At 61.2% G+C, this 230686-nt stretch carries 193 protein-coding genes, 4 tRNA genes, 3 rRNA genes and 7 pseudogenes (2 of these 207 only partly in view); 69 read left to right on the top strand and 138 right to left on the bottom strand.

Annotated features, from left to right (window positions below; genetic code table 11):
- The 10 genes from PDMSB3_RS22995 to PDMSB3_RS22950 form a co-directional block, all read left to right on the top strand.
- Positions 1-729 carry the 3' end of a formylmethanofuran dehydrogenase subunit A gene (locus PDMSB3_RS22995; protein ID WP_165187828.1) on the top strand. It extends 972 nt beyond the left edge of the window, so only the last 729 of its 1701 coding nucleotides appear in the window; its start codon lies beyond the left edge, outside the window; it ends in the stop codon at positions 727-729.
- A gap of 20 nt (positions 730-749) precedes the next feature.
- Positions 750-1709, top strand: a complete 960-nt coding sequence (gene fhcD / locus PDMSB3_RS22990; RefSeq protein WP_165187826.1) for a formylmethanofuran--tetrahydromethanopterin N-formyltransferase — start codon at positions 750-752, stop codon at positions 1707-1709.
- The gene (locus PDMSB3_RS22985) at positions 1706-2551 is read left to right on the top strand and encodes a formylmethanofuran dehydrogenase subunit C (protein ID WP_007176305.1); all 846 of its coding nucleotides are present in this window, start codon (positions 1706-1708) and stop codon (positions 2549-2551) included. The genes fhcD and PDMSB3_RS22985 overlap by 4 nt, the downstream gene beginning before the upstream one ends.
- Positions 2552-2628: 77 nt before the next feature.
- Positions 2629-3195, top strand: coding sequence for a cytochrome b (locus tag PDMSB3_RS22980; protein WP_007176304.1), 567 nt, complete (start codon positions 2629-2631; stop codon positions 3193-3195).
- Complete coding sequence (locus PDMSB3_RS22975) at positions 3192-4232, top strand: alpha/beta fold hydrolase (protein ID WP_007176303.1); 1041 nt, start codon at positions 3192-3194, stop codon at positions 4230-4232. The genes PDMSB3_RS22980 and PDMSB3_RS22975 overlap by 4 nt, the downstream gene beginning before the upstream one ends.
- The gene (gene pqqB, locus PDMSB3_RS22970) at positions 4229-5149 is read left to right on the top strand and encodes a pyrroloquinoline quinone biosynthesis protein PqqB (RefSeq protein WP_165187824.1); all 921 of its coding nucleotides are present in this window, start codon (positions 4229-4231) and stop codon (positions 5147-5149) included. The genes PDMSB3_RS22975 and pqqB overlap by 4 nt, the downstream gene beginning before the upstream one ends.
- Positions 5150-5231: 82 nt before the next feature.
- Complete coding sequence (gene pqqC / locus PDMSB3_RS22965; RefSeq protein WP_007176301.1) at positions 5232-5984, top strand: pyrroloquinoline-quinone synthase PqqC; 753 nt, start codon at positions 5232-5234, stop codon at positions 5982-5984.
- Positions 5981-6271 (top strand): pyrroloquinoline quinone biosynthesis peptide chaperone PqqD, encoded by a 291-nt coding sequence (gene pqqD / locus PDMSB3_RS22960; RefSeq protein ID WP_007176300.1) that lies wholly within the window; start codon positions 5981-5983, stop codon positions 6269-6271. The genes pqqC and pqqD overlap by 4 nt, the downstream gene beginning before the upstream one ends.
- Positions 6272-6275: 4 nt before the next feature.
- Positions 6276-7508 carry a pyrroloquinoline quinone biosynthesis protein PqqE gene (gene pqqE, locus PDMSB3_RS22955; RefSeq protein ID WP_007176299.1) on the top strand — a complete coding sequence of 411 codons (1233 nt, stop codon included), beginning with the start codon at positions 6276-6278 and terminating at the stop codon, positions 7506-7508.
- A gap of 2 nt (positions 7509-7510) precedes the next feature.
- A complete protein-coding gene (locus tag PDMSB3_RS22950; RefSeq protein ID WP_007176298.1) occupies positions 7511-8173 on the top strand; it encodes a response regulator in 663 nt (220 codons plus the stop codon).
- On the opposite strand, the gene PDMSB3_RS22945 is transcribed toward PDMSB3_RS22950, so the two are convergent.
- Entirely contained in the window at positions 8143-9153 is a 1011-nt protein-coding gene (locus PDMSB3_RS22945; RefSeq protein WP_007176297.1) for a histidine kinase, read from the bottom strand. The genes PDMSB3_RS22950 and PDMSB3_RS22945 overlap by 31 nt on opposite strands.
- Positions 9154-9372: 219 nt before the next feature.
- Between PDMSB3_RS22945 and PDMSB3_RS22940 the strand changes: the two genes are divergently transcribed.
- The gene (locus PDMSB3_RS22940) at positions 9373-11739 is read left to right on the top strand and encodes a TonB-dependent receptor (RefSeq protein ID WP_165187822.1); all 2367 of its coding nucleotides are present in this window, start codon (positions 9373-9375) and stop codon (positions 11737-11739) included.
- A gap of 73 nt (positions 11740-11812) precedes the next feature.
- Here PDMSB3_RS22940 and PDMSB3_RS22935 read toward each other — a convergent pair whose 3' ends face one another.
- Positions 11813-12907 (bottom strand): YVTN family beta-propeller repeat protein, encoded by a 1095-nt coding sequence (locus PDMSB3_RS22935; RefSeq protein WP_007176295.1) that lies wholly within the window; start codon positions 12905-12907, stop codon positions 11813-11815.
- Positions 12908-13104: 197 nt separating this feature from the next.
- Between PDMSB3_RS22935 and PDMSB3_RS22930 the strand changes: the two genes are divergently transcribed.
- From PDMSB3_RS22930 to gph, 5 genes are all read left to right on the top strand, one after another.
- Positions 13105-13866, top strand: a complete 762-nt coding sequence (locus PDMSB3_RS22930; protein WP_007176294.1) for an energy transducer TonB — start codon at positions 13105-13107, stop codon at positions 13864-13866.
- Positions 13867-13893: 27 nt separating this feature from the next.
- The gene (locus tag PDMSB3_RS22925) at positions 13894-14682 is read left to right on the top strand and encodes a MotA/TolQ/ExbB proton channel family protein (protein WP_007176293.1); all 789 of its coding nucleotides are present in this window, start codon (positions 13894-13896) and stop codon (positions 14680-14682) included.
- Positions 14673-15095, top strand: coding sequence for an ExbD/TolR family protein (locus tag PDMSB3_RS22920; RefSeq protein ID WP_007176292.1), 423 nt, complete (start codon positions 14673-14675; stop codon positions 15093-15095). The genes PDMSB3_RS22925 and PDMSB3_RS22920 overlap by 10 nt, the downstream gene beginning before the upstream one ends.
- A 147-nt stretch (positions 15096-15242) precedes the next feature.
- On the top strand, positions 15243-16007 hold the full coding sequence (locus PDMSB3_RS22915; RefSeq protein ID WP_007176291.1) for an HAD family hydrolase: 765 nt from the start codon (positions 15243-15245) through the stop codon (positions 16005-16007).
- Positions 16008-16032: 25 nt separating this feature from the next.
- Positions 16033-16719, top strand: coding sequence for a phosphoglycolate phosphatase (gene gph / locus PDMSB3_RS22910; RefSeq protein WP_165187819.1), 687 nt, complete (start codon positions 16033-16035; stop codon positions 16717-16719).
- A 140-nt stretch (positions 16720-16859) separates the two neighbouring features.
- Here gph and PDMSB3_RS22905 read toward each other — a convergent pair whose 3' ends face one another.
- Together PDMSB3_RS22905 and PDMSB3_RS22900 are read right to left on the bottom strand one after the other, a co-directional pair.
- Complete coding sequence (locus PDMSB3_RS22905; protein WP_165187817.1) at positions 16860-17393, bottom strand: hemerythrin domain-containing protein; 534 nt, start codon at positions 17391-17393, stop codon at positions 16860-16862.
- 127 nt (positions 17394-17520) lie between these two features.
- Positions 17521-18438, bottom strand: coding sequence for a YihY/virulence factor BrkB family protein (locus tag PDMSB3_RS22900; protein WP_007176288.1), 918 nt, complete (start codon positions 18436-18438; stop codon positions 17521-17523).
- A 280-nt stretch (positions 18439-18718) separates the two neighbouring features.
- Here PDMSB3_RS22900 and PDMSB3_RS22895 point away from each other — a divergent pair, with 280 nt between their 5' ends.
- Entirely contained in the window at positions 18719-19888 is a 1170-nt protein-coding gene (locus tag PDMSB3_RS22895) for a zinc-dependent alcohol dehydrogenase (protein ID WP_007176287.1), read from the top strand.
- A gap of 351 nt (positions 19889-20239) precedes the next feature.
- Here the strand turns inward: PDMSB3_RS22895 and PDMSB3_RS22890 are convergent, their stop codons facing one another.
- The 24 genes and pseudogenes from PDMSB3_RS22890 to PDMSB3_RS22785 all read right to left on the bottom strand — a co-directional run bounded on the left by PDMSB3_RS22890 (position 20240) and on the right by PDMSB3_RS22785 (position 42920).
- Positions 20240-22162, bottom strand: a complete 1923-nt coding sequence (locus tag PDMSB3_RS22890; RefSeq protein WP_232064305.1) for an Ig-like domain-containing protein — start codon at positions 22160-22162, stop codon at positions 20240-20242.
- 679 nt (positions 22163-22841) lie between these two features.
- Complete coding sequence (locus PDMSB3_RS22885) at positions 22842-24416, bottom strand: hypothetical protein (RefSeq protein ID WP_007176285.1); 1575 nt, start codon at positions 24414-24416, stop codon at positions 22842-22844.
- A 4-nt stretch (positions 24417-24420) separates the two neighbouring features.
- Positions 24421-24859: pseudogene (locus PDMSB3_RS22880) on the bottom strand (sugar 3,4-ketoisomerase).
- A 4-nt stretch (positions 24860-24863) separates the two neighbouring features.
- Positions 24864-25217, bottom strand: a complete 354-nt coding sequence (locus tag PDMSB3_RS22875; protein WP_007176283.1) for a GtrA family protein — start codon at positions 25215-25217, stop codon at positions 24864-24866.
- Between the two features lie 2 nt (positions 25218-25219).
- Complete coding sequence (locus PDMSB3_RS22870; RefSeq protein ID WP_232064304.1) at positions 25220-26128, bottom strand: glycosyltransferase; 909 nt, start codon at positions 26126-26128, stop codon at positions 25220-25222.
- Positions 26129-26153: 25 nt separating this feature from the next.
- A complete protein-coding gene (locus PDMSB3_RS22865; RefSeq protein ID WP_007176281.1) occupies positions 26154-27104 on the bottom strand; it encodes a GNAT family N-acetyltransferase in 951 nt (316 codons plus the stop codon).
- The gene (locus PDMSB3_RS22860) at positions 27101-28021 is read right to left on the bottom strand and encodes a glycoside hydrolase family protein (protein ID WP_007176280.1); all 921 of its coding nucleotides are present in this window, start codon (positions 28019-28021) and stop codon (positions 27101-27103) included. The genes PDMSB3_RS22865 and PDMSB3_RS22860 overlap by 4 nt, the downstream gene beginning before the upstream one ends.
- Positions 28022-28024: 3 nt before the next feature.
- Entirely contained in the window at positions 28025-28705 is a 681-nt protein-coding gene (locus PDMSB3_RS22855; RefSeq protein WP_165187816.1) for an acetyltransferase, read from the bottom strand.
- A gap of 11 nt (positions 28706-28716) precedes the next feature.
- Positions 28717-29469, bottom strand: coding sequence for a methyltransferase domain-containing protein (locus PDMSB3_RS22850; RefSeq protein WP_007176276.1), 753 nt, complete (start codon positions 29467-29469; stop codon positions 28717-28719).
- Positions 29466-30587 (bottom strand): DegT/DnrJ/EryC1/StrS family aminotransferase, encoded by a 1122-nt coding sequence (locus tag PDMSB3_RS22845; protein ID WP_007176275.1) that lies wholly within the window; start codon positions 30585-30587, stop codon positions 29466-29468. The genes PDMSB3_RS22850 and PDMSB3_RS22845 overlap by 4 nt, the downstream gene beginning before the upstream one ends.
- A gap of 285 nt (positions 30588-30872) precedes the next feature.
- The gene (locus PDMSB3_RS37685) at positions 30873-31622 is read right to left on the bottom strand and encodes a zinc-binding dehydrogenase (protein WP_197740269.1); all 750 of its coding nucleotides are present in this window, start codon (positions 31620-31622) and stop codon (positions 30873-30875) included.
- Positions 31623-31665: 43 nt separating this feature from the next.
- Entirely contained in the window at positions 31666-32043 is a 378-nt protein-coding gene (locus tag PDMSB3_RS37680; protein ID WP_197740268.1) for an alcohol dehydrogenase catalytic domain-containing protein, read from the bottom strand.
- Between the two features lie 386 nt (positions 32044-32429).
- Positions 32430-33143, bottom strand: coding sequence for a TPR end-of-group domain-containing protein (locus PDMSB3_RS22835; RefSeq protein WP_232064303.1), 714 nt, complete (start codon positions 33141-33143; stop codon positions 32430-32432).
- Between the two features lie 20 nt (positions 33144-33163).
- Entirely contained in the window at positions 33164-33658 is a 495-nt protein-coding gene (locus tag PDMSB3_RS22830; RefSeq protein ID WP_232064302.1) for a tetratricopeptide repeat protein, read from the bottom strand.
- Between the two features lie 295 nt (positions 33659-33953).
- A complete protein-coding gene (locus tag PDMSB3_RS22825) occupies positions 33954-36962 on the bottom strand; it encodes a tubulin-like doman-containing protein (protein WP_007176272.1) in 3009 nt (1002 codons plus the stop codon).
- A gap of 55 nt (positions 36963-37017) precedes the next feature.
- The gene (locus PDMSB3_RS22820) at positions 37018-37947 is read right to left on the bottom strand and encodes a DUF4384 domain-containing protein (protein ID WP_007176271.1); all 930 of its coding nucleotides are present in this window, start codon (positions 37945-37947) and stop codon (positions 37018-37020) included.
- Positions 37948-37996: 49 nt separating this feature from the next.
- Positions 37997-39448 (bottom strand): caspase family protein, encoded by a 1452-nt coding sequence (locus PDMSB3_RS22815; protein WP_165187812.1) that lies wholly within the window; start codon positions 39446-39448, stop codon positions 37997-37999.
- 4 nt (positions 39449-39452) lie between these two features.
- Positions 39453-40268, bottom strand: coding sequence for a glycine zipper family protein (locus PDMSB3_RS22810; protein ID WP_157187678.1), 816 nt, complete (start codon positions 40266-40268; stop codon positions 39453-39455).
- A gap of 229 nt (positions 40269-40497) precedes the next feature.
- Positions 40498-40827 (bottom strand): DUF4387 domain-containing protein, encoded by a 330-nt coding sequence (locus PDMSB3_RS22805; protein ID WP_007176268.1) that lies wholly within the window; start codon positions 40825-40827, stop codon positions 40498-40500.
- Positions 40824-41384: an amidohydrolase family protein gene (locus PDMSB3_RS22800; RefSeq protein ID WP_232064301.1), complete on the bottom strand. Its 561-nt coding sequence runs from the start codon at positions 41382-41384 to the stop codon at positions 40824-40826. The genes PDMSB3_RS22805 and PDMSB3_RS22800 overlap by 4 nt, the downstream gene beginning before the upstream one ends.
- Entirely contained in the window at positions 41372-41533 is a 162-nt protein-coding gene (locus PDMSB3_RS38440) for an imidazolonepropionase-like domain-containing protein (RefSeq protein WP_405044926.1), read from the bottom strand. Before PDMSB3_RS38440 ends, PDMSB3_RS22800 begins: the two co-directional genes overlap by 13 nt.
- A 69-nt stretch (positions 41534-41602) precedes the next feature.
- Complete coding sequence (locus tag PDMSB3_RS22795) at positions 41603-41974, bottom strand: alpha/beta fold hydrolase (protein ID WP_165187810.1); 372 nt, start codon at positions 41972-41974, stop codon at positions 41603-41605.
- Positions 41941-42198 carry a lipase family protein gene (locus PDMSB3_RS22790; RefSeq protein ID WP_232064300.1) on the bottom strand — a complete coding sequence of 86 codons (258 nt, stop codon included), beginning with the start codon at positions 42196-42198 and terminating at the stop codon, positions 41941-41943. Before PDMSB3_RS22790 ends, PDMSB3_RS22795 begins: the two co-directional genes overlap by 34 nt.
- A gap of 155 nt (positions 42199-42353) precedes the next feature.
- A complete protein-coding gene (locus PDMSB3_RS22785) occupies positions 42354-42920 on the bottom strand; it encodes a TetR family transcriptional regulator (RefSeq protein ID WP_007176242.1) in 567 nt (188 codons plus the stop codon).
- Between the two features lie 80 nt (positions 42921-43000).
- Here PDMSB3_RS22785 and PDMSB3_RS22780 point away from each other — a divergent pair, with 80 nt between their 5' ends.
- Positions 43001-43894, top strand: coding sequence for an SDR family oxidoreductase (locus tag PDMSB3_RS22780; RefSeq protein ID WP_165187806.1), 894 nt, complete (start codon positions 43001-43003; stop codon positions 43892-43894).
- A gap of 199 nt (positions 43895-44093) precedes the next feature.
- Here the strand turns inward: PDMSB3_RS22780 and PDMSB3_RS22775 are convergent, their stop codons facing one another.
- The 3 genes and pseudogenes from PDMSB3_RS22775 to PDMSB3_RS22765 form a co-directional block, all read right to left on the bottom strand.
- Entirely contained in the window at positions 44094-44924 is an 831-nt protein-coding gene (locus PDMSB3_RS22775) for a fumarylacetoacetate hydrolase family protein (protein ID WP_007176241.1), read from the bottom strand.
- Positions 44925-45022: 98 nt separating this feature from the next.
- Positions 45023-45564, bottom strand: a pseudogene (locus PDMSB3_RS22770) (amino acid ABC transporter ATP-binding protein); the annotation flags it as partial.
- 553 nt (positions 45565-46117) lie between these two features.
- Complete coding sequence (locus PDMSB3_RS22765; protein WP_197740267.1) at positions 46118-46417, bottom strand: methyl-accepting chemotaxis protein; 300 nt, start codon at positions 46415-46417, stop codon at positions 46118-46120.
- Here PDMSB3_RS22765 and PDMSB3_RS22760 point away from each other — a divergent pair.
- Positions 46359-46547, top strand: a pseudogene (locus PDMSB3_RS22760) (hypothetical protein); the annotation flags it as partial. The gene PDMSB3_RS22765 and the pseudogene PDMSB3_RS22760 overlap by 59 nt on opposite strands.
- On the opposite strand, the gene PDMSB3_RS22755 reads toward PDMSB3_RS22760, so the two are convergent.
- The 18 genes and pseudogenes from PDMSB3_RS22755 to fdnG form a co-directional block, all read right to left on the bottom strand.
- Positions 46544-48070: an amidase gene (locus PDMSB3_RS22755; RefSeq protein ID WP_007176240.1), complete on the bottom strand. Its 1527-nt coding sequence runs from the start codon at positions 48068-48070 to the stop codon at positions 46544-46546. The pseudogene PDMSB3_RS22760 and the gene PDMSB3_RS22755 sit on opposite strands and share 4 nt — an antisense overlap.
- Before the next feature lie 28 nt (positions 48071-48098).
- Positions 48099-48863 (bottom strand): SDR family NAD(P)-dependent oxidoreductase, encoded by a 765-nt coding sequence (locus tag PDMSB3_RS22750; protein WP_007176239.1) that lies wholly within the window; start codon positions 48861-48863, stop codon positions 48099-48101.
- A gap of 58 nt (positions 48864-48921) precedes the next feature.
- Entirely contained in the window at positions 48922-49572 is a 651-nt protein-coding gene (locus tag PDMSB3_RS22745; protein ID WP_007176238.1) for an ANTAR domain-containing response regulator, read from the bottom strand.
- A gap of 1 nt (position 49573) precedes the next feature.
- A complete protein-coding gene (locus tag PDMSB3_RS22740) occupies positions 49574-50728 on the bottom strand; it encodes a transporter substrate-binding domain-containing protein (RefSeq protein ID WP_007176237.1) in 1155 nt (384 codons plus the stop codon).
- An 80-nt stretch (positions 50729-50808) separates the two neighbouring features.
- Entirely contained in the window at positions 50809-51795 is a 987-nt protein-coding gene (locus PDMSB3_RS22735) for an acetamidase/formamidase family protein (RefSeq protein WP_007176236.1), read from the bottom strand.
- 13 nt (positions 51796-51808) lie between these two features.
- Complete coding sequence (locus tag PDMSB3_RS22730) at positions 51809-52516, bottom strand: ABC transporter ATP-binding protein (protein WP_007176235.1); 708 nt, start codon at positions 52514-52516, stop codon at positions 51809-51811.
- Positions 52513-53223 (bottom strand): ATP-binding cassette domain-containing protein, encoded by a 711-nt coding sequence (locus PDMSB3_RS22725; RefSeq protein ID WP_007176234.1) that lies wholly within the window; start codon positions 53221-53223, stop codon positions 52513-52515. The genes PDMSB3_RS22730 and PDMSB3_RS22725 overlap by 4 nt, the downstream gene beginning before the upstream one ends.
- Positions 53220-54281 (bottom strand): ABC transporter permease subunit, encoded by a 1062-nt coding sequence (locus PDMSB3_RS22720; RefSeq protein WP_063721752.1) that lies wholly within the window; start codon positions 54279-54281, stop codon positions 53220-53222. The genes PDMSB3_RS22725 and PDMSB3_RS22720 overlap by 4 nt, the downstream gene beginning before the upstream one ends.
- 18 nt (positions 54282-54299) lie before the next feature.
- Positions 54300-55169, bottom strand: a complete 870-nt coding sequence (locus tag PDMSB3_RS22715; RefSeq protein ID WP_007176232.1) for an ABC transporter permease subunit — start codon at positions 55167-55169, stop codon at positions 54300-54302.
- A 66-nt stretch (positions 55170-55235) separates the two neighbouring features.
- Positions 55236-56471 carry an urea ABC transporter substrate-binding protein gene (locus PDMSB3_RS22710; RefSeq protein WP_007176231.1) on the bottom strand — a complete coding sequence of 412 codons (1236 nt, stop codon included), beginning with the start codon at positions 56469-56471 and terminating at the stop codon, positions 55236-55238.
- A 359-nt stretch (positions 56472-56830) separates the two neighbouring features.
- Positions 56831-57073: pseudogene (locus PDMSB3_RS22705) on the bottom strand (Arm DNA-binding domain-containing protein); the annotation flags it as partial.
- A gap of 112 nt (positions 57074-57185) precedes the next feature.
- Positions 57186-57281 (bottom strand) — tRNA-Sec (locus tag PDMSB3_RS22700).
- 27 nt (positions 57282-57308) lie between these two features.
- Complete coding sequence (selB, locus tag PDMSB3_RS22695) at positions 57309-59222, bottom strand: selenocysteine-specific translation elongation factor (protein WP_007176173.1); 1914 nt, start codon at positions 59220-59222, stop codon at positions 57309-57311.
- On the bottom strand, positions 59219-60649 hold the full coding sequence (gene selA, locus PDMSB3_RS22690) for an L-seryl-tRNA(Sec) selenium transferase (protein ID WP_165187802.1): 1431 nt from the start codon (positions 60647-60649) through the stop codon (positions 59219-59221). The genes selB and selA overlap by 4 nt, the downstream gene beginning before the upstream one ends.
- A gap of 43 nt (positions 60650-60692) precedes the next feature.
- Complete coding sequence (gene fdhE / locus PDMSB3_RS22685) at positions 60693-61688, bottom strand: formate dehydrogenase accessory protein FdhE (RefSeq protein WP_165187800.1); 996 nt, start codon at positions 61686-61688, stop codon at positions 60693-60695.
- A 109-nt stretch (positions 61689-61797) separates the two neighbouring features.
- Positions 61798-62454, bottom strand: coding sequence for a formate dehydrogenase subunit gamma (locus PDMSB3_RS22680; protein ID WP_165187798.1), 657 nt, complete (start codon positions 62452-62454; stop codon positions 61798-61800).
- Complete coding sequence (gene fdxH / locus PDMSB3_RS22675; protein ID WP_007176169.1) at positions 62441-63373, bottom strand: formate dehydrogenase subunit beta; 933 nt, start codon at positions 63371-63373, stop codon at positions 62441-62443. Before fdxH ends, PDMSB3_RS22680 begins: the two co-directional genes overlap by 14 nt.
- A gap of 9 nt (positions 63374-63382) precedes the next feature.
- The gene (gene fdnG, locus PDMSB3_RS22670) at positions 63383-66451 is read right to left on the bottom strand and encodes a formate dehydrogenase-N subunit alpha (protein ID WP_007176168.1); all 3069 of its coding nucleotides are present in this window, start codon (positions 66449-66451) and stop codon (positions 63383-63385) included.
- Positions 66452-66644: 193 nt separating this feature from the next.
- On the opposite strand from fdnG, the gene PDMSB3_RS22665 reads away from it, so the two are divergent.
- Positions 66645-67004: a beta-xylosidase gene (locus tag PDMSB3_RS22665; RefSeq protein ID WP_157187672.1), complete on the top strand. Its 360-nt coding sequence runs from the start codon at positions 66645-66647 to the stop codon at positions 67002-67004.
- On the opposite strand, the gene PDMSB3_RS37940 is transcribed toward PDMSB3_RS22665, so the two are convergent.
- On the bottom strand, positions 66994-67158 hold the full coding sequence (locus tag PDMSB3_RS37940) for a hypothetical protein (RefSeq protein WP_232064299.1): 165 nt from the start codon (positions 67156-67158) through the stop codon (positions 66994-66996). The two genes, PDMSB3_RS22665 and PDMSB3_RS37940, sit on opposite strands and share 11 nt — an antisense overlap.
- A gap of 39 nt (positions 67159-67197) precedes the next feature.
- Here PDMSB3_RS37940 and selD point away from each other — a divergent pair, with 39 nt between their 5' ends.
- The 4 genes from selD to PDMSB3_RS38200 all read left to right on the top strand — a co-directional run bounded on the left by selD (position 67198) and on the right by PDMSB3_RS38200 (position 70678).
- Positions 67198-68262: a selenide, water dikinase SelD gene (selD, locus tag PDMSB3_RS22660; RefSeq protein ID WP_165187795.1), complete on the top strand. Its 1065-nt coding sequence runs from the start codon at positions 67198-67200 to the stop codon at positions 68260-68262.
- A 130-nt stretch (positions 68263-68392) separates the two neighbouring features.
- Positions 68393-69460 carry a tRNA 2-selenouridine(34) synthase MnmH gene (gene mnmH / locus PDMSB3_RS22655; RefSeq protein WP_007176165.1) on the top strand — a complete coding sequence of 356 codons (1068 nt, stop codon included), beginning with the start codon at positions 68393-68395 and terminating at the stop codon, positions 69458-69460.
- 24 nt (positions 69461-69484) lie between these two features.
- Positions 69485-70540, top strand: coding sequence for a permease (locus PDMSB3_RS22650; RefSeq protein ID WP_007176164.1), 1056 nt, complete (start codon positions 69485-69487; stop codon positions 70538-70540).
- A 3-nt stretch (positions 70541-70543) separates the two neighbouring features.
- The gene (locus PDMSB3_RS38200) at positions 70544-70678 is read left to right on the top strand and encodes a hypothetical protein (RefSeq protein ID WP_011490803.1); all 135 of its coding nucleotides are present in this window, start codon (positions 70544-70546) and stop codon (positions 70676-70678) included.
- 70 nt (positions 70679-70748) lie between these two features.
- Here the strand turns inward: PDMSB3_RS38200 and dhaL are convergent, their stop codons facing one another.
- The 9 genes from dhaL to PDMSB3_RS22605 form a co-directional block, all read right to left on the bottom strand.
- Positions 70749-72452, bottom strand: a complete 1704-nt coding sequence (gene dhaL, locus PDMSB3_RS22645; protein WP_007176163.1) for a dihydroxyacetone kinase subunit DhaL — start codon at positions 72450-72452, stop codon at positions 70749-70751.
- Positions 72453-72757: 305 nt separating this feature from the next.
- Positions 72758-72834, bottom strand: a tRNA-Val gene (locus PDMSB3_RS22640).
- Positions 72835-72913: 79 nt separating this feature from the next.
- Entirely contained in the window at positions 72914-74404 is a 1491-nt protein-coding gene (locus PDMSB3_RS22635; RefSeq protein WP_165187793.1) for a M81 family metallopeptidase, read from the bottom strand.
- Positions 74401-75681, bottom strand: a complete 1281-nt coding sequence (locus PDMSB3_RS22630; protein ID WP_165187791.1) for a Zn-dependent hydrolase — start codon at positions 75679-75681, stop codon at positions 74401-74403. Before PDMSB3_RS22630 ends, PDMSB3_RS22635 begins: the two co-directional genes overlap by 4 nt.
- A gap of 33 nt (positions 75682-75714) precedes the next feature.
- Positions 75715-76416, bottom strand: a complete 702-nt coding sequence (locus tag PDMSB3_RS22625; RefSeq protein WP_165187789.1) for an ABC transporter ATP-binding protein — start codon at positions 76414-76416, stop codon at positions 75715-75717.
- Positions 76413-77180, bottom strand: a complete 768-nt coding sequence (locus tag PDMSB3_RS22620; RefSeq protein ID WP_011490798.1) for an ABC transporter ATP-binding protein — start codon at positions 77178-77180, stop codon at positions 76413-76415. The genes PDMSB3_RS22625 and PDMSB3_RS22620 overlap by 4 nt, the downstream gene beginning before the upstream one ends.
- The gene (locus tag PDMSB3_RS22615; RefSeq protein WP_165187787.1) at positions 77177-78232 is read right to left on the bottom strand and encodes a branched-chain amino acid ABC transporter permease; all 1056 of its coding nucleotides are present in this window, start codon (positions 78230-78232) and stop codon (positions 77177-77179) included. The genes PDMSB3_RS22620 and PDMSB3_RS22615 overlap by 4 nt, the downstream gene beginning before the upstream one ends.
- Positions 78229-79089, bottom strand: a complete 861-nt coding sequence (locus PDMSB3_RS22610) for a branched-chain amino acid ABC transporter permease (RefSeq protein WP_007176157.1) — start codon at positions 79087-79089, stop codon at positions 78229-78231. Before PDMSB3_RS22610 ends, PDMSB3_RS22615 begins: the two co-directional genes overlap by 4 nt.
- A 110-nt stretch (positions 79090-79199) precedes the next feature.
- Positions 79200-80408: an ABC transporter substrate-binding protein gene (locus PDMSB3_RS22605; protein ID WP_007176156.1), complete on the bottom strand. Its 1209-nt coding sequence runs from the start codon at positions 80406-80408 to the stop codon at positions 79200-79202.
- Positions 80409-80682: 274 nt separating this feature from the next.
- On the opposite strand from PDMSB3_RS22605, the gene PDMSB3_RS22600 reads away from it, so the two are divergent.
- Both PDMSB3_RS22600 and PDMSB3_RS22595 read left to right on the top strand, forming a co-directional pair.
- On the top strand, positions 80683-81528 hold the full coding sequence (locus PDMSB3_RS22600; RefSeq protein ID WP_007176155.1) for a FadR/GntR family transcriptional regulator: 846 nt from the start codon (positions 80683-80685) through the stop codon (positions 81526-81528).
- Between the two features lie 437 nt (positions 81529-81965).
- The gene (locus tag PDMSB3_RS22595) at positions 81966-82430 is read left to right on the top strand and encodes a hypothetical protein (protein ID WP_035516424.1); all 465 of its coding nucleotides are present in this window, start codon (positions 81966-81968) and stop codon (positions 82428-82430) included.
- A gap of 282 nt (positions 82431-82712) precedes the next feature.
- On the opposite strand, the gene tnpC is transcribed toward PDMSB3_RS22595, so the two are convergent.
- From tnpC to PDMSB3_RS22540, 11 genes are all read right to left on the bottom strand, one after another.
- Complete coding sequence (gene tnpC / locus PDMSB3_RS22590; RefSeq protein WP_007182619.1) at positions 82713-84293, bottom strand: IS66 family transposase; 1581 nt, start codon at positions 84291-84293, stop codon at positions 82713-82715.
- Positions 84294-84608: 315 nt separating this feature from the next.
- The gene (locus PDMSB3_RS22585) at positions 84609-86117 is read right to left on the bottom strand and encodes an ISNCY family transposase (RefSeq protein WP_007179840.1); all 1509 of its coding nucleotides are present in this window, start codon (positions 86115-86117) and stop codon (positions 84609-84611) included.
- Between the two features lie 135 nt (positions 86118-86252).
- Positions 86253-87068 carry an IS21-like element helper ATPase IstB gene (istB, locus tag PDMSB3_RS22580; RefSeq protein WP_165187785.1) on the bottom strand — a complete coding sequence of 272 codons (816 nt, stop codon included), beginning with the start codon at positions 87066-87068 and terminating at the stop codon, positions 86253-86255.
- On the bottom strand, positions 87065-88564 hold the full coding sequence (istA, locus tag PDMSB3_RS22575; RefSeq protein ID WP_007178553.1) for an IS21 family transposase: 1500 nt from the start codon (positions 88562-88564) through the stop codon (positions 87065-87067). The genes istB and istA overlap by 4 nt, the downstream gene beginning before the upstream one ends.
- Before the next feature lie 106 nt (positions 88565-88670).
- Positions 88671-88988, bottom strand: a complete 318-nt coding sequence (tnpB, locus tag PDMSB3_RS22570) for an IS66 family insertion sequence element accessory protein TnpB (RefSeq protein ID WP_165187783.1) — start codon at positions 88986-88988, stop codon at positions 88671-88673.
- A complete protein-coding gene (gene tnpA / locus PDMSB3_RS22565) occupies positions 88985-89356 on the bottom strand; it encodes an IS66-like element accessory protein TnpA (protein ID WP_085954206.1) in 372 nt (123 codons plus the stop codon). The genes tnpB and tnpA overlap by 4 nt, the downstream gene beginning before the upstream one ends.
- Before the next feature lie 206 nt (positions 89357-89562).
- A 5S ribosomal RNA gene (rrf, locus tag PDMSB3_RS22560) occupies positions 89563-89676 on the bottom strand.
- A gap of 211 nt (positions 89677-89887) precedes the next feature.
- Positions 89888-92769: ribosomal RNA gene (locus PDMSB3_RS22555) — 23S ribosomal RNA — on the bottom strand.
- Positions 92770-93069: 300 nt separating this feature from the next.
- Positions 93070-93145: transfer RNA gene (locus PDMSB3_RS22550), tRNA-Ala, on the bottom strand.
- 65 nt (positions 93146-93210) lie between these two features.
- Positions 93211-93287: transfer RNA gene (locus PDMSB3_RS22545), tRNA-Ile, on the bottom strand.
- A 78-nt stretch (positions 93288-93365) separates the two neighbouring features.
- Positions 93366-94896: ribosomal RNA gene (locus PDMSB3_RS22540) — 16S ribosomal RNA — on the bottom strand.
- The 16S, 23S and 5S rRNA genes sit together here with 2 tRNA genes alongside, the layout of an rRNA operon.
- Positions 94897-95690: 794 nt before the next feature.
- Between PDMSB3_RS22540 and rpoD the strand changes: the two genes are divergently transcribed.
- Entirely contained in the window at positions 95691-97688 is a 1998-nt protein-coding gene (gene rpoD, locus PDMSB3_RS22535; RefSeq protein WP_007176153.1) for an RNA polymerase sigma factor RpoD, read from the top strand.
- Between the two features lie 235 nt (positions 97689-97923).
- Positions 97924-98400: a PRC-barrel domain-containing protein gene (locus PDMSB3_RS22530; protein WP_007176152.1), complete on the top strand. Its 477-nt coding sequence runs from the start codon at positions 97924-97926 to the stop codon at positions 98398-98400.
- A gap of 290 nt (positions 98401-98690) precedes the next feature.
- Here the strand turns inward: PDMSB3_RS22530 and PDMSB3_RS22525 are convergent, their stop codons facing one another.
- The 9 genes from PDMSB3_RS22525 to PDMSB3_RS22485 all read right to left on the bottom strand — a co-directional run bounded on the left by PDMSB3_RS22525 (position 98691) and on the right by PDMSB3_RS22485 (position 114778).
- Positions 98691-99497: a YfaP family protein gene (locus tag PDMSB3_RS22525; protein WP_007176151.1), complete on the bottom strand. Its 807-nt coding sequence runs from the start codon at positions 99495-99497 to the stop codon at positions 98691-98693.
- A 175-nt stretch (positions 99498-99672) separates the two neighbouring features.
- The gene (locus PDMSB3_RS22520) at positions 99673-101301 is read right to left on the bottom strand and encodes a DUF2300 domain-containing protein (protein WP_405044920.1); all 1629 of its coding nucleotides are present in this window, start codon (positions 101299-101301) and stop codon (positions 99673-99675) included.
- A 166-nt stretch (positions 101302-101467) separates the two neighbouring features.
- Entirely contained in the window at positions 101468-106276 is a 4809-nt protein-coding gene (locus PDMSB3_RS22515) for an alpha-2-macroglobulin family protein (protein WP_165187781.1), read from the bottom strand.
- On the bottom strand, positions 106273-107112 hold the full coding sequence (locus tag PDMSB3_RS22510) for a DUF1175 domain-containing protein (protein WP_007176148.1): 840 nt from the start codon (positions 107110-107112) through the stop codon (positions 106273-106275). The genes PDMSB3_RS22515 and PDMSB3_RS22510 overlap by 4 nt, the downstream gene beginning before the upstream one ends.
- 36 nt (positions 107113-107148) lie before the next feature.
- Positions 107149-108957, bottom strand: a complete 1809-nt coding sequence (locus PDMSB3_RS22505; RefSeq protein ID WP_165187779.1) for a DUF2138 domain-containing protein — start codon at positions 108955-108957, stop codon at positions 107149-107151.
- A gap of 463 nt (positions 108958-109420) precedes the next feature.
- Positions 109421-110617: an aminotransferase-like domain-containing protein gene (locus PDMSB3_RS22500; RefSeq protein ID WP_165189594.1), complete on the bottom strand. Its 1197-nt coding sequence runs from the start codon at positions 110615-110617 to the stop codon at positions 109421-109423.
- A 122-nt stretch (positions 110618-110739) separates the two neighbouring features.
- Positions 110740-111912, bottom strand: a complete 1173-nt coding sequence (locus PDMSB3_RS22495; protein ID WP_035516422.1) for an NAD(P)/FAD-dependent oxidoreductase — start codon at positions 111910-111912, stop codon at positions 110740-110742.
- A gap of 139 nt (positions 111913-112051) precedes the next feature.
- Positions 112052-113551, bottom strand: a complete 1500-nt coding sequence (gene amaB, locus PDMSB3_RS22490) for an L-piperidine-6-carboxylate dehydrogenase (RefSeq protein WP_007176144.1) — start codon at positions 113549-113551, stop codon at positions 112052-112054.
- 339 nt (positions 113552-113890) lie between these two features.
- Positions 113891-114778, bottom strand: coding sequence for a LysR family transcriptional regulator (locus PDMSB3_RS22485; protein ID WP_007176143.1), 888 nt, complete (start codon positions 114776-114778; stop codon positions 113891-113893).
- 305 nt (positions 114779-115083) lie between these two features.
- On the opposite strand from PDMSB3_RS22485, the gene PDMSB3_RS22480 reads away from it, so the two are divergent.
- On the top strand, positions 115084-115452 hold the full coding sequence (locus tag PDMSB3_RS22480) for a response regulator (protein WP_007176142.1): 369 nt from the start codon (positions 115084-115086) through the stop codon (positions 115450-115452).
- A gap of 110 nt (positions 115453-115562) precedes the next feature.
- Here the strand turns inward: PDMSB3_RS22480 and PDMSB3_RS22475 are convergent, their stop codons facing one another.
- From PDMSB3_RS22475 to PDMSB3_RS22455, 5 genes are all read right to left on the bottom strand, one after another.
- Complete coding sequence (locus PDMSB3_RS22475) at positions 115563-116387, bottom strand: HpcH/HpaI aldolase/citrate lyase family protein (RefSeq protein WP_007176141.1); 825 nt, start codon at positions 116385-116387, stop codon at positions 115563-115565.
- Entirely contained in the window at positions 116384-117784 is a 1401-nt protein-coding gene (locus tag PDMSB3_RS22470; RefSeq protein WP_007176140.1) for an MmgE/PrpD family protein, read from the bottom strand. The genes PDMSB3_RS22475 and PDMSB3_RS22470 overlap by 4 nt, the downstream gene beginning before the upstream one ends.
- A gap of 67 nt (positions 117785-117851) precedes the next feature.
- A complete protein-coding gene (locus tag PDMSB3_RS22465) occupies positions 117852-119030 on the bottom strand; it encodes a CaiB/BaiF CoA transferase family protein (protein ID WP_007176139.1) in 1179 nt (392 codons plus the stop codon).
- A 19-nt stretch (positions 119031-119049) separates the two neighbouring features.
- Complete coding sequence (locus PDMSB3_RS22460) at positions 119050-120213, bottom strand: acyl-CoA dehydrogenase family protein (protein WP_007176138.1); 1164 nt, start codon at positions 120211-120213, stop codon at positions 119050-119052.
- An 18-nt stretch (positions 120214-120231) separates the two neighbouring features.
- Entirely contained in the window at positions 120232-121074 is an 843-nt protein-coding gene (locus PDMSB3_RS22455) for an FAS1-like dehydratase domain-containing protein (RefSeq protein WP_165187778.1), read from the bottom strand.
- 299 nt (positions 121075-121373) lie between these two features.
- Between PDMSB3_RS22455 and PDMSB3_RS22450 the strand changes: the two genes are divergently transcribed.
- Both PDMSB3_RS22450 and PDMSB3_RS22445 read left to right on the top strand, forming a co-directional pair.
- The gene (locus tag PDMSB3_RS22450) at positions 121374-122186 is read left to right on the top strand and encodes a 2OG-Fe(II) oxygenase (RefSeq protein WP_197740266.1); all 813 of its coding nucleotides are present in this window, start codon (positions 121374-121376) and stop codon (positions 122184-122186) included.
- Positions 122187-122501: 315 nt separating this feature from the next.
- Positions 122502-124418: an FUSC family protein gene (locus PDMSB3_RS22445; RefSeq protein WP_007176135.1), complete on the top strand. Its 1917-nt coding sequence runs from the start codon at positions 122502-122504 to the stop codon at positions 124416-124418.
- Positions 124419-124588: 170 nt separating this feature from the next.
- Here PDMSB3_RS22445 and tssG read toward each other — a convergent pair whose 3' ends face one another.
- The 8 genes from tssG to PDMSB3_RS22405 form a co-directional block, all read right to left on the bottom strand.
- A complete protein-coding gene (gene tssG / locus PDMSB3_RS22440; protein ID WP_051058905.1) occupies positions 124589-125614 on the bottom strand; it encodes a type VI secretion system baseplate subunit TssG in 1026 nt (341 codons plus the stop codon).
- A gap of 170 nt (positions 125615-125784) precedes the next feature.
- Positions 125785-126048, bottom strand: coding sequence for a PAAR domain-containing protein (locus tag PDMSB3_RS22435; protein ID WP_011490773.1), 264 nt, complete (start codon positions 126046-126048; stop codon positions 125785-125787).
- Between the two features lie 93 nt (positions 126049-126141).
- Positions 126142-127416, bottom strand: coding sequence for an SEL1-like repeat protein (locus tag PDMSB3_RS22430; RefSeq protein ID WP_165187775.1), 1275 nt, complete (start codon positions 127414-127416; stop codon positions 126142-126144).
- A gap of 147 nt (positions 127417-127563) precedes the next feature.
- Positions 127564-128928, bottom strand: coding sequence for an SEL1-like repeat protein (locus PDMSB3_RS22425; protein WP_007176131.1), 1365 nt, complete (start codon positions 128926-128928; stop codon positions 127564-127566).
- The gene (locus PDMSB3_RS22420) at positions 128925-130979 is read right to left on the bottom strand and encodes a phospholipase D-like domain-containing protein (RefSeq protein WP_165187773.1); all 2055 of its coding nucleotides are present in this window, start codon (positions 130977-130979) and stop codon (positions 128925-128927) included. Before PDMSB3_RS22420 ends, PDMSB3_RS22425 begins: the two co-directional genes overlap by 4 nt.
- A gap of 33 nt (positions 130980-131012) precedes the next feature.
- Positions 131013-133751, bottom strand: coding sequence for a type VI secretion system Vgr family protein (locus PDMSB3_RS22415; RefSeq protein WP_007176129.1), 2739 nt, complete (start codon positions 133749-133751; stop codon positions 131013-131015).
- A 12-nt stretch (positions 133752-133763) separates the two neighbouring features.
- Positions 133764-135689: a type VI secretion system baseplate subunit TssF gene (tssF, locus tag PDMSB3_RS22410; protein ID WP_165187771.1), complete on the bottom strand. Its 1926-nt coding sequence runs from the start codon at positions 135687-135689 to the stop codon at positions 133764-133766.
- 964 nt (positions 135690-136653) lie between these two features.
- The gene (locus tag PDMSB3_RS22405; protein WP_165187761.1) at positions 136654-136920 is read right to left on the bottom strand and encodes a hypothetical protein; all 267 of its coding nucleotides are present in this window, start codon (positions 136918-136920) and stop codon (positions 136654-136656) included.
- A gap of 322 nt (positions 136921-137242) precedes the next feature.
- On the opposite strand from PDMSB3_RS22405, the gene PDMSB3_RS22400 reads away from it, so the two are divergent.
- From PDMSB3_RS22400 to PDMSB3_RS22385, 4 genes are all read left to right on the top strand, one after another.
- Positions 137243-137770 (top strand): PAAR domain-containing protein, encoded by a 528-nt coding sequence (locus tag PDMSB3_RS22400; RefSeq protein ID WP_165187759.1) that lies wholly within the window; start codon positions 137243-137245, stop codon positions 137768-137770.
- A gap of 12 nt (positions 137771-137782) precedes the next feature.
- On the top strand, positions 137783-138280 hold the full coding sequence (locus PDMSB3_RS22395; RefSeq protein ID WP_165187757.1) for a PAAR domain-containing protein: 498 nt from the start codon (positions 137783-137785) through the stop codon (positions 138278-138280).
- 21 nt (positions 138281-138301) lie between these two features.
- On the top strand, positions 138302-139006 hold the full coding sequence (locus tag PDMSB3_RS22390) for a M35 family metallo-endopeptidase (RefSeq protein ID WP_165187755.1): 705 nt from the start codon (positions 138302-138304) through the stop codon (positions 139004-139006).
- Between the two features lie 461 nt (positions 139007-139467).
- Entirely contained in the window at positions 139468-140142 is a 675-nt protein-coding gene (locus PDMSB3_RS22385; RefSeq protein ID WP_165187753.1) for a hypothetical protein, read from the top strand.
- 147 nt (positions 140143-140289) lie between these two features.
- On the opposite strand, the gene PDMSB3_RS22380 is transcribed toward PDMSB3_RS22385, so the two are convergent.
- The 5 genes from PDMSB3_RS22380 to PDMSB3_RS37930 form a co-directional block, all read right to left on the bottom strand.
- The gene (locus PDMSB3_RS22380; RefSeq protein ID WP_165187751.1) at positions 140290-140820 is read right to left on the bottom strand and encodes a DUF3846 domain-containing protein; all 531 of its coding nucleotides are present in this window, start codon (positions 140818-140820) and stop codon (positions 140290-140292) included.
- Positions 140821-141420: 600 nt separating this feature from the next.
- A complete protein-coding gene (locus PDMSB3_RS22375) occupies positions 141421-141594 on the bottom strand; it encodes a hypothetical protein (RefSeq protein WP_165187749.1) in 174 nt (57 codons plus the stop codon).
- 254 nt (positions 141595-141848) lie between these two features.
- On the bottom strand, positions 141849-142100 hold the full coding sequence (locus tag PDMSB3_RS22370; RefSeq protein ID WP_232064297.1) for a hypothetical protein: 252 nt from the start codon (positions 142098-142100) through the stop codon (positions 141849-141851).
- Between the two features lie 23 nt (positions 142101-142123).
- The gene (locus tag PDMSB3_RS37935) at positions 142124-143158 is read right to left on the bottom strand and encodes a hypothetical protein (RefSeq protein ID WP_232064296.1); all 1035 of its coding nucleotides are present in this window, start codon (positions 143156-143158) and stop codon (positions 142124-142126) included.
- Between the two features lie 147 nt (positions 143159-143305).
- On the bottom strand, positions 143306-144475 hold the full coding sequence (locus PDMSB3_RS37930) for a DUF6531 domain-containing protein (RefSeq protein ID WP_232064295.1): 1170 nt from the start codon (positions 144473-144475) through the stop codon (positions 143306-143308).
- Positions 144476-144739: 264 nt separating this feature from the next.
- On the opposite strand from PDMSB3_RS37930, the gene PDMSB3_RS22360 reads away from it, so the two are divergent.
- The gene (locus PDMSB3_RS22360) at positions 144740-144898 is read left to right on the top strand and encodes a hypothetical protein (RefSeq protein WP_165187745.1); all 159 of its coding nucleotides are present in this window, start codon (positions 144740-144742) and stop codon (positions 144896-144898) included.
- Here the strand turns inward: PDMSB3_RS22360 and PDMSB3_RS22355 are convergent.
- From PDMSB3_RS22355 to PDMSB3_RS22340, 4 genes are all read right to left on the bottom strand, one after another.
- Positions 144893-145135: a hypothetical protein gene (locus PDMSB3_RS22355; protein ID WP_165187743.1), complete on the bottom strand. Its 243-nt coding sequence runs from the start codon at positions 145133-145135 to the stop codon at positions 144893-144895. The genes PDMSB3_RS22360 and PDMSB3_RS22355 overlap by 6 nt on opposite strands.
- 197 nt (positions 145136-145332) lie before the next feature.
- The gene (locus tag PDMSB3_RS22350) at positions 145333-145608 is read right to left on the bottom strand and encodes a hypothetical protein (protein WP_165187741.1); all 276 of its coding nucleotides are present in this window, start codon (positions 145606-145608) and stop codon (positions 145333-145335) included.
- A 417-nt stretch (positions 145609-146025) separates the two neighbouring features.
- Positions 146026-146766 carry a CbtA family protein gene (locus PDMSB3_RS22345; RefSeq protein WP_165187739.1) on the bottom strand — a complete coding sequence of 247 codons (741 nt, stop codon included), beginning with the start codon at positions 146764-146766 and terminating at the stop codon, positions 146026-146028.
- Positions 146767-146777: 11 nt separating this feature from the next.
- Complete coding sequence (locus PDMSB3_RS22340; protein ID WP_007176126.1) at positions 146778-147011, bottom strand: CbtB domain-containing protein; 234 nt, start codon at positions 147009-147011, stop codon at positions 146778-146780.
- Between the two features lie 244 nt (positions 147012-147255).
- Between PDMSB3_RS22340 and PDMSB3_RS22335 the strand changes: the two genes are divergently transcribed.
- Complete coding sequence (locus tag PDMSB3_RS22335; protein ID WP_165187737.1) at positions 147256-147849, top strand: histidine phosphatase family protein; 594 nt, start codon at positions 147256-147258, stop codon at positions 147847-147849.
- Between the two features lie 51 nt (positions 147850-147900).
- On the opposite strand, the gene PDMSB3_RS22330 is transcribed toward PDMSB3_RS22335, so the two are convergent.
- From PDMSB3_RS22330 to PDMSB3_RS22310, 5 genes are all read right to left on the bottom strand, one after another.
- Positions 147901-148347: a hypothetical protein gene (locus tag PDMSB3_RS22330; protein WP_165187735.1), complete on the bottom strand. Its 447-nt coding sequence runs from the start codon at positions 148345-148347 to the stop codon at positions 147901-147903.
- Between the two features lie 118 nt (positions 148348-148465).
- Positions 148466-149479, bottom strand: coding sequence for an alpha/beta fold hydrolase (locus tag PDMSB3_RS22325; protein WP_007176123.1), 1014 nt, complete (start codon positions 149477-149479; stop codon positions 148466-148468).
- 19 nt (positions 149480-149498) lie between these two features.
- The gene (locus tag PDMSB3_RS22320; RefSeq protein WP_007176122.1) at positions 149499-150857 is read right to left on the bottom strand and encodes an MFS transporter; all 1359 of its coding nucleotides are present in this window, start codon (positions 150855-150857) and stop codon (positions 149499-149501) included.
- On the bottom strand, positions 150854-151930 hold the full coding sequence (locus PDMSB3_RS22315; protein ID WP_007176121.1) for a hypothetical protein: 1077 nt from the start codon (positions 151928-151930) through the stop codon (positions 150854-150856). Before PDMSB3_RS22315 ends, PDMSB3_RS22320 begins: the two co-directional genes overlap by 4 nt.
- 86 nt (positions 151931-152016) lie before the next feature.
- Positions 152017-153069, bottom strand: a complete 1053-nt coding sequence (locus PDMSB3_RS22310; RefSeq protein ID WP_007176120.1) for a porin — start codon at positions 153067-153069, stop codon at positions 152017-152019.
- A 177-nt stretch (positions 153070-153246) separates the two neighbouring features.
- On the opposite strand from PDMSB3_RS22310, the gene PDMSB3_RS22305 reads away from it, so the two are divergent.
- The 8 genes from PDMSB3_RS22305 to PDMSB3_RS22270 all read left to right on the top strand — a co-directional run bounded on the left by PDMSB3_RS22305 (position 153247) and on the right by PDMSB3_RS22270 (position 163040).
- Positions 153247-154149: a LysR family transcriptional regulator gene (locus PDMSB3_RS22305; protein WP_007176119.1), complete on the top strand. Its 903-nt coding sequence runs from the start codon at positions 153247-153249 to the stop codon at positions 154147-154149.
- A 91-nt stretch (positions 154150-154240) separates the two neighbouring features.
- Positions 154241-155758 (top strand): ATPase domain-containing protein, encoded by a 1518-nt coding sequence (locus PDMSB3_RS22300; protein WP_007176118.1) that lies wholly within the window; start codon positions 154241-154243, stop codon positions 155756-155758.
- A gap of 4 nt (positions 155759-155762) precedes the next feature.
- The gene (locus PDMSB3_RS22295; RefSeq protein ID WP_007176117.1) at positions 155763-157421 is read left to right on the top strand and encodes an ATP-binding protein; all 1659 of its coding nucleotides are present in this window, start codon (positions 155763-155765) and stop codon (positions 157419-157421) included.
- A gap of 85 nt (positions 157422-157506) precedes the next feature.
- A complete protein-coding gene (locus PDMSB3_RS22290; protein WP_007176116.1) occupies positions 157507-158115 on the top strand; it encodes a MarR family winged helix-turn-helix transcriptional regulator in 609 nt (202 codons plus the stop codon).
- Positions 158116-158121: 6 nt separating this feature from the next.
- A complete protein-coding gene (locus tag PDMSB3_RS22285; protein WP_007176115.1) occupies positions 158122-160224 on the top strand; it encodes an FUSC family protein in 2103 nt (700 codons plus the stop codon).
- Positions 160225-160279: 55 nt separating this feature from the next.
- Positions 160280-160489, top strand: a complete 210-nt coding sequence (locus tag PDMSB3_RS22280) for a DUF1656 domain-containing protein (protein WP_007176114.1) — start codon at positions 160280-160282, stop codon at positions 160487-160489.
- Positions 160486-161514, top strand: a complete 1029-nt coding sequence (locus tag PDMSB3_RS22275; RefSeq protein WP_165187733.1) for an efflux RND transporter periplasmic adaptor subunit — start codon at positions 160486-160488, stop codon at positions 161512-161514. The genes PDMSB3_RS22280 and PDMSB3_RS22275 overlap by 4 nt, the downstream gene beginning before the upstream one ends.
- Positions 161511-163040 carry an efflux transporter outer membrane subunit gene (locus PDMSB3_RS22270; protein ID WP_007176112.1) on the top strand — a complete coding sequence of 510 codons (1530 nt, stop codon included), beginning with the start codon at positions 161511-161513 and terminating at the stop codon, positions 163038-163040. Before PDMSB3_RS22275 ends, PDMSB3_RS22270 begins: the two co-directional genes overlap by 4 nt.
- 352 nt (positions 163041-163392) lie before the next feature.
- Here PDMSB3_RS22270 and PDMSB3_RS22265 read toward each other — a convergent pair whose 3' ends face one another.
- Entirely contained in the window at positions 163393-163854 is a 462-nt protein-coding gene (locus tag PDMSB3_RS22265; protein ID WP_007176110.1) for a (2Fe-2S)-binding protein, read from the bottom strand.
- 51 nt (positions 163855-163905) lie between these two features.
- On the bottom strand, positions 163906-166176 hold the full coding sequence (locus PDMSB3_RS22260; protein ID WP_165187731.1) for a xanthine dehydrogenase family protein molybdopterin-binding subunit: 2271 nt from the start codon (positions 166174-166176) through the stop codon (positions 163906-163908).
- 684 nt (positions 166177-166860) lie between these two features.
- On the opposite strand from PDMSB3_RS22260, the pseudogene PDMSB3_RS37925 reads away from it, so the two are divergent.
- From PDMSB3_RS37925 to PDMSB3_RS22245, 3 genes and pseudogenes are all read left to right on the top strand, one after another.
- Positions 166861-168090, top strand: a pseudogene (locus PDMSB3_RS37925) (S8 family serine peptidase); the annotation flags it as partial.
- A 102-nt stretch (positions 168091-168192) separates the two neighbouring features.
- Positions 168193-168738: a pre-peptidase C-terminal domain-containing protein gene (locus PDMSB3_RS22250; RefSeq protein WP_232064417.1), complete on the top strand. Its 546-nt coding sequence runs from the start codon at positions 168193-168195 to the stop codon at positions 168736-168738.
- Positions 168739-168754: 16 nt separating this feature from the next.
- Positions 168755-170647 carry a tetratricopeptide repeat protein gene (locus PDMSB3_RS22245; RefSeq protein ID WP_165187725.1) on the top strand — a complete coding sequence of 631 codons (1893 nt, stop codon included), beginning with the start codon at positions 168755-168757 and terminating at the stop codon, positions 170645-170647.
- 26 nt (positions 170648-170673) lie between these two features.
- On the opposite strand, the gene PDMSB3_RS22240 is transcribed toward PDMSB3_RS22245, so the two are convergent.
- The 4 genes from PDMSB3_RS22240 to xylA form a co-directional block, all read right to left on the bottom strand.
- Positions 170674-171873 (bottom strand): sugar ABC transporter permease, encoded by a 1200-nt coding sequence (locus tag PDMSB3_RS22240; protein WP_165187723.1) that lies wholly within the window; start codon positions 171871-171873, stop codon positions 170674-170676.
- Positions 171870-173429 carry a D-xylose ABC transporter ATP-binding protein gene (gene xylG, locus PDMSB3_RS22235; protein ID WP_007176106.1) on the bottom strand — a complete coding sequence of 520 codons (1560 nt, stop codon included), beginning with the start codon at positions 173427-173429 and terminating at the stop codon, positions 171870-171872. Before xylG ends, PDMSB3_RS22240 begins: the two co-directional genes overlap by 4 nt.
- A 79-nt stretch (positions 173430-173508) precedes the next feature.
- Positions 173509-174537, bottom strand: a complete 1029-nt coding sequence (gene xylF / locus PDMSB3_RS22230) for a D-xylose ABC transporter substrate-binding protein (RefSeq protein WP_007176105.1) — start codon at positions 174535-174537, stop codon at positions 173509-173511.
- 169 nt (positions 174538-174706) lie between these two features.
- Positions 174707-176029: a xylose isomerase gene (xylA, locus tag PDMSB3_RS22225; RefSeq protein WP_165187721.1), complete on the bottom strand. Its 1323-nt coding sequence runs from the start codon at positions 176027-176029 to the stop codon at positions 174707-174709.
- 230 nt (positions 176030-176259) lie between these two features.
- Between xylA and PDMSB3_RS22220 the strand changes: the two genes are divergently transcribed.
- From PDMSB3_RS22220 to PDMSB3_RS22210, 3 genes are all read left to right on the top strand, one after another.
- Positions 176260-177477, top strand: a complete 1218-nt coding sequence (locus PDMSB3_RS22220) for a XylR family transcriptional regulator (RefSeq protein ID WP_007176103.1) — start codon at positions 176260-176262, stop codon at positions 177475-177477.
- Positions 177478-177509: 32 nt separating this feature from the next.
- On the top strand, positions 177510-178595 hold the full coding sequence (locus PDMSB3_RS22215) for an aldose epimerase family protein (protein ID WP_035516999.1): 1086 nt from the start codon (positions 177510-177512) through the stop codon (positions 178593-178595).
- Between the two features lie 169 nt (positions 178596-178764).
- Positions 178765-179067, top strand: coding sequence for a DUF4148 domain-containing protein (locus PDMSB3_RS22210; protein ID WP_007176101.1), 303 nt, complete (start codon positions 178765-178767; stop codon positions 179065-179067).
- Between the two features lie 47 nt (positions 179068-179114).
- On the opposite strand, the gene PDMSB3_RS22205 is transcribed toward PDMSB3_RS22210, so the two are convergent.
- From PDMSB3_RS22205 to PDMSB3_RS22195, 3 genes are all read right to left on the bottom strand, one after another.
- Positions 179115-180767, bottom strand: coding sequence for a GGDEF domain-containing protein (locus tag PDMSB3_RS22205; RefSeq protein ID WP_232064294.1), 1653 nt, complete (start codon positions 180765-180767; stop codon positions 179115-179117).
- A gap of 235 nt (positions 180768-181002) precedes the next feature.
- Positions 181003-183276: an EAL domain-containing protein gene (locus PDMSB3_RS22200; RefSeq protein WP_232064292.1), complete on the bottom strand. Its 2274-nt coding sequence runs from the start codon at positions 183274-183276 to the stop codon at positions 181003-181005.
- A 142-nt stretch (positions 183277-183418) separates the two neighbouring features.
- Complete coding sequence (locus PDMSB3_RS22195; RefSeq protein WP_165187719.1) at positions 183419-184966, bottom strand: methyl-accepting chemotaxis protein; 1548 nt, start codon at positions 184964-184966, stop codon at positions 183419-183421.
- 1186 nt (positions 184967-186152) lie between these two features.
- Here PDMSB3_RS22195 and PDMSB3_RS22190 point away from each other — a divergent pair.
- Entirely contained in the window at positions 186153-186902 is a 750-nt protein-coding gene (locus PDMSB3_RS22190) for a Crp/Fnr family transcriptional regulator (RefSeq protein WP_035516419.1), read from the top strand.
- 57 nt (positions 186903-186959) lie between these two features.
- On the opposite strand, the gene PDMSB3_RS22185 is transcribed toward PDMSB3_RS22190, so the two are convergent.
- Positions 186960-187421 (bottom strand): hypothetical protein, encoded by a 462-nt coding sequence (locus PDMSB3_RS22185; protein WP_165187717.1) that lies wholly within the window; start codon positions 187419-187421, stop codon positions 186960-186962.
- Between the two features lie 684 nt (positions 187422-188105).
- On the opposite strand from PDMSB3_RS22185, the gene PDMSB3_RS22180 reads away from it, so the two are divergent.
- The 6 genes from PDMSB3_RS22180 (at position 188106) to PDMSB3_RS22155 (ending at position 194065) form a co-directional block, all read left to right on the top strand.
- The gene (locus PDMSB3_RS22180; RefSeq protein ID WP_165187716.1) at positions 188106-188660 is read left to right on the top strand and encodes a hypothetical protein; all 555 of its coding nucleotides are present in this window, start codon (positions 188106-188108) and stop codon (positions 188658-188660) included.
- Positions 188661-189131: 471 nt separating this feature from the next.
- A complete protein-coding gene (locus PDMSB3_RS22175; RefSeq protein WP_165187714.1) occupies positions 189132-189455 on the top strand; it encodes a hypothetical protein in 324 nt (107 codons plus the stop codon).
- Positions 189413-190647, top strand: a protein-coding gene (locus PDMSB3_RS22170) for an IS3 family transposase (protein WP_085954161.1) whose coding sequence is annotated in 2 segments (ribosomal slippage) — positions 189413-189767 and positions 189767-190647 — 1236 coding nt in all. Because the reading frame shifts where the segments join, the coding sequence is not laid out codon by codon here. The genes PDMSB3_RS22175 and PDMSB3_RS22170 overlap by 43 nt, the downstream gene beginning before the upstream one ends.
- Before the next feature lie 10 nt (positions 190648-190657).
- Positions 190658-191413, top strand: coding sequence for a PD-(D/E)XK nuclease family protein (locus tag PDMSB3_RS22165; protein WP_165187712.1), 756 nt, complete (start codon positions 190658-190660; stop codon positions 191411-191413).
- Between the two features lie 603 nt (positions 191414-192016).
- The gene (locus PDMSB3_RS22160; protein ID WP_165187710.1) at positions 192017-192799 is read left to right on the top strand and encodes an ABC transporter substrate-binding protein; all 783 of its coding nucleotides are present in this window, start codon (positions 192017-192019) and stop codon (positions 192797-192799) included.
- Between the two features lie 204 nt (positions 192800-193003).
- A complete protein-coding gene (locus PDMSB3_RS22155) occupies positions 193004-194065 on the top strand; it encodes an LLM class flavin-dependent oxidoreductase (protein ID WP_165187708.1) in 1062 nt (353 codons plus the stop codon).
- Between the two features lie 43 nt (positions 194066-194108).
- On the opposite strand, the gene PDMSB3_RS22150 is transcribed toward PDMSB3_RS22155, so the two are convergent.
- The 9 genes from PDMSB3_RS22150 to mgtA form a co-directional block, all read right to left on the bottom strand.
- Complete coding sequence (locus tag PDMSB3_RS22150) at positions 194109-195323, bottom strand: acyl-CoA dehydrogenase family protein (RefSeq protein ID WP_232064290.1); 1215 nt, start codon at positions 195321-195323, stop codon at positions 194109-194111.
- An 11-nt stretch (positions 195324-195334) separates the two neighbouring features.
- Positions 195335-196339, bottom strand: a complete 1005-nt coding sequence (locus tag PDMSB3_RS22145; protein WP_007176090.1) for an NrtA/SsuA/CpmA family ABC transporter substrate-binding protein — start codon at positions 196337-196339, stop codon at positions 195335-195337.
- A gap of 35 nt (positions 196340-196374) precedes the next feature.
- Positions 196375-197118, bottom strand: a complete 744-nt coding sequence (locus PDMSB3_RS22140) for an ABC transporter ATP-binding protein (RefSeq protein ID WP_007176089.1) — start codon at positions 197116-197118, stop codon at positions 196375-196377.
- Positions 197115-197954 (bottom strand): ABC transporter permease subunit, encoded by an 840-nt coding sequence (locus PDMSB3_RS22135; protein WP_007176088.1) that lies wholly within the window; start codon positions 197952-197954, stop codon positions 197115-197117. Before PDMSB3_RS22135 ends, PDMSB3_RS22140 begins: the two co-directional genes overlap by 4 nt.
- 295 nt (positions 197955-198249) lie before the next feature.
- A complete protein-coding gene (locus PDMSB3_RS22130; RefSeq protein ID WP_165187706.1) occupies positions 198250-199797 on the bottom strand; it encodes an FAD-dependent monooxygenase in 1548 nt (515 codons plus the stop codon).
- 76 nt (positions 199798-199873) lie between these two features.
- Positions 199874-200251, bottom strand: a complete 378-nt coding sequence (locus PDMSB3_RS22125; RefSeq protein WP_165187704.1) for a VOC family protein — start codon at positions 200249-200251, stop codon at positions 199874-199876.
- Positions 200252-200338: 87 nt separating this feature from the next.
- Entirely contained in the window at positions 200339-201535 is a 1197-nt protein-coding gene (locus PDMSB3_RS22120) for a DesA family fatty acid desaturase (protein ID WP_007176085.1), read from the bottom strand.
- 523 nt (positions 201536-202058) lie between these two features.
- Positions 202059-202430, bottom strand: a complete 372-nt coding sequence (locus PDMSB3_RS22115; RefSeq protein WP_007176083.1) for a hypothetical protein — start codon at positions 202428-202430, stop codon at positions 202059-202061.
- A gap of 727 nt (positions 202431-203157) precedes the next feature.
- Positions 203158-205836 (bottom strand): magnesium-translocating P-type ATPase, encoded by a 2679-nt coding sequence (gene mgtA, locus PDMSB3_RS22110; RefSeq protein ID WP_007176081.1) that lies wholly within the window; start codon positions 205834-205836, stop codon positions 203158-203160.
- Between the two features lie 257 nt (positions 205837-206093).
- Here mgtA and PDMSB3_RS22105 point away from each other — a divergent pair, with 257 nt between their 5' ends.
- From PDMSB3_RS22105 to PDMSB3_RS22095, 3 genes are all read left to right on the top strand, one after another.
- Positions 206094-208055: a phosphate transport regulator gene (locus PDMSB3_RS22105; RefSeq protein ID WP_165187702.1), complete on the top strand. Its 1962-nt coding sequence runs from the start codon at positions 206094-206096 to the stop codon at positions 208053-208055.
- The gene (locus PDMSB3_RS22100; RefSeq protein ID WP_165187700.1) at positions 208052-209683 is read left to right on the top strand and encodes a PEP/pyruvate-binding domain-containing protein; all 1632 of its coding nucleotides are present in this window, start codon (positions 208052-208054) and stop codon (positions 209681-209683) included. Before PDMSB3_RS22105 ends, PDMSB3_RS22100 begins: the two co-directional genes overlap by 4 nt.
- A 184-nt stretch (positions 209684-209867) precedes the next feature.
- Positions 209868-210086 (top strand): YdcH family protein, encoded by a 219-nt coding sequence (locus PDMSB3_RS22095; protein ID WP_007176078.1) that lies wholly within the window; start codon positions 209868-209870, stop codon positions 210084-210086.
- Positions 210087-210220: 134 nt separating this feature from the next.
- Here the strand turns inward: PDMSB3_RS22095 and PDMSB3_RS22090 are convergent, their stop codons facing one another.
- Complete coding sequence (locus PDMSB3_RS22090) at positions 210221-211102, bottom strand: aldo/keto reductase family oxidoreductase (RefSeq protein WP_165187698.1); 882 nt, start codon at positions 211100-211102, stop codon at positions 210221-210223.
- A gap of 89 nt (positions 211103-211191) precedes the next feature.
- Here PDMSB3_RS22090 and PDMSB3_RS22085 point away from each other — a divergent pair, with 89 nt between their 5' ends.
- The gene (locus PDMSB3_RS22085; protein WP_007176076.1) at positions 211192-211854 is read left to right on the top strand and encodes a TetR/AcrR family transcriptional regulator; all 663 of its coding nucleotides are present in this window, start codon (positions 211192-211194) and stop codon (positions 211852-211854) included.
- Positions 211855-212012: 158 nt separating this feature from the next.
- Here PDMSB3_RS22085 and PDMSB3_RS22080 read toward each other — a convergent pair whose 3' ends face one another.
- The gene (locus PDMSB3_RS22080) at positions 212013-213143 is read right to left on the bottom strand and encodes an MBL fold metallo-hydrolase (protein WP_165187696.1); all 1131 of its coding nucleotides are present in this window, start codon (positions 213141-213143) and stop codon (positions 212013-212015) included.
- Positions 213144-213229: 86 nt separating this feature from the next.
- Here PDMSB3_RS22080 and PDMSB3_RS22075 point away from each other — a divergent pair, with 86 nt between their 5' ends.
- The gene (locus PDMSB3_RS22075; RefSeq protein WP_007176074.1) at positions 213230-213853 is read left to right on the top strand and encodes a TetR/AcrR family transcriptional regulator; all 624 of its coding nucleotides are present in this window, start codon (positions 213230-213232) and stop codon (positions 213851-213853) included.
- 96 nt (positions 213854-213949) lie between these two features.
- Here the strand turns inward: PDMSB3_RS22075 and PDMSB3_RS22070 are convergent.
- Positions 213950-214635 (bottom strand): annotated as a pseudogene (locus PDMSB3_RS22070) (substrate binding domain-containing protein); the annotation flags it as partial.
- Between PDMSB3_RS22070 and PDMSB3_RS22065 the strand changes: the two are divergent.
- Positions 214621-214857, top strand: a pseudogene (locus PDMSB3_RS22065) (PCC domain-containing protein); the annotation flags it as partial. The pseudogenes PDMSB3_RS22070 and PDMSB3_RS22065 sit on opposite strands and share 15 nt — an antisense overlap.
- Before the next feature lie 152 nt (positions 214858-215009).
- The gene (locus tag PDMSB3_RS22060) at positions 215010-216857 is read left to right on the top strand and encodes a diguanylate cyclase (RefSeq protein ID WP_165187694.1); all 1848 of its coding nucleotides are present in this window, start codon (positions 215010-215012) and stop codon (positions 216855-216857) included.
- A 204-nt stretch (positions 216858-217061) separates the two neighbouring features.
- On the opposite strand, the gene ilvD is transcribed toward PDMSB3_RS22060, so the two are convergent.
- A complete protein-coding gene (ilvD, locus tag PDMSB3_RS22055) occupies positions 217062-218924 on the bottom strand; it encodes a dihydroxy-acid dehydratase (protein WP_165187692.1) in 1863 nt (620 codons plus the stop codon).
- Positions 218925-219190: 266 nt separating this feature from the next.
- On the opposite strand from ilvD, the gene PDMSB3_RS22050 reads away from it, so the two are divergent.
- On the top strand, positions 219191-219844 hold the full coding sequence (locus tag PDMSB3_RS22050; protein WP_035516993.1) for an ureidoglycolate lyase: 654 nt from the start codon (positions 219191-219193) through the stop codon (positions 219842-219844).
- A 104-nt stretch (positions 219845-219948) separates the two neighbouring features.
- Here PDMSB3_RS22050 and PDMSB3_RS38310 read toward each other — a convergent pair whose 3' ends face one another.
- The 6 genes from PDMSB3_RS38310 to PDMSB3_RS22020 all read right to left on the bottom strand — a co-directional run bounded on the left by PDMSB3_RS38310 (position 219949) and on the right by PDMSB3_RS22020 (position 225465).
- A complete protein-coding gene (locus PDMSB3_RS38310; RefSeq protein WP_327197034.1) occupies positions 219949-221571 on the bottom strand; it encodes a methyl-accepting chemotaxis protein in 1623 nt (540 codons plus the stop codon).
- 232 nt (positions 221572-221803) lie between these two features.
- Positions 221804-222064, bottom strand: a complete 261-nt coding sequence (locus PDMSB3_RS22040; RefSeq protein WP_035516416.1) for a LysR substrate-binding domain-containing protein — start codon at positions 222062-222064, stop codon at positions 221804-221806.
- Between the two features lie 57 nt (positions 222065-222121).
- Positions 222122-223429: a chloride channel protein gene (locus PDMSB3_RS22035; RefSeq protein WP_007176069.1), complete on the bottom strand. Its 1308-nt coding sequence runs from the start codon at positions 223427-223429 to the stop codon at positions 222122-222124.
- Between the two features lie 90 nt (positions 223430-223519).
- A complete protein-coding gene (locus PDMSB3_RS22030; RefSeq protein WP_007176068.1) occupies positions 223520-223939 on the bottom strand; it encodes a MarR family winged helix-turn-helix transcriptional regulator in 420 nt (139 codons plus the stop codon).
- A gap of 148 nt (positions 223940-224087) precedes the next feature.
- A complete protein-coding gene (locus PDMSB3_RS22025; protein WP_007176067.1) occupies positions 224088-224489 on the bottom strand; it encodes a hypothetical protein in 402 nt (133 codons plus the stop codon).
- A gap of 316 nt (positions 224490-224805) precedes the next feature.
- Positions 224806-225465, bottom strand: a complete 660-nt coding sequence (locus PDMSB3_RS22020) for an NADPH-dependent F420 reductase (protein WP_165187690.1) — start codon at positions 225463-225465, stop codon at positions 224806-224808.
- A gap of 129 nt (positions 225466-225594) precedes the next feature.
- Between PDMSB3_RS22020 and PDMSB3_RS22015 the strand changes: the two genes are divergently transcribed.
- Positions 225595-226482, top strand: a complete 888-nt coding sequence (locus PDMSB3_RS22015; protein WP_007176065.1) for a LysR family transcriptional regulator — start codon at positions 225595-225597, stop codon at positions 226480-226482.
- A gap of 63 nt (positions 226483-226545) precedes the next feature.
- Here the strand turns inward: PDMSB3_RS22015 and PDMSB3_RS22010 are convergent, their stop codons facing one another.
- Entirely contained in the window at positions 226546-227172 is a 627-nt protein-coding gene (locus tag PDMSB3_RS22010; protein WP_007176064.1) for a TetR/AcrR family transcriptional regulator, read from the bottom strand.
- 238 nt (positions 227173-227410) lie between these two features.
- Here PDMSB3_RS22010 and PDMSB3_RS22005 point away from each other — a divergent pair, with 238 nt between their 5' ends.
- Positions 227411-227722, top strand: a complete 312-nt coding sequence (locus PDMSB3_RS22005; protein ID WP_007176063.1) for a hypothetical protein — start codon at positions 227411-227413, stop codon at positions 227720-227722.
- Between the two features lie 50 nt (positions 227723-227772).
- On the opposite strand, the gene PDMSB3_RS22000 is transcribed toward PDMSB3_RS22005, so the two are convergent.
- Positions 227773-228657 (bottom strand): LysR family transcriptional regulator, encoded by an 885-nt coding sequence (locus tag PDMSB3_RS22000; RefSeq protein WP_007176062.1) that lies wholly within the window; start codon positions 228655-228657, stop codon positions 227773-227775.
- Between the two features lie 76 nt (positions 228658-228733).
- On the opposite strand from PDMSB3_RS22000, the gene PDMSB3_RS21995 reads away from it, so the two are divergent.
- Positions 228734-230035, top strand: coding sequence for an aspartate aminotransferase family protein (locus tag PDMSB3_RS21995; RefSeq protein WP_165187686.1), 1302 nt, complete (start codon positions 228734-228736; stop codon positions 230033-230035).
- A 73-nt stretch (positions 230036-230108) separates the two neighbouring features.
- On the opposite strand, the gene PDMSB3_RS21990 is transcribed toward PDMSB3_RS21995, so the two are convergent.
- A protein-coding gene (locus PDMSB3_RS21990) for an alpha/beta hydrolase family protein (RefSeq protein ID WP_007176060.1) crosses the window boundary here: on the bottom strand, positions 230109-230686 show its end. Its footprint extends 628 nt past the window's final position; the window shows 578 of its 1206 coding nt (coding positions 629-1206); the start codon falls outside the window, past its right edge; its stop codon occupies positions 230109-230111.

Genomic DNA, 230686 nt, shown 5'->3' with positions numbered 1-230686 from the left:
GACACCATGATGCAGTTCCGCAACACGCCGCTCGCGCGTCCGCACAAATGGGTGATCGGCGATATCGAATGCGACGCGGGCTGCGGCGTGGTGCCGTTCCGCTATCGCGAGCAGAGCTACGTGAATGCGTTGCAGTGGATCATCGGCCTCGAGATCTTTCTGCTGATCGACGACCCGTGGCGCGTCGCGATGACCACCGATCATCCGAACGGCGGTCCGTTCACGAGCTATCCGCATCTGATCCGCCTGCTGATGGACAAATCGTTTCGCGGCGAGCAACTCGCGAAGCTCAATGCCGACGCACAGGTGGCGAGCGCGTTGCCGCAGTTGCAACGCGAGTTCTCGCTGTACGAAATCGCCATCATCACGCGCGCCGGCCCGGCACGCCTGCTCGGGTTGCGCGACCGGGGCCATCTGGGCGTCGGCGCGGCGGCGGACATTGCCGTCTATCGCGACGACGCGGACCGCGAGCGGATGTTTACGTCGCCCGCTTATGTGTTCAAGGACGGCGAACTGGTCGCGCGCGACGGCACGCTCGTCGCCACGCCCACGGGCGGCATCCATTTCGTTTCGCCCGACTTCGACCGGGGCATCGAGAAGACGCTGCGTGCCTACGGCGACGCCAATCTCGCGAACAACTTCGCGCATGCCGCAATCGGCGACGACGAGATCTGCAACTGCTGCCGCGGCGGCAGACTGCTGCCGGTCGAATGTCTCGCGAACGGCTGAGCAAAGGCGAAGCGCACACAATGAGCGAACCGGCGACCCTGCAGATCAACGGCACCACGATCGACGCCACCTTCGCGGAAGCCTTTCCGATGAAGGCAACACGGCTCGTCATCACCGCCCATACGCCGGCCTGGGCGATGAACGCCGCCAACTCGCTGACGGGTTTCGCCACCTCGGTGATCGGCTGCGGCTGCGAAGCGGGCGTCGAACGCATGCTGCCGGCCGGGCAAACGCCCGATGGCCGGCCGGGCGTGACGGTACTGCTGTTCGCGGTCTCGTCGAAGGAACTGGCCAAACAGATCGAACGGCGCGTCGGGCAATGCGTGCTCACCTGCCCGACCACCGCTGTGTACGGCGGCATCGACGCCGAAACGAGCCGCGCGCCGCTGTCCGACCGGGCGTCGCTCGGCAGTGGTCTGCGCTTTTTCGGCGACGGCTGGCAGATCTCGAAGATGCTCGGCGACACGCGTTACTGGCGCGTGCCGGTGATGGACGGCGAGTTCGTCTGCGAAGACACTGCGCTCACCGTCAAAGCCGTGGGCGGCGGCAACCTGATTCTGCTGGCGCGCGATATCGACGCCGCACTCGCCGCCGCCGAGGCCGCGGTCGCCGCCATGCGCAGGCTGCCGAACGTGATCATGCCGTTCCCGGGCGGCGTCGTGCGCTCGGGTTCGAAGGTCGGCTCGAAATACAAAGGCGCGAGCGCATCCACCAACGACGCGTTCTGCCCCACGCTCACGGGTCTCTCGGCGCACAGCGAACTGAGCGCGGAAGTCGGCAGCGTGCTCGAAATCGTGATCGACGGGCTCACGGGTACGGACGTGGGCGCCGCCATGACCGCGGGTATCGGCGCGGCCACCGGGCTCGGACGCGCGGCCGGCCTGCTGCGGATTTCGGCGGGCAACTACGGCGGCAAGCTGGGGCCTTACCACTTCCATCTTCACAGCCTCGCAGCCGGCCTCGACGGGAGCCGCGCATGAGTCAACGCACAACGCTGCGCGTGAAAACGCCGCCGGGTTTCCGGGTCGACGCTTCCTCCCTGCTGCCGATGCCGCTCGCGGCGATGAGCGTGGCGGACATCGAGCGCATGGTCCTGCCCGCGGGCAACGACAGGTGTATCGTGGGCGATATATTCCACGTGTCACGCAATGAAGCCGCCGATGTCTCAGAAGCGCCTCACGCCGGCGCCACCCTGGTGTTCGAGAACGCAGAGCCGTGGCTCGACCGCGTCGGTGCACGGATGACGGACGGGCACCTCGTCGTTCACGGTTCGACCGGCGACTACAGCGGTTTCCAGATGGCGGGCGGCATGCTGCACATCGAAGGCGACGCCGGACATTTCACAGCGTGCGAAATGCGCGGCGGCCGCCTGACGGTGACCGGCCATAGCGGCGATTTCGCCGCCGGCGCGCTCGCCGGCGACATGGAAGGCATGACGGGCGGCACGCTGACGATTCATGGCAACGCGGGTGCACGGCTTGCCGATCGCATGCGCCGCGGCCTCGTGCTGGTCGGCGGCAACGCGGGCGATTTTGCCGCGTCGCGACTGGTGGCGGGCACCATTGGTATCGGCGGTCAACTCGGCGCGCATTATGCGTACGGTATGAGGCGCGGCACGCTCCTGCTCGCCCAGCGGCCGGCGCACTTGCCGCCGACGTTCACCGAAGGCGGCCGCGGTTTCGACGTGTTCTGGGCGCTCCTCGTGCGCAGTCTCGCCATTGAAATCGCGCCTTTTTCGCAGTGGCGCACGGCGAGTTTGCCGACGCGCCACGCGGGCGATCTCGCGGTCGACGGACGAGGGGAAATACTGGTCGTGAGTTAGTCGCCGGAACCGGATGGCACGCAAAACAGCCCGTCAAACGGTGTTCGACAGAAACACCGGATAACGAAGGAGACAGCATGACGATAGCGCATTCTTCCCACCTGTCGCCGGGCGCCGAAGCGCCCGCGCCGCGCTATGCCGGCGTAATGATCGCGCTGCACTGGCTGATTGCTCTCGGCATCATCGGCCTGCTTGCGCTCGGACTCTATATGGTCGGACTGCCGAAGGGGATGCCGCTCAAGGCGACGCTGCTCAACCTTCACAAGTCGGTCGGACTGACGGTTTTCCTGCTGGTGCTTCTGCGCATCATGGCGCGTGTGGCCTTCAACCGGCCGCCCTTGCCGCCGATGCGACCGTGGCAACGCGCCGCCGCGCGCACTACGCAGGGCCTTTTATACGTGGCAATGGTCGCGATGCCGGTGTGCGGCTATCTGGGTTCGTCGTTCAACCGCTACGGGACGCGCTTCTGGGGTCTCCCGCTGCCGAAGTGGGGCTGGGACGACGCAGGTTTGCGCGAACTCTTCTTCGGCCTTCATCAGGCGATCGGCTATGCGCTGATCGTATTGATCGTGCTGCACGTGGCGGGCGCGCTCAAGCATCAGTTGATCGACCGCGACAATCTGCTGGCGAGGATGCTGCCATGATGCGGCGCGCCTCAAGTTCCGGGTCAACGCCAGGGGCACGGCACGCTTCACCACAAGCGCCGCTGACGGTCGACGCGCTGCGTACGCGCGATGGGCATCGCGTGTCGTTCACCGTAGCCGGTGCGGCTGACGGCGTGCCGGTGGTCGTGCTGCACGGCGGTCCGGGCAGCGGCAGTCAGCCTGGCGCACTGCGGCTCTTCGATCTGACGCGCTTCAGGGTCGTGCTGATCGACCAGCGCGGCACCGGCGCCTCGACGCCGCACGGCAGCGTGCGCCATAACCGCACCGACCGGCTGATCGAAGATATCGAAGCGATCCGTGTCCGGCTCGGCGTCGAACGCTGGGGCGTGCTCGGCGGCTCATGGGGCGCCGCGCTCGCGCTCGCCTATGCCGGCCGGCATCCGCAGTCTGTGACGGGCGTGGTGATGCGTGGCCTGTTTCTCACTTCCTCGCGCGAGGTTCGCGGGTTGTTCGTCACGGCGCGCAAACGCGCGCCGCGCGCATGGGCGCAGTTGTGTGCGGCCGCGCAGTGCGACCGGCCCGCTTCGTTGCTGGCATGCTGCCATGCCCGGTTGCAACGCGGCGGAAACGCGAACCAGGCGCAACAGCATGCACTCGCGCTCGCATGGCGCGGCTATGAAAATGCCGTGCTCGCCAGTGCCACCTCACGCCGCTCACGCTCGCCCGCAAGAAGTTCGCGTCAAGACACGCGCAAGCTGATCGGCAAGTACCGGATTCAGGCTCACTACCTCATGCATCGCTGCTGGCTCGGCGACACCCGTCTGCTCTCGCTGGCGCGCGGCGCCGCCGCGGCAGGCGTGCGGCTCGTCGCCGTGCATGGCTCGCGTGATCCGGTGTGCCCGCCGGACAATCTGCGACGCCTCGTGCGTGCCGTTCCCGCGGCACGCGTCGAATACGTGCGCGCCGGCCACCTGGCGAGCGACCCGAAGCTGCACGAACGCGTTGCCGCAGCACTCGCGATGATGTTCCTCCCAACCACTCACGACGAGGGGCGCGTTCTGCGCCGCGCGGCATGAAGATCAAGGTACTCGGCTCGTCGGCGGGCGGCGGTTTCCCGCAATGGAACTGCAATTGCCGCAATTGCGACGGCGTGCGGCACGGCACGATAAAGGCAACACGCCGCACGCAATCGTCGATCGCGGTGAGCGCGAACGGCGAGGACTGGCTGCTCGTCAACGCGTCGCCCGATCTGCTCGCGCAGATCGCCGCCAACCCGGAATTGCAGCCGGCTCGCCGCGCGCGCGACAGCGGCATTGCCGCGGTGCTGGTTATCGACGCGCAGATCGATCACGTGACCGGCCTACTGATGCTGCGCGAACGCGACACGCCGCTGCCGCTCTATGCGACCGATGCGGTATGGCAAGACTTGTGCAGCGGTTTTCCGGTTGCGCCGATCCTCTCGCACTATTGCGGCGTCGAGCATCGGCGTATCGCGCTCGACGGCGTGCCGCTGACCGTAGATGCGCTCAACGGCGTGCAGATCGACGCGCTGCCGCTATCGAGCAAGGCGCCGCCCTATTCGCCGCATCGCAACGCACCCCAGCGCGGCGACAACATCGGACTTGTCATCACGAACCGGCAGACCGGCAAGCGCGTGTTCTACGCGCCCGGACTCGGCGCAATCGAAGCGCATGTGCTCGCGGCGATGCGCGAGGCCGATCTGCTGCTCGTCGACGGCACGCTGTGGACCGCCGATGAAATGATCCGCCTGGGTCTCTCGAAGAAGACCGCGGCCGACATGGGCCATCTGCAGCAGTCCGGCCCCGGCGGCATGATCGAGGTGCTGGACTCGCTCGGCGCGCACAATGCCCGCAAGGTGCTCATTCACATCAACAACACCAATCCGATTCTCGTCGAGGATGGCCCCGAGCGCCGCATCCTGACCGAACACGGCATTGAAGTGGCGTATGACGGAATGACGTTCGAGATCTGACATGAAGCGATGAAATCAGACTGAAGCGGGAGATGAAGCGCAAGTCTGCAAGCGTAGTCACGAAGTGCAAAACGGAGACAGCATGAACGCGAAAGATACCTTGGGCACGGCACCGCAGCAGGACGCGGAAACGAACGGACGCGACGGGCGCCCGGCCTGGACCCGCGAAGAATTCGAAGCACAGTTGCGCGCGAAAGGCGCCGCGTATCACATCCATCATCCGTTCAATGTGAAGATGAATAGCGGCGGTTGCTCCCGCGAGCAGATTCGCGGCTGGGTCGCCAATCGCTTCTATTATCAGATCAATATTCCGTTGAAGGATGCGGCCGTGCTGTCGAATTGCCCTGATCGCGAAACGCGCCGCCGCTGGGTGCTGCGCATTCTCGACCACGACGGTTACGGCGACGAGGAAGGCGGCATCGAAACATGGGCACGGCTCGGCGACGCGGTCGGCTTGTCGCGTGACGACCTATGGTCGCTGAAACAGGTGGCGCCCGGCGTGCGTTTCGCCGTCGACGCCTATGTGAATTTCGCGCGCCGCGCGCCGTGGCAGGAATCGGTCTGCTCGTCGCTCACGGAAATGTTCGCGCCGCAGGTTCATCGCGACCGGCTCGCGACCTGGCCGGAGCACTATCCGTGGATCGAGTCTTCGGGTCTCGCGTATTTCCGCTCGCGCATTTCGCTTGCGCAACGCGACGTGGAGCACGGGCTCGCCGTCACGCTCGATCATTTCACGCGGCGCGAACAGCAGGAACGCGCGCTGGAGATCCTGCAATTCAAGCTCGACATTCTGTGGACCATGCTGGATTCGATCGAAAAGGCCTTTCCGCAATGAACGATCTGCCACGCGCCGGCGGCGCCACGCAAACCGCCGATCGTCCGACGATCAGCAAGCTGTTTCGTCTGCAATGGGAGCCCGCTCAGAACGCTCACGTCCTGCTCTACCCGGAAGGGATGGTGAAGCTCAACCAGAGCGCGGCGGAAATTCTCAAACGTTGCGACGGCACGCGCGATATGAACACCCTGATCGCCGACCTGGAGCAGGCGTTCAGCACGACCGGGCTCGGTCCCGACGTGCGGGCGTTCGTTGCCGACGCGCAGTTGCGCGGCTGGCTGGAGTAGCGCGATGACGGACCTTTCACAACCTGCCGGCGCCGCACAGTCGCAGGCGACTCCGGACGGAGTCGCACCGCCGCTCTGGCTGCTCGCCGAGCTGACTTATCGCTGCCCGCTGCACTGCGCGTTCTGCTACAACCCGGTCGACTATACGGATCATAGCCGCGAGCTCAGCACCGAACAATGGATCGGCGTGCTGCGTGAAGCGCGCGCGCTCGGTGCCGCGCAACTCGGATTTTCAGGCGGCGAACCGCTCGTGCGCGACGATCTGGAAGTGCTGGTCGGCGAGGCGCGCAAGCTCGGCTTTTATACGAATCTGATCACCTCCGGTGTCGGTCTCACCGACAAGCGCCTCGGCGATCTGAAGGCCGCCGGCCTCGACCACATCCAGCTGTCGTTCCAGGATTCGACGCAGGAACTGAACGACTTCCTGAGCAGTACGCGCACCTTCGATCTGAAACAACGCGTTGCCGCCTCGATCAAACGGCACGGCTTTCCGATGGTGCTCAACTGCGTGCTGCATCGCTACAACCTGCCGCACGTCGACAAAATCATCGACATGGCGCTCGCAATGGGCGCCGAATACCTGGAGCTCGCCAACACGCAGTACTACGGCTGGGCGCATCGGAACGAAGCGCAGTTGATGCCGACACGCGAACAGCTGGAGGAAGCCGAAGCGGTAGTCGAACGTTATCGCCGCACACAAGGTGAGCGCTGCAAGATCTTCTTCGTGGTGCCGGACTACTTCGAGCGACGCCCGAAGCGCTGCATGAACGGCTGGGGCGCGGTGTTTCTCGGCGTCGCCCCGGACGGCGCGGCGCTGCCCTGTCACGCCGCCCGCAGTCTGCCGGGACTCGTGCTGCCGAACGTGAAAGAGACGCCGCTGCGCGAGATCTGGTACGAAAGCGACGCGTTCAATCGCTTTCGCGGCCTCGCGTGGATGAAAGAGCCCTGCCGCAGTTGCGACGAAAAGGAACGCGACCTCGGCGGCTGTCGTTGCCAGGCCTATCTGCTCACCGGCGACGCGGCCAACGCCGACCCGGTCTGCGACAAGTCGCCGTCGCATGACGCCGTGGTGAGCGTGGTAAACATGGCACGGCGCGCGGCCGCCGCAGGCGAAGCGCGCGAGCAGCCGATCCTGTTTCGCAACGACACCAACTCGCGCAAGCTGGCGTCTAATGCGTCCGCTGCATCCGTGGCGGCGAGCGGCGATACCGGCAGCCACGGCGGCACAGGAGGCTGACCATGACAGCCGGAGACATTTCCGTCCTGCTCGTCGACGATCACGCGGTGGTGCGCGAGGGTTACCGGCGACTGCTCGAACTGAACGCCGACGTGCATGTGTGCGGCGAGGCAGCCGACGCCGCCCAGGCCTATCAGCGTTTTTGCGCGCTACGGCCGGACGTGGTGGTGATGGACGTCTCGTTGCCGGGCGCCAGCGGCATCGAAGCAATGCGGCGTATGCTGGCGCGCGAGCCGGACGCGCGCGTGCTGATCTTCAGCGTGCACGAGGAGGCGATTTTCGTGCGCCGCGCTCTCGACGCCGGCGCCCTCGGCTACGTGACCAAGGCCAGCGCGCCCGACGTGCTGGTGGAAGCAGTCCGCACCATCGCCCGGCGCGCGGGTTATCTGAGCCCGGATATCTCGCAGGCGCTCGCGCTGCGCAATGCGTTCAGCGAAGGTCCGCCCGGACGGCAATTGTCGGCGCGTGAATTCGAGGTGCTGCGTCTGCTCGTGCAAGGGTATACGCTGCCGAGCATTGCCGAAAAACTGGGGCTGAGCCAGAAGACCGTGGCCAATCATCAGTCTGTGATCCGGCAGAAGTTCGGCGCCGACAACGGCGTGCAGCTCGCCCAGATGGCGAGCCGCCTCGGGCTTCAGTTCACGGGCTCGGCAAGCCCTGCGTGAGCAGGCACCCGCGCGCAGAACAGGAACCCGCCCTCCGGCTTGCTCGCCACGTGAAACTCGCCGCCGAGCGCTTCGACCCGCTCGCGCATGCCGATCAGGCCGAGTCCGCCGCGCGGCTTGTCGAGATCGGCGCCGGGGCCGTCGTCGGCCATGGTGACGACGATTTCATCGACGAGCCTGCCGTCCTGCCGCGCTAGCGTCTCGCGCGGAGCACGTACCATGAACACTTCCACGCGCGCAGTGCGGGCAAACTTCGAGACATTGGTCAGCCCTTCCTGCACGAGCCGGTAAAGCGTGATGGTCAGCGCGTCGCTCAGACCGGCGAAGTCCCCTTCGATCGTCAGCGAAAACGATGCGTCCGGCAGCCGCTCACGCCAGCCGTCGACGCAATGCTCCAGCGCGCTCGGCAAACCGAACTCGTCGAGCCCGATAGGCCTCAGGCGCCGGATCATGCCGCCAATCTGCCGATAGACGTGACTCGCACTCTGCATCAGGCCGAGCGACACGCGATGGATCTCCGGCTCGCGTGTGCTGGACAGATCGCGGATGCGCGCGGCGTCGAGCGAGATCGCGTTCAGGTACTGGCCCAGTTCGTCGTGCAGTTCGCGCGCCAGATGGCGGCGTTCCAGTTCCTGCGCCTGCAGCGCCTGATTGGCAAGACGCCGGTTGTCGGCGAGCAGGCGTTCGGCCTGCTCTTCCAGCGTGCAACGACGGATCAGCTCACGACGCGCCTCGCGGTACCGGCGCCATGCGAACCACGCGAGGCCGATGGAGAGCACGCACAGCGTGCCCGGCAATTCGTCGAGCTGGAAGCGTTCGAGGCCGCGCGTCCAGCGGTAAGCGTGCTCGCTGAAATCGAACCTCGCGCTCAACACGGCGGCGAACACCGTCAGCGCGAGCACCCATGCAAGGTCGCGCCGCACCGTCGAATGCGGCGGAACGGGGCGCGCTGAAGAAGGGTTCGAGGGATCGCTTGCCATCACGTTTGCATTCGTCACGTTTGCATTCTACTCAGACCAGCGGCCCGCAACGGTTTGTTGCAGCGCGTTTGGGAACGCTTCCCCGCGATATCGGGAAAAGCTCCCGGGTTTCGCGCGCCGGCGTATGCGAAGCTTTGCACACACAGAAAGAAAGCGCTACGCACGCCGCAACGCGGTAGCGCTAATGAAGATAGCGTCGATCCGGCCGGAGACAAAACTATGAACATGCCGCTCAGCGCGCACCGCGCATCCCGCTTACCGGACTTGCCACGTTTGCGCCGGCGCGCCGGCCTCACCCTCTGCTTCGGCAGCGCTCTCGCGAGCTTGTCGGTCTCGGTGTGGGCCCAGGGCGAAACAGCCACGCCAGCAGCAGCGGCTTCGTCCGCCGCGCCGGCCGGTGCGAGTCCGGACGCCGATACGGTGAAGCTCGCACCGATCGTCGTGGTCGGCACCACGCCGCTTCTCGGCATCGGCACACCGCTCTCCCAGGTGCCCGCCAATGTGCAGACCGTTCACGCCCAGGACCTGGAACAGCAGCACCGCAGCACGCTTACCGACTACTTCGCGAAGAACCTGCCGAGCGTCGATATCGCCGATGCGCAGGGCAATCCGTATCAGGTCAACCTCAACTATCGCGGCTTCACGGCGTCGCCTTTGCTCGGCACACCGCAAGGCCTCTCGGTGTTCGTGGACGGCGTGCGCGTGAACGAGCCGTTCGGCGACGTGGTGAACTGGGACCTGCTGCCGCAACAGGCGATCGACACGATCCAGCTGATTCCCGGTTCGAATCCGACCTACGGGCTCAATACGCTGGGCGGCGCGCTCGCGATCACGACGAAAAACGGCAAGACGAGCCCCGGCGGCGAGGCCGAGGTGCAAGTGGGCTCGTGGGGCCGCAAGACCGCCCAGATCGAACAGGGCGGTACCATTGGTCAGAATCTCGATTACTACGTGACCGGCAGCGCGGCGAACGATAACGGCTGGGCGGAGCAGAATGCCAGCCGCGTGCGGCAGGCGTTCGGCAAGCTGCGCTATACCGACGCCGATACGACGCTGTCGTTCTCGGCAGGCGGCGCGGACAACGACCTGCACGGCACGCAAACCATTCCGCGATCTTTCCTCGGCAATCCGAAGCAGCCTTATACCTATCCCGACCAGAATCTGAACACCGCCGCGTACGCAACGCTCTCGGGCGACCATTACTTCAACGACCACGTCGAACTGAGCGGCAACGTTTATTACCGGCACTTCCGCAACGACAATGTGAGCAGCAACACCAATCCGGACTTCGGCTCGGTGGACGACGACGGCAACGTCGATACGACCCAGGCGACCAACGAGAAATCGATCGTCTCGACCGACAGCTATGGCGCCAGCCTGCAACTCACGCTGCTCGGCAAGCTCGGAGGAATGGAGAACCAGTTCGTCGCCGGTGTGTCCGCGGATATTGCCAACTCCCGGTACACCCAATCTTCCCAGGACGCGGTGTTCACCGCTTCACGCGCGACGATCGGCATTGGCGATTTCGAGCAGGAAACCGCGGCGAAAACGCATAACGGAAACTACGGCATCTATCTGCAGGACACCTTGTCGCTCACGAAGCAATGGACGTTGACGCTGGCCGGACGCTACAACTGGGCGGACGCCACGATCGGCGACTCGAGCGGCACGCAGCCTCAACTGGATGGCCACCATACGTTTTCCCGCTTCAATCCGGCGGTCGGCATCAACTGGAACCCGACTTCCGCATTCACGGCTTATGCCACCTACAACGAAGGCATGCGTTCGCCGACCGCCATCGAATTAGCCTGTGCGGATCCGTCCGCGCCCTGCTCGCTGCCGAACGACTTCGTGTCGGACCCGTCGCTCCAGCCGGTGATCTCGAAGACCTTTGAAATCGGCGCACGCGGACGCATCGGCCAGGCAACGACCTGGAGCGCCGCCGCTTACAGCACGACGCTCGACAACGACATTGAATTCATCAGCACGAACGGCGCCACCAGCAACCAGGGCTTCTTTCAGAACGTCGGCCGCACGCGCCGGCAAGGCGTGGAGCTGTCCGGACACAGCCAGTTCGGGCCGCTCGCGGTCACGGCCAGCTACAGCTATGTCGATGCGACCTACCGTTCGAGTTGGACCGAAAGCAGCCCAAGCAATTCCAGTGCGGATCAGAACGGCAACATCACGGTCAAGTCGGGCGACCATATTCCCAGCATCCCAGCGAACACCGTCAAACTGCAACTCGACTATGCGGCCACCGCGAAGTGGAACATCGGCACCAACCTGACCTGGCGCGGCGGCGTCTATGCGCAGGGCGACGAAAACAACCAGGACGTGAACGGCAAGATCGCCGGCTATCTGCTGATCGATCTGGATACTTCGTACCAGGTGACCAAACAGCTTCAGGTCTTCGCGAGCGTCACGAACCTGCTCGACAAGCGCTACGCGAGTTTCGGGGCGCTCGGCGAGAACTTCTTCAACGGCGCGAACCATACGTTCGACGGCGCAAACGCGACCAACGAACAGTTCGTTGGGCCGGGTGCGCCGCGTGGTTTCTGGGTCGGGTTGCGCTACGCGTGGAAGTAGCGCGATGGGCGTGAGCCGATCGACGCGTCGTCTTGCCTGATCGACGCTCGATCGGCTCACATGCGGCACGTGCTCAATGCGATTCGATCGAGCCGTCGCTATGCGGATAAGTAACGATGCCCCAGGCCAGCGGCAATTCGCCGATCTGTTTGATCGGCTGATAGCTCTGCGCGTCGAGCACATAGACCGCGTCGGAGCGCCCGCACGCCACCAGCAGCTTCGCGCCGTCCGGCGTGAAGCTGAAGTGCCAGCAGCGCTGTCCCACGGGCACGTCGGCGACATGCTCGTAGCTGTGGCCGTCGAAAACCTGAACGGTCCTGTCGCGCGCCGCGGCGACGAAAAGCCGCTTGCCATCCGGCCCGAACGCTACCCCGTAAGGCCCGAGCTTCGTATCGACAGTCTTCGTGACCTGGTACGTGCGCGCGTCGATCACCACGAACTTGCTTAGCGATTCGAGCGTGACCACATAATCCTTGCCATCCGGTGACAGGCGGATGCCGCGCGGACGGCCACCTGCAACGAGCTTAACGGTTCTCACCGGCGCACCCGTGCGGACGTGATAAACGGACACCGTGTCGTCACCCTCGTTGGTGACGAGCATCGTGTTGCCGTCGCGTGAAAATTCGATACCTTCGGTTTCGTGGCCGCTCGTCACTGAACGGATCACGCGCCAGGTTTTCATATCGACGATCGCGATCTGCGCCGGCGGCTTGTTGGCGTCATCGTCGTCGGCTCCGGGCTTGGCGTTGGCGGCGGGTGGGCCGCCGTCTTCGCCGGGCTCGTAGGTCACGTATGCGAGGCCATTGTGCACGCGCACATATTCGGGGTTCTTGCCGATCTTCACACGCTGCACGACCTGACCCGAAGCCGTGTCGATCACCGCCAGGTCGCCGGTATTCTTGTTGGCCACGAGAAGCCGTGTGCCGTCTGTATTCAGACTCAGGCCGCGTGGGCCGTCGGCACCGACCGGAAACGTCTTGGTGAGCGTCATCTGATCCAGATCGATCACGCCTACGCCGGCCTTCTCGCTGGTTACGTAGGCCATTGGGGCGGCGGCGTAAGCCGTGCTCGCGGCGAGCGCGATCGCCGTAGCGGCAGTGGCTAACGTGGCGACAGCGAAAGCGAGGGAACGTGTTGGCGTTGTGATGCGAAACCGTGTCTCCAGCATTGTTGTACTCCGTAGTGAAATCGCTGCGCCGCGAAAGCTCGCGTCATTCAAGCAAAGTAGTCCATTGGAGGATCGTTTGACAACGAACATCGGGCGGGAGATTTTCCCGAATTGACGCTGCGGGACCAGCGGCAGTACTAAAACACGCTGCAGGGGTGGAAAATAAACGCGGAGGTGGCCAATGCAAGGCCTCGACCATGATGCTGGAACGTGCAATGGCGACGGCTGGATATACCGCGAACGATGCGGCATGGCGCCGTCGGATCGTCGTGGCGCTGGGCGCCGTGGTCGCCGCTCATGTGGGCTTGCTCGCGTGGGTGTCGGCGACGCGGGACAGGACGTTGGAGCGAACGGTCGAAGCGCCGGCCATCGTTGCGATGTTGTTGAGGAATGAGCCGGAGGTGGCTGCTCCTGCCGTGCCCGCGCCGGCCGCCGTGGTTGCAGCACCGCAAGCCGCGCAGCCTCCTGCACGCAGCAAACTCCCGCCGCCTCGTCTCAAGGCGCCGCGCAGCAGCATAGCGCCTGCGCTGGGTATGCCGGCCACGCCGACGCCGTCCAGAGACACTGCCCGCTCACCCGAGCCCACTACTCCACCCGTTGCCGCTACGCCTTCGCCCGCAGCACCGGCAACGAATACACCGGCGACCGCCGCCGAACACACGGCGCCCGCATCGACCACGCCAAAGAGCGTATCGCACGTCGACTGCGATATTCCCAAGCCGGACTATCCCGACGTATCGAAGCGCCGCAATGAAAGCGGCACCGCGATCGTCCGCTTCGTAGTAGGCCTGAGCGGTCATATCGAAACCGCGCAACTGCAAAAGAGCAGCGGCTATCCCCGGCTCGACGACGCAGCGCTCTCCGCCGTGCACGCCGGAGCCTGCCAGCCGTACAGGGAAAACGGCGAAGCGGTACGCGCTGCCTATTCGGAATCGTTCGTCTTCGGATTGACCGAGTAACTTGTCTACGGGTCAAAGGAATTCACCATGCAACACTACGGCCTCGCGAATGTCTGGGAAAGCGGCGACATCGTCACGCGCTGCATTCTGAGCACGCTGCTGATCATGTCGGTCCTCTCGTGGACGGTGATTCTAGTCAAGCTATGGACCATTTTGCGGATCAAACGCGTGACCCGCCAGGCCGAAGCGCAATTCTGGCGAGCCGACCACTTCGAGGACGGATTGAAGAGCCTCGGCGCCCACGCATCGAAGTCGGTCCGCGACAATCCGCTTCTCGCGCTCGCCCTGGCCGGCGAGGAAGCTGCGGCCCATCATCAGCAAACGCAGTCGCATTTGCATGACCGCATCGACGTATCCGACTGGATTACGCGGCGCCTGCAGGACACGATGGACGACGCCATCGCACGCATGCAAAGCGGACTCGCGGTGTTGGCGTCGATCGGCAGCACTGCGCCCTTTGTCGGGCTCTTCGGCACCGTGTGGGGCATTTATCACGCGCTCATCCTGATTGGGGAGACGGGACAGACCTCGATCGATCACGTCGCCGGACCGGTCGGCGAGTCGCTGATCATGACGGCCTTCGGCCTCTTCGTGGCGATACCCGCGGTGCTGGGATACAACGGGTTGACCCGCGCCAACAAGTCGGTCGTGACGAGACTCAAGCGTTTCGCGCATGGACTGCATGCGTATTTCGTGACCGGCTCGCAATTGCCGTCGAGTACCGGTCCCGACATGCGCATTGTGCCGCGCGCTGTTCCTGCGGCAAATGGCGAAGCCAATGACGCCACGAACGACGGAGCGCTCAAATGGCAATGACTCCGTTCTCCGACGACGAAGAAAGCGGCCTGATGAACGAAATCAACATGACGCCGCTCGTCGACGTGATGCTGGTACTGCTGATCATCTTTCTCGTCACCATCCCGGCAATGCAGCACGCGGTGAAGATCGATCTGCCGCAAGCGAGCAGTCAGCCGGATAACGTCAAACCCGCGCATCTCGACGTAGCCGTGCAGGCAGACGGTTCGATTCTCTGGGACGGCCATCCCGTGGCCGATGACGTTCTGCGCGCAAGGATTGCCGAGGCCGCTCATACGAAGCCTCAGCCCGAACTGCATTTACGGGCCGACCGCAAAGTGCCCTATGAGCGCGTCGCCGACGTGATGTCGGCTGCGCAGGCCGGCGGACTGACAAAAATCGGCTTCGTGACCGATCCTCGGGAGAAGAAATAACGCGGTGTTTCCGCGTGATCGACACAACGACTTAAAGGATGCCTTACCGGAGACCAAAGAATCTCTGAATTCAAATCGGCATCCGGCTCCGCTATCGTGGCTGCTTGAACTTGCCTGAACCTGCGTGAACCCAGGAGAGCCCGGACCATGCAAGCCCTGATCTTCGACGTGGACGGCACACTTGCCGATACCGAGACCGCTCATTTGCAGGCCTTCAATGCCGCATTCGCCGAAGTGGGTCTCGACTGGTTCTGGGACGAGTCGCTCTACACCCGTCTTCTGAAAGTGGCGGGCGGCAAGGAGCGCCTGCTGCATTACTGGCACGTCGCCGATCTGGAAGAAGCGGATGGCACGCGTATCAACGACGTGATCGACGCCGTGCACGCGATCAAAACCCGTCACTATGCCGCGCGCGTGCGCAACGGCGGCTTGCCGTTGCGGCCGGGCATTGCACGTCTGATTGCCGAGGCGCAAGCAGCCGCCATTCCGGTGGCGATCGCAACGACCACCACCCCCGCGAACCTCGACGCATTGCTGCAAACGCCGTTCGGACCTACGTGGCGTACGCGCTTTGCCGCGATTTGCGATGCCGGCACGACCCACGTAAAGAAGCCTTCGCCCGACGTCTACCTCGACGTGCTTCGGCAACTCGGTCTGAAAGGCCCAGACTGCGTGGCCTTCGAAGATTCCGCGAATGGTCTGCGCGCGGCACGTGCGGCGGGCGTTCCCACTATCGTGACGCCGACCGTCTATACGTCGCAAGATGATTTCGACGGTGCGCTGGCCGTGCTCCCTCACCTGGGCGAACCGAACGCGCCGATTCCTTCGTCTGTACCGGATGAACGGGCCGGTTGGGTCGATCTGGCCACCTTGCGTCAGTGGCATCGCCACGCGTCGGCCGCGCTCGCCTGATCTGAACATGCATCGGGCGCCATTCATGACAGGTATGCGGCCCAAAGCCGTGCTGGTCGATCTCGACGGCACGATGGTCGACACCGCGCCGGACATTGTCGAGGCGGTCAGCCATATGCTCGACGAGTTCAGTACCGCGCGGTTGCCGTTCGAGACCGTCAGCGGCTTTATCGGCAAGGGCGTGCCCAACCTGGTTCGACGCTCGCTGGAAGCGGCCGGTCTGGACCGGCACGTCGATGTCGAGCGTGCATTGAACGTGTTTCATCGCCACTATGTGCAGACCAATGGACGCCTCGGCCGCGTTTTTCCTCACGTGGAAACCGGCCTTGCGGAGCTGCAGCGGCTTGGCTACCGGCTTGCGTGCGTCACCAACAAGCCGAAGGAACTCGCCGCGCGGCTATTGCTCATGACCGGGCTCGCCCGCTTCCTCGACGTACTGGTTGCCGGTGACTCGATCGCGACAATGAAGCCCGATCCCGAACCGTTGTGGCACGCGTGCAGGCTGCTCGACGTGGAACCTGAAAACAGCGTACTGGTTGGGGATTCGCCGGTGGACGTGAGCGCCGCGCGGGCGGCAGGTCTGCCGGTGTTCATCGTGCGCTATGGCTATGCCGGGCCACACGGGTCGGCGGCGCTGGAGTGCGACGGTTTGATCGATTCGCTCATGGCCATGCCGGCGATCCTTGCGTCCCGCAGAGCGCCTATTGAATGACGTAATTGATGATCAGATTGCGGATACGGATTTGCAAACATCCGCAGGTGCGCGTGGCTAAACCCTGCGGATTCCTACTAATGCCAAGTGAAAACGAAGCCCCTCAGCCCCATTCCATCGTTGCCGTCGCGCTGCTCGACTCAAAGCGTCGCGGTCTTGTCGCCCACTGATCTGCTGCCAACCGCATCGAGCTTGGCTTGCAGTTCCGCCTTGCGTTTTGCCATCTTTTCACCGAGCGTGCGGAGATCGCATTTCGACTTGCGCAGCTCCGGGAAGAGTTCCTGCTCTTCTTCCTCCACGTGATGGTCCACCATCTCGCTCATTACCTTGAAAGTTGCGTCGAAACCTTTGTCGCCCGCTTTCAGCGTTTCGAATTTCGCAATCAGCGATTTGACGAGGTAGTGCTCGATGTAGGCTTCTTCGACATCCACCTTATCGCTGTCGGGCAACGCTTCCTGCGCAGCCGGATAAAGCAGTTCCTCCTCCAGTATCGTATGGATGGTTAGCTCTTCGCAGGCACGCTGCGCAAGCGCCGCCTTCGCTTCGAGGTCGTCGTCCGCTTTCTTGAACGCGGCGAACAATTTTTCAACTGCTCGATGGTCCGCCTCCAGAAAGGCCAACGCGTCGATTGTGCCGAAGCGGGTCTCTGTCTGATTCTCTTTCGTGGCTTGCATCGTGATCTCCTCGGTCATGCGGTTGAATGGTCTGGTTGCCACCGTAGTCGAGCAAGCGATATGCCCGCCGACCCAGCGCGATCAGGCATCCCGATCACGCTTCCATGCGCTGCCATCGAATATCCGGTTAATTGCGCGGCTGTCCGACAGTTACGGGCGTCTTCCCGTCCGGCGTCTGACGCTCGCCATCCATCGCTGAAGCGACCTCTGCGCCGAGTAGAAACACCGCTGCGGAGAAATAAAGCCACATCATCAGCACGGCAAGCGAGCCGGCGGCACCGAACGAGTTCGCCGTACCGGCATGTGCGAGGTAAAGTCCGAAGAGCCGCCGCCCCACCGAGAAAAGGACCGCAGAAACGATTGCGCCCGTCATGGCGTGTCGAAATGGGACATGCGTGTCCGGCAACCAGCGCAGCATTGCCGCAAAAGCGGCAGATAACACGACGATGCCGAAAACGGTTTGCGCGATCTGCGCGGCCATCACCAGCGGCGATTCGCCGAACAGTCGTTGTCCGACGAAAGTGATTGCCGTATCGAGTACCAGCGAAACCACGAGCAGGAATCCGACACCGAGTACCAGCCCGAACGAAACGAGGCGTGCTCGCACCAGAAGCGCCAATCCGGCCAGCCCGGCTTTTGGCTTCGCGGCGAAGACAACGTCGAGCGCCGTGTTCAGCGAACTGAAGGTGGCCGATGCGCCGATCACCAGCAGCATGATGGAGAGAAGCGCGGCCAGGCCGCCTCCGCTTGCACGATGCGCGCTTTCGACAACGGCCTGCATCGCGCCGGCTGCGTCGTTGCCGAGGATGTCGTGCACCTGCGCAAACAGCTTGCCGCGGGCGGCGGCTTCGCCGAAAAACCAGCCTGTCACCGTGAGGACGATCAGCAACGTCGGCGCGAGAGAAAACGCCGCGTAGAAGCTGATGCTCGCCGCCAGCGTCGTGCATCTGTCCGACGCAAATCTGCCGACGGCTTCGACAGCAATGTGGAAGATGCTACCGCCGCGGCGGCGGGCGGCCGCTTCCGAGCGGATCGATCGGCTCACTTTCGTTCTCCTCGTCATTCGCCCGGCGTGCGATAAACGCCGCCGGGTGCGCTGGGTCCGTTTTCCCGTCTACCTGTTCGAGCCACCGTGCCCTTTTTTAGCAGGTCGGTTCGGTACGGCGGGCCGTGAAGAATCCCGCTACGTGACTTCGAGCAACCGCCATTCCCACACGCAAGGCGCACCCGCCACGGGCGGGAATAGTCGTTGCGGAGGGAAGGCGCCGGCCTTATGCGTGCGGTCGCATGCAAGCAATGGCACTGACATTTACCGGGAGCTTCGAATGAGAGCACTACGTTGGCATGGCAAACACGACATCCGCTGCGATACGGTCCCCGACCCGATCATCGAAGAAGGACGCGACGCGATCATCAAGGTCTCGACGTGCGCCATTTGCGGCTCGGACCTTCATCTCTTCGACGGCTTTATGCCGACCATGGAAAGTGGCGACATCATGGGCCACGAATTCATGGGCGAAGTGGTCGAAGTCGGCAAGAACAACAAGGCGTTGAGCACCGGGGATCGGGTCGTCATTCCGTTCACGATTTTTTGCGGCGAATGTGATCAGTGCAAGCGCGGTAATTTTTCCGTCTGCGAACGCAGTAACCGCAACAAGGAAAAGGCAGACAAGGTCTTTGGCCATGCAACGGCCGGACTATTCGGGTACTCCCATCTGACCGGCGGATATGCAGGCGGACAGGCGGAATACGTGCGTGTGCCGATGGCGGACACCACGCACGTCAAGATTCCCGATGGACTAACCGACGAACAGGTTCTTTTCCTCGGCGACATTTTTCCGACCGGCTGGCAGGCGGCGGTGAACTGCGATATCCAGCCCGAGGACACGGTCGCCATATGGGGTGCGGGGCCGGTCGGCCAGATGGCAATCCGTAGCGCCGTGCTATTGGGAGCCCGGCAGGTGGTGGTCATCGACCGTGTACCGGAGCGGCTCGTCATGGCCAAGGCCGGCGGTGCGATCACCATCAACTTCGACGAGGAGAGCGTGCTCGACCGTCTGAAGGAGTTGACGAACGGCAAGGGCCCGGAAAAATGCATTGACGCAGTCGGCATGGAGTCTCACGCCACCCGCTCGTTCGACGCGATGTACGACCGTGTCAAGCAGGCCGTGATGCTGGAGACTGACCGGCCGCACGTGCTGCGGGAGATGATCTACGTGTGTCGCCCTGCCGGCATATTGTCCGTGCCGGGAGTGTATGGCGGGCTTATCGACAAGATCCCATTCGGTGCCTCCATGAATAAAGGCCTCACCTGGAAGATGGGACAAACGCACGTCAACCGCTGGACAGATGATCTGTTGCGCCGGATTCAGGAAGGACAGATCGATCCGTCCTTTGTGATTACGCACACGGTTTCGCTGGAACAAGGGCCCGATATGTATAAGACGTTTCGTGACAAGGAAGACGGCTGTATCAAAGTCGTCATGAAGCCATGAAAGCGTGACGATCACGCATAAAAAAATCCCCGCAGGGCAGCGGGGACAAGTTGTTGCGTGATCTGATTACCGGCAGTGGTTTTGCCAGTGGTGATGAACCATTACCCGGTGGCAGGAACGGTGATGCGGATTGGCGGATGCAGGGGAGACGGCGCACAGAGATGCGGCGGCAACGGCGAGTGCGAGGACTGCTTTTTTCATGACGTATGGCTCATAAGTGAAAAGAAATTGCATGGGCTGGTAGCGCCTGATACGAAGCGGGTAGCGACGACTCCATCCCGGAAGGCAAAACACGATGCGCCGGAAGCGAGTGCCCGGCTACTGCCGGGTACTCGACTGGCACAGACAGTCCTACTGTGAAGGCAGATTGATAACCGTATTGACCATCGTCACCGCGGCGGTCAATGCGATTGCGCGGCCATTGAGCGTCGTGATAACGGCCGTGGGAGGCGTCCCGCCTACCGTCGACAAAGTGATCGACGCATTGGCCAGCATCGTTCCGGTCATCGTGGACCCCGTGCCGATAACAGCACCGGCCGGGACGTACCAGAACACGTTCTTAGCCTGGGCACCATTGACGAGCAATACCTGGATCGGCACCGCTGGTGTCGCGGGTCCGGTCAAGCCGACATTCAATGTCCCTGTACCGGCTGCCGTCTGGAAGACCCAGACCGCATTGGCGTCGCCACCCGCGTCGAGCGTCAGATTGGCTGTCGTGCGGCCAACACCGCCGATATCGAACGTACCCGTACTGGACAGATAGACGCCCGGCGGAAGCGTACGGCCTGCGAGTTCGTCCGCTCCGCCTCCAGCGCCGCCGCAACTCGGACATTGGGCCAGGCTCGAAACATTGATACCGCCCGGCAACGAAGCCGGCGACAGCGAATTGAACGCGGTGGTGGCGTCGAGGCTTGCCTGAGTGACCGCAAGTCCCGGGACCGAATTAGCAGGCGCAGTGAGTGTGTACACCAAACCCGTTACCAGTCCGTTATTGCTGGTGGTAGTCGTAAAGTGGGTGCCGCTCGAGTCGGTCAGCCCCGTGATCTTCGTCGAAGCGGCATTCACACCCAGGTCGCCATGAATTACCGAATTCAATCCGGCGTTGGTGACCGAGGCATTACCACCGAACGAACCAAAAGGCTGGGCGCCTCCCAGTGCCGGTGCCGTCGTGCACAGGGACGAATTGGTCGTGAATGTCGTCACCGAAGCCGATGCCAAGGCATTGCCCGCGAGATCTTTCACACCGGTTGTGACCGTAGCGTTGTAGCTCGTGTTAGCCGCGAACGGGCTGGTTGCGGTAAAGGTTGCCACCTTGCTCGGCACATCATAGGCCACTGTACCTGACAGGAATGTGGCGGGTGTGTTCGACGCAGCGACAGTGAGGGTGGCGCCGGTAATGGTCGACGGGTCCATCGCCTCGCTAAAGGTAACGTTGACCGACTTGTTGGTGCAAACACCGGTCACACCGTTGGCCGGGTTGGCCGATACGATCGACGGAGGCGTCGTGTCCGTGGTGGTTCCCGTGGTGAACGTCCACACAAACTTGCTGACCAGCGCGTTGCCGGAAAGATCTTTGGCAGCGGTCGTAATCGTTGCGGTGTATGCGGTTGCCGCACTCAGGACCGCAGGCGTGGTGGGTGTGAAGATGGCACTTTTTGCCCCCGCCGCGTAGGACACCGTACCCGCAACTGGCGCGCCGCCGGGGCCGGTCAGTGTGAAGCTGGTCGCCGTGATCGTCGACGGATCCATGTCTTCGCTGAAAGTCGCTGCAATGTGAGTGTTCAAGGCAGCGTTAGTGGCACCCGCGGCAGGCACGCTAAGCGACACCGTCGGCGGAGTTACATCTGGAGCGGCCGCCGTGGTGAAACTCCACACAAAATTGTTCTGCAGCGCGTTACCCGAAACGTCCTTCGCGGCAGTGGTTATCGTTGCAGTGAGGACAGTGCCCGCCGGCAGCGAAGCATTCGTGGACGTGAATACAGCGGCTCTTGAGCCAACGGTATAGTTCACTGTGCCGGCAATCGGGGTGGCGCCCGGACCGCTGACGGTAAAGCTCGACGCGGAAATCGTTGCCGGGTTCATGTCTTTACTGAAAGTGACGGCGATCTTCGTCGTTACTCCGACACCCGTAGCGCCTGGCGCGGGCACCGCGGCGCTAACGGCAGGACGGGTCGTGTCCTGAGTTCCACCCGGCGCGGAAGCAGGTTGATCGCCGCCGTTGGAAACATTGTCCGAAGAACCACCGCACCCTGCTACCAACACGATGAGGAACACTGCCGACAACCAGCTCAGCCGTTTCGCGAAACGCGATATGTGATTCATTTGCAACCCCGGTGCGACGACAAAGCCGCTTTATATTCAAGATTTTTCATGGTTCGCTTTTGCATAGTCGGTCCGCAGCGCCGGGAATTCGGTGCCGCTTAAAATAAGTTCGGTTTGCGTGTGGCGCTGAGGACATACCGAGGACCGGGGCAACCACATACCCGAACTGATCCTGGAAGAATCGGACCGGCCGCGAAATGCGCCGGTAATAGAGAACTACATATTGGTAATGCTTGCGCGGCCAGAAGGGAAAAAATACCGAGAGGACATCTTGCGCTTTACTCTCCCGGGGTGCCGCTGCATCTCCCGTGAGGGATCAATGGATCTCTTATACACCTAATTGCTGTGAGGATATCGATTTATCTGACGGTTGTGATCGCAACCGTTATCCGCCAGTTTGCGTCGCGGTTTCAGCTATTGCACGTCGGCATCTATCTTTAGGGGACAGCTCTCCGGGGGTTTGATCTTCAGGTATTCCGGCTCGCTACACGGACGTTGGTGTTGCATTCGCTGCTCCGTCCGAGCCAGTCGATGCAACAAGCGCGACGACGTGCCAACGGTCGGAACGCGATATTGGCTTAGGCTGAAATGCCAGCGTGCCGTTGCGTGCTCCTTGGCACATTCACTCGCGTCAACGCTGGAGCACGAACAACTCGGCGCTGGAGTTTCCGTAATCTCGTTCAGTCGAAACATCAACTGTGCCGGCGCGTCGATACTGCGGGAGCTCGCGGATCGCTTGCACGACGGTCGAGCTACCGGGCAAGTCTCTCTGGGTCACTACGACCACGTCTGCCGGACAACTTTCGATGGCTCGTCTCATGGCTTCGACGTTGAAATGCAGCGTGACAGCCGTGACGGTCAGATTACTGACGCCGTAACACGGTGGACGAAGACCCGTGAGCGGATACAGTATCAGCATTGCGGCACTCGAACTCAGCGTGGCGTTAGCGGGAGCAATGCGTTTGATCTGATCGGCCATGAGCAGATAATTGCTACGCTGAATCGACTCGTCGGCCCAATATTTCCCGTGCGTCTCCTTGAAAGCGGGATAAGTGAGTCCCCAAAAAAGGTTGCGCTGGAATTGAAGCTGGGGCCATACGAGCAGTAAGGAGACGCCAATACACACGCCGCTACCAATGAGCTTTTGCACCCGGCCACTGAAACGGCAGGCGCGCCAACCCAGACTCGTGATACCGCACAGACCGATCAGCGACCATGAGAAATGGTAAGGCAGACCCAGTTTCGAGAGCGGTTCAACGAGCGGAATCAACGCGGCAGCCGCCCAAAAAACGAAAGTTTTGAGATATTCCTTCGTTCTTCCGCGAATCGACGCGACGACGATGCATACCGTTGCCGCCAGACTCATGACCAACCCTGCGACCGCTGCCTGCGCGGCGAGTTGCCCGCTCGACTTGAAGAGCTTCCATCGCAAATCACCAAACGCTCCATACACGGCGCCGGTGTCAACGTAGCCGGATACAAAGCTGGATACGCCACCAGAGCTTCGCAAGGCGATTGCGACGATAAGTATGAGAGATCCCGTGGCCAATCCGCCTGCAATAAAGTACTTCAGCCCGCGAGTACCCCGCACCGCGAAGATGGAGACCGCCCCTAACACAGCGAACAGAAGTAGCGTTTCTCGCAGGAGTACGCCGAGCGCGACGAGTACTCCCATTGCAAAAAATCTGCCTGAACTGGTTTGCTGCCCGGACAAGAACAGGATCACCGCGTATAGCAACGGGCAGAGCGCTATGAAGAAGCTGTTCTTGAATCCATACTGGATGAATGTTGGGTGGTTCAGCAGCACAAAAAACAGCGTGGTGATGAGCGTGCTCGCTATCAGGCTTCCACTTAGGCGGACCGATATTCGCAGCATCAGGACAGCGGCCAACGCGTCCGGAACAATATCAATCAGTCGCAAGGCAAAAATTGGGTTGACTTTGAGCGAGTAGACGAAAGACGTTATTAGCGGGTATAGCATCAACATTCCGTCATTCGGAAGACGCAGGTCTTGCGATAACCGGTCATGGATAATCAGCGCGTAGTATTCGTAGATGCCTTCATCCGTGGATGGATAGCCCCCGATTACCGCCAGCCGCAACACAACAATAACGAGCACGACGAACAAAGCGGCGGCGATCATGCCTATGCGCTGGCGGTGTGTCTCCGATTTTGGCTCTGATGTCAATCTTACGACGCGGTCCATTCAGTCAAACCTGCTTTTGCGTCAGGTCTTTCATCAACGCCAGATAGTCATCGTAGTCCCGGATATAGTCCGCTTCGTTGAAGTTATCCGACGCGAGAACCAGCGCGACCGAGCCCGGGTCGAAATTCACCTCTGCCGCCCAGATCAGCGGGGGGTACATGCAGGCCCTTCCACGGTCGATTCAAATGGATACGCGTGCGGTTCTGGCCGTCGTCAACCTCGACGTCGAAGCTGCCTGAGAGGCAGATGACCAACTGATTCAGCGCATGGTGCGCATGTGCGCCACGGCTTTCGCCAGTGGGAACATCGTACAGGTAGAAAACACGCTGGATCGCGAATGGCACGTGTCTATCGCCTTCGATAAACGTGAGGTTGCCTCGTGGATCGGTGATCTTCGGCAGGTCGTATAGCTTGCAGTCGGCAATGGTGGGCAGCTTGTTCATGGGCCTATTCACGAAAGATTGCGCGGGTGAGAATGAACATCACGGGAACGGTCACACAAATAACGATAAGTGGCGCGACCTGCGCCGGAACGTGTAGCACACGTACGCAAAGCTTCAATATACCTATCCCAATCGCGTAGTTGATCAGATAGACCAGCGGATATGACGCGGCGGTCCGCACGCTCAGGTCTTTTTTGAAAACCCATTTGGCACTTAGCAGATAACCAAGCGCGATACCGGCCGCGTACGTGATTGTGTAGGCCCATGTGTAAGGAAGAAACTCCAGCAAAAGCAGGTAAAGAATATAGGTGGCAAGCGTATTGACAGCGCCCGACACCAGGAATCGCTTGAACCGCATCGTCACCAGACCTGCTCGATAACCGTCTCCGGGCGCCGGTTCGTTTCTTCGAAAATCCGCCATAGGTACTCGCCGATCAAGCCGAGCATGACAATCACGAGCCCGAGCATGAAAGAAATCAGGGCGACGATCGTTGCAAATCCGGGAACGGAAATGTTGTGAAGGAATGCGTTGATCACGACGATCAGCCCGTAGACGAAACTGCACACCGAGATAACCGCGCCGATGCCCGAAATCACCCGGATTGGCGTGATTGAGAAACCCAGCATGATGTCGAGAAACGCTGAGAATTTCTTGGCAAACGTCCAACCGGATTTCCCGTGGCGGCGCGCCGGACGGTGATAGGTAATGACGCTGGGCTCGTAGCCCAGCCAATAAGCAAGGAGCGGCGTGAAAACCGATTTCGAACTGTTCAGAAGGTGCGGCAACAGCGCCTTGTCCATCAGCGCCATGTCGTATCCGCCGTAGGGGTAGTCGCGAATGACGAGTGCCCGCAGCAATATATAGTGAATACGCGAGAAGAACTTCGACACGACTGGATCATCTCGGGTTACCCGCTCGCAAATAACAAATTTGGAACCAGCCAGCCAGCGATCAACCATCTCATTGATCAGCCCGGGCGGATCCTGCAGATCGGCAGCAACGATGATGAATGCGTCACCCGTCACGAAGCGGAAACCAGTCTTTGAACAGTGAACTGCTCCGAAGTTACGGGTCAGCTTGACGACGGTGGTAGCAGGCCGGGTGCTCTTGAATTTCAGGAGCAGTTCCAAGGAATTATCTTTTGAGCCGTCATCGACAAAGATAAGCTCAAGCAGGATATCGCGGGCGAGCAGACTCTGTTCGAGCGTGCCTAGCTGCGCAAACAGGTCGGGCAGGCTTCCGGCGTTGAAATACACCGGAACGATCAAGGATATTTTTTTCTGACTCACAATCTCAAATCACCAATTCGTAATATTCGTGGGCTACTCCACCGCCGCCAAATTCCGACTTGAATCGGAACAGTCCGTCGTTCAGTACCTGGCCCGCCGATTCATTACTCGTTCCAAAGTCGAAATACCGTGCTCCACCAGCGCGGGCTTCTTCTATCGCGGCGCCGAACACCGCGTCTAGCGCGTTGACCTCATTGCTGCTCTCACTGGACGCAATATATTGGGCATGCCACACGTTCTTCGAGCAGAACAGCAGAACGCCCGCGACCACCCTGTCGTCCATGACCGCGCAGCGAAGCTGAATCTCATCGGGAAAGCGCGACGCAAGCAGAGCTATTTCGTCGAGCGTGTGAACCGGAACGGCCTCGTGGCGTCGCGCGAGCGTTTCGGTCAGAACCGCCCAGAATGCAGGCAGATCGCCGACAGACGCGCGCAACGAGACGGCCTTGCATGCCTTACGCCTCGCGCGCTTTCGACGCTCGCTGACGGGCCGCTGGTGCTGCAGATCGATCGTGCATGACAGATCGCATCGGATACGCTGCGCGCCATGACGGAAGAGCGCATACACGTCGTCTTGCGAGGGAACCCGCGCGTAGATAAACGGGACCACTTTGTAGATCAGTCTGCGGATGCCACGATTGCGATAGTGATCCTTCAACGCGCCGATCGCGTCGATCATTCGCTGACCATGAAGCCCCCCGGCGTGGGCAATACCGCCGTACGTTGTGCCCGGGTGACTCACGACGATATCCGGATCGCCGGTTGCCCGCGCCGCTGGAAACAGACCCACCAGACGCTCTTCGTTCATCAGCAGGACGGAGGCGTCTTCGAACCGGTCGCCGTGGTATGACAGAAAGCGCCGCGTGTGCAGCAGCGTTGCATTGTCGCATTCGCGACACCAGTCGTCCCATGCTTGTGCGTGTTCAGCGCTGTAGTCGACGATATTGATGTTCACTTGATCAGTTCCGCAACACCGAAACCCGTCCCGCCGAAGTCATTGCCGTTGTAAAAGCAGAAAGTTTTGTCCCCGACATTGACCACCGCCGAGTATTCAATCGTCTCGTTGTCCCAGCCGGATGCGGAAACATCCAGTCCCAGTTGTTCGTCCATCCGAGTCCAGTGCAGGCCATCGGGCGATTCCGCATAGCCCATCCGGTAGCCCAGTGGCGGCTTCTTTCTGATGCTATAGAACATCTGGTAGCCGTCACGCTTCCTGACAATGTAAGGACGACCCACCCCGTGCTCGACATCGCGGTTCAATTCAAAGACGCGACTTCCCGCGTCGGGCCATACGATCCCGTCCTCGGACTCCAGATAGCGCAGGTCATAGACCGGCATGGCTTTTCCTTCCAGCGTCTCCCATTCGCTTCCTGCGATGTACCACATACGGTAGACGCCGCCTTCAGCCATCACAAAAGGGCCGCATCGAAAATACAGTTCATCCGGCGATCTCTCCAGAATCGGCGTGGCCCGAAGGCGCTGGAATGTCTCGCCGCCATCGCGGCTAATGGCAAGTCCGGTCAGCAGACGATAGCGGATTTGATGGCAAATCTCGAAGCCGACGTAGTACATCGCCAAAGTGCCGTCTGGCCGCGCGAGCACGCAGGTCTGGAACACGCCATTGTCGTCAAAGGCACCCGGCACCCCCACGTCAAGGACAGGGTCTGACGATACGCGAAGCACGCGTGTTGGATCACCGGCATCAACGTCGACGAAGCCGATGCGGCCAATACCTTTTTCGTCCCGCCCTTGCACGTAGATGCGCAATGTTCCATCGTCCAGAAACAGCGGCGTCGGACACGACGCATAAGATCGGGCCCACCAAAGGTCGCCGTTCGGGCACCAGACGACGCCCAGCTTTCTCCATTCCATTTTTTAATCCGCGCGTACTTTGAAGAAGCGGCGAGCGCTTACTCTTGCGGGTTCGCTCTTGACGCCGCCGAAGAGCTTGTCAGGTTCCGTGTCGCTCGAAATCGAAACGCCGGGGCCGATCCAGTTGCTTTCGCCAATGTTGACGTTATTGCTGACCGTGGAGTTGACGCCCATGAAGGTGTGACGCCCTACGGTACAAAACCCGGAAATCACGACTTGCGACGAGATGAAGCAGTGACTATCCACCTTGCTGTGATGCCCGATATGATTGCCGCTCCAGAGCACGACATTGTCCTCTATGCGGACAAACGGCTGCACGGTATTGTTTTCGAAAATAAAGCAATGTTCGCCGATCGATACGTTCGGCCACACGAACGCTTTGGAACTGATATAGCTCGCGGGCTTGTAGCCTTTTGCCTTGCACGTTTCATAAAGGCGAGCACGAAGCCGGTTCAGTTGCGAATAGACAATTGCCGCATAGAAGTCCACCTGCGCGGGCGGATAAAACTCCTCGATCCGCTCAAGCGACACCACCGGCAAATCGAACAGGCGATCGCGCGTCATGAATTCCGATTCAACGGCGAAAGCGACCACGTTGTACTCCGAATCGTGCGTGAAGTACTCGTAGGCAACTTCGGCGAATGCACTGTCGCCAACGATAACCAGATCCCGGGTCTTTTCCATTTGCGTCGCTTTTACGGTCGTTGGATCAGAATGTCTTCGCGGCGATTCGCCATAGGCAACGCTCGCCCTTGTGGCAGCACGTAGGCATCGAAGCCGGCGGATCGCGCCCTTCCGAGAATCGAGAAAACGATCGAGTCGTCGATCTGGTCATGCTCGATCTGATTGAAGCTCACGACCGGATCGTCGTCCGTGCGCATGAACTCCTTATGGAAACGGACGCCCGTTTCACTGGAGAAGAAACGTTTGCGCCTGGACACATTCGGTATGTCGCCGATCAACATCTGGCCTCCCGGCGCCAGCAAGGAAAGCGAATCGTCGAGGAAGCGGAAGAATGGCGCCTCCAGCACGATATATTGCAGAACGCTATAGCAAAGAATGACGTTGGCAGTCTCCCTGAGTCCGTCGATGAGGCCAGGACAATCGGGATAACGTGCTGCAACCTTCGTGATGAACGGCCGATCGTCCAGTTGCTGCAACATTTCCTCGCTATCCACCAAGGTGAGGGAATGGCCGTTCTTCTCGCAAAGTCCGATCAGCATGCCCGGAAGATCGCTACACCCCGGGCCGATATCCAGCACGTTCTGTTCCCGAAGTTGCAGGTTGTCGAGTTTGCCGACGATGTCCGCGAAAATGTGACTCTCGAAGCCTTGACGATATTCGTCCGGAAAGCCGATCCGCTCGTATTTCGACAACGAGTCGTCACTCGCGAGCCGCCGGAAATCGTCGAAGCCGATCTGCGATGTGCGGTTCTTTGGTTGATTCATTGCGCGCACTCACGTTTGAAATAGGCACAAACAGATTCGATGACACGGTCCACCTGTGCCTCCGTCATTCCCGGAAAACACGGCAACGTGACGATCTCGGCCGCGCTCTGTTCCGTCACCGGCAAATGTTGACGGGGTGAAACGGACCGGCCTGTGTAAACGGCCTGCAAATGATCGGGAATCGGATAATGCACTTCCGTTGCGATCTGCTGCTCGCCAAGATGCGCGCGGAACGAATCACGGTTGCGCACGCGAATGACGTAGAGGTGGGCGACGTAATCCGCATCAACGGATGAAGCGGCCTTAACCGGCAGATCATTGAATGCGGCGTTGTATCGCCGCGCCACGGCTCTACGTTGCGAATTCCAGTCGTTCAGGTGCGGCAATTTTTCGCGCAGGATCGCCGCCTGCAATTCGTCCATGCGGCTATTGCGGCCGCCCGCCAGTGCCACGCTGTACTTGGTGTTCCAGCCGTACTGGCGCAGCATCTTCAGCTTTTGTGCGAGCGCCTGGTCCGAGCATACGGCTGCACCGCCGTCACCCAGTGCGCCCAGATTCTTTGTCGGGTAGAAACTGAAACAGCCGATGGCGCCAAAGCTTCCCGCAATACGCCCTCCGCGCATCGCGCCATGAGCTTGCGCACAATCTTCGACGACGGGAACGCCAGCTTGTGCGGCAATCGCTACGATTTCTTCGATAGCGGCAAGTTGTCCGTACAGATGCGTTACGACGATCGCCTTGGGCTTTTCGCGCGAAAGCAGGTCGCGAAGAGCAGCCGGCGACATGTTCAGCGACGAAGCATCGACGTCGGCGTAAAGCGGGTGGGCTCCGATCGCATTGACCGCCGTGCTGCCGTAAAAGCCCGCGTTTGCAACGAGTGCCACGGAATGCTCAGGCGTTACATCCAGAGCCCGTAACGCGAGCTCCAGCGAGTCGGTTCCATTAGCGAGTGAAACGCAGTTATCGACGCCGATATACTCGGCGAATTCCCGCTCGAAGTTTGTCACTTCATTACCGAGAATGAACCAGTTACTGTTCGCTACCCGATTAAAGGCACCCGTCAGGTCGATACCGCGATTTGAAGCTTCAATGGAAAACAGAGGAACCTTGCCGGCCATAGCGCCTGTACCTCCGCAATGTGATTTACGTCATCACACGCGAGCCGTGCAATGACTTCGATTAAGTTGTTACCGTGTGAAGTGTGCCCGAATCAAATCCGGGAAAGTGACGACGGCAATCGCCTATCATAACTCATCGCGAATGTCGATGTCACGGGGGGCGGGATTGGGCGGGCGCCGGCGGGAGAGACCGGAGGAACCTGCGGGCACAATTGCTGACGATCGAGTAGACGCTGGCCCAAGGCCGCGGTGTCGGGTCAAACGAAACATGGACTGATGCGAGTCTCAACAGGGCGTGCTCTCGGCCGGTCCCTCGTCCATATTCACACTAAAACGCTCGGCCGAGTTGTAAAGACGCTCGACTTTCGGCAAGGGCGATGCAGCCAGACGAGCTTCCCATGCAGAGCAATCCGCCGCCGTCGCCCACGCAGTCACGCTGGTAACGCACGATGGGTCGTCAGCCTCCGTGCCCACATAATGGAAACAATAACCGGGCTGCGTCCTCATGCGCTCGGACAATGCATTAATACGCGCGAGGGCGGTTTCCGCCGCACCAGGAAGCAAACGATGACAATTTTCATATGTTTCCAGAATAGTTGAGGCAGGCTTCGATGTCGCCGGGCACGTAGGCGCGCGACCCGATAATGTCCACTTCCCGATGCCAGATGAAGCGCACGTCCACCTCACCGATATGGCCGCGGTGGAACCGCACGTGAGAATGCGTCCGCCGACCGCCATACAACGTTGCGTAGGAATCCAGGTATCCCCGCCGGTAAAGTTCACGGCAACGTCGACACCTTTCTTCCCGCTCGCGGCCCAGACCGCCTTTGCAAAATCCGGGTTCTGAACGTAGTTCACGACGTGATCGGCACCCAGTTCCTTCAGCTTGCGCCCCTTCTCTTCGGTACTCGTGCAAACGAACACCTCCAGGCCGGCCATCTTGGCAAACTGGAGACAGGCTACGCCGACGCCGCCGCTCGCACCGAGAATCAGGATCTTTTCGCCCTTCCTGATTTTTCCGCGCGTGAACAGCATGCGGTGCGCAGTACCATACGCAATGGGCAACGCTGCAGCGTCGTCAAAGTTCGACCCCATCGGGAATGGCGATCAGTTGCCGCTGATCTGCCGCAATGAACTCGCACAAACCCCCGTTGCCATTTTCACCGAGCACGCCGCCCTCGGGAAAACGGGGAAACAGGACGACACGCTTGCCAAGCCAGTCCTTCGACACGTCGGAGCCGACCTCCCTGACGATGCCCGCAATATCGCCACCGGGGATGCGAGGCATTTCGGTTTTCATATCCGGCATCCCACGCATCACGAATACGTCCATGTAGTTCAACCCGCATGCTTTCACTTCGATCAACGCCTGGTGCGCTGCCGGAGCGGGGACGGGCCAACTGTCGTGTTTAAGCTGGTCCATTCCGCCATGCTGTTGAAGTGCGATGACTTTCATCGTCGATGTCACAAAAAACCTCCGCTGTTTCACTGGATCAGTGCGGATCATCGTATTCGACGGTTTTTTCGGACACAAACAAGTAATAAATTAGGATTGATAGCCTGTGATGATTAATTCAGGACTGGATTGGGGATATGGCGTGGCAGAACCATGTCGGGACGTTGCATCGCCGAGGTTCTCGAAAGCGGGATGGTGGTCATTGCCTGGCCGGCAGGTATGACGACATGCCGAAGCGGTCAGTTCTCCGGCATGGACAAAGTGAAGGCGTCGCTGCCTTTGCCCAACAGCCACTGACTGTGCCGCTTCTGCGGTCCGCATGGTGTCGCATCGTTCATGATGCGTATAGCCGAACACGAACGACATGTCCTGGCCTGCCCGTATCGTTAGCGGTAACGTGCGACCAGCGCCTGATATCGGACGTCATTGGCAAGTGAGCCAAACTCAGGCGACGAGTCCAGCCGGGCAACATCCCGGAACCCTGCCTTGAACGCACTATTCAGATGGTCAATGGCTGCATCTGACTGTCCCTGCTTTGCGGCTGCGGACGCCAGCTGATATTCGGCGGCCGATTGTCCATCTGCTTCCGCTGGTTCGCTTGCCGGTTGCGACCCACCTCGAACGCTTTGCGTCGCCAATGCGGTTTGCTCACCAACTGCCGTCGGACCAGAGTGATTGCCGCCAGACTGCGCCCCGGCAACCGGCGCTGCTTGCGAGACCGACTGCGGCTGAGCAACAATTGGAACCGACGACGCTGCACTGGCCAGCGCAGCGTTATCCACTACCCGGCGGTAGTAAACCTTGCCGACCAGAGGAACCTTGAGAAAGACCCGGTCCGGCCCATCAAAGTAAAAGGTCAGGCCGACGCCGTAGGCAAGGTCGATCGTTACCTGTCCAGACTTTGCCTCAAACCCATGCACCGACATATCGACGTCCGTGCCCGGGCTCGAGATTTCCTTTTCGCTGACCACGATCTCGGGCCCGACAGGTAATTGCGCACTAAACACCTGGACGCGCTCCGCACGCCAATGCCCAATGATCGTCGGCGGACCGGATTTTGAACACGCTGCCGCGAAGGCGAGCGTGCTCAAAGCCAGCATTGTTCTCAGCCCCGGTCTCATCACGTAGTCGTGCGGTACTTCTTCACCAGAGCAGTGAAGCGCGGGTCATTGCGAATGCCGTCCAGGTCCGGATCCTTCTGCATCTCGTCGAAATACGCAAATCCGTTCAGAAAGCTCGCTTCGAACTGTTTGAGCGCGTCGTCGGTACGCCCCTGCTTGAGTCGCAGAACAGCCATGTTGTAGTAGACCAGCGACTGCTTGGGATCGCGAATGGCGGCATCGTTCAATTCTTTTTCCGCATCGTCGAGTTTGCCCTGCGACATCTGGGCGATGGCGACCTTCACCATTTCCTTCGCGGCGACCTGATTGCTGGCCGACTCGGCTCCCGATGCGTCGCCTTGTGAGAGCTTCGTATCGCTATCCTTGCGCTGGGCGGTGATGTCCGCCTCGGACGGAGAAATTCCGACGTTCGCGGCTGCGACCGGTGAACTGGCGGACGCAATAGCGACTACTGCGGCCGAAGTCGATGCGGCGCCGTTGAGCGGAGCAGCCACGATCTGCGCAGTTGCCTCTGAGGCCGAGTGCGAACGCTTATAAAAGAGACCGCCTCCGGCGCCGATGACCACGACGACAGCTACGGCAACCGCTGCTCCGATCAACTTCCTGTTTGGACCTTTCGCGATCGCGGACGTCTGCAGCTCAAGCAACGTCGAACAGTCCGGGCAATGGAGATCCTCGCCCGGCGAACGAACGAAGATTTCGCCGGCGTTCGCCTTTTCGCAATCTCCGATGGTGGGACACTTGTAAGTTGGCATGTTCCAGTTTTCAGTCTTGAGTGTTGGATGACTATTATTCGGCGACGGCCTGAAGGCCGATGATGTCCCGGATGGATTGCTGCATCGCGCTCAAGGCCAGATATTGGGGATCCTGGTCGTCGTCGCCAGCCTCGGCGAAACGCGCGGTAGCAAAGTCGATGTAACGGTCGAACAATTTCTGCTTCTCGTCCTTGTGCTTGAGCTCGGCGTCAACGCGCTTGCTCACTTCCCGCTCGATCAAAGTCTGGATGTCGGCGGGAAGCTCATCGTCAATGACGGTTTGCCACGTGCCGCCGCGCAACACCTTCGACGCCGGCAAGCCATTTGCCTTGTAAATGAAAGCCCACTCCTGCTCGCCCGTAGTTTTGTTCTCGCGCTGCCTGATCATTTCCATGAGTCGAGCGACAAGCAGGTATGGTTTGCGCTTCGCCTGCGCCGCCACTTCAGCCGACGACCGTGCGTATAGCGGCGGCAGCTTTTTGCCGTCTCCGTCGCTGTGCAGCAGATGCGACTCGTTGAAGTCGCCGAGCAGTCCGTCGTAGTGGCGCTTTAGCATCGACAGCGTGTCGATGAAACGCACCGGCATGAGCGATGCAATTTTCAGAATGACGATCTCGTTCGAGAGCTTGCCTGGCGCAACAACCGTATCCGAAGCGGGATCCTTCTGCTGTTCGAACAGCGTTGCGAGCCCCGCGTGGAAATCCTTCTGGCTTTCGCACTCCGGCAGGAACACCGCCACCGTGTTCGCCGTACCGCGTGAACCGCCAGCGTTGTTCGACACCGAGCGGTCGACTTCCGTCTTGTTGTACTGAATCATCGTGCCGGACTTTTCATACAGCCCCGACACAAAAGCCTTCAGGCCATTCTGGTTGGCGTCATACTGCTTTTGCAGACGCTCCACGATGTTGACCTGCAGCACCGGCGGCAAAGTTTTCGAAATCTCCGCGTGTGCCATTTCGACGATCGTGGCGGACGTTTGCGAAATCGTGGAAATGATGGATCCCAGCGATACGTTTCGCACGAGCTTATCGAACGAATCGACCTCCGCGCCTGCCAGATCAATGACGGACTGACGCACCTTCTGCGTGCGGGCAATCTGGCTCGGTTCGTCGACCACGACCGCCTTCATGATGTTGCTGATTGCGTTGCGGTCGAAAATTCGCTGCTGATAGATTGCATCCGCACCGGCGAGCCGCGCCGCCTGCTCCTGATGCACCTTCTCTGTCGCAGCGGCAAGAAGCTGGTGCAAATCGTCGATGTGGCCACGCAGCGAGGTGAGTTCGTCCTTGATGAAAGGAACGAGACTGCCGGCGAACTTGTGCCCTTCCTGCAAAGTACGCATTGCGTACAGATCCTGATAGCGGGCGGTGATCTCGGCGAACAGTGCGCCGCGCTTATCAGTCAGATGCTGACCGAAAAAGCCGACCTTGTTGAACTGCGTGGACAACTCGTCGATGCTCTGCTGGACGGCTGCCTGCGAAGCCGGAGCCTTGGTGATCTCGTCGGCAAATACGGCCTGACGCTCGCCAAGCAGTGCAATCAAGGCATCTGTGAACTGGCGCAACTGGATCAGGGAGTGCGTACCGATCTTCCAGCGACCGAACAGCTCCTTTTCGATCTGACGCCCAATATGCCGCGCCATTTCGAGTCGAGCATTTCCCTTGATTTCGTAAAACTTGCGAACGCCGCCAAGCTTTCTGTAGGTTTCGTCGAAGACTTTCGCGAGGCGAGTGTTAAGCGCATGCGTCCAGGTCGTTTGCTCGAGCGTGGAGTCATTTCGAATGTCCGGCGCCACGACGCCAACGACCTGCTTCCAGAATTCATTGGCCGGCTTCCAGCCGCCGCTCTTTGCATCATCCTCGAGGATCCCCACTTCCAGCATCAGATGCTGGTCGCTGAGCAACATGCCCTGCAGCGTATCCGGCTTGCGCGCTTCGCTACCCCAGTCCTTCTGAACAGGCTCGTCTGCGTAACCCTCCCCCTGACGGAAATTGTTGAACATCAACTGCCGGGTTGCCTGCTCGGCAAACCCGTACGCGAGATATTCCTTGATTTCCTGCTCTGGAACGACAATGCGTTCGACCCCGAACGACAGGAACAGCTTGGCGCGCGCCTTGCCGATTCCATCTTCGCTTTCAAAGTTCTTGATGTCGTTTTCGCCCTTCTCCGCGCGGCCGAGGCCTTCCCACTCCTTGTTCAGAGTCTTCTGATAGATGAACTCCGCAACGATCCGAGGGATTTCCGAGTCGATATCGAACTGGATGTTGTGCTCGTTGAGGTTACTCACGAGATAACAACCGTTGAAATAGACATCGTGCTCCATAGCGGAGCCGTCAAGCACATTCGCAGGGTGATATTTGCCGACCGCCATCGCGTTCAGCTCCGCGAGCGCGGCGTAGCCGTTCGCGTAGTAATTCGATGAACCGGCCACATCGCGTACACGGCGGGAATCCTTCTCTGGAAGCAGCGCGTAGATGATGATCCTGTAGCGGTCCTGGTCCGGATACTTGTTTCGAATCAGTGCAACCGCATCGACGACCGAGCCGCTGCCAGTTCCGCCGGCGAGGCCGCAAACCACGTGAATCACTGCCCCAGCCCGCCCGGGGCCTTCCTGGAGCACCCGCATCCGGTCTTCTACAGCCTTGACGAATTGCGATGCATTCTGTGCAAACACAAGTCGGCCCAACTTGCGACGCTGTGCCGCGCCGGCGATACCGGGTTTCACAAAGTCAAAGACACTCTTGGGTTCAACCCAGTCACGCAGCCCCGGGAACGAATTCGGGTCGTCAAGAACCGGACGAACACTGCTCGCCGTATTGATCATGTACTGGCTGCGGGCGAGATCGATCTCCTTGCCGAGAACCTTCCACTCGTCGTGTTTGTCGACTTCGTCGGTGGATGTGTCGACATACAGATACTCGAACCGCGCTTCCGACGCACTGTTTCCCTGTGCATCCTTGTTTCGTTCAATTGTCTTTCTCAGATTGCGGATGATCTTGCCGCCAGACCCGCCGAGTCCGATGATCAGATGGTTATGTTCCATGTCTTCCAGGTCTCTGTTACGTGCGTCGCGAACCGCTTGCGGGCGGTCCGCACGATTATTCGTGCGCGAGGTTGATCTTGAGGTACAGGTTCTGGTCGCTCCTGGTCGTATGTTTCACGACGTAAGATGCAACCTGGCCGCCCGCAGCCGGTGTCTGATCGTCGCTGAAAACGATGCCCTTGGCGCTATATCCGGCGGCGTCCGCTTGCGCGACCTGCGCGGCGCAGCCGGCGGTCTGATCCGGCGCAAACGCGATACCCTTGGCAGCGTAATCAGGCGACGCGCTCGCAAGCTGGAGAGGAGCCGTAGCGTCTGAAGCGGCAGTGGCAGCTGCAATCACTGTCGTGCTCGCGGCCGGACACGAGCCGGCTTCCGCGGTCTGCAGATTTGCCGGGCTGGAAACGAGGTCAGGCGCCGCGGTACGCAGGCGGCGCGTGATGTCCCCATGCGCGCGTTCCGGCGACAGATACACCATGAGCTTTTCCATTCCGGGCTTGTCGTCGAACTGGAAAGAGCCCTTCGCCGGGAAGAAAACAATACCCATTGCATCGACAAAATTATCCTGCGACGGCTGCGGATAAATTTGCGTGATGCTCCCGTCCGGTGCCTCATTCAGGATGTACACGTACGACGGGCGGTTGACCTTGACACCAAGCTGGAACTTCTCGCCGCTCCTGAAGATGCGACGCGTCAGTACGTCGTGCGTCGTGCCGTCGTCGTCTTTGAGACGGACGAAGTAGCTCGCGCCAATCTGCGGAGCACGCTTTTTCTTCTGCGAAACTTTTACCGGCATCGGCACCTGGCTTTCCGGGCTTTGCACCGCTGCCACTGCATTGTTTGCATCCGCGCCCTGCTTTTGCCCGGTACCAACCGCAACAACGGAATCGTTCGCCGAGAAAAAGAGGGACTTCGCGGAATAGGCCTCCTGCGCGATCGCGTGCGTCGTCAGAGCGGCAAGAGAGAGTGCCACGATTGAATATCGCATATTTATCCTCTGGTTTTTCAGGCGCTCGACGAGCAGGCGCCACTGGTAGTTAATTGATTGCGTTCTGGTCGTCTGGAATCGTCGAGTATTGGCGAGGCGTCTGATGCTCCTTGCCGTGGCTCGCCTCGACTGCCTTGATGGACGTGAAAGCACGCGCATCCCGGAACGCGGGACCGAGTTGGCCATTGTTGCGATCCAGATAGGCGAACAGAGACTGTGTGAAAAACGACCCCTTGATTTGCCCCTCACCGGCAATCGGACTCTCGAAGGTGTTTCCTCCCGAAGGCCCCCATGACTTTTCGTTGACGCTCGTCGCCGTGATAATGGTGTAGCCATTGCGGGTGCGATCGATGGTCGCGGGTGCCTTTGCGGTGCCGACTTTGTCCCCCGGGTCGGCGGCAAAACGGATGCCCTTTGACGTGAAATCCGCTGTCGTCCACGAAGCCAGTGAAATTCCCGCACGCTCTTTCTCACCACCATTAGTTTGCAGAATGTAGGCGGTACTTTCATCCCGGATATCGTCGAGCATGTCGCCGCTGTAGCAGGTGTCGATCAACACACGCGTCGAATGGCTCGGCCTGCGCGCGACGTTCTGCACCAATGTGTCAGGAACCGAATGCTTTTGAATGTAGAGATAGAACTCCGTCGCATCATTCATCCGCATCGTGTTTCTGTCACCCGAGTCGTAAGCGACAATCGACATTTTTCGATAGTCCTGACCACCGGGCGTGGGCACTGGCGGCGTGCCGTGACTGGAGATATAAATGAAGACGTCGTCGTTCGGACCGATATTCCGATCAAGGTTGTTCAGCGCCGCCTCGATATTTGCCTGGGTCGCTCGCTCATCCAGCAACGTCGTTACCGAGTAGCCGGCCCGCTTCAGATACCCCTGTACGACAATGGCGTCGTCCCTGCCCTGAATTTCTTTCAGATTGCGCGAATCGGCGAAATGGTTCAAACCCACAACCAGGGCCCGCTTGACGGCAACGCTCGACCTCGGTGGGCCGTCGTGGGCATATGAGTTGAGCGCCTTGCCCGCCGCGACTTCCCAGCGCTTTTCCTTGATGTTCTGCGGGTAGAAGGGCGAGGTGGACTTCATGCCGACAATGGACTGCACAATCGTGAAGGCCTGATCGACCTCGTCCTCGTTCCGGTAGTTGCCGGTCAGCTGGACGCGCCCGGTAGCGTCACGGGATATATCCGCGTACTCAAGGCCGTGCTCACGAAATTTGACCTTGATCCGGTCAAACAGAGGCTGAGGAACGTTATAGGCGCGATAGGCGTTCTGATAGCCCGGCAGGCTACTGGCGGCACACGCGGTCAGCAACAGCGATCCGCACACTATGGCGACGCGCGCAAGAGATAGGTTCATCACGTACAGATAGAGCACAGCGGCACCCGCCCGAGCAACCGGAAACATGCATGCAGACGGACAACGCCACAGGTTTTCGGGAAAAGGCGTCGAACAGCCATGGCCGGCCGGTCGTAACCGGTCGGCCATTCAATTATTCCTTGACGGTGAATGTCTGCGACGCGACTGACGGCGGACGGTCCGCTGCGGCCACGCTGAACTGCACCCGGTACACGCTACCTGCCTTGGCATCGTGCGGAATCGGAATATGCACGGTGTCCTTCTGCTCGCCAGGTTCGAAGGTATGCTGCTCTGACGTCCGCCCAGGGAACGGAACCTCGGTCTCCTTGTCATCCGATACGCTGTATAACTTGCGCTCGATAGTCACCGGTGCTTCCGCACCGTCTGGAGTCATCAGAATGAACGAACTGCTGACATTCGCCTGGCCGTCGGCTTTAACCGTGCCGCCGACTTCCACGGATTCCGCGCGAGTGATGATTCCCTGAGCCGGCTTGTATTTGATAGCCCGCTTGACGTTATCGTAGTCCTTCGTCCGCTGGATATCGGACTCTGGCAGCCACGCCGGATTCTTCTTGAAGCAGGTGTTGACGGCCGTGTAGTACGCCGTCGCAAATCCGGCCACGCCGCCCACGGCCGCGCCGATGAGTGCGCCTTTGACAGCATCGTCCTTTTTGTGAGAGACGAGCATCGCGGTCAAGCCGGTCAATGCTCCGATACCGACGCCCTTGGCTGTCGAGACAATCTGTTCGTGCTTCACGCAGGAATTCAGATCGTCGTTGGCGGACTCCTGCGCATTGGCGCTAAATCCGACAAACAGCAGCCCCGTGGCGACTGTCATGCAGACCGCCGTCTTCAAATGTTTTTTTCTGGTCATCATTTTCGATTGTATTTTTAACGACACACCGCAGCGTCGCCGGCCTGCGACAGATGTGGCTTGGCAGTTCGCCACGACATCCTGTACTTGTGCGAGCGCTCTGCCCTTGGAGCACACGCACGAATTGATTGTCGGCCGATCCTGACAAAACTTTAGCGTTTCAGCTCGAAAATGATACGGTTGGTTGCGCTGTTTGACAGAGGACTCAACAGACCATGAAGGTTTGCTCCTGGAAAAAGGCCTGAAAAAACTGGAAGAGCAAAACGTTTTCGTTTATCGATTTGGTCTCCCTCTCCCCCGAGTTCTATTCGTTCCGAAGCGGTATCGGGAAATCGAGCAGCGGCGCGTGCTGCTGGCAGCCGTACATGTCTGATTCGCCGAGTCGCCCTTGCGGCAACTGGCGGCGCATTGTCACCTTGATCGCCTGGCCGCGCGGAACCGCAAATATCGACGTGATCGCGCTTTCCCGCACGCCGAACAACTCTGCCATCGCGGCCTTCGTAAAACGGCGCGATTCCCACACTGTGGTGAAATGAGCGGCGTCCTCGAACATTACATCGAACGTAAGCAGAAACGGTCCGGCATTCTTGCTGCGAATCACCGTTGCGAGCGACGAAAGCGGAACGGTCGTCATGATGAAAGCGCCGCACCGATCCCCGCATCGCGCGAGCGTGCATGCACCGTGCACATGCGGCCGAGGCGATGCGCTTCCTTCGCGATCGTCGCGAACTCTTCATCCATGTATGCGGCGCCGTCGAGCGAGTCGGGTGTGATCAGCGAATCATTGGAACCGGACACCTTGATCGCATCGACGCCGTCTTTCACCTGATAACGGATCTGCTCGATCAGATCGCTCGCGTCGCGGATCAGCACGCCCACGTGGCCCGGCGGAAATTCCATGCTATTCGGAAACGAATCCTCGAGACCCTGATGCGAGGTGAGCTGCCGCCCGCTCACCGCAAAACGCGGCCCGTCGAACATGCCACTATCGATTGCATCGCGCACCGATTGCGCGACGTTGTACGTTGTTGCCGCGTCGAACGCGCTCGTCACGCCGGCCTGCAGCACCTTCTTCGCATGCCAGATCGCCTTGAGCGCGCGAAACTCGACCGGCGTGTAGAGCGCAAGCTCCTCTTCCGAACGCGCCTCGCCGAAGGAGATGTGAGTGCGCGCGTCGATCAGCCCGGGCATGATGCTGCGCCCGGCAACGCGATTCGTTCGAACGCATCGGTACAAAAGCGCTCGGGCAGCGCGGTTTTTTCGCCGACCCATGCAATGCGCTCACCTTCGATCGCAACCGCGCCGTGCAAGCGTGGTGCGTTTAACGGTCCGTCAATCACTTTGCCCACTAGAACGTAGCCGTGTTTCGCTTTGCTTTGCTTTGCTTTGCTTTGCTTTGCTTTGCCATGTCAGTGACTTCCTGGTTCGCCGCCAAAAAATGCATTGGCCAGCAGCAGAAACTTGCTGGGCTGCTCATACGCGATCGAATGCGAGCAGTGCGCAAGCAACGCGACGTCGGCGTGCGGTAATGAGCGGCTGAGCGCCAGGGTAAGTGAATCGGGCGGAAAGCCCGGATCGTCGCGCCCGTGCAGCATCAACACGTCGGCGTGAATGCGCGCGAGTTCGTCGTCCAGCACGAGCCGGTCGATATAGCGCTGCTTTTCGCCCTCGAACATCGCCGAGAAATAGCGCCGGTAATCGCCGTCGAAGAGAATCTTTTCGCGGGCGGATAGATACGCTTCATCGATCAGCGCGGCGCGGTCGGCGGGAAAGGTCCACACGCGCCGCACGGCTTCTTCATCGGAAACGGCGCACCGAGCGTCGCGGTCGTCATCACTTTCGACACGCGTGCTTCGCTCGCCGCGAGCTTCAGTGCCAACGCGCCGCCGAGCGAATGGCCGATCAGCCCGATCCGCTCGCCCGGCATCTGCGCGATCGCGGGACGCGGCATCGTCGCGACCACGCCTGCGCTCGCGACCGCCGCGTTGAGCAGCGGACAGCTCATCGAACCGTTTCCGCTGCGCGTACCGCTCAGCGACACGTATTGCGTCGTCAGCAGTCCGGCTGCGTCGGCACGTGAAGTGGTTTCGCTCTTTCGCGATTGGCTGCTCGAAGAAGGACGCAATTCTCCTTGAGCATCGCGATTCAACCAACGTCGCTTCAACTGGCCACGAGCGCTCTCAGTCGCGCAAGCGATTCCTTCACGATCTCGCCGTAGCTGCGTCGCTCGGATTCGCCTACCCATTGTGCGAACGCGACCCGAAAGACGGCGATGCCGGCCTCGGCCGCGAGGCTCGCGTCCGGCTCGCCGACACCGCGCTCGCGCAGCGCCTGCGCGAGTGCCGCGGACAGCGTCGCCAGTTTGATCAGCTCACGCTCGCGCAGGTCCGTGTTGGCCGCGATCACCGTGCTGCGCATGCGCGCGAACGGGCGCCGGTCGTCATCGAAGAAATCTCCGGCCTTCGTCAAGGCGGCGGCGAGCGCGTCTACCGCCGATGCCTCGGCCGGCGCCTGGGCCAACGCATCGACCATCGTCTGCTGAAGACGTTCGGAACCGTTGAACAGCACTTCGCGCTTATCCGCGAAGTAGCGAAAGAACGTTCGCGCAGTCAGCCCCGCGCGCTCCGCGATGGCTGCCACGGTCGTCTGTTCGTAACCGATCTCTCCGAACAGTTCGATGGCCGCCGCACGGAAACGGCTCTCGGCATCGGGCTCCCAGCGACCCATATTTTTTCTCTCTTGTGTTGACACAGAGTGACATCGTAAGCCTATACTGATGTCACTCAATGACATCGCGGATGTATCTCATGCGAATTCTCGTCACCGGCGCCTCGGGCTGGATCGGCTCGGCCAGCGTCAAAGAACTCATCTCGGCGGGACACCACGTTCTCGGCCTCGCCCGCAACGACGAATCCGCAGCCAAGATCGCCAGGCTTGGTGCCGAAGTGGTGCGCGGCAGCCTGGACGACCTCGCCAGCCTGCGCGGCGCAGCCACGCTAGCCGAGGGCGTCGTGCACCTCGGCTACAACCACGACTTCTCGCAGATGGCGGCTGCGGCACAGACCGATCGCGCGGCCATCGACACGTTCGCCGACGTGTTGCAAGGCACTGGCGGCCCGCTGCTGATCGCCTCGGGCACGCTGGGGCTAGCCCCGGGCCGCGTGGGCACCGAGGAGGACATGCCGGGCGCCGGGGTCCACCCGCGCATCGCCAACGCGGCCTACACACTGGGCCTCGCCGAGCGCGATATCCGGTCGATGGTCGTGCGCTTTGCGCCGACGGTGCACGGCGCGGGCGGCGACCACGGATTCGTCGCGGTGCTGGCGCGCATCGCTCGCGAAAAGCGCGTTTCAGGCTACATCGGCGAGGGCCAGAACCGCTGGCCGGCGGTGAACCGGCTCGATGCCGGCAAGCTCGTGCAACTCGCGATCGACAAGGCGACGCCGGGCAGCGTGCTGCACGCCGTCGCCGAAGAGGGCGTCGCTACGCGCGACATCGCGACGGCGCTCGGTCAGTTCCTGGACGTGCCGGTGGAATCGATTCCCGTCGACCGCGCACAGGCTCACTTTGACTGGCTGGGCATGTTCTTCGGTGCCGACGCCCCGGCCTCCAGCGCACGCACGCGTTCGCTGCTGGGTTGGGCGCCGACGCACGGGACGCTGTTGGAGGATATTGCGGCCGGACACTACCCCGGGAACTGAGTGCTCTGATATGGCGGGACGCCAGTAGACGGGAAGTCTGGTTTTGCTCCTCTCGCGATTCATCGTTGGTCGTATCGCCAGAGTTCGATGCGACCTGTGAACCCGAAGCGACCTTGGCATCGCGTACCTCGGACAGGCACTTGAACGGATGCGTCGTGAGCGCGCCGATCTCGGTCAGTCAAGGCCACCCGCAAACCACCTACATCTCATCCGCGACCTGATTCCGCAGCGTCCCGATCCGCGAAATCTCCACTTCGACCACGTCGCCGGCTTTCATCCATAGCGGCGGATCGCGGAACGCGCCCACGCCGCCCGTCGTGCCGGTGATGATCCCGTCGCCCGGCAGCAGCGTGCAGAACGTCGAGCAATATTCGATCAGTTGCGGTATCGGGAAAATCAGGTCGTCGGTGGTGGCCCGCGGCATGACCTCACCGTTCAGGCGCGTGGTCAGCGAAAGCCGCGACGGATCGCCGACTTCGTCGCGCGTAACCAGCCACGGCCCGAAGCCGCCCGTCTGCGGAAAGTTCTTGCCCGGCGTGAACTGCGACGCACGCTGCCGTCGTTGTAGCAGGCATAGCCGGCGATCACGTCGAATGCATCCGCCGCCCTCACGTGACGCGCGCCTGCCGATCACGACGGCAAGCTCGCCCTCGAAATCGAGCCGCTCCGATACCGACGGACGAACGATCGGCGCGTCGTGCGCCGTCTGCGAGTCGGCAAAGCGCGCGAAGATCATCGGTTTGTCGGGCACCTCGCGTCCGGTCTCCTTGACGTGCGAAAGGTAATTGATGCCAACGCAGAGGATTTTCTGTGGATCGGGAATCACGGGCAGCAGTTCGACGTCGGCGAATGCAAGCGTGACGTCCGCCCGCGCTGCGTGGTCGGCGAGCGCACCGAGCGATTCGCGCTCCAGCGCTTCTTTCAACGTGGCGCCGAGGCGCGTGGCAAACGGTGCGGCATCGACGATTCCGCCATCGACGACGACCCCATATGACGAACGCCCCGCGTGGAGAAAGCTGACGAGTTTCATTGGAACGAGGCTCCTGCTCCGGCGCGCCGCCCGCCGACCATATCGCGCGATGCGAACGGCGGAGACCGGCCCGGAGATATACGGTTTAAGGTCAGGCGCTACCGAGCGCGCCCTGATTGACGAGTGAAACGGGACTGGCGATATGGCGCGCGCGCGGACTGCACCGAGTGCGGCGCTTCGCGCACGTCGTCCGTGCCCATGAAGCGCCGGACGCGTTCGGCATCCGCACGGTGGCGGATCTCGTCGGGCGACGCCGCCATCTTGACGACGCCGTCCTCCATGAACACGATGCGATCGGAGATCGACATCGCGAAGTCCATTTCGTGCGTGACGATCAGCATCGTCATCCCCTCGTCGGCGAGCGTGGAAATCACCTTCAGCACATCGCCGACGAGTTCCGGGTCCAGCGCGGAAGTCGGCTCGTCGAACAGCATGACGGCCGGTTCCATCGCCAGCGCCCGCGCAATGGCCACGCGTTGCTGCTGGCCGCCCGACAACTGATGCGGATACTTGTCCGCGTGAGCGAGCAAGCCGACCTTGTCCAGCAAACGAAGCGCCTGCACACGCGCCTCGGCCAGATTACGGCGGCCGTGATAACGCGGCGCGAGAGCATCACGTTATCGACGATGGTCCGATGGGGATCGTAATATCGGGGCTGGCGCAATTGTTATTCATTCAGACATTGCGGGCCTATTTGGCTCATGCGCCGAACGGCGACGAGGGGTGGTTGAAAGGCTTTGGCGACCAACGGTTAGCCATTGTGCTCAGTAGCATTGCGGTCGGGTACTCATCCGAGAGTGCCTTCAGCAGCGCATTCAAGCGTGTAATGGCTGTTGCCCCCGGTCAGTATCGGCGGACAACACAGGGGGAAGGCGAGGTGCAGCAAACGCCTGGCAAATCCGACACGCTCCACTTCTAGGTGCAATAGCCTGGACTAATGTGACAGCCGCGCGACCCATGCGCGAACTGGCGCCGACCCGGTCCGCCCACAATTCCGGCAAAGCTTGACGTCTTGTCGTCTTGACGTCGCAACCGTCGCACCTTGATTATGTCTCGGTCAGTTGAAACCATCCGACCGCTTCCGAGAGTTTTCGCGACTGTTCCTTGAGAAAGTCAGCGATCGCCGATGACTCCTCGACAAGGGCCGCATTCTGCTGGGTCAGCTCGTCGAGTTGGGACACCGCCTGGTTGACCTACGCGATGCCGACGCCTTGCTCGTCCGATGCAAGCGCCATTGCCGCTACGATGGCGCCGACGCGCTGGGCGCTGCCGACGACTTCATGCATCGCATCCCCGGCGCTCGATGCCAGTTGCGCGCCCGAGCCAACCTTGCTAGCCGAATCGTCGATCAGTTGCTTGATTTCCTTCGTCGCCTGCGCACAGCTTTGCGCAAGCGTGCGTACTTCGCCGGCAACGACGGCAAAGCCCCTGCCCGGCCACGTCCCAAGTGACGACGCTGCGACCAAACTCCTCTGGCTGGCGCTGAACAACATCACCGCAGACTGGAGTCGCGCCGCGCACGACTGGAAAGCGGCAATGAACCGATCGGCCTGCCAGCAGGCGGACCTTTATCTGTCTTGCACACGAAAATTCAGACAGTCCCGCGACAACTGCCGCCCCTAGCGTCCCCTCCCCACCCCCAACTCATAAGCATAAGCAAACCCTAACAACGCCCCCTCGTCCCATTGCCGCCCCACAAAAATCACCCCAAACGGCGCCCCCGACGCGTAAAACCCCGCAGGCACCGCAATCCCCGGCAAACCCGCAATATTGATCTCACCTACCGTCGTCTCCTGAATGACATCCTTACCATGAAGCGCAGGAAGCTCACCTCGCATCTGCGGAAACACCAGTGCATCGAGCCGTTGCGCATCCATCACCGCATTGAAAATCCGCAGATAACGCGCCTTCACTTCGACGAATTCAGGCATCTCCGGCGGCACCGACGGATCAGCCAGCGCGGCCTTGAAATCCGCGAGACTATGCATATACCGCAGTATCCCCTGCGCCCCAAAAACATCGTCGCCCTTCGTCGCCGCAGCGAATTCCGCGAAGGTCTTCAGCGACGCATGCTTGCCGAGTCGCTGAAGATACTTCTCCAGATCATACGGAATCGACTCGAGACCGCGCGCATCGAAATGCGCCAGCGGCGGAGTCGGCTTCCTCAGTTCGGCGAACCCGGAGCCCGCGAACGGATCGTCGACGAGAATCGCACCCAGACCAACCAGTTCGCCCTTGACCCGCTCATACAGCACGGCAGCTTCATCGGACAACGGTTGATTGCGCCAGCCCGGGCCATACAGACCGATGCGCTTGCCGTTCAACGCCTTCGGGTCTAGCGCCGCGGTATAACCACCTTCCGGTTGCCGGCCGACGCTCGCGAGCGTCTTCGGATCTTCGCTCGAATAGCCCGCGAGCACGTCGAGGCACAGCGCGGCATCCCTCACGTTTCGTGCAATGGGCCCCACCACATCGCGATTACCCGACAGCGGCACCACGCCCGCATTCGGCACCAGCCCGATAGTCGGTTTGATTCCAACGAGGTTCTGCGCCGACGCGGGGTTCTGAATCGATCCGCCGGTCTCTTCCGCGAGGCCGAGTACAGCCATGCACGACGCAACCGCCGATGCCGTCCCCGCACTGCTGCCGCCTGGCACCCGATCGGGCATCACTACATTGATCGTGGGGCCGGCCCAGCTATCGTTCGCATGCGAGCCGGTATGGCTCAGGATCGGCACGTTCGTCTTGCCGAGCAGAATCGCACCCGCGCGGCGCATCCGCGCGACGACCGGCGCATCACGCTCGGGCATGAGGTCGACGCCGCCTTTCTTGCTGTACAACTTCGCCCATCCCGCGGTAGTCGGAAAGCCGACCATGTCCATAGGATCCTTGATGACGACCGGCACCCCCGCAAGCGGACCCAGCGGTTCACCGGCAGCGCGCCGTTCGTCGATCCGGCGCGCGTCGTCGATTGCCGCCGGGTTCAGGAAGATCACTGCGTTGTACTTCCCGTTGTCGCGCTCGATCCTGGCGAAACAGGCGCGCGCCAGCTGCTCGGCCGTGAATGTGCCGGCCTTGAAACCCGCCTGTACGGCCTCGACCGTCAGGGCGTCCAGATCGATATCCATCGCACTGCCTCGTTCCATTCCATGCTCCTCTTGAGTTGACCGCGTGTCAGAGCTGCACGCCGCGCGTGAGTGCTCCGTCGACGACGAAGTTCGTGCCGCTCACAAAGCTCGCCGCCGGACTCGCGATGAACGCCACCGCGTTGGCGATTTCCTGCGGGCGTCCCATGCGCCCGGTCGGATTCAATGCGAGTGCGCGTTCGAATAGTGCCGCATCGTTATGCTCGATCCAGTCCCACACGCCGCCCTCGAAATAGACATTGCCGGGCGACACCGTGTTTGCGCGAATGCCTTTCGACGCGAGCTGATTCGCGAGCCCCTGCATGTAATGAACGAGCGCGGCCTTGAACACGCCATAAGGACCCGCTGCGAAATCGATCTCGCGTCCCGAGACGCTCGATATCGCGACGATCGACGCGGCCCGGCTCGCTTCGAGATACGGCATCGCCGCTTCGACGAGATTGACGGTGCCGAGCAGATCGGTCTCGAACTCCTTGCGCCACGATTGAATGTCGTTGCCGATTGCGAGCGCGCTCACATTCGCCACCACGATATCGAGGCCGCTCCACTCCGAGCCGATACGCTCGACCCACGCTTTCAGCGCGGCGCCATCCGATACATCGACTGCCGCGCCCGAGGCCCGCGCGCCGCTCAGTTCGGCGAGCGCGCTTACGGTCACGTCGACAGCAGCCTGATCGCGTGCGCATATGGCGACCTCAGCACCTTCCGCTGCGAGCGTCCGCGCAATGGCGAGTCCAATGCCCTTGGTACCGCCGGTCACGATCGCCTTCAAACCCTTCAATTGCAGATCCATGTTCGAAGCTCCGGTGCAGATGTTTGCATGTCTGTTAATCGATCGAGCGACGGCGCGCTCACTCTATATCGCGTCCCTCGCCTGACGTCATGCCGCGAGAAATCTGCAGCACTTCGCCTGCCTGAATGACGGAGTGGCAGATGTCGTCGATAGTTATGCGCTTCTCCATCGCCTGCGCGCGCAGCATGTCGTACGCCTCGCGTTCGCTCACGCGATGCATGGTCATCAGAATTTTTTTCGCTTCCTGCAAATGCCGGCTGTCGAGCAGCTTCTGTTCCAACTTGGCGATACGCTGCGCGTGCTGGCGCGAACGCTTTGCGTGATACAGCGCCATCACCACGGTCGACAGCAACCCCGATGCGCGCACCGGCGTCGTCACGATGCCGTCCGCTCCGAGCTTGATCGCCTGATCGATGAAGGTCGGATTCTCGTAGGCCACCACGCAGATGACGGGCGGCGCATCCGGTCCCGACCATTCGCCCTTCGGCGCGCGCTCGTCAGGCCGCAACGCGCGGAACACCAGGTCGACACGCTCCGGCAACGTCTCCACGGGCGGCCAGCATCGTTCGACCTGAAAACCCATGCGCCGAAGGTGGTTCGTGAGCGTCACCCCGTCGTCGTCGTCGGGATGGAAAACGACCACGTGCGCATTGCGCTCGAGGATCGAACTCGTGAGGCTGCGTTGGCCTCTGTCCGGGCGCGCGCTCACGTCAGTAGTCCCGCGTGCTCAATTTCGTGACCCAGTCCCCGAGCGTCTGACGCGTCATGTAGGGATCTGGCCCGACGGCGAACTTCGATTCGCGCAGGATAGTGAACTGGCCGTCGGCATTGGCGCGGCCAATGCGCGGATAGAGGGCCATGTGATGGTTGACCGGATCGATGCGCACCCGGCCTTGCGGCGCGGTGAACTCCGAGCCGAGCAGATGCGGCATGATGGTGCCGAGTTCATCCGAGCCGGCACGCGCGAACGCTTCGGCGAACATATGCATCTGATAGTAGGCGGCTTCCCAGTTCATGTCGGTTGGCGTGTGCGCGCCGAAGCGCGCCTGATGATGTCGCACCGCGCGATGATTCTCCGGCGTATCGATGCTCTGAAAATAAGGCGCAGCCGTGAAATGTCCTGTCGCGATGCCGCGTTCCATCGCGTGAATCTCGGTCTCGGACGTGTTGAGGCTGCCGATCGGCATGCTGGCCGGATCGAGGTCCGCGCGCGCATAGGCCTCGTAAAGATAAGGCACCGTCTCTCCGATCACTGTGCAGAAGATCCAGTCCGGCGACTTGCGCCCGATATCCGCGACCACCTGGTCGAACTGGTCGCGCGTGGCATCGAGCGACAAATAGCGCTCGCCGAGGATCGCGCCTTCGGGATGCTGAAGCAGTAGCTCCTGCATCGTCCGGTTGCATTCGTACGGATAGACATAGCTCGAACCGACAAAGTACACGCGCGCGCCGAACGTCTCCGTCATGAAGTCGGCGAGTTGCACACCGTTCTGGTTAGGCGACGCGCCGCTATAGATGATGTTGTCCGAATACTCGAAGCCCTCGTACATCTGCGCATAGATCAGCAGCCGGTTGTGCTTCTCGACGACGGGCAGCATCGCCTTGCGGCTGGTCGACGTATAACCGCCGAAAATGGTATTGACGCCGTCCTTCACGATAAGCCGCTCCGCCAGCTCGCGAAACGCGGCCGGATCAGAGCCGGGATCGTATTGAAGCGCGACGAGTTCGCGCCCGCCTATGCCGCCGCGCGCGTTGATCTCCTCGACGGCGAGGCATGCGCCGCGCCATTGAGATTGTTCGAGCAACGCGGTAGAACCGGTCGTCGAGCTAAGCAGGCCCACACGGATGGGATCGGATAATGCCATTTCTTGACGTGCTCTCGGATGCGCGCGGAGCATAGGCTCCGCGCTTTGGTCGTGTTACTTCGATTCTCCCGGCTGATGCTTTACTTCAGGTAGTGCTTGGCGACCATCGCGCCCACCGTATATTTTGGGTCGACAAAATTACCGAGACGTACCTTGCCGACCTGGCTCAGCATCATGTACGCATCCCACTTGTCAAAGCCATACTCCGCAGCCATCCACAGCACGAGTTCGCGATAGGCGATGCGCGTCGCGTCCTCCAGCGGCCGCGCGCTGCCGATGCTCATCAGCGCGTCCTCGTTCTCCAGACGCGGCCAGTCGATCTGCCATTTCTTGATGAGATCGACGCGCACGGTCGTCGTGCTCTGATACTCGACGGCCGTGCCGCACACTTCGCCGTCACCCTGACAGGCGTGCGCATCGCCGATGAAAAGCCGCCCGCCCGGAGAACGCACCGGCAGATACGTGATGCTGCCCGGCCCCATGTCGGGGACGTCCATATTGCCACCGTGATTGTCGGGTGTGAGCGAATTGATCGAATCGATTTCGGGAGAAAGACTCAGCGTCCCGATATGCGGTTTGTACGGCAGCGTATTGCGTTTGCTCCAGTACACGTTCTCTTCGTCGATCTTGATCTTCCGTACGATTTCCGGCAACGGCTCGTTGAGCAGCGCGGTGTAATCCGTGCCGGTCAGCCCGCCGAAGTTCGGAATCATGCAGCAGAAGCCGTGCGGATCGTCGCCGCGCGGCGCCATCTTCTCGATATATACCGCGACCACGTCGCCTTTCTCGGCGCCTTCGATCATGATCGGCCCGTTCTGCGGATTGAGAAAAGGCACCTGCAGCACCTGCGACGGCTTGTCGGTTTCTTCCCTGATCTTGCCTTCGAAGGCGTCGCGCGTTTCCACCACCACGCGATCCCCCGGCTTGACGTGCAGAACAGGCTGCGAATATGGGCCGATCGTGTAGTGATAGGTCTTCTGCATCTCCTCGGTGAGATGGTGTTCCACCGGCTCTCGATCGGCGCCGACACCGCGCTTCATCATGATCGATTCTTCAAGCCATTTCATGTTCCGCTCTCCGTCACAGTGCCAGATACTGGCGAATCAATTGTTCGTCGCCGAGTTGCTCAGGGCTCAATGTCTCGACGATACGGCCCTTGTCCATCACGCAGCAGCGATTCGCGATGCGCTCGACCATGCCCATATCCTGCTCGACCAGCACCACGCCGATACCCGTGTCGTGCGCGATATGCTGCAGCGTGTCGCCGATCAGATCGACGATAGACGGTTGAATGCCTTCGGAAGGCTCGTCGAGCAACAGCACCTTCGGCGCGCTGATCAGTGCGCGGGCAATCGCCAGTTGCTGCTGTTCGCCCCCGCTCATGGTTCCCGCCTTCTGCGTATAGCGTTTCTTCAGAATCGGAAAATAGCCGACGACTTTCTCTTTCATGTCCGCGGCGCGCGCCCGATTCGCCTGCGCGCCGACCTGCAGATTCTCGGCAACGGTCAGCGCGCCGAAGATCTCGCGCCCTTGCGGCACATAGCCCATACCGCTCTGCGCCCGGGCATACGGCTTGTCCTGGCCGATCGCATTGCCTTCGAGGCTGATTTCGCCGGCATCGAGCCTGACAAGACCGATCAGCGCGCGCATCAACGTCGTCTTGCCGACCCCGTTGCGCCCGATGAGCGCCAGCACCTCGCCGTGTCCGACGCCGAACGACACGCCGTTCAGCACGCGGCCGCCGCCATATCCCGCTTCAACGTTCGACACCTCCAGCAACGCGCTCATTTCTTCTTCCCCAGATAGACTTCCGCGACGTCGTCGCGCGCGAGAATCTCGTCGAGTGGCCCGTCGGCGAGCAGACTGCCGCCGTGCAGTACCGTGACGCGCGAGGCGATCTGCTTGACAAAGGTCATGTCGTGCTCGACCACCATCATCGTGAGGCCGTCTGCCGACAGTCGCTTGATGAGTTCGCCAGTCGCATGCGTCTCCTCCACCGACATGCCGGCCACCGGTTCATCGAGAAACAGCAACTTCGGGCGCAACGAAACGGCCATCGCGATTTCGAGCCATTGCTTCTTGCCGTGCGACAGATGGCGCGCGAGCACGTGCTCTTCGTTCTCCAGCATGAAGCGCCGCAGCAGTTCGTCGAGACTTTCGGGCCGGTCATCCTTCGCGCGGTGCAGCGACAGATGCAAATGCTGACGCACGCTCAGATCGGGAAACACACCGGGAATCTGGAACTTGATACTCATGCCCATACGGATGCGCTCGTGCGGAAGCACATGGCTCATGTCCTTGCCGAGAAACAGCACGCTGCCTTCGGAAGGGCGATGCTCGCCCGTGATGAGCTTGAAGAACGTGCTTTTGCCCGCACCGTTCGGCCCGATCACGCAGCGAATCTCGTTCGCCTCGATACTGAAGTCGATGCCGTTGATCACATGCGCGCCGCCAAAATGCTTCTTGAGCCCGCGCGTTTCGAGCAGCGTGGTCATGACTTGCCCTCCTCTCGCTTCAGACATGCGCCGGTGTGGTGTGAACGGCCGCCCGTGCGGCTCGACAGACGCCGCAGATGCCGCGCGACGAACGGAAGCAGACCTTCGGGCGCGGCCAGCACGACAATCAGCAGAATCGCACCGAGCAGGATCAGCGCGTACTGGCTGCCGTATACCGCGAGATTCTGCGAGAGCCACACGAGCAAGGCGGTGCCGATGATCGTTCCGCCGATGCTCTTTCTTCCCGACGTCGCGACCCAGATCACCGGCATCGCGGCAGCGGTGAGGCCCATAGTCGACGGCGTGATGTAGGAGCCCCAGATCGTGTACAACGCACCCGACAATCCGCCCAACGTGCAGCCGAGCACGAACACCATCAGTTGATGACGGCGGATGTCGACGCCTAGCATCTCCGCCCGCTGCGGATTCTCCCGGATAGCGATGAGGGTCAAACCGAAGGTGCCGTCGAGCAGCTTGCGCATGATCGCGTAGACCGCGATCAGCAGAAGCAGCACGAGGTAGTAAAAGCTCACGTTCTCCAGCGTGAGCGGGCCGCCCGGCCACGGAATGGTCAATTGCGGCATGCCGCCCATACCGTTGTAGCCGTTCAGCCGTGCCTCGCCGATCGCCCACTGCGGCCCTGCCGTCTGCGACATGAAGGTTTCGAGCACGAGCGTCACCGACAACGTGACGATACCGATGAACACGCCCTTGATGCGCCCATAAAAAATCATGTAGCCGATCAGCGCCGCGACGACGATGCTCACCACGATGCCCGCGCCGAGCCCGAGCCACGACTCGAACCACGTGTCGCCATAGTTGAGCGTGAAGATACCGTAGGTGTAGCCCGACAGCCCGAAGAACGCGGTCTGCCCGAACGACAGGATGCCGCCGTAGCCCCACATCGCGGCGAGCCCGAGCGCGCTGAACGCCCACAACAGACAGTAGGCGAGATTGCCGCTGGTGTTCGCATCGACCACCAGCGGCAGACATAGCGCCAGGAGCCACGGCACCGTATGCAACGCGCGAGTTGCGGCACTGGTCGAAGGCCCTTTCATTTGCTTCACGTCTGCCTCCTAGCGCAAGCGGGTGAAGAGATTGCCGAGGCCTTGCGGCATCAACCGGATCACGACGATGACGGTGACCAGCAGACCGATCTGTCCGAACAGCTGCCCATAGGACGCCGTCAGCGCGGTCTGGATGATCGCGAGCACACCGGCCGCCGGTGTCGTGCCGGCGATCACGTTGGCGCCGCCGACCACTACCGACACGAAGGCCTGCACGATGAAGTTGCTGCCCATGGTCGGCACCGCCGTCATGGTCGGCGCGTAGAGCGCGCCGGTGAGGCCCGCGAGTCCCGCGCCCAGCGCGAAGGTCAGCGTATAGAGCCGGTCGGTGCGCAGGCCGAGGCATTGCGCGATATTCGCGTTCTGGATCGTGGCGCGCGCGCAGACGCCGTAATTGGTTTTGAAGAACAGCAGGTAGAGGCTGAACAGGATGGCGAGCGCGATACCGGGCAGCACGGCGCGATACGTCGAGAACGAATACTCGCCGAGCGAAAACGAGCCGAACGGTGTGCTGATCCCTTCGATCGACGGACCGGCGACGAGCAGCATGGTCTGCTGCACGATCAGGCTGATTGCCCACGTTGCCACGACGGAGTCGAACAGACGGTCATAGAGATGGCGAATCACCAACCGTTCGATGATGACGCCCGCAAGCGCCGCCGCGAGCGCGCCGAGCAGCATCGCGAGCGGCAGCGGCGCACCGTGCTTCGCCGTGATGATGGTCACGTACGCGCCGCACATGATGAACTCGCCATGCGCGAGATTGATGACGCCCATCATGCCGAAAATCACCGCGAGACCGAGCGCCGCGAGCACCAGATACGCGAAGTTGTCGCCGAACTGATAGATGAGCGAATAGAGAACCGATAGAGTGGCCATACGTGCTCCACGTTCAGGAGGCCGGCGCGCGCGAGCATGCTGCATTTCCCGCGCGCCGGCTTCGGATCAGGACTTCTTGGGCAGGTTCGACGGCGTGTATTGGCGATGATCCGGCCGGTTCGGCAGATCGCAGCCGACCTTGCCGAGCCAGTAAGGCTGCACGTCGTCCCAGACCTTCGGAATCTCGACCGAGTGATCCTCCTTCACGTGCACGAGATAAATCGTGTGACTCGCGTGATGGCTCTTCGGATCCATGCACACCTTGCCTTGCGCGCCGGTCGTGCAGATGTCGCCGCTTTCGAGCGCTTTGCGCACCGCGTCCTGATTCGTCGACTTCGCTTTTTCGACCGCGGCCTTGTAGAGATAGAGGGCGTCGTAGGCGTTGGCGGCTTCCTGGTTGATGTACGGCTCATTCGGGAACTTCGCGTGGAAGCGCTTCTTGAAGTCGTTGCTGGCGGGCGAATCGACCTCCTCGACGTAGTTCGCCGTCACGTACATGTCCTTCAGCGCAGGCGGTTTGAAGCGCTTGTGCTCATAGGCCTGACCGACGTTCACCGAACTCGCCATCGGCAGATTCAGATGCGCCGACGCCTGCTGCTCGTAGTACGAAGACTGATTCGCACCGACCAGCAGCGTGACGACGAAGTCGGGCTTCGCCTTCTGGATGTTCTGAATGGTCTGGCCGAACTGCGATACCGACAGCGGAATGAATTCCTCGCCGACCATCGTGCCGCCGTTTTCCTTGACGATGTTGCGTACCCACTCCGCCGAAATCTGCCCGAAGTTGTAGTCGGCCGCGATGGTGTACACCTTCTTGCCGTACTTTTGCATCATCCACGGAATGAGCGTCGAAAATTGCTGCTCGGGCACCGCGCCGGTAACGAAGGTGTTCGAGTCGCAAACGCCGCCCTCATACTGATTGTCGTACCAGTAGAGTTGATGCGCGCGGTCCATGATCGGGCGGATTGCCTCGCGCGATGCGCTGGAGAACGCGCCGAAAATCACATCCGGCTTGTCGGTCTGCACGAGCCGCCGGGCCAGTTCCTGAAACTTGGTGTTGTCCGACTGGGTGTCGTAGGCGATCAGCTTCACCGGGCGGCCGAGAATGCCGCCCTTCGCGTTGATCTCGTCGACGGCGAGTTCCGTGGCGTGAATCTTGGGAATCGTAGCCAGTGCGAAATTCCCCGAGGCGTCTTCGAGCAAGCCGACCTTCACGGGATCAGCGGCGCTCGAAGCGAGCGAAGTCAGTGCGAGTCCTGCGGTAAGGGCGAGACGCATCCAGCCCGACGGCTTCAGCAACATGCGGGTTCTCCAGAGAGGGGCGCCAGACGTGAGCGCTAGAACAGGGGGAAAAAACGTGCACAAAAAAAGCCCCCTGACGAACGGCGAGTTCGTCAGGGGGCTTCTGTGCCGGATCCTCGGGCGGACATCTTTGTCAGGCCTCGAAGGAGTGACTTGAGTCTAAAGCGCCATATTTTTGTTTGTCAACTGCTGACAAAAATTTCGGGGTGCTTCGCGAGGGTGGGCTGGACGGGAGGTTGAAGTCGATACCGGGTTCTCCGATTGGTAAAGCGTGGGGAGTCCGCAGTGTTCTCAAACTGACCGACATTACATGATGCTGTTACGGATGGCGCCGCCTGCTTTTTTAATCAGCCATTCGTCAGATCTCTGACCATGTCACGGTATCCGGTGGCCAGTTTCCGCGCCTCGCCAAGCGAGACTCGCGAAAGCGGACCGAGGCCCATCTCCCGCACGCGCCCGTCAAGCCTGAAGCGAAATACCCATGAGCGAGCGCCACTGTCGGCGATCTGCATATAGAGGCCACCGCCGTCGGCGTAATGGCCTGGCACGACCTCTTTGGCGAGCCGCAGCGCGCTAAGGCAGTGCAACTGTCGTCCTGCCATATTGCCCTCCACTCCTACCCACAAAACCCATGTCGCCACCCATAAACCGCTTTGAAATCAGCGATCTATCGGACGTTTACGGAACAGGTCGGAATAGCCCGGAAGGCCCATGTGGCGGAAGGCAGCCGGAGTCGAACCGACCTGAGAGCGTCTGACGCCCTCAACTGGGTTTGAAGCCCAGCCGCACCACCGGATACGAATGCCTTCCTACGGTGATTGAACTACATGTGCCCGATCAAAGCAGATCGAGCCAACGACTATCCGTGCGCAGCAGATGCAGCCCACGGTGGAAGCGAGTATACCCAACCCGGTCGAAGAATTCCAAAAGCTGGATCGCGCGTTTGCGGCCCAGTCCCGTCACATCGCGAAACGGTGCGGCCGCAACCGTGCCGGCATTCTTTTGCGCCTCGGCCGCCGCAATCGAAGCCAGTTCCCGAATCACCTCCTGGTGATAAAAGAGATCGCGCACGACCTGAAACAGCTCGCCCTGCCGCGCGAGCTTGCGCATCAACTGACGCACGCGCTCTTCGGATACGCCGTGTGCGGTGGCCAGATCGCGCACCCACGGCGGATCGAAACGTCCCGCTTTCACCGCGGGAATCAACGTTGCCGCGAGCGAGCGATCTGCATCGTCGAGCGTCACCGTGTGGCCTGGCAGATGCAACCAGGGCCCGCGTTTGACGATCTCGCCACGCAGCGCGGCATCGTCCACAAGCGCGCGCCACAGCGCGTCGTCCACCAGCGGCGCCGCGATCCGCCGCAAGCGCGAGACGTCCGGGCCCAGCTCATCCGGCGAGCGTTCGTGGTATTCGGCGAGCGTCGTCGTCAATCGCGTGTTGAGCGCTCGCCAACGCGCATCGGCAACCAGTAATGCATCCTCGTGAGGCAGTTCGACTACGCGCGTGCCGGGCGGCAACGCCAACGCGGCTGCCGGCATGCCTGTCAAGCGTTCCAGCAGCGAGCGCGACAAACCATGCGGCGCTCTTGCGAAGAGGGCGTCGAGCGTGCCGGTGTCGAGCATGACCTGAAGCGCGTCGAGCCACACCAGCCGCTCAACCGAACGACGCTTGCGCGACGGCGCGAACGGATCGAGCACATGGCCGCCGCCAATCGTGCGAGTGGCCTGCGCATTGCGCACCACGAAGCGATCGCCCGGCACTGCACAGACAGGGCGCTCGAATACCAGTTGAACGCGGGCACGCTGACCGGCGTGGAGTGCTTCGCCATCCAGCAAGGCAACATGCGCGACCTGGTGCTGCGTGCCCAGATGCACATGCAGCGGCGCCCAATGCTCCAACGTAAGCGATGCATCGGCAAGCAGCGTCAGCATGACGTCGACTCGCTCCGAAGCCTGCGAAAGCCGCGGATCGACGATCCAATCGCCGCGCTCGATCGCACTCTTCTCGATGCCCGCGAGGTTCAATGCGCAGCGCTCGCCGGCTCGCCCCGTCTGCGCCGCACGATTCTGCGCATGAATGCTGCGCACGCGCACCGGTAAATTCTTTGGCGCAAGCAGCATCGTGTCGCCAACCGTCACGCGGCCCGATACCACGGTGCCGGTCACGATCGTGCCCTGGCCCGCGAGCGTAAAAACACGATCGACGGCGAGACGGAACAGGCCGTCGTCGCGCTTCATGCGCCACGCCGTGGCCGCCGCAAACAGATGCGCCTTCAGCGCGGCCACGCCGGGGTCGTCGGAACGCGTCGCGCATGTCTCGAAGACGGGCGCGTCCTGCAGCACGCTGCCGCTCAGAAACGCGCTCACTTCGTCGTGCACTTCCCGCAAACGCTGCGCGTCCACGCGGTCCACCTTGGTCAGCGCGACGGCGCCGCGGCGGATGCCGAGCAACTCAATAATGGCCAGATGCTCGCGCGTTTGCGGCATCACGCCGTCGTCGGCGGCAATCACGAGGAGCGCGAAATCAATGCCGCTGGCGCCCGCGGTCATGGTATGCACGAGCTTCTCGTGGCCCGGCACATCGATCAGGCCGAGCACGTCGCCGTTTTCGAGCGGCACGTACGCATAGCCCAATTCGATCGAAATGCCGCGCGCTTTCTCTTCCTTGAGACGATCCGTATCGACACCCGACAGCGCTTTCACCAGGCTCGTCTTGCCGTGGTCGATATGTCCCGCCGTACCGACGATCATGCGCGCACGCCTTTTAGCTGCCCGATCAGTTGCGCTTCGTCGGCGGCTTCGAGACAGCGCAGGTCGAGGCGCAATGCGTCGTCCGCGATACGGCCGATCACGGGCCGCGCCATCTCGCGCAGCAGCTTTTCGAGCGCGAGCAATTGGCGGCCACCGCGCTTGCCGTCCGCCGTTCTGACGACAAGGCCGTAGCTCGGCAGCACATCGACAGGTAAGGCTCCGCTGCCGATCTGACTGAACATCGGCTCCGCCGCGACCGCATAGCGTTCGCCGAGCGCACGCTGCAAAGCGGGCCGTACGCGCTCGGCGGCGAGCCGGATGTCGTCGGCGGGACGGGTCAGCAAGCGCAGCGTGGTGAGCCGCTCCGAGAGCTTTTCGGGCGCGCGATAAAGCTGCAACACAGGCTCCAGCGCGGCGAGCGTCAGTTTGCCGACGCGCAACGCGCGCTTGAGCGGATGCTTCTTGATCTTCGCGATCAGATCGCGACGCCCGACGATCAACCCGGCTTGCGGACCACCGAGCAGTTTGTCGCCACTGAACGTGACGAGGTCGGCACCGGCCTTGACGGTTTCGCGCACGGTTGGCTCGCGCGGCAAACCCCATTGGCCCAGATCGACCAGCGTGCCGCTGCCAAGGTCGACAGCAACCGCAAGGCCACGCGCGTGGGCGAGCGGCGCGATTTCATCCAGACCGACTTCTTTGGTGAAACCGTTGATCGCGTAGTTGCTCGCGTGGACTTTCATCAGCAGCGCGGTTTGCGGGCCGATGGCTTCCTCGTAGTCTTTCAGATGCGTGCGGTTCGTGGTGCCGACTTCGCGCAGCTTCGCGCCCGCTCGGCTCATGATGTCCGGAATGCGAAACGCGCCGCCAATCTCGACCAGTTCGCCCCGCGACACGATCACTTCTTTCTTCGACGCCAGCGCGGACAGCGCAAGCAGCACCGCGGCCGCATTGTTGTTGACCACGGTGGCCGCTTCAGCTCCGGTCAATTCGCAGATGAGCTCGTCGATCAGATCGTCGCGATCGCCGCGCTTGCCGGTGTCGAGATCGAATTCGAGGTTGGCGGGTTGCGTGAGCGCCTTCATGACGGACTGCACGGCCTCGTCGGGCAGCAATGCACGGCCGAGGTTGGTATGCAGCACGGTGCCGGTCAGATTGAAAACGCTACGCAGGCGCGACTGGTTGCGTTGGCGCAGCGTGGCTTCTACTGAGCTCTTCAGTTGCACGGCGTCGAGCGCGCTCACGGATGCAGCGCCCGACTGCGCGCTCGCGCGCCAGTTGTCGAGCGCCTCGCGCACCGCGCCCAACACCTGCGTGCGGCCGTACTCGCCGATCAGCGGCGTGAACTCGGCCGACGCCATCACTTTTTCCACCGACGGCACGCGCGCCATCAGCGCCCGCAATTCAGAGCCGCTTACATCGCTCACGAGGCAATCCCTTTTCTGATCTACTGGTGTCCAAGCGCTAGTGCTAGTCGGACTCGCCGGAAGACTCGTCCGCACCGGCGGCCTGTTCGGGCCACAGCCACGGATGCGGCGAAGCCCGTCGATAACCTTCCGCCCCCATCAAGAGATCCAGCGTGAGACTGGCGAGATCGTCCGCGAACGGTTCGAAATCGTAGTCCTTCGACTGAATGCCGATCTTTCGATAAGTATGGCATTCGTCGCACGATTCCGCTTTCAGCGCGGCGTTCTTCGATTCGGTTTCGCGCGTGGCCTCGTCGGCATCCGGCGAACCGACCGTGTGATAGGCAATACCCTTGGTCGAATCGCAGTTCGAGCACTTCGCTCGAACCATGTGCCATTCGGTCGAGCACAACCCGCATTGCAGGTAGCGGTAGTTATCATACGCGCCGCCCACGCGCACGATGCTCGCCACCGGATGCGATCCGCACACGGGACACAGGCCGAGGGTTTCGATGTACGGCACTTCGCGCTTGTCGATATCGGCGGCGAGGTCGGTCCACACCACTTGCAGCGCGGCCACGATGAACGGCGCGCTCGCCGGGTCGACCTCTTCGAAGCGCTGCGCGAAGATCGCGTCGGCCTGGAATTCGAGCGCAGCGGTATCGAGCGTGCGCAAATGGTCGATCAGCGCTTCGAGCGGCGGCGTGAGCGGGCCCGCGGCGGCCACCTTGTCGAGCAGTTGGCGCAGCACATCGCGCCACGCCGGATCGCGCACACCGGAAAGCGCCGGAATCAGCGGCATGGAATGTTGCTGCGCGCTCGCGATCAACTCGGGGCTCGGCGGTCGCGCCTTGAAGCCTGTCATCACGGCTTGCTGCGCGTCGGCGAGCACGGCCATCAGGTGCAAATAGCCGGCGATCGGATTGTTGAGCGCCGCGAGCTGGCGCAGGCGCGCGGCGCGCGCGGAGAACACCGCAAGCCGCTCCGGCGTGCGAATGCGCGGAATCGCCGAATGGTCGAGCGACTCGATATCGCCGACTTCGAGAATACGTTGAACCACAGTATCGACCTCTGAAAACTGAAGAGCCGCCGCCGTTCATCGAACAAGGGCGGCGGCTCGGGGTGCAGCGCGCTTTGGTTGCGCTGCCTGGGTGCCTAGGCGTGGCCCGCTATTTACCGATGATTTCCTTGAACCAGTTCGGATGATGCTTTCTCGCCCAGCCGTAGGTCACCGTGCCGCGCATCATGGCACCGATCGATCCCTTGATCCACAACGCCGCATAAATATGCACGACGATGCCGACGATCAGCACGAACGCCGCTGCCGCATGCACCAGCGCCGCGAGCCGGACGATCTCGATCGGAAAATAGAACGAGAAGTAGCGCCGCCAGATCACGATGCCGCTTGCCAGCAACAGCAGCAGGCAGATCACCATCGTGAAAAATAGCAGCTTTTGACCGGCGTTGTACTTGCCGATCGCGGGAAGCTTTTCCTCGCGATTGTTGAGCACGTCGTCGATCTGCTTCATCCACTGAATGTCGGCCTTGTCCAGATAGTTGTGGTGCCAGAAGCGCAACGCAAGAATCAGGAACGACAGAAACATCACGCAGCCCACGAACGGATGCAGAATCCGCGTCCATTGCCCGCCGCCGAAGATCGCGTAAAGCCACGACATTGCCGGATGAAACATGGCAAGGCCGGAGAGCGCCAGCAGCACGAACGTGATGGCGGTGATCCAGTGATTCGTGCGCTCATTCGGCGTGTAGCGCACGATCAGGCTGTTGCCCTTCACGTCCTTCAACTCGGTATGCTCAGGGTGCTTCATTGGATGCCTCCCGCGAACGGCGTGCTTCGTCGGCTTCGTGCTGGGCTTCGGCTTCTTCCGCCTCGCTCACCTCGTTCGGACCCACGCGCGTGTAGTGGAAGAACCCGGCCACGGCCGCGAACGCGATACCCGCGAGCGCCAGCGGCTTGGCCAGCCCTTTCCACAGCCCGACCATCGCGCTGATCTTCGGATTCTGCGGCAAACCGTGATACAGGTTGGCCTTGTCGGCGTGATGCAGCACGTACATGACGTGCGTGCCGCCCACGCCGGCAGGATCGTACAAGCCGGCATTCTGGAAACCGCGTTCCTTCAGATCTTCCACCCGGTCGGCGGCCTGCTGCTTCATGTCCTCCTTGGTGCCGAACATGATCGCGCCGGTCGGGCACGTCTTCACGCAAGCCGGTTCCTGGCCCACCGCCACGCGGTCCGAACACAGCGTGCACTTGTACGCGCGATTGTCCTTCTTCGAAATGCGCGGCACGTTGAACGGGCAACCCGTCACGCAATAGCCGCAGCCAATGCAGTTCTCCTCGTGGAAATCCACGATGCCGTTCGTGTACTGCACGATCGCGCCCGGTGACGGACAGGCCTTCAGACAGCCCGGATCCTCGCAGTGCATGCAGCCGTCCTTGCGGATCAGCCACTCGAGATCGCCTTCGGTGTTCTCGTATTCCGAGAACCGCATGACGGTCCACGAATGCTCGCTCAGATCGCGCGGGTTGTCGTAAATGCCGGTCGTGGTACCGACTTCGTCGCGCAGATCGTTCCACTCCATGCAGGCGGTCTGACACGCCTTGCAGCCAATGCACTTCGAGACGTCGATGAGCTTGGCGACCGTGCCCGTGACCGGCTCACGCACTTGCGGTTCAGGCAAGGTCGTGGCCGAGAGGCGTTTGATGTCCAGTGATTGCAGTGCCATCTCTTTTCCTTATGCCTTTTCGACCTTGACGAGGAACGACTTGAATTCCGGTGTTTGCGAATTCCCATCGCCCACGGAGGGGGTCAGCGTATTGACGAGATAGCCCGGCTTCGTGAGTCCCTTGAAGCCCCAATGCAACGGCAAGCCAACGGTCTGGACTTTCTTTCCTTCGATCATCAGCGGTTTGATCCGCTTGGTGACGAGCGCGACCGCAATGATGTGGCCGCGATTGGACGACACCTTGACGCGATCGCCGGCCACCACGCCCACTTCCTTCGCCAGATCCTCGCCGATCTCCACGAACTGTTGCGGCTGCACGATCGCGTTCAGACGCGCGTGCTTGGTCCAGTAGTGAAAGTGTTCGGTCAGACGATACGTGGTCGCGGTATGCGGGAAGTTCTCGTGCGTGCCGAACGCAGCCCGGTCGTCGGGGAACACACGTGCCGCCGGACTGCTGACCACCAGCTTGTTGTCCGGATGCAGCGGGTTGTAGCCGATCGGCGTCTCAAACGGTTCGTAGTGCTCGGGGAATGGCCCTTCCACCAGACCGTCACGCGAGAAGAAGCGCGCCACACCCTCCGGATTCATGATGAACGGATTCATGCCGTTTTCCGGCGGTTCGTCCACCTTGAAGTCGGGAACGTCCGCTCCCGCCCACGCCTTGCCGTTCCACGCGATCAGCTTGCGCGTCGGATCGAACGGCTTGCCGCTGACGTCGCACGAAGCGCGGTTGTACAGAATCCGCCGGTTCGCGGGCCACGCCCATGCCCAGTTCAGCGTGTTGCCGATGCCGGTCGGGTCGGAGTTGTCGCGGCGGCCCATCTGGTTGCCCGCCTGGGTCCACGAGCCACAGAAAATCCAGCAACCGCTCGCGGTGCTGCCGTCGTCGCGCAACTGGGCGAAGCTCGCCAGTTGCTCGCCCTTCTTCGCGAGCACCTTGGTTTTGTCGGTCGCGTCGGTGACGTCGGCGAGCGCCTTGCCGTTGAACTCCATCGCGATTTCTTCGGGCGTGGGGCTCTCCGGGTTGGCGTACGGCCAGCTCATGTTCAGAATCGGATCGGGATACTTGCCGCCGTTCTTCCTGTAAGCCTCGCGAATGCGCAGCCACAGCCCCGACATGATCTCCAGATCGCTCCTCGATTCTCCGGGACCGTCCGCGCCCTGCCAGTGCCACTGCAGCACGCGGCTGGAGCTGACCAGCGAACCGCGCTCTTCCGCGAAACAGGTGGTCGGCAAACGGAACACCTCGGTCTGGATCGAAGCCGGATCGACGTCGTTGAACTCGCCGAAATTCTTCCAGAACTCGGATGTTTCCGTGGCGAGCGGATCCATGATGACGAGCCACTTCAGCTTGGCCAGACCCGCGCCGATCTTCGCCTTGTTCGGCGCTGCGGCGAGCGGATTGAAGCCTTGCGCGATGTAGCCGGTCATCTTGCCTTGATTCATCAGCTCGAAGACCTGCAGCATGTCGTACGACTTGTCGAGCTTCGGCAGATAGTCGAAACCGAAGTTGTTCTCGGCGGTCGCGTTATCGCCCCACCACGACTTCATGAAGCTGACATGGAACGCCCGATAGTTGCGCCAGTAGCTCAGCTGATTCGGCCGCAGCGGCTGGCTCGCGCGCTTCTTGATGAAGGCGTCGAAGTCCTGCTCGGCTTCCAGCGGCAGCGTCATGTAACCCGGCAACAGGTTCGACATCAGGCCGAGGTCGGTCAAACCCTGAATGTTCGAGTGACCGCGCAGCGCGTTCATGCCGCCGCCGGCAATGCCGATATTGCCCAGCAGCAATTGCACCATCGCGCCGGTGCGGATGATCTGCGCGCCGATCGAATGATGCGTCCAGCCGAGCGCGTACAGGATCGTGCCGGCGCGCCCCGGAACTGCCGTGGATGCCAGCATCTCGCACACCTTGAGGAATTTTTCCTTCGGCGTGCCGCACGCTTTCTCGACCTGCTCGGGCGTATAGCGCGAGTAGTGCTGCTTCATCAGCTGATAGACGCAGCGCGGGTGCTGCAACGTCGGATCGATTTTGGCAAAGCCGTCGTCGCCGCGTTCGTAGTCCCACGAACTCTGGTCGTACTTTCGCTTGTCGGCGTTGTAGCCGGAATACAGGCCGTCGGTAAACGAGAAGTCCTCACGAACGATGAACGGCATGTCCGTGTAGTTCTTTACATACTCGTGCTGGATCTTGTCGTTGGTGAGCAAATAGTTGATCACCCCGCCCAGGAACACGATGTCCGAGCCGGTCCGAATCTGCGCGTAATAATCCGCGACCGATGCCGTACGCGTAAAGCGCGGATCGACCACGATCAATCTTGCCTTGCGATGCGCTTTGGCTTCAGTGACCCACTTGAAACCGCATGGGTGTGCCTCGGCCGCATTGCCGCCCATTACGAGAATCACATCCGCGTTCTTGATGTCGACCCAATGGTTCGTCATCGCTCCACGGCCAAACGTCGGGGCAAGACCTGCCACCGTCGGGCCGTGTCAGACACGTGCTTGATTGTCGAATGCGAGCATGCCAAGACTGCGGACAGTCTTGTGCGTCAAATAACCGACTTCATTGCTACCGGCCGATGCCGCGAGCATGCCGGTGGTCAGCCAGCGGTTGACCTTCTTGCCGTCTTGCGTTGTCTCGACGAAGTTGGCGTCGCGGTCCTCCTTCATCAATTTCGCGATGCGATCGAGCGCGTCTTCCCACGAAATGCGCTTCCATTCATTCGAGCCGGCCGCGCGGTACTCCGGATACTTCAGACGGCTCGGGCTATGAATGAAGTCGATCAGGCTCGCGCCCTTCGGGCACAGCGTGCCGCGATTGACCGGGTGGTCGGGATCGCCTTCGATGTGGATGATGCTGGACTTCGCGTTCTTGGCGTTGTCGCCAAGTCCATACATCAGGATGCCGCAGCCTACCGAACAGTACGGGCAGGTATTGCGGGTTTCGGTTGTGCGCGACAACTTGTACTGACGGACTTCCGCTAACGCGGGCGTCGGTGAGAAGCCCATGAGGGCGAGACTCGATCCGGCTAGCGTGGTGGCGGAGACCTTCAGAAATTGTCGCCGGGACATATGGGGCATTGAATGGCCTCGGCTCTTTTTGGGGGTACTGATCATGATTATAGAGGCCGGCATAAAGTCCTGCAGCGAGAACTTCTACCTGCTCGAATGCGATCAAATATGAAGTATCACAGCCGGTTTCAAAAGCCGCGGCATCGTTTTTGCTGAGCTGGTGAGTCATGGACCAACCCTTACTTCGGATCTTCACGCAACCATGACCCCTCCACTGCTCGATTCTTCACCCTCAGGCCGTTTTTGCACCGCAGTAAAGCGGCGGGCGCCGGCGGGTCTCGCCTCACTTGCATTCGGCGTTGCGATGCTCGCGTCGACTCAGGGCAGCTTTGCTCAGATCACCCAGGGCAGCGGCTCGTCACAGCAGGAACGTCGCACGTCCTCGATGGGATCGGCGCCTGATTCGTCCGCGTCGATGGTTCACGAATCGAACAAGCCGCAGACGAAGGATGGCGGTTCGGCGAAGTCGCGCGGCAAGACGGCAGGCCAAGGACACAAGGCCCAAGGCGCGGGCGGCTTCGATAACGGCCTCTACGGCACGGGCGCGGGCACTAACAAATAAATAGCGAATCGATCTGCGTCATCGTGTCGGCGTCGGCATGCTCGTCCCCAAGGCTGCCGCTTATGGGCAGCATGCGCGGAAATGCGTGGGCGGTTGCGGCCGCCTGGCGAAGCACCTCGCTGCGCGGTCGCTCTGCGCCGGGAACGAACAGCATTCATAATGTGTGCATTCGTAGCCAGGAATGCCCGCCACAATGACAGATACCTCCGTCCCCGCAAGCACGTCGCCCCGTCTGACCAGTCTGTCGCACGGTGGCGGCTGCGGCTGCAAGATCGCGCCCGGCCTGCTCGCCGACCTGCTCAAACGCAGTGCACCATTGCCGTTCTTTCCCGATCTGCTGGTCGGCAACGACACAGCCGACGACGCCGCCGTCTACAGACTCAACGACGAGCAGGCGATCGTCGCCACCACCGACTTCTTCATGCCGATCGTCGACGACCCGTTCGACTTCGGCCGCATCGCCGCGACCAATGCGCTGTCCGACGTCTACGCGATGGGCGGCAAGCCGCTGATGGCGCTGGCCATTGTCGGCATGCCGATCAATGTGCTGCCGCACGACGTGATCGCAGCCGTGCTGAAGGGCGGCGAATCCGTATGCGCCGAGGCCGGCATTCCGCTCGCCGGCGGTCATTCGATCGATTCGGTCGAGCCGATCTACGGCCTCGTCGCCATCGGCGTGGTCGACCCGAAGCGCGTCAAGCGCAACGCGGGCGCGCAGGCGGGCGACGTGCTGATTCTCGGTAAGCCGCTGGGCGTCGGCATCCTCTCGGCCGCGCTGAAGAAAGACCGGCTGGATGCCGCCGGCTACGCAGCCATGATCGCCGCGACGACCAAGCTCAACCGTCCGGGCGCGGAGCTGTCGAAGCTCGACGGCGTGCATGCGCTCACCGACATCACCGGCTTCGGCCTGCTCGGCCACACGCTGGAACTGGCGCGTGGCTCGCACCTGACCGCGCGCGTGCGCTATGCGGATCTGCCATGGCTGCCGGATGTGGTCGACCTGGCGGAAGCCGGCATTTTCACCGGCGCGTCGGGACGCAACTGGGACGCCTACGGCAAGAGCATCGGTTTGCCCGCCTCATTGCCGGCGACGGCGCGCACCTTGCTCACCGATCCGCAAACCTCCGGTGGCTTGCTGGTCTCGTGCGCGCCGCAAGCCGTCGACGAGGTTCTCGCGCTGTTCCGCGCCGACGGGTTCGGCGAGGCGTGCGTGATCGGTGAAATGGTTAGCGGGGAAGGCCACGTCGACGTCATCTAGGAAGCCGGACGGCGAAAGCAACACGGCAGGGCGCGTGTCTCGCAAGCTGTCTTGAACGCTCTGCCAGCCGGTATTTACCGCGCATGAGATAATTTCGTCCTCCCCGCCGGCCCGTTTCGTCCCTAACTCCTTGAAAAACCTACTCGTCAGCCTCGAAAAAGCAGGTGATTTCGATGAAATCATCGACGTGCGCACACCCCTCGAATTCGCGGAAGACCATATTCCGGGCGCCCTCAATGCGCCCGTGCTAAGCAACGAGGAGCGTGTGCTGGTCGGCACCACATACAAGCAGGTGTCTCCGTTCGAAGCCACGCGGATCGGCGCGGCGCTCGTCGCACGCAATATCGCGCACCATCTGGAAACGACCTTCGCCGACCGGCCGCGCAACTGGCGGCCGCTGATCTACTGCTGGCGCGGCGGCAAGCGCTCGGGCTCGGTGACCACGCTGTTCAATATGATCGGCTGGCAGGCGCGTCAACTGGAAGGCGGCTACAAGACTTATCGGCGGGCCACGCTCGATACGCTGGACAGCTTGCCGGCAACGTTTTCATACATCGCGCTGGTGGGTCCGACCGGCAGCGGCAAGACACGCCTGCTCGCGGCGTTGAACGCGGCGGGCGCGCAGACGCTGGATCTCGAAGCGCTGGCCTCGCACCGCGGCTCGCTGCTCGGCGCATGGGCCGGCGTGCCGCAGCCGTCGCAGAAACGGTTCGACACGCTGCTCGTCACCGCGCTGCGCACCTTCAACCCGGCCCGGCCGGTGTTCGTGGAAGCGGAAAGCCGGCGCATTGGCTCCGTTGCGTTGCCGCTCGCGCTGCTCGACACGTTTCATCGGGGCCGCTGCGTGGAGGTGCTGTCGAGCCGTGAAGATCGCGCAGCATTCCTGCTGCACGACTACGCGCATCTGTTCGACGATCCGGAGTCGCTGAAGGCTCAACTGCAAAGGCTGATCGGTTTGCACAGCCGGGAACGTGTCACGGGCTGGCAACAGCTCGTCGACGACAACCGGCGCGCCGAACTCGCGCGCGAATTGATCGAGCGCCACTACGATCCGGCGTACGCGCGCAGCAGCCATGAGCATTTCGTCCAGTTGCCGCGCGCATTGCAGTTCAATTTTCGCCCCAACGGCGCCGATGTCGTCGACCAGGCAAGCGCGCTGCTTGCACAGGTCGACGGCAACGCGCTCGCTGTCATCTGATCAAATCCAACGTTCAAGACCATCATGCAATCAACCCTTCGACAACCGCGTGTCGCTCTCGGCTGGATCGTGTTCCTGCTGATTGCCGTCGTCGGCCTCTTCTATGTGAAATGGTTCCCGTACTACAACCGCGCATTCGTCGCCGCGAGCCAGCACTCCATCGGCAAATCCATTCTGATGGGGACGTCGGCGAGCGCGCCGGCGGCATCGTGGCAGGCCGCCATCGACTACGCCCTCGCCTACGGCAAGGCGATCTGGCAAGCCATGGTGCTGGGGCTGCTGCTCGGCTCGGCGGTGCAGGCGCTGATTCCGCCGCAATGGGTCGCGCGTGCGCTCGGCCGGAGCGATTTCAGCAGCGTGGTGAAAGGCGGCCTGATGTCGCTGCCGGGCATGATGTGCACGTGCTGCGCCGCGCCGGTCGTGGCGGGCTTGCGCGCGCGTCAGGCGGCGCCGGGTGCGGCGATCGCGTTCTGGCTCGGCAATACCGCCTTGAATCCGGCCACGTTGATCTTCATGGGCTTCGTGCTCGGCTGGCAGTGGATGGGCCTGCGGCTCGCCTTGGGCATCGTGATGGTATTCGGCCTCGGTTATCTGGTGAATCGCATGGTCACGCCGAAAGAAGCCGAAGCGTCGCGCGAAGCAATGGCGCAACTGATCACCAGCGATGTGCCCGGCACTGCGTTCACACGCTGGGTGAAAATTCTCGGCACGATGACGCTGCGGCTCATTCCCGAATACATCGTGCTGGTGCTGATTCTCGGCGCGGCGCGCACGTGGCTGTTTCCGCATGTCGGACCGGATATCGACAACAGCCTGCTGTGGATCGTCGCGCTGTCCATCGCCGGCACGCTGTTCGTGATTCCGACCGCGGGCGAAGTGCCGATCATCCAGGCCATGCTCTCGTTCGGCATGGCCGCCGGTCCGGCGGGCGCCTTGCTGATGACGCTGCCGCTCATTAGCGTGCCGTCCATGGCCATGCTCTCCCGCTCGTTTCCGCGCCGCGTGCTGACGGCGGTGGCACTGGCCGTGGCGGTCTGTGGCGTGGTCAGCGGATTGCTGGCTGTCGCCTTGGGGTTTTAAAGCATGAAACGTATCGCCGCTTTTTCTTTGACGAGCTGGTCTGCCGCCGGCCTGCTTTACTTCGGACAGCATTCGGTAGCGCTGATCGTGGTGAGCGGGGTCGTCGCGCTGGCCGGCTTCGATCTGCTTCGTCCGTAACAGCGCGCCGTATCCGAACTGAAGCGCGCGGAGCCTGATCGCTGAAGCGAGCCGTCTTTCGACGGCTCGCTTACTCCGCCAGCGCCTCGCGAATCGCCGCGAGCCACAGCACCGCCGCGTGCGCGCCCGGATCCGCGTGACCGAGCGCACGCTCGCCGACGTAACTCGAACGCCCGCGCCGCGGATGCATCGACGCCGTTTGCGCGGCGCCTTCGGTTGCCGCGTCGACGGCCGCGTTCAATGCGGCGTCGAGCGTATCGGAACGTGCGAGAGCGGCTTGCAATGCATCGGCAGCCGGCTTCAGCGCATCGACCATCGTGCGATCGCCAGGTTGCGCACCGCCTAGCGCCATCAAGCCTTCGACGCCCGCACTGAATGCCGCCGCCCAGTCCTTCGGCGTCGCTCCGCCCGATTGTTCGAGCGCGAGCGCGGCGCGCAGCAGCATGACCGCGTAAAGCGGGCCGGAGGTGCCGCCGACCACGCGCCGCAGCGTCGCCGACATGCTGCGCAAAACGCCGCCCGGCGTCGTTTCAGCCGGATAGCCGTCGAGCTCCTGAATGATCGCGCGCGCACCGCGCGACAGGCTGATGCCGAGATCGCCGTCGCCGACGCGCTGATCCATGTCGGTCAGCGTCGGCTCGGCTTTCAGCAAGCACGCGCAGACCGCTTCGATGACGCGGCGCAGCGTCGCTTCATGCGACAGCGTCGCACCGCTTGCGCGATCCGGTTCGGCCGGCGCGGGCCGCACGGAGGCCGGCGCGATGCGTCCGCCAAGCGCCGGCCACGCACTGGTCTGCGCGGCGGCATCGAGCCAACCGAGACGTTGATCGTCCACTCGCAGCAGCGACAGCGAAATGCCCGCCATTTCCAGCGCGCTCAGGAATGTGCCGGCCCACGCGCGCTCTGTCTTGATGCCGCGCTCCGCCAGATAACGCAGCGCGGAGCCGGCCACAATGTTCAATTCGCTCGACGGCGTGCCGCCCAGATTGTTCACCAGCAACGCCACCCGCTCGCCGGCCTGCAACGACAGGTCGCCGACAATCTTCTCCAGCAGCCTGTCGACGACCGCGGCGGCGGGCTCCAGCGCGCCACGCTCCACACCGGGTTCGCCGTGAATGCCGAGACCCCATTCGACCTCGCCATCGGCCAGTTCGAAACCCGGTTTGCCCGCGGCCGGCACCGTGCATGCGGTAAGTGCTACGCCCATCGTGCCGAGCGAGGCCGCCACGTCACGTGCGATCTGCGCGACCTCCGCCAGCGGGCGGCCCGATGCCGCAGCCGCGCCCGCGATCTTGTGAACCAGCACGGTCCCCGCAAGCCCGCGACGGCCCGCGTGATCGCCGCTCGCCGTCAGTGCGACGTCGTCGGCGACGATCACCATTTCCGTCGGTATGCCTTCGGCGCGCGCAATCTCAGCCGCCAGGCCAAAGTTGAAGCGGTCGCCCGTGTAGTTCTTCACGATCAGCAGCGCACCGGCCGCGCCGGCCACCGCGCGGATCGCATCGAGTACGGCGTCGGTAGACGGCGACGTGAAGACTTCACCGGCGACCGCCGCGCTCAGCATGCCGGGGCCGACATAGCCGCCGTGCGCGGGTTCGTGGCCCGAGCCGCCGCCCGAGATCAGCGCGACTTCTCCGCGCGCGACGGCGGCCTCGGCATCCGCGCGCACGACGATCGTGCTGCCTTGCAACAGCGAGAGATGGGGATTGAGCGCCGCGAGTCCGTCGAGCATATCCGGAACAACCGCGGAAACCTCGTTGATGAGCTTCTTCATTGCGTCAGCTTCCTTTTTCAAGCTGCCGGCGCTTTCGTTACGCGCTGGACGGCAGTCTATTCAGTGGCAAAAGCGGAAGGATTAACTGTACCGCGCATTGGCGAATGACGACATGACGCGGGAACACGCGGGACCGTTGGACGCACGCAGGCATTCGCGGCAAACAGGTCACGCTGCGTCTGGTTCTAGGTAATACGAAGGGGAGAAACTGACAGGACAGCGGCACGACAAACTGTGCGCCGGATGATGCGGGAACCTGACCGTAGACGAAAGCGGAGCCACTTTCGTCTACGTCACGGATGCGTTGGTAGGCTCGATTGGATTCGAACCAACGACCCCCACCATGTCAAGGTGGTGCTCTAACCAACTGAGCTACGAGCCTTTAGAGGCGCGAATTATAGAGAACCCGCAGGCTCTGCACAAGCCCCTAACGGCACTTCTGCCAGCGCAGCGCGCGGCATTCAGTTCGTGACTGCCCATTCGGTCTGCGTATCAAGCGGATAAACCGGCCGCTTCACGTGCGCGAAAGCGAACAGACCGTAATCGGAACTCGTCACACCACGGCTATCGCATTCCACCAGCGCCGCGGCGATCGGCACGAAAACCGGCCGGCAGTACATGCGCGATTTGAGCAACAGGAAACGCGCGCGACGCGGATCGATACCGACGCTCTCGAACACGCCGAGATCCCACGGTTCATGCGTGCGCTCGGTGATCACCAGCGTGAAGGCGCCGGTATCGAGTACCGCGGCGCGTCCCATGAAGGCACGCTGGCCGGTGTAAGTCGGCCCGCTGATCACGTACTCGCCATCGGTCAGCGCGCGCACCACGCCGGTCACGGCAAGCGGCGGACGCGGCTTGAGCGCATCGCTCGCAACCTTGTTGCCGATAGTCACCGTCACCGTACTGCCGACGCCGGCCGCCATCAATGCCGCGACCGCTTGCGGATCGCACAACGGCCCGCTCACGATGCCATCGAGCTTCTGCTTCAATGCCTCTTCGAGCAGATCCATCGTGTCGCATGTGCCGCCCGACATGCAGTTGTCGCCGTGATCGAGCAGGAGCACGGGCTTCTCGGCGTTCACTGCGAGCGTCGCGGCCTGCGCAACGGAGTCAGCGAGAGGCGCGCTGCGATACACAAAATCTTCGCGCTCATTCCAGATCTGCCGCGCGATGCGCTCCGCCACCGCTTCGGCCTCGGCGCGCTCGCCGCTGCCGACCACCACCACGCTGATGCACGGCGCCGCGATATCGGCCAGCGAAAAACCGGACAACACCGACACCGCGAGCATGCCGTCGGCTTCGGCGGCGCGCGCGGCATTCACGGCGCGTTTCATCGCGCCTTCAGCGGTCGCGCTGCGCAGCGTATGCGTGAGCAGCGGCGGCTGGCGCCACGCGATCACGGGCTTCGCCTTGCCGTGGACCAGATCGAACATCAAACGCGCCGCATGCGCGCCGGTCTCGTACATATCCACGTGCGGATAGGTCTTGAAGCTGACGATCACGTCGGCGTTGTCGATCATCTTTTGCGTGACGTTGCCGTGCAGATCGAGTGCAACCGCGATCGGTGCATCGGGCAACAACGCGCGCACGCGTTCGAGCAGGTCGCCTTCACCATCGTTTGAATTTTCGGCGACCATTGCGCCGTGCAGATCGAGCATAACCGCGTCGCAACCTGCCGCGGCCGACACGATCGCCTCGCAGATCGCGTCGTAGGCTGCGGCCTCGACCGGTCCGCTCGGATTTGCCGACGCCGATACGGGCGTCACGATTTCGGCATGCTCCTTCTCGGCGGCGTCGATGAATGCGGCCATCGCCGTCTGCATGCCTTGGTTCTCGGCGAACGCGTCTTCTCCATAGCTCGGTCCGTTGCGCCCGAACGCGGCCAACGGCGTGGCCACCGGCGAAAACGTGTTGGTCTCGTGATTCATTCGCGCGATGAGGATTTTCATGCGTTCGCACTCCCCGCTTTCTGCGCGGCGTTCAACATGGCCTGCAGCAGCACGTTGCAACCGGCTTCAAGATGATCCGCCCGCGCGTCTTCGATTTCGTTGTGGCTGATGCCGTCTTTGCACGGCACGAAGATCATCGCGGCGGGCGCGACTCTCGCGAGGTAAACAGCGTCGTGGCCGGCGCCGCTGATCACATCCATCGACGCAAAACCGAGCGTGTCGGCGCCCTGCTTCACGGCGCCGACCAGTTCCGCGGCGAACGGCTGCGGCGGGAAATACACGACCTGCTCGACGTCCACGGTAATGCCGGCTTTCTCGCCCGCCAGCGAGCATGCGGCGCGCAATGCACTGTCCATTGCCGTGAGCGTGATATCGTCGGCGGCACGCAGATCGACGGTGAGCGTCACGCGGCCCGGAATCACGTTGCGGGAATTCGGATGCACGTCGAGCCAGCCCACCGTGCCGCGCCCATGAGGCGCGTGATCGAGCGCGATGCGATTGACGGCATGAATCAGATCCGCCGCGATGAGCAGCGCGTCGCGGCGCAGTTCCATCGGCGTCGGGCCCGCGTGCGCCTCCATGCCTTGCACCGTCACGTCGTACCAGCGTTGGCCGAGCGCGCCTTGCACCACGCCGATTGTTTTGTCGTGTGCTTCCAGCACCGGCCCCTGTTCGATATGCGCTTCGAAATAGGCGCCGACCGTGTGCGGCTTTTCGTTCTCGCCCGCATATCCGATCCGGGACAGTGCGTCGCGCACCGATACCCCTTCGCGGTCGCGTTGTTCGAGCGCATGCTCCAGGGTGAACGCGCCGGCGAACACGCCGGAACCCATCATCACCGGCACGAAGCGCGAGCCTTCTTCATTGGTCCACACCGCGACTTCCAGCGGCGCCAGCGTCCGCACATTGGCGTCGGCAAGCGTACGCAGTACTTCGAGACCCGCGAGCACGCCGTAATTGCCGTCGAACTTGCCGCCCGTGGGTTGCGTATCGATGTGGCTGCCGGTCATCACCGGCGCAAGTTCATCGCGCAACCCGGCGCGGCGCGCGAAGATGTTGCCGATCGCGTCGATCCGCACGGTGCAGCCGATTTTCTTCGCCCATGCGATAAAGAGGTCACGCGCCTCGCGGTCCAACTCCGTGAGCGCGAGCCGGCATACGCCGCCTTTATCGGTAGCGCCGATCCGCGCGAGTTGCATGAGACTGTCCCAAAGCCGCGCGCCGTCGACTCGCAGATCGGCAAACGTCGCGACGGTTGTTGATTCGTGAACTTGCATCGATGCTTCCTCGTATTGAAGACTGAGTACGCGTCAGACCACGCCGACGCCGAGATAACGGTCCTTGATCGAGTCGTCCGCGGAAAACGACGCGTTATCGCCGGAATACACGATCACGCCCTGTTCGATGATGTAGTGGCGGTCCGCGAGTTGCGTGCAAACTTCGAGGTTCTGCTCGACCAGCAGAATCGCCACGCCCGCCTCGCGGATCAGCTTGAGTTGCGCGACGATCTCTTCGACGATCACCGGCGCAAGGCCTTCGACCGGCTCGTCGAGCATCAGCAAACGCGGGTGATTCATCAGCGCGCGGCCGATTGCAAGCATCTGCTGTTCGCCGCCGGATAGCTGTGCGCCCCCGTTCGTGCGCCGCTCCTTGAGACGCGGAAAAATGCGGTAGATGTCGTCGAGTTGCCACGGCGAATCTTTGCGCGCGCCGAGCCGCAAGTTCTCTTCGACCGTGAGCAAACGAAAGATGCCGCGATGCTCCGGCACGAAACAGACACCTCGTGACGCGATCTTGTGCGGCGGCAGGCCGCCGATTGCGGCGCCGTTGAACGTGACCGTGCCGCGCTGCGGCGCGACGACACCAGCAATCGCTTTCAGCGTGGTCGACTTGCCGGCGCCGTTGCGGCCCAACAGCGTCACTGTTTCACCGTCGTTGATTTGCAGTGACACGCCTTGCAGGATGTGGCTCTTGCCGTAGAAGCCGTGAATCTGCTGCACGTCGAGAATCATGCGCGGCCTCCGGTGATCATGTTGCCGAGATAGGCGCTGCGCACGCGCTCGTCGCCGCGAATGTCGTCGGGGCGGCCTTCCACCAGCACGCGCCCTTGCTGCATGACGGTGATCGTGTCGGAAATGTCCATCACGATGCCCATGTTGTGTTCGATCAGCACGACTGTGTAATCGTCGCGCAGGCCGCGAATCAATTGCTTCATATCGTCGAGATCGTCGATACCCATGCCCGAGGTCGGCTCGTCCAGAAAGATGGCCTTGGGCCGCGCGGCCAGTGCCATGCCGACTTCGAGCCGCCGCTGCTGACCGTGCGAGAGCGCGCCCGCCGATACTTCGCTGAAACGCTGCAGAGCCAGTCGTTCGAGCACGCTATCGACGGTATCCGAATGAGTGAGCGCACCGTGCGGCGGCGCCCACGCATTCAGCGCGCGCACCGCGTCGACACCTTGCGCGGCGAGCCGCAGATTTTCCCGTACGCTCAGGTTGGCGAACAGGCTGGTTACCTGGAACGAACGCGCAACGCCGCGTCGTACGCGCTTGTGGTCCGGCTCATGCGTGACGTCGTGGCCGTCGAAAACGATCTTGCCTTCGGTGATCGGCAGCGTGCCCGTCAATACGTGAAACAGCGTGGTTTTGCCCGCCCCGTTGGGGCCGATGACGGAATGCACCGTGCGCGGCATGATGTTCAGCGTGACGTCAGCAAGTGCCGTGAATTTTCCATAGCGCTTTACAACGCCACTGGCTCGCAGAATCGCTTCGCTCATACGGGCTCCTTGTCTGCGTCATTGTCTGCATCGGTAGACGATCTGCGGCGTAGCGATTGCCAGATGCGTTCGCCCAATCCCCACAGCCCGCGCTGCATGAACAGGCTCACGGCGATCAGCACGATGCCGAGCAGCAACAGCCAGCGCGGCCACAACGTGGAGAGCCAGTCGGCGAACAGCACGTAGAACGCGGCGCCCAGTACGGATGCGAACAGATTGCCTGTGCCGCCGATCACGGTCATCACGAGGATCATCTCGCTCGTGTGATAGTCGATGTTGGAGAGCGGCGCGATGCCCGTCATCAGCGCATGCAGCGCCCCCGCCAGCCCCGTGACCGCGCCGGAGATCACGAACGCCATCAGTTTGAAGCGTTTGACGTCGTAGCCGACCGCGGCCGCGCGTGCCTCGTTGTCGCGAATCGCCAGCAACGTACGGCCGAATACGGAGTGCGATACGCGCATCAGCAGCCAGAACACCACGAGAAACAGCACGGCGACGAAGCCGTAGTATTGCCACGGCGAGGTCAAGGGCACGATCGTCTTGCCGAACAGTCCAAGCGCCGGGCGCGGAATGTCGAGCAAACCGTTGTCGCCGCCGGTCAGATCGGGCGTGGTGTATGCGAGGAAATAGAACAGTTGCCCGAACGCGAGTGTCAGCATGACGAAGTACGTGCCACGCTGACGAATCGAAAACCAGCCGACGAGCGCCGCAGCCGCCGCGCCGATTACGGCCGCTGCAAGCAACGCCGCCGGCACCGGCAGCGCCGTCCTGGTGAGAACCAGTCCCGCGCAATAGCTTCCTAGCCCGAAGAAAATGCCCTGCCCGAATGAAAGCAGCCCTGTGTAGCCGAGCAGCAGATTGCAGCCGAGTGCGGCGAGCGCGAACACTAACACTTCCGTGGCCAGCGATCCGGAGCGCAGCGTCAGCGGCAATACGCACACCACTAGCAGCGCAAGCAGCAGGAAGCGATAGCGATGCAGCGAATGCTTCAGGCCCGGCTGGGCCCTTACAGAAGAAGCGCTTTGCACGATGGGCTTCGAGGTGTCGATCATGCCGCCCTCCCGAGCAAACCGTTCGGCCGCAGCAACAGAACAGCCGCCATCGCGACGTAGATCATGAGTCGCGCGCCTTCCGGCCACAAGGTACTCATTACGCTTTGCACGATCCCCACCAGCAGTCCGCCGACCAGTGCACCGAGGAAATTACCCATGCCACCGACCACCACCACGACGAATGCGACGCTGAGCGCTTCGATGCCCATGAAAGGATCGACACCGCGAATCGGCGCGGCAAGCACGCCCGCCAACGCGGCCGTTGCAGCGCCGAGTGCGAATACGAGGCTGAAAACACGCAATACGTTGATACCGAGCAGCGAGACCATCTCCGTCGATTCACTGCCCGCGCGCACCGCGCTGCCTAGCCGCGTGCCTTCCAGCACCCACCACAAGAGCGCTGCCAATACCGCCGTGAAGCCGATCACGAAGAGACGATACTTCGGATACACGAAGCTGCCCCAGATCACCACGCCGTTCAGCATGTCGGGCACCGCTACGTTATCGCCTAGCGGCCCCCAGATCAGGATCGCGCATTCCTGCACCACAAGCGCGAGACCGACGGTCACGAGAATATGGAACTCATGCTGCTGCGCGTAGACGTGCCGCAGAATCAGTTTCTCGACAACCCACGCAAGCGCGCCCACGACAATCGGCACTACCACGAGCGCGGTCCAGAAACTCATCGACCATTGCATCGCCTGATAGCAGAAATACGCGCCGAGCAGATAGAACGCACCGTGCGCGAAATTCACGAAGCGCAGCAAGCCGAACACGATCGACAACCCGACCGCAAGCAGGAAATACAGCATCCCCACTCCGATGCCGTTGACGATCTGCAGAAGATAAACGTTCATGGCGTCCGTCTAAAGGGTGGTGCGAAGGAGCATCGCGCTGCAGTGCCGCGTGGGCGTGTGCGTTGTGCGTGCGCGATGTGCAGGCCGCGCTCGCGTGCGGCATGCAGACGTCAAGCCATCTTGCAGCCGGTCTTGTCGAGCGGCAGGAACGATTGGCCGGAACTCACGATATCCGCGTAATCGTCGGCGTTTTTCATCTTGTTCTTCGCCTTGCCCTTCAACAGATAATAGTTCTTCAGTACCTGGTGGTCCCCTTTGCGGACCTCCTCCGGGCCAGTCAAACCGTCGTATTTCATGCCTTCAAGTGCTGCGATCACCTTCTTCGGATCGACATTGCCCGCTTTCACAATGCCGTCCAGCAGGATCTTCGTGCAAATATAGGAGCCCGCGAGGCTGTAGTTGGGATTCGCCTTGAATGCGGCGTTCGTGCGTTTGACAAGATCGCGGTTGAGCGGCGAATCGATGTCGTGCCAATACTGCGCGCCGAAATACACGCCTTCGCAAAGGTCCGCGCCAAGCGATTCGAATTGCTCGAGTCCGGACGCCCACGCCATCAGAATCGTGCAGTTGTTCTTCATGCCGAAGCTCACGGCCTGGCGCAACGTGTCGGACGACTGCGAGCCAAAGTTCAGAATCAGCAGAACGTCGGGCTTTGCGGCAACTGCGTTCGTCAGATAGCCGCTGAACTCTTTCTCATTGAGCGAGTGGTAGCTGTTACCCACGTGCTCGATACCCTTCTCTTTGAAGATCGCCTTGGCGGCCGACAACAAGCCGTCGCCGAACACGTATTGCGGTGTGATGGTGTACCAGCGCTTTGCCTTGGGCAGCGTCTGGATCAGCGGACGCACCGTCTGCTCGATCGCGCCGTAGGTCGGCACCGACCAGCGGAATGTGGCGTCGTTGCAGTCCTTGCCTGTGATTTCATCCGCGCCTGCCGTGGTGATGAAAATGCCGCCGGCTTTCTGCACTTCCTTGCCCATTGCCAATGCTTCGGAAGACAGAATACCGCCCGCAAAGAAGCGTGCATTCTTCTGCTGCGCGATTTCCTGCACACGGCGCACTGCGGTTGCCGGCTTGCCTTCCGTGTCGAGTACCGTGTATGCGAGCGGTTGACCCAACACCTTGCCGTACTGCTCGATAGCGAGCTTCATGCCGAGGTCGGCGTATTTGCCGTTTGCCGCGAACGGACCGGACATCGGCACCGGACAGGCGAACTGCAAGGTGCCGGCCTGCGCGAACGCGCTTCGCGCGACCAGCGAACCCAACGCCCCCGGAACGGCCGACAACGCGGCCAGCTTCAACATATTTCGGCGATTCAAAATGACGCTCCTTAGGAAAGAGACACGCACTGACCGACTACGAAACTGCGCACACTGCGCGAACGAGTACTCGAGCTTGCTGGCCGCCGTGAAGTTTTCCACCTCACAGGCTTTGTTCTATTTATCATGATAAATAGGTTGGACTCGATCGTAGGTACAATAAATTCGAGTGTCAATAAGGCAAAATTCCTGGCAGCATGAGGCGGCCTTCTGTGCTGCGAAGGCGCCGGCGGATCAAACGAAGATCGTGCAGGACAAACTGGGAGCATCGAATATGGCCATGGACCGCGCCAAGGCTGGCGCCGCGATTGAGATCAAGCAGCAGAAACGCGGCGATCTGGTCGCGGAGGAAATCAAGCGGCTCATCACCGAGAAAGACCTGAAGCCAGGCGACCGCCTGCCGCGCGAGGTGGAGTTGCAGCAACTCTTTTCGGTGAGCAAAAGCACGATCCGCGAGGCGCTGAAATCGCTCGAAGTGCAAGGGCTCATCAAAGTGACCACCGGCCCGAGCGGCGGCGGCATGGTGGTGGAGGTGCCGCTCGATCGCACCTTGCAACTTCTGCAGAACTATCTATTCTTCAAGGACGTATCGATCGACGACATCTACACCGTGCGCAAACTGCTGGAGCCGGAACTCGCGGCCGGGGCCGTACCGTATCTGACGGAGCAGGACTTCGAGGCGCTCGACGCGAGCATTGCATGTTGCGATCGGCCGGCTTCGTCACATGGCGGGCAGGACATCGTGCGGCAACGTCAGGAAGACGTGAATTTCCACGACATCCTCGCGGCAGCGAATCCGAACCCGTTCCTGCGCTTCAGTTGCGAGTTGATCAACGAAATGATCCGGCAGCTCATCGAGTTTCGTAACGATACGCCGCAAGCCGAACATGAGCGGTTCGGTCAGGCAAACGTCAAGATTCACAAAGCGATTACGAAAGCAGCGCGTGAGCGCAACGCGGAGAAAGTGCGCGAGTTGATGGTGATCCACATGACCGAAGCGCCGCGCTATGTGAAGCGGATGAAGGGAAAACTGCGTGGACGCCTGATCCTGGATTCGGAGATTCGTCGACGGGTGCGGGCGCGAAGCGTCTCGCCAACGGAGAAGGGTGATGACGAGTGAGGCGGGATTTGATGGCGGCCGCAGGCGTTGTGGGTTGCGCATTGCATGTCGAGGCAGTTCCGTCGGATGGCTGGGATGTTGCTTGTGCGGATCGCGGTTTTTTCTCTACCGAATGGATGTGTGAATCGTTCGATGCATCTGGCATACAGCCTTAGGTGCAGTATTAGGGCGCGCGGCTTGCTCGCCGCATCGGTGCGACGTACAGACAACGCGAGGTTCAGGTCTATGAGACGCACGACAGCATGTGGAAATAGCGAAAGGCATCGCGCACTCGAGCAGAGGGAACGAGCGCACCGGTCCTCGCGAGGGAGAACCGTGGCGAAGGCAGCCATCAAACGGAGGTCCAATCGGTCCGCCGATTGAATGCATAGCGAGGGCTCAATCTTTTTCGGGCCGCGCCGTTATTGCATCTGCACAGGCGCAAACATTGGACCTTCATGGCACAACCTATCCCGTTATCTCGCAATACAGGCATTGCACGTGCTCGGCATGCCAAGGCCATGCTGTTGCCGATCGCCCGGCGGACCGCCGACGACCTCGCGCTTCGGGTCCATCTGGCGCTCGACGCCTTGCGCCGCGGCGCCGGCAGCATGACCGACGCACAAATACTCACACAAATCATGCTGTTGACCGGCTTCTTGGCTGAGTCGGGCTTCGGCTCAGCCACCGCCGAACAATTGAGTACGGCAGAATGCACTGTGTCGTCCGTGTTCGATATCGGCCGTGAGACCGGCAAGTGGAGTCTGGACGAGGCGGGATTCTCGCTTTTTGCGACGATCGCGACGAACTACGATCAGCAGTTGCATAGTGCGCCCCTTTGGGCAGTCACAGACGCGAGCGAGCGGCTTGATCGATTTACCGCTGGCATGTCGCATCAGACTCCCGTGCGCAAGCGGGCTTAGGCCGATCGGCGGGCGGATCTGTCGATGCATGCCAGTCGACGGGTGCGGTGTACTGGGAAGGCGCCGCGCGGATATCGCGGCGCAGTAAGTCATGGGGCAGATCTGATGCTGGGCGCCGCTGGCTGTGCGTGAGTACGGCAGCGGCGCGGAGTGGGCGGAGAGCGGAATGCCGCGGGTGAATTGCGCCGTAGCGGTTGCTGGACGCGGGTAGCGGAGCAGGTCGGGTTGTTCGTGTCGGATTCGTGTCGTAAGCGGCCGGCAAACCCATCTTAACGAATTGAACTAGCGGGTAGGATCCGCTGGCTGCCAGCGATGGGGCAGCAAGGCTGCGATATCGTTAGCCTGGTGGGATGGCAGTCGCGTCAGGACGTCTTTCAGATAGGCGTGTGGTTCGTGCCCGTTGAGTTGCGCCGAACGTAGCAGACTCATGATGGCTGCGGCTCGTTGACCGGCTCGAAGCGAACCCGCGAACAACCAGTTCGACCTGCCGATGGCCCACGGACGTATCTGGTTTTCGACCCAGTTGTTATCTATAGGCACATGACCGTCATCGAGATAGCGGGTCAGCGCATCCCATCGTTTAAGACTGTAATCCAGTGCTTTGGCAATTGCCGAACCTTCCGACACCAGCTTACGCTGCGCCATCATCCATTCGTGAAGTGCGTCGCAGACCGGCTTGGCCCGACTCTGTCGAAGCTTGTGGCGTTCCTCGGCTTGCAGCACTGCAGCGTCGCGCTCGATGTCGTAAAGCGCAGCGAAGAACGGCAGCGCCTGCGCGGCGATCTGACTGGTGTGATTGGTGTGCAGATCGAAGAACTTGCGTCTCGCGTGCGCCGCACATCCGATTTCAGTGATGCCCTGGTGGAATCCAGCCTTGTACCCACTGTAGTCGTCGCATACCAGCTTGCCCTGCCAGCCGGCGAGGAACGCTCGGGCATGTTCGCCTGCTCGGCTGTCGGCGAAGTCGTAGACCACGGCGCGCAGCTCACTGTAGAGCGTCGGCGTATACGCCCACAGATACGCACGATGTGTCTTGCCTTTGCCGGGGCTGAGCATCTGTACCGGCGTCTCATCCGCATGCAGCACACCCTGTTGCAGGATTTCCTCATGCAGCGCGTCGACCAGCGGTTGTAGTTGCACGCCGCACGTACCGACCCATGCGCCCAATGTCGATCGCGGTATCGCGACGCCCGCCCGCGCAAAGATCTGCTCCTGACGATACAGGGGAAGGTGGTCAGCGTATTTGGCAACCAGCACTGACGCCAGCAGTCCCGCGGTCGGAATGCCCTTGTCGATGATGTGCGCAGGCACCGCGGCCTGAATCAGTGTTTCGCAGTTTCTGCACACCCACTTGCCGCGGATATGCCGCTCCACGGTGAACACGCCCGGCGTGTAGTCCAGCTTCTCACTGATGTCCTCGCCAATGCGCACGCGCTCGCAGCCACACTGGCATGCGGTGCTCTCCGGTTCGTGTCTTATCTCTGTGCGCGGCAGTTGCGCCGGCAGCGCTGCGCGCTTCGGCTGCTGGGGTAGCGACTCGGCTGCGGCTTGCGGCTGAAGTTGCTCGAGCTCAACTTCAATGGCGGCGAGATCCGCGTCAATCGCCTCATCCAGCAGGTTCATCTGATCGCTGCTGAGCTGCTCGCTACGCCTGCCGAACTGGTAACGTCTGAGAATAGATATCTCGTGGGTCAACTGGTCGATCCGGGTCTGCCGGTAGCGTAGCTCACGCTCCTTCTCACCGACCTCCCGGGTCTTCTCCTCGATCTCCCGGTCTCTGTCTTCGACGCGCGCAATCAGTTGTGTGGCGAGCGCACGCAACTGTTCCGGGCTAAGAGCGTTGAGGTCGGCTGGCAGGTCCATGCAGACGAGTCTGCCAGAACCCCGGAGAGCGCGAAAGCGCGACAGTTTACGTCCCTGGCGTCTTCAAATGACACGGATCACACCGTCCGCGCCGATGCGCTGCCATGGCAAACCCACCACCAGGCCGGCCAGTTGTTCCTGTGTGGACAGCGTCAAGCAGAAGGTCCGGTTTACCGACATTCATCTTGACCGACGTGTTGCCTCAAGAAGGAATGTTACCCGAGGGGTTGTTGTCGTTCCGTCTTCTTTTTTCTTTCTTTCCTGGTTTCCCGGGCGCGGAGCGCCCGGCCCCCGGCAACTTTCAGGTTTTGCGTTTCACACTTCAGCTGACGCGTCGGCGGACCTGCCCGTGTTTCCTAGAACCATTTCCCTCACACGCTCGGCTCGCCATGCCTTGACCCTGCGTTGCAGCGTTCGTAGCTGCGCCTTGCTCGCATACGCATCCGGCACCATCGTGGCCAGTCGGTTCATTAGCTCCCTGGACTGAACACCGGGCTCGGCGACGAGCCATCCTTCAATCACCGGCCATGCGTCGGCAAACGGATCGACCCGGCTTCTCCACCAGTGCTTTGCCTTGGGCTGCTTCCGATGTGTCGGACGTGCTTCACCTTCTTTCCATGCCGAAGCGAGACTCGTGAGGAACACTGCAACGTCTGGCTCTTCCTCGGGTACTGCTTCGACACGCACGCCGTGGGCCGCGAATTCGCTCAATGTCTGCTGGGCCACCCGTATCTCCTGCAGCAGCTGCACGGGGTCGACACCATCGAACTGAGCCTTCAGTTTCTCCTTGATGGTGAGGTCGATGCTGTCGTGGGCCAGAAGCCGGTCGCACGGCGTCGCCGGCGTTAAGTAGGCCTTGTGCACACGAGCGCCGTCGCGCGTCTTGGACTTCAGCTTGAATGAAGGCTGGAAGAAGTTAATGTATAGACGCGATGACGCGTATAGCTGCGCGAGCGCGTTCCTTGCATCTGTGCCGCTCAGTCGGCCATAACCGACCAGTCGCCGCACGACGGAGCCGTTCTTCTGCTCCACCCAAGCCTGATCGTTTTTCTTGTAGGCCCGCGAGCGGGTCTGCTCAAGACCGTGCTCCTTGCAATAGTCGAAGACGTTCTGGTTCATGAATGCGGTGTCGTTATCCGAATCCACTCCAAGCATCGCGAATGGCAGATCGGCCGCCACCTTGTCGAACGCTTCTATAACCAGTACCTGGTTACGCCGACGCATGGCCACACATTCTGTCCAGCCGCTGGCGATATCGGTCAACGTCAGCGTGTGGACGAACTCGCCGTCTACCTTTGTGCCGCCGCAGTGTTCGACCATGTCGATCTCGAAGAAGCCCGGCGGCGGATCGCGCCAGTCGGCAAAGGTACGCACCGGGATACTGCGCCGGATGGCGGAGCCCACACCCTTGCGGCGTTTGCGCTGCCCATCGATATGCAAACGCGCATTGGCCAGCATGCGATCGATGGTCGCCGCACTGACCTGGAGTAGCTTGGCCCTGATGACCGGATCCATGTCGAGATGGCCGTGCCGTTCCATGGCATCAACCAGCTTTGGAATCAACGCCTTCAGGCGCTTGCCGCAAATTCGGTCGGCCGCTTCCCACAGCATCGTTAACGCCTGACGCACCGCCTCGTCGTATAGCCGGTTGCGCTCGCGCGGCCCTTTTATCGCGCCCGGGTTCTCACGCAGCACCCGGATGGCGTGCTTGCGGTGATACCCCGTCAAAGCCACGAACTCGTCGAGGATTCTGCTCCGCTCACCGAACGTCGCGCCGCTATATCGCAACTGCAATGCTGCAACCAACTCCTTGCGTGCCGTCATGCTGATTTGCCTCGTCACCTCGAGCCGCTCCCGCCGGACAATCCGACCGGTAGCAAACTACGTGAGGCAACAGGTCAGCGCGAGTTGCAATTCTGATGAGTCAATGCGCCGGTCGGCCGAGGTGATTGTCGCTGTTTAGCTGGCCATGGTTGTCGCTCCGTTCGGGTTGTCAGTGGGTAATTGACGGCGTCGCTCCTTCTGTTTGTCGCTGGCTTTGCGGCGCCGGTAGCTTTCGACGTTCAGCTCGAAGATCGTCGAGTGATGGACCAGCCGGTCGATGGCGGCCACCGTCATGCCGGGGTCAGGGAAGACATCATTCCAGCCCGAGAACGGCTGATTGGCCGTTATCAGAAGACTTTTGCGCTCATACCGCTCGGCGATCAGCTCGAACAACACGCTGGTTTCCGCCTGGTCCTTTCGCACATACGACAGGTCATCGAGGATGATCAGGTCGAACCGGTCGAGCTTCGCGAGCGCCGAAGGCAGTTGCAGACTCTGACGCGCGACCTGGAGCTTCTGCACGATTTCGCCGGTGCGCGTGAACAATACGCGGTAGCCAGCGTCGATGAGTGCATGGCCGATGGCGGATCCCAAGTGACTTTTCCCGCCGCCGGGTGGGCCGAACAGGAGGATCGTGGCGCCTTTCTCAAGCCACGAATCGCCGGTGGCCAGCGCCATCACATGCGCCTTCGAGACCATGGGCACAACGCCGAAGTCGAAGGTGGCGAGCGTCTTGGTCGGATCCAGATGCGACTCGGTGCGATGACGCTCGATTCTGCGTTTGGCCCGCTCGGCGAGTTCATGTTCGAGCAATGCACCGAGTAACCGGGAGGCCTGCCAGCTTTCCTTGTCTGAGCGATCGGCGAAGTCCGGCCACAACCGGCCGATGGTTGGCAGGCGCAATTCGTTGAGCATCAGCGCGATACGGCCTGCATCGTAGGCGGCGTTCATGCGAGCACCTCCTCATCGAGCAACGTGTCATAGAGCGCGGCGGACGGCATGTCAACGACAACCACCGGACACTCGGCCTGGCGCGGCGCGAACTCATCGAACAGCGCCTTCAGGTCGGGCAGTTCACCGAGTTCGAGCAATGCATCGAGCCTCTGCGCCAGTTGCGCCTCGACGCCGTGGTTTCCTGCCAGCTCGAGCAGCCCCACCATGGTCTTGCATGCGCTGCGCGGCGTCAGTGCTACCTCGAGCCGCTCCCAGGTCCGCCGGTAGGCTTCACGCGGAAACAGATCGTCACGGAACGCGAGGCCCCTGAAGGCCTGCGGCTTGCGTTTGAGTGATTCGATGAAGTGCCGGTAGTCGATGCCGCGACCGCGCCGTTTGCTCGTGTGCGTGGCTCTCGCTGTGCTGTGCACGAGCGCGCCAGACAGATAGCAATCGAGCCGGTCACTGTAGAGGCGTACCTTCAGGCGATGACCGATCAGCCGCGACGGCGCGCTGTACAGGACGCAACGCACGGTGAACGTGCCGCAGCGGGTCACGCGCGCCTCTTCCTCAACGAAGTCGGTGGTACGGTGCTCAGGCAGGTCCAGCAGGTGTTCGCGCTCGATCTGGAACGCTGCTGCATTGCGCCGGTTGCGGCGCATTACCACTCCGCGCACGAACTCGTCGTACGCGGCGCGGTCCGCGAAGTCGCGATGACCTCGCAACTCCAGGGCCTGATCGAGCTGATCCTTCAGATAGCGATGCGAGGACTCGACGCTGCCATTCTCATGACCCATGCCACGGTTGTTGCGCGTGCCTTCCATCCCGTAGTGCTCGAGTAGAGCCGCATAGCGAACTGTGAAGTCTTCCTCTTCCTGCAGGTTCCTGAAGGCCGCCGACAGGCTGTCGGAGCGATGTTCGCGTGGGCAGCCGCCAGCCTGCCACAGCGCGTTCTGCAATCCCGTCGCGAGCGCCTGGAAGCTCTCCCCGCCATCGACCACGCTGGCGTACTCCCAGCGCGAGAACGCCAGCACGAAGTGATACAGCAGGTGGTTGAACGGGATCCCGCCAATCGTTACGCACAGCTTGCCCATGTGCGTGAAGTCCGACAGGCCTCGTGCGCCGGGCTGATATGTTTGAGGGAAGAACACTTCCTGGTTCGGCCCTTCGAGCGCGCGCCACTGGCTGACATGTCGCTCAAACGTGCGCCGCATGCTGTCCGGAAAGCGCTCGGGATGGTCCTCCTGCAATTTACGCAGCAGAGTGATCGCCTTCAGCTTTGGCGCAGCGCGTAGCAATGGGACCACTTCGCTCTCCCAGACATCGGCGAACGGATCTGGGCGCGAGCGCCAGTAGCGCCGCGGCTGCTGTGACGGTAGTCCGGCTTCGTGTTCGACACGCCGCGCCGTGCGCTCGCTCATGCCTGACTTCGCCGCAGCGAGCTTCTGCGGATGGTGTTTGCGATGGTTCATATAGAGGCGGACCTGCTGGTCGGTGATGCGGCTTCCAGACATGGGCTGACCGCCTCTTTTTAGATTCAGTCAGCCATCCTAAGCCCCGCCGATCCGGCGCCGCCGGCAGTTCCTCGTCTTCGGCGGCTACGCCGCCTCCGACTCATCACTACCGGCCAAGATGAATGTCGGTACACCGGACGTACTCATTGTCGCCCCCCACCTGTGTGAGCGCGTGTTGCTTTGGCTCGCTACCAGCGTGCGGCCAAGTGAACTGCCCCTGATTGAGCCGTCGCGCTGCCAGCCAGATGCCAATTCCATCGTGAACCAGAACCTTCAAGCGGTTGGCCCGCCGGTTGGCGAACAGGTAAGCATGGTGCGGATGCGCGGCGCCGAACACGGTGATCACCCGACCCAGTGCCGTATCAAAGCCAGCCCGCATGTCCAGCGGGTCAACTGCCAGCCACACCTGGTCAATGCGGATCATGCGAGCCACTCGCGTAGCCACGCGGCGCATTGCGCTGCCTCCGAGGTTGGCCAACTAACCGTTATCGACAGGTCCGCGCGACGCACCTCGACGCGAATCTCAGCTGTACGCGTGTCTCGCGTCTCAAGTGGCAGCGGTACAAATTCCGGTGCCGGCGCCGTTGCCAATGGCGCTGTCAGGTCGCTACGCGCCACGAGCACGCAATCGTTCGTTTCGGCCTGCTCGACCCAACGTCGAAGCAGATTGGCGTTCAACTTGTGGTGCAACGCGATCGCCGCAAGCGATACCCCGGGCCCCTGGCAAGCTGCCACAACCTGAGCCTTGAACTCGACGCTGTAGCGCCGGCGGCGCCGACGACCAGGTGCCACTGCTTCTTCAATAGTGTTCACGTGTCCACCTATTTAAGTGAACACGATGCTCCCAAGACTTTTAACGCAACTCAAGATGAGATGACCGGGCGCTTACTTCGTGTCGGGTTTTCGCGCTGATCCGGTTCTGTAAGGGCGGTGTGGAGGGGTTGGTAAACGCAGAAACCCCACCTTTTTGGGGTGGGGTTTCTGTCTGCTGCGGGGGAGCCTGACGATGACCTACTTTCACACGGGTAATCCGCACTATCATCGGCGTGGCGTCGTTTCACGGTCCTGTTCGGGATGGGAAGGGGTGGGACCGACTCACTATGGTCATCAGGCATGACTTGTTGCCGTACTGCCCATGGGGCAATACCGCCAATCGGGAAGAAGTAGTTTCTGGTGATGCTCACCAGAGGGAGATTCGGGGGGTTGTGTTGTTTCTGGCACAACACTGATCTCAACCGTGCGTGGTGTCCTGCCCCCTTCGGGGGTGGGGTCCTGGTAAATGCTGAAGCATCCGCCATGACCGGCACAAAACACACCTGTTATAGGATCAAGCCTTACGGGCAATTAGTATCAGTTAGCTTAACGCATTACTGCGCTTCCACACCTGACCTATCAACGTCCTGGTCTTGAACGACCCTTCAAGGGGCTCGAAGCCCCGGGGATATCTCATCTTAAGGCGAGTTTCCCGCTTAGATGCTTTCAGCGGTTATCTCTTCCGAACATAGCTACCCGGCGATGCCACTGGCGTGACAACCGGTACACCAGAGGTTCGTCCACTCCGGTCCTCTCGTACTAGGAGCAGCCCCCTTCAAATATCCAGCGCCCACGGCAGATAGGGACCAAACTGTCTCACGACGTTTTAAACCCAGCTCACGTACCTCTTTAAATGGCGAACAGCCATACCCTTGGGACCGGCTACAGCCCCAGGATGAGATGAGCCGACATCGAGGTGCCAAACACCGCCGTCGATATGAACTCTTGGGCGGTATCAGCCTGTTATCCCCAGAGTACCTTTTATCCGTTGAGCGATGGCCCTTCCATACAGAACCACCGGATCACTATGACCTGCTTTCGCACCTGCTCGACTTGTCGGTCTCGCAGTTAAGCACGCTTATGCCATTGCACTATCAGCACGATTTCCGACCGTACCTAGCGTACCTTCGTACTCCTCCGTTACACTTTGGGAGGAGACCGCCCCAGTCAAACTGCCTACCATGCACTGTCCCCAGTCCGGATAACGGACCAAGGTTAGAACCTCAAACAAACCAGGGTGGTATTTCAAGGGCGGCTCCACGCAGACTGGCGTCCACGCTTCAAAGCCTCCCACCTATCCTACACAGACCGGTTCAAAGTCCAATGCAAAGCTACAGTAAAGGTTCATGGGGTCTTTCCGTCTAGCCGCGGGGAGATTGCATCATCACAAACACTTCAACTTCGCTGAGTCTCGGGAGGAGACAGTGTGGCCATCGTTACGCCATTCGTGCAGGTCGGAACTTACCCGACAAGGAATTTCGCTACCTTAGGACCGTTATAGTTACGGCCGCCGTTTACCGGGACTTCAATCAAGAGCTTGCACCCCATCATTTAATCTTCCGGCACCGGGCAGGCGTCACACCCTATACGTCCACTTTCGTGTTTGCAGAGTGCTGTGTTTTTATTAAACAGTCGCAGCCACCAGTTTATTGCAACCCCTTCACCCTTCTGGCGCAGGCCAGTCAGGCTACAGGGGCGTACCTTATCCCGAAGTTACGGTACCAATTTGCCGAGTTCCTTCTCCCGAGTTCTCTCAAGCGCCTTAGAATACTCATCTCGCCCACCTGTGTCGGTTTGCGGTACGGTCCTGTTAAACTGAAGCTTAGAGGCTTTTCTTGGAACCACTTCCGATTGCTTCTTCACCTAAGTGAATGGCCTCGCACCCTTGAATTCCGCGCCCGGATTTGCCAAAGCGCCTTCTCCAATGCAAGGACCGGGACTTCCAACACCCGGACAACCTTCCGCGATCCGTCCCCCCATCGCATTTAACAATGGTGCAGGAATATTAACCTGCTTCCCATCAGCTACGCATTTCTGCCTCGCCTTAGGGGCCGACTCACCCTACGCCGATGAACGTTGCGTAGGAAACCTTGGGCTTACGGCGAGGGGGCCTTTCACCCCCTTTATCGCTACTCATGTCAGCATTCGCACTTCCGATACCTCCAGCACACTTTTCAATGCACCTTCGCAGGCTTACGGAACGCTCTCCTACCATGCACATAAATGTGCATCCGCAGCTTCGGTATATTGCTTAGCCCCGTTACATCTTCCGCGCAGGACGACTCGATCAGTGAGCTATTACGCTTTCTTTAAAGGATGGCTGCTTCTAAGCCAACCTCCTGACTGTTTTAGCCTTCCCACTTCGTTTCCCACTTAGCAATATTTGGGGACCTTAGCTGGCGGTCTGGGTTGTTTCCCTCTTGACACCGGACGTTAGCACCCGATGTCTGTCTCCCGTGATTGCACTCTTCGGTATTCGGAGTTTGCTATGGCGTAGTAATCCGCAATGGACCCCACAACCATGACAGTGCTCTACCCCCGAAGGTGATACACGAGGCACTACCTAAATAGTTTTCGGAGAGAACCAGCTATTTCCAGGTTTGTTTAGCCTTTCACCCCTATCCACAGCTCATCCCCTAACTTTTCAACGTTAGTGGGTTCGGACCTCCAGTACGTGTTACCGCACCTTCATCCTGGCCATGGATAGATCACCTGGTTTCGGGTCTACACCCAGCGACTGAATCGCCCTGTTCGGACTCGCTTTCGCTACGCCTGCCCTAATCGGTTAAGCTTGCCACTGAATGTAAGTCGCTGACCCATTATACAAAAGGTACGCCGTCACCCCCTTGCGAAGGCTCCGACTGTTTGTATGCATGCGGTTTCAGGATCTGTTTCACTCCCCTCCCGGGGTTCTTTTCGCCTTTCCCTCACGGTACTGGTTCACTATCGGTCGATCACGAGTATTTAGCCTTGGAGGATGGTCCCCCCATCTTCAGACAGGATTTCACGTGTCCCGCCCTACTTCTCGTACACCCAGTTCTTCCTCGCTGTTTTCGTCTACAGGGCTATCACCTGCTATGGCGGCACTTTCCAGAGCCTTCGACTAACAATGAAGATAAAGAGTACAGGCTGGTCCCATTTCGCTCGCCACTACTCTGGGAATCTCGGTTGATTTCTTTTCCTGCGGTTACTTAGATGTTTCAGTTCACCGCGTTCGCTTCACGTAGCCTATGTATTCAGCTACGGATGACCCATACGGGCCGGGTTTCCCCATTCGGATATCGGTGGATCAAAGCTCGTTTGCCAGCTCCCCACCGCTTTTCGCAGGCTACCGCGTCCTTCATCGCCTGTGATCGCCAAGGCATCCACCACATGCACTTGTTCGCTTGACCCTATAACGGGTGTGTCTCTCTCGAGTCACATGCCGCTACAGGTTGAGTATTCGTGTTGCGCCGTATTCCAAAGCAATCTTTCGATCACCTTTAAAATACATTGATACAATCACAACCCTGATTCACCTACTCAATCACCCATCTCTAAGTGACCTTTCGTGAATCTCTTTACTACTTCTTCCTGATTGTTAAAGAACGACAGCCGATATCGCGATTGCCATAACCGCGTATCACTCTGACTGGCTCAATCGCCAATGCACAACGCTCTGCTTCTCTCGCAGAACGCTACGCATTGAGGATTGGTGGAGGATGACGGGATCGAACCGACGACCCCCTGCTTGCAAAGCAGGTGCTCTCCCAGCTGAGCTAATCCCCCAGTCATGCACAGATCAGATCTGCTTTCATCCCAAGGGGTTCACCGGTCAGCCACCGCAGAATCAGTGGTGGGTCTGGATGGATTCGAACCATCGACCCCCGCCTTATCAAGACGGTGCTCTAACCGACTGAGCTACAGACCCCTGAGTCCGTCTGCGTATCTGTCTTCAATTTCACAGCCGATAAGCGTGAGCGCTCAACGTTTGACACGTCAGCTCGGGAAAGGAGGTGATCCAGCCGCACCTTCCGATACGGCTACCTTGTTACGACTTCACCCCAGTCATGAATCCTACCGTGGTGACCGTCCTCCTTGCGGTTAGACTAGCCACTTCTGGTAAAACCCACTCCCATGGTGTGACGGGCGGTGTGTACAAGACCCGGGAACGTATTCACCGCGGCATGCTGATCCGCGATTACTAGCGATTCCAGCTTCACGCACTCGAGTTGCAGAGTGCGATCCGGACTACGATCGGTTTTCTGGGATTGGCTCCCCCTCGCGGGTTGGCGACCCTCTGTTCCGACCATTGTATGACGTGTGAAGCCCTACCCATAAGGGCCATGAGGACTTGACGTCATCCCCACCTTCCTCCGGTTTGTCACCGGCAGTCTCCCTGGAGTGCTCTTGCGTAGCAACTAGGGACAAGGGTTGCGCTCGTTGCGGGACTTAACCCAACATCTCACGACACGAGCTGACGACAGCCATGCAGCACCTGTGTTATGGCTCCCTTTCGGGCACATCCACCTCTCAGCGGACTTCCATACATGTCAAGGGTAGGTAAGGTTTTTCGCGTTGCATCGAATTAATCCACATCATCCACCGCTTGTGCGGGTCCCCGTCAATTCCTTTGAGTTTTAATCTTGCGACCGTACTCCCCAGGCGGTCAACTTCACGCGTTAGCTACGTTACCAAGTCAATGAAGACCCGACAACTAGTTGACATCGTTTAGGGCGTGGACTACCAGGGTATCTAATCCTGTTTGCTCCCCACGCTTTCGTGCATGAGCGTCAGTATTGGCCCAGGGGGCTGCCTTCGCCATCGGTATTCCTCCACATCTCTACGCATTTCACTGCTACACGTGGAATTCTACCCCCCTCTGCCATACTCTAGCCCGCCAGTCACAAATGCAGTTCCCAGGTTAAGCCCGGGGATTTCACATCTGTCTTAGCGAACCGCCTGCGCACGCTTTACGCCCAGTAATTCCGATTAACGCTTGCACCCTACGTATTACCGCGGCTGCTGGCACGTAGTTAGCCGGTGCTTATTCTTCCGGTACCGTCATCCCCCCGCCATATTAGGGCAGAGGATTTCTTTCCGGACAAAAGTGCTTTACAACCCGAAGGCCTTCTTCACACACGCGGCATTGCTGGATCAGGGTTGCCCCCATTGTCCAAAATTCCCCACTGCTGCCTCCCGTAGGAGTCTGGGCCGTGTCTCAGTCCCAGTGTGGCTGGTCGTCCTCTCAGACCAGCTACAGATCGTCGCCTTGGTAGGCCTTTACCCCACCAACTAGCTAATCTGCCATCGGCCGCCCCTGTAGCGCGAGGTCCTAAGATCCCCCGCTTTCCTCCGCAGAGCGTATGCGGTATTAATCCGGCTTTCGCCGGGCTATCCCCCACTACAGGACACGTTCCGATGTATTACTCACCCGTTCGCCACTCGCCACCAGGGTTGCCCCCGTGCTGCCGTTCGACTTGCATGTGTAAGGCATGCCGCCAGCGTTCAATCTGAGCCAGGATCAAACTCTTCAGTTCAAACCTGTTACTGTTTTTTCGGTCTCTTCCGAGACCGGTCGCTCACTCAACGTACTGACGAATGATCCAACCATCTTGCGACAGTCAAACCTTCCTTTCATTACTGTGTGAGACTTGATACTTTCGCTTCTCGGCAGACCCCGAAGGATCCGCCTCGCATCGCGCATCAAGCGCCCACACTTATCGGCTGTTAATTTTTAAAGATCGGTACGCATTCACTACCGAACCGCCACCACCGCAATTGCCAACCTCACAACCACCCGGCACCGCTTCGTTCTGCGTCGCTGCATCAGCAGCAGAGAAACGAGATTATGGAGAGCGAGTGACACGTCGTCAACCCCCTTTTGTGAATTTTCTTTTAACCCGACGCCGATCGACGCCAGAATCACTCGCCCCCTACATATAGCGAGAGCGACGCAGAAATGATCCGTCGTGTGAGGACGACTGAGTTCCTCTATAGTGAGGAGCTTGAAATCAGCCGATATGCACGCACCTTGATGCATGGATCCGGCAACCGCTCTACAGCCGGCCGGCGGCTTGGGGATGCACCTGCAACAAACGCGCATGATGAAATGATGTGCACACAATGAGCGCGAAAGCTCAAGCTCGTATATAATGCGAGCCGCGCGAATTTCGCACATTTCTATCGGCCCGCTTCGAGCGGGCTCATCTTTTTTGCTCCCCAGAGCACAGCCAAACAACCGCGTTGAGTCACTCAGGTGATGTTGAGCCATGCTCGAAACGCCTGACGGTCGCGTCTTGCGTCTCATAGCGAAGCCTCTAGAGGAGAATACGTGAACCCTTTTGATCGCGAAGATTCGCAACACGAAACCGCCGGCTACGCCGCCAAAGCTCCCTCGGGCCGTACGGCCAAGGGCAAGGGCGCCGGCAAAGCGATCCCCGTGGCGGCAGAGCTGCCGCCGCAGCAAGCTGAAGAACGTCAGCGCCAGATGCGCGCGCTGATCCAGTTGGGCAAGGAACAGGGCTATCTCACCCACGCGCAGATCAACGACCATCTGCCCGACAACTTCGCGCAAACGGCCGCGATCGACAGTATTGTCAGCGCGTTCAACGACATGGGCGTGCAGGTCTACGAGCAGGCGCCAGATGCGGAAACGCTGCTGCTCAACTCGAACGCCCCCGCCGTGGTGTCGGACGATCAGGCAGACGAGGAAACCGAAGTCGCCCTGTCGACCGTCGATTCCGAATTCGGCCGCACGACCGACCCGGTGCGCATGTACATGCGCGAAATGGGCGCGACCGAACTGCTGACGCGCGCCGGTGAAATCGCGATTGCCAAGCGCATCGAAGACGGCCTGCACGAAATGGTGCAGGCGATCGCCGCTTGCCCGCTCGCGATCTCGGCGATTCTGGCGAGCGCTCAGCAGGTTGCCGACGGCGAGCTGCGCATCGACGAACTGGTCGACGGCCTCAATGAAGACACGATCGCCGCCGAAGAAGACAGCGCAAGCGCGGACGCATCGGCCGACGTCGACGCGGATACGGACAGCGATGACGACGAAGACAGCGACGACGACGACGGCCCGGCCGACTCGTCGGCAGCAGACGAAGCACGCCTGAAGCAGCTCACCAGCGACTGCCTCGAAATCTTCGCGCAAGTCGGCATGTTGTCCGACCAGATGAACGCCTCGCACACGCGCGGCGACGTCACCTCGAAGGCATATCAGCGCGCGCGCGAAGAGATCCAGCAGCACCTCGCGAAGATCCGCTTCACGGCACGCACCATCGACCGCCTGTGCGGCGACGTGCAGCAACAGGTCGCGCAAGTTCGCGCGATCGAGCGCAACATTCTGCAAATCGTCGTTTCGAAGAGCGGCATGCCGCGCGAGAAGTTCATCGAGTCGTTCGCCGGTCATGAAGCCGACCTCGGCTGGACGGAACGTGCGGCGCGCGGTGCGTCCGCCTACGGCGCGGCGCTGGAGCGCCATCTGCCGGCCATTCAGTCCGAACAGCAAAAGCTGATCGAAATCGAAGCCACGGTTTCGCTGCCGCTGAAGCATCTGAAAGAGATCAACCGCCAGATGGTCGCGGCCGAATCGAAGATGCGCAAGGCGAAGAGCGAGATGATCGAGGCGAATCTGCGTCTCGTGATCTCGATCGCGAAGAAGTACGTGAACCGCGGCATGCTGTTCCTCGACCTGATCCAGGAAGGCAACATCGGCTTGATGAAGGCCGTGGACAAGTTCGAATACCGTCGCGGCTGGAAGTTTTCCACGTATGCCACGTGGTGGGTCCGCCAGGCCGTGACGCGTTCGCTCGCGGATCAGGCTCGCACGATCCGCGTGCCGGTGCACATGATCGAAACGATCAACAAGCTGAACCGCATTTCGCGCGAAATCCTGCAGCAGACCGGTCAGGAAGCGCATCCGTCCGTGCTCGCGGAACGCATGGAACTCTCGGAAGAGAAGGTGCGCGGCATTCTGAAGATTGCCAAGCAACCGGTGTCGATGGAAACGCCGGTCGGCGACGACGGCGATGCCACGCTCGGCGACATGATCGAAGACTCGGCAGCTTCCTCGCCGGCCGACGCGGCCATGCAGGCCGACTTGCGCGCCGCCATCGACGACGCACTCGACTCGCTGTCGCCGCGCGAAGCGAAGGTGCTGCGCATGCGCTACGGCATCAACACGAAGTCGGACCATACGCTTGAAGAAGTCGGCAAACAGTTCGACGTCACGCGTGAGCGGATTCGTCAGATCGAGAGCAAGGCCATGCGCAAGCTGATGCATCCGAGCCGCGCAGACCGTCTGAAGTCGTTCCTCGACCGTTAAGTCGGCAAATGCGCTTGTCGTGCTTTACTACACACGGCAAGCGCATTTTTCTCTCTCAAGCCAGCAGCGAAACAACCCTACTGAGGGTGGATCCCGCTGCCAGCCACCCTCCAGCCGCATAGCACGCGCGGCCGGCAGCGGCGGCAACCGGCAAAATGCGCTCCCTCACACCGTCCCGCAAGCAACAGGCATAGTCGTTGCGCGCTCCTTTGTATGCTTTTTCGAGGAGCACATCATGACTACGTTCGATCCCCAAGTCCCGGCATCCGCCGGCGCGCAGGGCGCAAATATTGTTGGAGTCGGCATGGGTGACGGTCCCGGACCAGACGTCATGGCGGCATCCACGCTCGACGGAAACAAGGTGATGTCGTCTGACGGCGAGCACGTCGGCAAAATCTCCGACATCATGCTCGACGTACGCGGCGGCCGGATCGCCTACGCGGTGTTGTCCACCGGCGGTTTTCTCGGCATGGGCAACACGCTGCACGCCATACCGTGGAGCGCGCTCACGCTCGACACGGACGACAGGTGCTTCGTGCTCGATGCAAGCGCCGACCGGATCAAGAATGCGCCAGGCTTCGATAAGGATAACTGGCCTTTCATGGCGGATACGCAATGGGGCACGACCGTGCACGAGTACTACAACCGTCCGCCGTATTGGCTGGTCACGCGTGATGTGGTGGAAGCGCGAGAAGTGGACTCCGATCTTTGAAGTTCACCCAGCGCGCGAGACGCATTTGCGCCCCGCAAGACCAATCTATCCACAGATTCCGTTCATAAGCCTGTGGACAACCTGCGCATGACTCACGCAACTCCTTGAACGCATTGGCTTTCACCTCTGCGCTCTCAAGGAGTCGGGAGCCTCATGGCTCACCGCACATCGACTGCGGGGCTGGAAACGGCCCTGCGCAAACTGCGTCACATCGCGCAGGCATGTGCGGATCGGCTTGCGAGAAAGCGCAGGCCGACGAGCACGATCATTACGCGCTCCCATCCACCGTATTACGGCAGCACAAACGTTTTCACGAGCGTCAATTCACCCGCCTTGCGCATCGGCACTCGAATCGTTTCGCTCTTTTCGTTCGGGGTATTCTCGTTCGTGATGATGGTCACCTGGGCGACGGTCATATCGGCACCGCTATTGCCGCTGCCGTAGTAGTTCACATAGACCAGATAGGTGCCCTTCAACGGCGCCGCGGACGAATAAATCTCCGGTCCGTAGCCGGTCGTCACGTCGACGTCGAGCGCGCCGCCGTTCGGCGCAACGCGCTCGCCGTACCATGTATGCGCGCCGTCAGGCGACACGACGTGCAAATCCAGATCGGTGCCGTCGGTATCCCACGCGAGCAGCACGCGCAGCTTCGGCTGGGTCTTGCCGCTGTAGGCGTCGTAGAACTGCACGCGCTTGCGGCTGCCGTCCGGCGCGCGCAGTTCCACGCCGTTACTGCCCGCAGGAAACGCGTAAGGCCGCGAGAACTTGCCGTCCTCTTCCACGCGCTGCGGCAACGGCGTGCCGTCGACCACCAGCGTGCCCACCGCGGTGCCCTTCTTCTTCGGCGCGTTGCGAATCTGCCCTTCGATCAGCGCGAATCTGGAGTGCCCTTCCGGCGTCGATACCGACACCGCCGGGTAGTGCACGTCCTGCGTATAACGCTCGCTGTCGCCGCTCGTGTTGCGCCAGCCGTTCAACGGCGCGGCGAAGTCGATGTCGCTCGCGTACGCCGCAGGCGCAGCCTGCAGGCAGGCCAAACAGGCCACTGCGAGGAATCTGTAGCTCGCCTTCATCCAACCCGTGGTCTTGACCTTCATCTTCACTGCTCCCATCCCGCTGTCAGAGTCGCTCGCGCTTTACGAGCATCAGGCCGCCGATCCTGCACGAAAAAATCCGCCGCTCCGCACCCGACGCCCACAGCTGCACAAACGCGAACATGGCCCGCGCGAAACGGCCAGCGCCACAGCGACCAAGGCAAGCGCGAAAAGATATTCACTGGATCGGATTGTCGGTGCGAATCAGCGTGCGCGCGGTCCGCTCGACGAACGTCTCGTCGAGACCACGCGGATGATGCTGGAACGCGAGGTGGATATATTCATGTGCCAACGCAATACGGTCCTCTTCGGTCTGCAAGCGGTACACGTACACGCGATTGCGCTGCGCATCCGCATACGGACGCCCTTCGCGCACCGCGCACACGGCGGGCAGATCGGGCGTTTCGTAGCCCGCCGCGCCGTCCATGCGCCGCGCCCACAACGGCGCGTTGCGCTCCAGCCATGCCTGCGCTCCGGCCACCGCGATGCAATCGCCCGATAGCGGACTCTGAAACGACGTCAGCGTCGCTTGCGGCCAGGTGCGCGCGAGAATGGCGTCGAATGTCAGGCCGGTTTGAGCGGAAGCCTTCGCGGCCAGCCAGCTCATCTGTCCCGACGCGGCCTCGTCGTGGTGATACTGAACAGGCACGCCGGTCAGCACGAGCGCGTCGGTCAGGTCGGCGGCATGGCGCGCGGCTGCGGTGGGCGCGCGCGGCAGGACGCGCTGCGTGCTGCTGCTGTCGTCGATACGAAAACAGCCGTGATCGTGGTTGCCATGCTGCACGACGTAGGTCCGCGCCGCGACGGCCAACGCCTTGGCCGCTTCCGGCTGGCTCGTGTCGCCTTCGCGCTCGACCACGCGCGCCACGTAGTCGTTCATGCCGAAACGGCCGACCACTTGCGGTGCGCCGGCCGCGTCGCGATCGAGCCGTAATTCGCCGCGGCTCGTCACGCGCGCCCAATTGCCATTCACGAAGCCGACCCGGAAATCACCACGCAACGGCCCTTCTGGCGCGGCGGCCGGTCCTTTGTCGCCGAGCACCTCGCGAATCGGATAGCGACTGAAGAAATCGACCAGTACGCAGGCGGCGTCGTCCGGCACGGAGATTTGCGCGAGCAGCGGCGCGAGGCGCGGCGCGGCGGCCGCCAGCACGCGCGCGCTGCCGCCCGAACCGCCCAGCCACACCGGCGTGCCGTCGACGAGCCAGCCCGCCGCGCCGCCGACCGACGCGCCTGGTCGCGCCGGATCCGGCATCGTCCAGGTTTTGGCGCGCAGCACACTGCCGTAGAGCGACGCCGTGCCTTCGCCGCGTCCGCTGGTCAGCACCGACACGAGCGTGCTGGCAGCCGCTTCACGCGGCCGGGCGGGCATGGCCCGCAGGGCGGCGAGCAGTTCGGTTACCGGCACGCGGTGCGCCGGGGTCATGGCGCGCAGATCACGCAGCCAGACGGGCGCGTGTGCGGCCGTCCAGTACTTGCGCCAGTCGGCGGAATCGAGTTGCAGGCGCGCGGGCTCGAAAAAGAGTCCGCACGACTGCACGAGCGCATGTTCGCGATCGATGTGACCGCCAGTCATGCAGCAATACACTTCGTCCGGGTCGCCGCCGTTGCAGGCGTAATCCGGCGTAGTGATGTTGCGGTCCACCAGATAGCCGTAGACGAACAGTTTCCACACGCTGCCGAGCGGCGTCTGAAGCGTGCGCGGCAAAGCGCCCGCCGCCTGCGGCGAGAAGCCGACCGCGGCGCCGCTGCCGTCGGCTTGCCAAAGCTGACTCTGGCCGTCGCGTAACCAGGCAAAGTGCAGCATCCGCGGCGCGGATGCCGTGGTTAAAGCGGCTGAAGACGAAGTCGCCGCATAAGCGCCCGCCCCGTTAAAACCGCACACCATGCCCACGGCGAGCGCGATCCGCAGCGTAGCTGCCAGACGTACGCGCAAGGGCCGAAGGACGCGGAACATGGCGGTCTCGTCTCGCTTACTGGATGCGCAACGTCGTCACGCGATCGCTCTTGCCGCCTTCGAACGCCTTCGCGTCCGGCTGATACATGCGGAAGTAGCGCGCGGGCGGCAACGCGAACGTGCCCGGCAACGCGAAGCGCACCAGTTGCCGCAGCGCGACCGGCCGGTCGAGCAACGGCACGGGCTGGTGATACGCCAGTTCGCCCATCTCGTACGACGCAACGCGCTGGAACGGCTGCGGACCGCTGGCGCCCTCTTTCGCGCCCGGCAGACCGTCGATCGACACGCCCCAGCTCGTCGCCTCGACGTCGCCGCCCGGCGGCAGCGGCACGTCGAGCAAGCCATAGTGGTAAGCGTTGCCCGAGCGCGGCGTGAGTTTGACTTCGTCGACGTAGAGCGCGTTGCTGTCGATCGCATCGCCCTGCTTCACCAGACGCGCGGTGAACGCGGCGCGCCCCAACCGGCTCTCGGCCGAGGCATCCTTTTTCTTCGGATCGACCGCGAGCTCGACCGGTTCGAGCTTGTAGAGACGGCGCTCGACGCTGATGTTCAGGCGGCTGTCCTCGCTCGTATGACTGCGGAACGAGACCAGCGCGTTGACGTCGGTGCGGGCGGCGCCGGCGTCGAGCGTGACCGGCAGCGTGGCGCCGGTCCACCTGTAGAGCGGCGTGCCGGTCGGCGTCGCTGCGCGTGTCCAGTTCGCGCCTTGCAGCGACGGCAACGACGTGGCCGCTACATCGCCGCCCAGCGCCTTGCGTAACCACAGGAGCGTGAGCGCGCGATCGAGCGTCGGGTAATCGGCGCTGCTCTTCGCGAGCAAGGCCGATGGATCGACTGCCGCGCCGCCGTCGCCGCCCGACATGACCAGCAGGCTTTGCACGAGCGGCGCCGGATCGTTGCTCAATGCCGCGCGCGCGGCGCTCGCCGCTGCATCGAACCCATCGGGTAATTGAGCACTCGTGCTGCGCGCCATGCTGGCGATCAGCAGCGTCGCCATCTGCTTGCCGCGCGGCGAATCGGCTTGTGCGAACACGATACTGTCCGATGCGCTAGACGCGCCGTTGCGTGCGGGCACGTTGGCCGTGGCCGCCGCGTCGCTCATCAGGTCCGCGGCAACGCCCGACACCGGCGTCGCAACCGGCAGGCCCATCTGCTGCATCAGCCACAAGGCCAGCGCACGATGCAGCAGCGGCTCTTTCGCGCCGGCGTCGCGATAGACGTCCATTGCATGCTGCCAGTTGTCGGCGGGCAGGCTGATGCCAAGGCTGCGGCTCGCGAGCCAGTCCGCGTAATACGCGTAGGCCGTGATCAGTGCGCTGCCGCCCGTGGTATCGCCCCACCAGCCGAACGTGCCGCCGACACCTGCCAGCATGGCCAGACGCTGCCGCTGATTGCGCAGCAGCGCTTCGAGGCCTTGCGTCGAATTCGCATTGTCGCCGTGTCCGATCGCATCATGCGCGAGCGCCAGCGGAATCAGGCGGCTCGACGTCTGCTCGGCGCAACCGTACGGATAGGCGATCAGATCGTCCGCGACACGCAGGAACTGGCTCTGTGCGTTGCCGATGAACCGCACGCTGACGTCCTGCGCATCCTGCGGCAGATTGAGCGGCTTGTTCGAACCGTCGAGCGACACCGTGTTCTGATGCAGATCGAGCCAGCCGCTCGCGTCGAGATGAATTGTGGTCTGCAGACGGTCCACATCTTTGGCCGCGCTGCGCAGTGTCGCGTTGATCACGCCATCTTTCAACGCGCCGCTCGGCAGACGCAGATAGTTCGCGCCGCGCTTGAGTGTCACCTTCTGATTCAACGAAAGACCGCCGCCTTCGACCACCCACTGCGCATCCATGTCCGCGTCGGTCTGATTGAACGCGATCATGTCGATGGCGGGTTGGTCGTTGACACGGAAATGCGACGGCCCGCTCCACTTCAGATACAGCGCCTTGTCCGAGCGCACGTAAGCAGTACGTTGCCCCACCATGCCATCCGGCGCCGCGGCGCGTACGGTAATGCGCCAGCGCGCCAGCGAATCCGGCATCCTGAAGGTCATGGTGGCGTGGCCGTTCGCATCGGTTTTCAGGTTGGCTTCCCACGCGGCCGTGTCCTGATCGTCACGGCGTGGCCGTTCGAGCACCTTCACGCCACGCTCGTTGTAGTTCGCGCGTTGCGGGCCGCCCGGCGCGCCTTTCAGCGGCGAGCGCGCGAGGTCGTACGTGATGAACGACAGGCTCGACGAAGTCCGCACGTTGTTGCGGCGCGGGTGATAGAAGAAGTCGACTATATTCGGCGCGATTTCGGGCTGCAACACGTAGACCATTTCATCGACCACGCTCACCGTCAGATTCGCCGCTTCCGACTTGCCGTTCAGCGTACTGTCTAAATTCAGCGTGACCGTGTCGCCCGGACCGTACACCGGCTTGTCGCTCTTCACGCTCAGTTCGATCTGCGGTTGAGCGACCACGATGCCCGCGTTCTGGAACACGTATTCGCCGGCGTGCACATACAACACCGAGAACGTCATGTTCGGCGCGAAGTCTTCGCCCACCTTGATCCGCGCCTTCCATTGCGACGGCGCCACCCGTTGCAGTTGCAACCAGTCGCCGCCAGCCGTCAGCAGAGCGCGACGTTCGACGTTGTCGCGTTCGAGTGTGAGCAGCGCGTCGTCGACCGGCATGGGGAACGTAATCAGCGCTTCGGCGGTGTCGCCGATTTTGTATCTGTCGCGATCGAACACGATCTCGACGCTGCCCGGAATCGCCTTCAGACCATCGCCCGCGACCCAGTGGCTGGTGGCGGCGAGCAGGTTGCCCGAATCGTCTTTGACCGACAGCATGTACGAACCCGGTTCGTCGAATTGCACCGGAAACGACAGCTTGCCGCCCGCGCTCGCGGCCTTCAACGCGCCTTCGCCATGCGTTTGCGATTCGAGGCGCGTCCATTCGTACTTCGACGGCGCGTGCGAGGCAGGATCAATCTCACCTAGCGCCTGCAGATCGAAGCTCACCACTTCCTTCGGTTGCGAGAACGACTTGGCCGTGTTCAAACGATACGGCGTCGCGCCGCGCGCGATCAGCACTTCACGCGTCACGCGCACCTTGTACGCGGCGCCGTCCTGCGCGAACAGCGTCAACGCATAGCGGCTCGGCTCCTTCGCAACTGGCAGCGTGAGGCTCGCGTTGCCGTCGCCATCCGTCTTCAGTTCCTGCTGGTCGAGCTTGACCGGAAAGAGTCCCGCATAACGCAATTCGCCGTCGACGATCGTCACTTTCTGCGCGCGCAGCGTGACCGAAATCTTGCTGTCGCGCACCGGCTTGCCGTCCGGATAGCGCAACTGGATCTTGCCCTTCAGCACCTCGCCGGTCGCGTAGTCGGCTTTATCCATCGAGAGATTCACATCGAAGTGCGGCTTCACATATTCGGCGACGCGAAATGCACTGCCGTATACATCGCCGTTGTAGTCGAAGCGCAGCGTATAGCCGCCGGCGGTGGCATCGGCCGGCAGCGTGAACGCGGTATCCGCGCCTGTGCCGGACGCGAAATGCACCTTGCTGCTCGCCACCGGCGCGCCGTTCGGATCGAGCACGTCGAGCTTGATATCGGCCTCGGCGGGCGCGGACGATTGCGTCGCGCTCTGGAACGTGCGGCCGATGAACTTCACATGCACCGGATCGCCCGGCCGGTACATGGGCCGGTCGGTCACCGCATAGATCTTCGTGTTGTAGATCTCGCTGTCATAATAGAAATTTTCGGAGACGAACACGCCGCCTTGCGGATCGGTGCCGAGCACGTAGCTGCGCTCGGGGCTCACGTGTTGCAGCACCAGCGCGCCATCGCCGCCGGTCGCGCCGCTTTGCAGAACGCCCACGCCGTCGGTCCAGCTCACTTCCGTATTCGCAACCGGCTTGCCGTTATCGCGCCGCGTAGTCCATACCAGCATGCCACCCGACGCGGCTTTGACGACCGCCACCGTGTCCGACACGAACAGCAGCGTATGCGCGCGATAATTGCCGATCACCGCCTCGACGATATACAGCCCCGGCGGCAGCTTGCCGACCGGAATCATTACGTTGCCCGCACTGGCTTCGATAAAGTTACTGCTGCTGCCCGCCAGATTCACGCCCTTGGGCGGCTGGATCACTTTTGCGTCCCAGAGCGGATAGCGGAAACGCGCGACCATGTCGTAGCCTTTCAGCGGCGCGAATTGCGAGTTCGGCTCGAATTGCGTTTGCTTGCCGGTCTGCTCGCCGAGCTTGAATTGCGGCGCCGCTTCGATCGCCTTGCTGCGGGTCGCGAACGACAGCACGCGCTGCCATGCGCGGCGCGCTTCGGTAAACCACCGGTCCCACAGATAGGCGAGCGTATTCGCGAGCCCTTCGCCCTGATAATTCGGCGCGACATTCAGCCGATGCAGATTCTTCTGCGCCTTCAGAAAGTCGAGCGGCCTGGGCACGCGATACACGACGATGTCCGCGCCGCCATATGCCTGCAACGCGTCCTTGAAATCGCGGCCGGGCGCTTCGAGCCGCACCTGTGCCAGTTGATCGCTGCCGAAGCTCGCGTCCGAAAGCAGGAAGAACGGCTGTCCGTCGACCTTCTGCGAACTGAAGTTGCTCGATGGCGCTGTCTGCAGCGTTGGATTTCCGGCGATGTTGGCATCGGCTGCGGCAGCGGCGCTCGCCACGTCGTCGTCCGCATAAGCAGCCGGTGAAATGGCGAGCGTCATCGCCGCGAGCAAGACGGTAAGCAGCGCCGCGAACGTGCCTGCCGCGCGACGGCGCGCGTTGCCCAACCAGTTGCTCCACGGCGTGACGGAAATCATTCGGGTCATGGTGTCAGAAAGTCCAAACGAAACACGCCGACGAAATTCGGATTGCCGTCGAGCGGCTGCCAGCGGGAATCTTTCCATTGCATCAGATCGGAAACGGCGACGGCGCGCAGACCGGTATCGGTCGGCGTGACGGTGCCTGTGTGATAAGCGATGTAGCGATCCAGCCAGATCATCAGATGCTGGTCGTCGCCCTGGTCGAAGAACAGCAGGTCGCCGGGCAGCGCCTGGTTCACGTCCTTCGAAACAAAACGGCTATTGCGTTGAATCAGTGCAATCGCCGACGCGTAGGCGCCGGTGGATCCGTCGAGTTGGGTCCAGCGGTTGGCGATTCCGCGCTGCGCTGCGGACAGTTGCAGCTCGGGCGGCATGCTGCTGGTATCCGCGAGACTGGTCATGCCATTCGCGCGCAGCCAGCGGGTGTCGTGCGGCCTGAGCGTCTCGCCGACCGCGAAGCGCACGAGGCCCGCGCAGTCGCGTTGGGTCCAGCGCGGCGTCGGTCCGCGCCGCATCTGCTGATCGACGATACGCACGAACCACGCGCGAAATGCCGCCGATTGCTGCGGTGACAGCGCGTCGGGGTCGGGTGATGCGGTGGTGCCGGTGAGCGCGTGCGCATAGGGCGCGAGACTCGCCACGGCGAATGCACAGGCAGCGCGTGCGAGCCATGCGCGGCGCGAGGGGGTGGCGGCGTGGACTGCGAGAGTCGTGGACTGCGCGGCATACGTTGACTGCGCAGCATGCGTTGACTGCACGGCATGCGTGGACTGCGCAACACGCGTAGGCTGCGCTGGCCTCGCCGCGACCGTGCCTTGCGGCGCGCGCTCAGCCACGCACATCGCGAATGCCGCGCGAGGAGCGCAAAGGCGGCGCACTCAGTCGCCCCCGGTGCCGGGCTGATCCGCGGGCGTATCGGCAACGCCTTCAGTCGAACCGGAACCGGCACCAGCCCTCGCGCGATCGAACCACCACTCCACCGGCACCCAGCCTGTCGAACCCGGCAGGTTCTGCGGCAGCGTCAGCGAAACCGGCGGGTAGTGAGCAAGCGCGTGCAGCTTCGGCACGAGATGCGTACGCGATGCGTTGCGGAACACCGCCTCCTGATCCGCAGGCAACGCCGCGCCCGCCTCACGTTCGATCAGCGCGGCGGCCGATGAAGGCGTGAGCGTCAGAATCGTGCGCGGCAGACGCTGTGGCGCGAGCGTATCGGCAAGCGCCGGATACCGCTTGTCCAGCACCGCGAGCGTGTCGTCGACGAGGCGGCCGTCCGGCGAAAAGATCAAATAGCCGTGCGCAAGTGCCAGCGTGACCGGGAAATAACGCTCCGCCGACAACTGCGACGCGAACGACGCCTTGCTCGTCAATGCCGTGCCCGAACGCGCGCTAACCGGTCGCTGCCACACGGTCACATCCGCGCCCTGCTCACGCGTGGTGACCTGCAGGCGGCGATAGCCTGCAGAGTCGGAGCCGTCGGTTTTAGCGGCCTTCGCTTCATAGGCGCCGATCACATCGCCGAAGGTCTTGCCGAGCGCGGTCTTCAACGCCACGATACCGGCCGCGTCCTGCTTCTTCAAGCGCGCGACGAATACCGGCGCGACCAGCGTCGACTTCGCATACCAGCACACCGCCGCAGGACCGGTGAGCTGATCGCCAATCGCGGCAGCGTTATCCGCGCCGCCGCCGGCTACCTTGCCCAACAGGCCCGAGGCCTCGTTCCAGTCCGCCGGCAAGCTCGTGCAGGCCGCCGGATTGGCCGGCAACGCGCGCCACAGATCGGCGCTGTTCCACTGTTGCGGCAACTTGTCCGGCTCGATCAACGCCGAGGTCTGCCAGTTCGCCTCGCCACGCCCCCCTGCGGGATTGCCGGTCGACGAAAAATCGAAACGCAGCGCGTCGATGCCGGAGAAAAACGCCTGATAACCGAACGACAGGTAGTTGGCCGACACCACTAGCCGGTGGCCCTTCGGCGATTCGCCCGGCGCGTCGAGTTGATAGGCGCGCGCTGCATCGTCGCGGCCGGAGGACAACATCCCGGACACCGCATCGGCCCGCTCGCTGAGCAGTCCGCCCTTCTCGTCAAGCAGCACGCCGGGCGCGGACAGCACGACCAGCCGATCGTCTTTGCTGGCGAACAGCAGCGTGCGGCCGACCGCGAGTTTCAGTGCATAGACCGGCACGTCGCCGGAGAGCTTCGCCACCTGGCTCAGTTGCGCGTCGCTCGTGGCGACGTTGCCGACGCCTTGCAGCAGCCTCGCGAAACCGTTGCGATGCATCGACATCACCCAGTAGCCGAGGCGGCCGTCGGGCGAGCGCCACAGCAGCACGTGCGCGGGTTCGTCGAATACACGGCGGATCAGTTCGTCGCGCCAGTCGAGTTGATGTTCGAACGCGAGACGCCGCAGCGCGCCCTCGGCCGACAGCCGCGTGTTGTCCGATTCGTAATAGTCGACGAAGTCTTGCGTCAGCACGTCGCGCAGCAGCGGCACACTCAGGATGTCGCGCGGCAAACGCGAGAGCGCTTCGCTGTCGATCACCGCGTCAGGGTGATGAATATCGAGGACGATTTCGCCGTTCCCGGCTGCTTTGCGATGCGCAAATGGACGCCATACTGCCTGAATGATCACACCGGCCACGACCAGAAGACCGACGACCAGGATTGCAATCTTTTTGCGCGACATCTTCATCTGATTTCTTCTGGTTCGATGCGACGGTATTAACGTGAATGTCCGGCGAATAAAGTCAGCGGGATCAGTCTCCGAAGGCAGCGATGATAACCGATATTTTTAGCCGGAAACCAGCGGCAATTTCTATTTAACAGTCAGGCACGCTTCGGAGTTTGATAAAAACCGGACCTGCATCTGATTAAGAGATTAGGAACCGCGCGCATTCGACGCAGTGACTGGATTCGTCAAACCGGCAAGGGCAGGTGCAGCCTTATCCGTAGACGCGCGCGGCGCTGCGCCCGATGCCTCGGGAATAATACCTTCAGCCTCGTGCGGCCTCGCATCGCATTACTCTTCCGAAGAGCTTATGCTAAATCCGCGTGATTAAACACACATGTAAAAAACCCGGCTGCACGGAGTATGCTCGCCGGGTTATTTCAGCATCGCGCGTACCGGCTCGATGCGAATATCGCCTTAGCCGCTGTCAAAAATGTTCGAGCGCCTGCTTCATTCTCTGTACGCCCGTTTCGATATCGGCCACGCCGGGTGCGGCAAATGACAGGCGCAGTGCAGCCGGATCGATATTGTCTTTATAAAACGCCACGCCCGGCACGAACATCACATTGCTCTCGATACAACCACGCAGATAATCGGACGCGTTCTGACCGGCCTTCAATCGTGCCCACACGAACATACCGCCGGCGGGACGATGAAACGCAATGTGGTCCGCCAGTTGCGCTTCGAGCGCGTCGCACAGCGTGCGGCATTTCACGGCATAGGCGTCGACGATGCGCGGCAAATGACGCTCCAGCGCGCCGCTCGCGAGGTACTCCGCGGCAATCGCCTGAGTCCACGGCGAGCTGCACAGATCGACCGTCTGCTTGGCGATTACGCAGCGGCGCAGGATCTCCGCGTGAGCGAGCATCCAGCCCACGCGCAAACCCGGCGCGACGATCTTCGACAGACTGGAGAAATGCACGATCCAGTCGCGTGAACCCGGCACCTGCCCGCTCAAGGCAAGCAGTGAAGGCAAGGCTGCGCCACTAAAGCGCAGATCGCCGTAGGGATCGTCTTCGACGATCAGAAAGCGGTAACGCGCCGCCAGTTTCAGCAACGCGATGCGGCGGTCGAGCGACAAGGTCGCGCCGGTCGGATTGGCGAAGGTGGGGACGGTGTACAGCAGCTTCGGCGCACGGCGTAGCGTGCCCGATTCGAGCAGTGCCGCGAGAGCGTCGACGTCGAGGCCGTTCTGATCGACGGGAATCGTAACCACGTCGGCCTCCTGCAACTTGAGCGCCTGCAAGGTCGCGGGATAGGCGGGCTGCTCGACCAGCACCACGTCGCCGGGCGCAATCATCACGCGCAGTAGCAGATCGAAGCCCTGCTGCGAGCCGGTCGTCACGAGAAATTCCTGCGGCGTGCAGGACGTGCCACGGCGTGTCATCAAGTGCGCGAGTTGCTCCTTGAGGACGACGAGGCCGTCGGTGGGACCGTATTGCAGGCACAGCGTGGGGTGTTGCGACGCCCGTGCCGCCGCGGCGTCGAGCCCGTCGCGATCGAACAGATCGCTCGCCGGATAGCCGCCGGCGAACGAGATCATGCCGGGTTGCGCCAGATACTTGAAGAGCTCGCGGATCGGCGAACCGGTCGGCGCTGCGAACGCGGGATTGAACGTGAACATGGTGACGGGCCGCTTATCTCTGGATGGAGGATCGGCGTCGATTGTGGGCATGGTCAGGGTGAGCGGCAAACGATATCTACGCACTACGTATTGCGTTTTTCGCATCACCCCGGCGCATGCGGCTACACCACGTTTTTCTCCACGATCGGCCGGTTTTCGAGCACGCGCGTGAAGCTCAACGAGCCCAGATCGAGCGTCGTGTAGCGGCCGTGCAGAATCAGTTCGCTGATGCCACGGCCCGTTGCGGGCCCTTGCTGCAATCCGTGTCCGCTAAAACCGTTGGCGAAAATGCAGTTATCGACATCCGGGTGATAGCCGATGATCGCGTTCTGGTCGAGCACGTTGTATTCGTAGTAGCCGGACCAGCAATTCTGCACACGCAGCGCTTCGAATTGCGGCACGCGGTGCGCAAGCGTCGGCCAGATCACGTCGTCGAATAGCGCGTGATCGACTTCGTCGAGCGGCAGATCGTCGGGGTCGTTGTCCGCCGAGGGCGACGTGCCGCAGATAAACGACTTGCCTTCGGGACGGAAATACACGCCGCTCGGATCGATCAGCAACGGACAGTGTTCGAGTTGCCCCGGCGAGGTGACATTGAAAATACTGCGGCGCCGCGCATGCACCGGAATGTCGATGCCGATCATCTGAGCGACTTTGCGCGACCACGCGCCGGCGGCATTGACCACCACGTCGCAGGCATAGGTCTCGCCGTTCGCGGTCTGTACGTGGGTAACGCGTCTGCCGTCGCGCTGCAGTGCGGTGACGTCGGCGGCGACGTAGCGCGCGCCGAGCGACTGCGCCTTCTTGCGCAGTGCCTGCACGAGCCCGTAGCCGTCGAACCAGCCTTCGCCGCTCTCACCGTACGCGCCGGCCACGAGGTCTTCCGTGTTGAGCCAGGGAAAGCGCGTTTGCAACGCGGCTTTGTCGAGCAGACTAATATCGGCGCCGAGACTTTTTTGCAGCGCGTGGTTCTCGCGCAGCGTGGCCTCGCCAGCCGGCGTCGCGAGGAACAGGTAGCCGCCTTCGTGCAGATCGATCGACGGTTTGGCGCCGTCGACCTCCAGCCGGTCGCCGATCGAGCGCAGAAACTCGATGCCGAACAGCGACATCTGAATGGACAGCGGTGTGGAGAATTGCTGACGGATCGAGGCCGCCGATAATGCCGACGAGGAACGCGCATAAGTCGGATCGCGTTCGATCACCGTGACGCTGACTGTCGGATCCGACAGCCGCAAGAAATATGCGATGGAACTGCCGATCACCCCACCGCCGACGATCACGACTTTGGAACTCACGTCTTACCCCACGAATAGCGTGGCCGCTCTTGACGCCGGCGGCGCAAACGGATTGCTGAAGAAGGTTTGGCAAAGCTGCAGCGGCGCGTGAATGCACCGCTGCATATCAGGACTCAACGAACGGACTACGCGAACGGTATCAGCCGATATTGAAGTCGATACCCTGCGCGAGCGGGAGTGCCGACGAGTAATTGACCGTGTTGGTAGCGCGGCGCATATAAGCTTTCCACGCGTCCGAACCCGATTCGCGGCCGCCGCCGGTTTCTTTCTCGCCGCCGAACGCGCCGCCGATTTCCGCGCCGCTCGGCCCGATGTTGACGTTCGCGATACCGCAGTCGCTGCCCGAATCGGACAGGAAGCGTTCCGCTTCGCGCAGATCGGTTGTGAATACACACGACGACAGACCGTGCGCCGCCGCATTGTTCGCTTCGACGGCGTCGGCGAAATCGGTGTAGCGCAGCACGTACAGAATCGGTGCGAACGTTTCCTTCAGCACCACCGACGTTTGCGACGACATTTCGACAATCGCCGGACGCACGTAATAGCCGCCTTCATATCCCTTCACCTCGACGCGCTCGCCGCCGAACACCTTGCCGCCTTCCGCGGTAGCCTGTTGCAGCGCTTCCTGCATGCGGCCATACGATTGCTTGTCGATCAGCGGCCCCATCAGCGTAACCTTTTCGAGCGGATTGCCGATCGGCACCTTGCTGTACAGCTGCTTCAAACGTTCGATGGTTTTGTCGTACACGCTCTCGTGCACGAACAAACGGCGCAGCGACGTGCAACGTTGCCCCGCCGTACCCACCGCCGAAAACAGAATGCCGCGCATGGCGAGCTCGTGATCCGCCGTTTGCGTGACGATGCCCGCGTTGTTGCCGCCGAGCTCCAGCAGCGAGCGGCCAAAGCGCTTCGCCACTTCCACGCCGACCGTGCGGCCCATTTCCGTGCTGCCCGTGGCGCTGACAATCGACGCGCGCGGGTCGGCTACCAGCTTCGCACCCACGTCGCGGCCGCCGTTGATCAACGCAGTGAGGCCGGCCGGCGCGTCGCCGAACTCTTGCAGTGCCTCGCTGAGAATCTGATTGACGGCGAGCGCGGTAAGCGGCGTCTTTTCCGACGGCTTCCAGATCACCGCATTGCCGCAGACCAGCGCGAGCGCCGCATTCCACGACCACACCGCAGCCGGAAAATTGAATGCCGAGATCACGACGCAAGTACCCACGGGATGCCACGTCTCCGCCATGCGATGCCCCGGACGCTCGGAAGCGATCGTCAGACCATACAACTGGCGCGACAGACCGACCGCGAAATCGCAGATGTCGATCATTTCCTGCACTTCGCCCATGCCTTCCTGAAGAATCTTGCCGGTCTCGAGCGTGATGATGCTGCCGAGCGCCTGCTTCTTCTCACGCAGACGGTTGCCGAGCAGACGCACCAGTTCGCCGCGGCGCGGCGCCGGAACGTTGCGCCAGGCGGTGTACGCCTCTTTCGCCTGAGCGAGGGCCGTGTCGACTTCCGCCACGGTGTTGCTGGCCACGCGGCCGATGAGTTCGCCGGTAATGGGCGAATGAACCGCGATGTCGCCGGCTTGCGCCGCGTGGGCGATGCCCAGGTCAGCGAGGATGGTGGAAGCGTCCATGAAAATCCCTTTTATTTCCGATGCGAAACAAGAGTAAGTTCGGAAACTATACACGCGGGTTTTTATGGCGGCAAGGATATTTGCCCGGCAACGGCTGGTAAAAGACGCCTGAAGGCTTACTGAGCTTGAACAACGTGTGCGGCAAATGCATGGCTCGCGGTGTTCACGCGAGCTTGGGACCAAGCAGTGGGCGCGTGGCGCTTACAGCGCGTTCGTTTCTTATTGGAAATGCCGGCTGACTCTGGCGGCTCAGGAAAAAGCGCGTGACCTACTCCTCCTGACCGACCGGATCAATAGCGCCCCGGGAGAATGCGCGGCATTCCGACAACCGCGCCGGACTCAAACGCTCGCCATCAACCTGTCCACCAGCACGCGCGCGAACGGCGGCAGATCCTTGAGACTGCGAACGCAGATCTTGAGCTTGCGCTCGGCCCAGGGGTCGTTCAGTCCGACGGTGGCGATCTGCATCGTCTTCTTGTGCCGCCGCGCAACCGATTCCGGCACGATGCCGATCCCCACGCCCGCTTCGATCATCCGGCAGGCGGCTTCGAAATTGCCGACCTGGATGCGCAGTTTCAGACGCGCGCCGAGCGCATCGGCGGCACTCATGATGAACGCGTGGATCGCGCTGGAGGTGGGCAAGCTCACGAAATTGGCCGCAAGCACCTGCGAGAAATCGACCGACGCCTGCCGCGCCAACGGATGATCGCGCGACGTGACCAGCACGAGTCGGTCGTCGCGATACGGCAGCATTTCCAGATGTTCCGCATGCACATTGCCCGCCACAATGCCGATATCCGTCGCGCTATCCGCCACGCCTTTGACGATTTCGCCGCTCAGCACTTCACGCAGATCGATATTGACGTCCGGATGATCGCGCAGAAAATGGCTCAGCACGGCCGGCATGAACTCGCTGATCGCGGTGGTATTGGCCCAGATGCGCACGTGTCCCTTGATGCCTTCGCCGTACTCCTGCATGTCGCCGGCAAGATGCTCGACCCGTTCGAGCACAAGCCGCGCGTGATGCACGAAGGCTTCGCCCGCGGGCGTCAGCGTCACGCCCTGGCTGGTGCGGTAAAGCAGCTTGAAACCCAATTGTTCTTCGAGATTCTTGACCCGGTTGCTCGCCGCCGGCGCCGACAGATGCGAACGCTCCGCCGCGCGAGCGAGGTTCTGCGTATCGGCGATATTGAGCAGTAAACGCAAATCCACGAAATCGAAATGCATGGTGAAGGCCTGAGTTGAAGCGCCGTCGGCGCTCACAAGACAAAGGCCAATCTTAACCGGGCACGAAAGAAGCACTAGACGGTTTCGGCAGAGCCGCCGGTCTTGCCCGCGACTCCCTGCATCAGATGGCGCTTCCTCACTCGCGGCAATGCACGATCGCACGCGCCGGGATCATCAGGCACGACCCTTGCTTGAGTTGCAACCCGGCAGGACGAGACCGCGTGGCGATTTTGCCCGCACCCCTGTCGCGACTGGGCCATGAACACCCGAGGCCCGGTGCAACCGATATTTCAGGCATAAGCAAAATGAGTCGCGTATTACTGGTCGACGACCAACCCGAGGCATTGTCCGCGCTGCGCGCCGTGCTGGTCGGCCGTGGTTACACGGTCGCCACGGCGGCGGATGGCGCCGAAGCTTTTGAACGACTGCAGCGCACGCGCGTAAGCGCCGTGGTGTGTGACTGGCGCATGCCCAACATGGACGGCGCCGAGTTGATCGAATCGATGCAGGCCCGCAGTGAACTGGCGTCCGTACCCGTCATTCTGACGAGCGGCAGCGGCGAGGCGCCCGCCTTTCCCGTCAAAGGCTTTCTCAGGAAACCGTTCGCGCTGGACAAGCTGCTCTCGTTGCTGGCCGAATGCGAAAGCGACGCGGCGACGCCTGCCGTCTGCTGAATTTTCTTTGGCTGCGGGCACCGCGTCGTCACGCCTTCTCACCCGATTCGCGCACAAAAGAGGGGCAGACGACAGGCAAGCGCACGCAGCCGTGCGGCACGAAGGTGCGGTTAGGCGCCCGCCGCGATCCGTCGCGCCTTCAGAATCACCGGCATATCGACCATCTTGCCGTCCACCGCCACGGCCGCGCCCTGGCTCGTTTCCACCGCGGCCAGCACGCGTTGCGCCCATGCCTTGTCCGCTTCGCTCCATGCGTAAGCGCGATGCACCGCATCGATCTGCCGGGGATGAATGCACAGCTTGCCGCCGAAGCCGAAGCGCCGGCCGCGGCGCGCCTCGGCCTCGATGGCATCGGTATCGGTGATGGTGGTCGACACGCCGTCCACCGGCGCACCGATCCCGGCAAGCCGCGACGCCAGCACGATCTGCGAGCGGAACAGATGCAGTTCCTCGCCGTCGCCATCGATACCGAGATCGATCTGAAAATCCAGTGTGCCGAACACAATACGCTGCACGCGCTTCGCGGCGCACAACACCGCGAGGTTCGCAAATCCGCGCGCGGTTTCGACGATCGGCAACACGCTCGACGCGGAATGTGCGAGCGCCAGCACGGCTTCGATCTGCTCGCGCGTCTCCGCTTTGGGCAGCACGATGCCGGCGACGCCGGCGTGGCCGGCCAGCGCTGCGATATCTTCGTTGAACCACGAGGTGTCCGCGCCGTTGATGCGCACCCACGCGGGCCGCGCTGTAGGCCCCGTTGCATCGCCCGATACAGCGGCCAGCACCGCCGCGCGAGCCGCCGGTTTTTCGTCGGGCGGCACGGCGTCTTCGAGATCGAGAATCACCGCGTCGGCGCCGGCAGCGTGCGCTTTTTCGAAGCGCTCAGGACGATTGCCCGGCACGAACAGGTAGGAGCGCGGCAGCGCGGCGCTCATGCGGCCGCCGCCGCGTTGGACTCCGCGTCGGACTGTGCTTCGAACACTGACCCGACCTGCGATTGCTCCGCGATCCGCCACGCTTTGCCGAGCAATCGCTCGGCCTCGCCTTCCGTGGCCGCGCCCGAAAACGCCGCCAGCCGATGCAGCTTGGTGGCGATCTCATCGCGTGACAGCGTATTGCCCGGGTCGCCCTTCGGTTCGTCGACGCGGCCCGCGAACGTGCGGCCGTCGGTGGTGGTGACCGTCACCTTGCCGATCCAGCGCGCGGGATAGGCGGCGTCCACTTCAGCGTCGAACGCCATCTCGACGTTGGCGCGGAAAGCGGCGATCTCGTCCGCGTCGAAACCCTGCTCGAATTCCATCACGCCCGCATAGCCGTGATACGCGACGAGTCCCAGCACCGTGCCCATGTTGAACTTCGCCTGGTGCACGGTGCGCGGCGTGACGACCGCGCCGAGCACGTCGAGCGCGCCTTGATGCACGTGCGCCACGACTTTCGCTATGTCGCGCGGTGCGAGACGGTGCTCCTGCACCGCGGCGAGCAACGCGTCGGCGGCGGGGTGCGTATGGCGGCACGCCGCGTGATACTTGAACGACGTCTCCGCCGTCGCCCACCGGCTGCCCAGGCGGTCGACGAGACGCGCGGGATCGGCGTCGCTCGACATGCCCGCGGCCATGCCCTGCGCGCCTTCGAGAATATGCGTCGCGCCCTTGAAGCCGTCGGCGGCGAGTTGCGCGGCCATCAGCCCGTTGGCGGCGGCCATTGCCGTGTGCAGTTGCTTCGAGTCGGCGGCGTCGCGCAGAAACTCCCACAAGCCGCTTGCCTGCGTGCCCGCCGAGCCGAACGCGTCGAGCATCTGCGTGGGCGACAGACCGAGCAGCCGTCCCGCCGTGGCAGCCGCCGCCACCGTGCCCGCCGTGCCCGTGGTGTGAAACACCTTGTAGTGCGAGCGCCCAAGAAACTCGCCGATGCGGATGCCGACTTCATAGCCCGCCACCGCCGCCGCGATCAGGTCGCGGCCCGACGCGCGACGGGCTTGCGCCAGCGCGAGTGCCACCGGAAACACGACCGTCGCGGGATGAAACACCGAGCCATTGTGCACGTCGTCCTGTTCGGCGAAATGCGACGCCGCGCCGTTGATCATGGCCGCGAAATACGGCGTGGTGCGGCTGCGGTCGATCAACACTTCGCAGGCGCCGTCCTTCGACGCACCGCCGGCCTGGCGCGCGAACCGCGCAATGGTTTCGACCGGCCGCGCGCCTTTGCCGGCCAACGCCGAGCCGAGCCAGTCGACATAAAGGTTGACGGTGCGCTCGACCACCGCAGGCGGAATGCTGTCGAAGTCGAGTTGAGCGGCGAAGGTGGCAAGCGTCAGACTGGGATGATCGTTCATGATGATGTCGCGTCGTATTCGTTCAGGTCGCCGGCGTGGCGTTATTTGCCTGCTGGAACGGGGAATTTCAGATCGCGCCGGCGGCACGCAACGCGTCGATACGCGCGCTGTCGTAGCCGAGTTCGCGCAGGATGGCGTCGGTGTGCTCTCCGAGCGCGGGGACGGGATCCATGCGCGGCTCGAAATCCGCTGGCATGCCTGGCGGCAGCAACGCCGGCACCACGCCCGCCGCCGTGCCCACTTCATGCCAGCGCTCGCGCGCCTTCAATTGCGGGTGCGCCCACACATCGGCGAGCGTATTCATCTGTGCGTTGGCGATGCCGGCGTCATCGAGCCGTTCGATAACCTGCGCCGCGCTCAGCTTCGCGAAGGCCGCGACGATCACCTCGCGCAATGCTTCACGCGCCAACGTGCGCTTCGAATTCGATGCAAAGCGCTCGTCCATGGCGAGTTCCGGCTGCTTCAACACGCGCTCGCAAAAGAGCTTCCATTCGCGTTCGTTTTGCAAACCGAGCATCACCGTCTTGCCGTCGCCGGCGGGGAACGGTCCGTACGGATAGATCGTGGCGTGCGCCGCGCCGGAGAGCGCGGGCGGCGCCTGACCGTCGATCGCGTAATAGAGCGGATAACCCATCCACTCCACCATGCTCTCCAGCATCGACACGTCGATGCGGCAACCGTGCCCCGTGCGCCCGCGCAACAGCAGCGCGCTCAGAATGTTGGAATACGCGTACATGCCGGCCGCAATATCCGCAATCGAACATCCGGCCTTGGCCGGCTGGCCCGGCGAACCGGTGATCGACAGGAAACCGGATTCGCTCTGGATCAGCAGGTCGTAGGCTTTCTTGTCGCGGTACGGGCCGTCGGCACCATAGCCGGAAATATCGCAAACGATCAGCCTTGGATACTTCTTGCTCAAGGTGTCGTAACCGAGACCAAGCCGATCCGCAGCGCCGGGAGCGAGGTTCTGCACCAGCACGTCCGCGTCGGCGACCAGGGCGTCGAGAATCTCCGCTGCGGCAGGCTGCTTCAGATCGAGCGAGAGGCTTTCCTTCGAACGATTGGTCCAGACGAAATGCGACGACAGTCCATGCACGCGCTCGTCGTAGCCGCGCGCGAAGTCGCCGACGCCAGGGCGCTCGATCTTGATCACCCGCGCGCCGAGATCCGCGAGTTGACGCGTACAGAACGGCGCGGCGATCGCGTGTTCGAGCGTGACGACCTTGATACCGTCGAGTGGTCTCATGAGTGTTTCCGCCCGCAGGTCAGAACGAACGCGGCAGCCCGAGAATATGCTCGGCCACGTACGAAAGAATCAGATTGGTGGAAATCGGTGCGACCTGGTAAAGACGCGTCTCGCGGAATTTGCGCTCGACGTCGTACTCGCAGGCAAAGCCGAAACCGCCGTGGAATTGCAGACACGCGTTGGCCGCTTCCCATGATGCGTCGGCCGCGAGCAGCTTCGCCATGTTCGCCTGCGCGCCGCACGGTTGATGCGCGTCGAAACGGCGTGCCGCCTCGAATCGCATCAGGCTGGCCGCCTCGACGTTGATAAACGAACGCGCGATGGGAAACTGCACACCCTGATTCTGGCCGATCGGGCGACCGAATACGATGCGCTCTTTCGCGTACTCAGTCACTTTGTCGACGAACCAGTAACCGTCGCCGATACATTCGGCTGCGATCAGCGTGCGCTCCGCATTCAAGCCGTCGAGAATGTATCTGAAGCCCTGCCCTTCTTCGCCGATCAGATTCTCGGCGGGGATTTCGAGGTTGTCGAAAAACAGTTCGTTGGTCTCGTGATTGACCATGTTCAGAATCGGCTGCACGGTCATGCCGTGGCCTATCGCTTCATGCAGATCGACGATAAAGATCGACATGCCTTCCGATTTCTTTTTCACATCCGCAAGCGGCGTGGTGCGCGCGAGCAGAATCATCAGATCCGAATGCTGTACGCGCGAGATCCACACCTTCTGGCCGTTGATCACATAGCGGTCGCCGCGCCGCTCGGCAGTGGTCTTGATCTTCGTGGTGTCCGTGCCGGTGGACGGCTCGGTTACGCCCATCGATTGCAGGCGCAAATCGCCGCATGCGATCTTCGGCAGATACTTTTGCTTCTGCTCTTCGGAGCCGTGACGCAACAGCGTGCCCATGTTGTACATCTGACCGTGGCACGCGCCCGAGTTGCCGCCCGCACGATTGATTTCCTCCATGATGACCGACGCTTCCGTCAGTCCCAGCCCCGAACCGCCGAAGTCCTGCGGAATCAGCGCGGCCAGCCAGCCGGCCTTGGTGAGCGCATCGACGAATGCTTCCGGATAGCCGCGTGCTTCGTCGATCTTGCGGAAGTACTCGCCGGAAAACTGCTGGCACAGATCGCGTACGGCTTCGCGAATGTCCTGGAAGGAATCCTGTTGCGTGGTTTGCATGGTCGAATCTCTTGGAGTTCAGGCAAGCGCGGCCGTGGCGCGCATGGTCAGATAGCCCTCGTGGTCCTTGGCCCACAGATCGATGACCTTGCCGTCGGCGGAAGGCTTGCCGCACACCGTGAACGCCTGGCCCGCGAATGTCGGACGCACCGCCTTGAAGGCGAAACTCTGCAGCGTGGCGTCCGGCTGTTCGCGGCGCACCAGATCGACCAGCAGCGTTGCAATCAACGGACCATGAACGACCAGACCCGGATAGCCTTCCACCTGCGTGACGTATGGGTAGTCGTAATGAATGCGGTGGCCGTTGAAGGTCAGCGCCGAGTAGCGGAACAGCATGACGGGGTCGGGGTCGATCGTGCGGCGCCACACTTCGCCTTCCGGCGCGAGTTGCGGCTGCGGCGGCCGCGCGCCCTCGTGCGGCGCGTCGCGATAGACGATGTCGTGTTCTTCTTCGAGCTTCAGCTCTCCGCCGGCTTCAATGGTGTGCTGCACCGTGACGAACACGAGACGGCCGGATCGGCCGGTCTTGTCCTCGATATTGGCGATGGTCGAAGTGCGCGTGGCGCGCTCGCCCACTTTCAGCGGTGCGTGGAACGTCAACCGGCCGCCGGCCCACATGCGGCGCGGCAGCGGAACGGGCGGCAGAAAACCGCCGCGCTTCGGATGGCCGTCCGGGCCGACTTCGGACATTGGCGCTATGGGCAGAAAGTACAGCCAGTGCCAGAGCGGCGGCACCGTGCCGCCGTTTTCTTCGCGATCGAGCGTGGCGGCCATCGCCGCCAGCGGAAAGGCCGTGATGTCGTCTTTCGCTACCGCCTGCTTGTTGAGCCAGTCGTCGAGTTTCTGCGGGGCAGCAGACATGGGCAAAGTCTCCAGATACGCATTGAGCTTAATAGGGCCTTACTATGAACGAGGCAGCACGTCCCGCGAAGTTCGCATTTCCTAAGCGGGCATTTGGATTTGCTTAAGGCCCGCCGGATGACCGCGTGGCTGACGCGACGTCCTGCGCTGGGGCTGCATCGTTCTGAACATAATGCACCCGTTGTCAGAGCAACGACTGCGAACAGCGCAGAATTGAAGAGCAAGAGTCGGAGTGCGTGACGGAACGCGTGTGCTTACACTCGATCATCGTTCTGCTCATGGCGTGATGGAGAGGGTTTATGGATACGATTGCGAAGGGTCAACAATCGCACTCGCTGGAATTGGAGTTCGGAGCCGGTGCGACCCGGAAGCCGGGTAGCAAAGGCGGTGCCGCGCAGGCGGACGGTTCGCTCGCGCAGCGTGTCGGGGCGATCGACTGGTTCGATGTCCAGCAAGGATTGAACGCGTATGGCAGCGCAATGCTGCACAACCTGCTCAGCGCCGGGGAATGCGACGCGCTGACCGCGCTCTATCCGCGCGAATCATTGTTCCGCAGCCGCGTCGTGATGGCGCGGCATGGTTTTGGCCGCGGCGAGTACAAGTACTTTGCCTATCCGCTGCCGCCGTTGGTTGCGGAGTTGCGTACCACGCTTTATCCGAGCCTCGCGCCCGTGGCGAATCGCTGGAACGAGGTGATGGATATCGACGTCCGCTATCCGGCTACGCATGCGGAATTTATCGAGCGCTGCCACGCCGCCGGCCAGACGCGCCCCACGCCGCTCATGCTTCAATACGCGATCGATGACTACAACTGCCTGCATCAGGATCTCTACGGCGAACACGTCTTTCCGCTCCAGGTCGCGATTCTGCTGTCCGAGCCCGGCGCGGACTTCACCGGCGGCGAATTCGTCATGACGGAGCAGCGTCCGCGAATGCAATCGCGCACGGAAGTGGTGCCGCTCGGCAAGGGCGACGCGGTGGTGTTCGCCGTCCATCACCGTCCGGTACAAGGGACGCGCGGCCCGTACCGGGTCAATTTGCGGCATGGCGTGAGCCGCCTGCGCTCCGGCCAGCGGCATACGCTCGGGGTGATCTTCCACGACGCGACCTGACGCGGCTTCGGGCTAGCCTGGCTTGGCGCGGGGCGCGCCGAACCCTGCTGCACCGCCGCAAAAACTCGACAATCGTAATTTTGACCAGGTATCATCCGGGAAAACCCGAATCCGCCGGATGCGCTGCGCCACCCTTTGCAGCGCGTTCCGGTGTGTCCGTTCGGGTGCTATCGCCCGTCGTCGGGCGGGGCTGCTGGCCGGTGATCCCGGCATGGCGACCCAGTCCGGCGATACGAAGTTGGCGGGCCCGCGCGCCCGCCTTGTCGCAATCGGCCAAAAGCCGGTGGCGGCTATTTAGCCTGGACATCATCGATCATGATTGCTGCCGCGTTTTCGCGCGTCGCCGACCGCCTGCTTGCCGCGGACCCGGGGCTCGTACGTCTTCATACCGCGCTGCGCGTTGCGCTCGCCTGCCTGCTCACCGGCGTGGCCAGCATCGCGTGGACCGCCTCCCGGCATCACCCCATCACGCTCGCCGCCCCCGGCATCCTCTTTGCGATGGTCGCGCCGCTGTTCGTGCGCGATGCGCGGCGGCCCGCGTGGTTCGGTACGCTCGTCTGCCTCTATCTGTGTGCGTGCGCGTGCTTCGCTGCGGCGAGCGTGCTGAGCCGGTATCCGCTGGCCGGCGATGCCGGCTTCCTCGTCGTGATGTTCGTCGGCATGCTGTGTCAGGCTTGCGGTCCGCGTGCATTGGGTTGTGCGATGCTCGGCGTGGTGTGTTTTTACCTCGGCCTGTATCTGCATCCTTCGACGACGCATCTCGTGCAGTCGCTCCTGCTGTCCGCGTTCGGCCCGTTGATGGTCGCGCTGGTGGGCCGCGTGATCGTGCCGATGCGGGCCGCGAAGAGCTTGCGCCTGGCGGTTCACACGGTGACGCTGCGCGCTGCGCGCGTACTTCACGCTGCGGTGGCGGCGCATCTCTCCGCGTTGAACGAAGCCGCGCTCTCGCTCGAAGAACAATTGGCGCTGCTCAATCCGTCCGATGCCGAAACGATTCGTGAACGGATCGTCGAAGTGGAAGTGGCGGCCGGGCAGTATGCGTTTGCATCGGGGCACGCGGACGGCGGCGTCGAGGCGAACGCTCGCGTATTGCGTCACGCGATTGCGCGGCTCAGGCAGACGGCGCATCGAGATAACGACGCGCGCCGCGCTTCGTTTGCTCCGGCCGGCGGTGCGGTCGCGCTGACTGCATCGCAGCGCTTTGCCGATTTGCACAGCAAGCTTTGCTGGCTCCCCGCCACGCGCGCCACGACCGCTGCGTTGCTCGCCATGCTGATCGGTCACTCGCTTTCGCCGGAGCGCTGGTTCTGGGCGGTCATTACCACATTCGTCGTGTTCCTCGGCACGCGGTCGCGCGCCGATACGGTGTATCGCGGCGCGCAGCGCCTCGTGGGGACGCTGGGTGGCGCGCTCGTCAGCGTGTCGCTGGTTGCGCCGCTGCAGGACTCGCCGGTTCTGCTGGTCGCCGCGATGCTGCTGTGCGTGTTCGGCTGGGCTTACTTCATTCTGAACGCGTACGCGCCGGGGGTGTTTTTTATTACCGTACTCGTCGGGTTGGTCTACGGCGAGTTGGGGTTCGCGATGGGACCGCTGGTCGAATTGCGAATTGAGGAAGTGCTGGTGGGTTGTGTCGTGTCGTTCGCGGTCGCGATCCTCATGATGCCGCTTGCCGCGACGCGGCATGTCGAGACGAGGCTGGCTTCGGTATTGGGCGCGCTGCGTGAAATGGTGCGGCTCACCGGATCGGGAGCGCTGGCGGCTGATGCGGTTCCGGCGATGCGCAAGCTCGATCGCAGTTGGCACGATCTGCGCATCGCGCTGCGGCCGCTGCAGACGCAGCGTGTGGTGGTGTGGAATCCCGATGTCGAGCTGGCGACCGGTTCGCTGCTGTGTTGTCTGCATTGGGCGCGGGTGTTGAGTGATTCCGCGCGGCGCGGCGGGTTGCGCGAAGAGACGGCGCTCAATGCGGCCGAGGTCGGCGCGGCGCATATCGAGTCGATCGTGGCGCGGCTCGATTCATTGATTGCGCGCTATAACGGCGTGGCGCGTGCTGCGGGTGGCGGGTCCGATGAGCGTGCTTCTGTGACGATTGCCGCTGATATCGATGTGCATAAGGCGCCGGCACTCGCTCAACTGGATGGCGCGGTCGCGCAGTTGTTCGACCGGTTGACGCAGCCGGTTTCGGATGCGCGGCGCGTGTTTAATTGGGCGCTGAGGGGGCGGAGTGTGTAGGGACGCAGTGGCCGGGCGTGAAGATCATCGGCGATGCGGATGAAGTTCTTTTTGCTTAGCTTTCCTCCCTGGTGGGATCAATACCAGGCGGTCGGGAGCGAGGCGCTCTTCCTCAAATGCTGGAATCAGCGACGCGAGTTGTGCGCACGGTTCATTGAGAGCCTTCATGTTTATCGTTGAACCTGCTTCATGTTCCGCACAAGCTGCTTTACGTACAGTTCGGGTTCGAAGCGCATGCCCACGACCGGCTCGCCCGCAGGCGACTCCCCGAGCCACCCCGACCAGCCGAGCTGCTGGTGGTCACCCAAGCTCGCACAGGTCGCATCTTGCGGCCTGATCTGCAGTTCCAGCAGCCACTCGTACTCCAGGCCCATGTGTGCCCGTACCAGCGCGACAAGCCGCAGCAAATCCGCGCCGCGTGGCGTCAGGCGGTGGTATGTCTCGATGTCGAGCGGTCCGAGCACGAGGCAGAAACGGTGCATCTTGCCGGGCACCTGCTCGCCCAGCACCGCACCGCCTCCCAGGATGGCGGACATGCGCTCCTCCCCTGCCCTGCATTGAAGCTTCGGCGGCAGCACGGTCCAGTGCAGCGACCATTCGTCGATGCGCGCGGGCACGCCGAAGCGGTGCGCAACCGTCATGGCGAGCGCGTCCGGGTTGCGGGCCTCGTGCACCAGATGCACTCCCGACGCGAGGCGTGCATGCGAGGGCAACCTCACGGTGCGGTCGCGTCGCGGCGACGTGCCGGAAACACAGCCGACGTAGAACGAGAAGCGGTCGTGATCCGGCCGGTCGAGGCTGGCGGCCGCCTGCGCCGAGGCCCACGCGCGGTACAGGAGCGCGAGCGAGCGGTGATGAAAGACGTCGAGGAAATTGCTCAGCGTCGTGTCACCTCGCAGCGCTTCGCGCTCGCGGGCGATCTCTGTAACGTGAATTGGCAATGGCCCGTTCGGACCCAGCATCCCCAAGCTATGAAGCCGGATATGCAACCTGTTGTCCTTGATCCTGGCTTCGGCAACTTCACTCGGCGCGAAGACGAGACTCGGCTTCTGGCCGATGCGGAACGGTTCCGCGTACGGCAGCAGTGCGGTGCCGACCGGAGCGATGGCGGGGTCCGCATTGATGCGGCGCATGAGCGCGATGAAACCATGTCGCCACGGGGTGGCCACCAGGTCATCGAGCAGGTTGACTGACATTGCAACATTGGGGGCCGCTCGTTTCACCAACACACCTCGTCGGAAAAGGGGCTGCGTGAGCGGCCCGGAAAAACTCTTGATGCGGGAGATCGGGTTGGAGCCGTAGGTGGCCTGGCGGCTCTGCTGTGTAAGCGCTGCCTTCCTTTGGTTAGTACGGGTACGTGTTTTCGTCACGCCACCGATAATGTTTGCTGCCGGCTCACTAATGTGCAGCCACACGATGCGCGATGCCCTTCGAGCGCTACGGGTCTGTCGTCGACAAGTGTCGAGTCGTCTCCCTCGGCAATCGGATTCACGCCGTGTTCTGCGCAATACACCCTGTCGCTCTTGCGGGCAATCTTGCGACCGTCGATGTTGTCCATCTCTGAGCCTTCGATAACTTCTCCACCGAAGGGGGCCAATGTGTCACCGGTGACGATAATCTGACGTGTCATTCTTTATCTCGACGGGGAAAGGGCGAATATGTCGTGCGATACGGTGTTGTGGGCAGCGCGGTACGCGTAGCTGATTGGGGCTGCGCTGCTACGTCAAGCGAATGCATGCCGGTCCAAGCGGTTGTGAAGTGGGGCATGCGGATGCCTGATGGCCACACGCGCCTCCCGTATGCCGGACTCTGAGCATTTGCGCCCGCTGTCGCAGCGCATTGGTTGGGGGCGGGCCGCGGGTTGTGGCGGTAGCCCGGTTTTCGTTAGAGCCGCGTGAGGTTCGGACTGTGGCGAGTGTGCTGGAGATGTTGGTGGCGGTGGAGTAACGGCCTTGGCGGCGTCGATCAGTGTTTGCACGTCGCCGTCCCATTTCGGCAATGCTGCCGGAGGAAGAGGTAATACCTTGTCGAGGTTGGGGAGCTTCAGGGTGCCTTCGTACCACGCGAGGATGTCGCTGATTTTCCCGTAGCGTTCAGCCCGTGCTTTATCGACATGACCCGTAACACTCCCGCCATTGCTCAGATCCAGGCCATCCAACTGAGTGCTAAGAAAGCTTGCGCATTTTTCACTTCCGAGCTTTACCCCTTCATGTAGAACCTTCAGCGCGCGAAGCTTGGCTTCCGGCGTTCCGTCTGCGGCATAAATAAATTCCAGTTCATCCGCCGCATCACCGTAACCTTGCGCCAGCGAACATTCCAGCATCTTCGTCGCAACGGGAACATTGGCCCAGAACCCGTTGCCCGGATTGTCCCAACCGGCGTCAAGCGCCGCACCCAGGAATGATTGAGCCGACGGGCTACCCATGTCCGCCGCTTTCTGGAAAAACGCGTACGCGCTCGTAGCGTCTCCGCCCTTGACGATGCCCTTCATGTGATAGACACCCATCGTGTCCCAGGCATCGGGCACCCCAAGTTGCATCGCTTTCTCCACCCAGCGGATCGCCGTCTCAGGGTCCCTCACGGGAACCGGGTAACCGCTCAATATCAATGCGGCGAGGTTGAGCATCGCTTTCCAGTGGTTACGTTCCGCAGCCTGCAAGTAAAGCTGGTAGATCTTTCTCCAGTCCTTGTCCTCCCAATAGACGTTGGGATCAAGTTCCGATGCGAGTGCCTGCTGGAACCACAGTTCGGCCTGCGGATCGACAGGCGGCAGATGCTGTTCCTGATACACACACGTGAAATCCTTGCGATGTGGCGCAAACAGCGGCAGTTTCGTATAACGGGGCAAATCGGAACTGGACATGGCAGTCATCAACTGGCGAATTGGGGATTCGGCAAGGGCGGTTTGTGCCACGACGAAAAGAAGCCACAAACCGAACAGATATCGAACGCGAGCGAACTTCATGTAAGTGCGACTTGACCATCGTTCGAATTTCATCAGGAATCCCTTTCTATCAATCTCGCCCACACGTCGCAAAACTTCTCCCGCTCCTTTTTCAGGTGGCAGGAAAACTCCTGATAGAGAGCGCAAGCCATAAGCTGCCGTGCCGTTCTTTCTCGCGACGCGGCAAATACAAAACAAGCCCTACAATGCGATGTCATACACATCCGCTACGCGCAACCGATTGGGACTGCCCAGCCAGGTCCAGCGGACGTCGTGAGCCGATATGTCCAGATGCTGCTGTCGCGGATCGGGAAAGCTGGCCTCTTTCTCGACGAACGCTTGCCGGTCCCATCGGTTATAAAGTGCGGCAAGCGGATGCGCTGCGGCCACGCGAGCCTCCCATATGCCAGACTGCGGACATTTGAGCCCACCATTGCAGCGCAATGGTTCGGGTCGGTCCGCGAGTTGTCTCAGCAACCCGGCTTTCGTCAGAGCCGCGTGAGGTTCAGACTGTGAAGGGTGCGCTGGAGATGTTGGTGGCGGAGTAACGGCCTTGGCGGCGTCGATCAGTGTTTGCACGTCGCCGTCCCATTTCGGTAAGGCTGCCGGAGGAAGAGGCAACACCTTGTCCAGATTGGGGAGCTTCAGGGTGCCTTCGTACCACTTCAAGACGTCACCGATCTTCCTGTAGCGTTTGGACCTTTCCATGTCGACGTAGCCTGCGATATTGTCGCCAGAAGACAAAGAGAAACCACTAAACTCAACGCCGAGGGACTTCGCACACTTTGCGCTACCAAGCTTTACTCCCTCATGTAAAACTTTTAACGCGCGAAGATTTGCTTCCGGTGTGTGGGGGCGAGCATATACAAGTCCAAGCTCATCCGCCGCGTCGCCGTAACCTTGGGCCACGGCACATTCCAGCATCTTCTCCCCAACAGGGAGATTAGCCCAGAATCCGTTGCCCGGATTGTCCCAGCCGGCATCCAGCGCCGCCCCCAGGAACGCCTGGGCTAACGGGCTGCCCATGTCGGCGGCTTTCTGGAAGAATGCATACGCGCTCGTGGCGTCTCCACCCTTGACGATGCCATTCATGTGATAGACACCCATCGTGTCCCATGCATCGGGCACCCCAAGTTGCATCGCTTTCTCTACCCAGGAAATTGCCATGTCCGGATCTCTGACGGGAATCGGGTAGTCACTCAGGATCACACTGGCAAGATTGAGCATCGCTTTCCAGTGGTTGCGTTCCGCAGCCTGCAAGTAAAGCTGGTAGATCTTTCCCCAGTCCTTGTCTTCCCAATAGATGTTGGGATCAAGTTCCGATGCGAGTGCCTGCTGGAACCACAGTTCGGCCTGCGGATCGACAGGCGGCAGATGCTGTTCCTGATACACACACGTGAAATCCTTGCGATGCGGAGCAAACAGCGGCAGTTTCGTATAACGAGGCGAATCGGAACTGGACATGGCGGCCACGAGTTGGTGAATTGGGGATCCGGCAAGCGCGACTTGTATCAAACCGAAAAGTAAGCAAAAACTGAACAGATATCGAGCGGGGGTGAATTTCATGTCAGTGCGGTTTCACCGTCCGTGGAGGAAGGTACGGTATTCATGGCATGTTTCGTATTGGTAGACCGCCGGTCTTCGAATTTCATCAGGAATCCCTTCAATTTTTCCCTTCCCGCTTTCCATTTATCAAGATTTTTGTTTGCAAGGCGCTCCCAACTTTCAAAAACATCTGGCATTGCCTCCCGACCGCCGTCACCAGTAGTTGTATTGTCAGAATGCAGCCCGAACACGGCACCACGCAACCTGGCCGCATGCTCCGCCCCCGTCGCCGCAATATTGATCTCACTATCCACCGACATACTGCGCTGGTTCAAATTTGCGCTACCGAGCGTCAGGAACACATCGTCAATGATCATCAACTTCGAATGGATATAGATCTCCCGATACGCCATCTTTCCTTCCACCGAGTCGCTCGTGCATAGCCGCGCCACGCTCACCTTCAGCCCCACCGTCCGTTCCAGTGTTTCCAGGCTAGGCCGATCCAGCACTGGATGAGTTCGAGCAATGCTGACCGGCTCGCCAGACTCGTCCGTGAATGTGGTGGTGTAAGTCGCCTGTGTTGAATGGTTGCCGTATTGCTGATCGGCCTTCCCTTCATCGACATAGCCCGCCTGCGCGGGCATTGCATCGCTCTTTCCCAGTTCGGTCAGCGTGTCGAACGTCCGGGGAACCATTCCGTCATCCTCTGGATGAGGAATGACAATGAAGAGATGAAGATTTGGCACGGCTGTCATCGGTTTTTTCGCCAACCTCGCCCATGCCCGGCAGAACTTTCTTCGCTCCGTCTTCAGATGACGCGCAAACTCTGGATAAAAAAAGTACTGGTTTTCAATATAAATATAATTACGCGCAATACTCGTAGCCTGGAAATAAAGCTTCTTGATAGTCTTCTCCCGTTCCACCGCCTGAGTCCGGACTATCTGCACGCGTTGTGCCGGGTCTTTCGCAAGCGTAGGAATCTTCGGCGGCAATGAATCGCCCTCCTTCGCCGATGTTTTCCATTGCGAAGGCGCAAACGCATTCCAGCCATTCTCGAAATTTTCGTGCAGCCGCCTCAGCGCCGGCCCCACCACCCGACAGGCATAGTCCTGATAAGGGCGGATGGATTTGTAATTTCCGCCATGAATCGCCGCCACCTTCTGCGCATCGCCTGGATCGCCGCCGCCAAAATCGCTCCTGTATTCGTGATCGATCTCACCCTCCCATGTGGACCTCGCACCGGTTTCGCGCAGACCCGTTTCGATCTTGTGCTCCGCCGCGTCCCAGAAGTCCGTGACCGAATTCAGTCCCATCACAAACCCCACCGCCTTACTGCCACCATCGTGTGCATAGTCGATCAGGACGGGTTTCTGATGATGCGTCGGGTAATTCCACAGCAAGGCGGATTCGTCAACCGGGCTAAGCCAGCTCGAATCGGGCCGGTCCTCCTCGGCGATGTCCGCGGCCAGCAGACCCTTGACGGCCTGCTTTTCAATCCCGCGCAGGACGATCTGAAGATGATCGGGGTACAGCGCCTTGCGTGGGTCAATGCGGTCATTTTCCAGGCCATGCCGTTTCCACCACGCCTTGCACCAGTCGTGACGCACCGGGTTGCCGTAGGGATCATCCCCCTGGACCATCCGCTGGATGGGGCTCGTCGCGAGGGAAACCGGCACATCGGTATAACCCGGCATGCTGTTCTGCTTTCTCGATGCGCGAGGATCAAACCAGAGTAGCAATCTGACCCGCACTTCAGCTTTGGCCAGTTGTTCGAGCAGATCGCCGTATCGCAGGTCGCGCGGCCACGCTTCGCCTGTGCGCTCGACTTCCATGCCCGGGTCAAAGCCCCAGCAGACAATATCGACCGTCGACTTCGCAGCGCGCAGATCTTTGGATAACTGACCAAAACCCTCCTGACCGCAGATGAAGAACTGGAGATCGTTGCCTTCGGTAATCTCGGGCGCATCCGGGCATGTCTTCTTTTCGAGCAGCCATTGGACCGAGCCTTGCGCCTGGCCGCCCACTTCGGCAATGGCGACGTCGACGGGATTCTGTGTTTTCAGATTGGACATGACTGATCCGTCTCCGGTTTTTCAAATGAGTTATCAGACTGCACGGTCGCCCCGGTTGCTGCGCTGATCGATATGGTCGGCATCGGCATTGAGCGCATCCTTGACCTTCATCCTGAACTGGCCGCCATAGCAAAGCTTGACGCAATACTCCGTCGTCTCCGGCTGATGGTCTTTCACCACTACGCGCCCGTAGCTGTCGGTCACACCGCTGTCGATCAGCGCGTTGCCCTGATAAAGTTCATAGGGTTCCTCCACGTACCGGTGAGCAGCGCCGTTCGCGAGCGCGCCTAGCGCGAAATGCAACTCCTGCTGGCCAGGCGCCGATTCAGGAAGAGTTGGAAGGGAGGTCGAATCCGGTCCGGTAAAGAGGCGCCCCGCGGAATGGATTTCAAACTTCCCCGGCGTGCCGTGGTAGATCTTTCCGTCGCTCCATCGCGTGAAACTGCCGCCGCCCCGGATTTCGACTTCCTGCTTCGCGCTGATCGTGATCTTCTCGGCCGTGACGGTGACATTGAGCCTGGCCAGGAGGTTGATGCTGTCTTTCAGCGCGCGCAGATCGATATCGCCCGACACTGCAACGAGCCGCATCCCGGCTTTCTGGACGGTCATGCGCAACTTGTTGCCGAATGACCCAAACAACGACCCGCCCGCCGCAATCGCAACGTCGGCTCCACTCGTCATCGCGAGATGCTCGCCGCTCGCAATATGGGTGCTGCCCGCCGTGGTGGACTCGATGCCGGCGGGACTTGCCAGCGTCAGGTGCGGCTGGGCGAATTCAGGAAATTTGCCCGCCCCGACCTTGCCCGCCAGCGCACGGTTCTGCGCCCTGATCGCTGCGGCAGCGGTTTTCTGATCTCCGCCTGAATCCTGCGCGCCGTTTGCCTGCGCATCTCCCGCCAGCCTGTCGTGCAAGGTACGAGCGTCGTCAAGGCGCGCAATCGTCTCGCCCATGTCCTTCATGGGAGCCGTCGCCCCCTCGCGGGCCTCCGTCGTGATGAGCATGCCCCGGTTCGCGCGCATGACCGCATTTGCGTCGGTCGCAATCTCGATGCCTTCGCCGCGCGCCTGCGAGCGCCCTTTGTTCCCGTCGATGCGCACGTTGCAGCCCGCCACGAACCTCGAGTTGGCATGGTCGCTGGTCACCTGCACCTGGAGCTGGCCCGGCGTGTCGTCGGTCACCACCGTGTTCGATCCCTTGCCGTAGCCGTCCAGATCCTGGCTGCGCCAGCCCGAGAGAGCGTGGTTCGCGTACAGGTCCCACGGCGCCTCGTTGCGATCGGTTGTGTGGCTGCCGAGAATGAACGGGCGGTCCGGGTCCATGTTCAGAAACCCGATATAGACGTGATCGCCCACGCGCGGAACGAAGTTCATGCCGTAGCGCTGCCCTTGCCACACCTGCATGAGCGGTATCCAGCACGACGCTTCCTCATCGGCCTGGCTCACCCGGTCCCAGATGAATTTGACGCGGATACGCGCCATCGCATCCGTGTGGACGCCTTTTTTGTCGTGGCCGGTGACCACCGCTTTCTCCGCAAACGCGCGCGGTTTCTTCGCCTTCTGCGGCGTGCGGTAGTAGTGGTCGTTCGGGATCGCCGTGAACTTCGTCCTGCACGTGTACTCGCGCTGTAGCGTCCCGCCCTGCGTGACCGAATCGTTGTTCACGATTTCGGTCTTCGTACCCGTGACGATGTACTTGCGGTTGACGGGTGCGAACGGATGATCCGCAACCGTGAGCTGGTGCCCCGTCATCACGCCGCGCAGATTTCCCGTGGCCTTGATGACCAGTGACTTGTTGCGGTGCGCATCGGCGCGCACGCGCGCAAGATGGTCGCCTTCGAACTCGTAGTCGTTCGGTTCGGCATTCAGTCCCATCGCGCCCTGCTGGGGCTGCGCGTAGTCGAGCCAGGTATATTCCTCGGCGTTGTCGTGCGCGGCGTCCCGGTGGTTCGAGATCCTTCGTTTGAACTGCCGGTTCGTTGCGCGCGTGTAGTCGTAATCAATCCCGGCCACCTTGCCCGTGGTCAGCCCACGCGAATACTCCAGCTTGTGGATATGCTCCTCGTCCATGCGCTGCCCGCCGCGTTCCAGGTAACGCACCGTTTTGCAGGCAGGACCGTGGGCGGGGTAGCCTGCGCTGTCCATCAGCACCAGGGTGTCGTCATCCCAATAGAACGTGATGCCCCACTCCTGCCAAAGCCGGTTCAAACAGGAAAAGTCCGATTCCCAGAACTGGCGCTGATAGTCCCGCTTCGGATAGTTCCGACTTCCATTGCCCGCACCGATAAGGTTCCACCGGACACTGAACGGATACTTCTTCAGGATCTCGTCGGAAATTTCCCTTACCGTCCCGTCCCGGAAATGCCGGTTGTCGCGGTTCAACGACGCAAGCCAGAGCAGGCATCTCAGACGCAGACGGTAAAACATGCGCCGGTCGTCCGCACCCATGCACTTCACTTCGGCAATCACGCCCGTGATCACGCGAACATCGGCCCCGATGTTTGGCTCGCCATTCTCCAGCGTACCGCTGCCTTCGATGGCGATTTTCACGGTCAGGCGTCTGCCCACCAGTTTGCTGACGTCGACCAGCCTGTCCATGTCGTTGACGTGAAGGCCATTCGCCTCGATGGTCTGCACGTCGATCCGGTAGTCGAACAGCCGGCCGAGTTTGTCTGTGCCCTTGCAACGCACGGGTTCGAAGATCTTCTTCCCGCAGTGCTCCGGAATCGCGTCGCTGACGATTTCCAGCGTGCGCGACTGGGTATTCCATGTCACCGTGAACCTCCATCAGAAGACACCGCGCGTGCCGCCACGCGTCGGGAACGTAAAAATCTCGCCACGCTGCGTGGTGCGTACCGTGGTGCGCGTAAAGCAATGTGCCGAGACGTGCCGCGCGACGTAGCGCTCCAGCACCAGCGCGAACGCAAAGGGCGACCAGCCGTCGAGCCGCGACTCGTCAAAGGTGAGCGTGATCGCGATGCCGCGCGCGAGATGCAGCTCGCCGCCCCAGCGATGCATGTCATTGACCGCGCCGGCCGTTGCCCCGACCAGGCTGTCGAGAACACGGGCCATTGCCGGATCACCGGCTGCCAGATACGGGCGGAGCATCAGCCGCAGGCCCTCGCCGGGATTGGGCTCGTCGAATTCGTCGTCAAAGACGGCCAGCTCAAGATGAAGCTGGCGAACGAGCTCCCAGGCCGCGTCGCCCTGTGCGCCGAGCGCGAGCGGCGGCCTGGGCGCGGTCGGCCCGCGCACGAAGCCGACGCTCTCAACCGCCTTCGCGTCCGCCATCGTCAGGTCGTTCACGCCGTTGCGTGGCTGCACGCAGGGCAGATCTCCGTTCGTCAACCAGGCGTCGAAGGTAAGAAACCGCATGCCTGTTTCATCCGGCTCGCGGTTCTCGCCAAGGAGCGTGATCGCGGTATGCGTGCGCACGAACTCACGGTGCGTGTCATATCGCCGTTCGTTATCCGCCACCAGTTGCTGCTCGCGGCGCAGCATGAAATACCGCGAGTTGCGGCGGGTGTCGTCGGGGAGTGCGGCGCCGAGCGGCTGGAAGAGGAACTTCTCCGACTCCTCTTCCAGCTGCCCCCTGACACGATCTACCGAATGAACCTCGTAGTCGCCCGGCCGCTCCGCCACCGGCGTGAGCGGATGCTCGTGCTTCTCCGGGTGGATGGTGAGCCGCTCGCTCGTCGCGGGGTACAGATTGACGATAGGCGTGCAGTACAGCGCGAAATCCTGCACGCCGATCTGCTGGTCCAGTGTTGCCGCCTCGCGCGCGAGCAGCAGCACGATTTCGACCTCAGGGCCGCGGATATGCTTGAGCCCCGCAGCCAGCCCCGTGATCGTGAAGAAGCCGAATCTGGACGGGAGCGCAAAGAATTCATGGACCAGCCTGTGTCCGTGGAACTTCATGGCGACTGGACGCAACAGGCTTTCATGCGGCTCCAGCCCCGCGTGCTTCACTTGCATGTACGGCATGCCGGGTAGCTTTGCGCCATACAGATCGCCCTTTTTGAATTCACCCGGCACACCCATGACGATGCCGACCACGCTGGTATGGATCAATTCGAAGAGCTGGGAGGCCATCTTCTCCTCACCGCACAGGTACACGGGCAGTTCGTCCAGCGCTTCAAGACCGCGGAACGCCATGCCGTTGACGGTAGCAAGGCTCAGGCGCAGCGCCCCACGCACGCGCGACGCGTCCTGGCCGTCGTGGACGTAGCGGTAGAGCGCCGGAACGTCGGCGGGAATGCCAGTCGGCTTCGCGCGCGTGATAGCAACCGGCCAGAGCCTGAGCGGTTGGCTCGTGAGGAACGCGCACTCCGTTGCATCTTCGGCTGCGTGTACCGTGAGCCTCGTGCCACGCGCCAACGTCAGGCCCTGCGGACTATGCGGTGCCTCTGCATCGGGATAGAACCGCGCCACGCCCAGCGATGGCAGCGGCGCGGTCAGGTTCAGATCGACGCCATCCAGCTTGCGCAACGGGATGTCCAGCGAAAAACGATCGATACGCATCTGCGAGCGCGCCGCCGTTATCGCAAAGGACTGGAGCAGGTGCTCGACATAAGGGTCGCCCGCTTCACCTGCCTGCGCGCCGAGCCTGCGGGCAATCTTTGGGTGCTGCTGTGCAAACTCCTGGAAGAGTTCGTGGATGTAGCGCAGTTCGCCCTGGTAATACGCCGGTAATTCCGGGTCCATACTCGCCATGTCGGAATCCGTCACTTATCGGGCGACTGTGCTGCGGAAATATGCGGTGCAGGACATGACGCACAAAGTGGGAAAGGCATGAAGACGGCTCCGGTTTTGATCGTTACGGCTGCGTCGGATCAGGCGTGCAGGCACGTCGACGCGCACTGGATGCATGGCGGACCGGAGCCAGGCAAGGCCCCTTGCGGAATCAGGTTGATGCGGTGGATTTTCTTAGCAGGTCACGCGCTTTTTCTTGCCCAAGGTTTTCTATTTCCATTATCGAATTGGGATTGTCGGGTGTATATAGGAGCCGTGTAAAAATTGGTCAAACCGATAAATAGATAGGTATCCCGCATAAATATGAAAATGATTGATTGAGACCAAAATGCGGATAACTATTTAAGGTATGGGGAGGCGCCTTTTGCGCGCCAGCAGAATCGCATTGCGACGAAGATTCCGCACAACAAAAAAGGGCGACCGAAGTCGCCCTGAGGGTTCATGCCACGCCATTCCTTTCGCCCCGCCGTAGACTTTGCCGGACAAACCCGTGCCGTCGTTCGGAACGTCGCGATGGTCGCCAGCAGCGGAGCAGGGGCCTGTCAACCCCATGCGACGCGGGACGCATTTATCCACAGAAATTGTGCTCAAGCCTGTGGATAAGTTTCTCCCCACAGCGCTGAACCTGCGCCATAAGGCTTTGCGCGCCACGTGATGGGAAATTGAGCTTCCCCACAGGCCGCCAAACATCGTTCCCCCACGTTTCCCCACACGCTGCGGCGCGGGGAAAGTGCCTTTCCCCTCAACGGGAAAGGGCCGACATATCAGACATGTGTTTTGTAAAGCGTTCAAGCTAACGGCAATTCGGGTGCCGTTTCTACAAGTCACTTGTTAAAGCTGAAAGCTGACGGGTTGGTTGTGTACGCTGCGGCGCACACACGATGGGGAACGCTGCGGACTTTCCCCACGACGCGCGATGATAGGGCTACAGCTCCCAGCGCTGCCCGTCTTCCGTGACCAGCCAGGGCGTACGGCAGCACGGGTCTTCAAGCACCGGGACGCCATTGAATTCGTACCCGTCGTAATGAATGCCCGAGCGTCGCACGTGCAGTTCATCACACAGCATGCGCGTGTGGTCGGGATGAAGAACCAGCTCGACAGGTTGCTCCCCGCGATGTTCCTTCAGATACCGGTAAAGCCCATCCGTGATAAAGGCGCAGGCGCTCATGCCTGGCCGGAAACTCAATGTCATAAATCACACCCCCATGATTCTTCGATGGTAAGAAAGCCGGCCTCGGCAGGCTGGCTACGCAAGCCTCCAGACAGTTCCACGATACCTGACACGACCTGTCGAAGGTCAACCTGTGAACGCGCGCCAATGCGCCATGAATCAGTTGTGCCCTAAATCGGACTCGTCTGATACCCCCTTTGCGAAGGCAGCGTCAGGATCGCCCAAATGGGCGAAACATCTGCCCGCTGCGTCACCGGTTGCATTACCGGGCCGGTCGTCTTCGCTTACTTCACGGAGGTATCGGAATGCCTGGAAAGCAGCACTACAACACGGAAGGCTTTGCATGAGGCGAGCCATCCTGAAGCTGGGCGACAAGTCCACAAACGGCGGTGTGGTCACGGAAGGCATCGACAGTTGCACACACCATGGAACGCCAATCACATTCATCGGTGCTAGGGTCTGGTGCAACGGCTGCAAATCCGAAGGTGTGATCGGCTGGAAGGGACCACACCGGGACGCAACGATGATGGGCAAGCAGCAGGCGCTGGACGGCGATATCTGCCTCTGCAAATGCACACCGCCCCCTGTGATGCTCGCGTCACAGGACAGCGCGTGGCACTCGTTCACCCCTGAAGAATGGGCAGCGACGAGCGGCGGTGCTTTCGGCACTTCAATGACCAGTGAAAATCGCGGCACTTACGATGAGCAATACACCCTTACCGACAACGAAGGCTATCCAATTTCTGGAAGACGTTATCGCGTGCGTATCGGTTCGAACATCGTGGCAAACGGCGTCACCGATGCAAACGGAAAAACACAGCGCATCGCCACAGACACGAGCAAGCAGATACGGCTTGAAGTCGTCCATTAAAGAGGAATAGCAATGTTTGATCGACTCGTTGCGGATGGTGACCGCACTACTACGGGCGGCGAAGTGATCGCTCGCAGCAGTCAATATGACGAAGCTGGCCGCATGTACGCACGTGGGGAAAACAAGGCGACTTGTGGGAACTGCGATGGCGCGTGGCCCATCGCGGGCAGCGCGCGTGATTGGATGGACGATGGCTTCCCGATGGTTAAAGACCTGGACTGGGTTCTGTGCCCGTGCCGTAACAACCGCGTCCTTGCGGCGGCTTCGTCTACCGCATTCCATTCGGAGGGGAGGCAAAGCGAAAAACCCGCCGCACGACCAGCGAAGGCTCCTGTCTACGATCAGCAATATACGCTCAGTGACGCAGAGGGAAAACCATTCGCAAACACGCGCTATCGCGTACGCAGCGGCTCAGTCGTTATAGCAAGCGGTGTAACTGACTCACACGGCATGACGCAACGAATTTCGACAGATGAGTCGAAGCGGCTTTGTCTTGAAATCACACATTAAAAGGAAGCGGAGACAACTGGAATGAGTAATCTTGGAAACGGCAGCAAATACGAATTCGATGCGCACGAAAACGAAGAATGGTTCGAGGTTCACTCAACAGCAGTAACAAATACGAATCCCGAATCGATGATACACGTAACGATCGACACAACACCGATCTGCAAAAATATGACGGATCGGGAATTCAGCAAAACGGTTCTGGCGCTTAGGGATGACGCCGTTAAGGTAATTCAGCAGCGCCTGGCAGAACTCACCGCATGGACACCGGCCGCACAGGAGCGCGTAAGAATCTGGTTCGGTTCAACGGACGTAGCAACGAGGCAAACGCTCATGGCTGGATTGAGCGCGATGATGCCTGTTATGAACGCACTCAAAGCCTGGAATTTTGTGAGGCCGGATTCGTACATGGACCGTGCGACCGGATGCGTCCCAAACAGAAAAAATGTAAGTGGGGAAGCCGCCCACGTGTGCCGCCCCGATACCGCTACTCATACAATTGCAATACGGGATACATTCTGCACGATGCCGGACAAAACGGCCGGAACGATGGATTCGAAACAGGTTACTCTCGTTCACGAATGCACTCACTTCATCGATACTTTCGGATCAGTTGACTACAACAATACCTATGGACAATTACTCGGAAAGCGCCTTGCCCAAAACGAGCCGAACATGGCAATTCAAAACGCGGACAATATTGCTTGGTATGTCCTTTGTCCTGACTAGCCTATTAATGATATCCAGACCGGGAACGGCGAACGCATGCAGCTTTGCCTTGCAATACGGCGGGAAAATGGAGCGCAACGTTACCGCGTTATCGAATTCAGATCGATTCAAGTTGGCCGATTTGCTTGTTACTGCTCGGAGTAGCGCAGCAAACGGTGGTCCAGTGGTTATCTACGGACTAGCGGATGAACACGAACGCGATGCTGAAACCACAGCGCGCAAACGCGCTCAATCTGTTAGCGACTTTCTCCAGAGCTTGGGCGTGACGGCGAACCGGATCAACATCGATACCAAAATCTGGCGAACCAGTCCCCAGGCAACGATAGCGGAACGCAACCAGATCGAAGTCGAATTTGAACCCGCGTGCGGGCCTAACGGTTGTGACAATCCTTGCGGGCTTAGTGAACCGAGTAGATAGCGCTTGCCCCGCTTCGGCGGGGCTTCTTGATCGACTTTTCACCATGACAATCAAAACACAGTACATCGCACCCGTTTCGCTCTGGCTTGTCGTGCGCAAACGCTTCACCGGTACGGGGCTATTCATTGAACCTGCGTGGGTAGGCGACGGTACACAAAATGGCCCCGTGATCTTTACGTCACACATCCTCGCCGCTGTCTATGCACACATGCGGAACAAGTACCACAGCAACGATGATTCGGATAACTGGCGGGTCATGTCGTTGCAGGCGTTCGATCTGCTGGAGCATGTCCGGGACTGCGGCGGCAAGCTGTGGTGCATGATGGCATTTGCCGCGGTGCTGGAGGACGCCAGCTCACTGATCGTGAAGACGGGAGCACCCCGCATTAGGTACGTGCCACTCGGATTTGAGTCACCCAAAGATACCGAGATCGTAACGTTCTCGTTCGATCAATGGGTATTCGACTACATGCGTGACGAATTCAGGTCTATCGGTTTGCCCGACTACGAAATGCAACTCGAAGTAGTTGATGAAATGGACGATGCAACGCTGGCGCTCACGCTTAAATATGCAACTGAACGCATCAATGTATGCCGCGAGCCGTCCGAGCGCAAAGCAAGCCTATGGGGAGTTTATGACCCTGACGCTGGAGTTTGGGTTAGTGCCGAAGAGACGGACCGTAAGCCAGCCAAGCACACGGCACACCAACTGCACTGACGCGCAGCATAGCCACAACACGAACAAGTGACTTGAATGAGACGGCTGCACGTGAGTGCGCGCCGTCCGTCAAATGGCAATGCAGCGGAACGCGCATGCTGTGGCCACTGAGCGCGCGCTTTTGATGATAAGGGAAAAAATCACACCCTATGATTTTTCCTCCTGCTCCCACTGGATGCCTGACCGCACGGCGTCAACGGTGAGCGTCGCAGGCGTTTCCTCGCCATCGGGTCCAGAACCGCCGACGACCAGCGCACGCCCCAGCAGCGGCTCGTAGGGGAACAGCGGCGTGAAGAACGCGTGCTGCATGGGGCGCTGCCGTTTGCCTTCCTCGTCCACATACAGCCAGTCACTCTGCTCGGTCAGTATGGTTTCGATGTTCTCACAGCCGATCAGTTCATAAGCGCCGTTCGGCCCTGCGAACTTGCCGCTGTACTCGACCTCTTCAACGGTGCATTTTTCCGGGTCAATCAGCAGGCGGAATAGCGAATCTGGAGCTGCGGGTACGACAGTGCAGATCGACAGAACGGAAGCGAAAAAGATGGGTGCCTTGAAGGACACCCCGGAAGGAAGTGCCGCCCGCAAAAGGAAGGCGCCCAGATAGTAGTGCGAAATTAGATCCTGATAAACAGATACGCTTCGCATCATCAAGTCACGGGTAGCAGCGGAAGTGGGCACTGACACCTTTCGCCCCAGCGTGCACCTTGCCAAATAGTCCGGTGCCGTCATTCAGGATACGGCCATGATCGCCTGCGGTGGGCTTCCCTTCGCTGATGGTTTGCGAACGATTTTCCCCCACGGTGTTGCCCACACAATAGATGTCACAGTCGAATTCCAGCCAGCACCGAATCCAACATGTAAACATCTAACCCGTTGAGCTTAAATAGAACAGATGTTTGTGAGTGTGTTGCGTTGCGGGACAATTTATCCACACAAATTGTTCGCAAGTCCGTGGATAAGTATCTCCCCACAGCCCTCAACCCCACGCCATAAGGCGGGCCATGTGAGGGGAAATTGAGCATTCCCCACAGGCCGCCAAACATCGGTCCCCCACGTTTCCCCACACGCTGCGGTGCGGGGAAACTGCCTTTCCCCTCAACGGAAAAGGGCCAACATATTAGACATGTGTTTTGTAAAGCACTCAAGCTAACGGCAATTCGGGTGCCGTTTCTACAAGTCACTTGTTAAAGCAGAAAGCTGACGGGGCGGTTGTGTACGCTGCGGCGCACACACGATGGAGAACGCCAGGAACATCCCCCACGACGCGCGATGATAGGGCTACAGCTCCCAACGCTGGCCGTCCTCATTGAGCAGCCAAGGGGTCCGGCAGCAGGGCTCTTCAAGCACCGGGATGCCATTGAATTCGCGCCCGTTGTAGCGGACATCCGAATGTCGCATGTGCAGTTCGTCACATAGCATGCGCTCGTGGTCGGGATGAAGAACCAGTTCCACGGGTTTCTCGCCCCGGTGTTCTTTCCGATGCCGGGAGAGCCCATCTGTGATAAAGGCGTAGATGCTAATGCCTGGCCGGAACCTTAATGTAATAAATCACACCTCCATGATTTTTTGCCGGATCACGCTGCCACTCCTGCGGGGGAGCCGTGAAGAGAAGACCGCCTAAAGGCTGATTTGGCTCGTAGAACTAGCGGGCTACCCGGCGCTGCGACCAGAATTGCGATGGTCGCAGCGCCAGGCGCCTTGGCCAGTCACTCCTCTGGTGGCTCGTCAATGGGGTGCTGCGTGACGTTTAAACGCCTTTTGACCTCCGGGCGTCCCTCTGCGATTACGTTGAGCATTGCAACGCCGAGCTGTCGTGCTAATTCATCGTCGAATTCGAACTCTTGGTCGTCCACGAAGAAGGGGACTTCCATACATTCCGCCAAAAGTGGAGCCACGCTGGCTGATTCGACCATTTGCATGATCAATTGTTGTGGATCGTCGACGTAGGTGACAACCATTGAATATGGTGGACGTTTACGCATTAATACCCCCTACATTCCTGATATCTGTCAAAAGCGTTCTCCATGCAAAGGGCCAAGTTTCGCTTCCCTCTTGTCCCGGCCAATAGCCGGCATGCATCAACATCATTTTCATAATGTGCATGGCACGCAGCCTCATGGGATTCTCGACCACCACACTTCACCATTCCCCCATCCCCGCTCCCTGCACCAAAAAGCGAACTGTAAAGCGTTGACCGCTTCGCAGAACTCGTCAGATCCGGCACAAGCACTGGATGAGGAACCTGCGCCTGATCGCTCGCCATCAACTCGGTGGTTTCACGCCATGCCGGTAGTGGTTCGCCCAGTTCATCCCCGAATAGCTTACCTGTCGGCAACGCCTTCCAGGCCATGTAGCATTCGACGCACATGTCAGGAACGAATGCCGGAGCATCCGACTGAAGTCCTGTCAGGTTCGCGGGTGGCGCAACCGGGTCGTTCCCGAGTTCCCAGTTCGTCAGCCAGACACCCAATTCAGCATCACTGATCGGCTTCCACCAGGCGCCATTCGTTGACACCTGAGCCGTGCGCGAGGACACCGTACCATCTGGACCGTACCGATAATCGACTGCCAGTACTCGGGCGAGTCCACCATTTACCGAACTTGCCGGTTCGTTATACTGGAAGGACTTTACGCGACCGCGCTCATCGTATCCGATGCTCGCCTGACCGCTACTACCAGCTATCTGCGTTGCACGATTCTCAGAATTGCGGGCAAGCGTTCGCATCGACCAGCCAGATACGGCATCCTTCACAGACTCGGCATTGCCCCGTACGTCGTATGTGTAGGTCCAGTCTTCACGCTTCGAGCCGTTACGGGTGATCGCAGCCGACAGAAGACGGTTCGCCGGATCGTACCGTGCACCAACTGTCCACTGATTACCGGTCCCAACGGCCTGCATGCCCTGGTCGCCCGTCGGATCGGTCGTCTCTGTCTCGGCGTAGCCGGTGACGTTGCCGGCCTGGTCGTAGACAAACGCACGGATTTTGCCTGGCGTGGCGACCAGATGCGGACGCAAGGAGGTACTGTCGTTATACTCAATCGTCGTTACCGTCCTGTTACCAGAGACTGTCGCAACTGCTTTTGTCGGCCGGTTGGCGCCGTCCCACGTGTACTGTGTACTCCCATCCGGTGTAACGGTCTGCTTCAGGTTCCCTGATGTGTCCTATGTACGTGAGACCGCGCCACCAGGCGTAACAATTGAGCCGGGACGCGACGTATCTCCAACATCAAAGGAATACGTGCTATTGCCGGACATATTGCTAACAGTGGTCGTGTTCGTGCCATAACTAAGCGAAACGTTACGTGTCGTGTCCGGATGGGTGACCGAGATTGCGCGTCCGCTGGAATCGTAGGTCCATGTTGCAATCCGTGAACCGGATTCGTCCTTTATCCCGGTCATCGCATTGGGGAAGCGGGCATCCTCATAAAGGTACTGACGAACGTATCCAATCGGCGCGGTTACTGAAACAAGATTGCCTTTCGCATCGTACGCATAATGTGTCGCGTTGCCCGAAGGCGGCACTACACTCAGAACGCGACCATTACTGTCATATGTCAGACTAAGTGTCAGCCGCGATGCCGTCTGCCCGATCCGATCAACGGGCCACTGCGCGATCGAATCTATCTGTTGTCCAACGTATCCAACTTCACGATACATACCCGTGCGTGTTGTCTCGGAGTGAAACAGACCTGTGCTGACGGAGTATGTTTCGGTCGTGCCAAGCCGTTCGTCCTTCAGGTAGAAGTATCCGTCGCCAGCTTTCATGAGAGAAAGACCCGACGTACCCGGCACCGCCCACCCGCCGTTAACCCACTTGAAGATCAGAGGCTGGCCGTTACTCCGATACGCGGTGATTTTCGGCGTGCCTGCATTGACCGAGGTCAGATCAAGCCGTCGCTGCCAGTTACTTGCCCAGTACCCGCCCATCGCTACCTGCGCTTTGTCGAACGGCTTCGAAAGGTAGGTACGACTAAACACAAGCGGCGACGCGTCACCGCTTGCAAAGTCAGTTTCAGAGAAAGTCACAATCCCATTCGCGGGAAACACCGGGTCTGCCACGGGGCAGGTATCGTCTGGCGGGGTTTCCGTTGAATTGCACCACTGATCGATCAGGGCGAGGTCATTGATACACGCGTAGTTGCCCATTCCGCCCGGCGTGTTGCTCGTAACGTCGAGCTTGCAGGTCTTGGAGCCCGGCGTGGCGCCGGACTGGGCATACAGCGAAAAACAGTCGACTGCGTTAGCGCTGAACGCGAATATTAGCAACGAGAAGGCAGCCAGCAGGCGCCCCGCGAATCCGACTGTCCCACCGTGGAGTCTGGATTTTTTCATTCTTATCCCTATTGGCTTATTGTTTGAAACGTTTGATGCACACACACCGTATAGGGACCACCAAAAACGAAAAATCCGACAATTCCTAAATTTGCGACTTACTTACGCACACTCAAAATGTGACCCGGATTTACGGCTGCACGATGTAGGAATGCACAACAGGAACTGTCAGAATCAGCGGAGCAGACAAGAAGAAATAGCGTACCGGGAGATGCGGGTACGACATTGCTGATCGATAGAACGCAAGAGAAAAGGAGGAGTGCCATGAAGGTCACCCCGGAAGGTAGGTATTCAGATAGTAGTACAGATTTAATTTATATTCTTAAAACTGATGCACCTCGCATCGTCAAGTCACTTGCTGCGACGATAAGGGTGTATGCAAAACGTTTCACTGCGCGACGTCAGGAAAATCACACCCTATGATTTTTCCTTCCGTTCCCACCCGATACCTGTCCGCACCGCCTCAAGCGTGAGCGTCGCAGGCGTTTCCGCGATGCGCAGCGTATCGAAGAAGTATTTCCAGCGCGTCGTGTCCTGGCCTTCCATCACGTACGACACACAGAGCACGCCCTTGAGCATCGCAAACTCATCCGCGTTGCCCCGGAAGTAATCGATCAGCTTTTCAGTGCGAACCTTGCGCCCCTCAAGTCGTACGCTCATGATTCACCATCGTGGAGCATCCAGGACGGAACCGACTTCAGTGCCTGGTCTTTGAGTACACACACGTCTGAAGATCGTCCATATGCCGCGGCATAATGTTCGACCAGACCGTAGAGCCGGGCCACGGTGCGCTCACCACTGGCACGCCATGTCTCGACGGCAAGCCAAGCAGGCAATTTCACGAATGTATGGGGAGTTCACACTGTCACCATGTCCCGCGCGTTCCAGTACATGCGTTCGCGCGCCTCACGTTGTAATCCTTGTGCCAGCCCTTCGGCCATGTCCTGCGCTGTCTCCTTCAGATAGTCGCCGGCCTCCGACTCAATGCCCCACAACGAGTCGTTCACGTCATCGACCACATTGCCGTCCTCATCCAGCAGTTCGACCACGGCCAATCCACTGCCATCCAGCACAAGCGCCTGTTCAACAGCCTGCACCGACACCGCGATTTCGGCGGAAATGGATACTGACACCTTTCGCCCCGGCGTAGACCTTGCCGGGCAGACGTGTGCCGTCATTCAGGATGCGGCCATGATCGCCTGCGGTGAGCTTCAGGAGCATCCCTTCGCGAATTGTTTGCGAACGATTTTCCCCCACAATATTCCCCACAAAACAGATGTCACGGTCGGATTCTAGCCAGCGCCGAGTCCGACATGTAAACATCTGACCTGTTGAAATTAAACAGAACAGATGTTTGTAGGTGTATTGCGTTGCGGGAAAATTTTATCCACAGTTTTTGTTCAGAAGCCTGTGGATAACCGCCCCACAACAACCCCAACTCCTTGATGCACATACCTTCTTGACCACTGCGCGAGAAGCGAAGAGCGAGGGGCAAAGCGCCGGCCTCAGAGCGCAGCCACCCAAACCGGCTGCGCTCCGCACACCCACCGTCAGGCTGACTCGACCGCCGCCCGTCCGCTCACCCGCATAAACGCACCCCGCTCGACAAGCGCGCCGAACAGCAGTCCGATCGTCGTCCACATGATCGCCTGCATGCCAAGCGCCGCCACACGGAACTTCCACAGCAGCACCGCCGGAAAAGCCTCCGGCACTTCGTTGAGGGCCGGCATCGACAACTGCACGGCGGCGATAATCACAACGAAGACCAACCCCGCCACAATCGAGCCATTCCACGCGCCGAGTTTCGCGGCCGCACGGCGTCGGACCTTGAGCGAAAACACCATCGCGGCGAGCGAGATCGCAATCATCAGGAAGAACAGCCCTGTGCGCATTCCGATCGTCTCCGGGTCGCCGACCGAAGGCGGGTTCGCCGGGTACTTCAGGTTCGGAACGACCGCCAGCGCAATGAACGCGCCGAGCGCCAGCCACGCGGACAACGCGCGCGCGCTCAATGCCCCCATCCGCCCATACGCGTAAGCGAACACCAGCGAGAACAACCCGCCAAATGCCGCGCCGTAAACCACCACACCGGTCAACAAGCCGAGTCCGCGTTGTGTATCGCGGCTCACCAGCTCCGGTTCGGGCGCCTCGCCTTTCGCGGCATCGGCCTTTTCTTCGAATGAAATCGCCTGATTGACTTGCGGTTCGCCCACCACCCGGGCGAAGCCGAACGTGAGCAGTCCCGCAGCGATGCCTGCGAGCATCCCGCGTACCAACAATTTACCGACCATGTTCGACTCCGTTAGTGGCAAGGAAAGCCGAGCAGATGGCGGCCGTCGTGCACGAACTCATGCACGTACATACCCGGCACCAGCGATGTGGCGCCCTGTTCCGCACCCACGAAGTAAAGCGCAAGCAATAGCAGCAAACCGCCGAACACGAGCCACGGCAATAACTCGCGCAGCGGAATCGGCGTGGGTTGAGCAACGGGTTGGGAGGCAGGCTGAGAAGCGGAATTAAAAACGGCTTCAGTCATGATGGACATCTCCTGGGGTTACGCGCCCCGATAGTCATTGCAGAGGGATGATGCGAAGCTCAGGTCTGGCTTTCGGCTTGGGCTGCCGATTACAGTGGCGCGACCGCGCCGGGCTCTCACCGGCTTCCGCGCTTCGCAGTCCGGCTATTCTACGCGCTAAACTCCGGTACCCGGCAACCCCGGGCGGGCGCTTCGTGCCCAACCGGCGTCCAGCTCCGGCGTAGCCTCACAGGAAATGAACAGAATGGACACACGGCTGCTGATGATCAGCCACGCCTCGACCGCCGCCCAGCGCGCAGGCCGCTTTCCCGCCGACGACCCGCTCGACGCCCGCGGCCTCGCCGAAGCCCACGCCTACGCGGCGCGCACCACGCCGGCGCTCGGACAAGGCGCGGCAGCCTACGTCAGCCCTGCCGTCTGCGCGCGTGCTACGGCAGCGGCCTTGGGCCTTGCCGCATCGGTAGATGTCGGACTGGCGGATATGAACTACGGCAAATGGCACGGACGGCGGCTCGCCGACCTCGCCGTCGAAGCGCCGCAAGACCTCGCGGCATGGGCGCGCGATCCGGACGCCGCGCCGCACGGCGGCGAGTCGTTCAGCAACCTCGTGAAGCGGGTAGGAGAATGGCTCGATGCGCTACACCGCGCGGCGGATCCGGCATCGAAGCATACGCGCAACGTGATCGCCGTCACCCACGCGCCAGTGCTGCGGGCAGCAATTGTGTCTGCGCTGGGCGCATCGCCCGTGGTGTTTTCGCGCATTGAAATCGCGCCGCTTTCTACGATCGAGTTGCGGTGCTCATCGCGTGGCTGGACATGGTGGCCGGCGTCGCAGTAGCGGGTCTTGCGCGGCGACTCAAATCACCTGACTTAAATCACCTGACCCACATCACTTGCCCGACACCACCAGACGCAGCTTGTTCGCACCCGTCGGTGTCAGCGTAATGTCGGTGCGCTTGCCCTTCGCGCCCAGATAAAAATGCTGACGTCCCGGCGAATTCTGATCGTGCGTCGCGTCGGGCAGACACGACGCGACGTCAGCCGCTACGGCTTGCAGCGCGTCCGCGTTCGAACCGGCGTCGTGATGCGGCGTCCACGTGCATTGATAGCTGCCGCGGCTTGCCGAACATTGCGCGTCGTCGCCATAGGGTTGCGCGACGCCTTTGCCGTCGTCCGGCGTCAACGAGGCGAGACCGCCCGGTGCGGCCGCCACGATCCGTTTCAGCGACGTACATGGGCTAGGCGCATCGTCGGCATAGGCGCTGCACGGGAGCAAGGCGCCTAGCGATGCGGCGGCAAGCGCGGTGGCGGTGGCGACCAATCGGATTCTGTTCATATCGGCGCGGTCCTCGAAGTGACACACAGGTAGCATCAAACATGCATCAAGCGCAGTAGCACGCTTCGTGCCTATGTGCGCCGAGTGCATCACTCCATGAACCACTCCGCAACCCGCTTCACAGTCCGGCGCCGAACAAGGCAGCCAGCCCATGAGTCGACGAGAAAATCCCCTTGGCATCATGCCCGACCCCATCGATCACAAACGTCCGGTGCGTCGCCAATCCTTCCGGGTGCCGCGCCGCCATATAGCGCGCATAAGCCAGTCCGCGCCCGAGGCGGTGATGCCCCTGGGTTTGCGCGGCACAAGAACGATCGAGCGCCGGATGCTGCGGATCGCAATCTTCACCGCCGAGCAGCACCGTAACGTCACGCTGCGCATAGCGCGCTTCGAGCGCCGCAGCGCAAGCCGCGCTATCCGAGTCGCTCGCGTAAGCCGGCAAATCCTCGAGCCCATACTTCCAGCGATTGAACGACGGGCACATCGCCCGATCGAACGCCGCGAACTCGCCGGACGCGACGGGCCGCATCGCATCGAAGTACACATACGACGAAGGATTCGCGACCACATAGCGCACCGCAACACCACGCGCCGTAAGCGGCGCCTCGCTGTGCGCCACCACCGCATAGCGCTGCACGACCTGGCCGCCGCCAGAGTGCCCGGCGATCACCACCTCGGCAAGCGACGCGAACTGCTCACGCGAAGCGAGCGTTTGCAAAATCGCGTCGAGCACATCGAACGAACTGATCGGCGCGGGACCTTCGGCGTTTTCGCCGCCCATCCAGCTCGTCCAGTCCCAATGCAACGTGGAAGGCGGCAGCTCATGCGCCTCGACGTCCGCGGTCGCGAGAAACTGCGGCACGATCAGCAGCGTATCGGCCGCGCTGCCGCCGGCGAGCGCGCACGACAGCTCGGCGAGATCGAAATAAGTATCGCCGTTGCGCAGTCGGCCGTGAATCAGAATCACGGCGCGGCGGACTTCGCGCGTCGGCGCTAGCCAGTCGCCGTTCGCAAATACGGGCACCGTGCCGCTGCCGGCCCGCGTCGTAACGCTCAGATGCCGGCTCGCGACGACCGCAACCGGACGTTCATTCGGCGCGCGTTCGTCGTCTGTGATCAAAGGCTGGGTCATGCAATACGCTCGTGGTTGATCAATGAGTGGCGGGCCTCGCCGCCGCGCCGCCCGAGATGCGTCCGGCGCGCGTGAAGTACACCATCGCGAGCGACACGAAGCCGGCAAAAATCAGGTAAAACGCCGGCGTGAGGCTGCTGCCGGTCACGCGGGTCAAGCCGGTAATGGTGAGCGGCGCCATGCCGCCGAACAGCGTCACTGCGATGTTGTACGACAGCGCCACGCCCGCCGAGCGGCTGCGCACCGGGAACAAGGTTGCGAGCATGCCGGGATGCGCACCGGACATTGCGGCGAGGAACACTGTCGCGATCATCTGCGCGATGAACAGATGCCCCGGCGTCGGATTCGTCACGACGAAGTGATAGAGCGGGTACACGCAGACCATCCACGCGATCACGATCGGATAGAACAGTTTGTACGCGCCGTAACGATCGGCAAGCTTGCCCGACAGCGGAAACAGAAACAGATTGAGCACGCCTGACACGAATGCGCCGAGCAACGCGGTAGAAAGCGGCAGATGCAATTGCCGTTCGACATAGACCGACAGATAAGAGTGCCACACATAATTGGTCGCTGCGCCGATTATGATCACGCCCATTGCGCAGATCGCCGCATCGCCGTTATCGCGGAAGAACTGGCGGATCGTTACGCGCGGCGGCTTGTCCTTGTGATCGAGCAGGCGCTCGAACTCCGGCGACTCGGCCACGCGATGCCGGATATAGAAGCCGAACGGCCCCGCCAACGCGCCGAACAGAAACGGCAGACGCCAGCCCCACGCCACCAGTTGCTCATGCGTGAGCTGCGTGGTCAGCAGATAGCCGACCCCGGACGACAACAGCAACGCGAACGCCTGCGCCGACATGTTGAAGCTGCCATAGAACATCTTCTTGTGCGGCGGCGCATACTCGACCAGCATCGCCGAGGCGGTCGCGAACTGTCCGCCCACGGAGAGCCCTTGCAGCAGGCGCGCGAGCACCACCAGTAACGGCGCCGCGATGCCGATGCTCGCATAACCCGGCGTGAGGCCCATCAGCAGCGTGCTGGCCGCCATTGAAATGATCAGCAGCGAGAGCGCTTTGCGGCGCCCTGCCCGGTCCGCGTAAATGCCCAGCAGAATGCCGCCGATCGGCCGTACGATGAAACCCACCGCGAACGTGGCGAGCGTCAGCATGATCGACACGAAACCGCCGCCGCCTGGAAAGAACACTTGCGCGATGATCTTCGCGAAGTAGCCATAGATCAGAAAGTCGAACCACTCGAGTCCATTGCCGAGCACGGAGGCGAAGATCGCGCGCCGTACCATTGCCGGACTCAATGCGTTCGACGCAACGGCGCCTGACGCCGCACCATCACGCTGATTCAAGATTGCTTCGCTCATTGTTCGCATCCCTGAGTGTCGAACATCGCCGCCAGCGCGCATACCGACGTCAGCATGCGCGAGCCGTTGTGCCCCACGCCCGGCACGATATGAAAGCGCTGCTTCAGACCATCCGGATGACGTGACCGGATATACCGGTAGTACGCCTCGGCACGCGCGACGCGTTGCGGCCCTTGCGCTTCGGCCGCGCAGGTTTTGTCGAGCGCGTTCTGCTGCGGATCGTCGTCCGCGCCGCCCACGAGGTAGTCGATCCGGCGTGCCGCGTAGGTCGCCTCCAGTTGCGCGGGCGTGCGGTCGCCGAGATAGGGCGGCCGGTTGTCCATGCCGTATTTCCATTGATTGAAGTCGGGACATTGCGCGGCATCGAACGGCGCGGCAACGCCTTGCGCGTTGGGCCGTTGCGCATCGAAATACGCATAGGTGGACGGACTCGCCACCACGTAACGCACGTCGATGCCCTCGTCAGTCAGCGCGGCAATGTTGCGCCCCGCCACGGCGTAGCGCTGCACGACTTGCCCGCCGCCCGAATGCCCGGCGAACACAACGTGCCGGAGATTCGGAAACAGCTTGCGATCGGCAAGACGCGCGACGATCGCGTCCAGCACTTCGTATGAACTGATCGGCAGCGGCGACTGCGCCGCTTCGCCGCCCATCCACGCGTCGCCGGTCCAGCGCAGCAGATCGGCGGGTTCGTCATGCACGCGCGTGTCGAGCGTCGCGAGGAACTGCGGCGCGATCAACAAAGTGGCGTCGGGGTCCGCGTGGGCTGCATCGCGGGCCTTCTGCGCAGTGCGAAAGTACACGTCCGCATTGCGCAGTTTGCCGTGAATCACAATCACCGCACGCGTTACTTGCGGCTGCGCGACGTTCCAATCTTTCGACAGATAAAGCGGAAACTCCGCGTGCCCTTGCGGCGTGTCGAGCGTGAAGCGCGTATCCGAAACCGTCGCCACCGGTTTCAGATGCGGCTCGTAAGCGTGGACCGCGAGCGCAGGTTGCGCGAGCGTCATCAGCAGTGCAGCGCCAGTTGCTGCGCACAGCACGGCGAGACGTCGCGAAAGATTGAAAGTCATGCAGCTTGCTCCTGATCACCGTGTACTGTGCTGAACGCGGCGCATCGTCAAATCCGTCGTTGAAGAACCCGAATGAACCCGAATGCTCAGAACCGATGCCGGATACCGAGCGTCACGCCAGTCTGGTTCGGACCGAACGCGGTATCGCTCGTCACGCCGACGGGCGTGTACTCGTCGTTGGCGTAGTGCGTGGCCGCGGCATACGCGACGGTTGCGTACACATCGGTCCGCTTCGACAGAATATAGTCCGCTCCCAGCACGCCCATCAACGAGTTCGACACGTTGTCCGCCTTGTTGCTCTGGTAGTACGCGGCAGCCGTCACGCGGAAATCCGGCGCGATCAGATAACGCACACCGCCGAACCACAACGCCGACGACACCGACTTGCCCTTGGTCGGGTTGTACAAATAGTGCTCATAGCCGCCCATGATCGTGACGTTGCCGAGCTGCTCGCGCGCCGAGGCGCTCCAGTTGCGCGACTTGGTCCACATGCCTGTCGAGTTGATCGCGCCGTTGCGGTAGTCGTAGGCCACGGCCGTGGCGAAGCTGCCGGTATCGTAGTCGAGCGCGCCGCCGTACGCGGCGCTGCTCTGAAACGAATCCGCCGAGCCGCCGAAGCTGTAATCCGCCGTCGCTGTCAAACCACCGAAGCGGCCTACATACTTCACCGAGTTGTTCACGCGCGCCTTGAACGAAAAGCCATCCACGGAACCGGTGGTCGGCATCCACGTGTATTGCTGGCCGAACACCATCGGGTCGTATTTGATCAGCGTGTCGTACATCGCCGTGTACTGCAAGCCCGCCGACAGCGCACCGTACGCGTTAGAAAGCCCCACCGCCGCCGTGCGATTGAACAGCACGCCGGCGCTCGCATTGGTGCCGTCGTTGCCGTTGAAGCCCGCTTCGAGAATGAAGAACGCTTTATTGCCGCCGCCGAGATCTTCGGCGCCGCGAAAACCGAAGCGCGAATTGCTCAAGCCGCCGGAATTCTCGCGAACCAGCGAGCCGCCGCTAGCGCCAGCATGGTTGAGAAACTCGAGGTTGGTGTCGATCACACCGTATAACGTGACCGATGCCTGAGCATGCGCGCCCGCGCAACTCACCACGGCCAAAGCGGCCACCGCGCATTGTTTTTTCACTGACGTCTCCTGTCGACCAGAGTCGGGTTTTGTTTTATTTCGCGTTCATTTCCGCGCGATGGACGAGATCGTAGGATCGGCCGTGGTAAATGTAAAATACCTGTTTTCTGCACAATCCATATTTATTGAATATGGCAATGAACCGACCTTCGAACCCCATCCAGGAGACGAAACATCATGGAGCTACGCCATCTGCGTTACTTTCTGGCGGTCGCCGAAGAAGGCCAGTTCACGCGAGCGGCTGAGCGGCTGGCCATGCAACAGCCCCCGCTTTCACAGCAGATTCGAATGCTGGAAGAAGAGATCGGCTTCGAGCTCTTCGTGCGCATGCCGCGCGGCGTCACCCTGACGCCGGCCGGGCAGGCCTTTGCGGAAGATGCGCAACGCCTGCTGCAGGATCTGCAGCAGGCGGTAGAAAAGGCGAGCCGAATTGCGCGCGGCGAACTGGGCACGATTTCGATCGGGCTGACGAGCTCCGCTGCATTTCATCCGTTCACGACCGAGGCGATCCGCGCGTTTCGCGCGGTGTGTCCCGAGGTTGCCGTTGAGCTTGCCGAACTCAATGCGGCGGAGATCATCGAGCGCCTGGCCGCGGGCCAGATTCAGGCGGCGTTTCTGCGCAAGCCGGTTGAAGCGCGGGAAGGCGTGGCCTTCGAGCTGCTGCTCGACGAGCCGATGGTCGTGGTGTTGCCGGTCGGCCATCCCTTGCTCAAAGGCAGGAAGCGGCCACAAGTGCCCCTCAAAGCGCTAGCGCACGAAGACTTCATTCTGGTCCGCCGTCCAGGCGCGCCCGGCATGTATGCCGATATCCTCGCGGCGTGCCGCCAGGCCGGCTTCGTTCCGCGAATCGCACGGGAAGTGCCGCGCATGGTGTCGGGCATCAACCTCGTTGCGGCGGGTCTCGGCGTGACGCTGGTGCCCGCTTCCATGCAACGCTATGACCAGGTGGGCACCGTGTACTGCACGCTTGCCAACCCCTCGAAACTGAGCGCGCCGCTGCATCTGGCCTATCCCGCGGCGTTGCACAACAGCGCGGCCACGCGCTTTATCCAGCTCGTGACGGCGCGCGCCGGCACGTAGCGTCGGCGCGCGCGGGCACGCAAATTGCACCCTCCTCGTACCGGCTGAAAAATCATCAGCTTTTCATTGACGCCAAACGCCCCACCACGCCATGTCAAACAGACACGACGCCGACACACCGGCCCGCCTGTCCTCAGGAATCGAGGGAATCGACGACATCCTGGGAGGCGGTCTCACACCGCACCGCATGTACCTCGTGGAAGGCGCGCCCGGTACAGGTAAAACTACCCTGGCCTTGCAGTTCTTACTCAAGGGTGTCGAAGAAGGCCAAGGCGGCTTGTATATCACGCTGTCCGAAACCCGCTCAGAGTTGATCGCGGTAGCCGAAAGTCATGGCTGGGACATCAGCCGGTTCACGGTTCTGGAGCTGCTTTCCGACGAAGGCCTCGACCCGCAATACGAGCAGACCGTCTTGCACCCGGCCGAAGTTGAACTCGGCGAGACGGTGCGCAACGTGATCCAGCAGGTCGAGGAACTCAAGCCCGCTCGCATCGTGCTCGACAGCCTCTCTGAATTGAGGCTGCTGTCGCAGAACCCGCTGCGCTACCGCCGGCAGATTCTCGCGCTCAAGCGTTATTTCGCCACCCGCGAATGCACCGTGCTGCTGCTCGACGACAATTCGTCCGACCCCGGCGACGTGCAGTTGCACAGCATCGCGCACGGCGTGATCAGCCTCGACAACCTCGTGCACGACTATGGCGGCAACCGCCGCCGCGCACGCGTCGCCAAGATGCGCGGCATCAAGTTCCGCGAGGGCTACCACGACTTCACGCTCGACACCGGCGGCATCCACGTCTATCCGCGCCTCGTCGCGGCCGAGCATCACACCAACTTCAACGCCGAGGTGGTGAGCACCGGCACGGCGGGACTCGACGCGCTGCTCGGCGGCGGACTGATCCCCGGCACCAACGCGCTGATGATCGGCCCCTCGGGTGTGGGCAAGACCACCACGGTGGTGTCATGCCTGATCGCGGCGCTCGAACGCGGCGAGCGTTGCGTCTACTACGTGTTCGACGAGACCCTCACCACGCTGACGATCCGTTGTGCGACGCTCGGCATGTATCTCGCGCCGCACGTCGAGAGCGGTTTGCTGACGCTGCGCCAGATCGATCCGGCGGAGATATCCCCGGGCGAGTTCGCCAGCGACGTGCGCCGGTCGGTCGAAAAGAAGGGCGCCCGGTACGTTGCGATCGACAGCCTGAACGCCTATCTCCAGGCCATGCCCGGCGAGCGCTATCTGCTGCTGCAAATGCACGAGCTGCTCGGCTATCTCAACCAGCAAGGCGTCGTCACGATGCTCGTGCTGGGGCAGCACGGCATTATCGGCGAGGTGCAGAACGATATCGACATCAGCTATCTGAGCGACGTGGTCGTGCTGTTCCGCTATTTCGAACACCACGGCGAAGTGCTCACCGCCGTGACCGCCGTGAAGAGCCGCGCCAATGCCCACGAACGCTCGATCCGCCAGTTCCGTCTAGCCAGCGGCGGCGTGGAAGTGGGCGACGCGCTGCGCGACTTCGAAGGCGTACTCTCCGGACTGCCGGCTTATCGTGGCAGCACTGCCCTGCTCGGGGCGACGAACCGCGTCATCGAAACGCCCGGGAAGTGAGGTCATGGAGCAACGCGTTCTTATCCTGGCGCCGTTTGGCCGCGACGCCGATGTGATCGCAGAAGTGCTGCGCAAAGACGACCGCATGTGCGTGGCATGCCGCGATGCCGACGCGCTCACCGCCGCGCTGGATGAGGGCGCCGGCGCCGCGTTGATCGCCGAGGAAGCGCTGGCAGGCGGCCATGCGGTGCGCCTGTTCGACTGGCTCGAGCAGCAGCCGGCATGGTCCGACTTCCCGTTCACGCTGCTTGCCGCCCCACGCGTCGGACATCGCTCGGAGCGCGGGCTGGAAGTGCTCGAACGGCTCGGCAACGTGGTCGTGCTCGAACGTCCGCTGAATTCGGAAACGCTGCGGCGCGCGGTGGCTTCGTCACTACGGGCACGGGCGCGGCAATACGAGTCGCGCCGCCATCTTGCCGAGCGGATCCAGGCGCAGGACGCGCTCGTGCAACTGAACGACTCGCTGGAGAGCCGCATTGCAGAGCGCACCCACGAACTTGCTTCCGCCAACAACCGGCTGATGATGGAGATTCACGAGCGCGCCAAAGTGCAGGCCGTGCTGGTGCAATCGCAGAAAATGGAAGCGCTCGGGCAACTCACCGGCGGCATAGCGCACGACTTCAACAATCTGTTGAACGTCATCATGGTCAACGCGGAGTTGATCGCTCGCGTAAGCAGCGACGAGCGCCTTCGCGGCATGGCCGCCACCGTCAAACGCGCGACCGAACGCGGCGCGAAACTGACGGGACAATTGCTTACTTTCTCGCGCAACAGCAACCTCGATCTGAAAGCGGTGGACGTGGTGACGTTGCTGCAAGGCATGCGCGACATCATCACAGTGTCGCTCGGTTCCGGCATTCGCTACACCAACGAATTCGGCGGCGACGAGTTGTGGACCGAGGCCGACGCCAATCAGCTCGAACTGGCCATTCTCAATCTCGCCATCAACGCGCGCGACGCCATGCCGGCCGGCGGCCAGCTCGGCATTCGCGTGAAAGAGCGCGAAGCGCCGGATCAGACTCTCGAAGGCGGCCCCTATGTGGTGATCGAAGTCGCCGATACCGGTTCGGGTGTGCCGCCCGAAGTCGTGTCGCGCGTGTTCGATCCGTTCTTCACCACCAAGCCGATCGGCAAGGGAACGGGACTCGGCTTGAGCCAGGTCTACGGCATCGCGACGCAAGCCGGCGGCACCGCGCGTCTGTTCAGCGAGGAAGGCGCGGGCACCACCGTCGAGATCTGGCTACCGTTGCGCGAACGCGTGGCGCCGCAAGCCGAAGCGACGTCGAATGCGGAAGCGAACGCGGTCGGCGAAAAGCGGGTGCTGGTGGTTGAAGACGACGGCGAGGTGCGCGCCATGCTCGTCGAGTCGCTAAGAATGCTCGGCTACACCGTGACCGAGGCCGCCGACGGACGCGCCGGACTGAACCGCTTGCAGGACGACAAGCCGGACCTGCTGATGGTGGACTTCGCCATGCCCGGCATGAACGGAATCGACGTGATCGCCGAGGCGCGCAAACTGCGCGAGGATCTACCGGTGATCCTCGCGACGGGTTATGCGGACGTGGATATTTCCGGGCTGGCGGTGAAGCGCTGCACGATTCTGCGCAAACCTTTCCAGCTCGATGACCTCGCGCGCACGGTACGGCTTGGGCTCGCCGCGTAAGCGCGGCTTGACGGATAACCCCGGCGTCACAAAAACTTCAATTCAATAGGTTGCTAACGAAGTTTTTGGAAATACAATAGCGGCCATGCCGAATCTCGATACCTTGCGCCGCACCGTCAGCAGCACGCTGGTCGTCGCTGCCCGAAAATGGCGGCGCACGAGCCACGGCGTGCTCGCCGCCTTCAATGTCTCCGAGGCATGCGCCACGCCGCTGCTGACCGCCAGCCGGCTCGGCTCGGCCGTGCGCCAGGTCACGTTAGCCGATCACATTGGAATCGAAGGGCCGTCGCTCGTGCGGCTGCTCGATCAATTGTGCGCGGCGGGCCTGATGCGCCGCGACGAGGATCCCGAAGACCGGCGTGCGAAAACCGTGGTGCTCACCGAAGAAGGCCGGGCCGTCACCGCAAAAATGGAAGAGGAACTGGTCACGCTGCGCGCGCAGGCATTGAAAGACGTCTCGCGCAGCGATCTGGAAGCGACCTTGCGCGTGCTGGCCGCTTTCACGGGGGAGGCCACCGAACCGGCCGCTCAGAACAGCGAGCCAGACGGCGAAGAACGTAGCCGACCCAATCAACGCGCCGCAGGCGAACCGGCGCAGGGCGGCGGCCCACTCCGCCAGGCAGCCAAAGAGAACAAGTCGAACAAAGGCAAAGCGGACCCCGCCGCGCCGCACGAGACCGGCGATCCGGCGTAACGGTTTATGGTCTACCCTTCCCTTCGCGACTGGTTGTTCTCGGTCAAGACTTTTGCCGCGGCGATGATCGCGCTCTACATCGGTCTCGCGCTCGAACTGCCGCGCCCGTATTGGGCGATGGCGACCGTCTACATCGTGTCGAATCCGTTCGTCGGCGCGACCCGCTCCAAGGCGCTGTACCGTGCGCTCGGCACCATGCTCGGCGCCTCGGCCGCGGTGCTGCTGGTGCCGCCCTTCGTCGAATCGCCGTATCTGTTCAGCGTGATCGTGGCGCTCTGGACCGGTACGCTGCTGTATCTGGCGGTGTCCGACCGCACCGCGCGCAGCTACGTGTTCCTGCTGGCCGGCTATACGATGCCGATCATCGCGCTGCCTTCGGTGACCAACCCAACCGGCGTGTTCGATCTTGCGGTCAGCCGTACCGAGGAGATCACGCTTGGCATCGTGTGCGCGAGCATTGTCGGCAGCGTGCTGTTTCCGAGCCGGCTTGCGCCCACCATCATCGAGCGGACCGACGCATGGTTTCGCGACGCCGCGTTCTATGCGACGGAAACGCTGTCCGGCCGCATTGCCGGCTCGGCGGTATCGGGTGCCCGGCAGCGACTCGCGGCCACCATTAACGGTCTGGAACTGCTGCTGAGCCAGCTTGCCTACGATCACACGCGGCCCGACGTGCTGGCGCGCGCGCATGAGTTGCGCGGGCGCATGCAGTTGCTGCTGCCGATCATGTCGGCGCTGGCCGATCCGCTGATCGCGCTCTACAACAGCAGCCGCCAGACATGGCCTGAAGGTCTGGAAAGCCTGCTCGCCGATCTCATCAAGTGGTTCAATGAGCCGATGCCCGCCGTGAGCGAAGGCTATCATCCCGACCCGACGGCCGACGCGTTGCGCGAGCGCATCGCGGCGCTGCAGCCGCCGCCGTCCGCGCTAGCCAGTTGGGACGGCGCGCTGCTTTCGAACGCGTTGTGGCGGATGAAGCAGGTGATCGACGTCTGGCAGGACTGCCGCGCGCTGCGCATCATCATCACGCGCGAAGAAGGTTCGTGGCGCCCGCGCTTTCGCCATTGGCGGCTGGGCGGCACCGAGCGCTTCTACGATCACGGCATCATGCTGTTCTCGACCGGTTCGGCCGCGGCCGCCGTGGTTCTCGCGTGCAGTCTGTGGATCGGCTCGGGCTGGAACGACGGTGCCAGCGCGGTGACGCTCGCGGCCGTGGCATGCTGTTTCTTCGCGGCGCTCGACGAGCCCGCGCCGTTCGTGTTCCGCTTCTTCGTGGCGACCGCGATCAGCGTGGTGGCGGCGGGCGTCTACCTGTTCGTCGTGCTGCCGCACGTGCATGACTTTCCCATGCTGGTCGTCATGTTCGCCGCGCCGTTCATCTTCGTCGGCACGCTGATTCCGCGCCCGCAGTTCAACCTGGCCACCGTGCTGGTCGCCGTGAACACGGCCACCTTCATCAGCATCCAAGACGCTTACGACGCCAACTTTTTCGTGTTTCTGAACAGCAATCTCGCGGGCCTCGCCGGGCTGCTCTACGCGTACGTGTGGACTCGCGTGACGCGGCCGTTCGGCGCCGAACTCGCGGCGGCCCGACTGTTGCGTTCGAGCTGGGCCGACGTGGCGCTCACGGCGTCGACACGGCCGATCGAAGATCCGCGCAATCTCGCCGCGCGCATGGTCGACCGGCTGATGCAGTTGATCCCGCGCCTCGCCGCTACCGACGACCATCGCCATCCGTCGATCGAGAGCTTTCGCGATCTGCGCATTGCCTTCAACGCGCTCGATCTGCGCCGCCTGACCCGCAAGCTGGGTGGCGAAGCGCCGGCCGCGATCGAACACGTGCTCGACGACGTGCGTCAATACTACGAAAACTGTGTTGCGCGCCGCAAGCGCGAGCCGGTGCCGGACAGCCTGATGTCGTCGATCGACGCCGCCGTGGCGCGCGTAACGGCACAGGGGCTCGCCAACGCCGGCGCGCCGAGCGCGACCTCGCAAACGTCGGCGCGCCAGTTGCGTGACGCGCTGCACGCGCTGGTCGGCTTGCGTCTTTCGCTGTTTCCGGCCACGTTGATAATACCGACGCCGCCCGAGCCGGAGGCTGCCGCCTGATGCCCGCCGTTCGCCGCCGGTTTCCGGCCGTCTCCACCTCTTTCCACTCTCCGCGATGATCGGTGAAATCGATATCTTCGGCGTGTTCGTGCCGGCCGTGCTCGTGCTGATGTTGATCGCGTATCTGATCAACCTGGCGATCCGCACGGTGCTTGCGCGCGTCGGCTTTTACCGCTTCGTCTGGCATCGCTCCATCTTCGATCTCGGCATCTATGTGCTGGTGCTGGGCCTTGTCGTTGTCGTTTCGCACAGACTAATAACGTGAAAAAAACCTGGTTCTCCGTCGGGCAGATTCTGCTCACCCTGATCGTCGTCGTGGCCGCGGCTCTCGTGCTGTGGAAGCTGGTCGACTACTACATGTTCGCCCCGTGGACTCGCGACGGACACGTGCGCGCCGACGTGATCCAGGTCGCGCCAGACATCTCGGGGCTGATCTCGTCGGTCGAAGTGGTGGACAACCAGCAGGTCAGGCGGGGCCAGGTGCTGTTCGTGATCGATCAGGCTCGCTATACGCTCGCGCTGCGCCAGGCTCAGGCCACCGCGCAACAACGCCGCGCCACGCTCGATCAGGCACGTCGCGAAGACGCGCGCAACCGCAAGCTCGGCAACCTGGTCGCTGCAGAGGTGTCCGAAGAAAGCCGCTCGCGCGTCGAACAGGGCGAAGCCGCGCTTGCTGATGCAAACGTTGCGATCGATACCGCGAAGCTGAATCTGCAACGCGCCACGATCGTGAGTCCGGTGGACGGTTATCTGAACGACCGCGCGCCGCGCGCCGGCGAATTCGTCGCGGCGGGGCGGGCGGTGGTCTCGGTGGTGGACATGCATTCGTTCCGCGTGGACGGTTATTTCGAGGAGACCAAGCTGCGCGGCATCGGCATCGGCCAACCGGTGGATATCAAGGTGATGGGCGAGCCGGACGTGTTGCGCGGACACGTGCAGAGCATTGTCGCCGGTATCGAGGATCGCGACCGCTCGCAGGGCACGAACCTGCTGCCGAACGTGAATCCGGCATTCAGTTGGGTGCGGCTCGCGCAACGGATTCCCGTGCGTGTGGCGCTCGACGAAGTGCCCGCCGATTTCCGCATGATCGCGGGACGCACCGCGACGGTGTCGGTGCGCGATCTTGCGCTGGCGGGTAAGAAGCGTCCGGATGCGGGTGCCTCGGGCGCGGTGGGTGCGTCGGGGGCTTCGGCTTCGGCTTCGGCTTCAACCTTGGCTACGTCCACGGTTCCGGCCGCCTCTGCTGCGCAGCCGGCCTCGGCCACGGTCATCTCGGGCGCTTCGCAATGAAGCTGTCGCGCGCCCTGCCCTTATTGCCGCTGCTGCCGCTATTGCCGTTGGCTGTCGCGCTCGACGGCTGCATGAACGTCGGTCCCAACTATGCGCTGCCGCAACAGGCGCTCGTCAACGCGCCGCTGGCCAATACGCCGATCGAAGGCGCCGACGCGGCCCTGACGACCGGCCGCAACGTGCCGCCCGTATGGTGGAAGCTGTACGACGATCCGGTGCTGAACGGACTCGTCGACGAGGCGCTGCAATCGAACACCGACTTGCGCGTCGCGGCGGCGAACCTCGCGCGCTCGCGCGAAGCGCTCGGCGTCGCGCAAGCGCAAGGTGGTTTCTCCGGCAAGACTTCGGCGCTGATCGAACGCGCGCAGGAATCCGCCGAGCAATACCTGCTCACCGAGAAACTGCCGGTCGTCAACGAAGGCGACATCGGCATCAGCGTCTCGTATGAAATCGATCTGTTCGGCAAGCTGCGGCGCGGCGTGGAAGCGGCGCAGGCAGACAGCGAGTCCGTGCAGGCCGCGGCCGATCTCGCGCGGATCACCGTGGTGGCGGACGTGGTGCGCTCATACGTCGAGCAATGTTCGGCAGCCGATGAGCTCAGAATCGCGCAACAGTCGCTCGCTCTGCAGAAGCAGCGCGTGGACGTCTCGCGCCGCCTGCGTGACGCGGGGCGCGGCAATCAGCCCGACGTGACGCGCGGGCAGACCCAGGTCGATACGCTGTCGGCGGATATTCCGCGCTATACGGCACGCCGCAAGATCGCCCAGTACCGGCTCGCCGCGCTGCTCGCCCGCGCGCCATCCGACTTGCCGCCGGCCGTGCTCGCGTGCGACACGCTGCCGCAAATCCGCCAGCCGATTCCGATCGGCGACGGCGCCGCGCTGCTCAAGCGCCGCCCGGATGTGCGCGAAGCCGAGCGTCAACTGGCGGCGTCCACGGCGCGCATTGGCGTGGCCACCGGCGCGCTGTATCCGACGGTAAGCATCGGCGCCTCGGCAGGCTTGACCGGGATCCTCGAAGACCTGGGCACCTCGCCCACGGCGCGTTGGGGCTTCGGTCCGCTGATCAGCTGGACCTTCCCGGCGAACGGCGCGCGCGGCCGGGTGCGCGAGGCGCAGGCGTCGAGCCAGGTAGCCTTGGCGAAGTTCGATGGCGTGGTGCTGACCGCGTTGCGCGAGACCGAAACCAGTCTGGCAACTTATGCGTCGGACTACGCCCGCGCCGACGCTTTGCGCGCCGCCGTGAAGTCGGCGGCCGCGTCGGCGGATGAAACGCATCGGCTGTATCTCGCAGGGCGTGAGTCGTTTATCTCGGATCTGGATGCGACGCGCACGCTCACCTCGACGAAATCTCAGGCGGCCGCCGCCGAAGGCCAGGTGGCGATCGATCAGGTCAACCTGTTCCTGGCGCTGGGCGGCGGGTGGGAGATGGATCCGCAGAATGCGTCCGGCAGTGCGGCGCCCGCAGCCGCAGTGCCGGTCAAAGCGGCGCCGGCGCCCGCAGCGGCTTCCGCAAAAGTGCCTTGACGCGGCCTCTGATTTTGAGCGTCTGAAGCGAGCTTCTGGTCGAGGCTCGCTTACCAGGCCACTTGCGGGGCCGCCACCGCAAGGGCACGCGCTCGTGCCCTATCCGTACGATCTAATGTTTCGCCCAAAAGCTTACGAATTATTTTTATTATCTTTCTTTTGCCTTTCATTCGAGTTAAATTCGTGCCATCGACCATTCATTACGGGGATACGTATGTCGCAATTCATGAAAGGCGCGGCTGCGCTGGGCGGATGCATTGGCATTTTCACAGCGGTCGTTGCCGTGGTGGAAATGCTGGCAGGTTGAACCCTCGCGCGGCGGCCTCCTGTTAACGCGGAAAGGTCGGCAGCGCTATGCTGGCCGACGCTTTGCGGCCGCCTGGTGAATCGCCGCCCGGACCCGTGGATACGTGCCGCAACGGCACACGATATGGCACATTGCCGCGTCGATGTCCGCGTCGGTGGGTCTGGGATTGTGCTTGAGCAGCGCGCAAGCCGCCATGAGTTGCGCGCTCTGGCAATAGCCGCACTGCACCACGTCGAGATCGATCCACGCTGCCTTCAGTGCCTGTGCTTCAGGGCCCTGCAAGCCTTCAATGGTCGTGATCTTCTGCGTGTGCAGGCTCGACATGAGCGTCTGGCACGCGAAGTTCGCTTCGCCATCCACATGAATCAGGCACGCGCCACAAATCCCCAAACCGCAGCCGAACTTGGTGCCCGTCATGCCAAGCTCGCAACGCAGCACCCACAGAAGCGGCATGTCGGGGTCGGCCTGCACCGCCACCGCCCGGCCGTTGATGTTCAGTGATCCCATCGCCCGTCTCCTTTAGTTTCTTCATTCCTGCGTTTTCGGATTCGCTGCGCTTCACGCAAGCTTCAACGGCAGTGAGCGCAAGCGCTGGCCCGTCAACGCGAACACGGCATTCGCCACCGCCGGCGCAACCGGCGGCACGCCCGGCTCGCCCACGCCCTGCGGATGCATCTGGCTCGGCATGATGTCCGTGTCGATCACCGGGCAATCGTTGATCCGCACGACCGGGAAATCCACAAAGTTCTTTTGCTGCACCTGACCGTTGACGAGGGTGATTTCGTCCTGCAACGCGGTGGAGAGACCGAACACGATCGCGCTTTCCATCTGCTGACGGATCAGATTCGGATTGACCGGCATGCCGCAATCGATCACGCAGACCACCCGATGCACGCGAATCCCCTTATCCGGCCCGATCGACACCTCCGCCACCTGCGCGACCACACTGCCGAACGCCTCGTGCAACGCAACGCCACGCGCGCGCAGCGCGCCGTCGGCGGCATGCGTCAACGAATGCCCCCAGTCCGACAAAGCCGCCACGCGCCTTAACACCGCCAGATGTCGCGGATGCTGCGCGAGCAGCGCGGCGCGAAACGCAATCGGATCCTGGCCGGCGGCCACCGCGAGTTCATCGGTGAAACCCTCGGTGAAAAACGCCTGATGCGAATGACCCACCGAGCGCCAGAAGCCCACCGGCACCGGCAACTCGACAATCTTGTGCGCCACGCGCGCGGCGGGCCATTCGTACGGCTGATCGAAGGCGCCTTCGCAGGTGGTCTTGTCGATTGGAATGCGCGGCACGCCGTAATAGCGCGCGAGGGATTCCGGCACGATCGCCTGACTTGCCGACGTGGCCTGCCACGCCACCAGTTTGCCGTCGTTGTCGAAACCGGCCTTCAGCCGCGACACGCACGCGGGACGATAGAAATCGTGAGTGAAGTCCTGAGCCCGCGACCAGATGGTTTGCACCGGACGGCCGCCGCCTTCGCGTGCAATCGCCGCCGCCTGGGCGATGAAATCGAGTTCCAGGCGCCGCCCGAACGCGCCGCCTAACAGAAGCGTTTGCACGTCGACCTTGTCGGTGTCGAGATCCAGCACCTTCGCCACGTGATGCCGCGCGAGCGCGGGCATTTGCGTGGAGACCCAGACCGTGGCCGAGCCGTCCGTGACCTGCACGGTGCAGTTGGGCGGCTCGACCGCGCCGTGCGCGAGATACGGCGCGCGATATTCGGCGCTGACGGTGCGCGCCGCGCGGCTCAACGCGGCGTCTACGTCGCCCAGATGGTAGTAGGCGTGGCCGTCGCCATCGTCCAGTGCTTGCGCGAGGCGGCGGTCCACGTCTGCGTTCGACAGCTTCGCCGCCGGGCCGTCATGCCAGTCCACGGCCACGGCGGTGACCGCGTTCATCGCGCGAAACGGGTTGTCTGCGATCACCGCGACGCCACCCGTGCCGCCGTTATACGGCGCAACGGCGAAGGCCTTGATGAAGCCCGGCATTTTCCCGGCGGCCGTTGCGTCGAACCTGGCGACCGAACCGCCCAGCGTCGGGCACATGACGACACTCGCATAGAGCAGGCCGTCGGGAAGCGCGTCGATACCGAAGCGTACCGTGCCGTTGATCTTCGACGCCGCTTCGATACGGCGTACCGGTTTGCCGATCAGCTTGAAGTCGGCGGGATCTTTCAACGCCACCTGGCGCGGCAGCGGTTGCTGAGCGGCCATTGACGACAATTCGCCGAAGCTTGCCTTATGCCCGGACGGATGCAGCACCTGGCCGCCTTCAGCGCGGCATTCACCGGCCGGCACTTTCCATTGCGCGGCCGCTGCGCCGATCAGCATGGCGCGGGCGGAAGCGCCGGCTTCGCGCATCGGCGTCCAGAGATCGTTGATGCTCGATGAGCCGCCCGTCATCATCGTGCCGGCCTCGCGCACCACCTTGCGGGTCATCCAGACGGTGGCGCGCTTGATGGCGCTGTCGTCGTCGGGGCGAAACGGCAGGTCGTCGATGATGTTCTGCACGCTGTTGTAGATCCTGTCGATGGGCGAGTCTTCGACCCGCACTTGCGACCAGTCGGCGTCGAGTTCTTCGGCGAGCAGCATGGCGAGGCCCGTGTGGATGCCCTGGCCCATTTCCGCCTTGCACATCATGATCGTCACGCTGTTGTCGGCGGAGATCTTGACCCAGCCGTTGAGCGCCACCTGTGTGCCTTGCGCCGGCAGCGGCATGGACGTGGTCAAACGCTGCCCCGGCGGCAGCACCGACCACCCGACCAGCAGCGCGCCGACAGCACCGGCGCCGCCAAGCAGGAAGGTTCTGCGCTTTAACATGACATGGCTCGATCAGCTCGCACGCTGGCTGTGAAGCTATGAAAGCGCGGTCGGCGCCTTGGCGTTGTTCCTCGGAATAGTAATAAGACGGGGGAGCCGATGTGAGACTTAAATGCGTGCGCTCAAGTCGGGACGGCGCGGGGCGGGAGATGCGGGGGAGCGTGGGAATGGGGGGAAGTCGCGGGGTGTTTCATTAAATGCGGTGGGGACGGCTTGCCAGGGACGGTTTGTTGGCACGGCAGGAGATGTCGCAATTGGCGCGTCGCCATTCCTGACATCGAAGGTAGATTTTCGCTCACATAAAGCAGCGCTTTCCAGCGCCTCTCATTTTTACAAACGAATACCTTCGTATTACGAATGGGTATCGGTGTTCGTGCGTTTTCCAAACGTAAGCACGAGCGATCACGAGAGATCTGGGAGATATAAAAATTGAAAAAAGAGAGAGCGGAAACCGGAAAGGTCGGCCTTCAACACGCAGTTATCCGAGCGGATTCGATCCGGTCAAGGATATCAATAGGCCGCTTCGCTGCCAGCGTTGCAAACGTCACGCTAGCGCTGGCTTTGGCGGCGTGTAGTGGGAATGGCGCGAGCGACACCGCCTCCCAATCCGCACCGACGGCCCGGGATGCGGATGAAGTGGCCGCTGCAGCGGGCGCCGCAGCTTCCAGTACGGTTCCGCTCGCAATGTCGTTGAAGATGAATACAACTGGCATTACATCGGACTCTCAGACGGACCGTTTCATCATTAAATACAAAACTGGCTCTGCTGAACGCGGTTCTTCCTCGGCGGTGCAGTCAAGACTTGACAAGCTTGCAAGCACTTTCCCAGCAAGAGCGCATCATTTGCGTCGGATGGGCATCGGCGCGGATGTGGTGACGACTGAGCGCAAACTGTCCAGCACGCAAGCGAAAGCATTCATGCGCGCCATCGCAGCCGATCCGAACGTGCAATATGTTGAGCCCGACATTACAGTTTCAGGTGGCGCTGTACCCAATGATCCGTACTTTAACGATCAATGGGGTCTTCTTTCAAATCTTGACCTTGGGCAACCCTACGCGGGTATCCGCGTGGCGAATGCATGGAACACCGGAACCGGCGCGGGCGTGACTATCGCGCTCGTGGACAATGGCGTAACAAGCCATAGCGACCTGAATGCGAACATAGCTCCCGGTGGATCGGATTTTACATTTCTTCCAGGGCCGGGTGATGGCACAAACCCTGGCCGCACAATCGAAAATCCGAACTGCCAGGTAACCTGGCATGGCACTCACGTTGCCGGTATTTTGAGCGCGGTGGCAAACAATGGCCTCGGCGTCGCAGGCGTCGCACCGTCGGCGAAAGTGCTTTCAGTCCGCGCGCTGAGTGCCTGTAACTTCGGCACAATGTCCAGCGTCGTGGAAGCTATGGTGTGGGCCGCGGGCGGATCTGTTCCGGGCTTTCCCATCAACCCTCGTCCTGCAAAGGTCATCAACGCGAGCCTCGGCTCGTCTGGCCAATGTTCGCAGACGTATCAGGATGCCATAGACACTGTGAACGGTTTGGGCGCTACGGTTGTAGTAGCCGCCATGAACGATAACGATGACGCATCGAACACCTAACCTGCCAACTGTCATGGCGTTATCGCTGTCGGTAACACGCAACGCGACGGTTCGCGAGGCTACCTGTCCAACTACGGGCCGACGGTCGACATTTCCGCTCCTGGAACCGACATCTTATCGACCTATAACGATGGAACTTCGGCGGTGGGCAGCGAAAGTTATGCCGCTTTCAGCGGCACTTCCATGGCCGCGCCGATGGTTAGCGGCGTCGCTGCTCTCATACAGTCAGTCGCACCAAAGCCACTAAGCATTGCAGAGACGCGCACACTAATCACGCAGCACGCCCAACCATTCCCGAAACAGCCGGATCATCCTCTGGGTTCAGGCATTCTCGATGCAACGGCGACAGTTGCGGCGGCGAAGGCCGGCCAGATTCCAGCAACGGCAGATTTCAAATGTTCGCAGGCTGTGGCCGGGATGCTGGTTACTTGCGCAGACCTGTCGACCGCGAGAGGTTTTGCATCGATCAAGTCATGGGCGTGGAACTTCGGGTCGAGTAACTCGGTTGAAGTGGTAAACACGCAATCAGTGAACCCGACCTACGACTACGAACATCCGGGCATTTACAACATCACATTGACGACGACCGACAGCACGGGAGCAGTTAGCAGGGTAACCCGCCCCTTTAACGTAGTCGCCCCTGAATCAACTGATTTGAGTTTCGACGTCAACATCACGATCGCTGCGAAAGCAAATGTCATGAAATTTTTCAAGCTGGACGTCCCCGCTGGCGCGCGGATCCTGAGAGTAGCTCTCTCGAACAGATCCAGTCTTGAATCGGGAACGATGTATCTCAGGGCCGGTTCGCCCACTACGGTAAACGCGCCTTGCGTGAGAGCATTCGCTTCAGGCAGTGGCGCCCAATGCATCATGTCAAGCCCGGCAGCAGGCACTTATTACGTCACAGTGAGCCCAAATACAAATCTCAACGACGGCGTGCTTTACGCCACCTATACACCTTGAGGCTTGTGTTGGCGAAATGCATCTGCATCGCTCTTACGCCGCGCAGATGCACAACTTCACGCATAAGCGAAGCTGGTTATCTTTGAAAATGCCTGACGCCACCGCCCATCATTCCTACGTCGTCGACATCGACGCCCTGATTGCTCGCGCGGACGCCGACTATTCCGCCTTACGCATGAGGGATGCGGAAAGCGGCTATCAACGCGCATTGGCCCTAAGCCCGCTCAACGTCCATGCCCTGCATCGTATGGGACTGGTGTGCGTGCACCTGAAAAAAATCGCCGAAGCAGATACTTATCTGGAGCGTGCTCTAAACGCCGATCCGGCACGTGCCGATCTGTGGGAACACGCGGGCCTGATTGCCGCGATGAAGGGCGAATACATACGTTCGGAAGCCTTCTACCGTCGTGCGCTCGGCCTCTCTGGAAGCACCGCGACGTTGCATCGCAATCTCGCGGATTGCCTGCGACTGAGCGGCCGCCTTGCTGATGCGAAAGTGCAATACAAAAAGGCTCTCTCCATAGAGCCGGACCTTCATCATGCGATACGTGCCATCGCGCGTTTGAGTGCCGAACTCGGGGAAACCGATGACGCCGCCGATTATTGGCTATCTGCCTGGGCGCTCGACTCATCTTCCCTGCAAGACGAGTTCGATCTGATCCATGCGCTAGCCAAAGCCAATCGAACGGTGCGGGTAAACGAAGCGGTCGCACAGATCAGCAAACGGGAAGCGGACAATCCTGAAGCATTGCAGGCGCTGTGTCTCGCGCTATACAGAGTGGACAGCTTCGCCAACATGCTGAATGTCGCCCGCCAGGCAATCAGGATGGATCCGCAACGCGTCGCGCTGCACCACTATGCCGCCCATGCCCTGAGCGTACGCGGCAGAGTTGCAGAAGCGTTGGTCTACAGCAGCGAAGCGGTACAGCTCGCGCCCGACGATCCAGTCATGCAGTGTCAGCTTGCATGCCTCGAACTGAGTCAGGGCGACTTCAAGAGCGGATGGGCACGTCGCAATATGACTTACGCCATGCCGCTCGCGCATGCCACGTTGGTTTTTCCAGATTTTCCGGTGTGGAACGGCGAACCGGTTTCCGGGTCTAGTTTCCTGCTCGTCGGCGAGCAAGGACGTGGTGACGAAATCCAGTTCATCCGGTTTGCCGAGTGGCTGCATCAGCAAGGCGCAGTTGTCGATGTACTGGTCAGCCAACCTGTCGCCAGAATTGCGGCCAGCATGACCGGCGTACGATCGGTTTTTACAAAATTACCGGCCGGTCCTTACGACTATTGGAGCCATATGCTAAGGATGCCGGAGCATATGAAGCTCGACCTGCCAATGCTCCCTGTTGCCATGCCATACATCTCGGCATCGCCGCTTCATATTGACCAATGGCGGTCAAGGATCGATGCAGCTTCACCGTCAACTGCGTATAAGAAAACCGCGAGAATCGGCGTAGTGTGGGCAGGCGGCGCCCACACTGCTCTGGATCGATTCCGGTCGATTAGTATAGAAGCGCTGAAACCTCTATTGGAGCATCCGGGGACGACATGGTTTTCATTACAGAAAGGCGAGCATGAACGCGACAGCGAACATCTGGCGGGCAAGTTCGATTTGCACACGCTCGGACCAGTCATCGAAGACTTCGCCGATACGCTCGCCATACTTGAAACGCTCGACCTGCTCATCACCGTTGATACGGCCGTCGCACATCTTGCCGGCGCGGCGAACCTTCCTGTCTGGGTACTCTTGCCCGCGTATTCGGAGTTGCGCTGGCTGACCGGCAGAACAGATAGCCCCTGGTATCCATCAATGCGGCTATTCCGCCAGCGCGAACTCGGAGAGTGGAACACCGTTGTCGAAGAAATGAGGGAGGCTCTGACGGATTGGTGCCGTACCGGATCGATATAGCCGCCGCGCCTCTCCCTTCTTCCACTTCACCGCCGGTTCGACCCCGACACCACATCGATCCACACGGCCAGCACGAGAATGCTGCCCTTCACGATCATCTGCCAGTAAGCATCGACATCGAGCATCGACATGCCGTTATCTAGGCTCGCCATGACCAGTGCCCCGATCAGCGCACCGTAGACCGTGCCGGAACCACCGCGCATCGACGTCCCACCGATAAAGCAAGCCGCAATCGCATCGAGCTCGCCCATCGATCCGGCCGAAGGCGACCCCGCAGCAAGCCGCGCCGTATTGACGATGCCGCCGAACGCGCACATCAGCCCCATCAGCGCGAAAATCGCCAGTTTCACGCGGTTGGTGTTGACGCCCGAGAGCCGCGTCGCTTCGAGGTTCGAACCGACCGCATAGATGCGTCGCCCGAACACCGTCTGCGTGGCGATCCACGTAAAGATACCCAGCAACGCGAGCAGCAACAGAACCGGCACCGGAATACCGCCGTAACGGTCGAGCGTAGCGACAAAGCCCGCGAGAATCACACCCGCGCCCACCACCTTCACGACGTCCTGCCAGAACGGCACCACCCGCAGTTGATAACGCTCGCGGTTGCGCCGCTGCCGTATCGTCAGAAACGCCAGCAGCAGAAACAGCACCACGGCAAGCGTATCGCCCGCGAGCCTCGGCAGATACCCTTGCCCGACGAACACGAAGCCGTCCGACACCGGCGCAATCGTCGAGCCGCCTGTCACGCCGAGCAGAATGCCGCGATACGCCAGCATGCCGCCGAGCCCGACAATGAACGACGGCACGCGCCGGTAAGTCGACCACCATCCGTTGAACATGCCGATCAGCACGCCGAGCAACATCACCACGGGTAACGTGACGGCGAGCGGCCAGTGCCGGTTGACGTCGAGTATCGCCGCCACGCCGCCGAGCAAACCGAGCAGCGACCCGACCGACAGATCGATCTCGCCGGCAATGATCACGAACACCATGCCGCATGCGAGCATGCCGGTAATCGACATCTGCCGCAGCAGGTTCGACAGATTGCGCGGCGTAACGAACGCGCCGTGCGTCAGCACCGAAAAGAAAATCCAGATCGCGGTCACCGCGATCAGCAGCGCGAGAATCTTGTAACGCGCGAACAGTTGCTGAAGGCGCTGCGGACCGCCGAATGCGCCTCGCGGCAGGGTTTCTTCGGCGCGTTGTGAAGTAACGTCGGGCGTCATGCGGCACTCGCTACGGTTGGGTTCGGGGATCGCTGCACGGGACGGATCGCGGCACTAAGAATGTCCTCCTGCGTCAGGCCGTCGTTGACGAAATCGCCTCGCAACTCGCCTTCGCCGATCACCAGCACGCGATCGCTAATGCCGAGCACTTCGGGCAATTCGGAGGACACCATCACGATCGACATGCCGCGCTGCGCCAGCTGAAAAATCAGTTTGTAGATTTCGTATTTCGCACCGACGTCCACGCCGCGCGTGGGTTCGTCGAGAATCAGCACTTTCGGATTGGTCAGTAGCATGCGTGTCAGCACGGCCTTCTGCTGATTGCCGCCCGACAGACTCGCAATCGATAACATGGGATGCGCGGCGCGCACCGAGAGTCGCTTCATCTCCGTGTGAATCGTATCGAGTTCGGCCGCGGAATCGATCCGGCCAGCCGATGCAAAGCGCCCCAACACGGCCAGCGTGATGTTGTGGCCGACGCTCAGCCCCGGCACGATGCCGTGGCGTTTGCGATCTTCCGGCACCATGCCGATACCGGCGCGAATCGCGTCCACGGGTGCGCGAATCTTGAGCGGCTTACCCTCCATCACCACGGTCGCCTCGCTCACACCCGGATACGCACCGAAGATCGCCTGCATCAACTCCGTGCGCCCCGCGCCGACCAGGCCAGCCACGCCGAGAATCTCGCCGCGCCGCAGTGCGAACGACACATCGTTCACACGCTTGCGACGCGGATTGGTCACATCGAAACAGGTGACGTGCCGCGCTTCGAAGATCACGTCGCCGATTGGATGCGGCTCGCGCGGAAACAGGTTCTTGATCTCGCGGCCCACCATCAGCGAAATGATGCGGTCGGTCGTGAGCGCGCGCATTGGCTCGGTCGCGACATGACGGCCGTCGCGAATCACGCTGATGGTGTCGCACACGGCGGCTACTTCGTCGAGCTTGTGCGAGATATACACGCAAGCCACGCCGCGCCGCTTCAGATCGCGCACGATGTCGAGCAGAATGCTGATCTCGGATGCCGTCAACGAAGAAGACGGTTCATCGAGAATCAGCAGCTTCGCGCGCTTGTTCAGCGCCTTGGCAATCTCGATCAGCTGCTGATGGCCGCCGCCGTAGTTCATCACCGGCTGCGCGGCATTGATTCCGCTAATGCCGAGTTCGCGCAGCAGTTCATCGGCGCGCTGATACATCGCGGCGTAATTCATGCGGCCGCCGGGCAGCGTGATTTCATTGCCGAGAAAGATGTTCTCCGCCACCGACAATTCCGGCACCAGCATCAACTCCTGGTGAATGATGATGATGCCGGCGCGTTCGGTGTCGCGCACACTGACGGCTTTCAACGGCGCGCCTTCCCAGATGATCTCGCCGTCCCAGGTGCCCCACGGATACACGCCGGAGAGCACTTTCATCAGCGTGGATTTACCCGCGCCGTTCTCGCCGCACAAACCCACGCACTCGCCCGGTGCGATCGTGAGGTCGATGCCGTCGAGCGCCTTCACGCCGGAAAACGCCTTGACGATGCCGCGCATCGTCATGAGAGGTTGCGTCATTCGCTATGCCTCGCTGCAAGGCGCGCGGCAGCGCCGATACGCATGACGCGCATCGACGTACGCCGCGCACACGTTACGCTCATTGGCTCGCGAGCTGGGCCTGGGTATAGAAGCCGTCCTTGACGACTACGTCGACATTGCTCTTGGTAAGCAACGTGGGTTGCAGGAGCACCGTGTCGACTTTCTTCTTGCCGTTGTCGTATTGCGCGTTATAGGCTGGCTTCTGGCCCTTCGCAAGTGCCACGGAAAGCTTGGCCGCTTCGCCGGCAATCAGTTTCAGCGGCTTGTAGACGGTCATGGTCTGCGTGCCGGCAATCACACGCTTGACCGCCGCGAGGTCGGCGTCCTGGCCCGATACCGGCACCTTGCCAGCCAGGTGCTGCGCTGCGAGCGCCTGGATAGCGCCGCCCGCTGTGCCGTCGTTAGAGGCGACGATCGCGTCGATCTTGTTGTTGTTCGCCGTGAGCGCATCTTCGACAATGCGCAGCGCCGTGGATGCGCTCCATTCCGGCACCCACTGCTGACCGACCACTTTGATGTCGCCCTTGTCCATCGCGGGCTTCAGGATTTTAAGCTGGCCTTCACGCAGCATCTTGGCGTTGTTGTCGGTTGGCGCGCCGCCGAGCAGGAAGTAGTTGCCCTTGGGTTGCGCGTTGTAGACGCCTTGTGCCTGCAATTCGCCCACTTTCTCGTTATCGAACGAGATATAGGCGTCGACATCGGCGTCGAGAATCAGGCGGTCATACGAGACCACCTTGATGCCCGCTTTCTTCGCTTCGGCCACCACATTGCCGAGTGTCTTCGAATTGAACGGCACGATCACGATGACGTCCACGCCGCGCGAGATCAGGTTTTCGATCTGCGAGATCTGCCGCTCTTCGCTCGCGTCGGCGGATTGCACCGATACTTTCGCGCCGAGCTTCTCTGCCGCGGCGACGAAGTAGTCGCGATCGCGCGACCAGCGCTCCACGCGCAGATCGTCGATACAGAAGCCAATTTCCGGATGATCCTTGCTTGCATGCGCGAGCGGCGCGGCAAGCGAGAGGCTGGCGAGCACCGCTCCACATACGAGCGAACTCAACACACTACGACGCGTTGCGAATTTCATGTCTGTCTCCTTCTTCTGATAGCCGGAATACCGGATGGGCGGCCTGCGCTGCGAGCCGCAGGACCGGACAAGCGACAACCCAAAGCTTCCTGTTTCGCGCGGTCGACGTGGCCGCGCGATTTTTATGTGGTGCTGCTACTTTCTCATGCACTGCTTCCTGCGATACGCTTCAGCGTCCGCTGTAAATAGCCTGATTCACGATGTTTTCCATGAGCTCCTGGTGACCGCTTGCGTGCTGCGGGTTCAGACCGCGCGAGAGTGCATCCGTTGCCAGCGTGGAGAGCGAATAGTCGCCGGACAGGATCTTGCGCCCAAAGTCGGCGTCCCAACCCGCATAGCGTTGGCGCTTGAATTGATCGAGACGGTCGTTTTCGATCAGCACCGCTGCGCGCTCAACGGCGAGCGCGAGGTTATCGATTGCGCCGATGTGGCCATAGAACAGATCTTCCGGATCGACACTTTGGCGCCGCACTTTCGAGTCGAAGTTCATGCCGCCCGTAGTAAAGCCACCGTGTTTGAGAATTTCGTAGAAGGCGAGCGTCAGCTCTTCCACACTATTTGGGAACTGGTCGGTATCCCAGCCGTTTTGAGGGTCGCCGCGATTTGCGTCGACGCTGCCGAAAATACCCAGTGCGTAGGCCGTGGCAATCTCGTGATGAAACGAGTGGCCCGCGAGCGTCGCATGATTGGCCTCGATGTTTACCCGAATCTCTTTCTCCAGCCCGTGTTGCAGCAGGAAGCCATGTACGGTTGCGACATCGTAATCGTATTGATGCTTGGTCGGTTCCTGCGGCTTGGGTTCGATCAGCAGCGAGCCTTTAAAGCCGATCTTGTGCGCATGGTCCACGACCATATGCAGAAAACGGGCAAGTTGATCGCGTTCACGCACGAGGTCGGTATTGAGCAACGTGTCGTAACCTTCGCGGCCGCCCCACAATACGTAGTTGTCGCCGCCTAGCCGTTGGGTCGCATCGAGTGCGTGGCGCACCTGCGTCGCCGCAAACGCGAACACTTCCGGATCGGGGCTGGTGGCCGCGCCGGCCGCGTAACGGGGATGCGAAAACAGATTGGCCGTGCCCCACAGCAGCTTGATGCCGGTGTCCTCCTGCTTGCGCGCCAGATAATCCGTAATGCGCAGGAAGTTTTCGCTGTATTCCTTCAGGCTCGAACCTTCGGGCGAGACGTCGGTATCGTGAAACGTGTAGTACGGCGTACCGAGCTTCGAGAAGAACTCGAATGCGGAGTCCGCCTTCTGCTGTGCCCGCTCCATTGCATCGCCGGCTTGCTGCCAGGGACGCCGAAACGTTCCCTGCCCGAAAATATCCAGGCCCGGCCAGACGAATGTGTGCCAATAGCACACCGCAATGCGCAGATGTTCTTCGAGGGTTTTACCGAGTACCTTTTTACTTTTATCGTAGTGGCGGTATGCAAGCGGGTTGTCCGATTGCGGGCCCTCGTAGCGGATCTCGGGAATGTGTTCGAAATAGGACATCTGCGTCTCCAGTTATGTTGCACCGCAACCCGTGCGACGTCGTCGCGCCGGTCGACAAGGTGACGCCATGCTGCCGCTTGCCAGATGCGTCGGCAATTGCGAAATTGCGCAGCGTGCTTGATGTTTCTTACCGCCTTCCATTTTGTTTCGCACCGGCGCGTGATTCGGGGCCTAGAATAACCGGACGCTTAAAACCGGTGCCGCGTGAAACGCGTGCCCTGCCCACTGCCATGACCCGTCCGCAAACACCGCAAACCAGCCACCGGATCGCGCTGCTGTTCAACGCGAACAAGGTCTATGACCGCGAGATCATCACCGGTATCGGCAATTACCTGCTGTCCACGCGCGTGGCGTGGGACCTCTTTCTGGAAGAAGACTTTCGCTGCCGGCTGACGGGCATCGAGCGTTTCGACGGCGACGGCATCATTGCGGATTTCGACGATCCCGCCGTAGGCGAAGCGCTGCGCGATTGTCCGCTGCCCGTGGTCGCCGTGGGTTCGTCGTTCGAAGATCCGGCGCACTATCCTCCGGATTTGCCCTATATCGCCACCGACAACAGCAAGCTCGTCTCGCTTGCGTATACGCATCTGATCGGCGCGGGTCTCGAGCATTTCGCGTTGTATAGCCTGCCGCAGGCGCAGGAAAACCGCTGGGCGCAACAGCGCGAACTCGCGTTTGCCCATTTACGCCGTGCGGATGGTCGCAGTGCAGCACAGATAGACGGCGAGATATATCGCGGCCTCTCGACCAGCGCGCCGTCATGGAACCAGGCGACCGAGCAACTCACCGCATGGCTGCGTGACTTACCGAAGCCGGTCGGCATCATTGCCGTGACCGATGCGCGTGCCAGGCATCTGCTCCAGGCGTGTCTGATTGCCGGCATTCCGGTGCCGGAGGAAGTCGCGATCATCGGCATCGACAACGATCCGCTAACGCGCACACTGACGCGAATTCCGCTTTCTTCGGTAATTCAGGGCACTGAAGAAATGGGCCGCACCGCGGCTCACCTTTTGCATCAGATGCTGCACGGTGCGCGCTTTCCGGGGCGGCGCATTCTCGTGCCGCCGGTCGGCATCAACGTGCTCGAATCGACCAGGCACCAACCGCTTGCGAGCCCGTATGTGATGCGGGCTCGCCACTTTATCCGGCAGTACGCATGCCAGGGTATTCGCACCGAACAGGTTGCCGATTATGTGGGCGTGTCGCGCTCGTCGCTCGAAGAGTACTTCAGGCGCGAGCGGCAGTGCACCGTGCATCAGGAAATTCTTCGCCATAAACTCGATGTTGCGAAAGCACTGTTGGCCAAGCGCGATGCGTCGAGCGCGGAAGTGGCGATCCGTTGCGGCTTCACGTCGCTGCAATACATGTATGCGGTGTTTCGCCGTGAGCTCGGTTGTACGCCGCGCGAATACCAGGAGCGGGTGAATTCGACACCGGCACCGGGCTGAGCATGCCTTTACCTTTTTATTCCACCGACGACATGATCAGCATCGCACAACTTTCTTCCGAGCCGTGGGGCACATTGCGCGGCGGCGATTCCGTCAGGCTCTTCACGCTGCGCAACGCACACGGCATGAAAGTCGCCATTAGCGATCTGGGCGCGACGCTGGTGTCGTGGCACGCACCGGATCGCGCGGGCGTGCTCGGCGATATCCTGCTCGGCCACGACACGCCCGCCGAGTACGTGGCGGCCACTACTTATATGGGCGCACTGATAGGCCGCTGGGCAAACCGCATTGCCGATGCCCGCTTCACGCTACACGGTATCGAATACGCACTCGACCGTAACGACGGCACGAACCTGTTGCATGGCGGCACGACGGGATTTCATCGCGCGCTGTGGGAAGCGAGTGAAGACAACGGTGCGCTGCTCATGCGGCTGGAGTCACCCGAAGGCGACGCCGGTTTTCCGGGCAACGTGACCACGCAAGTGCGCTACTCGCTCGACGACGACGGCACGCTGACCATCGCCTATGAAGCGATCACCGACGCCGCGACGCCGCTCAATCTGACGAGCCATCCGTACTTCAATCTCACAGGCCGGCCGGGTGCGGATATTCGCGGCCATATGCTGTCGATCGACGCCGACCGGTTCTTTGAAGTCGACGCCACCATGATTCCATGCAAGCTGGCCGAGGTAGCAGGCAACGCATTCGATTTCCGGCGCAGTGCGCCGATCGGTGCGCGATTGGACTGGCCGCACGCGCAGTTGGCAACGGCGGGCGGCTTCGATCATTGCTACGTGTTGCGCGATACGCCTGACACCGGCATGAACGGTGCCACGCCGCCCATGCGCCAGGTTGCCTGCGCTTACGATCCCGGCAGCGGACGCGAATTGACCGTCTTGACCGATCAGCGCGGCTTACAGTTCTATAGCGGCAATTCGCTGAATGGCGATCCGGGACGCGGCGGCATTGCATATCAACCGCACGCCGGTTTATGTCTTGAAGCAGGCGGCTTCCCGAACCAGGTCAATATGGCTGAGCAGGACGAGGTGATCGTGCGCGCCGGCAGCACTTATCGGCAAGTGACCGCCTATCGGGTAGACGTACGCAAGGGCGTATAAAACGATTCTTCAGATATTACGGCCGACATTACATCACGCCGACTTGCTGTTTGTCGCAACACTGAATTACCGTCTTAGTGGTTTCCCCTAGATCACTCGCTTCCTAGAATCCGTGCAGGGTGTCAAAGATTGCTCGGCGCCTAAAAAAATATTCTCGGAGGGAAGCATCATGAAATCGCTTATCAAGGCAGCGACGCTGGTCGTCGTCCTCGCAGTCCCGCTGGCATCATTCGCGCAATCCGAGCAACCGGTCACGCGTGCCGAGGTCAAGGCACAATTGAAGCAGCTCGAACAGGCCGGCTACAACCCCGCGGTAGCAACCGACTCCGTCTACCCCGCCGACATTCAGGCAGCCGAAGCCCGCGTTTCCGCGCGGAACAATGCAGCTACGGCGTACGGTCCTTCCACGACCGGGTCGTCCGAAACCGGCTCCGGCGTTCCCGCCGGCAATCCGAATCTGCAAGGGCAGTAGGACGCCTTTGTCGTGCAATTCGATTGGTGCGCTCCTTCGCAATGCCTTCAGGAGTTAGCGCTTGGCACGCTGACCGGATCGGCGACGATACGATCACGTCCGGCCTCTTTCGCCTGATACAGCAGACGATCGGCGCGCCTGAAAAGACGATCCACGTCACGCGAATCGCACGCTGACGCGAACGCGACGCCAAAACTCGCAGTGATGGTGAAACCCTCGCCACCGCTAAAAGGGATTCGGGTCTCGCTGATCCTGCGACGCAAACGCTCCGCTACGGCAAGCGCTTGTGCTGCATCCTGCACACGGCTCAATACCGCGAACTCTTCCCCACCCCATCTCGCCACGACATCCGATTGCCGGCAGATTTCACGGCAAAGACGGGCCACGAGTTGCAGCGCATGATCGCCGGTGGCGTGACCATACGTGTCGTTGATTTTCTTGAAGTGGTCAATGTCGAACATGATCAGCGCGAGCTCCGGCTCGGCCGCGTTCCGTTCTGCACAGCTCAGGCGCGCCCTGCTCTCGAATGCGCGGCGGTTGAGCAGATGAGTCAGAAAGTCCGTTTCCGCCGTGGCTTTGAGTTCATGAATCAGACGGCCACGCTCCCGTTCGAGCTGCTGCCTCTCCACGCTGTTCGCCTTCAGCACACCGATCGCATTGAACATGGCCTTGATTTCGCCGCGATAGCGTGCTGCCGGAATCTCTGCCGTGAGGTCACCGTTTGCAATTGCTCCAATTACGTGGGTCGCATCGACAAGCGGTCGAATCACGCGCCTTCTGAATAACATCGCCATCGAGAGCAATATCGCTATCAGCAGAAATGCGGCCAGCCCGCTGACCGCCAGAAGGCCCAACGCATTGCTGCGGTGATGACCGATCTCCGTTTCAGCAAGGTCCAGCACCTGATCGCGGAATGCCGTGATCGGACGCATCATCGGCACGTAGCGGTCCGCGAGCTGCGCGGGCGATATCGCAACGCCACCCGGCCGGCTCGCCAGGCTGCGGACCTCGGCAATATAGGCAATGCCCTCGCCGAAGTACTGCCGGTTCATTTTGTCAAACGCCGTGGACTCCAGCGTCGGCCGGTCCCGCACGTGCGAATCGATCAATTCACGCAACTGGTCGATTCTCCCCTCGGTTCGCTCGATCACGAGCTGATTGTCTTCACCTAGCGTCCTGTGCGCGGTCAGCGTGGCGGTAAAGTGCGAGCCGAGCTGGCCGGCGGCTTCCCGCAGGTCCGCAGTCAGCGTAGCGAGGATCAGACAATTCAGTGCGCGAGTATCGCCCTTGACCACGTTCGCAGCCAATGCATCGATGGCAGGCGCAAACTGCGGAATGACCTTGATCATCCGGTCCACTGCATTCGAGAGCGTGCGCTCCCGCCGTTGCGCCAGCGGCAGGCCTATCAGTTGATCGACGTTCTCCCGTGCGCTTGCGAGGTCGTTGCGCGCTTCCTGTATGCGAGCAAGCTCGACGGCACACCCCGGGCAACGGCCGGCCTGAAGCATCTCGAGCAACTTCTCGATCCGCGCATCGCTTTCGTCACGGGCGCGGCGCAGCGAGACCCGCCTCGCTTCCGGGATCGGCAAATCTTCGCCTAGCACGCTATTGGTCGGGCCACGCTCCGCGGACACGCTCTCGATTGCCAGCAATCCGGCGCGATAGGTCTGGAACGCATAGAGGGCGCCGTCAGCTACCATGTATGCGTGCCACTCGTGCACGACCAGCCTGCCACACAAAACCAGAACCGGCAGGAGTGCGACCGCAACACTAATACTGAAGCGCCTGTCTATGGACATGGCGGAGAATGCATTCCTGATCATGGAAACTTGCGCGAGACATCGCGCGTCAAAAAACGATGAATACCGCAGGCGGGCGCAAACGTATGCGGATATTTCTACGCACGTTGCAGCCGCCTAAGGGAGGCGACATCACTCAGTGCTCGACCGTCTCGCTCATGATAGCGGTCACAAGCCGCTGGCGCGCCGACCGATAGGCCAGACTGTCCGGCCCGTGACTCACTGCTGCCGCAATCAGGGCTCGCTGTGCTGTCGGATCCGACAGTCCCTTTGGCAGAATGGACTCCGTTTCGCTAAAGAACCTTGAGAATGGGCAAACCTGGCAGGCTGAGTCGAGCGGCGCCGGCGCAACGGGTTCGACGACTCCGAGCGTAACCGGTATCGTCACAATATCAGACAGCCGGCCGAACGCGCGCGGATCTTCACAGATCAGGTGCAGGCGTTCTTCCCAGATCAACAGCGTGGCCAGTTTCCCCAAGGCGCTTCTCGCGTCCAGAGAACGCGGCAAGTAAGGCTGGTTATGCATCCATGCCGTCAACTGCTGCGCAGGCATGGGGCGTGCGATCGCATAGCCTTGAGCTACGTCGGCACCGAGAATGACAATGGCTTCGAGCATCCCCGCATCTTCGATCCCTTCCACCACCACCGATTTGCCTAGCGAACGGCCAAGCCTGGTCAACTGGTAGACGAAACGCAACACATTCGATGCATCCTGACCGGCAACACTCACGATACTGCGGTCGATCTTGATCCAGTCGAACGGCAGTTCGCGCAACCGGTTCAGGCTGCTGTGCCCGGACCCCAAGTCGTCTTCGGCCAGGTTGATGCCGAGCAACTTGAATTTCGCCAGTTCACCGGATACGTCCATGCCCGATGGAAGCGCGTCCGTTTCCAGAATTTCCAGAGTCAGCATGTCGGGACGGCAAACGTACTCCGTCAAGGCTTGCCGCGTGGCTTCGAAATAGCGGTTGTCGCCCATCGCACTGGACGGCAGATTGACCGACACCTTCAACTCGACGCCAACCTGCAACCAGCGGTTCCTCTGGGACAACACCTGTGCGAGTCCGCGAACGTAGAGCTCAAGGAAATCATCCGTGGATAGTGCCGGGAAAAACTCGCCGGGCGTCAAGACGCGATCGCCTTCCCGCAGCCGGGCCAGCGCCTCGACTTTGGTCACCTGCCCGGTTTTAAGATCCAGTAGCGGCTGGTAGTGCATTTCCAGCGCATCGGACCGGAGCAGCGCAGCCCAATGTTGTCGCGTGGCGTACGGTACGGCATGAGTACGCCCTTCCTGATTCTCGATCCGCGCGATGGCGAGCCCCAGAAGCGTTTGCAATGGCATGATAAAAGCCATCTGGTCTGCTGCCGAATATCCGCCGGGAAATGAGCTATAGAGCGAAAGGATGGCCTTGGGCGGATGCCCGGGTTGTCGCAGAGGAATCGCCACGCTGGAGCGGAAATTCTCGTACAGCGCCAGCGTTCTCCACGGCTCCATCAGCGGATCCGTTGCAAAGTTGATGCTTCGCTCCACGTTCCCGCTGCGCCAGGCGCGTCCGACAGGTCCTTGCCCCTGAGGCAGATCGCCATTCGAGACCGGCCGTTCCGCGGAATTCTCCAACTCGGCAAGATACCGCTCCATCGACTTGCCTGACACCGACTCGAAACGGAAGACCCCGTCACTATCAGGCCGGCCAACCGAACAGCCTGTCACCTCGTCGTGTTCGCCGAGTATCTGAACAACCCGGCCGATCAGATCCGTATAACTCTCCACTTCCCACGCGAGTTGGGTCACGCGCATCAACACGTCCTGACGTGAAGTCTGCAGACGCTGGTAGGCCTCCGTCTGCCACGCCAGATCCTGCGTCAAGCGCCTTCCCAGCACCGCCAGTGCCCTTCCGTGCAACGTCGTATCGAGTGTGTCGTGAATCGCAGCGGAAAGGATTCCCCGGCTGCGAATCAGATCTTCCCACTCCAAACCTACGATGGCATGGATACGTCCAACCCGTAGCGCCATCGTACGGTGATCCATCGCCGTCAGGTCGGGTGACGCGAGCGCGTACAGATTCTGGATCTGTTGCGTCTTGAGATGCTGAAGTTCATGCTCCGACAGCGCCGCGAGCGTGTGCTTCGACTTGGGCAAGCGAATCAGGCCATCATAGAAGCGCTTCACGATATCGATGGCGTTGTGCCGCAAAACCTCCGTCAGCGAGGTAAGTGCCGACGCCCATGCCTGGCTATACAGATGCGAACCATCGTCCATCAGGTCGTTGTCAGGCGTTGCGTCGGAAACGTCGTTCGACATGGCCATGGAAGCTCCGGGGTGTAGGCTTTCTTGCAAGTTGTTTGCAGCAAGTCGTGCAGACATGCCTGGCATGTGCTCGTCCCGATCCGAAGGTTCGAAGCTGCCCATAGGCCAGGCGTCTGTTCCGGCGGCTTATACAGTCCGCACGCGCAGAATGGGTGTCGGCGGTTTCAGCGCGGACGTAGGCGCTGTTTCGACACGCCGGAACCGCACTGCGTGCCTGAGCCGCGAGGCGCATGCCAGCGCCATGCTAGGCGTCCAGCCGGAACGTGGACACAATGGCCTTCAGATCGTCCGCCTGCATCTCTAGCGAACTGGCTGCGGCTGCGGCTTCTTCGACCAGTGCCGCGTTCTGCTGCGTGACCTGATCCATCTGCGTGACAGCCTCATTCACCTCGCCGATTCCCTTGCTTTGCTCCTGCGACGAAGCGGCGATTTCACTCATGAGATCGGTCACGCGCCTGACCTCGTGCGTAATCCGGTCCATGGCTTCGCCGGCTTCCTGCGCGTATCCGGCACCGGTGCGCACCCGTTGAACCGAATCGTGAATCAGTTCCCTGATCTCTTTCGACGCGGTCGAAGAACGCTGCGCGAGCGAGCGCACCTCGGAAGCGACCACTGCAAAGCCTCTCCCCTGTTCGCCGGCACGCGCCGCCTCCACGGCCGCGTTCAAGGCGAGGATATTGGTCTGGAATGCGATGCTTTCGATCATGCCCACTATGTCGGCGATCCTGTCGGAGCTGGCGTTGATCCCGCCCATCGTTTCAACGACACGCGTTACGACGACACCACCCTGCTCGGCCACCTTGACCGCCTGCGCAGCGAGCTGATTGGCCTCGCTCGCATTCTCGGCGTTCTGGCTCACCGTGGAGATCAGTTGCTCCATGCTGGCCGCCGTTTGCTCCAGAGACGCAGCCTGCTCCTCAGTGCGTTGAGAGAGGTCTTGGTTGCCCACCGCGATCTGATGCGAAGCGGTAGCGATCGAATCGGCTGCAATCTTGATCCCGCTGATCGTGCGCGTGAGTTGCTCCTGCATGCTTTTCATCGAAAATAGCAGGCTTGATCGATCATCCCGAGTCGTCTTGACCACTGCGGTCAGGTCATTGCCGGCAATCTGGTTGGCAAGCTCGGCGGCATAAGAAGGCTCTCCGCCCATTGCGCGAAGAATGCTGCGATTGAACAGCACCACGACAGTCGACAAAGCTGCGATCATCACCAGCATGATTCCGAGGCTGCGATACAGCATTGAACGGAACGCCGCGTCGATGTCGTCGACGTAGACTCCGGTCGTGAGAATCCAGCCCCACGGCTGATAGCCCACGTTGTAGGAGATCTTCGGAGACGCTTCCGATGAGCCCGGCCGCGGAAACGCATACTCGTTGAATCCCTTGCCGTCGCGCTTGACGGCGTCAACCGCGGCGCGAAAGACATACACACCGTTCGGATCTTTGTAGTTGCTGGCGTCCTTGCCGTCCATCTCCGGACGCGTCGGGTGCATCAACACCGTTGCGGCCGAATTGATGATCGCGAAGTAGCCTTCGTCGCCGTACCGGATGGCCCGAATCTTATCCATGGCCTGTTTCTTTGCTTCCGTCTCAGTCAGCGATCCTGCGGCTACGGCGTCACCATATGTCTTGACAATACTAAGGGCGATGTCGGAAGCGTGGATCAGATCCTGTTTGCGATCTTCCAGTTGAGCTTCCCTCCCTTCGAAGGCGTTGTAGATCGATATACCGGCAAGACATAACAGGCTCAGGACCAGCGGAAGCCAAAGCTTCTGGGAGAAGGACAACTTCATACGTTAACGAACCTCTCAAATTGACCGCGACGGGCTGACAGTGCTACCGCTCTATAGTCTGCTAACGGCCGCAGGATCGATATCTTTAGCGATCACGTCGGGAAATAACGGAATCTCACTTCGATATAATGTTCGGTGTACAAATTATTGTTGGCCAGCCAAAGTTAGATATATTTCTCCGTCACCTTCCCATTGCGCTCCCGTGTATGGAATTCAGCTATTCCCGGTTAGGCAACGTTCCCATCCAATAGAAGGATCTTGTAACGCCTGAGCGAACAAACATCGCACACTGCGTCGGCCAGCTCGGCGGACAAACCCTCTACATGGGTGCATTTATTTCGCAGAATCCTGTTGATTATCCTACGTTCATTGTCGAGCAACCCTGCAGCTTCGTTGCTCAGTAGTTCGTCCAATATTGCGTAGAGACGGCATATCGCTGAACCGGACACAGACACAATCGGCCATGCATTCATCAAATAGCACAGCGGTAGTACCGCGCGCCTTTCACACCACTCGTCGAACAACGTCAGACAACAGTCATCGACTGACTGGGCGCACAAACACCAATGATCACGCATGAGAAAGCGTGCCGTTAAGTGGACGGTTCATATAGGTAACAAAGGTCTGACGAATGCCAGGCTGATCATGCTAAAGCTATTAGTATTCAGATAAGGCCCCACCACGATACCGGTTCGCGTCGTGACACTTCATTCTTTGCCGACTCGGCAAACCCTCTCATTTGACTTTAGTCAACTTGATACGCTGTATCGATGAGCGCATGAAGTCGACCGGGGAATATGATCGGTTCAGGAGTACGGTTCAACCAGCTTTTCAGCTCTCACCCCCCGGATCCAATCTGGAGTGCCAATGCCGAGAAAATGGTTGTCGAGGGGACAGATGTAAGACAACGAAATTTCTGCGGATACGCCATACAGCCACAAGCCGAATCGGCGTTTTCAGTTCTCCATTGCATCACAGGCTAATGACTACAATTCCGTTAAGACAGCCAATCGATGCGGCGTACGCCACTGAGTAAACGGTCGGACGCTGCACGTACGACTAGCGGACACTCGCGGGAGTGTCCACCCGCGAATGGACACGCCCCTCGTCAGTTTGTCGACGAACGGGTAATGCTCCGCCAATCAAAACTACGCCACGCGAGCGAGTCACCCGGTACTCTTCATCAATGGATCACGAACTGTTAATCGCCCTTGGCAAGCAATCTTTCGCTGGCGATCGCCCCAATCATTGTGCTCAATGCGGAATCCGCGAACTATGTCTTGGAAGTGGCCTTGACCTGCATCAGGTGTCCAATCTCGCCGACGTTGTTGTCGAAAGAAGGCGAGTCGAGCAAGGTAAGGTTCTCTACGAGCAAGGGGCTCCATTCACACATCTATTTGCGATTGCGAGCGGTTCGTCAAAGGCCGTGGTGCGCTCTGTCGACGGGCGCCCGCAGATTGCGGCACTCGCCCTGCGGGGTGATGTGGTGGGTTTCCTCGGTGCCGCGTCTGGAGCGCAAACCGTTACGGTGGTTGCGCTTGAGAATTCAGTCTTCTGTGTTATCCCTTACCGGCATCTGCTGCGGCGCATCTCCCAGAACCAGTTGATCGGCACTCAGTTTCATCGTCTCATTGCCCGCGTCATGCAACAACGGCAGGAGGCGTTCCTGTTCACCGCGAGTGCCAATGCCGAACGGCGCGTTTGTGGATTCCTGCTCTGGTTTTCAGACCAGCTCGCTGCGCGCAAACAGCACTTCACCGAGTTTTCGCTTCCCGTCAGTCGAACCGATATTGCCGACTTCGTCGGACTGCGACTGGAAACCGTGAGCAGGGCATTCACCCGGCTTTGCGATCTGAATCTCATCGAGGCCAAGGGGCGACATATCCGTATCCCGGACGTGCAGGGATTACGGCGATGGTTTTCGGCCTCACGTTGAGCCCCTGCGCACAGCTTGTCTCTTCGCTGATGCTATCGGTTGTCCGTTATCCGTTAGTTAGTGCCGCACGGCGACCGATTGCTGTGCATGCGCCTTTGCAATCGCTACGCTTTTGGCAGGAGAACGTTTGCGCTTGGGGGCGTTGTCGGTAGCTTGCGATCCGTTCGCAATCCTGGATGCTTCGACAAGAAGGCGCGTTGCGTGACTGGCGGTGAGACGCGCTTGAGGGACGCCCTTTGCATCGAGCGCAATCACCTGGAAGAGTTCGCGTTCGCATTCGAGATCCTGATGATATTGCTCTGCAGTGTCGACGAGCAGTTCGAGCATGGTCTGACGGCGGTGTCTTTCGTCGCTCGTGATGGCAGGATTCCTACACATTGAAGACGCTAGTGTGATTAGCGTATTCAGTTTGCCCAGTTGCCGTTCGCATAGGTCGAATGCCGACAGCGCGAGCTTTTCGTATTGGAGTACGTCGACAGGCGGGCGTGAAGCGGGTTGATTTTTTGCGGTCTTGCTCATGGTGCGATCTCCCTGTTACTGCTCAGATCGCCCGACACTCGCTTGGAAAGTGGGTGAGCGGGCAGGTAGCGGGATTGGAAGACCGGTGTAATGCCAAGCCGGCGAGCCTCGCGGCTCCCCCACCACCGCCCGCCCATTGTGGAACAACAGACGTGCAGGGATAGACGCACTCCCCGCCTGAGCGGGTGTGCGGGCATTACATGCAGGCTTCCAAACCTGACCTTCGGGTGTTTCCCGAAGGCTTGGTGATTATAAATCAGGCCAGGTGCGGAGAGAGCAACTGGGTGCGCTAAAAGGTTTGATTTTTGGGTGGGTAAGCGCCTGAATGTGGGCGCGAGGGTGACGAGTAAAGCAAGCAGATATCCCGGTTAAAGTCAGCCATGGAAAAGCCAATATCAGGTAAGGGAAGTATGCAGCCGATTGACGCACGCGCGATGTGAGCGTGATTTGATGCTCAATAAGGGTGCCGCCACAAGTTTATGCGATTCCCTAACGCTCTAACTATCGGTTTTTCACTTATGATTTACCAAAAAACTCGGGGGCGCTATGTCGGGGCGTGAGACGAACAAGCACTGGTTGGACTATGTGGCGGCTTGGGTTGCGTTATGTGCGGCTATCGGCTCGCTGTTGGGCGCGGGTGCGTCCTGGTATCAGTTCAGGGCATCCAGAGATCAACTGCAGTCCATGAAGTTTGATCAGCGCCCCTGGGTTTCACTGGAAATGGAACCGGAAGGGCCACTTGTCCATGACGAGAGCAACGGATTGGCATACACGTTTAGGTATAGCCTAAACAACGTGGGCCGATCACCGGCTTTCAATGTCATGTTCACAGCCACGATGATGCCGCTAGCCGATTCGAAAGAGACGCCTCCAGTTTCCGGCGGCTTTTCTTATCCTGAACCGCTTGAGGCCCTACGGCGTGCCATAGCTCAAACGTGCCAAGAGAACGACGTTGCACGCACGCAGGGAATGGGCGAGGTAATGTTCCCGAACGCGGCTCAAAATCTACGATGGAAGGCCCACAGTCCGGGCCTTGCCAAAGGTTTTGTTCCTGGCTTCGCCGTAGTGGCGTGCGTCGCATATCAGTTCAGCGGCGACCCGGCTGTTCATAAAACTGTGCGTGTATTCGATTTGGAGCCGCGCGAATACGACAAGATGATTCATCTTGACTCTTCCAACGGCGACTCGCCGGAGTTGGTATTTTCCCCGCGGCTGGTCGAAGGTTTTTCGGCCGACTAACGCCTGAACGACCATGATGGTGCGGTTCGCTTACAAGCGGTCTAGTTGCCGATGCCATCGGCGTTGACGACTCGCACCACCTCGGCAAGCGTGAGGCTGTGCGACTATCCGCAACGGCCGATGACCCGTCAGCAAACATCGCCCAATGAACGTCCGCTGCACTTTGTGAAAAGCTATTGATGCCTCTACGTACCGGAAGTCCGCTGAGGGTCTACCGGAGTCAACCGTGTTAGAGCGCGGTGCGGTCATGAACGCCCTTGGCGTCGAACCTCCAAACAGCGTTCGAACATCGGCATTGCCATAAAGAGCCGACAGTTGCGGCGCGGGCAGGCCAGGGCTAATGGTGATAGTCGGAAGGGGCGTGTTATTGTCGGGCAATGCCCTGTCCAGCCACGATACGGGGAACCTGCCCGAAAGCGTTGAAAACAGGACTTAGCTATTACCGCCCCGAACGTTGTGGAGTCGACCTACATGAACCAGATCAATTCTGTGATACCGGATACCGACTTTGGACGCTACTTGGCCTCGGTAACTGAGCGAGATATCGACCTGCTGCTGTTGGAGGAATTCCACGTCAATAACGACTTCGTCGCATGGTTCTGTGGCAAGATTGACTTGCACAACGTCACTGCAGCGGGGGCGTGGCACAGTCTTTCCGACACGGACGGTGAGAGTGACCTGGTCCTCCGTGGGGCGGCCCCCGTGAAAACCGGACACGAGGAACGCTTAAACTTTGAGGTAGTCTTACGCCTATGTTTAAGCCCAGCTCTAACGTGGAACCCATTGAAGTTTTGACCCAGCCCGAACAGCGCCGCAGGCGCTCTGTCGAGGAAAAGCTTGCGATAGTGCGCGAGACCTTCGAGCCCGGCGCAACCGTTTCCGGAGTTGCCCGTCGTCATCAAGTGAATGCAAACCAGGTGTTCGCCTGGCGCAAGCTCTATCAGGACGGAAGCCTGTCAGCGGTCAGTGCCGGCGAGCATGTGGTACCGGCATCGGACCTGGCCGAAGCGATGAAACAGATTCGTGAACTCCAGCGATTGCTGGGCAAGAAGACGATGGAAGTGGAAATCCTCCGCGAAGCAGTGGAGTACGGCCGGGCAAAAAAATTGATTGCGCGCTCACCATTGCTGCCAGGGGACGACCGATGAAGACGGTCTGTAATGTCCTGGGTGTGTCGCGCTCTAATCTCGCAGTGAAAATAAAGCGCGACGCCGAATGGGTCGACAAGCGCAAGACACCCGCCCGTGACGACATGCCGCTCGTTGCCGAGCTCCAGGAGTTGGTTGCTGATTTGCCTACTTACGGCTACCGGCGCGCCTGGGCTCTCCTACGCCGAAACCGGGAGGCACAGGGACAGCCTCGGGTTAATGCAAAACGGGTTTATCGGGTCATGCATACCCACGGCCTGCTGCTTGAGCGCCGCCCTCGACATCCCGAATCCAGGCGCCGGCACGATGGAAGGGTCGCGGTGGACCAGAGCAATGCGCGCTGGTGCTCGGACGGCTTCGAATTCCGCTGTGATGACGGCTCGCCGCTGCGCGTCATCTTTGCACTGGACTGCTGTGACCGGGAAGCCATGAGCTGGGCTGCGACCACTGGAGGCTATACCGGAGACATGGTGCGTGATGTCATGCTTCAAGCTGTAGAAAACCGTTTCGATGGTGCGTTAAAGGCCGACAACGAAATCGAATGGCTCAGCGACAACGGTTCCTGCTACATTGCCGAGGAGACGCTGACGTTCTCGAAAAAAGTGGGCCTGAAACCCATCACGACGCCGGTCAGAAGTCCGCAGAGCAACGGAATGGCCGAGAGCTTCGTCAAAACGATGAAGAGAGACTACGTCTCGTGGATGCCCAAGCCGGACGCGAGAACGGCGTTGCACAACCTGGCCATCGCGTTTGACCACTACAACGAGTCGCATCCGCACAGCGCCCTGAAATACTGCTCACCACGCGAGTTTCGCCAGCGAGCAGATTCACCAACCTAAGCGTGACCGCATGTCCGGTCATGCAGGGGCAAGTCCACTCCGCGTGTTACAAGAAGAGCGCCGCATCGGCATTCTCATCGAAAACAAAGTCAACGCTCCGGCTCAATACAGACAAGCGGAACGCTATCATCTGCGCGGAAAACGGCTCGTAGATGAAGGAAAACTTGACAGTTACAGAACCGTTATCTGTGCACCTCAATGCTATATCAGTCCTCCGCTCCAAGAGAATGACTATCAGCACCGTATCTTGTACGAGACTATCGAAACCTGGTTTAGGGAACAACAAGGACAAGGGCGACGCGCGATATGGCGGCGCTACGTTATGCTGGCCGCGATAGATCAGGGGCGACGCGGCTACACGATGGCAGTCAACCCCGCTATTACTAAATTCCACCTGGATTATTGGGAACATCTCAGATTGCGGCACCCCAAAATTCAGATGGCACGTCCGCAAGGTCGCGGGAACGGATCGACCTGGATCGTGTTGAAAGGAATTGGCTTCCCAAGGGGTGTGAAGTTAAGTCACAAATTTGATCAACAGGTGATGGAGCTCGGTTTCGAGAAGCGCACGGTCGACGAGATCCTGGCTGTGAAGTCGGACTGGCCAGATGACATCCATCCCGTGCAAAAGGGCGGAACAACTTCGTTGGCGATCGACATACCGGCGATCGATATGACCCTCGACTTTGGCGCGCAGACGACTGGCGTCGAAAAGGCGTTGGAGTCTGCTTATAGACTGATGCCGTACGCTTCACTTTTTACGTAGCAGTCGACTTCGCAATAGTCCGTATCTGCTCTAAACGGGACACACGGAAGTGGGGCTGTCGAGAGTCGGTTCAGGATCGAAAGTGCGCATTCGTTGAAACCGGTAACGGCCGTTCGTCTATGGCCTTCATCCAACGACTGGTCCGCATCGGTAGTTGGGTATATTCGTGCTGACACATCAACGGCAGCTAAGGCCAAACAAGCAGCCGTTGTCCAAGTTGGCCCACCAAGTTGCGAGCACATGAGAACGCACGTGGTGGCGCCAGCATCGCCTGTCGGCCTCTCACTTGGGCCGAGACCCGCGATTCATCGACCCACCCAAACCTATTTCCCCGCGGAGTACAAGAGCCTTCGAAGGCGGCCACGATAACGCGTCTTGCCGTGCTGGCACCAAGCGTGTCAGCTAACCTGGCCACTCCGTCTCCCACCGAAATAAATACGAGCAAGCCGATATCCCCACTCCATTCACCCCCCGCATAAACTGATTCCCCGAATGAATTTGCAACCCCAATCAAACATGGTCGAATATCGGGCGCCGCATCTCTCCCCAGTCGGCGGCCGCCCCACCCACGCATCTATTCAAAAAAGTAACCAAAGGCCCCCCATGAAACCCCTCCTCGCAACCCTAACGTTTGCACTACTCGCAGCATCATCCGCCAGTGCAAACGCGAAGGATTGGTCGACCGTACGCTTCGGTGTCGACGCGAGCTATCCGCCGTTCGAATCGAAAGCCGCCGACGGCAAGCTCGTCGGCTTCGACATCGATCTAGGCAACGAGATCTGCCGTCGCCTGAACGCAAATTGCGTGTGGGTCGAAAACGCCTTCGACGGGATGATTCCCGCGCTGAAGGGTCGTAAGTTCGACGGCGTGCTATCCACCATGTCGATGACGCCGGCACGTCAGGCGCAGATCGCTTTCTCGTCGAAGGTATTCCGTATCCCCACGCGCCTCGTCGCGAAGAAAGGCTCGACGATCACGCCCACGCCTGAAGCGCTGAAAGGCAAGCGAATCGGCGTCGAGCAGGGCTCGATCCAGGAAACCTATGCGAAGACCTACTGGGAACCGGCCGGCGCAGCGATCGTGTCTTACCAGGATCAGGATCTCGTGTACTCGGACCTGATCGCCGGCCGCATCGACGCGTCGCTGCAGAACGCCGTGCAGGCTGACGTCGGGTTCCTGCGCACGCCGCGGGGCAAGGACTTCGCATTCGCCGGCAATCCGCTTTACGACGCGAAGACGCTGGGAAGCGGTACAGCGATCGGCTTGCGCAAGGAAGACACCGACCTGAAGGCGAAGATCGACAAGGCGATCGCCGACACGCGCGCGGATGGAACATACGACAAGATCGCGAAAAAGTACTTCGACTTCGACGTCTACGGGCAGTGAAAACGGCCGGAACAATGCGCGCGACCGCGAGGTATGGCGGTCTCTCGCGATTGTCTAACCAGATCGGTCAGTTGATTAAAGCGAACTCAACACGAGCCTTAATACTTTTCCGTCAGTTCTATATCGATACAAATTGGAAGGCCGCGCGCACGGGCAACGCTAACATGAGCGTTTTGCCCCTCCACTTCCCCGCGTATCAAAGCGATGTCAGCCAAACTTCCACGCTTCGGCGTCTGGGCACTTGTGCACGGTAGCCGCGCCGCGTTGCAGGATCCCGCAGAACCCTATGATGCTTCCTGGGCCCGCAACAAGGCGCTCGTACTCGAGGCCGAGCGTCTCGGATACGACTCGGTGCTCGTCGCCCAGCACACGATCAATCCGCATGACCCTTCTCTCGATCAGCTCGAGGCGTGGACCGCATCGGCGGCATTGGCGGCGCTAACGTCACGCATCGAAATCATCACGGCGATCAAACCGTATCTCTATCACCCGGTCGTGCTCGCGAAGATGGCTCAGCAGATCGAGCACATCAGCGGCGGGCGCTTTGCAATCAACCTGGTGAATGCGTGGAATCGTCCGGAGCTCGAACGTGCGGGCATTGGCTTTCCCGAGCACGATGAACGTTACGCGTACGGCCGCGAATGGATCGAAGTCGTCGCCGCGCTGCTGCGCGGCGAAGCGCTGAATCATCACGGCGACAACTTTCATATCGACGAATATCAGTTGCGTCCCGCCGATCCGTTTCGCGCGCGTCCGCGCATCTATGTCGGCGGCGAGTCGGAACCGGCGCGCGAACTGGTGGCGGCGCACGGCGACGTGTGGTTCATCAACGGTCAGCCGCACGACGACGTAGCGCGTCTGATCGCCAATGTATCCGCTCGCGCGCGGCCCGCCGGGCAGGATGCGTTGCGTTTCGGTCTGTCGGCGTTCGTGATCGCACGTGAAACCCGGGCGCAGGCAGAGGCTCACCTCGCGCATCTGTTCGCACTGGCCGAGTTGGACAAGCCGCTGCGCGAACGGCAGAAGGCCAATATCGATCCGAAAACCGTGATGCACCAGACCTTCGCGCAATCGCCGCGTGTCGGTTCGAATGGCGGCACGGCTGCAGGGCTAGTCGGCGATTACGACACCGTCGCGCAGCGCGTTGCCGCGTTTCATCGGGCGGGCATCGAACTCTTCATGTTGCAGTTCCAGCCTTTCGAAGCGGACATGCGCATCTTTGCAGAAGAGGTCGTGCCGCGCGTTAAGCGGCTCCTTTCGAACTGAGCACAGCCGCACGCCCCGCATCATGCGGGGCCGTAGGGTATGTTCAGAAGAACGCACCAGTGGGCGGAAGCTGGCCGGTCAGCAGGTTCTGCCCAAGCAGCCGCTCCTTGTACAGGCGCGGATTGTGCGAAGCAATTACCTTGATGTTGCGCCAATGCCGGTCCAACGCGCCCACGCGTGACACGACCGAGCCCGATCCAAGATCGATCAGCCAGCTGGCGATCTGCGGAGCGAGATCGTCGATCACGACCTTGGCTTCCGCTGCGGCGAGCGTTGCGGCCAACGTGGTGTCATATTCATCGGCCGTTCCATAGCTATCCCATGCTCGCTGAAGCGCTGACACAGCGCGATCGGCGGTTGCCTCGACGCTCGCCGCATAGGCGCGAATCCGGCCAAGCAGCGTTTGCAGCACCGGCTCGTCGGTGGGATGCGCGGCGTCGCCGTGATAGAAGTTGCGCCCGCGTGCGCGCAAAACTTCGACGGCGTCCAACGCTACCCGCCGCACAATGCCGGCGATGCAGTTGGTCAGATAGACCTGGTGGAAGGTGTATCCCCAAGGCGCTGCTTCGTCGGTTCGCGGCGGATCTGTCGGATAGACATGCGCCGCGGGCACGGTCACGGCATCAAACTTCGCCGTGCCTGAGCCCGTCAGGCGCTGGCCGAATCCCTGCCAGTCGTCATCGTTGCCGACGCCCTGGCCTCGCTCCAACACGTACTGCACGGTCTTCCCCTCACGGCTTTCCACCGCAAGGCCGACGAATGCGTCGTTGTAGAGGTTGCCGGTCGCGTACACCTTCACGCCTGAGCCGATATATACGCGCCGCGCTTCGTCCCATTCGAGCCGGCTTAGCACCTGGCTCGGACGCGCGCCGGCCGCCACGGCATCGGTCTCGGTGAAACTGAGGCCGACGGTTTTCTTCTTACTCGTCAGATCGAGAACGTGCGCATGGAACGGATGATCCCGGCGTCTGAGCGCCGCTTCCACTTGCCACAGATGATTGCGAAACGCGTGAGCGATGTTCGAATCCGCTGCCGCAACATCACGCGCTACGGTGAAAAGCTCGCTCAACGAAACGCCTCGTCCGCCGGCATCTGCCGGCTGGCGCAGCGCGCCGAAGCCGAGCTCCTTGAGCATCGCGATCTCCTCGTGCGGCAAACGGTGACTGCGTTCCCGCTCCGCTGCGATCGATGCGATATGGGCGATGGTTTCAGCAAACCCGAGTGTTTCTGACAATGGCGAGACAAGCGTGGTTCTCATGATATGTTTCATCAAACCTTGACGCTGTAATCCGCGACCTTGATTCGCGAGTTGATGATCTTGCGTTCCGCGAGCCAGTCGGCGGCGCGTTGGAACTGCGCGATGAATGCGGCGTCGTCGGGTTCGTGGAATTGATTCACGCGCTTCAGGCTCGTCAGATAGTCGCGCACCTGATCTGGATATTTGGCTTCCTTCTGCACGAGCTGTTCGGATTCGGCGGAATGCGCCGACTGCCACGCGCCTTCGACATAGTACGCATCGATTACCGCGCGAATCAGTTCCGAATTCTCTTCGGTAAATTTTCGGCGTGTCACGAGAGAGCTGTAATCGATCAGGAAATCGAGGTCGCGTCCTTCGTTGAAAATGTCCTTGGCGTTGTTGCTATAGCGCGCGATATCCACGGCCGGGGACCACATCGACCAGGCGTCGACCACGCCTTGCGCAAACGCCGGCGCGGCATCGGGCGGATTCAGGTAAACGAACTCGACCTTGCTACGGTCGATATGATTCTTCTCCAGTGCTGCAATCAGAAGGAATTCACCCAATCCCGACCGGTTGATCGCGACCTTGCGGCCCACGAGATCGGCAACCGAATTGATACCGCTTGTTTTCTTCACGATGATCGCAGTCGAGCGCGGCGAATAGATATCGAACGCATTGAACACGAGCGGTGAGCCGGCCAGCATCGCGGCCAATGCCGGCGTAGTCGATCCCCAGAAGCCGAAATCCGCGCTCCCGCCAACAACGGCCTGAATCGACGGCGCATGATTCGGGAACGGCCCGACCCATTCGACCTTGATGCCCTTTGCAGCCAGCGTCTTTTCGAACACACCGCGCTGCCTGGCAATGTCCGGCAGGCTACCGTATCCCCATCCGACGCGAACCGTATCGGTGTTGCGTGTCAGCTTGCGCGGCTCGGCCGCGCGAACGGGAAACAGGCTGCTGGCGGCGACGCCGGCCAGCAGGCCACCCGCCGCGCGCAACAGTTGGCGGCGGCTCAGTGAAGAATCGTTCATCCTTGTCAGGTCCTTGGAGTCATGCAGAAAAGCGCTCAGTGAGACTGAACGCCGAGCTCTTCGAGCAGGATCGGCCGCAGTGCCTGCGGCGTGTAGTTTTTGGGTTGGAAGGAAGCGGCGATGCGTCCCGAACGCATCACAAGAATCCTGTCGGCGAGCGTGAGCGCCTCATCCACGTCATGCGTCACGAGCAGCACGCCGGGGTGATGGCGCGCGACGAGCTCCTTGACGAGTCCGTGCATCTTGATCCGCGTGAGCGCGTCGAGCGCGGCGAACGGTTCGTCGAGCAACAGCAAGGCGGGATCGCGGACGAGACCGCGCGCCAATGCCACGCGTTGCGCCTGACCTCCGGAGAGGTTGCGCGGCCAGTCGTCTTCGCGGCCGGAAAGCCCGACTTCGGCCAACGCACGCGCCGCCCCCGCACGACCAATCGTCGTTTCATGACCGAGCACGACGTTCTCCCACAGCGTCGCCCAAGGCAGTAGCCGATGCTCCTGAAATACGACGGAAGGGCGTTCGGGTGCGCGAATCTGCCCGGCGTCGGGCTGATCGAGCCCGGCCAGCGCACGCAACAGCGTGGTCTTGCCACATCCGCTTTCCCCCAGTAGTGCAACGAATTCGCCTTCGCGGATATCGAGGTCCAGCGCATCGATAACGACACGGGTGCCGTAGCGGCGCTGCAAACCACGCACCGAAACGGCGAGCGGCGTGCGGTTCACTCGCTCTTCGGTGGCAGCCGGAACAGCGGCATCCTGGGGCAGTGCAAAATCAACGCTCACTTGCGCGCTCCTTTAGCGTAATTCGCGTGCCATGTGAGGAAATGCGCTTCAAGCAGCCGCACCAGCGCGTCCGCCACCACGCCGATGATCGCGTAGATGATGATGGTCAGCAGAATGACATTGGTCTGAAGGAATTCGCGGGCATCCATTGCCAGAAAGCCGATGCCTTTCGTCGTCGCGAGCGTTTCGGCAATGACGAGCGCGAGCCACGCGTGAGCAAGCGCATAACGCACGCCCGTGAGGATCGACGGCATGGCACCCGGCAGAATGATCCGGCGCACCACGGCGGGCCAGTCCAACCCGACAACCTTCGCGAGCTCCATCAGCTTCGGATCGATCTGCCGAATGCCGAGCATGGTGTTGATGTAGATGGGGAACAGTACCGCAAGCGCGACCAGAAAGATTTTTGCCACTTCGCCAACACCGAACCACACGATGACGAGCGGCAGCATGGCGAGGAAAGGAATTGCGCGCACCATCTGGATCGAGCGGTCCAGCAGCGCCTGCGCGAGCGGCGAGAAGCCGACCAGGACGCCGAGCGCGAGTCCGATTGTTCCGCCGATTGCAAAGCCCGCAGCCGCACGCAGCAGCGAAACGCCGAGGTGAACGAAGAGATCACCGTGCCTGGCCAGATCCAGCGCGGTTGCCGCGACGCTGCTCGGGGCGGGAAGAACCTGAGGAGCAATCAGTCCGACACGCGATGCAATTTGCCAAAACACCACCACCAGCGCTGGAACGATCCACGAAAGCCACCTATAGAGCGCGCCCTTCGAAACCCCCAGGTACAATCGGGTCGAAGCGACATAGCTATTGCGAGAATAAGTGACGTCAGCCATGTCGGTCCCAGATTAGCCTTGAAAAAGCACGGTTCCGAAACGGAGCCAGTACGGGTCAACACACCTCGGGGCAAATTCATTTTGCGCGGCGATCCAGGTAGCGAACATCTACCGGAAAAGGCAAAAGGCGGAGCCTCATAAAGGCGAGTTCGTTATTAAAGGCCGACCGGTATTGCAATGACAAACAGTTTTTTATGCTTTGCTTTTCAGTTCTGACGCATTGCTCGATGTTGGCGATACCTAACGCTTCACCACACAGTCGTTGCTGTAAGGTCTGCTGTCCGCGCGCGGCGGCTCACACAGGAGAATGCGTCTCTTCGTCAGGTTTACCGAACCATTGCGACGCGGCCTGAGCTGCCTCATGATCGTTAGGGGAAGCTGCACAGGCCCACGCGACGAAGCCATCAGGACGCACGAGCACCGCGCTCAAACCAAGCCGATCCTTGACGTCGCTTGCGACATACGTGATGCGGTCACTCCGGCGGCTCGCCAGTTCCTGAAGCGATGTGCGAGAGTCAAAGTCCAGCAATAAGCCTCTCCCCTTCGTGAAAAGCTCACCGAGCTTCGTCCCGTCGATCAGCTCGAAGTCGGGAGCGCTGCGGCCCACCAACGGGTGGCTGCTGCCAAGGTCGTAGCGCAGAGAAGTAGCCCAGACGCGCTCGGCGAAATAGGTAGCACCATCGCGGGTGTCGATGAGATCACGGATGATGGCTTCGAGCGCGCGCGAACTGCGGCTCGGCCGCATGATTGCGACCTGGGCGCGCGACCAGTCGAGAACCTGCGCTCCTACCGGATGCCGTTCGCTCGTATAGCTGTCGATCAAACCGGCGGGCGCGTCGCCACGGATGGTGGCAGCAAGCTTCCATCCGAGGTTCATTGCGTCACCCAGACCAAGGTTGAGGCCCTGGCCGCCTAGCGGGGAATGGATGTGCGCGGCATCGCCTGCGAGCAGCACGCGCCCTTTGCGGTAGGTCGTGGCGTGATAGGCGCGATCTGTCCACGTGGTGGCAAGCTGAAGGGCCGTCACGGTGACGTCGGTGTTAGAGATGTGGCGCAACACCGCCTGCACATGATCGAGCGTGACCGGCTGGGTTCGATGGAAAGCGCCCCCATCGAAATCGACCATCGCGATGGTTCCGGGCTTCTGATAGGTGTACATGCCCGTTGGCGTGTAGTGGCGGCCCGGTTTGAGCTTTTCCGGATCAGCCATCTCGACCTGAACGGAATAGCCGGTGAATTCGGGATCCGAGCCGACGAACTCAAAGCCGCCAGCTCTGCGCACTGTGCTGCGCCCGCCGTCACAACCGACGAGCCATCGTCCGCGAAAAATTTCTCCGCCGGCGTGAACGGTCACGCCCTCTTCCGACTGGTCGAAACCATCCACACTCAGGCCGCGCCTGATCTCCACCCCCAACGCCATTGCGCGCGCGGCCAATACGGATTCGAGGTACTCCATCTCGACCGCCATGCTGGTGCCGGCCGGACCTGGCAAGCGGTACTGCCACTTCGAGGTGTCGATGTTGTCGTAATAGAACTGGATGCCGGCGAAATGGCCGCCGGGGCGGCGTTGCTGTTGCATCCAATGTGCGGCATTCGGCACGCTGCTGCCCGAATCGTCTTTCGCGCGTTGGGGCGCGGCGATCTCGTTCAGCATACCGCGCCGGTAGAAGGCTTCGATGGTGGGTGCAGACAGGCCGCGCAATCCGAACGGAAGACGCTTCAACGGGGAGCCCGGATCCTCGGCTTGCTCAAGCACCAACACCGGCAGGCCCGCGAGGCGCAACTCACAGGCGAGAAACAGGCCGACGGGGCCGCCGCCGGCAATCACAACGTCATAGATCAAAGTGAAATTCCTTTAAGTGCCTTGATCGCTGCCGTGTGGTATCGAGAAAGCCTGTGGGCGGCCGCCGTCAGCACGGCTAGCTTTTATGCACGACCTCGAACGAATATCCGTCAGGATCAAATACATCGGCAGCGTAGTAGCCCGAATAATATTCCAGTCTCGCGCGAGGCGAAATATTATCTCTCGCGCCCGCCAGAATTGCGGCCTTGTAGAACTCATCGACCGTATTGTTATCTGGCGCCACGAACCCCCAATGGATTGCTCCGGGATCCGGCTTGCCCTGCTTCAACCAGAAGATCGCGCGCTGGCCGTCACCGAATCCCCACAGATCGGGATGACCGTTTTCTCCCTTATAGGGCATGAAGTATCTGATGTTAAGTGGCTTGAGTGCGGCGTCATAGAAAGCAAGCGAACGTTCTACATCGCTCACGGAAAGGATAATGTGGTCAAGCATGAGCACCCCCCGGACACTGTAGCTGGTGTTAGCCCATTCTACTTGTCCCACGCAATGTCTGGTTGACTGGGTTAAGCCAAACGAACATCAGCCGTAGCGACGAAGACGAATCGAGAATTCCCTCAGGGCGTCGATGCGACTCTGTTCAGCACGTCGGCACCACTCCTCCAACTGGCAGAGCAGTTGTTCGCGAGAACGGTTCGAGCGCTCCCAGATTGCCGCCAGATCTTCGCGCAATTCAACGTAGACCAGAAGCTTCGCGTGGTTGTCGCAGAGTTCTGTCGGCACCGGTTGACGCGCCCCGTCTTGCGCCGCCTGCCCGTCGCGAAACCATTTTCTTACGCCACGCATAAGCACGGCTCTCTCGCGCCGGCTCATGTGCTTCACGCGCGCAAGTTCCTGCCGGTACGCATGCTCAGCCGTTTGGGCATAACTTGCCATCACCTCGCAGCGATTTCGAAGCACGGCTTGCAGCGTCTCGTCGTCGAGTATCGACTTGCCTTCGACCAGATGCGGTCTGAGCGCCACTTTCCTGACCTTCGCCAGACCGAGCGCGGAAAGGACACAAATGTACATCCAGCCGACGTCGAACTCGTACCATCTGTTCGACATCTTTGCGGATGTTGCATATGCGTGGTGATTATTGTGAAGCTCTTCGCCGCCGATCAGAATGCCGATCGGAAACACGTTCGTGCTCGCATCAGGAGGACCGAAGTTGCGGTAACCCCAGAAATGGCCCAGCCCGTTGACCACGCCGCCTGCCCAGAAAGGAATCCACATCATCTGGATGGCCCACACCGACACGCCGACGACACCGAACAGCAAGATATCGATCACCATCAGCAAACTGACGCCGAGATCCGGATATTTTTCATAGACGTTCCGCTCCATCCAGTCGACCGGCGTGCCGTGGCCGAACCTGCGCAGTGTTTCACCGTTCTTCGCTTCGGTTCGATAGAGCTCGGCACCGCCCAGCAGCACTTTCCAGATGCCCCTGAATTGTGGACTGTGAGGGTCCTCTTGTGTTTCGCACTTCGCGTGGTGCTTGCGATGGACCGCCGCCCACTTGCCGGTCACTATTCCCGTTGTCATCCACAGCCAGAAGCGGAAAAAATGGCTGGCCAGAGGATGCAGGTCAAGCGCGCGGTGCGCCTGGCATCGGTGCAGGTAGACCGTCACACTGACGATGGTGATGTGCGTGGACACCAGTGTGGCCAGCACGATCTGCCACCATGAAAGGGCCAATAGGCCGTCTGAGAGAAATGCGAGTGAATGACTAAGCAAGTCGACCTTCTTTCTACAACGAGGTAGCGCCGATCCGGGAGCGTGTTACCACTAGCCTGAGGCCCCAGGCGGTCAGAGAGCGGACGCGCGCGGCATTGGATTCGGGTCGAACCGATTGCCACACATCGAGCGCGGCGAAAACAAAAGCGGTGGAAATGAACAATGTGAGTGGATTCATGCCGGTTGTCCTCCGAATGGGCGGCGGCGTGTGATCGCCGGCAAGGCTGGCATTGGCAATCCGGGCATGACTTTGCCGTCAGGCCACGTCTTTCAACGCCCGTCGCGTTCATGATGTCCAAAACCACATGACAAGTCGGTACGGTGCCGCACCGGTTGGCAATAAGTTATCGGCGCGGGATAGAGGTGATCAACGATGGACATCCTCGCCCAGATACCAGTCGGCAAGGAGCGCACGGAGCGCAGCACGGCGATCTGCCGGCCGACCACGGCGTGAGTTGCCGGCTAGGCATGAACGACAACCCAGCCAGCGGAGGGACGATTACGAATCAACGGATCCTTGAGATCAACGTCGTTTCATCTTGATCACGCGCGAAATCTGGCCGAGCGTAAAGCCGGTGTTCTGCACGTATTGTGCGTAGTCGCCCGGCGCGGTAAGCGATTTGTCCGTGACGTACTCGCCCATGTAACGAAACCGGTCAGTCGCCGTTCTGACAAATACAGGAAGCGGATCGGTCTGTCGCGCGAGCGTTCGGCCGGCCGCACGTGCTGCGGCACTGCTGTCGCAGACGATCACATCCGGCGCATGCGGGTTGAGATCCTGACGCAATCTCGCAGCAACGACCTTCCCGCCCTTCACCGGCAGGAATGCCTGTTTGCATCCTCCCGTCACACTATGAATCTCTTCCCGAGAATACTCTTTTCCAGCTTCAAACATGATTTTTCTCCCAAGAATGGCGCCTCGCTGTGGAGCAGCGGCGTCAAGCGGAGCGATGATATCGAGCAGCGCCTAAATCCTTCGTATAAAGCGCGAGCTTGCCGATAAAGAAAGCATGTCGGTTGAGCGGAATCACGAGCCATGCGCCAGAGATCACATGCGGTTGCATCCTGGGCTGCGCGCCTGGATATACCGCATTAACAGTACGCACCCTTCGGTTTTATAACTTCCTTATACGGTCGATGACAGAATCTCGAAATCGGAGAGCGAGGTTCCAGATGTTCTGGATGAGATGTCGTCAGTACAGGAAAATGGCAGCAGTGAATATCGAACATGCCGGTAGGAACAGAAGCGTAATCGTCGGCCGTCAGATCCAGCGCCGCTGGTGTCGGGGGCTTGTAGCTACTGCGAGTGTTTCTACGGTGCTGGCGATTGGCTCGGGGTTTACCACTGTCGGAGTCGCTATCTCCGTCGCCGCAATTTTGCCGTTCGCGTTCTTTTCGTAGACGGTTGCCGCAAGCGCTTGTAGGAATACGCCAAGGTGTACTGACGCCGCGAAACGCACGAAGTGTATGGATCGACCATACGCCGAGGATGTGTTTCTACGAGCGCTTGCGGCAGCGTTGCGCTACTCACTCGCGGCGAAGGAATCCGTAGCCCTGGCAGCGGTCCACGCCGCGAGCCGCCTGACTCCCGTTCGCCGGCATCATCGCGCAAGTTCCAGCACTCAATCCAGCCCGAATCGCCGCACAAACCAGGTTTTCATCAGATGCGTCAGCACGGCGTAACTCAGGAGGATCAGCACAAGGGCCGGCCAGTACGCCGACGGCAATGGAATGAAGCCCAGGAACGTGCCGAGCCACGTATAAGGTATGGCGATTCCCACGCCGGCGATGATGAGACTCGTCGCGATCAGCGCCGCACTTGCGCGACTCTGCAGGAATGGCACCTTCGAAGTCCGGATGATATGGATGATCAGCGTCTGGGTGAGCAGCGACTCCACGAACCAGCCCGTCTGGAACAGCGAAGGCTTGTCCCACGCGCCGAAGACATAAAGCATCATGAAGTAAGTCACATAATCAAAGATAGAACTGATCGGCCCGATCAGCAGCATGAACTTGACGATGTTGCCGATATCCCAGCGCCGCGGCACACGCAGGTACTCTTCGTCCACGTTGTCGGTGGGAATGGCGGTCTGCGAAAAGTCGTATAGCAGGTTGTTCGTGAGCACCTGGATCGGCGCCATTGGCAGGAACGGCAAGATGATGCTGGCGCCGAGCACGCTGAACATGTTCCCGAAGTTCGAACTGGCGCCCATCTTGATGTACTTGGTAATGTTGCCGAACACCTTGCGGCCTTCGAGCACGCCTTCGCCAAGAACGGCAAGGCTCTTCTCCAGCAGAATGATATCGGCGGACTCTTTGGCGATGTCGACCGCGCTATCAACGGAAATGCCGACGTCCGCAACCTTCAGCGCGGGCCCGTCGTTGATGCCGTCCCCCAGGAAACCGACGACATGTCCCTTCCGATGCAACGCGTCGATGATCGAGGCCTTTTGCGACGGCGATACTTTGGCAAAAACAGAAGCGGTTTCCGCCAGATCCGCCAACTGAGCGGGCGACAGTGTTTCGAGTTCCTTGCCAAGCACGACCCGGTCCACCGTGAGTCCAACCTCATGGCAGATCTTGCGGGTCACGATATCGTTGTCCCCGGTAAGAATCTTCACCTGCACGCCGCGCTCTTTCAACGTTGCGATCGCCGCCGCGGCCGTCTCCTTCGGTGGATCGAGAAACGCAATGTAGCCGAGCAATATCAGATCGGCCTCGTCGCCGACCGTATAGGTAGCCTGCTGCGGCGGCATCTCCTTATAGGCGACCGCGACGACCCGAAACCCGTCTGCATTGAGCGCAGCGGTGGCTTCTTTTGCCGCGGTGAAATTGCGTTCGTCGAGCGTGCCCATATCGCCGTTGATCACATAACGGGTGCACGCCGAGAAAATCTCCTCCACCGCCCCTTTGCAGATCAGGATGTGAGCACCGTCTCCCCGCGCGAGCACGACTGACATGCGGCGCCGCTCGAAATCGAACGGCATCTCGTCGATCTTGGTGTACTGCTCGTGTACCTTGAGTTGCTCATGAAGCTCCACATGCTTTAGCACGGCGACATCGAGCAGGTTCTTGAGACCCGATTGGTGCGCGCTGTTCAGATAGGCATATTCGAGCACCTGATCCGATTCGTCTCCGTGTAGATCCAGGTGGCGTTTGAGAATGATGCGGTCCTGCGTCAGCGTGCCGGTCTTGTCCGTGCAAAGAACATCCATCGCGCCAAAATTCTGGATCGCATTGATGCGTTTCACGATGACTTTCTTCCGCGACATCGCAATCGCACCCTTGGCGAGATTGACGGTCACGATCATCGGCAGCATCTCGGGCGTGAGTCCCACCGCCACCGCGACCGCGAAGAGCAACGCCTCGAACCAGTTACCTTTGGTCAGGCCATTAATGACGAATACGAGCGGAACCATCACCAGAATGAAAGCCATCATCAGCCAGGTGAATCGTGCAATGCCTTTGTCAAAGCTCGTCTCGACGCGTTGCGCGGCTATCAGGTCGGCGACGCGGCCGAAAGCCGTCCTGCCGCCCGTGAGCACAACGACACCGCAGCCGACACCGCTGACAACGGCACTGCCCATGAAACAGATATTCGGCAGGTCGAAATGCGTCTGCGCGGCGCCGCCGGAGGCATGCGCCACTTTCTCGAGCGGCATTGCCTCGCCGGTCAGTGTCGATTGATTGACGAACAGATCTCTCGCCGAGATCAGCCGCAGATCGGCGGGAATCATGTCGCCGGCCGACAACAGGACGACGTCGCCCGGCACGAGCTGCTCGATGGGAATGTCGACATGATCCGCTTCGGTTCCCGTTGTACGCCGGCGCACCGTGGCGGTCGTGCGCACCATCCGCCGCAGTGCATCCGCGGCTTTGTTCGAACGGTGCTCCTGAAGAAAACCGAGCGAAACGCTGAGCACGACCATCACCGCGATCATGATCGTGGCGCGTGAATCACCGAGGAAGTACGATGCGCCCGCCAGCGACAACAGCAGCAGGTTCAGCGGATTGACCGATCTGTTGGCGAGTTCACCGAGGATCGTGTGGCGCACTTCGTGAGCCACCTGATTGGAGCCGGTAGTACGTAAGCGCTCTGCTACCTCCTCGGCGGAGAGGCCGCTCGCCGCACTGTGCAGCCGCTGGAGCGCTTCGTCAGGTGAAACCCTCGCGAACTCGGTGAGCGTTTCGCTGCAGGTGGCCGACACGTGCACAGTGGCCGGCGACGGCGAACGTCGCAGCCAGGTCGTCAGGACCGGGATCATGGTGCGCATGCCATATTTGCCGTCGAGAAATATCATGGCCTGGTCGATCGGAAGTTGAACAACACCGGCGCCCTTCGTTTGCGGAAAAGGAGAGGTGAGGAAGAATTCTCGTGCGAATTCTTCCTCACCATCATGCACCCTGCACACGTCATATGCGGTTCTGCGGATGCTCGCGCAGGTCAATCGGCGCTCAGTTGACGTGTATCAACGAACGCTCCCGCGTGGCCACCGCTGTCAGGAAAGTGTCATATAGGCAGCCGAGACTGGGCGAGTTACCCAGACAACCGGCTGCCATGACGCAAAAGACCCAAGCAATCGCTGCAATGGGACAGCGCAGCCTGCTGCTGCCAGGCTGGATCAAGGCGGCGCTGTCTGCCAACGACCGCCTGAAGCTCTACCTGAGCGTGCTGCAGGTTGCATTCGCGCACGCTGAACATCCCGACCGCGAATTACCGGATCTGACTGCGGAACTTGTCGCCGCTCACGTCGACGCGCCCTGGCTTCGGGACATGCCGGCGAGCGCTTCGCTGGTCGACGGCACGCTGTTGTTGCCCGATCTCGCACGTCTCGTACAGCGTCTCGCCGAAGATCTGGAGACGATGGCGCGGCCGCTCCTTCAACCGGATGATCCGGCAAACGCGTTGCACACGCGTGTCCAGCACTGGCTGGACGAACTCGACACGCTGCGCGGCGAACGCCTTGGCCGCCCGCAATTGCAATCGCTGACGCGCGGCCAGCGAACCAATGGCGACGACAGCCTGCATTTGCTGGTGATGGACCTTCACCATGCGCTCAACCAGTTGGCGAGTACGCTCTCCAGCGAGGAGATCGACGGCGCGCACGTGTGGCAACTGCAACCGGCAGATCGCGCGCGCGTCGTCGCGTTCATGCGCGGGCTGAACCGCACGGCGCCGCTCAAATTCGACCATCCCGGGCTCGACACGGCCGCGACGCGTGACGGCGAGCGGCTGCTGGTGCAGAACGACATCGGCACCAATGATGTACATGTACTGGTCGTGCAGATCGAAGGCCTGACGATCACGCTGAGTTATTCGGATCTGCACCGGCCGCGCTTCGAGTTCTTCCAGGCGCTGCTGGTGCCTTATGGTGCGAAGTGGAGCGACCTGCAATCGAAGGTGAACGCCACGCTGAACGAAGGCGACGCCTACACGTTCGGCGTTGCACGCTTCGATTGCGCCGACGAGCGGGCGCTCGAAACCACGCTGGAAGGAATCGGATCACGCATCGTGTTCCTGATCGACTGGAACAGAGCCCGCAAGCGGCTGCTCTCGTTTGTCGACAAAGACCACGCCATCGAGGTCTTGCGCGAGGCAGTCCGGCTCGAAGCCGGCCACATGGCCTGGTTGAAGGCCGGTGGCGAAGAGCTCATCTACGCTGCCATGCAGGCCGTCGGTCAAGGGTCGTTTCGCATCGGCGACCGGCTCGACACGGTGCTTGGCGCGAACGATGCGCGAGCGTTCATGATCGAAGTGCTGCAGATGGCAAGCCACGCCCTGCTCAGCGGGCAACCCGTGGCGCTCGTCGCAGATCAGACGCGGTTGTTGCTCGCGCGGCGCGTGCACCAGCACAGCAGCGCGTTCGAACTGCTGGAGGAGCACGCAGGTTACTGCCATGCACTCGCGCAAGCGGTAAGCGACGGCCTGACGCACGACGTCATGTCCGCGCCGCCGGCGGGCGAGAACCCCGCGCAAGCACAGGCCGCCAGAGCCAAGGCATGGGAGCGGCAGGCGGACCATCTGGTGATGCGCGCGCGTGAGCAGGCGCAGCGTCAGCCTCGCTGGCAGCCGTTCAAGCACCTTCTCGAACTCTCCGACGACATCGCCGACGCACTCGAAGAAGCCGCGTTCCTGATGAGCCTGATCGCCGACGGTCATCAGCAAGGCTGGGACGGCAATGTTCACGAATCGCTGTCGCGCCTCGCACAAACCGTGCTGATGGCCACCCAGGAGCACGTCAAGTCGCTCGCTATTGCGCGCTGCCTCGGTAACGCAAGCGATACGATCGACAGCGATGCCTTTCTGGCCGCGTCGTGGAACGTGCTGCGTTCAGAGCGCCAGTGCGACGAACTGCTGCGCGCGGCACGCCGCGCCATTCTCGCCGTCGTACGCGACGCCGCCGCATTGATGCTCGCCCACGACCTCGCGAACACACTCGAACTGGCCTCGGATCGTCTGCTGGTGGCCGGTTACGCGTTGCGCGACGTCGCATTCGGTGAAACCGGAGCGAACACATGACAGCACTTCAACCTGACGCCGTTCAACTCTGGCCCGACGAGGTCTATCTGATCGGCTGCGACGGCGCACCGCGCGGCAATCCCGACCCGGCTGGCGCGTCGGCGGAAAAGGTCGGTTTCAAGGCCTACAACCTGCTGCGCATGGCTGAGCTCGACCTGCCGGTGCCGCCGGCTTTTGTGCTCGGCACGCACTACTGCCGCGATGCTCAGGCGCGCGAAACCGCGACTGCAAGCACGGTATGGGAACCCGGTCTGCACGAACTGGAACGCACCACCGGTCAGCGCTTCGGCGATGCACGCCAGCCGCTCCTGCTCTCGGTGCGCTCGGGCGCCCCCGTGTCCATGCCAGGAATGATGGATACGCTGCTTAACGTCGGCCTGTGCGATACCACGCTTGCCGGCATGCTCCGCCAGACCGGCAATCCCCGTCTGGTCTGGGACACTTATCGCAGGCTAGTTGCCAGCTACGGTGAACTGGTGGCCGGCGTGCCCTCGTCTATCTTCGAAGCGGAATACACCGCGTTCGCCGGGACACGCGACGAGCACGGACTCGATTTCGCCGAACTGCGCGAACTCACGCATCGTTGCCTCGCCGCCTATGAGCGCGCCGCCGGCCAGCCATTTCCGCAGGATCCGCAGGTTCAACTGGCGAATGCCATCGGCTCGGTGCTCGCAAGCTGGCAATCGGACAGGGCATGCGCTTACCGCAAACAGTGCGGTATCAGCGACGCAATCGGCACTGCCGTGACGGTGCAGACGATGGTGTTCGGCAATGCCGGCGGCCGTTCGGGCGCGGGCGTCGGATTTACGCGCGATCCGGTCAGCGGCGAGCCGAAGCTTTGGGTCGACTTCCTGTTCAACGCCCAAGGAGAAGATGTCGTATCGGGCCGGCGTAGCGCGCGCGGCCACGAAGAACTGGCCCAGGCGATGCCCGCGGTCTGGAAGGCATTGCAGGATGCCGCGACGCGACTCGAGCATGCGCTCGACGACATGCAGGACGTTGAGTTCACAGTGCAGGACGCGCGCCTGTACATGTTGCAGACGCGTAATGGCAAGCGCACGCCGCAGGCCGCCGCGCGGATCGCGCTGGATCTGCTCGACGAGGGCGTGATCAGTGCCGACGTGGCACGCGAGCGCACCGCCGCACTGAAACCCGCTGCATTGACACGCACGCGTATCGTGGCATCGGATGATCGCCCCTTGACGCCGCTCGCGCATGCCGCAAGTGCGAGCAACGGCGTCGCGGCAGGGGAAATCGCCTTCGACGAAGCACGCGCACGCACGCGCCATGCCGCCGGCGCATCGGTCGTGCTGGTGCGGCGCGACGCCGAGACCGACGACATCGCCGCGCTGGAAGTGGCGGCGGGTCTGCTCACGCAGCGCGGCGCACGCACCTCGCATGCGGCGGTTGTGGCACGGCAACTCGGCAAGGTCTGCCTTGTGGGCTGCACGGCGTTGCGCCTCGACGAGTCGGCACGCACGCTGCAATTGGGCGATACTGTCTTGCATGAGGGCGACGAAGTGACCCTCGACGGCAACGACGGTGCAATCTATGCGGGCACGGCACGCACGGTCGTCGAACCGATGAGCGAACTGCAGGCACGCCTTGAGCGGCTGCGCGCGCCGTAAGGCGGGCTGCGTGATTGGCGAAGCCGAAGCGATTGAGCGATTGGCGATAACGCCTTTTTCATCAACGGCGCCGCGCCCGACCGATAGCACCTTGACAAGAATCAAGGTTGAGCATTCCATCTGGTGAAACACTAACCCATGAAAGGCGAGATCTTTCGCCTGTGATCCAAAAAAGGAGTGTTGAATGTTCCCCGAATTTCGCGACCTGATTTCCCGCCTCAAAACCGAAGACGCTCATTTCTCGCGGCTCTTCGAACGTCACAATGAACTGGACCACCAGATCAGCAACATGGAAACGGGCGTTACCCCTTCCGACAACATCGCTATCGAAGCACTAAAGAAAGAAAAGCTTCAGCTCAAAGACGAGCTCTACGCTGTTCTGAAGAAAGCTTCCGCAGCGTAACCTGCGTTCCCCCGGTGATGAACTCACGTAGACACATCGTCGGGGAATGAAGTATCGAGCGGCACTCAGTGACTAACCGCACAGAGACCGCTTTGCGACTCTCTCCTTGATCCGGCCTCGAAAGCCCAATCGACTCAGTCCTGCGTATCCCCGGCACCGATTGTGTCCAACGACGCCAGGACATTCTCCGGCAACTGAAGATTCACGCTTTCAATGTTCTGTTCCAGATGCTCGACCGACGAGGTTCCGGGTATCAGCAGAATGTTCGGCGCGCGCTGTAGCAGCCATGCCAGGGCGACCTGCATCGGTGCCGCATCGCATCGATCCGCAGCGTCGCTCAGCGCATCGGCTTGCAGCGGAGAGAAGCCCCCGAGCGGAAAAAACGGGACATAGGCAATGCCATCTTCTGCAAGATGGTCAATCAGTGCGTCGTCGTTCCGGTGAACGAGGTTGTACATATTCTGCACGCACACAATGCTCGTAATCGCGCGGCCCTGCCCCACCTGCGTTGCGGTCACATTGCTCAGCCCAATGTGCCGGATCAAGCCTTTCGCCTGAAGCTCCGCGAGCGCCGTCAAAGGCTCTTCAATGTCGCCCTCGGTCGGTGCCGCGACGTCGAACATTACACGAAAGTTCACGACGTCCAGCGCATCGAGACCGAGATTGCGAAGGTTGTCGTGCACCGCCGACTCCAGTTCGGCCGCTGACGACGCAGCGTTCCACGATCCATCGCTACCTCGTCTGGCACCTACCTTCGTGACAATGGTCAGCGCATCAGGATAGGGATGAAGCGCCTCGCGGATAAGCTGATTTGTGACGTGGGGGCCATAAAAATCGCTCGTATCGATGTGGGTGATTCCTCTTTCGATAGCGGCACGCAGCACGGCTATCGCTGCGCCGCGGTCTTTCGGTGGGCCGAAAACGTGAGGGCCTGCTAGCTGCATCGCGCCGTAGCCCATGCGCGTAACAGGCAGATCGCCAAGTTGAAAAATGCCGGCCCGCGTAACTTCAGTCATTGATGCACTCCTTCTTTCGGGTTGTCGTTTCCGTAGCTGCGGGGTGTGCGGATAGAATACGAATAATCATTCAGATTGTGAATTCGCATATGCGGACCGATAACGGACAGGGGCTGAACGCCCGCAAACAGCCGCAACAGGCGCGCTCCCAGGCGACTGTGGACGCGATCTTCGATGCGACTATTCAGGTTTTGCTGGCTGAGGGGTTGCAGCGACTTACCACCATCCGCGTGGCGGAAAGAGCCGGAGTATCGGTTGGAACGCTTTACCAGTACTTTCCTCAAAAGCAGGCGCTTCTTTTTGCCGTGCTGCAGCGGCATCTGGAAAGAGTGGTGAGCGCGATGGAAAAAGCCGCTGCGTCAGCGCACCACGCTTCTTTGTCGGCAATGGTGAAGGCTGTGGTTGCGGCATTCGTAAAAGCAAAAACCGAGAATCTGGACGAATCGCGCGCCCTATACGCGGTTGCCCTCGAACTCGATTCACGCAGCTATGTTCGCGAAGTGGAGGCGCGCAACCGCGCGGCGCTGGAAGCCATGCTGAAGACGGCCTCCGATGCGGATTTTGACGACATTGCCATGACCACTTTCATGTTCATGGGAGCATTGGTCGGTCCCATACGTTTGCTGCTTGAAGCGAAGTCGCCGCAATCAATGATCCGGAAGTTTCGCGTTGAACTTGAATCGCTCTGTCTCGGGTATCTGGAACGGGAAGCGCATCCAAAGCGTTCAACGGATCAGACAGGATCCGCGTGAGTTTCGTCTAAGGCACGGCGCCCTGCGGCTCAAACATGAAAGGTCATATTCATGCGCGCGTCGCGGCGTTGTGCACCGCGGACGACGAAACCCCGAACAGGTTAATCCGGCGACCTCTGTCCGCTGTCATTCACGGATCACCCGACGCGCACAAGCAATCACGAAGACTTCGCGTCCCCGACATTGCGCGAAGCACATAGACGCCAGGCGGCCTTTGGCGCGGCGGCGGGCTCGACGGCGTGGCGCCACCAGCGTTCGCCGCGATGCGGCGCGCTCAGATCCAGCCGCTCGCCCATGCCGGGCGTCGACAGCGCGACACCGCGCACGAGAGCCAGCCCCATCACCCTTTCGAACGGCTCCTGCCAGTGGTGCATGGCGAGGTCGAAAGTGCCGTTGTGAATCGGCACGAGCCACTGGCCGCGCAGATCGATGTGCGCCTGCACTGTTTCTTCGGGCTGCATATGAACGTACGGCCACTGCTCGTCGTATGCGCCGGTCTCGACCAGCGTGACGTCGAATGGTCCGAGGCGCTCGCCGATAGTCCTGAACCCATCGAAGTAGCCAGTGTCGCCGCTGAAGAACACGCGCAGATCATCGTCGACTATCACCCACGACGCCCATAACGTGCTGTTGCCGTCGAACAGGCTACGACCCGAAAAGTGCTGCGCGGGCGTAGCGGTGAACTGCATGCCGTCCACCTCAGTGTCTTGCCACCAGTCGAATTGCCGTACCTTCGAGGCGTCGATGCCCCATTCGATCAACCGGTCGCCGACGCCGAGCGGTGTCAGAAACACGCCGGTGCTCTGCGCAAGCAAAAGCACGGTTTCGCGATCCAGGTGGTCGTAGTGGTCGTGCGAGAGGATCACGCCTCGTAGCGGCGGCAAATCGGCGAGCGCGATGGGCGGCGCATGAAAGCGCTTCGGGCCGAGATTGCGGAACGGAGAAGCGCGCTCGGCGAACACCGGATCGGTCAGCCAGAACTGGCCGCGCAGCTTCAGCAGCATCGTTGAATGACCGAGCCGGTAGAGGCTGCGGTCCGGTGCCGCGTCGAGTTGCGAACGCGTCAGCGCTTCGATCGGCAACGCGGCTGTCGGCACCGTGCCGCGCGGTTTGTTGAACAGCACGTTCCACACAATGCCCAGTGTCTTGCGCAGGCCTTCGGCGGGACGCGGCTTGACGTTGCGAAAGCGTTCGCCGTCATGCTGAGGTGAGTGGCTGGACAACGCGCGGCCGCGTTGCGCGGCGGTAAGGCCGAGCACGCGGCTGACAAAGGCGGGAAGCGACGTCATAAGGTAGGCGGTCCGGGGAAAAAATGTACACTCCGCAGTGTAGTTTATTTTCGAGAAAAGTAAACTGCCCGGTGTAAAATCTCTGTATGGAATCTAGTGCCATCCCTGCCATCCCTCAGCGCCTGACTGATCGTAAGCGTGTCGCCATTGTTAGCGCCGCAATCGAGGAATTCCTCGCGGCCGGCTACGACGCGACCAGCATGGATCGTATCGCCGCGCGCGCGAACGCCTCGAAACGTACGGTCTATAACCATTTCCCAAGCAAGGAAGCACTTTTCGCGGCGATTCTCCATCAACTGTGGGACGCGAGCCAGCAGGGCGATGTTCCCGCCTACCGCGCCGACGAACCGTTGCGCGCACAACTGCTCGACCTGTTGAGCCGCAAGCTTCGGTTGCTGAACGACGAGTCCTTTCTGTCGCTTGCACGTGTGGCGATCGCGGCCGGTATCCATTCGCCGGAGCGGGCGCGGGACATGGTTGCCCGCCTCGGCGAACGCGAGGAAGACCTGACCGTGTGGGTGCGTGCCGCCGCCGCGGACGGCCGTCTCAAGACCGACGATCCGCTTTTCGCGGCGCTGCAGTTGCAGGCGCTGGTGAAGGGTTTTGCGTTCTGGCCGCAGGTGACGATGGGCCAGGCGCCGCTTGGCGAACGGGAACAAAGGCAGATCGCGGAATCGGCCGCTGATATGTTTCTCGCGCGATATGCGTGAGCGGATGTAACGCCGGCGAAGGCCGCTTTGCATCGAAGTCCGGCCGCACATACACAGTTAGCGGACACGAGATTTGTATCGTACAGGCTGAGTGCGCTACGACGCGCCGGTGAACCGCTTCAATCGCGACTTGAACCGCGCAAGCTCTTTGTCCGCGAGCACGTAATCGTTGCAGTCATGCAGGCGAGCGAAGGCGAGATCCAGAAAGGCTCGGACTCGCTTGGGCTGAGCAGTTCGGTTTCCGTAATAAAGATGCAACCCGATGTGCGCGCTCATATGCTGCAGGAGGACTGGCACCAGTCGTCCCGCCCGGACATGGGACGCAGCCGAGAAACTCGCGAGTTGTCCAATCACTTGCCCCGCGAGTACGGCTTGCACTTCAAGTTCGGTGTCGTTGGTCGCAAACGCGGGGGACATCTGCCGATGTTCGCGCTTGCCATCGAAGCTCAGGTACCAAGGCGCGACCTTGCCCGTGACGGGATGCCGGAACACGCTACAGCGGTGCGCCGCCAGGTCGTCCAGTGTCGATGGCGTTCCGTACGCTTCGAGATAGTCGGGTGTCGCGCACACAAGCATCTGGATGGGAATAGCTGTCGACCAATTACGCCCTCGCTGGCCGACGCCCCGATCCGGAAGCCGACATCGACGCGATCCAGCACCCAGTTGCCGATACCGTCATCGAGTTGGACATCCGGCTGAATACCGGGGTGCTCGCGACAGAACTCGTCGAGCAGCGGCATGAGGATAGCGGCGAACGACGATTTCGGCCCAACGGAGCGCATCTGCACATGTCGGTTGCCGACCCGCGTGGCCAGGTGTCTGGTGGTCACGTGGCGCGCGGTTGCATGATCCGCACAACCGCAGAGATATTGCTGGTGCTTCTTCCCGAATATCGCTTCTCCCGTGAGCGCGACCCGGGTTCAGGATTCATGGAACTTGTGATACGGAATGAACTACCCACGGATCACGCTCACCCCACACGTCCGGACAGCATCGACAAATAGTCATTTCGCCCCTGAACCGCTCTTCGAACCGACACCATCGCAGCGGTCTATTCCGGCATGGTCATCGGCCCCTTTCCCCTCAATTCGTGACGTTCGTCGCCGTTATACAATTGCCTGCCTCGATTCGCGACCTCCTACCGTAATGCGCCCCCATGCTGGCTAGCACCATTTCCGATGAAGACGCCGGTCCCTATTCCCCAACCGGGGCCAGCGGTCTCGCAATAACGCCGGCCGACATGGAATGCCGGGCGTTGACACGGATCGCGCGGTTTCATTTCGGCGTCGCAACCGCAATGGTCACGTTGCTCGACGCGCGCGGTCAGAGAATTCATGCCATCGACGGTTCGTTACCCCACATGCTGCCTCCGGACCTGTCCGGTCCGCCGTTCCAGGCAAGCGCAAAACCGGACCGGACGGTCGTGGTGCCGGATACATGGGACGACGAGCGTTTCGGCGGCAAGGCACGCGACCTTGCTGTGCGCTGGCCGCGCTTTTACGCAAGCTGTGGAGTAACAGGCGCCGACGGGCGCCATCTGGGTGCGCTGTGCCTGCTAGACGATTTACCTCACAGCCTCGATGACGCACAACGGGAATTCCTGCGCGAATTGGCCGGGATGGTCGCCCACGGACTCGAACGCGCGCACGCAATCGCAACGCTGCGTAACCGCGTCGAAGAACTGGAGACAGGCGGCGAGCTCATGACGTTGGCGCTTGCCGGCAGCGGGACCGGTATCTGGGATCGCAATGTCGTCACCGGCACAATCGACTACTCGCCGGCCTGGAAGGCCATGCTCGGCTATGAGGGGCACGAGCTGAGTAACCGGATGGAAGACGCTTATCTTCGTTTGCATCCGGATGACCGCGCATACGTCCATGCAACGATGCAGAGCCACTTCGAGAACAGGACCGACAGCTACGTAGTCGAGCATCGGATTCGTTGCAAGGACGGCAGCTACAAGTGGATCTGCAGCCGCGGCAAGGTGGTCGAGCGCGGCAGCAACGGTCACGCAATGCGCATGGTCGGCACGTCGACCGACATTACCGCGTTGCGGGAGATGGCCGCGCAGCTACAGCAGTCCATCGAGATGGTCACGAACCTGACCGACGAGGTTCCGGGCATGGTCTTCCAGTACAGGCGAATGCCCGACGGGCTCGCCTTCTTCCCTTACACGAGCGAAGGCATTCGCGATATTTACGAGCTGACGCCGCAGCAGGCTGCGACGGGCGCGGCGACGATCGACGCACTGATCGATGCACGCGATCTGGCCGCATACCGGGAATCGCTTGAAGAATCGGCGGCAAGTCTGTTGCCGTGGCACCTGGAATACCGGGTACGGCTGCCGCGGCAAGGCTTGCGCTGGCGGCAGGGCGATGCCCGGCCGCGGCGGCTGGACGACGGCAGCACGCTCTGGCACGGCTTCATCACCGATGTGACGGATCGCAAGCACATCGAGGCCGAGCTACAGGAGTTGGCAACCATCGATTTCCTGACCCAGTTGCCCAATCGCCGCCACTTCATGATGCAAAGCGAAGCGGAGTTGGCGCGCATCCGGCGTGCCGGCGGTCGCGTAGCCGCCGTGCTGATGTTCGATCTGGATCACTTCAAGGCGCTCAACGACCGCTGGGGACACGCAGCCGGCGACAGCGCGCTCAGCCACTTCGCCGCACTGTTACGAGCCGAAGTGCGTGCCGGCGACATCGTGGGCCGGCTCGGTGGTGAGGAATTCGCAATGGTGCTGCCCAATACCGATACCGACGCCGCCATCGCACTCGCTGGACGCGTTCAGCACCGCACCGCGCGAACCCCCTTGCAGCATGGCGATGAGCACCTCGCGCTAACCGTGAGCATCGGCATCGACATAATGCGGGTAACCGATATCGGCGCCTACCAGTCGCTGTCTCGAGGCGACAAGGCACTGTATCGAGCGAAAGAACGGGGACGCAACCGGATCGAGATTTATGGCGACCAGTGCGGCTCCATATCCATCAAACAGTCATAAATAAGCATTGCGGCCAACGGTCTGCCCATAAGCAGGAACGGACTGCTCAAAATCCGGCAGCCGAAAGGCAGTGCCGGATGCCATGCGCAGTAAAGCCCATGCCAGGCAACCGAACAACCGTCCACACAGAGCCGGAAAAACCCGGACGGCCCGCGCTCGTTGTGAAAACGAGTGCGCGGCCGTCCGCGACAGAACCGTTGCGCGTCACTTGCGCTTCAGTTGCGAGATGTCCCGTACCGCGCCGCGATCAGCGGACGTGGCCAGCGCCGCATAAGCCTTTAATGCCTGCGACACCACGCGTTCACGCGCCGCCGGCATCCACGCCTTGTCGCCGCGTGCCTCCATAGCGTCCCGGCGGCGCGCCAACTCCTCGTCCGACACCACCAGGTGCATCTTGCGCTTCGGAATGTCGATCTCGATCACATCGCCCTCTTCCACCAGGCCGATCGTGCCGCCTTCGGCCGCTTCCGGCGACGCGTGCCCGATCACCAGCCCGGACGAACCGCCGGAGAAACGGCCGTCGGTGAACAACGCACAGGTCTTGCCCAGGCCTTTCGATTTCAGATACGACGTGGGGTAAAGCATTTCCTGCATGCCGGGGCCGCCCTTGGGACCTTCGTAACGGATCACGACCACGTCGCCAGCCACAACCTTGTCGCCCAGAATGGCTTCGACAGCGTCGTCCTGGCTCTCGAACACGCGCGCACGCCCGGAGAAAACCCATTGCGATTCGTCGACACCGGCGGTCTTGACGATACAACCCTTGTCCGCCAGGTTGCCGTACAGCACGGCGAGGCCGCCGTCTTTCGAATACGCGTCCTGTTTGCTGCGGATACAGCCGGTCTTGCGGTCGGTATCCAGCGAGGCGAACGTGGCTTCCTGGCTGAACGCGACGGTGGTCGGAATGCCGCCCGGCGCCGCGCGGAAGAACTTCTGCGCTTCCTCGCCCGCGCCGCCGGCGATGTCCCATCTGGCGATCGCGTCGCCCAGTGTGCCGCTATGCACGTTGCCGCACGACAGATCGAGCAGGTCCGCGCGCGCCAGTTCGCCAAGAATGCCGAGGATGCCGCCGGCCCGATGGACGTCTTCGATATGGTATTTGTCGGTGGCGGGAGCGGCCTTGCACAGGCACGGCACTTTGCGCGAGATGCGATCGATGTCGGACATGGTGAAATCGACGCCGGCTTCCTGCGCTGCCGCCAGCAGATGGAGCACGGTATTGGTCGAACCGCCCATAGCCACGTCGAGCGCCATCGCGTTCTCGAACGCCTGTTTGCTGGCGATGCTGCGCGGCAGGACCGACGTGTCTTCTTCCTGATAGTAGCGGCGGCACAGGTCCACCACCAGGCGGCCGGCCTGCTCGAACAGACCTTTGCGCCATGCGTGCGTGGCGACGATCGTGCCGTTGCCCGGCAACGCCAGACCGATCGCTTCGGTCAGGCAGTTCATCGAGTTCGCGGTGAACATGCCCGAGCAGGAACCGCATGTCGGGCAGGCGCTGCGCTCGATTTCGGCGACTTCCGCGTCGCTGACCTTCGAGTCGGCCGCCTTGATCATCGCGTCGATCAGGTCGATCTTGGTGATCACCTGGCCGTCTTTCGGCGACGTAACCTTGCCCGCTTCCATCGGACCGCCGGAGACGAACACGACGGGAATGTTCAGGCGCATGGCGGCCATCAGCATGCCCGGCGTGATCTTGTCGCAATTGGAGATGCAGACCATCGCGTCGGCGCAGTGCGCGTTGACCATGTATTCCACGGAATCGGCAATCAGTTCGCGCGACGGCAGCGAATACAGCATGCCGCCGTGACCCATGGCGATACCGTCGTCCACGGCGATGGTGTTGAATTCCTTGGCGACGCCGCCGGCCGCTTCGATTTCCTTCGCGACCAGCGCGCCCAGGTCGCGCAGATGCACATGGCCCGGCACGAACTGCGTGAACGAGTTCACCACCGCAATAATCGGCTTGCCGAAATCGCCGTCCTTCATGCCGGTGGCGCGCCACAAGGCGCGCGCGCCGGCCATGTTGCGACCATGAGTCGAAGTTCGTGAACGATATTCAGGCATCTGTATCCTCAGGTATTGGGGGTCGTTTGAATGTGAATTGCACTCCAGCGCGGCCCCGCCGGTGCCCGTTACGGGCAGTGATGGCTCGCGCAAACGCGCGGTGGTGCGATGGGAATGGACGAATAGTGCGAGAGCGCGAGTAAGACGTCCAATATATTTTTCCGGTGCAATTAGGTCGAAAAATATATTAGTTCAAGCGGATCAGCTTGGGGAGGCGTGTATTCGAGCACCTGCGTGCCAGATTTCGACTCGTATAAACTATGCCGATGTCCCAAGAAATCGATTACCTCAACCCCGCCCTTCCTCCTGGCCTCCGACGCGTATCGATGCCCGTGGTCGACGCGACCCCCGCCACGCTCGATGGCTTTGGCAGGCTTGTGACAGACCCGAGCGAGTGCCCGATCGAGATCGTGCAGTGGCCCGCGGTGGGAACAAGGCCCATCGACTCTGGAACCGGTGACGAGGCCGGCACGACCGAAGGGACATTTGTGAGCGAGTGGCGCGGAGATATTCTCTACGGCCGAAACGAGGCCGTGGGCGGTCACTACATCCTTGCGTACGCAAGGGAGCCTGAAGCTGCCCGCGACGACCACGCCAATGCACCGGAACGCATGCTGCTCTGGCACGCGAACTACCACCCGGACGGCGGACAACTGTTTTTTCCTCTCGATCATCTTCCGTTCTACGTTCCACTCGCATTGCCGGGGGACGACATTACGCCGGAGAAGTTCGTGTGCTTTCGCTTCGACGGCCAGCAGGGTCTCTACATCCACCCAAACATCTGGCACGAAGGTGTGTTCACTCTTCGAGGGACGCAGCGGTTCTTTGACAAGCAGGGCGCAGTTCACGCGCGCGTTTCTGTCGACTTTGCCCGCGAGTTTGGCTGTCTTCTCGAAGCGCCGATCGCCAGCGGCGCCTGAGCGTCCGGTTGGGGCGGCGATCCTCGCGCGAGAGGATGTTACCCAAGTGGAGCAGTCATCGATTTAACAACGCATTGGGCCCGTGCGCCGGCTACATGCCGGACCTAGAGCTTGAAAACACTAACCGCTGTATGCAGTTTCTTCGCCTGATCGTCCAGCGACTGCGCGGCGGCTGCGGCCTGTTCCACCAGCGCCGCATTCTGCTGGGTGACTTCATCCATCTGCGTGACTGCTTGCCCGACCTGATCGATACCCTTGCTCTGCTCGTCCGAGGCCGCCGCGATCTCGCCCATGATGTCCGTCACCCGCTTGATGCTGATCACAATCTCGCCCATTGTGCTGCCCGCCTGATCGACCAGCTTTGTGCCCGTTTCGACCTTGTTCACGGAAGTTTCGATCAGCGTTTTGATATCCTTGGCCGCTGCGGCCGAGCGTTGCGCGAGCGTGCGCACCTCGGTGGCCACCACGGCGAAACCCCGGCCATGTTCGCCTGCGCGTGCGGCTTCCACGGCAGCATTGAGTGCGAGGATATTGGTCTGGAACGCGATCCCGTCGATCACGCCGATGATGTCGGCAATCTTCGCCGAGCCGGCGTTGATCTCTCCCATAGTCGCGACCACCTCGGCCACCACGTCGCCTCCCCTTACGGCAATTGTGGCGGATGACTGTGCCAGGCCATTGGCCTGCCGGGCATTCTCCGCGTTCTGCCGCACCGTGCCGGTCAACTGCTCCATGCTCGCCGCCGTCTCCTGAAGCGAAGCGGCCTGCTCTTCGGTGCGGCTCGACAGATCGACATTGCCTGCGGCAATCTGCTTCGAGGCCGTGCTCACCGATTCCACCGAGTCCCGTACAGCGGCCATCACCTCTGCGATCCGGGCCATCAGGTGATTAAAGGCGACCGCCGTCTGGCTGATTTCGTCCTTACCCTCAACCGATGCACGCTGCGTCAGGTCGAGTGATTCACTCGCCTGCTGCAACGTCCCCTGGATTCCGCCCAGCGCTCGCTGGATCGAACGGGACAACAGGAAAATCCATCCGACCACAATCGCCATTGCAACCACCAATACCGTGATCACCGTCCCGACCGCATTCGTGCTGGTGCGATCGGCGAGTTCCGCAGCCTGCTGGCCCCGCTTGCCTGCTTCGGTGATCGTTGCCTCGATCGATGCAGCAAGCGGCTGAAAGTCGGAATGATAGAGCGAGGCGACCTGATCGTTGGCCGCTTTGGGATCGCGGGCGGCCAGTTCGATTAACTGACGCGACTTCTGATCATAAGCGTTCCATTGCGCGCGCAGTATCTTGAGCCTTGCTTGCTGATCGGGAGATTTGAACAGCGGGTCAATGATCTCAGCCCATTTGCCGATGTTCCGTTCCGCGTCGGCAAAGATCTTTTTAGTATCCTCTGAAGCCGGATCGAGCTCGACTGTAGAGAGCGCGCTTGCCTTGATTTCCGTCAGGCCGCGTACCTGCGTCTCCCGGCGATGCGAGGCCGCCTGCGCATCGTTCACGGCGTTGAATCCGATTGCCGTCACAGCGATACCGCCCCCAATGGCGATCAGCACGACGAGCATCAGAATCCGGAGTTTTGTTTTGATTGTCATGGTAAGTCGTAGCGAAACTTCAATGATGGCAGCCAGTGGAATCTGCTCAGTACATGATCCGTTGACGGCACATGCATGTTCCTGCTGGTCGGTCCGAGCGGACGAGGTCTCCTTGCTAACGGCCAAAGGCCCGTTTAATTAATGCCCAATTAGCAAAAGACGTTTCTTGAGATGACGGGTTATGGCTTGCGTAGCGTTGCGCTAAGCGCTGTCGTTAGCCAATGCGAGATCGTGTTTCAGGAAAGCGCCGCCGTGTGGCCAACAGCGGATTGCCAATCGACTTCTATACCGTCGGCGCAACACCCAACACGTGTTCGACGAAAGCGACGAAGGCACGCGCTTTCGTCGTCGCTGCCTGTTACAGCCACGGCGACTTCGGCGCGTCGTCGCGGCTGAACGACCAGGACTCGCTTCCGCCTCGCAGCCAGTACACGATCGCCTGATGGCGGCTCAGGTCGGCCGGTGTTGTCGGAATACCCGCTTCGGCGAAATACCGCGGCGCGCCGACAACCAGCCGACGTCCCCTCACAATGCGTTTCGCGGCCATGGTCGAATCGTCAAGCGTGCCCATGCGAAGCGCAACGTCCACGCCCTGTTCGAGCACCGCCATACGGTCCATGTGTTCTTCTCCTGCGAGCCGTGAAAGAAGCCAGGATATCAGACCCGGCTTCGACGCTCAGCCGGCAACGTACCGCTTCGACAGTGCTTCATAGAGCGGCGGAGCGAACAGCCTCGACACCTGGCTGGCGATCAACGCTGTCGCCATCAGCGAAAGCACCAGCGCGTGCCCGTTGATCATCTCGATCACAATGACAAATGCCGTGATAGGACTCTGCGTAACCGCAGCGAGATAACCCACCATGCCGAGCGCGATCAGCATGGGTAACTGCATCTGCCCGAACACGAGATGCAGCGCGTTGCCGATGCCCGCGCCGATGGCCAGCGAAGGTGCGAACAGTCCCCCGGGCGCGCCGGGCAAATACGAGCCGATCATCGACGCCATCTTCAGAATCGGGTAACTCGCGCCCAGCCTCGAACTTCCCTCGAGCATGCCGCGTGCTTCCGCATAACCGCTGCCGAACGTATGACCGCCGGCGGCAACGCCGATCACCGCGATAACCAGCCCGCATGCGGCACCGAAGGCCACCGGATGTCCTTTCCGCCACACTACGAGGCGTGCCGGCATCCAGCGGTCCGTGTTCAACAGCAGCCAGCAGAACGCGCCGCCCGCAACACCTGTGACCGCGCCCAGCATGACCGCGGCAATGGCGAGCATATCCGGAAAGTGCCCGTCGATATCGATCGTGCCAAAGTATGTGTAATTGCCCTGCAAGCCGAGCGAGACGATGCCCGCAAAGATGATCGCAGTGATCAGGACGCCGCTGGTTCTCTGTTCGAAGCTGCGCGTCAGTTCCTCGATCGCAAAGACGACCCCTGCGAGAGGCGCGTTGAATGCCGCGGACAGTCCGGCAGCGGCGCCCGCCAGGGCCAGATTGCGCTCGAGCGCCGCGCCCCGAATACTGCGCAAACGCGCCGGATAGAATCGCCGCAAGCTGAACATGAGCGCGGCACCCACATGGATGGTCGGCCCTTCGCGGCCAATGGTGAAGCCGCCCAGAATCGACAGGAACGACACGGCGATCTTGCCGATCAGAATGCGCATGTTGAGCAGACGGGGGCCCAGCTCGCGCCCTTCATGCAGGGTCGCAATAACCTGCGGAATCCCGCTGCCTTCAGCGCCCGCGAACCAGCTCCGCGTGATCCACACGCCGAGCGCTGCGACCGCCGGTGTAAGGAACAACGGCAACCACCAGAACGAAGTCGTATAGCGCAAAAAGGTGGCGTAGCCGAAATCCACCAGCTTCGCGTACATGACGGCGACAAGCCCCGTTGCGATCGCGCCGAGCCAGAAGATGCCGTAGTGCAACCAGAGGCGTCTGATGCGCAGGATCGTGCGTCGGTCAACAAGAGCATGGAGGTGCATCGGGATGTCGTCGCGTGGAGGCAAATAAGGCACATTGTGACATATATGTGCTGCCCACCGGTTCGACACGCATGCGCGCGACGTAAAGGGCTATTTCGCCGTATCGCCGAACACCCAGCCGAACGAGCCGTAGTGCGCCTTGTGCTCTGCCGCGAGTTTAAGCAGACAACGCTCCCCCTTTGGCGTCAGGTGCACCTGCACCTGACGCCGATCGCTCGCGTCGGCCTTTCGCGTCACCAGACCGGCCGATTCGCAGCGCGACACGAGCGCAGCCGTGCCGTTCGGTGCGGCCTGCAGACGTTCCGCCAATTCACCGACGGTGGCCCACCGCCGCCCCGCGAACCCGCGCACATGCAACAGCAACTGATACTGGAGCGTGGTGATTCCTGCCGCGTTGGCGATCTCTTCCGACACGCGCAAGAACTTGCGCAGTTCGTAGCGGAATACCGACATGGCTTCCAGTTCCTGTTTTCCGGGGAGGTCATTTCCGGATTGCGTGCCTGAACTCATTAAAACTCCAGATCGGTTGTGGAGGCGGCTGCGGCGTGTCGTTGCCGGTAGAGCCGCAGTCATGAGCGCGGATCATACACACGACTTCGCCGACGGTTGCCGAGTGCCGATACCCGATACGCGTAGTGACCGCAAGTGATGGACGCCGCTACCCGAAAACCCGCGCCCATGCCGCGCGAAGTCGACGCGCGCGGTCCTCGAAGAGATATGACGCGGCCAACGTCAGAAGACCGGAAATCGCACCTGTCACGATGTGCTCCACATAGGGGATCCGGTAGTGGCTCTCATGCGAGTAAAAATCGCCTATCGTTGTCAGCAAGCCGACAATTAGCGCATTGCCATATCGACGCCTGTAGAACCCGGCCGCGGGCGTGAAAGTCAGAAGTACAGCCAGAAGGCCGGTCAGCAGACCGGTCTGTAATGCAATTGTCCAGTGCGAGAGACTCATGATATTGGCCCAGCTGCCCGGCATACAGGTCATGCACGCGCTGGTCGGCTGCCAGAAGCGCTGGACAAACAGTTTCATGCGCTGCTTCCATTCGCTTGACATTCAATGCCCTCGTCACCGTCAATACCACCGGGTGTTTCATCCATGTGTCCGGATGACTTTCAGCGCTTCGGCCGGCCCGCGCCGCGCCGGCCAGCCGCGTCGCCATCACCAGGATTCAGACCGGAAAGATTGGCGAGCCGGCGCGAAATGCAGGAATGAATTAAAACATTCGGCTTTCATGAAGTTCGCGAGGCAAAGAAAGTATAGACATCAGCGTGCATTCTGAAAGATACCGACCGTGGACCGTGGAAGGCACCGACCGAAGTTTTCCCGGCGATGCTCCCGCGTTGCCGCCTGCCAACAAGCAACGGCAGGCTCAACGCCGCCACGAACCGTGGGGCAACTCCACATCCCGCTTCGCTTCGGCCAGCTTCTCCAGAACACCGGCACGGTTCAGCCGAACGCAATAGACAGGCTTCGCCCGTTCGAAGCGCCAACTCCCGGACAGCGAGCCGGCATCGACAGCATCGAAGCCGAACTGATCGAGAATGCCGGCTACCACCTGCTTTGCCGCCAGGTCGTCCCCCGCCATTGGCAACGCACGTCTGTGCGGCGTTCCAGCCGGCGTGCCATCGGTTTCGAAATCTTTTGCGAGAATCGCATTGAACGCCTTCACCAGCCGCGCTCCGTGCAAATGGCCCGCCATCAGTTCGCTCGTGGTCATAGCGTACTGGTCCAGCACGTCGATATGGCCATCGCGGTCGGGATAGTAGTTGCAGGTGTCGATCACTATCTTCCCTTCCAGTTCCGCTGCCGGCAATGCGGGATAGCTGCGAAGCGGCACCGCCACCACCACCACGTCGCCGAATGCCGCAGCCTCCCGCGCCGTTCCGACGCGACAACCGATCGCCGCCGCCGTGCTCATCAGCGTTTCCGGCCCTCGCGAATTGCTGATCATGACTTCGTACCCGCTCTGTTTTGCCAGCGTCGCCATCGCCCTGCCAATAAATCCCGCACCGAGAATACCCATCTTCATTTTCGATCTCCTATCGAATTCGCCGAGCGGCGCCGTTGACCGCGCGGACAGCGCAATAACTATGATTGAAAACCCGAACGAGATAAACGATGATTCCGGTTCGCCTGTAGAAACTATGAGTGGGGAATCATGGACCGTCTGACCAGCATGGCTATCTTCGTGAAAGCCGCCGAAAGCGGCTCGTTCGCGGCGGCGGCTCTCGCCTTCGGCATCTCGTCGCAAATGGCTGGACGACATGTGATTGCGCTCGAAGAGCGGGTCGGCGCGCCGCTGCTCGCCCGCACAACCCGCCGTCAAAGCCTGACCGAAATCGGCCAGATCTTCTATGAACGCTGCAAGGCCCTGCTCGCGGACGCCGAGGCGGCGGAATCGGTAGCGATGGATTTCTCGGCGTCGCCGCGCGGGCGGCTACGTGTAACTGCCCCGGTCACATTTGGATCCTGTTGCCTTGCGCCGTTGATCACGCGCTATCTTCGCTCGAATCCTGAGGTCCAGGTTGATCTCACGTTGACGGACCGGTTTGTGGATCTCGTCGATGAAGGTTATGAAGTGGCGATCCGGCTCGGCCCTCTGTCGGATTCTTCGATGATCGCAAAACCGCTAATGCCGTATCGACTGCTCGCCTGTGCTTCGCCGGCCTATCTGAAGGAACGTGGCGAACCCAGAACGCCGGAGGCGCTCGCGAGGCATGAATGCCTGGGGTTTTCTTTCACGTCGCTTCCGCCGTACAACGAGTGGGTGTTCGGCAGCGCGCGCGGCAAACATGCTGTGACGGTCACCGGGCGCTTTCACGCGAACGATACGAAGGCCCTGATTTCCGCGGCGATCGACGGCTTCGGCATTGCTCTCGCACCGGAAATCGCAGTCAAGGACGACATTGCCGCGGGCCGGCTCGTGCGCCTTCTGCGCAAGTACGAGGCGCCTGAACGGCCAATGCACGCGCTGTTTACCGCCAGGCGGCCCACGCCGAAATTGCGCGCCTTCATTGACCAGGTGGTCGCGGAATTCGGGCCGTGAGATAGCGGGAATTCCGGCCGACAACGACTGCATCTCGCGCAAAGCTGCACGCCGTTGATCGATTTACTTCTCTCGCCCCGATACCGACGCAAGATACATACGAACGAGTTCGCGGACCTCGGCAAGGAGCATGGCTCGTGCTGCGGGCTCTTCGCTGGCGGTACTGACCACACCCTTGAGCATGTGGATCAGTACGACCGCCATGACCTTCGCCTTCGCCTGCTTCAGGCCGGGAACCGCTTTGCGCAAGATGTCCGCTACTCCGCCGCGCATGGTTTCGCGAAACCGCGCACGTTCGTCGGCATTGCCGCCGCGCGCGTCCACGAGGGCGGCCGCAAAGCTTCGCTGCGACTGAAGTACGAGCATGAAGTCGACAAACGAGTCCGCCACGCTTTCGAGCGTCATGTCGGGCACCTGTTGCGCCATCTCGGCAAGTGCATTTTTGACATGCAGCGCGTAGCGGAGCAACAGCGCGTCGGCGAGCGCTTCCTTCGACGGAAAGAATCGATAGAGCGAGCCGATTGCGGTGCCGGAGCGGGCCGCGATCTCGGTCATCGTGGCTGCGTCATAACCCTTTTCCGTGAACACGGCGACCCCGGCCGCCATGATCGCCGCGACGCGCTGGCGCCCCTTCTCTCCTTTCGGTTCGGTAGCGCGCGCAGCGTCTGGGGCAGGCTTGGGCGATGTCATTCAGATTGACCAATATTTGAGGATTTGAGAGTAATTCCTCGCATATTATCACGTCATGATAGACGGGCTCTATTTCAATTTCTCTGCCTTCTCTTATGGATAATTTTAGTTTCGTTGACACACTCCAATGTGATCTCTATTCTATTTGAGAGGATATCCTCTCAAATATTGCAGACACGACGATCCGATCACAGTCCGTCAACCACTTTCATTTTTCAACCAACATCGAGGTAATCAAATGCAGCAGGTCTGGCTGTTTCTCGCCGGGGCGCTTCTGTGCAACAGCGTTCCACACCTCGCTTCCGGATTGCAGGGGCTTCCCTTCCCCACGCCCTTTGCCCGGCCGAGAGGTGTCGGAAATTCTCCGCCGTTGGTCAATGTGCTTTGGGGATTTGCCAACCTCGTCATCGGGCTTCTGATCGTGGCGCGCCATGCGAACACGTTGGAGATTGGCCTGAATGCGGCAGCCGGACTCGCAGGCGCCCTTGCCATCGGGATCTTCCTCGCGCTCCATTTCGGTAAAGTGCAACGAGACAGGCTGCTGGACTGAGCGCGACAATCGGCAAATAGCTCCTTCCGCCCTCTATCGGATCCGATCGATCACAGCAACGGCAGCGTCAGTCTGATGTGTTCCGCGAATGCCGTGATCAGATGGGCGGGACGCTTGCGCTCGAACTTCAGCGTAATGCCAATGGTGGGCAACGGCGGAAGCGCCGGATCGCCATTGAGTATGTGAAGATCCGCGGCAACGGCAGTCTGCGTGATGACGGCAAACGCCTGCCCCGAGCGGACCAGCGCCGTCAGACCGGCCAGACTGCTGCTCGCATAGGCAATGCGGTAGGCCCTCCCCGCGCGTCGCAGCGCTTCGCACGCCGCCACATGGTCGAGCGTGTCGGGATCGGAAACCGCCAGCGGCAACGGGTCGAAGTGGGCGGAATCCATTCCCGGACAGCCGACCCAGACCAGCGGTTCGCGACGGATGATGTCGTCATCCGTCGCGTTCTCCGGCAGAGAAATCATCGCAAGATCCAGCGCATGCATCTCCAGTTGTTCAAGCAGGCGCGGAGTGGGGGCGCAAACGACCTCCACCAGCGCATGAGGGTGTTGGCTCGAGAACTGCCGCAGCAGATGCGGGAGGAAAACGGCGGCGTAGTCGTCCGGGCAGCCGAACCGGATCGTCCCCGAAAGCCCTTTGCCGGACAGATCGGCCATTGCCTCGTCGTGCAGTCGCAGAATACGCTGGGCGTGAATCAACAGGCGTTCGCCGGGGTTCGTCAGCACCACGCCGCGACCCGTGCGCTGGAACAGCGGCTGCTCGACGATTTCTTCGAGGCGCTTCATCTGCTGACTCAGCGCGGACTGGGTCCGGCCGATCCGGCTGGCCGCGCGGCTGAGTGCCCGGACTTCGGCAACCACGATAAACGAACGCAGCAAATCGATTTCGAGTGAAAGACTCAAGATATTAGGCCCACTTCTATCTGCCATAAGAACTATTAGGTTCTATGAAACCAGAGAGCCCTCTAGACTGCAAGTATTCCCGCCACAGTCAAGGAGAAGCACGGTGTCCCTGAACAATGACGCAGCGTTCTGGCGCAACGCCAGGCAGCACCTTATCCGCTACGGCGGTACTTTCGAGCCGATGATCATCGAGCGCGCACAGGGCAGCTTCGTCTATGACGCGGACGGTCGCGCGATCCTGGACTTCACCTCGGGGCAGATGAGCGCGGTGCTTGGGCACAGCCATCCGGACATCGTGTCGGTCATCAACGAATACGCCGGCAAGCTCGACCACCTGTTCAGCGGCATGCTTTCGCGGCCCGTGGTCGATCTCGCGACCCGCCTGGCTGAGATCACGCCTGACGGACTCGACCGGGCACTGTTGCTCAGTACGGGAGCGGAGTCGAACGAGGCCGCCATCCGCATGGCGAAACTGGTCACCGGTAAATATGAAATCGTCGGTTTCGCGCAGTCGTGGCACGGCATGACAGGCGGGGCGGCATCCGCAACCTACAGCGCCGGTCGCAAGGGCGTCGGTCCGGCTGCCGTCGGCTCGTTTGCGATCCCCGCTCCGTTCCCGTACCGGCCGCGTTTCGAGCGCAACGGTCAATACGATTACCTGGCGGAACTGGACTACGCATTCGACCTCATCGATCGTCAGTCGAGCGGCAACCTCGCGGCCTTCATTGCAGAGCCGATTCTCAGTTCCGGCGGAATCATCGAGTTGCCGGAAGGCTACATGGCTGCGCTGAAGCGCAAATGCGAGGAGCGCGGCATGCTGCTGATCCTCGACGAAGCGCAAACCGGCATCGGTCGCACCGGCACGATGTTCGCCTGTCAGCGCGACGGCGTCACACCCGATATTCTCACCCTGTCGAAAACGCTCGGCGCCGGCCTGCCGCTCGCGGCCGTCGTGACCTCCGCACAGATAGAAGAGCGGGCTCATGAATTGGGTTACCTGTTCTATACGACCCATGTGTCCGATCCGCTTCCCGCAGCCGTCGGTCTGCGGGTGCTGGATGTGGTCGAGCGTGAAGGGCTGGTTGCGCGTGCGAACCTGATGGGCGAACGACTCAGGCGCGGCCTGCTGGACCTGATGGAACGCTTCGAGTGCATCGGCGACATTCGCGGACGAGGGCTGCTACTCGGCATGGAGATCGTCAAGGACCGCCGCACGAAGGAACCGGCGGATGGACTTGGCGCAAAGATTACCCGCGAGTGCATGAACCTCGGGCTCAGCATGAATATCGTGCAGTTGCCCGGTATGGGCGGCGTCTTCCGGATCGCCCCTCCGTTGACCGTCCACGAAGATGAAATCGACCTCGGGCTGGCGCTGCTCGGGCAGGCAATCGAGCGCTCGCTGTGATCGCTTTGCTATTTGATTGATGGTTCTGTCCGGCAGCAACAGCCGACGCTGCCGGACAAAACCATCGAACACGCTATAACACCTCGTCTAGCCAGTCGAGCACCTTCCGGTTAAGAAGAGAGCGATTGGTCATTTCGCAATGATCCCCTGCGCCTTGGGCCTTGTTGAAACGAAGCAGTTTTTTGGGGCAGCGCAACGCGTCGAAGAATGCCTGCGTTCCGCTCGCGAGCGGATCATCTTCGGCCAGCGTAAAAAGCGTCGGGCATTGAATGTTTTCGATGCGTCCAGACATCGTGAATTGCTCTACGGATGCAAGATACTCACGCAGATTGCTCGCTCCATTCACCCAATATCCACGCTTCAAAAAGCTCCAGGTCAGCTTCCGGTCGTGGGCGATTATTTCTTCCATGCGCTCGATCAATGCGTCTGGAAGCAAGCTAAGCTGAGCCGCCTGTTCGGGCGTCGCCCCCAGTTTGATGGCGTATGCGCGAAAGCCATCGGCAATGCAAGACTGCGCGGGATCGGCCACGCACGCGGCGAGACGGGGCTCACCAGATGCGGCGCGCGGTGAAAGATAACCGCCAAGGCTCCAGCCGCTCGATACGATACGGCTCGAGTCGACGTTAGGCAGCGTTAGCGCGAAATCCACAA

Origin of the sequence: Paraburkholderia dioscoreae (assembly GCF_902459535.1) — a bacterium.
GTDB classification, from domain to species: Bacteria; Pseudomonadota; Gammaproteobacteria; order Burkholderiales; family Burkholderiaceae; genus Paraburkholderia; species Paraburkholderia dioscoreae.
This window is presented reverse-complemented; position numbering and strand designations above follow the sequence as displayed.

Bases quoted from the DNA above. Each gene is read 5' to 3' on its own strand.
- PDMSB3_RS22475 (WP_007176141.1), bottom strand. From the start codon at position 116,387: ATGAGCGCCGCGCTGCCGCGCTCCTACCTGTTCGTGCCGGGCAATCGT.
- PDMSB3_RS22610 (WP_007176157.1), bottom strand. From the start codon at position 79,089: ATGAACGTTTATCTTCTGCAGATCGTCAACGGCATCGGAGTGGGGATG.
- PDMSB3_RS22860 (WP_007176280.1), bottom strand. From the start codon at position 28,021: ATGGAATGGAGAAAGCTGGGCGTCGTCTGGTGCCCGAACGGCGACCTT.
- PDMSB3_RS22145 (WP_007176090.1), bottom strand. From the start codon at position 196,339: ATGAACGATTCTTCACTGAGCCGCCGCCAACTGTTGCGCGCGGCGGGT.
- PDMSB3_RS22005 (WP_007176063.1), top strand. From the start codon at position 227,411: ATGCAGCAGGTCTGGCTGTTTCTCGCCGGGGCGCTTCTGTGCAACAGC.
- PDMSB3_RS22220 (WP_007176103.1), top strand. From the start codon at position 176,260: ATGACCCGTCCGCAAACACCGCAAACCAGCCACCGGATCGCGCTGCTG.
- PDMSB3_RS22015 (WP_007176065.1), top strand. From the start codon at position 225,595: ATGGACCGTCTGACCAGCATGGCTATCTTCGTGAAAGCCGCCGAAAGC.
- PDMSB3_RS22115 (WP_007176083.1), bottom strand. From the start codon at position 202,430: ATGTTTGAAGCTGGAAAAGAGTATTCTCGGGAAGAGATTCATAGTGTG.
- PDMSB3_RS22620 (WP_011490798.1), bottom strand. From the start codon at position 77,180: ATGAGCGAAGCGATTCTGCGAGCCAGTGGCGTTGTAAAGCGCTATGGA.
- PDMSB3_RS22845 (WP_007176275.1), bottom strand. From the start codon at position 30,587: ATGGCCGGCAAGGTTCCTCTGTTTTCCATTGAAGCTTCAAATCGCGGT.
- PDMSB3_RS22975 (WP_007176303.1), top strand. From the start codon at position 3,192: ATGATGCGGCGCGCCTCAAGTTCCGGGTCAACGCCAGGGGCACGGCAC.
- PDMSB3_RS22720 (WP_063721752.1), bottom strand. From the start codon at position 54,281: ATGAAAGGGCCTTCGACCAGTGCCGCAACTCGCGCGTTGCATACGGTG.
- PDMSB3_RS22025 (WP_007176067.1), bottom strand. From the start codon at position 224,489: ATGTCAAGCGAATGGAAGCAGCGCATGAAACTGTTTGTCCAGCGCTTC.
- PDMSB3_RS22875 (WP_007176283.1), bottom strand. From the start codon at position 25,217: ATGCGGTTCAAGCGATTCCTGGTGTCGGGCGCTGTCAATACGCTTGCC.
- PDMSB3_RS22250 (WP_232064417.1), top strand. From the start codon at position 168,193: ATGCTGGTTACTTGCGCAGACCTGTCGACCGCGAGAGGTTTTGCATCG.
- PDMSB3_RS22290 (WP_007176116.1), top strand. From the start codon at position 157,507: ATGCCGAATCTCGATACCTTGCGCCGCACCGTCAGCAGCACGCTGGTC.
- PDMSB3_RS22730 (WP_007176235.1), bottom strand. From the start codon at position 52,516: ATGAGCGCGTTGCTGGAGGTGTCGAACGTTGAAGCGGGATATGGCGGC.
- dhaL (WP_007176163.1), bottom strand. From the start codon at position 72,452: ATGAAGAAGCTCATCAACGAGGTTTCCGCGGTTGTTCCGGATATGCTC.
- PDMSB3_RS22920 (WP_007176292.1), top strand. From the start codon at position 14,673: ATGGCAATGACTCCGTTCTCCGACGACGAAGAAAGCGGCCTGATGAAC.
- PDMSB3_RS22345 (WP_165187739.1), bottom strand. From the start codon at position 146,766: ATGGTCGGTAAATTGTTGGTACGCGGGATGCTCGCAGGCATCGCTGCG.
- PDMSB3_RS22600 (WP_007176155.1), top strand. From the start codon at position 80,683: ATGGCCATGGACCGCGCCAAGGCTGGCGCCGCGATTGAGATCAAGCAG.
- PDMSB3_RS22665 (WP_157187672.1), top strand. From the start codon at position 66,645: ATGACCCCTCCACTGCTCGATTCTTCACCCTCAGGCCGTTTTTGCACC.
- PDMSB3_RS22470 (WP_007176140.1), bottom strand. From the start codon at position 117,784: ATGAACGATCATCCCAGTCTGACGCTTGCCACCTTCGCCGCTCAACTC.
- PDMSB3_RS22895 (WP_007176287.1), top strand. From the start codon at position 18,719: ATGAGAGCACTACGTTGGCATGGCAAACACGACATCCGCTGCGATACG.
- PDMSB3_RS22095 (WP_007176078.1), top strand. From the start codon at position 209,868: ATGTTCCCCGAATTTCGCGACCTGATTTCCCGCCTCAAAACCGAAGAC.
- PDMSB3_RS22935 (WP_007176295.1), bottom strand. From the start codon at position 12,907: ATGCTGGAGACACGGTTTCGCATCACAACGCCAACACGTTCCCTCGCT.
- mgtA (WP_007176081.1), bottom strand. From the start codon at position 205,836: ATGATATTTCTCGACGGCAAATATGGCATGCGCACCATGATCCCGGTC.
- PDMSB3_RS22445 (WP_007176135.1), top strand. From the start codon at position 122,502: ATGATTGCTGCCGCGTTTTCGCGCGTCGCCGACCGCCTGCTTGCCGCG.
- PDMSB3_RS22450 (WP_197740266.1), top strand. From the start codon at position 121,374: ATGGATACGATTGCGAAGGGTCAACAATCGCACTCGCTGGAATTGGAG.
- selD (WP_165187795.1), top strand. From the start codon at position 67,198: ATGACAGATACCTCCGTCCCCGCAAGCACGTCGCCCCGTCTGACCAGT.
- PDMSB3_RS22035 (WP_007176069.1), bottom strand. From the start codon at position 223,429: ATGCACCTCCATGCTCTTGTTGACCGACGCACGATCCTGCGCATCAGA.
- PDMSB3_RS22520 (WP_405044920.1), bottom strand. From the start codon at position 101,301: ATGCTGCACTTTGCCTGGTTACGCGACGGCCAGAGTCAGCTTTGGCAA.
- xylG (WP_007176106.1), bottom strand. From the start codon at position 173,429: ATGACGCAACCTCTCATGACGATGCGCGGCATCGTCAAGGCGTTTTCC.
- istA (WP_007178553.1), bottom strand. From the start codon at position 88,564: ATGTCTGGAAGCCGCATCACCGACCAGCAGGTCCGCCTCTATATGAAC.
- PDMSB3_RS22480 (WP_007176142.1), top strand. From the start codon at position 115,084: ATGAGTCGCGTATTACTGGTCGACGACCAACCCGAGGCATTGTCCGCG.
- PDMSB3_RS22390 (WP_165187755.1), top strand. From the start codon at position 138,302: ATGAGTAATCTTGGAAACGGCAGCAAATACGAATTCGATGCGCACGAA.
- PDMSB3_RS22460 (WP_007176138.1), bottom strand. From the start codon at position 120,213: ATGCAAACCACGCAACAGGATTCCTTCCAGGACATTCGCGAAGCCGTA.
- PDMSB3_RS22165 (WP_165187712.1), top strand. From the start codon at position 190,658: ATGTCCGGTCATGCAGGGGCAAGTCCACTCCGCGTGTTACAAGAAGAG.
- PDMSB3_RS22335 (WP_165187737.1), top strand. From the start codon at position 147,256: ATGGACACACGGCTGCTGATGATCAGCCACGCCTCGACCGCCGCCCAG.
- fhcD (WP_165187826.1), top strand. From the start codon at position 750: ATGAGCGAACCGGCGACCCTGCAGATCAACGGCACCACGATCGACGCC.
- PDMSB3_RS22855 (WP_165187816.1), bottom strand. From the start codon at position 28,705: ATGGAAAAGACCCGGGATCTGGTTATCGTTGGCGACAGTGCATTCGCC.
- PDMSB3_RS22195 (WP_165187719.1), bottom strand. From the start codon at position 184,966: ATGAAGTTGTCCTTCTCCCAGAAGCTTTGGCTTCCGCTGGTCCTGAGC.
- tssF (WP_165187771.1), bottom strand. From the start codon at position 135,689: ATGGCGAGTATGGACCCGGAATTACCGGCGTATTACCAGGGCGAACTG.
- PDMSB3_RS22190 (WP_035516419.1), top strand. From the start codon at position 186,153: ATGGATCACGAACTGTTAATCGCCCTTGGCAAGCAATCTTTCGCTGGC.
- PDMSB3_RS22715 (WP_007176232.1), bottom strand. From the start codon at position 55,169: ATGGCCACTCTATCGGTTCTCTATTCGCTCATCTATCAGTTCGGCGAC.
- PDMSB3_RS22615 (WP_165187787.1), bottom strand. From the start codon at position 78,232: ATGATCGACACCTCGAAGCCCATCGTGCAAAGCGCTTCTTCTGTAAGG.
- PDMSB3_RS22105 (WP_165187702.1), top strand. From the start codon at position 206,094: ATGACGCAAAAGACCCAAGCAATCGCTGCAATGGGACAGCGCAGCCTG.
- PDMSB3_RS22100 (WP_165187700.1), top strand. From the start codon at position 208,052: ATGACAGCACTTCAACCTGACGCCGTTCAACTCTGGCCCGACGAGGTC.
- PDMSB3_RS22765 (WP_197740267.1), bottom strand. From the start codon at position 46,417: ATGTTGTTCAGCGCCAGCCAGAGGAGTTTGGTCGCAGCGTCGTCACTT.
- PDMSB3_RS22360 (WP_165187745.1), top strand. From the start codon at position 144,740: ATGAAGGTCACCCCGGAAGGTAGGTATTCAGATAGTAGTACAGATTTA.
- PDMSB3_RS22905 (WP_165187817.1), bottom strand. From the start codon at position 17,393: ATGCAAGCCACGAAAGAGAATCAGACAGAGACCCGCTTCGGCACAATC.
- PDMSB3_RS22175 (WP_165187714.1), top strand. From the start codon at position 189,132: ATGAACCAGATCAATTCTGTGATACCGGATACCGACTTTGGACGCTAC.
- PDMSB3_RS22240 (WP_165187723.1), bottom strand. From the start codon at position 171,873: ATGACGCCCGACGTTACTTCACAACGCGCCGAAGAAACCCTGCCGCGA.
- PDMSB3_RS22185 (WP_165187717.1), bottom strand. From the start codon at position 187,421: ATGAGCAAGACCGCAAAAAATCAACCCGCTTCACGCCCGCCTGTCGAC.
- PDMSB3_RS22725 (WP_007176234.1), bottom strand. From the start codon at position 53,223: ATGACCACGCTGCTCGAAACGCGCGGGCTCAAGAAGCATTTTGGCGGC.
- PDMSB3_RS22295 (WP_007176117.1), top strand. From the start codon at position 155,763: ATGGAGCAACGCGTTCTTATCCTGGCGCCGTTTGGCCGCGACGCCGAT.
- PDMSB3_RS22530 (WP_007176152.1), top strand. From the start codon at position 97,924: ATGACTACGTTCGATCCCCAAGTCCCGGCATCCGCCGGCGCGCAGGGC.
- PDMSB3_RS22915 (WP_007176291.1), top strand. From the start codon at position 15,243: ATGCAAGCCCTGATCTTCGACGTGGACGGCACACTTGCCGATACCGAG.
- PDMSB3_RS22030 (WP_007176068.1), bottom strand. From the start codon at position 223,939: ATGAGTTCAGGCACGCAATCCGGAAATGACCTCCCCGGAAAACAGGAA.
- pqqB (WP_165187824.1), top strand. From the start codon at position 4,229: ATGAAGATCAAGGTACTCGGCTCGTCGGCGGGCGGCGGTTTCCCGCAA.
- PDMSB3_RS37930 (WP_232064295.1), bottom strand. From the start codon at position 144,475: ATGAAAAAATCCAGACTCCACGGTGGGACAGTCGGATTCGCGGGGCGC.
- PDMSB3_RS22780 (WP_165187806.1), top strand. From the start codon at position 43,001: ATGCGAATTCTCGTCACCGGCGCCTCGGGCTGGATCGGCTCGGCCAGC.
- ilvD (WP_165187692.1), bottom strand. From the start codon at position 218,924: ATGCCTGAATATCGTTCACGAACTTCGACTCATGGTCGCAACATGGCC.
- PDMSB3_RS22090 (WP_165187698.1), bottom strand. From the start codon at position 211,102: ATGACTGAAGTTACGCGGGCCGGCATTTTTCAACTTGGCGATCTGCCT.
- PDMSB3_RS22815 (WP_165187812.1), bottom strand. From the start codon at position 39,448: ATGGCCGACCGGTTACGACCGGCCGGCCATGGCTGTTCGACGCCTTTT.
- PDMSB3_RS22595 (WP_035516424.1), top strand. From the start codon at position 81,966: ATGGCACAACCTATCCCGTTATCTCGCAATACAGGCATTGCACGTGCT.
- fdxH (WP_007176169.1), bottom strand. From the start codon at position 63,373: ATGGCACTGCAATCACTGGACATCAAACGCCTCTCGGCCACGACCTTG.
- PDMSB3_RS22305 (WP_007176119.1), top strand. From the start codon at position 153,247: ATGGAGCTACGCCATCTGCGTTACTTTCTGGCGGTCGCCGAAGAAGGC.
- PDMSB3_RS22585 (WP_007179840.1), bottom strand. From the start codon at position 86,117: ATGACGGCACGCAAGGAGTTGGTTGCAGCATTGCAGTTGCGATATAGC.
- PDMSB3_RS22885 (WP_007176285.1), bottom strand. From the start codon at position 24,416: ATGGACCGCGTCGTAAGATTGACATCAGAGCCAAAATCGGAGACACAC.
- PDMSB3_RS22420 (WP_165187773.1), bottom strand. From the start codon at position 130,979: ATGTCCAATCTGAAAACACAGAATCCCGTCGACGTCGCCATTGCCGAA.
- amaB (WP_007176144.1), bottom strand. From the start codon at position 113,551: ATGGACGCTTCCACCATCCTCGCTGACCTGGGCATCGCCCACGCGGCG.
- PDMSB3_RS22435 (WP_011490773.1), bottom strand. From the start codon at position 126,048: ATGACACGTCAGATTATCGTCACCGGTGACACATTGGCCCCCTTCGGT.
- PDMSB3_RS22050 (WP_035516993.1), top strand. From the start codon at position 219,191: ATGTCCCAAGAAATCGATTACCTCAACCCCGCCCTTCCTCCTGGCCTC.
- PDMSB3_RS22150 (WP_232064290.1), bottom strand. From the start codon at position 195,323: ATGAGAACCACGCTTGTCTCGCCATTGTCAGAAACACTCGGGTTTGCT.
- PDMSB3_RS22215 (WP_035516999.1), top strand. From the start codon at position 177,510: ATGATCAGCATCGCACAACTTTCTTCCGAGCCGTGGGGCACATTGCGC.
- PDMSB3_RS22825 (WP_007176272.1), bottom strand. From the start codon at position 36,962: ATGGAACATAACCATCTGATCATCGGACTCGGCGGGTCTGGCGGCAAG.
- PDMSB3_RS22635 (WP_165187793.1), bottom strand. From the start codon at position 74,404: ATGAAAATCCTCATCGCGCGAATGAATCACGAGACCAACACGTTTTCG.
- pqqC (WP_007176301.1), top strand. From the start codon at position 5,232: ATGAACGCGAAAGATACCTTGGGCACGGCACCGCAGCAGGACGCGGAA.
- PDMSB3_RS22455 (WP_165187778.1), bottom strand. From the start codon at position 121,074: ATGTCTGCTGCCCCGCAGAAACTCGACGACTGGCTCAACAAGCAGGCG.
- PDMSB3_RS37680 (WP_197740268.1), bottom strand. From the start codon at position 32,043: ATGAAAGTCATCGCACTTCAACAGCATGGCGGAATGGACCAGCTTAAA.
- PDMSB3_RS22630 (WP_165187791.1), bottom strand. From the start codon at position 75,681: ATGCAAGTTCACGAATCAACAACCGTCGCGACGTTTGCCGATCTGCGA.
- PDMSB3_RS22370 (WP_232064297.1), bottom strand. From the start codon at position 142,100: ATGGTTGTCACCTACGTCGACGATCCACAACAATTGATCATGCAAATG.
- PDMSB3_RS22400 (WP_165187759.1), top strand. From the start codon at position 137,243: ATGAGGCGAGCCATCCTGAAGCTGGGCGACAAGTCCACAAACGGCGGT.
- PDMSB3_RS22485 (WP_007176143.1), bottom strand. From the start codon at position 114,778: ATGCATTTCGATTTCGTGGATTTGCGTTTACTGCTCAATATCGCCGAT.
- PDMSB3_RS22945 (WP_007176297.1), bottom strand. From the start codon at position 9,153: ATGGCAAGCGATCCCTCGAACCCTTCTTCAGCGCGCCCCGTTCCGCCG.
- PDMSB3_RS22525 (WP_007176151.1), bottom strand. From the start codon at position 99,497: ATGAAGGTCAAGACCACGGGTTGGATGAAGGCGAGCTACAGATTCCTC.
- PDMSB3_RS22980 (WP_007176304.1), top strand. From the start codon at position 2,629: ATGACGATAGCGCATTCTTCCCACCTGTCGCCGGGCGCCGAAGCGCCC.
- PDMSB3_RS22330 (WP_165187735.1), bottom strand. From the start codon at position 148,347: ATGAACAGAATCCGATTGGTCGCCACCGCCACCGCGCTTGCCGCCGCA.
- PDMSB3_RS22425 (WP_007176131.1), bottom strand. From the start codon at position 128,928: ATGAAATTCACCCCCGCTCGATATCTGTTCAGTTTTTGCTTACTTTTC.
- PDMSB3_RS22950 (WP_007176298.1), top strand. From the start codon at position 7,511: ATGACAGCCGGAGACATTTCCGTCCTGCTCGTCGACGATCACGCGGTG.
- PDMSB3_RS22080 (WP_165187696.1), bottom strand. From the start codon at position 213,143: ATGACGTCGCTTCCCGCCTTTGTCAGCCGCGTGCTCGGCCTTACCGCC.
- PDMSB3_RS22800 (WP_232064301.1), bottom strand. From the start codon at position 41,384: ATGCCCGGGCTGATCGACGCGCGCACTCACATCTCCTTCGGCGAGGCG.
- PDMSB3_RS22180 (WP_165187716.1), top strand. From the start codon at position 188,106: ATGAAGTTTGATCAGCGCCCCTGGGTTTCACTGGAAATGGAACCGGAA.
- PDMSB3_RS22340 (WP_007176126.1), bottom strand. From the start codon at position 147,011: ATGACTGAAGCCGTTTTTAATTCCGCTTCTCAGCCTGCCTCCCAACCC.
- PDMSB3_RS22750 (WP_007176239.1), bottom strand. From the start codon at position 48,863: ATGGATCTGCAATTGAAGGGTTTGAAGGCGATCGTGACCGGCGGTACC.
- PDMSB3_RS22735 (WP_007176236.1), bottom strand. From the start codon at position 51,795: ATGAAATGGCTTGAAGAATCGATCATGATGAAGCGCGGTGTCGGCGCC.
- PDMSB3_RS22285 (WP_007176115.1), top strand. From the start codon at position 158,122: ATGGTCTACCCTTCCCTTCGCGACTGGTTGTTCTCGGTCAAGACTTTT.
- PDMSB3_RS22245 (WP_165187725.1), top strand. From the start codon at position 168,755: ATGCATCTGCATCGCTCTTACGCCGCGCAGATGCACAACTTCACGCAT.
- PDMSB3_RS22320 (WP_007176122.1), bottom strand. From the start codon at position 150,857: ATGAGCGAAGCAATCTTGAATCAGCGTGATGGTGCGGCGTCAGGCGCC.
- PDMSB3_RS22925 (WP_007176293.1), top strand. From the start codon at position 13,894: ATGCAACACTACGGCCTCGCGAATGTCTGGGAAAGCGGCGACATCGTC.
- PDMSB3_RS37685 (WP_197740269.1), bottom strand. From the start codon at position 31,622: ATGCTGTTCACGCGCGGAAAAATCAGGAAGGGCGAAAAGATCCTGATT.
- PDMSB3_RS22500 (WP_165189594.1), bottom strand. From the start codon at position 110,617: ATGTTCACGTTCAATCCCGCGTTCGCAGCGCCGACCGGTTCGCCGATC.
- PDMSB3_RS22155 (WP_165187708.1), top strand. From the start codon at position 193,004: ATGTCAGCCAAACTTCCACGCTTCGGCGTCTGGGCACTTGTGCACGGT.
- PDMSB3_RS22680 (WP_165187798.1), bottom strand. From the start codon at position 62,454: ATGAAGCACCCTGAGCATACCGAGTTGAAGGACGTGAAGGGCAACAGC.
- PDMSB3_RS22395 (WP_165187757.1), top strand. From the start codon at position 137,783: ATGTTTGATCGACTCGTTGCGGATGGTGACCGCACTACTACGGGCGGC.
- PDMSB3_RS22265 (WP_007176110.1), bottom strand. From the start codon at position 163,854: ATGGGATCACTGAACATCAACGGCCGGGCGGTGGCGGTGCAGGCCGAC.
- PDMSB3_RS22650 (WP_007176164.1), top strand. From the start codon at position 69,485: ATGCAATCAACCCTTCGACAACCGCGTGTCGCTCTCGGCTGGATCGTG.
- PDMSB3_RS22940 (WP_165187822.1), top strand. From the start codon at position 9,373: ATGAACATGCCGCTCAGCGCGCACCGCGCATCCCGCTTACCGGACTTG.
- tnpC (WP_007182619.1), bottom strand. From the start codon at position 84,293: ATGGACCTGCCAGCCGACCTCAACGCTCTTAGCCCGGAACAGTTGCGT.
- PDMSB3_RS22040 (WP_035516416.1), bottom strand. From the start codon at position 222,064: ATGGACCGTATGGCGGTGCTCGAACAGGGCGTGGACGTTGCGCTTCGC.
- PDMSB3_RS22775 (WP_007176241.1), bottom strand. From the start codon at position 44,924: ATGAAACTCGTCAGCTTTCTCCACGCGGGGCGTTCGTCATATGGGGTC.
- PDMSB3_RS22820 (WP_007176271.1), bottom strand. From the start codon at position 37,947: ATGCGATATTCAATCGTGGCACTCTCTCTTGCCGCTCTGACGACGCAC.
- PDMSB3_RS22135 (WP_007176088.1), bottom strand. From the start codon at position 197,954: ATGGCTGACGTCACTTATTCTCGCAATAGCTATGTCGCTTCGACCCGA.
- PDMSB3_RS22850 (WP_007176276.1), bottom strand. From the start codon at position 29,469: ATGAATCAACCAAAGAACCGCACATCGCAGATCGGCTTCGACGATTTC.
- PDMSB3_RS22405 (WP_165187761.1), bottom strand. From the start codon at position 136,920: ATGACATTGAGTTTCCGGCCAGGCATGAGCGCCTGCGCCTTTATCACG.
- PDMSB3_RS22710 (WP_007176231.1), bottom strand. From the start codon at position 56,471: ATGTTGCTGAAGCCGTCGGGCTGGATGCGTCTCGCCCTTACCGCAGGA.
- PDMSB3_RS22625 (WP_165187789.1), bottom strand. From the start codon at position 76,416: ATGATTCTCGACGTGCAGCAGATTCACGGCTTCTACGGCAAGAGCCAC.
- PDMSB3_RS22300 (WP_007176118.1), top strand. From the start codon at position 154,241: ATGTCAAACAGACACGACGCCGACACACCGGCCCGCCTGTCCTCAGGA.
- PDMSB3_RS22465 (WP_007176139.1), bottom strand. From the start codon at position 119,030: ATGAGACCACTCGACGGTATCAAGGTCGTCACGCTCGAACACGCGATC.
- PDMSB3_RS22210 (WP_007176101.1), top strand. From the start codon at position 178,765: ATGAAATCGCTTATCAAGGCAGCGACGCTGGTCGTCGTCCTCGCAGTC.
- PDMSB3_RS22075 (WP_007176074.1), top strand. From the start codon at position 213,230: ATGGAATCTAGTGCCATCCCTGCCATCCCTCAGCGCCTGACTGATCGT.
- xylF (WP_007176105.1), bottom strand. From the start codon at position 174,537: ATGAAATTCGCAACGCGTCGTAGTGTGTTGAGTTCGCTCGTATGTGGA.
- PDMSB3_RS22355 (WP_165187743.1), bottom strand. From the start codon at position 145,135: ATGAGCGTACGACTTGAGGGGCGCAAGGTTCGCACTGAAAAGCTGATC.
- PDMSB3_RS22325 (WP_007176123.1), bottom strand. From the start codon at position 149,479: ATGACCCAGCCTTTGATCACAGACGACGAACGCGCGCCGAATGAACGT.
- PDMSB3_RS37940 (WP_232064299.1), bottom strand. From the start codon at position 67,158: ATGCTGTTCGTTCCCGGCGCAGAGCGACCGCGCAGCGAGGTGCTTCGC.
- PDMSB3_RS22085 (WP_007176076.1), top strand. From the start codon at position 211,192: ATGCGGACCGATAACGGACAGGGGCTGAACGCCCGCAAACAGCCGCAA.
- PDMSB3_RS22200 (WP_232064292.1), bottom strand. From the start codon at position 183,276: ATGGGCAGCTTCGAACCTTCGGATCGGGACGAGCACATGCCAGGCATG.
- PDMSB3_RS22000 (WP_007176062.1), bottom strand. From the start codon at position 228,657: ATGGCAGATAGAAGTGGGCCTAATATCTTGAGTCTTTCACTCGAAATC.
- tssG (WP_051058905.1), bottom strand. From the start codon at position 125,614: ATGTCAGTCAACCTGCTCGATGACCTGGTGGCCACCCCGTGGCGACAT.
- PDMSB3_RS22930 (WP_007176294.1), top strand. From the start codon at position 13,105: ATGATGCTGGAACGTGCAATGGCGACGGCTGGATATACCGCGAACGAT.
- PDMSB3_RS22515 (WP_165187781.1), bottom strand. From the start codon at position 106,276: ATGACCCGAATGATTTCCGTCACGCCGTGGAGCAACTGGTTGGGCAAC.
- PDMSB3_RS22010 (WP_007176064.1), bottom strand. From the start codon at position 227,172: ATGACATCGCCCAAGCCTGCCCCAGACGCTGCGCGCGCTACCGAACCG.
- istB (WP_165187785.1), bottom strand. From the start codon at position 87,068: ATGAACGCCGCCTACGATGCAGGCCGTATCGCGCTGATGCTCAACGAA.
- PDMSB3_RS22785 (WP_007176242.1), bottom strand. From the start codon at position 42,920: ATGGGTCGCTGGGAGCCCGATGCCGAGAGCCGTTTCCGTGCGGCGGCC.
- PDMSB3_RS22020 (WP_165187690.1), bottom strand. From the start codon at position 225,465: ATGAAGATGGGTATTCTCGGTGCGGGATTTATTGGCAGGGCGATGGCG.
- PDMSB3_RS22270 (WP_007176112.1), top strand. From the start codon at position 161,511: ATGAAGCTGTCGCGCGCCCTGCCCTTATTGCCGCTGCTGCCGCTATTG.
- PDMSB3_RS22755 (WP_007176240.1), bottom strand. From the start codon at position 48,070: ATGGAACGAGGCAGTGCGATGGATATCGATCTGGACGCCCTGACGGTC.
- selB (WP_007176173.1), bottom strand. From the start codon at position 59,222: ATGATCGTCGGTACGGCGGGACATATCGACCACGGCAAGACGAGCCTG.
- pqqE (WP_007176299.1), top strand. From the start codon at position 6,276: ATGACGGACCTTTCACAACCTGCCGGCGCCGCACAGTCGCAGGCGACT.
- PDMSB3_RS22260 (WP_165187731.1), bottom strand. From the start codon at position 166,176: ATGTTAAAGCGCAGAACCTTCCTGCTTGGCGGCGCCGGTGCTGTCGGC.
- PDMSB3_RS22505 (WP_165187779.1), bottom strand. From the start codon at position 108,957: ATGAAGATGTCGCGCAAAAAGATTGCAATCCTGGTCGTCGGTCTTCTG.
- xylA (WP_165187721.1), bottom strand. From the start codon at position 176,029: ATGTCCTATTTCGAACACATTCCCGAGATCCGCTACGAGGGCCCGCAA.
- PDMSB3_RS22805 (WP_007176268.1), bottom strand. From the start codon at position 40,827: ATGACGACCGTTCCGCTTTCGTCGCTCGCAACGGTGATTCGCAGCAAG.
- PDMSB3_RS22060 (WP_165187694.1), top strand. From the start codon at position 215,010: ATGCTGGCTAGCACCATTTCCGATGAAGACGCCGGTCCCTATTCCCCA.
- PDMSB3_RS22125 (WP_165187704.1), bottom strand. From the start codon at position 200,251: ATGCTTGACCACATTATCCTTTCCGTGAGCGATGTAGAACGTTCGCTT.
- PDMSB3_RS22835 (WP_232064303.1), bottom strand. From the start codon at position 33,143: ATGCTGGCTTTGAGCACGCTCGCCTTCGCGGCAGCGTGTTCAAAATCC.
- PDMSB3_RS22280 (WP_007176114.1), top strand. From the start codon at position 160,280: ATGATCGGTGAAATCGATATCTTCGGCGTGTTCGTGCCGGCCGTGCTC.
- pqqD (WP_007176300.1), top strand. From the start codon at position 5,981: ATGAACGATCTGCCACGCGCCGGCGGCGCCACGCAAACCGCCGATCGT.
- PDMSB3_RS22385 (WP_165187753.1), top strand. From the start codon at position 139,468: ATGACAATCAAAACACAGTACATCGCACCCGTTTCGCTCTGGCTTGTC.
- PDMSB3_RS22315 (WP_007176121.1), bottom strand. From the start codon at position 151,930: ATGACTTTCAATCTTTCGCGACGTCTCGCCGTGCTGTGCGCAGCAACT.
- PDMSB3_RS22740 (WP_007176237.1), bottom strand. From the start codon at position 50,728: ATGGCATTATCCGATCCCATCCGTGTGGGCCTGCTTAGCTCGACGACC.
- PDMSB3_RS22160 (WP_165187710.1), top strand. From the start codon at position 192,017: ATGAAACCCCTCCTCGCAACCCTAACGTTTGCACTACTCGCAGCATCA.
- PDMSB3_RS22790 (WP_232064300.1), bottom strand. From the start codon at position 42,198: ATGAGCTGTCCGCTGCTCAACGCGGCGGTCGCGAGCGCAGGCGTGGTC.
- PDMSB3_RS38200 (WP_011490803.1), top strand. From the start codon at position 70,544: ATGAAACGTATCGCCGCTTTTTCTTTGACGAGCTGGTCTGCCGCCGGC.
- PDMSB3_RS22985 (WP_007176305.1), top strand. From the start codon at position 1,706: ATGAGTCAACGCACAACGCTGCGCGTGAAAACGCCGCCGGGTTTCCGG.
- gph (WP_165187819.1), top strand. From the start codon at position 16,033: ATGACAGGTATGCGGCCCAAAGCCGTGCTGGTCGATCTCGACGGCACG.
- tnpB (WP_165187783.1), bottom strand. From the start codon at position 88,988: ATGATCCGCATTGACCAGGTGTGGCTGGCAGTTGACCCGCTGGACATG.
- PDMSB3_RS22430 (WP_165187775.1), bottom strand. From the start codon at position 127,416: ATGAAATTCGAACGATGGTCAAGTCGCACTTACATGAAGTTCGCTCGC.
- PDMSB3_RS22205 (WP_232064294.1), bottom strand. From the start codon at position 180,767: ATGGTAGCTGACGGCGCCCTCTATGCGTTCCAGACCTATCGCGCCGGA.
- PDMSB3_RS22510 (WP_007176148.1), bottom strand. From the start codon at position 107,112: ATGTGCGTGGCTGAGCGCGCGCCGCAAGGCACGGTCGCGGCGAGGCCA.